Origin of the sequence: Ktedonobacter racemifer DSM 44963, assembly GCF_000178855.1 — a bacterium.
In the GTDB taxonomy this organism is placed as follows: Bacteria; Chloroflexota; Ktedonobacteria; order Ktedonobacterales; family Ktedonobacteraceae; genus Ktedonobacter; species Ktedonobacter racemifer.
This window is the reverse complement of record NZ_ADVG01000003.1, coordinates 806,010-1,036,695: the sequence shown is the minus strand read 5'-3', so window position 1 is coordinate 1,036,695 and position 230,686 is coordinate 806,010. Positions and strand designations below refer to the sequence as shown.

Genomic DNA, 230,686 nt, shown 5'->3' with positions numbered 1-230,686 from the left:
CAGCAGGCGGGGTTTGATATGTTCAGGGCTGAGTGGCTCTCGTAAGAGGGGATTAGCCTGTAAATAGATCTGGCCGACAGTCAGATAGTTGGCCGCGTTCCAGTAACGATGCATGCGTTCAAGCTGAGGCTGGTCGAGTTGCGCCATGTCACTCTCCTTGATATAGAGAATTATGCTTTCTACTTTGAATTATGCTTTCTGCTTTTATGATAGCTGTATGTCTCTATAACACATGCTACCACATAGCTTATGTGAGAAACTCTCCCTGCCTGGGAGAGTCTTCGGGTTAAGGGTGTGTGGGTGGAAACCGTGGCTCCGCCACGGTTTCCACCCACACACCCTTAACCCGAAGACTCACGTAGCGAGCCACTTCTAACACGTGTGGTTGCATATATGCGTTACATTTGGCTTAAGCAGGCTGTGTATATTTGTGACAATCTTTTAATATTTATACAGCAAATGTATGCGCCTAAATGCTAAATAGCTACAAGATTGATTGCTACATTTATAAATTTTTAATACTTCTGTGAGTAAAATGTGAGACTGTGAAAATTAAAAGTGATAAATTTGTGATACGAAATGCTTAAGATAGGTACGGTACATAAAATATTCGCGAGGCAAGGTTTTCCAAGAGGTTGAGGTGCCTTAAGATATGGCTAACGGACCAGATGCGTGTTTTGAAGGCCTGCGGGAAGAGGATTTTCCCCGTAATAGAAGCATTGCGGAGCAGTTACGTTTTCTTATTCGTTACGCAGTTCTGGCGCCCTCAGAGCATAATACCCAGCCCTGGTTATTTCGTGTTGCGAAGCAAAGTATAGAGATATATGTGGATGAAACGCGTGCGCTACCAGTCATTGATCCCGATCGGCGCGCGCTCTGGATAAGTTGTGGAGCCGCCTGTTTAAATCTGCGCCTGGCGATGCATTACTTTGGATTACAAGAATTATTAGAGGTTCTTCCCGAGGCGGATAATCCCAACCTTGTGGCGTGCCTGACGGTCATGCTCACAGATTGTGAGGCGACCTGGGAGGAGAAGCAGCTCTTTCGTGCGATTCCCAGGCGCAGATCTAGTCGTGAGCAGTTTGATTCACGGCAGATCTCGTTGACCCTGGCGGTGTCGTTAATCACCGCGGCAGGGAACGAGGGTACATGGCTCTCACTGGTACGCAAGCAGGAGAAGCGCCAGGAGCTGGCGGACATCATACTTGAGGCGGATAAGCAGCTATGGTCTGGGCAAGCATTTCGCGCTGAACTAGCCCACTGGCTGCGTAATCCTGAAGATAGGAATCTCGATGGCCTGGCGAGCGAGAGGACAGAGCTTGTACTGTTGCAGGATCCTCAGACGGATCGAGGAAATATTTCGGTAGACGCGCAATCTCTTCTCGCATCCAGCTTGGATTGGCAAGAAGAGTATAACAAGGGAAAGTTGAATATGTTAAGCGGTCTGGTACTAGGGGCACCAGTGCTTGCGGTCATTGGAACCTTTGGAGATACGCCGGTGGATTGGTTTATCGCGGGTCAGGCCGCCGAGCATGTGTTGCTGAAAGCCTGTAGCGAGGGCGTGCAGGGTTCATTTGTGAATCAAGCTATCGCCATCCCGGCCCTGCGCTCCAGGTTACGTGCAACCTTGCAGCGCAGCGATTATCCGCAGATCGTGTTACGGCTAGGATACGGCCCTACTGGCCCTTATACGCCACGGCGTCTGGTGGAGGAGATGATTTTGCCGTAAAGAGCGCTGGCACGACGCTGCTAAAGCACGCGTCGGTCGAGAGACAGCAGACACCTCTCTCACTCTCTTGCCCGCTAGAGCAGTCCCGTTACCCGACCTGGATGGGTAGCGGGATTGTTTTTGGCCAGATTAGGAAGCGGCGTCGGAGGAGGCGAGGAAGTAGCCGATGCCGACCTTGGTGAGCAGGTAGCGTGGGTGCGAGGGATCAGGCTCTAGCTTGCGGCGCAGGCGGTTGATATTGACCTGAAGCATATGGCTCTCGCCTATGTACTCGCTCCCCCAGACATGTTCGAGTAGCTGGTCATGAGTGACGATGCGTCCCATGTTCTGCGCCAGGTAGGCAAGCAGGCGGTATTCGATAGGTGTGAGGGAGAGCTCTTTTGTGCCCTTGATGATAAGATGCTGTGAATAGTCAATGGTCAATTCGCCGATGCTGGCTTGCATGCGCGCGGACTGGCCTGGCTCGCTGGCGCTGAAGCGTGAGCGGCGTAGGACCGCGCGCACGCGTGCCAGGAGCTCTTCAATACTAAAAGGTTTGGTCAGGTAGTCATCGGCGCCCAGGTCCAGCCCCTTGACCTTATCACGATCCTGTCCACGGGCCGTAATGATGATAATGGGCACCATTGAGAACTCGCGAATATGCTTGCAGACTGTGAAGCCATCCACCCTGGGCATCATGACATCAAGTAAAATAAGGTCGGGAAGCTGTTTCTCTACGATGGCCAGGGCCTGTTCTCCGTCGCTGGCTGTGAGCACCTCGTAGTCTTCCAGCTCCAGGTTGCGCGAGACGAGCCGTAAAAGCTGTGAGTCGTCGTCAGCGGTGAGAATGACGGTTTTTTTCGCAGGCATATGTTTATGCTTCCTCTTCTCGTGGAGATATGTAGTGGTAGCCAGATAGAACACATGTATCTCTGCTATGTGTGTATCTGCATGTATTGTGCTAGAAATACCTCTATTTGTAAAGTGATTATCTTCACAAAATGGCTAAGCGCGAATTCTTTCATGAGGTTTTAATACATTTTCTCTTGTTATCCACCTTAGATTCCATTATTATAGACTCATGAAAATAGGCGCTTATTTGAAAAACAATGTATGGTTACAACGCTTTGGGAAACGGCGCCAGAGTGCGGAACAGAGTGCCCACAAGTTTGCCGCCCTCTATAAAGTGGGTACCGCACTCTCTAGCGAGCTAGACGAGAAGAAGCTATTGTACCTGATCGCGGAGACGGCCTGTAAGCTGACGGGCGCGGAGATGGCGGCCTTTACCTTGCGCCCTCTGAATGAGTTTGGTCAGCCGATAACTCCGGCAACTGGGAATCCGTTTTACCTGGCGGCGGTCGTGGGGGTTTCGCCTCAGCAGGAGCATTTTTTCCAGCAGATGTCCTTCAAGGGCGAGGGGCTGCTCGCGCCCATTTTCTGGGAGGGAGTGCCGGTGCGCATAGCGGATGTCCTGGCACATACACATGCTTTTGGTGTGCATCACCATGATATGTCGCCCGAGAGAATTAAAGCGGCGCGCCAGGCGGCTCTGGACTACGCGCAGGGGCGAATTACAAAAGAGAAGTTACTCAGCGTAGGCGTGCCTGAGAATCATCCTGTGGTTCGGAGCTTCCTGGGTGTGCCCTTGCTGGATCGCTCATCTGTCGTGCGTGGAGGCTTGCTGCTGGGTCGTAGTGTGCCGGACCATTTTACGGAGGAGGATGAGGCCCTGTTGCTTGGCCTGGGCACACAAGCGGCCATTGCCCTGGATAATGCGCGCCTCTATCACTCGGCCTATATTCATGCGCTGGAGACGGATGCCATCTTTGAGCATATCGCCGACGGTGTTATGTTGATGGATGTGAATGGGTGTATATTGCGTGAGAACCAGGCTGCACGCCATATTCGTGAGCTACTGCAAGACGAGCAGAATCACAGGCAAGAGATTACGGCTCTGCTCGCGGGACCGATTCAGAGCGCGACGACGGAGAGACGCGACCTGAACTTTACGGTCACGGCTGTGGTCAATACCTCCAGCAACGAGGTGCGTGAGTATATGGTCAATGTCTCGCCACTGCATCTGCCCAAGGCCTCGATTGTTCCCATGCATCCCCGGAATCGTACGACGATGGAAGAGCAATCGTTAATGGCCTCGGGGGCCGTCGTTGTCTGGCACGATGTGACTGAGACACGCCGTTTGATGGCCTATGCCGAGGCCGAGCAGTTGAAGGATGAGTTTATCACCATCGCGGCCCATGAGTTGCGCACTCCCCTGGCAGTCTTGAAGGGTTTTGCGCAGACTTTGCTGGTGCAGACCGCGCGTGGCAAGGGGGCCGAACTGGCTGAATGGCAGGTGGAGGCGCTCCAGAACATTGACCAGGCCACATCGCGCATGGTAGACCTGGCTTCGGACTTATTGGATGTTGCACGTCTCCAGGCTGGCAGCTTGCTGCTACATTTTGAGCCTGTGGACCTGATCGCGCTGTTGAAGCGCGTGGTTACGCGCCTGCAAGTCACCACTGAGTGCCATACACTGACGCTACATATATTTACCGACCACTTTGTCGTCGATATCGACCAGCAGCGTATTGAGCAGGTGCTGACGAATATTATTGGCAATGCGATCAAGTATAGCCCCCTGGGCGGGGTCATTCAGATCGATGTGGATGCGCAACAGCAGAATACGGTGCTGGTAAGCGTCAAAGATACAGGCATTGGTATCCCTGAACAGCAGCAGGGGCAGATCTTTGGGCGCTTTATGCGCGCGGACAATGCACTTAACGAGGGGATTGCCGGCACGGGTCTGGGTCTCTACCTCTGCCGAGAACTGGTGGAGCGCCATGGTGGGCATACCTGGTTTGAGTCGATGGAGGGAGAGGGTTCAACCTTCTACCTCTCTTTCCCCGTCTCCTCCTCGCAAAAGGCCGTAGCCAGCGCGGAATTATCTCTTTCATAGGTGGGGGTCAGTACCCTACGGCTAAAGCCGAGGGCTTGGAGTTGTGTCTGAACTCCACCGCAATTCAGCATACCGTTTCAGGCGTGCGGCTTTGGCTTCATCGTCCGACACAGAAGGCGCGTACTGACAAGAGGCCCGTTCCTCTCCAGTCTTGCCGGATAAGAAGCGTTCGCATCGCAATGTTTCTTGCACCAACCAGATCGGCATGGAGCGTGTACTGACAATTCTGACAGACGAAGAGCAATCCTTTGTTGGGTCTATTCTCTTTGCAGGTGTGCCCACATTTGGGGCACGCTTGCGAGGTAGAGTTGGCATCGACCTTGATTGCCATACTTCGATGTAAGAGCGCTTTATAGGCAATCATGCTATGCAACTCAGCGAAGGACCATTTGGAGAAGGTACGATTGGCTTTTCGCTGTTTTGCATTTTTGCCTTTGCGTCGTTTGGTACGCTCTCGAATGTCTGTCAGATGCTCCAGTCCAATCAAGCTTTGAGGGTGCTGTTGGACAATCCGCTTACTCACGACATGATTGACGTTTGCTTCAACCGTCTCTCTCGTCCACTGATGGCAACGAGCCTTCTTGTCGCTGAACGAGTGCCTTTCTTTTGCAGATGTTTTCTCAGTCGTGCGTAGTGGTTTGCCTTGGGGACAATCTGTTTGCCTGAATGGAAGGTGCAATCCCCTTGCATCGTCGCCGTGACGGCAAGGTATCGCATCCCCACATCCACGCCAACGACTTGCTTGTGTGTTTCAGGTGTAGGATCAGCCGTCTCAATTTCAAGAGAGACAAGGAGGTAAAATTGTTTCTTGGGCTTGTCATACCAGAGTTTCGATGCACCAATCTCCGCTCCACGCTGGATCAATGCCACATGCTTATTGTAGCCAGTATAGGGCACGATAACACGTCCCTCAAGGGTCAGGATGCTCACCTGCTGCTCTTTCTTGAAGGTGTAGTCTTTCTTGTACTGATAGGTCAACGTGGGGGAGATGAACTTGGGAGCCTTATCAAGCCCTTTGTAGCGTTTCTTGGTCTTCCCTTCCTTACGATGAACAGCATTGTTCTTGACCTTTGTCCAGAGGGTTTTATACGAGGCACCAACTTGGCGAGGAACAGAACAGGCCATTTGCGAAGGCAGATGAAAACGGAGGCGGATCTCTTCGTAGGTGGCATCTTGCAAACGAACAGCATTGCTCATCTTGCCATGCGCAAAGGCGTACTGGCTCACATAGTTGAGAGAATCCCGATACGCCAGTTGCGTTGTACGTAATGCCTTGAATTGCTCGGGCGTTGTATTTAATTTGAGTTTCGCTGTTAATACCGTTTGCATACGCTAAATTATACCATAGTTTTCATCTGACTGTCAAAATACATGAGCAGATGAGAGCATGTCTACGGCGTATTCCACCCAAGCCACCGACAAAGGAACGCCGCATTCCTCCCCATGCCTGAAAGGGCAGGGGCATCCTGCGGCGTTTTGGGTGAAGTGAAGGTTGCTATTAAGAGTCAGGCGAGATTGTTGGACTTATCGCCGTCGCCTGGTATTCAATGAAAAAGCGCATAGGGCAAAGACCAGAGCGCCCCTCCAGATGGAGAGGGCGTCTCTTTTTTGCCCTAAATACCCGCTACCTTGCGGCCCATGATACCTTACGTAGGGTTACCTCAACCGACCACGCGGCCGGTGATCGCCGTGACGGTCGTGGGGCCCCAGGATGCGTTCGGCTCCACTTCCAGTTGCAGTTCACCGCCCGTGTAGTGGAAGCGGAAGACCTGACAGAACACGCCCTCGTAATAGCAGACCCTCACCTCATAGGTGTCTTCCGCCGTCCAGGCGCCGCACGCGGCGACAGGTTCGTCTCCATGCCCGCGCATGTCAGTGGTCCCTTTCAGCCATGTGGCGTAGCCGACCTGCATTGGGTGCTCGCCGCGTTCGTCGCGCACAATGAGCGTGCCGTGCTCGTCGCCGACCTTGACCGCGACGCTTTCCAGCTTCAGATCATTGTTCTCCAGCTTGTACGTTTTCCCCCACCATTGCTCTACCTTGGGCGATGAGGGCTGCCCCTTCGGCAGCGGTAGCGACAGGACCGCCAGCTTGTCGTACAACTTGCCGTAGGCTTGTGGGTCGGCGGGCAACGCTTCCGGCTGCATGGCGGGCAGCAGATGCTCCCAGACCTTGTCCAGTACGGCCTGCATGTCCTGCACGCCACCAATGATGGCCAGCACTGCGTCCTGCTCAGGCATGACGATGCAGTATTGGCCGAAGGCGCCGTCGCCGCGGTAGCCATCGTGCCGGCAGCGCCAGAACTGGTAGCCGTACCCGACCATCCAGTCGGGGTTGGTCTGGGTGTTGCTGTTGTCGGAGTGGGCGCTCGTCGCCTCGGCGACCCACGCCTCCGGCAAAATGCGCCTGCCGTGCCAGCTGCCCTTATGCAGGTACATCTGGCCGAAGCGAGCGATATCCTCCGTCTTAAGGTGGAGGCCGGACCCGCCGATGTTGATGCCGCGCGGGTCGGTTTCCCAGGTGGGGTTCTCGATGCCCAGCGGGGCGAACAGGCGCGTGCTCAGGTAGTCTAGCAGGGGCTCACCCGTCAGTCTGGTGATGATGGCCGAGAGCATGTACGTGGCCGCGGTGTTGTAGACGAACCACGTGCCGGGCTGGTACTCGACGGGCAGCGACAGGAATCTGCGGGGCCAGTTGTCGTCTCCGCCTCGGAACACATGTTCGGACGTGTCCTCCTTGTGGCCGGTGTTCATGGACAGTAGGTGCCGCACACGCATCGCCTTCAGGTTCTCGCTGGGGTTGGCCGGGGAGTCGTCGGGGAAGAACTTCAGGACGGGGTCATCCACCGTGAGCAGCCCCTCGGCCACCGCCAGGCCGATGCCGGTGGAGGTGAAGCTCTTGCTCAGCGAGTAGAGCGAGTGCGGGGATTGGGGCCCGTAGGGCGTCCACCACCCCTCTGCCGCCACGTTCCCGTGGCGCAGAAGCATGAAGCCCTGCACCGCGTCCAACGGGTGGGTGTGCTGCTCGATTGCCCGGATGAAGTCCAGGACCGCCGAGGAAGGGATGCCCTCGGCTTCCGGGTTGCTACGCTTCAACTGAGTTATGCTTGCCATAGTATCGATCTACCCCTTTCTTTTATTCGGCCCCTCATAAGGCCTGGTATTGTTTGTAATGAATGAATTGGCCTGTTCTATCACCGCGCTTCAAGCTTCCTCGAAGCACGCAATCACTTTCCCCTCTCTCAGAATTGCCCGGATACGACGCGGCTCGATAGACACTCGGTGGGTAATTTTTCCCAGAACCAGAATAAGACGTTTGCCTGCTGGTCCTGTGGCGATGGAGACCGACCCTAAGTGCTCAAGAGAGAACAATCCGTGATACTCAATAAAGTCGCCCGGTTGAATGAGGGCGATCTTCTCTTCCTGCAGGCTCACTGACCTACTTCTGTTGCTGTAATCGTCGTTCTTGTTTTTACTGTACCACATAGCGCTGGGTTGCTTGCAAGTCGAGATTTCAACTCCCTGGTGCGCTGACGAGATCGGGGAAGCTGGAGAGGACTTTCGTTCTATAGCCTGGCCCTGTAAAGGTCGTTTTGAGACTGGTAGAAGAAGTAAAAAGAGTATTTTTATGAAGGATAGGTTGTTTTGAGTGCCTCTTCGATTGATCCTGTGCTCTGGTAAGCTTGAATGAGCGCGTGGGCGGGCGTCTTCTTCTCGCGCAGGAGGGCGTAGAGGGGGCGCAGGTAGGTGTGATCGGTATCATCACATAGCGCCTTGCTCGCGGCCTCAAGGATGCTCCACGCTCCCTCTTCAATGCGCGCATCCGCGAAGCCTTTGCGGGCTGCCACCTGGTGTAGGGCCGTATCTGGTACTAGCAGTCGCTCTGGCAGGGTCTCATCCAGTAGCAGGCCCTTGAGGAGCGCCAGCAAGGCGGCGTAGAGTGTGAAATCTGCGCAGCTATCACAGGCCTTGAACTCGATACGCCCCACCTCGGCCGGGAGGCGCGCGGGCTTGGTCAGCGAGGGCGAGCTTGCAATCAGGTCCTCAGGGCGTTCGAGAAAAACCATGGTGGCGGGCCGGATACCCGTACGAATGAAGGTGCGCACCGAAAGCCCTTCCCAGGCCTTTCCCTCGTAAAAGGGCGAGCTTGCGCTAAAAGGCACGATAAAGGGGCTATAGTAGGTCAGCTTCTTCCCCGCGTCAATGATCTCGGCGTTACTCATTCCCTGTAATGACAGGTTGAGGTCAGGACCATAGGTCACCATGGGGAGAAAGGCAGTGCGCTTCTCAGGCGAGAGTACGCGGCGCTGCTGCTCGTAGGCATTCAGGGGTGGATCGGGAGTGAAGGCGCGCTGATAGGGGTGATAACTCACAAGCACCGGGGTAAAGCCCTCCGTGTGTGCGACCTGTCTTAGAAGGTCAAAACTCTCCGTCAATTCCTGCACCGCGCCCGCGATGGATGAATGGATGGTTGTACGTATCTCGATGCCCTTGGGGGGACAGGCGGTGACCCATCCCTCCAGGCTATAGCGCTCAAAGCCCTCGATATACCAGCGCTTGACCTTGATACCAGCATCCCCGATACGTAGCTGCGGATAATCCGCTTCATAACGTGGTAACTGCGCTACAATCCGATCAAACTCTTCAAAGGTAGAATTGGTATAATCGGCGAAAACTCCTTGCCGGTTGAGAAAGGCGACCTCATGCTCAATGCCAAATGCAAACATCTCTGCTCCTCAGGTTGAAGCTAGCATTACAAGATTCGCTTCTACAAGGACATTGAGGCTGGCAAAAGAAGCCACTGGCCTAGCTTCAAAGGGGGCAATAGAATACAGCTTACTTGTGGCGCTTGCAAATGAGCATTTCTATGTATGATGCTCAAAAATAAACTTATCGGTAAAATAGTACACGGCATAGAGCAATCAGTCAAGGGTATTGCCCTCCACCTCTCTATCCTACAGCCACGCGACAAAGCTATCTAAAAGAGAAAGGTGGCGTTTTGTTCGGGCGTACGCCCGAACAAAACGCCACCCTTCTCTTTTCTTTTACTCTCCCGCGGGCGGCTCTATAGGTGATTTCACACTTACAGGTGTGCCGAAATTCGGTGTTCCGTCCGCGTTCCAGGTAAATTGTTGCGCGCGTGTCTCGCGTCCATCATAGGTGAAATCGGCAGTGGTTTTGGCATGATAGACCATCCATGACTGGTTACCATCTGGCGAGGTCGTAAAGTGTGCTCTACCAGGGCCAAAGACGCCATTATCGCTACTGTACTGGAAAACTGGCCCCTTCTTCTCCCAGGATTTTGCCTCTAAGGGATCCCCACCTTTATAGATCATAAGCCCCAGGCAATAGTTGTAGTTACCCGTGTCGCTACCTGAGTAGACAATGAAGGTCTTGCCATCGTGGTATAGAGCCTCGGGCCCCTCGGCGACTGGATAGTGCGAGGATGCCTGGTCGCCTTGCTCCCAGGGCTGGTCTGGATCGATGACTAAGCGAGGCTCACCACTCACTGTCAGGGCGTCGCTCATTGGCGCGAGATAAACGGCGTTTGAGCCTTTTTCAAGCACATACATAAGGTAGAGTTTATTGTCTAGCTCTAGCAAGGAGGAGTCGATAGCGGTGGTGTCATCGGTCCCTGCCAGTTGTCCCTTGTATGTGTATGGTCCAAGTGGATCACTGTCCTCACTCTGCAATACATAAATACGATGGTCCTCGTTTTTGTCCTGCATGGCTGCCGTAAAGTAGACAAACCAGTGCTTGCTTCCATGGTAGTCCAGCAGGAACATCGAGGGTGACCAGACCTGGAAAGCTGGCTCGCCCTGCTGGGGGGTCCAGATTGTCTGCGAGGTCTTGCCCGCATCCTCCAGGCGCGGCGCGTGCCATATCTCAAGCGAGGTCCCGGTTCGCGTGCCAGTGAGATAATAGCTGCCCGCATGCCTGACAATAAAAGGGTCAGCGATTGGCGCTAGTGGATTGCGCAGAGATACATCTGATTTTAGCATAGATGAATTGGACGACGTGCAACCCACTACCAGCAACCAGAGCGAGAGCAGTGTAGCTGCCCAGGGGAGAAGCTTACTTCGTGTAGAGGCCATGCCGTCTCTCTTCCTTTCGTAATTATCAATAACTATGTAAGGCTACCTGGCGATTTCAAGATCCGCCTCTTGCGCCTGAGCAACATCCAGGAAGGCATAAGCACGCACGCGATCCTGCTCATCTAGCAGTTGTAGATGCAGCGTTCCACGCTTATCATCCAGAGGCATTGTCGTGTGCAAAACAAATGTTTCCGTTATAGTAAAGGGTTCAATATGCAAAGCCTGGCTCTGCTTCTGTTCTGAAGCCTCTCCCCACCACCAGGTAAGCTGGCCAGCTAGCGCCTGCGCGCCCTGGTGCGAGAGTTGTAGCCCAAACTCCAGTTCACCACCATAGACAATGTAGTCCAGGCCGGGACGCTGTGGTAGAGAAGCAAAGATGAAGGTGGTTTCAGCATTTACCCACGCGGGATCACAACCGAGGGGCTTGAGGTGTCTTTCGGCATCGTAGAGACCACAGAGTTCGTGTTCTACATCGTAGAGCTCAGTGTAAATGTAGCCACTTATCGCATCGTGGCGGCGCAACTCTTGCGTCTGCCAGCGGAAATACCAGCCTCGCTCCTCCGCGTTTCTTCCCGCTCCATACTCACCGTTCAGCAGTGGCAGGCCGTTGTGATCCTGGTCCGCTACGCTGAGCTGAGTCTCGTACCAGTGATCAACGCCTAGCTGATGACCGAACCAGGTCGTGTTGTCGCCTGCCAGGGCCGCCGTGATATCGCGCCAGCGCTGATTATCGTCGTCATAATAGTGCCAGTCCAGGACGTCGGTCTTCACATGATTCCAACCCGAATCATCGATAATGGGACGGCTATGGTCGCAAGCGGCCAGCAGATCATAGGCGCGAATGACGGCCTCTTGCTTCTCGTGATCCTCGGCGCTCCGCCAGTCCAGGCCCCATTCTTCGTTATAAATACCCCAGAGAATAATGCTGGGGTGATTGTAGTCGCGCTCAACCATGAGAGGGAGTTGGGCGTCAAAGGTTGCCGCAGCCTCTTCTGAGAAGCGCCCATAGCAGGGAGGCTCAGCCCAGACCAGCAAGCCCAGGCGGTCTGCCCAATAGAGCCAGAGGGGATCCTCCAGCTTGATGTGCTTGCGAATCAAGTTAAAGCCCGCGTTTAACGCGATCTCAACATCCTGGCGCAAGGCCCGGTCGCTCGGCGCGGTATAGCCGCTCTCAGGCCAGTATCCCTGGTCGAGGGCGCCCCGCAGGTAGAGGCGCTCACCATTGAGAAAGAGGTATTTTCCTCGCCCCTCAATAGTGCGTAACCCGGTATAGGATCGTACCCGGTCGCTTCCCGCAGGACTCTCAAGCCGGAATGTGACGTAATAGAGAAAGGGATCCGCTGGTGTCCAGGGCCTTGGCTGTGTAATTGGCAAATTGTGGGTTAGCGAGGCGTTACCTTCAACAGGAATACACTCTTCCTCCCCGTTCTCAAGCTGTATATACAGCAGAGTTTGCTCTGGCAGTGGCCCGCCTAGCTCAATACGAGCTTGAATGCTATCCATCGAGGTGGGCACGGAGAGCTGAATATGCTTGATATAGGTCGCGGGGCTCCCCTCCAGCCAGACCGTCTGCCAGATGCCGCTGCTGGCGGTAAACTGGCACTCATAATAATCGTCATTGGGCTGGCTGCGCTGTTTGCCGTGAGGAATGGCTCGTTTATCCAGAGGAGCCTCAACGCGCACTATAAGCTCGCCCTGGCCATCCTGGAGCGCGTCGGTGATATCAAAGGCAAAGGGCGTATAGCCCCCTGTATGCTCACCAACGAACTGGCCATTCACCCACGCCCGGCAGTGATAGTGGACGGCCCCAAAGTGCAGGATGGTGCGCTCACCCTCCCACGTCTGGGAACGAGCGATATGGCGGTGATACCAGCCAAGCGAGAGCCATTCGCGTTCCACGCCGGAGGCCTTGCTCTCCCAGGCAAATGGGACCTGGATCTGTTGGGGCCACCGCGCCGCTCCTGGCTGCTCCCAATGCGCTGCATCTCCCTCTCCCTCGGGATCGGGCCGAAATTCCCAGCTTCCATTGAGGCAGAGCCAGCTATGTGAACGATCAAAATCTGGGCGTGGATAAGCCTCACGCCTGCTATCAGTAACCATAGAATTTTGTAACCTTTTTCAGAAAGTATGTATCTAACCCTTCACGCTGCCTGCCAGCATACCGCTGATAAACTGGCGCTGGAGCGCGATAAACAGTACCAGTACAGGCACAGTTGCCAGCGTGCTCGCGGCCATAATCATACCCCAGGCGTCGTGTCCGGTCGTTCCAGGGCTGGAATTATTGATCTGGGTCGCCAGGTTTGACAACATAACCTGCAAGGTCTGCATATTGTCCGATTGGGTAATAATCACTGGCCAGACGAAGTCGTTGTAGATGCCCAGGAAGGTCAAGATGGCCAGGGCCGCGAGCGCTGGGCGCATCAAGGGCACCACGATGCGCCAGTACATACCGAAAGGGGTACACCCATCGACCTTGGCGGCTTCCAGTAGTTCGTCTGGAATCTCCGCCATCTGCTGCCGCATCAAGAAAATGGCGAAGGCATTCACCAGGCCCGGAGCAATCAGGCCCTGGTAGGAATCCACCCAGTTCAACGAGCCCATTTCAAGCAAGAGCGGTACAATCATAGCGATAGCAGGGAGCATCATTGTGGAGAGCACAAAGTTAAAGAAGAAGCGCTTGCCGCGAAACTCAAACTTGGCAAAGGCAAAGCCAGCCAGGGGACAGAGCAGCATGGTCGCTCCGCCCTGAACGAGCAAGACGATCAGCGTATTCTGAAACCCCACCCATATCGGTACTTCCGACAACAGGGCCACGTAATTGTTGAAAGATAGCGTGTGGATGTCCAGCCCCAGAGGGGTCGCGGCTATCTCGTTGCCCGGCTTCAAGGATGAGACAATCATCCAGGCCACGGGAAAGATTGTTATTATGGCGGCGAGGCTCAGAACAAGATAGGCCAGAATGCTACCTATGCGGAAGGTCCCACGCCGCCTGGAGGTTGAATTCGTCTTCGCTAGCGAAATGTTTGACGCAAGTGTTGCCATAACGTTTACCTCTCATCTCCAGCACGTAAAAAGCGCAGCATTACTAGGGAAAGAATCACCAGGATGATCATCAGCAGAAATGAGTTCGCCGCGCCCGTGCCAAAATCCGAGTTGGTTATGTAGGAATTTAGCAGAAAGCCCGCCGTGGTAGTTGAGTTATACGGTCCACCATTCGTCAATATCTTGGGCTCGGCAAACATCTGTACTATGCCTAGAGTATTTGTCACAACCAGAAAACCGACTGTGCGGCGTAACAGGGGCAATGTAATCGAAAAAAACTGGCGGATGGGGCCAGCCCCATCAATGGAGGCGGCTTCGTAGTATTCCGCGGGTACAGCCTGGATCGCGGCCAGCATCAACAGGAAAGCGAAGGCGCTTCCACACCACAACACCAGCATAGCCAGGGTAGGTTTGGCCCACATGCTGGTAGTTAGCCAGCCAATGGTAGGTAGATGCACCAACGCCAGCAAGGTATTGATTGCGCCAAAGTCCTGGTCAAAGAGCACCAGCCAGACCTGGACGATAGCCACCAGTGGTACAACAAAGGAGAGCAACATGGAGGTACGGAAGAAACCACGGAAGCGCAATTTTGGCAGCGAGAGCAAGGCCGCGACCACGACCGCGCTCAGCACACGCACCGGGATGATGAGCAGCCACAGGAGCGCGGAGTTAGCCAGCGAGCCCCAGAAGTCACTATCTGTGAGCAGAAACAGGTAATTCGACAAGCCAATAAAGCGTGGGTCGGCGTCCCCATGCCAGTGCGTAAAGCTGAGAGCAAGCGCGTAGAGCAACGGGAACAACGAGAACGCACAGAAGAAGATGAAGAATGGCGCGATAAAGAGATATGGCGAGAAGCTACCCCCCAGCCAACGGCGAAAGCGTTTCATGGGCGAGCGCGAAGGCCCAGGCTCGGGGATAACTGTACGCGGCTGGGACGTGACGACAGCCATAGCAACGACTCCTATCTGAGGGGAGAGAACGCATAACGCTATGCACCCTCCCCTGACAAGTAATACACGCGGAATATGTCGGAACTACTGGCGGTCAACCAGCTTCGTCTGAATATCGGACGAAGACTTTTGGAGCACCTGTTGCGGGGTCATCTGACCATCCAGCATACGCTGCACATTTGTACCGAAGTAGGGGACAGCCTGATTATACCAGGGAGCAACGTAGAAGTTCCCGGGGATATCTTTGACGGTTCCGGTGGCTACATCCCAGAGATTCTGCCCACCCAGGCCATCCGAGTTCTTATACAACTGCGTCTGTAAGGCAGGCAGGTATGATGGCAGCGAGGTATTGATGCCACCAGGATATATTTTGTTTGGCCCGTAAACCGCTGAGTAGCCTTCTTTGCTGAAGACCAAATGCTCGTAGAATAGCCATGCCAGGTGCGGATTCTTGGCCTTCTTCGGAATAATGAAGGAGCTACCACCCATGACCGCTCCGCGTGCGCCACCCTTTGTCCAGGCTGGCAGAGGCATCGCGCGCCACTTGCCTTTACTCTTCTTGAAAAGGAGGTCCGCGCCATAGACCGCCCAGACCGCCCAGGGATAAAACGCGACCTGATTGGCATCAATCGCGGCAATATCCCCTGGGCTAAAGTAGACGGCCCGTGTACCGAGATTCTCCGTACGCACGCGATTGAGGAAGTTCATGACATTGAGGTAGGGCTGAGAGTTAAGCTGCAACTTGCCGCTCGCGTCTACCATGCTGGAACCCTGCTGATTGGCAAACATCTCGACCCAGAGCTGGGTAAGTCCCGGATCCTGCTCCAGGTGGATAGGTTTACATTTAGGCCCGAACTTATCCTGTACCTTGTGCGCGGCCTCCAGCAGGTCATCATAGGTCTGGATAGAATCGGGGCTGACGCCAGCCTCCTGCAGCATGTCCTCTCGATAATACAACAGGCCTGGATCGAGATCCCAGGGAATGCCCACCACGCGATCATTGTGGGTGTTCACACGTAGTTTGAACGGCACGATATCCTTTGTGTAGGGGTGAATCCAATCCGTGATGTCGTAGTAGTGCGAGGCCAGCACGGGTAAGTTGGTATCCTCATAGAACGAACCATCAGGCACGTTCACCCCGGTATTCAGGGTTGTGGGCAACTTGGAATCGACATCGACCGATACATGCTTGACCGTGATCTTGGGATACTTCTTGTTGAAGGTAGCGATGGTGGCGTCAAAGACCTGGAACAGATCGCCAGAGCGATCCCAGATAGTGATTGTGCCTTCGGTTGCAGTCGCGCTGCCAGTCGCGGTCCCACTGGCAGAGGGTGAATTACAGGCAGCCAGGCCGAAGCTTCCAGCAGCAGCCAGGGCTCCCATAGTCGCTGAGGTTTTGAGAAATGAGCGACGAGAAATAGCTTGCGTATCTGAGAGAGGGGCATCAGGGGTCAGAGAATCAAACTGTCTTGACATCCGTGTACTTTCCTTTCCTCTTCAAAAGAAGACCTGGAAAACGTTATGCAACGGCGCATAAACCAACTATAGCAGGGACAATAACGCATACAACAGCATCTGTAGTCATCATGACGACAACAACGAAAGCTGCCATGCATAAAATAGAGTATGCTTGGAACTGGCAATCAGTAAATCCCTTTAGTTCCGCTAGTTCAACGTTGAACGAAGTATAACATACAAAAATTTTCCCTGTCAAGGAGGAAAGGGTGTGATTTATGGGCAGGGTCTGTGACGGGAGCGAATGCTCCCGTCACAGACCCTGCCCATAAATCACACCTTACTCTGAGTTATACGTTGACACTGATGAGAAAAGCGGGTAGTATCTCCAATAACCGAATACAAAAATAATTAAAATAGGTTATTTAAAGGACTCTCTCTTCGCAATGACAGTACATTTGAAGGATATCGCAGCCTATACCGGCGTCTCGATTAAGACGGTCTCGAATGTTGTCAATGGTAATTTTGAACATGTTGGACCAGAGACACGAGCGCTCGTCCTTGAGGCGATTAAAAAACTGAATTATAAGCCCAACGTGGCTGCGCGGCGCCTTCGCAATGCCCAGGTGAGTGTTCTGGCCTTTGCCTTCCCCGATCTCTCCAACCCCTATTTCGCAGAGGTAGCGCACGCGATAATCGAGACTGCGTCCGCAATGAATTACACCGTCTTGCTCGACTATACATTCGCTCAACGTGATAAAGAACTGGCAATCCTTACTGGAATGAGTCCCCATATGCTTGATGGCGTCATTCTAGACTCACATACGCTGGATGTGGAGAGTATCGCCCAGAATCAGTCTCAAGGCCCGATTGTGTTGCTGGGCGAGAGATTATTTGGCACGCCTTTCGACCACGTGTTCATCGACAATACGGAGGCCGCGTATGTCGCCACTAAGCACCTTATTGATTTAGGCAAGCGCCGTATCGCGGCCATTGGCGTCCAGCAGGCGCTTAACGAGGCGCCATCCCTGCGCTTACAGGGCTACAAAAAGGCGCTGGAAGAGGCCAATCTTCTCCTGGATAGCTCTCTCCTGGTTACGGGTGGTTTCTGGCATCGCGCCGATGGTGCCCGGGCTATGCGTGACCTGCTCAACCGGGAGCGAGCCAGCCTGCCAGATGCCGTGTTCTGCTTTAATGACCTTATGGCCCTGGGCGCGATGTCTGCCATACACGAGGCGGGCTATCGTATCCCCGAAGATATCGCGGTCATCGGCATTGACGACATAGAAGACGGGCGCTACGCGACGCCCGCGCTCAGCACCGTCGAGCCTGACAAACAGGAGATAGCCCGCCTCGCGGTCACCCTGCTCATTGAGAGAATCAAGGGCCAGCGTACCCAACCACCAGAATCTATCCTGGTCCCCTTCCGCCTCCAGGCCCGCGCCAGCACTCTCGGACGCTAATGCAGTATGCCGAGACTCAGAGAGTAACCTCAGTCCGCGCAAAGAAGAAGTAGGGTCCAAGCTAGCTTGGACCCTACAACTGGCCTGGACCTCGTGAATTCTCCACTAATGCTTATTCAGGTATTTGCCTGTATTCTTCAGGTGTTCTGCGTAAGTCTTTGCGCAGATCAGGTCGCCATTGGCGGGATTGGTGAGGAAGAAGTAGCAATCGGTCTTGGCGGGCGAGGCCGCGGCCTGGAGTGCGGCGAGGTTGGGACTACTAATGGGTGTGGGTGTCCAGCCTTTGTGCATATAGGTGTTGAAGGGATTATCCAACTCCACCGTCTTGCCTGAGCCGTAGTTATTGAGGTCGTTCCAGTACTTCCCATTGGCTGGCGGATGGTCCGTATCGTAGGCGTACTCCACGGTCGGGTCTGAACTTAAGAATCCTACAGTTTCCTCGCTCGGATTCTTATCCAGATTCCAGTAGATCCCGGCGATAGTTGGCATCTGTTTCGCATTACTGGCTTCGCGTTGCACAATCGAGGCCAGGATAATCATCTGGTACTCGCTCAACTGATGTTGCTGCGCCAGGGCCACCAGGTTATTGTCCTTCTCAACTTTGATAAATTGATCCAGTATCATATCGATCATTTGCACCGTGTTATAGGTCACGGGCACGATATATGTCTCTGGATACATCAATCCCTCCATGCTGGAGAGGTTATGCAAAATAGGATATTTGGCCTTGTCCGGGAACTTGTCGGGATGCTTGGTATAATTGAGAAAATCGTCCTTGCTAAAATGGGGTAGCTTAATGGCGTTGGCGCTATTGGCTATTTGCTCCAGGCGATAGCCATCGTGGATCAGGAAGCGCTTGCCGTCGGGTTGTCCATTCAGCAGTTTGGCGATAATCTGGTCCGTGTTCATGCCAGGTGTGAGGGTATACGCGCCAGCCTGTAGCTTGACATCCAGGCCCTTTATACGCGCCAGGAGGCGAAAGGCCAGGGCATTGCGTACCAGTCCCCGTGCCTGCAACTCATCGGCGATCTGCTGCGTGCTCTCGCCATCATTGATCACCAGAGAAATTTTGTCAGTCTTTGTGACTTCGGGAGGCGTGAGGAGCGTGTTAAGAGCCGACCAGCTTTCCCAAAGCGTCCCGAACATGATCAAGGTCACTAAAAATACGGCAATAAGAGGGCCATACCCGCGCTTTTTCATGAAATACAATCCTCATTTGTGTTTTATATGCATTCGTGTTTTTGAATATAAATCATATTTAACACAACTATTGTCAATACACAAGGGGATAAGAAAAAAGAGCGCCCCATTGGCGTCAAATTAAGGGATCAGCCGCTCTTGCAGGAGGGGCCGGGTAGGTGCGCCCTTTAGAAGCACTACCTTTTTCTTCCGGCATGGGCGTGGGGAGCGAGCAGATGCCCCTTAACTTGACGCGCATGGGATAAGAAAAAAGAGCGCCCCCACCCTGTACAGGATGGGGGCGCTCTTTTTTGTTCTTATTCTCTACTCGTCGAGATCACGGCGCTCGCGGGGTTCCTCGCGGTCGAGGGTGCGGTCAACCTTCTGCTCAGCGTTGCCAGCGGTGGAACGAAGTGTGCCACCCGCCTGCTTGGCTTTGCCCTTGGCTTCCATCTCGGTGTTGCCAGTGGCCTCGCCGACCTTGCTCTGAATCTTACCTGCGGCCTGGTCAAGCTTGCCTTTCAAGGTATCTTCTTTCCCCTTGGTACCAAGATCTTTATCCTTCTCTTCCATGGCGAAATTACTCCTTTTCAAGACTATCGTACACCGACCGGCGAGAAAGTCCTGGGTGGGCTAAAACGTACAAGTAGCAAAAGCACTTACCATAAACACTCATTAGCCCACCAAAAAGTTACACAGCAATTCCTTCCGATAACATTCACTATCGCCGCGCATCCGCATACAAAGGTCATCCGTATCAGAAATAGGATGTGTGGTGGGTGGGGTGCTGTCGGCCTCAAGCCGACAGCACCCCACCCACCACACATCCTTACCCAGGCGAGCGCCGCAGGCGTGAGAATTAAAAAAGGCAGGATGTGTTATGGCTTATAGAGCAGTTCGCATTCAACAAGATCCATTGAACTTCTTTCTTGATGAGCGTAATGGCGGGCCCTTTCTTCGCGTCTCTGATGTTATTCTGCGCGAGAATAAGAATCCACGCGAGATCTTTGCCCACCTGATTCGGATGGCGACGGCCAGCAAGTGGAGTCACTCTTCTATCGTGTATCTCGTCCGTGAGCCTGACATGGGCTATCACAATACCTTTTTAATCGAGGCCAAAACTAAGGGGGTGCATATCGCGAGCTGGCGCAACGAGGTCGTGCCGTACGACGAGTTCACTGTCGGTATCAAGCGTCCCAACCTGGATTGGTATATGGAGAACTCTGTGGAGCGGGCGTGGCACGATTCCCATCGCCCAGAAGGTACCCATGGTATCGAGTATCTACGCCACGTGCGTGGTATCGCCTTCGACCAGATGAATGGTCTCTACGATAAGACAACCGTCTATGAACTGAGCGCGCTCTACGCCGCCCGTGCCGCCCGTCGCCATCTCTCAATCCTACCACAGGCCGCCGATGCCGCGCAGAAGGCCGCTGATTTCTTCAAGCATGAGGACGAGGATGAGACCTCTCGGACATCTGTGTTACGCTTTATTTGTAGCGGCCTGGTGCAATATAGCTTCTTTGAGGCCCTGCGCCTGCGTATCGCACGCGATATAGACATTCCCGCGCACCGCGAGGCCGCCGAGCACAATCTGCGCAATATGCACAGAGTGATCTTCCGCGAGGATCCCGAGGGCATTATTCCAGATTATATCTACAAAGTCCAATCTGGGCAGCTTGATATTCACCAGACCGCGCCAGGAGATGTGCTGGACCTGTTAAAGACCGCCACTCCCGCGGACTTCAATAATAGCCCCAACCTGAATTGGCGCTTCGTGGCCCTTAAAGGCGTGGTCTGGAAGATTGAGCCTGCCGCCGATGACTATCTTCCCACCAATAAGGATGAGCAGGAGGTTCTGGACATGCTTAGCCCTGAACACTTCTCCTCCTAAGAGTTGATATGGCCTGTATCGTCTGCCTTCGTAGCGCATGACGTTTCGTTCGGGTGGCGTATGTCTGTTTCGATGCAGGCTGTGGGGGTTGGGTACGCCTGGAGCGGCGGGCAACGAAGAGCAGCCATATAAGGGTTGTCAGGAGGCCAATGAGCGAGAGGGTCGCGCCGACACGTAGGGAGAGTGGCTCATAGGTATAGCGCACACGGTGAGTACCGGGACCTACTTTGAGCGCGGGCAGTATACCATCGATCTGCTGGATGGGCACGGGCTGACCATCCAGCGAGGCGACCCAGCCGGGGTAGGCGGGGGTGCCAATCACGAAGTAAGCAGGCTTATCCGTGGAGAAGGTAAAGGTGTCTGGCTCAGGTGCCGCGTTCACAATATGGACGGGCGTGTTAAGCGGCTGAAGTGAGTTCAGCGTTGGTAAACGACCGGTAGAATCGGGGTTGACGAGATAGGCATAACCCGCGTCGGCAGTGTTTTTGTAGAGGAAGGTATTATCAACCTTCCCGACCTGTACCAGGCGTGGATCGGAGAGCGGTCGGCGCGAGATCACAATGCTTACGTTCATCAAGCCAAGGAGCCTGGGGTCTGGTTTGATGCTGGGGGAATCGGCGGGTGGAAAGTGAAGCTGGTAGCCATCTGCATGGTAGTCACCGGCACGCTGCATATAGGAGACATAGGACTCGATCAGAAGCGGATCCCAGCCATCGGCAAAGCGGGTCTGGGTCTGGACTGCATTCACCTGCGGCAGGTTCTCCTGGACGCCGTAGATGCGTCCACCTCCTGCAAGGTGCGCCGCGGTATATGCCAGCGCGGATGGAGTGGTTACTGTGCGTACATCGCCGAGCTGAGTAGAGGCGTTATCTATGAAAATAAGCGTCGTCGAGATGGCGAGAACGATAAGAAGGCCAGCCGGAACAGCGCTATACACAGAGATACGGCGTAGATAATGCAGGAGAGCGTCTGCCCCTAACCCGGCCAGGATGGCGAAGAGGAAAAGTCCCACAAACCAGATACGTGTCTGCCCACGGAAGCGATCAAAACTGGGCAAAATGTGTGAGACAAGCAGATACAGGGACGAGGAATTACCCATTGCGAGTCCAGCTATGAGTATGATGCCCAGAAGCAGTGGCCAGGCTTTACGCCAGCGCGTTACCAGCGCGAGTAGGGTCAAGGCGAGGACAATATATCCAGGTGTGATTAAGCCCTCCCACGGGAACTGGGGCCTGGGTTGCTGATTTAGTAGTTCATGGAGAAAGTCTTGCAGAGGATATGTATCACTGGAGCTTAGGGTAAGCTGGCGCGTTGAGTATGCTGTAAATTCCATTAGCGGCAAGAGGTGGATGGAGGCGATAAGCGCACCAATGATGCCAGCCGCGGTTAAACCAGCCAGGGAGGCGAAGAATGCCTGGCGTCCCTCCAGGCGCCAACGCTTGACCAGGAGCCAGGTGGCCTGGCCCGCCAGCATCAACATGCCATAGTAAGCCATCTGAGGATGGCCGGCCAGCAGAGTCATGGCGATGCAGATACCAAGCAGCGCGCCCCAGCGGCGTGGCTCGCGCACAGTCGCCCAACAGGAGAGGGCCAGCCAGGGGAACCAGGCCACGGTCTGAAAGATCGTCAGGTGGCCCGCGCCCAGGTGACTGATCAGTCGTGGCGTCGCCATGTAGCCAATCGCGGCCACCAGCGCGGCAAGATGCGATAGGCCAAACGCGCGACGTGCAAGCAGTAATGTACCCAGGCCAGCGAATAGTAGATGGCCCAGGATAAGCACGAGATAGTAGTCACGCAGGGGGAGAAAGTGGACCAGGTGGGTTGGGGGATAGAAGAGCGCCGCCAGCGGATCAGCGATCAGTGGCTGCCCGCCCCCAAAGTAGGGATTCCAGAGGGGGAGCTGGTGATACTGCGCGAAGGTGCGCTGAATCAAGAGCGCCGTGGGCCAGTGGCTGATGATCAAATCGCTCTTCTCCCAGGCTGCGGGCAACTGGTCAGAGGTAAAGGGAGCGGGCAAGAGGAGCGCGACCGCGACGATACCGAGTACCACTAGCTGACCTGCTATGCGCAGCCAGGCCGTCAACTTTGCTTTGGAGTATTGGAGTCTTTTGAAATATTGGAGTCTTAAGGGTGGATTCTTAATCATCTATTCGCCTTATCTCATCTAAAACAGTATAAGTTTTAGACGATTTTAACTACATGCGGTAACGATATGTATGCCCAGATCGCTTGAATCCTCGCGCCTGTGCGCCCGCTGTCGGAGGTATGGACGTTGGCGCGCGTTGCACGCGCGCCAACGTCCATACCTCCTATGCTCTTGACTTCTTTGGCCCGGCTTATTATACTTGACTTATTAGATCAAGTAAGTTTTATTTGATTGCCAGTGTAGAAGTCGGGATTGTTGTTGGAAGGAAAGAAGTATGCCTACCCCATTGAAGTTGATGTGTGTGCTGGCGCACCCGGATGATGAGTCAATTGCCCTGGGGGGCACGCTAGCGAAGTATGCCGCGGAGGGCGTGGAGATCTCCCTGGTGGTTGCCACGCGCGGTGAGCGTGGCTGGTTCAGGGATTGGAGCGAGTATCCAGGCCAGGAGGGCCTGGGGTGTATACGTGAGGAGGAACTGCGAGCCGCCTGCCGCGCACTAGGGATAGCGCGCCTGGACTTTCTAAACTATATCGACGGCGACCTGGACCAGGCAGATGGGGATGAAGCCGTGGCGAAGATCACAGCGCTGATGCGCCAGGTGCGACCCGACGTGGTTGTGACCTTTGGCCCGGATGGACTGTATGGGCATCCCGATCATATCGCCATCTCGCAGTTTACCACGGCCGCCGTGCTGTGTGCCGCCGACCAGGACTATGGACAGAGCTGGCACCTGGGTCCTCATCGCGTAGCAAAGCTCTACTATCGTGTCTCGACCCAGGATTGGTTCGCGCACTACACCCCTATATTTGGCGACATGATCATGCACATCGACGGGCAGGAGCGCACCTGTCTCTCCTGGATGAAGTGGGCCGTAACGACACGCCTGGATACCAGTGCCTACTGGCGCCAGGCCTGGAACGCCGTTCGCAGTCACGTCACACAGATTCCGCCCCTGGAGAAACTGCCCAGGTTTTCGCCCGAGGACCATAAGCGGCTATGGGGTCCGCAGGAGTTCTACCGCGCCTTCAGCCTGGTCAATAGCGGGCGGAGCGTGGAACAGGACCTCTTTGAGGGGGTGCGGCGCGCCTCCACGGTGAGCCTGCCCACAGTGACAATTACCCCGGTGGCCTCCACGCTAGTTCCTGAGTGGCGGTAGGCAGAAGACTTAATTGAGAACCTCTTCTTTCTCGTCGTCGCTGTGGCGGACCTCACGCAGGTCTTCGGGACTGTCGAGCAGGTCGATGAAGAGCACACCATTCAGGTGGTCAATCTCATGTTGGAGCGCCCAGGCGTAGTAGCCTTCGGCCATGACCTTCATCGGCTTGCCATTCAGGTCCTGACCCTTAACGATGACCTTATTAGCACGGCGCACATTCACGCCGTAGTAGCCTGGAATGCTCAGACAGCCATCCAGGCCGGTCTGTTCGCCCTCAGTCTTGATAATCTCCGGGTTTGCCATGGCGACCTTGTAGTGTTTCTCAGTCTCGGGATCTTCAAGTTCCACGACAAAGAGGCGCAGTGAGAGGCCAATCTGGGGCGCGGCGAGACCCGCGCCATCATTGGCATGCATCGTCTCAAACATATCCTTAACGAGCTTGCGCAGCGAGGCATCGAAGCGATGGATGCGTTTGGCCTTCTGGCGCAGAATGGGGTCGCCCAGCATCACAATATTGCGTAGTGACATGATTTTATTTTTCCTCATTTTAGAATGTGCTTAGCCGACGGCTATGTGCGTCTCTTCTTCGCTGGCGTTTTCCCAGGCGAGCAGGTCATTGATTGTGACCGGGAAGAAGCGGTTGAAGTAGGTAAGCAGGCGATCTAGCGTCGCGTAGTCCACCCTCTGACTACGCCCGGTGTGAAGCGCCACCAGGACACTGAGCGAGACGCCGCTCTCTTCCGCCATGCGGCGCAGACTGATCGGGCTGGCGTTCTGCATGGCGCGCTCAACGTTCAGGCGCGCGAGCAGGACTCGCAATTGACATGATATTGGCACGCGTCATTCTCCCTAATTTATAACTGGCAAGCGTTTATTCTGGCAACACCTGTGTAGCTATTTTTACTATAGAGCATGCGTATTGGCATGTCAATACATTGCAGTGACTTCTTTGTGCAAGACTCTTCGCGCCTGTGGCGCTCAAGGATAAATCGTATGGGCATGGAGGCGTGGGCGTCCGCCCACGCCTCCATGCCCATACGATTTATCCTTGTTGTAGGGTCCAAGCTTGCTTGGACTAACGAATTAGAACAAAAATTCTAAAAATACCTGGAAATTAGAAAATTTGGTCTAAAAAAGTATAGACAGCCCATCTTTTTCTTGCTACAATCTCTACCAGGATTACGGTTATATTGGTTGTCGCGTTAGACACATGTTTATTGGATTAGCGCGCTTTTTTGTCGCTGTTAATGTTGAAGCATAGAATAAGTTATACTGTCAGGTAAGAGCCCACTCTGCGGTCGGGTGCCACGGCGTGGTTGCATGAAAGGAGCAGTTGATGTCGATGCCGATAACTGGCGCCGAGGAGCAGGAGGAGGAGGAGCGCCATACCCCCAGGAGTCTGGTGCGGTATCGCTCGTCCAATAAACAGGGCGCCTCTCATGCGAACGTGAAGAATGGGGCGCGTAAGGGTACGCAAGCTCCGATCCAGCGGGCCTCGCGTGTGCGCACAACCGAGGATTATCCATTCCAGGTCACGGCTAAGCTGCCTGAGTCCGAGATAATGGATGCGCCGCGTGGAAGACGAGGGCAGGCCGCACACCCTTTGGTCTATCTTGGCCTGGGTATGCTGGGTATGCTTGTGCTCTGGATATGTCTGAGCCTGCTTCTCGGCTGGGGCCAGGGCATGCTTGATGATATGCATTATGGGCGACCGCGCACCTTCCAGATGGATATGCGCGTGGGACACAATGAGCAGGCGGGCCAGCCCAGCCACTTTATTGCCCTGAATCTGAATCGACGTATCCAGGTTATTGAAATTTCGGGTGGAGATCCCGCGCATACCCATGTTTATACCGGGCCGCAGTTATATGGCGCGCAAGATGACCTTGTGCCCGTAACGCTGCGCTTTGTAGACGTCAATGGAGATCATCGCCCAGATATGATCGTGTCTTTTCAGGGGACGCAAATCGCCTACATCAACGAGCAAGACCAGTTCCGCCCTGCGACCCCCGCCGAGCAGCCCCAGATAGAGCACTTCTTGCAGAGTCACTAACGTAGGGTCCATGGGTCCATGCCGGCATGGACTGCGAGCGAAGCGACCTTCCCGCGTCTGGGTGTCAGCCTGCGGGCCGGGCGAGTCCATGCCAGCATAGACCCTACGTTAGTGGCTTCCAGGTCAGGTTAGATGGAGGCGGATGCGGTGCCAGGCGTTGTTGGCGTAGCCTTTGAAGTTCCAGAGCTGGCGGGCATCGGCAGGTTGGGTGTGGCCGGCAGCGTCCCAGGCGCGGGCGAATAGCTGACATGGGCCGGGTGGAAGGTTAAGTGTTGTTTCCCAGAAGCACCAGGCCCAGGGATCGTTTCGCTCCGTAATCGTGGCGATGGTCCAGGTCGTGCCCTTGTCAGCTGAGACCTCGACTCGTTGGATGGGTGATCCCTCGCCTGTAAAGGCGTACCCCAGGATGCGCACCGGTCCCGCCTCTAGCGTCTGCCCATCCTGGGGTATGCAGATGACCGCGTTCAAGGGAAGTGTTTCCAGCATCTTACCCTGGGTGGTATCTGTCGGGGCCTGGGTGACGTTGGGTGGAAAGAGCTTATAGGCTTGGGCCTGGAAATAGTTATGCGAAGGCTCGTCTTGCAGGGTAATCGTCCCAAGCCATTTGACGCTGCGCGCGCCGATATAGCCAGGAATGATGACGCGTACAGGGAAGCCATGCATAGGCGTGAGTGGCTCTCCATTCATCTCAAAGGCCAGGAGGACCTCGGGCGCCTGGGCCTTCTCAAGCACGATAGAGCTGCCAAAGCCAACGGCCTTGCCCTCTTCCCACACCTCGTCGAGACCGCTGAAGGAGACGTAACGCGCCTCGGGTGCTATTCCGGCGGCCTGAAGTACATCACGTAGGGCGACACCACGCCAGCGGGCATTACTGATAGGCTCGGCGCCCCAGGGAATTTCGTTGGGGATCGCATGAAGAGCCATAAGCTCGTCGCGCCGGCTTCCCGTGCATTGCAGGGTGCCCATGATTGTCTGGGAGGGAAAGCGGGATTGCAGCTCTTCCAGGCTGAACTCCAGGGGAGACCTGACCATACCCCCGACTCGGAGGCGGTAGGTTGCGGGATCGATAGCGGGTATAGATCCGTGGTTGCGGGCGAAGAAGAGCGTCTGAGGCGTCACAAAGGAGCGGCGCAAAATGGGTAGGGGAGTGCCTGCATTCAAGGGCTGCTCCTGATAGACAATAGTAAGCGCGTGCGCGGAAGAATTACTCATATTGCCACCTCCGATTATAAGCGTTTTGTGCCAGGGATAGCAAGCGAACGATACTTGCTATCTCTGGCACGTCTGATGGGTATGGTGAGGTGACGTTTTTCTTCTAGTTTAGAACAGAACTATGTGCCTGCATGTATCGCTCAAGGAGCAGATTTATTAGTTGAATGTGGATGCTTGTTTGAGGGGGAGCGAGACGGTGAAGGTTGAGCCTTTGCCGATGGTGCTCTCGACTGAGATGTGGCCCTGGTGGGCGCGCACGATCCAATCGACGATGGCGAGGCCCAGCCCACTACCGCGCTTGTGGGCGGCGTCGCGACTGCGAGCGGCATCGGCGCGGTAGAAGCGCTCGAAGATATGAGGGAGGTGTTCAGGTGCGATGCCTCGGCCTGTATCGCGCACGACGAGCAGCCCTTGATCGCCCACTTTCTTGACGGTCACGCTAACGTAGCCGTGGGGTGATGTATAGGCGATGGCGTTATCGACCAGGTTCATGACAACCTGGATCAGGCGGGCCTCGTCGCCCTGGACTTCGACGGGCGCCAGGTCCTGGGCCTGGAGGGTGATATCGCGCTCCTGGGCTAATTCGGTGGCGGTGGAGATGACCGCGTCGACAACCTGGTCCAGGTGGACGGACTCATAGATGAGGTGAGCCTCTTCCTCGTCGGAGCGTGCCAGGGCCAGGAGATTCCTAATCAGGTCGCCCAGGCGCAGGGTCTCTGTATTGACCTGCTGGATGACCTCCACATACTCCTGTGTGTTGAGTGGTTGGAGCAGGGCGACATCGGTTTTGCTTTGAATGGCTGCGATAGGTGTGCGTAGCTCGTGTGAGGCATCGGCGACGAAGCGCTTCTGGCGCGTAAAGGCATCTTCCAGGCGAGCGATCATGGCGTTGAGGGTGGCTCCCAGGAAATAGACCTCGTCGCGCGCGCGGGGAAGAGGGACACGCTGGCTAAGATCACCAGAATTGATAGCGCGGGCCGTCGAGGTCAACTGGTGGATAGGAGCGAAGGCGCGCGCGGCCAGCCAGTAGCTACCCAGGCCGCTGATAGCCAGCAAGAAGGGTGTGAGTAGTAGCAGGACATAGGCGGTGTTGCGCAGTACGCTATGCAACTGGTTCAGAGACTCGCCAACCTGGATGATGGCGTAGGGGCGGCCATGGTCTGTGATAACCTGGCTATACAGGCGTAGCTCAACCTTGTCGCCTTTTTGCTCTCTCAGTTTCAGCGTCTGCTGCATGATCTGCTGGGTACCAAATTGAGCGGAGGTGAGGGTGGGCAGAGCGTAGAGGCGAAAGCCCGGCGACTCACGCACGACGCGCCCATTACTATCAAGGATGCGGACCAGTAAGCCATTAGTGATATCGGCGGGAATGCTGCGAGGGTCGGAGTGTGTTGCCTCCAGGCTCGGGATATTGCCAGTGTGGTCGCTAATGGTCAGGTGGTTATTCTGCTCGCTGATCTCGCTGGTGAGCAGGCCGGCCTGGAGTGAGAGCGTGGTGTCGAAGCTGCCCTCAAGCGAGCTTTCCAGGTATTTGTAGACGATAGCTCCCGCGCAGAGAATAATCAGGGCGAGCACGGCGGTATACCAGAAGGTGAGTTGGAGCCGCGTCCCCATGGGCCAGAGGTGGGAGCGCAGGCGCTGCAAGGTTTTCATAGAGTTTTTCCTTTGAGCTGGTAACCGACGCCACGAATGGCCTGAATGACATCGGGTTCGCCCGACGCGCAGAGCTTGTTGCGGAGATAGCGGATATACACGTCGATGATATTCGATTGGTAGGGGGCCTCGCCATCCCAGACGTGGTCCGCGATGGTTTCCCGGCTGAGCACCTGGCGTGGGTGGTGAAGGAGAAACTCCAGCAGGGCGTATTCGCGGCTGGAGAGGGTAAGCTGGCGTGAGCCACGCCAGGCCTCGCGCGTCTGAGTGTCCAAGGTTATGTCCTCGAACTGGAGCGTTGCCGAGGTCGCGCTCTTCTCGCGGCGTAATAGCGCGCGTACACGGGCCTCCAACTCGCGGAAGACAAAGGGCTTGACGAGATAGTCATCGCCGCCCAGGTCGAGTCCGCGTACGCGGTCATCGATCTCGCCACGGGCCGTAAGAAAAAGAATAGGGAGGGTACGATGAGCGCTGCGCAGGCGGCGGCACACCTCAAAGCCATCCAGCGATGGGAGCATCACATCGAGGATCAGCAGATCATAAGGCGTCGCCAGTGCGGACGCCAGCGCGTCCTCGCCATCAGTTGCCAGGTCGGTGACATAGTGGAAGCGCTCCAGACCACGTTGAATGTCTGGCCCTAAGCTAGGATGATCTTCCGCGACAAGAATGCGCATTTGTTCTCCCTTCTGTTTAACTCACTCTCGCGCTTGTGGCGCTCGCTTCGGTAGATGGTGTTATGCAGGTTGGCAGCCTCTGGCTGCCAACCTGCATAACACCATCTACATATGGGTTAAGTATATTGCTGGCAGGTTGGCTCCGCCAACCTGCCAGCAATATACTTATTATTTAATAACCAGGGTGAAGAGGACCAGGGAGACCGCGCCGGCCGCGATACAGTAGTAGCCGAAGGGATCGAGGCGCCCGGTCTGGAAGTAGCGCATCAGGAATTTGGTGCTCAGGAAGGCCATGATGCCGGAAAGGACCATGCCCAGGAGGATAATGCCCATTATCGTGGCTGACACATGGAAGAGCTGTGGCACTTCGAGCAGGGCGGCGGCACCGATGAGGGGCGTGCCCAGCAGGAAGGAGAAGTGCGCCGCATCCTCGTGGCTTAGTTTCGCGCCGAGGGCCGCAACCATTGTCGCGCCCGAGCGTGAGATGCCGGGAATCAGGGCCAGCGACTGAGCGAAGCCGATCAGGATGGCCTCCCACCATTTGAGCGATTTGAGGGGGCGGGAGAGAATTTCCTGCTCTTTGGCTGGCATGCTCTGGAGCTTCTTCAGATTACGACGCCGCCACCACTCACCGATGAAGAGCAGGATGCCATTCACGATGAGGAAGGTTGCCGCGATGATAGGCGAGGCAAAGAGCGATTTGAGCGGTTTCTCTAGAAAAACGCCCAACAGGGCTGCGGGGATACAGCCAATAATAATGAGCCAGCTTACCCAGCTTTCAGTTCCTACCTGCACGTTTGCCTCTTTAATACTGGTAAAGAGGGTTTTGCAGACCTGGAGCCAGTCGCGCCAGAAATAGATAACCAGCGCGATGCTGGTCCCGAGGTGGAGCGCGGTGATAAACGGAAGAAAACGCTCATCATGGACCAGGTCTCCCCAGTTGAGCAGGCCAGGGACAATCACGGTGTGACCCAGGCTACTGATGGGAAAGAGTTCTGTAAATCCTTGTAGAAGCGCCAGGAGAATGGCCTGCCAGAGCGTCAGGTTCATACCTTACAAATCCTTTTCTTTCTTAAGAGACGTTAAAGCCGTTTCTATGCCTGCTCCTGCTTTACGCCCTTATTGGGACGTGGACGCGAGACGAGGGCGACGAGCGCGCCGACAATAGCCAGGCCCAGGAAGGCCACAAAATGCGTGGGGTGCGAGGCGGTCGAGTCATGCGTGACCAGGATGTGATCGTAACCAGGAATGATATAGTAGATACTGCACAGGAGTGCGATGATGGCAACGATGATGCCGCCGATGAAGAGGAGCTTGCGATTATTCATTGGGATCTGCCTTCTTTCTTTCTTTGTAGAGATTATATATAAATTGTATATGTTGCTGTGCTATCGCGCCTGCGGCGCTCATTCTGGGTGTGGTACAGTAGTGAGCCCGCTACTGGCGTACGCGGCTACTGTACCACACCATATTACCTGAAATCTCTACTTATTGCGAGTGTACGAAGTAAAAATGAGAAAATGATGAGAAGGAAGAGAGGCTTCCTAAAAGTACCGTGGTCTCTGAAACGCTGCTGGCTTGCCTGGCGTGTGAGAGAAGGCAGCTTGACTGTATTTACTTTTGTTGAAAATGAGGAGCATATATAGTATGGAGAAGCGATTATGAAGAAACGTAAATTGGGGCGTTCATCGCTTGAGGTTGTGCCGCTCTGCCTGGGTGGCAATGTCTTTGGCTGGACGATAGATGAAGCCGTCTCTTTCAAAGTACTGGATGCCTATGTCGCCGCGGGCGGCAATTTTATTGATAGCGCCGACGTCTACTCGCGCTGGGTGCCTGGTAATCAAGGTGGAGAGTCTGAAACCATTCTGGGCAAGTGGATGAAGCAGCGCGGCAACCGCGAGCAGATGATCATCGCGACCAAGGTGGGCTCTGAAATGGGGACGGAGCAGAAGGGACTCTCGCGCAAGTATATTATGCAGGCGGTTGAGGCCTCGCTCAAGCGCTTGCAGACAGACTATATCGATCTCTACCAGTCACACAGGGATGATCCCGAAACCAAGCCTGAAGAGACAATGGCGGCTTACGCCGAACTGGTGCAGCAAGGAAAGGTTCGGGCGCTGGGAGCCTCAAACTTTACGGCTGAGCGCCTGCGGCTCTCGCTCCAGGCGAGTCAGCAGCATGGCTATCCACGTTATGAGAGCCTGCAACCGCTCTACAACCTCTATGATCGTGCTGATTTTGAGCGTGACCTGGAGCCTCTCTGCCTTCAGGAGCAGATTGGTGTCATTCCCTACTATGGCCTGGCGAGCGGCTTCCTGACGGGTAAATATCGCTCAGATAGGGATCTGCCTCAGAGTTCAAGGGCGCAGGGAGTCAAGCAGCGCTACATGAATGAGCGCGGTGAGCGCATCCTGGCAGCTCTCGACAAGGTTGCGGAGGCGCACCAGGCCACGCAGGCCCAGGTAGCGCTAGCCTGGCTGATCGCTCGCCCCAGCATGACGGCCCCCATTGCCAGCGCCACCTCAGTGGAGCAGGTCAATGACCTCATGAAGGCGATTGATCTCAAGCTCGACGAGGCCGCTATCAAGGCCCTGGACCAGGCGAGCGCCTGGCAGTAATCACCTGGCTTTCCCATCCATAGTGGAGGAGCCTATCCTCGTGACGCGGGAGGCCCACCTCTTCACTTGATGCGCAGTGGACCAGCCTGGGGAGCTATCATAAGAGATGGCTCCCCAGATTTCTCAAGACAATTTCTTCATCCCGTTAGAATTTTGGGATTTGCAGCAAAGTTGGAATCAGGTGATCTTCGAGTATGGCGAATACGTCTATGTTCTTGAAGGTGATATTGACGATTATATAGATGGATACCACTGCTGGTTTAGAGGTAGAAAAGAGCGCTATATAGAAGAGTGGGAGGCCGCCCTTAAGGTTGCCCGTCACATAATAAAGCAGAAGTACTCTGACCGACGCTGCTAAGGCACGCGTCTACATATAAGCACATGATATGTAGACGCGTGCCTTAGCAGCGTCGTGCCACCATACACTGCCCGGAATAATTAGCGCAATGAATCGACTCTCGATGTCGTTGGTAAAAGTGTAAGCAAAATTTGCTACATAGTGGCGTTGACAGTTGATATATAAATATTCAATACTTTGATATAGATGAGGATATAGCGCAATGACGATTTTTGAGCATATAGATGAAATGGATCGGCGCAAATTTCTCGCGCTAGGTGCGGGTGGTTTATCGGCGCTGCTGGCGGCCTGCCAGAGTGGAGGCTCGGGTATTGTGAGCGCCGCTACGGCAACGCCTAAGGCGACGGCGAGCCCGACCAAGCCTCCCACACTGACTGATGTCGATTGGGTGAACCTGGGGAAGGGCCTTAAGGGAGAGCTGGTGCGGCCTGGAGATGGCAAATATGATGTCGCGCACCAGTTGTTTAATCCGCGCTTCGATAATATCAAGCCAGCCGGTATCGCGTATTGTGCCTCGCCCGAGGATGTGAAGGCTTGCATGGACTTTGCCAGGTGCTTTAACCTGCCATTCACGCCCCGCTCGGGCGGACATTCCTACGCGGGCTACTCTACCACTACTGGTTTGGTTGTGGATATGACGAAGCTGGGCGATGTCAATGTGGATACGGGCGCGGGGACCGCGACTATTGGCGGAGGCGCGCGCCTGATCGATGTCTATTCCGCGCTTACCGATCAGGGAGTGATTATTCCCGCAGGCTCCTGTCCCTCGGTGGGCATCGCGGGTTTAACTATGGGCGGGGGTATTGGTGTTCTGGGTCGGAAGTATGGCTTGACTTCTGATAATCTGCTGGGGGCGCAGGTGGTGCTGGCCAATGGGCGGGTCGTCACCTGCAATGAGAGCCAGGAGCCTGATCTCTTCTGGGCCTTGCGTGGCGGTGGCGGCGGCAACTTTGGCGTTGTGACCTCCTTTACCTTCAAGGTACACCAGCTCTCCTCTGTGACGCTCTTTACGCTGGGTTGGGCGTGGAGCAACGCCGGAGATGTCGTGAATGCCTGGCAGAACTGGGCGCCCCAGGCTCCCGATGAACTCTGGTCCAACTGCCTGCTGCTAGCGACCAAGGATGGCCCGTTGGTGCGCGTAAATGGCGTATATGTGGGAGACCAGGGCGCGGCCAACGCGCAGCTCCAGCAACTGATTGATCGCCTGGGCATCGCGCCGACGAGCCGCTATGTGTGGCAATCTGGCGTGCGTGATGCCATGCTCTACGAGGCTGGTTGCTATGGCAAGAGCGTGGAGCAGTGTCGCCTGCCCAGCATGGGACCCCAGGGCCAGGTACAGCGCGAGATCGATCTCTCCAAAGCCGACTACTTCACCAACGCGCTACCGCGAGCGGGCATTGACGCCCTGGTCAACGCGATCAATAAGCGCCAGGCCAACGGAAGCTTCACGGGCGGTGGCATTGGCATTGATGCGCATGGCGGAGCGATCAACCGCGTTGCCGGCGATGCCACCGCCTTCTCGCATCGCAACGCCCTCTTCTCGGCTCAATATACCGCGACCTGGGAGCCAGGCGACTCGGACAGCCTGGTCGCGGCCAATCGCTCCTGGCTTAGCTCGACCTGGCAGGCCATGCGCTCCTATGCCACCGGCACCTCGTACCAGAACTATATCGATCCCGACCTGCCCAACTGGCAGCAGGCCTACTATGGTTCCAACCTGGCGCGCCTCAAACGCGTCAAGTCCAAGTATGATCCCAACAACTTCTTCCACTTCGCGCAAAGCATTCCATTGGCGTAGAGAATTATTGTTATGGGTATGGTGGTGTGGTGCTTGGCGGGCAATTGCCCGCCAAGCACCACACCACCATACCCATTTTTGTGGGCGCCTCCCTTCGTGTCGTTCTATGCTATTATTAAAGGATTGAGGAAGGAGACGAGATGGAAACAACCTTGAAGGAGGCGAAGAGCATCCTGACGCCACAGCGCAAGGGCTTCCTGGCGGGCGGACCATACCCCTTCACGCATGCCCTCTCGGCCTATGTGGGGTGTGGCTTTGGCCGAACCACCTGTGGCATGTACTGCTATGCTCAATTCCTGCCCAACTGGTCTTTTGGTAGCAACGGAGCGGCCTGGGGCGACGCGGTGCAGGTAAAGACGAACGCCGCAACCTTGCTGGAGCGAGAACTCAAGCGTATGTCACCCGAGGCGCGCGGGCACTTGCGCATCTTTATGAGCAGCACCACCGATCCCTACCAGCCGTTGGAGCGGACATACGAAGTAACGCGCCAGTGCCTGGAGGTCTTCGTGGGCTTCCCTGACCTGGACCTGCTGGTAATTCAGACGCGTTCGCCCCTGGCGGAGCGCGACCTGCCCCTGCTAACGCGTATCCCCTATGCCTGGCTCTCCGTCACTATCGAGACTGATGACCAGGAGTATTTAAAGCAACTAAGAGGAGGTCCCGCGCTGGAGAAGCGCTGGGAGCTTGTGCGGGCGGCGAGTCAGCATGGTGTGCCTACCCAGATCACCGTCAGCCCCTGCCTCCCCTATTCCAGTGTAGAACAGTTTGGTGAGCGCCTGCTCACCAGCGGAGCGCGGCGCGTCATCGTGGATACCGTAGTGGATGGAGATGGCTCTGGAGGCAGGCGTACCGCGCATAGCCCCTTCGCCCAGGCGGAGTCCAACTGGTCTGAGACGAGCGCTGCCCATCACCTGTACGCATATCTAAGCGAGCGAGCAGGGGAGCATGAAATCGCCCTTGGCTGGAGCAACGCCGGTTTCTGTGGTATCGCCCCAACATATCTGATATGGGACGCAAAAATATGAATCGCATCTTTTGCGCACTTCCGCCTTGACAGGTGAAATCGCAAACAGCTATAATTGTTATAGCAAATAGTTATTATCGAATGTAGACCCAGGCAATGACCATATTTGGAGGTACCCATCGATGGCGAATGATTCGCTGACCCCTTCCTTGAGTTCTACCCGTCAGTATGCTGCGTTGATCCGCGAGAACATTGCGCGTGTTATTGTTGGTAAATCAGAGATTGTTGATCTTTTGCTTGTCGCGCTGCTCAGCAATGGACATGTGCTCCTTGAAGATGTACCCGGCATGGGGAAAACGGTCCTGGCAAAATCGCTAGCGCGTTCGCTCAATGCGGCTTTCCAGCGTATCCAGGGAACACCTGATTTGCTCCCAACTGACATTATTGGTGTCAGCTATTTTGACCAGAAGCAGAACGAGTTTACTTTTCGCGCGGGACCACTCTTCTCGCAAATCCTCCTGGTAGACGAGATTAACCGTACTACCCCACGCACCCAGGCGGCTCTCCTTGAGGCGATGGCCGAACGCCAGGTTACGGTCGAGCGCGAGAGCAGGCGTCTCCCCCAGCCGTTCCTGGTCATTGCGACGCAGAATCCGGTCGAGCTTGAGGGGACCTTTCCGCTGCCAGAAGCGCAGCTTGACCGCTTCTTCCTGTGGGTTCAGATGGGCTATCCCAGTGAGGAGGAAGAACAGGCCATCCTCCACCGCTTCAAGCTGGAAGAGCCACTGGACACGTTACAGGCCGTGGTGAGCGGGGAGGAGTTTCTTGCTTTGCAACAGGCCATTCGCCAGGTGCAGTGGCAACCCGTCGTTGAGCGCTATCTCCTGGCGTTGGTCCGTAGCACGCGCTCGCACAAGGACATCCAGTTGGGCGTGAGTCCACGCGGCACGCTGGCGCTCTATCGTGCCTGCGAAGCCTATGCCGCGATCCAGGGGCGGGATTTTGTCGTGCCGGACGATGTTAAGTACCTGGCCCCCTTTGTCCTGGGCCACCGTCTCATGACCACACATCGCAACCGTATGCGTGGTAGGCGTAACGCGGAAATTATTGCCGAGATCATCCAGGCGATACCTGTTCCCACCGAGGAAATCTCTTCGGTGCTTGCCCCAAGGTAGCCAGGCAATGAATATACAGGAAGCCTACGAAGCTAATTTTTATCGGGAGATCCTTAAACAGCGCCGCTCATGGTATCTTGTGGCCTGCATTCTTTTTGTTGTGAGCGGGATCAGCCGTCAGCCGCTCCCACTGCAAGCGGGCGTTTTCACGCTCGTGATCGCGATTGTCCCGGACCTCTACTTTCGCTACGCGCTGAGGCACCTGCTTGTCCGCCAGCATGTAGACCGGAAGAAGCTTTTCCTGGGGGAACAAGTTACGCTGACGATGAGCATCGAGAATCGCAAGTGGTTGCCCCTCCCCTGGGTGCAGATGGATAATACTATCTCTCCCCCACTGGTGATCTTGAAGCAGGCAGAGACCAGATTACAGGCCGCCCCGCGCGAAACGTTCACCAGTTCATGGCTGCTGTGGTCCTACCAGCGTGTGACGCAGCGTTTTACGATGAGCGCTTATGTGCGCGGCTGCCATATTTTTGGGCCGCTCAAGTTGCGTTGCAGTGATCCCCTGGGTTGGCTGGAGCGCGAGCTTCTTCTGCCTGCCAGCGAAGAAGTAGTGGTCTATCCGCTGATCGCCCCGCTGGAGAGCCTGGGCCTCCCCTCAAAGTTCCGGATGGGTGATTATATCGGGCCACGCCAACTGCTTGAAGATCCGCTCTGGTTTGCCGGCATTCGCGCCTATCAGCCGGGCGACGATTTGCGTCGCATCGATTGGAAAGCGACCGCGCGCACAGGTGAGCTATGCAGCAGAATCTACGAGTCGACTACCCGGCGCCAGCTCTTACTCTTGCTGGATACTCGCGCCTATTCACCTCAACTACAGGGACCCGATAGCGCTATTCAAGAGTTTTGTATCTCGGTGGCCGCCTCATTAGCGACGTGGGGACTCGAGGAGGGGTATATGGTGGGCCTGCTCGCCAACTGCGCGCTGGCAACGCCAAGCCATGCACTCAGCTCTGTAGTCAACACTGACCAGGAAGGAGATGCAGGGACGACAGATATGTCCAACGCGGTAGACTACTCTGTGCCAGGGGTGAGCGTTCCCTTTGGCCTGAACTATGAGCAAGCTGAGGACCTTTTGACTATGCTTGCATGCCTGACTCCTGATCAGCACACGCCCATGGAGTATGTGCTTGAAAACGCGTACGAAATGTTTGCGCGGGGTACCACTATCCTGCTGATCAGCGCTACCCAAACACTCAGTGAAGACACGCTTGAACTGCTTCAGGAACAGCAGAGGCGTGAGTGCGCGGTCCATCTCGTGTTGGTTGGGGAGCCAGAGGAACGACGAGAACTTCCAGGAATTGAAGATTTTTCCTGCTACTACCCTGGAGGAAAGGAGAAATGGCATGAACTCACCCACGCGATCAACGATGCACAGGGAACGCTCGTCGGTAGGAGCGCAGTTCACCTCCAACTGGATTGAGGTTCTTGCAATCCCGGTTGCTTCAGCCATCATGGAGGCGCTGCCCATCGCTCTGGCGTTCCAGGTCCTGGTCGAGAAGATTTTCTTTGCTTCCAACGCTCAACCGGAGCTTAACATTGCCAGTGTGGCACTCGTATTGCTTGGCTTGCACTGGTGGATGCTGTGGCGACGTACAAAAGTTGTAGCAGCCAGTGTATCAAGAATACGTGTTCAGCTCATGCATATACTGAGCGTTGTGGTCGTCTTTGCGTTCCTGCTGTGGACGAATCCCGCTTTTGCCGAGGACTCGGGTGGTTGGACGATCATGCTGTTCCTGACCGCCGTGGTCTGGTACCGCAGTTATTCCCGTACGCGGCCCGACGAGGAGACGAATCAGCTTGTGTGGGGCTTAAAGGTTGGCTTCCTGCTCCTGCTCGGTGTAATGTTTTTTGCGCTCACCGAACAGTCCATGGGATCTCCGTCCCTGAACCGCACTTTGATGACCGATCTCCCCATTTTCTTCCTCTCAGGCTTGCTGGCTCTCTCATTTAAACGCCTCAGCATCCTCAAGCAAGAGCAAGCACGGCACAGCAAGGACCCAGGCAGTTTTAAGACAGGAAGGTGGATTACGGGTCTGGCGCTCACCTGGATGGCCGTTATTATTGGCGGTATTGCCTTTGAAGCCCTTCCGCCTGAGGTGTTAGCCAGCGTGGTCAATGTAATTCTGGGCCTGTTTATCTCGCTTCTGAGCCTGCTGGCTTATCTCTTTAGCCTGCTCAATTTTGGAAACGCTTCACAGGGGCCATCTCTACCAGACCTACCCAAACGCCAACTTCAGCCACCATCTTCCATCCCGGTATTGCATACCCCTCCGCCAACTACTCTTGCCTTGCCTCTTACCCTGATCGGATTTGGTTGTGGCATTCTTCTGGTTGTCATACTTATGCTTGTCATACTCAAAAGGAGGGTATACGAGACAAATGCAGGGGAAGGAAACGAGGTGCGCGAAAATCTCGATAAGGAGAAAATTCAAAAAGAGCGGCGGAAGGAGCGCAATCAGCGGACCAGGCTTGAGGCGCTAGATCCCTCATCCGCGCGTGCGCGCTACCGTGAACTCCTCACATCCATGGCGACGCAAGGGCTGTCACGCCGTGCTGACGAGACGCCCGCTGAATATCAGGCTCGCCTGTTGACTCTCACTCAGGTCTTGCCTGAAGCGGAGGAGCAGGAAACGCCAGCGGATCAGGAGATTCTTGCGGCCTTAACCCAGGACTATACCCGCGAGCGCTATGGCGCGAAGCCACTAACCCCTGAACGCCGGGACTACCTACGCCAATGGCTGCCATCATTGCTGCGACGCCTGGTAAAAAAGGCTGGTAGAGCCCCCCACGATGAATCGGGGGGCTAACGCGTCCAATAGGCGTCAAGTGAAGAAGTTCTGGTCGATCCTCACGCCCAGGCCGGGAGGCAGCCCCAAACCATAGGCGCCCGATTTAGCGAGCACAAGGCGATCTATCGCAGGAATACAGAAGAACGGGTGTCTTTTTGCCGTGTTGGATTCTCTCGTGGAAGCGTCGCCACGTCATAAAACTCCATACACAACAAAATACACCTTTCAATCAAGAAAATCTGCTATGCCGTATCATTGCGATAAATCGCCTCACGCGCGATAAATCGGGCGCCTATGTGAATTGATTTCCTGCAGCATAGCAAATCGAAGTCCCTTTCCTCTCTGTTATTCACAAGCCCTAACCTCAGAAGAGCAACCATTGACAGCTTAAATTCATCGTGTTATATTGTTACCAAGTTACCAAGATAACAATTTGAAAAATAGAAGGAGCTGCGCATGATTGCTCAATTAAAAGCAGTCCACGGAATGAACTACTGTGTGGAGGTTAGCCACCGCCTGACCGAAATGCCGCCGAAAGAGGGACAACACTAATGCGCTTTAGCCTTTTCTCATTGCTCGATGTGTATGACACCGAGGCGCGCACCTCTGTCGCGATCTACCAGCAGACCTTGGAGCAGATTGCCCTCGCTGACGAACTGGGCTTTGACTCCTATTGGATCGGGGAGCATCATGGATATCTTACACCGAATCAACTGCTGGCCAACCCTAATCCTGCGATCCTGCTCGCTGCTGCGGCGAAGCTGACACAACGGATCGGCCTGAATACTGCCGTCGCCAACCTCTCCTTGCGTCATCCGCTTCAACTCGCCGAGGATTACGCTCTGGTTGATCTGCTCAGCCAGGGACGCTTGGGCCTGGGCATTGGGCGCGGAAGTTTCGCGCATGAATATGCTGCCTTTGGACAGGACGTGGCTGAGAGCTTTGGCCGTTTTGAGGAGAGTTGGGAAATCATTCAGCGACTCTGGCGTGGAGAACAGGTGACGTTTCAAGGTCGCTATTTTCAGCTTGAGAATGCAAAGCTCAATGTCACGCCAGTGCAACAGCCTTTCCCACGCCACTGGTTCTCCGCCATCAAGGGAGATTCATTTGCCACGCGGGGTCGAGCAACTCAACCAGTGATCAGCCTGCCCCACATTAGCGCGAAGAGCTTTGCTGACGCTCAGAAGCTGGTCGAGAACCATCGCAGCCATTACCTGGCAGCAGGTGGTGATAACGAGCACTATGAGTTGCCGCTGATCCTCTACACGTTTGTGGCCCCCACACGCTCGGAAGCCCTCCATGTAGCTGTTGATGCGCTGCGCCGTTATATGGAGCATCAGCATCCCGGCAGTCATGAACAGATCATGCATGTCATTCATCATCTAATGGACCAAAAGCTCCTCTGGTTTGGCACGCCCAGCGATCTGATCGAGGTGATTGCACAATTCCAGGCACACATCGATCCTCGTCATGTCGTGTTCTGGTCGGACTTTGGCGGCCTGCCACCAGAACTCGTCACGCGCTCAATGTGGCTCATTGCCCAGGAAGTCCTGCCTCATTTCACCGGACAAACGAACTGAGCTCTTGTTGAAATTGTACAGATAAGCACGAGCAAGGGCGGCCAGATACCATTATGCGTATCTGGCCGCCCTTGCTCGTGCTTGTCTCTTTAGTTCAAGAAGTCTTTGAGCTGACGGCTGCTGTAGGATTGGCGTAGCTTGCGGAGCGCTTTGGCTTCGATCTGGCGTACGCGTTCGCGGGAGAGATGCAGGTTCTCACCGATCTCGGCCAGGGTGTGCTCTTTGCCATCCAGGAAGCCAAAGTGGTACTGGATGATGTGGCGCTCGCGTTCGTTCAGCTCGTCGAGCACATGCGCGATCTGCTCCCTGAGGATGTTGCGCGTAGTGATGTCGGCTGGCGAGGCTGTGACCTGGTCCTCGACGAAGTCGCCCAGGGAGCTATCGCCATCGTCACCAACAGGTGACTCTAGGCTGATGGGCTGCTTGCCCGCCTCCAGGATATCGTAGACGGTATCTACGCTGATATGCATGCGCTCCGCGATCTCCTCGGCGCTGGGCTCGCGTCCCAGTTCCTGAAAGAGCTGAGAGCTGGTGCGGTGCAGGCGGTTGACGGCCTCGTGAAAGTGGACCGGCAGGCGGATGGTGCGGGCCTGGTTCGCGATGGCGCGATTGATTGCCTGGCGAATCCACCAGGTGGCGTAAGTGCTGAACTTAAAGCCTCTGGTATAATCAAACTTTTCGACGGCGAGCATCAGGCCCGCGTTCCCCTCTTGAATGAGGTCTGCTAAAGCCATGCCACGTCCCATGTACTTGCGCGCGATGCTTACGACCAGGCGCAAGTTGGCTTCAGTCAGGCGGTCGCGCGCATTCTGAGCCGAATCCATGATCGCGTGCTCTGGTGGAACCTTGAGCAGGCGTGCGCGCTCCTGCTCCAGCTTGCCTCGCTCGATCTGCTGCGCCAGTTGCACCTCTTGTTCGCTGGTCAGCAGGGGAACGCGACCCATCTCGCGCAGGTAGGTCTCAAGGGTATCTCCAGGCTCGCCCGCGGCCTCTATAAGGGCGGCGGGATGACTGGACTTCGCTGTATATGTAGGAACAGGCTCTTCCTCTTGCAGAGGCTCCTCTGTTGTGTCTTCAGCCTCTTCCTGTTCTTCGTCCTCATCCAAAGCGTCCTCCTCGTGAAGGAGTTCGGCCTCGTCCAGGTCGAAATCGTGCTCCTCCTCACCTGGTTTCGTCGTAAAAGGAGACTCCTGAAGAGGGAGTAAACGTGTCATATTCTTCTCATGATCTTGAAGTAACATTGCCATAGGCGGGTCTCCATATTGATAAACGCACAATAAAATAAGGCAATGTGTGCGCGTGCATTTCGCTCAGTGTATTACGGTTTAGCTATTGGTTATAGGTCTTCATCTAAATATCGGCAGGAATAGCGGAGTCCTTAAGTACATATCGTTCGTAAGTGCGCCTCGTACCAGGAAGACAGGTCGGGCGCGATACAATCTCGACACAATTTCTAAATGTCTGTAGCGTAAGCAGGTGGAAGGATAGGTGCTTTTAGCATTTACATAAGCATTTGCATAGTAGAAAACACCTGTGGGGTTAAATTTATTCCACCTCTAGACAACAATGACGCCCTCTCTCCACCGATGGGTAAGTTTTCTCCTATATATTATACTATGAACTTCAATTTTTATTCCTTTAGCGTTACCTTAGTACTTATTTTTCCATGTGTTTATGCTTTATTAGAGATAGATGTTTGCTTGGTTAGAGAATGGTGAGTGGGGGAATGTGTGGGGACACCCCACGCCCCGGCAGGAGGGAGACCCTCCTGCACCTCCCCTGGATGTGGAGAACGCGCCAGTTAGAGGTAAGTGGGGGAATGTGTGGGGACACCCCACGCCCCGGCAGGAGGGAGACCCTCCTACACCTCCCCTGGATGTGGAGAACACACCTGTTTGAAAGAAGTGGAGGATTGATGATACAAGGTAAGCGCTGGCTTCCTTCAGGAAAGGCTCTGGTTGTGCTCTGCCTGGCCCTTTTGTTGGGGGCACTCTCCTTCGGTGGGTATGTGCCTCTTGCCAGGGCGGTAGCGCGTGTTGAGCCGACACGCGTGACCTACTTTTATCCCTCCTCAACGGCACAGGCCACCGTCTCGGGTTATTGTTGGATTGGCTCGCTGGCTGCCTCGCGTAGTGATGCCTGGCGGTGTGCTACCGGCAATATCATCTATGATCCATGCTTTGAACCTGTCGCGTCCAAGTCTGGAAGCCTGGTCATCTGCAATCCCAATCCCGCTACGGGGCAGAAAGGCATTCGGGTAAACCTGAATCAACCTCTGCCCCGGGCGGAAGCTTTTAAGGGACCAGACACTCAGGCCTGGATGCTTGTGCTTGCCAATGGCTCATTCTGCTCCTTCCTCACAGGTGCTACCGGCCTGGTAAATAATCAGCGCATCGATTATGGCTGCTCCGATGGTTCAGTCGTGATTGGTCTTCCGAAAACAGGAAAGGTCTGGATGGCAAAAGATCAAGCTTCTGGGAGCAACACGCTAAAAGATGTGCCTGTAAAAGAGGCATGGCTATGAAAGGATGTGATCTATGTCTGGCACCTGGCAGACGCCTCGTCGTCCATCGCGTAGCTGGCTTCAGGTCTTTTTTCTCGGTTTTCTGCTATTCGTTTTAACTGTGGTAGTTATGTCCTTGACGAGTAACTCAAACCTTTATCCCACCGTGATCGTGATCGGTAACTTTCTCATTCCGGTCGTCTTTGTCGCTTTCCTGTACGATCATCAGCACATCACATCGCTTTCGCCAGAGCAAATTGCCAAAAGCTTCTGCCTGGGTGGTGTGCTTGGGGTGCTGGGCGCGTCAGTACTTGAGGCGCTATTGCTTCCACCACAGACCCGCCCTGACCAGGAGCTCTCATTTCGCAGTGGCTTACTGATTGGCCTCATTGAAGAGGGATGTAAAATCCTGGCTGTGATCTTCCTTGCGCGTAAGATGCGCCACGATTCACCCATTGACGGCTTGCTGCTTGGCGCGGCTGTGGGTATGGGTTTCGCGGCCCTGGAGAGCACGGGCTATGCCTTCAATGCCTTTATCTACAGTCATGGACGCTTTAGCGCGTCTATCGTAGAGACGATCCTGCGTGGCCTGATCGCGCCCTTTGGACATGGCACATGGACCGCCATCCTGAGCGCCGTCCTCTTCCACGAGAGCGCGCCCCACCGTTTTCGCATCACAATTCCCGTCATCCTGGTCTTTGCCTTCGTCGTGGTGTTGCATGGGGCCTGGGATGGCCTGCCCCATTCGCTCTACTTCGTGATCCCCCCGGGTTTCCCCATCTCGGTCGCGACCCTCATTATCAGCATCCTCGGCATCGGTGTGCTCGTATTCGTCTACAAGCGCGCCGAGAAAGAACGACTGCCCGAGCAGAAGTAAAGAAGATGATATGAGGTGAGGATGTGGTTTGAGGTCCACAAACCACATCCTCACCTCATATCCCAATGGAAGAGCGGCGTTTGTTGCTAAGGTGTGTATAATAGGAAACTGTAGTGTAATGACTTGCTGGCCTGATCAATAACCAATTTTGTAAACGATAGGCCAGGTGGACTTTGTATATTTTATCTATTAAAAGCTATGAAAATGTGACTCTGCTGAAGCTGGTCCCTACTGAGGGGTGTGTTTCCCCATTTTTCAGCGGAGTCATATATTGAAGGGATTCATCGCGTATGCAGCAAGCTGTAGAGCAGAATTCGCAGCAGGAACCGCAGGCATCTTCTAGCGTGGATAAGAGCGGTTGGGCGAGGCGTAGAGAGGAGCGCGAGGCGGCCAGACTCGCCAGGCAGCTAGCTAAGACAGCCAGGAAAGATCAGGCGGCATCCCTCAACGCGTTTGATGTGACCCGTACGGAGCCTGGAAGCTTCTATGAGCAGGCCATTGAATGGACGCATCGCGCCGACAAAATTATCAACCTGGTGCTCGGGTATCTGCTGGCAATCGCCTCAGTCCTGGGCTTTATGGATGTGCTCTCAAATGGTGAGGTCCTGGGCCATGTGCCGTTTCTCTTCTATATCTGGCTTCTCATCATGGGCCTGGGCGTCGACTTCCAGATCCTGCTGGTGATCGGACGTGTTCCCGACCTGGCGCGTATGGTTGGGCATCCAGTGGGCAAATGGGTGCTTGTGATCTTTAATATCGTCTTCCTGGCCTTCCTCGCTTACGTCTCAATCATCATTGGGGCTGTCTTTACACAGCATCGCGACGTACCGGGAACCATCGCGCAGGCCATGCAAATGCTGGGCATCAACTCCACCAGTTTTGTCTATGAACGCGCGGCCCTGGCGACCTGCCTGCTGATCCTGATGGCTATTGACCGCACGATGGAGCGCTGGCGTATGCAGATCGCCGTGGGAAATCGGCAGCAGCAGCTTGATAAGCAGCAAGTGCAGATCAGCGAGGTAGAGACGCAGGTAGAGAGCGTCCAGCCAGCGCAAAATGTGCAGGCCAGTGACCTCACACAGGTGGTCCAGGCCATGCAGGAGATGAACGAGCAGAACCTGGCGGCCATGCATGCCATGAACAACGAGATGCTCAATCGCTTCTCCCAGGTTACCGTTGAACTGGTGCGCGAGACAATTGAGCGGACCGTCGCCACTGTTGCCCTCCCCTCCGCAGAGTCGCCTGCCCTGCCCGCTGGCAAGGCTGAAGACGAAGCCACAAGCGAGTCGCGCCCCTCCTTGAACGAGCAGAACCTCTTTGAAGATGAGCCAGGGCGCACAACAGAGGCTTTGAGCGCGATTGATTTCAAGTTTCGTGGTGCTCAACCATTTACGCCGGATTACGGCAAGCTTATCGCGGACATGTACCAGGAAAACAACGAGATTACGGTGCTAGAGATCGTTGACCAGTTGCGGTGCGCCCGCAGCACAGCCACCAAGTGGCTCAAACGCGTCAAGGAAGAGGCATAATGCCTGCCTGATCCTCCAGCCCATGCAGTAGGCCCCACGCCCATGCAGGTGTGAAAGGTAGTGCTTCTAAAAGGCGCACCTACCTTTCACACCTGCCGGGCGTGGGGCCTACTGTGTGACGTCAAGTGAGAACCCTTATCCTGGTGCGTATTGAACATCGTATAATGGTTGTTGGAACGGAATTGCAGGGAGGTAAGCATGACCACTGTTACGCGACCCTATCTGAAGGTTGGAGGTGTACGCCTCTGTTGTGTGGACTTTGGCGGGGATGGTCCGCCAGTATTGCTTCTGCATGGCCTCGCGGGACGGGGGCTGGAATGGCGGGAGAGCGTGAGCTGGCTAAGAGAGCACTATCACGTCTACGCCCTGGATCAGCGCGGGCATGGTATGAGCGACAAGGGCTTAAACGACTACTCACGGGATGCCTATGTCAAGGATGTGATAAGCGTTATTGAACAGCTCCAGGTTCAGCCGGTGTTGCTCATTGGGCAGTCCATGGGTGGGCAGAACGCTTATCTTGTGGCCTCGCGTCGACCAGATCTTGTGCGTGGTTTGATTGTGGTTGAAGCCACGGTCAGCCCCAATCCTGATAAGCCTGATGTGCAAGAGAAGATCCGCAAGTGGCTGCATAGCTGGCCCCTCCCCTTCCCCTCGCTGGCCGATGCCAGAGTATACTTTGGTGGTGACACTCTCTATGCTCAGACCTGGCTGGAGATCCTTGAGGAGCGCAGCGATGGCTTCTGGCCCCAGTTCCACTTCGAAGATATGATCAGTTCAGTAGCCGACCAGGGGGTACACGATTATACAGATGAGTGGCGGCGCATCCAATGTCCGACGTTACTTGTCGGAGGCGAAAAGAGCTTTCTACCGCAGGACGAGCTACGTGCCATGGCTCAACAACTCCCTCATGCACGCTATGTCCAGATTGCTAACGCGGACCATGATCTTCACCTGAGTCAACCTCAGATCTGGCGACAGGAAGCCGAAGCGTTTCTGCGAGACCTGGACCATATCCGCTAGCTAATTCGTGTACCAGTATAGAAGGCCTATCTAAGATAGAGATAGAAGCATCTATTTCTTAGTAAAAATGAGGAGTGAAAGCGATGGCTGAGATACAAACCTATGACGCGATTGTGATTGGCGCGGGCCAGGGAGGCGGTCCGCTGGCCTCGGCCCTGGAGCAGAGCGGGAAGAAGGTTGCCATGGTCGAGCGCGAGCATGTGGGCGGCACATGCGTCAATGAAGGCTGTACGCCGACGAAAACCATGGTTGCCAGTGCCCGTGTGGCCTACCTGGCGCGTCGAGGCGCCGACTATGGCGTCTCGACGGGTCCTGTAAGCGTCGATATAGAGGTCGTGCGCAAGCGCAAGCGCGATATCGTAGATAGCTTTCGCTCGGGCAGCGAGAGGCGCCTGGTCTCCTCCGGCGTGGACCTGCTCATGGGCGAGGGTGAGTTCACCGGGCCTAAGCGCCTGCGCGTCACTCTCAACGATGGCGGTGTGCGCGAGATCGAGGCCGAAACCATTATCATCAATACCGGCCTGCGGCCAGCGACTCCACCCCTGGAGGGTATAGCGACCATTCCCACGCTCAATTCGACCAGCATCATGGAGCTGGATAGCGTGCCTGAGCATTTGCTGGTCATTGGTGGTGGCTATATTGGCCTGGAGTTTGGGCAGATGTTCCGCCGCTTTGGCAGCCAGGTCACGGTGATACAGCGCGGCGCCCGGCTTCTCTCGCGGGAAGATAAGGATGTCGCCGAGGAGGTGGCAAAGATCTTGCGCGAGGACGGCATCGAGATCCTCTTGCAGACGAAGCTCAAGCGCGTCACGAAGGATGCCAGCGGCAAGATCCATCTCACAGTCGAGACGCCCGAGGGCGAGCGCACCCTGGTAGGCTCGCACCTCCTGCTGGCCTCTGGTCGCGTTCCCAACACAGATAAGCTCAATCTCGCAGCCACGGACGTCGAGGCTAATGAGCATGGTCTGATCCAGGTCAATGACAAACTGGAGACCAATGTCTCGGGCATCTACGCCATTGGCGATGTCAAGGGCGGCCCGGCCTTTACCCACATTTCCTATGATGACTTCCGCATCCTGCGCACCAACCTGATCGAGAATGGTAACGCCAGTATCAAGGATCGCTTGCTGCCCTATACCGTCTTTATCGATCCCCAACTGGGGCGCGTCGGCCTGAGCGAGGAGGAGGCCCGCAAGCAGGGACTTGATATTCGCGTAGCGAAGATGCCCATGAGCTACGTCGCCCGCGCGCTGGAGACCGACGAGTCGCGTGGCTTTATGAAGGCCATCGTCGACCCGCGGACAAAGCAAATCCTGGGCGCTGCCGTCCTGGGCCTTGAGGGCGGCGAGGTCATGGCGATGTTGCAAATCGCCATGATGGGCAAGCTACCCTATACGGCCCTGCGTGATGGCGTCTTCTCCCACCCCAATCTCTCCGAGTCGCTCAACAACCTCTTCTCTATGCTTGATCAATAGGGCGGCGGGTGGCTGGTAGGGACCCGCTTTAGCGCGTCCAAGTGCCATTCATGGCAGTGCGGCGCAAGCTGGTTTTTCGCCTGAAGCAGGTGACGTAACCCGCGAAATGACGCCAAGGAGCGTTTTGGGCTGCGCCTACGGGCGATTAATCGCCTTTGGACGCGCTAAAGCTGGTCCCTACCTGCTTGCGGAGCCGTTTTGTGTGAGCCATTCGTGGGCCAGGCTGATGATGGCGATGAGGAGGATGGAGCAGGAGCAGAGCGCGATCCCGCTGGCTAGATACTGGTGGCTGGCGAAGAGGGGCGTGGCAAGCGCGGAACCAAGCATCAGGCCGGTTCCGGCGATGAGACGGCGCAGGCTGTACATCTTTCCCACGTCTGTGGAGGGAAAGTCGGTCTGGATGATGCTCACCAGAATCAGGTCACCTATTGGGCTGCCGAAGGCCGCGATGGCGGCGCCTAGCATGGCCAGGATGGGGGTCGTTGCCACGCCGATAAGCAGGAAGCCCAGCCCTAGAATGATCTGCCCAATGTACATCCAGCGCAGGTCGCGTGTGCGCGAGAGGTGATTTGTGAGGAAGAGGCTCAGCACATTGCCGACGCCGTATGCCCCCACGACCAGGCCATAGGTGCCAGCATTGGCTCCTGGCATGCGCGCGACCAGCAGGGGCACCCCTATGAGAAAGATGGCCGCCCAGGAAATATTGCTCAGGCCAAGGCTACCAAGTGCCCAGGCCAGCGGGCGATGGGCGCGTAACTGGACTAGCCCGCTACGCATATCGCTAAAGATATGTCCTCTGGCTTCTGGCTTCTGCTCACTCGTTTTCGCTTTTCTGGCAGGGAAGTGCCTGGCAAGCAGAAGGATACTGAAGGCTGAGAGGGTAAAGCTGATGGCGTCCAGGGTAAAGAAATGGGCCAGCGGGATGAGCAGAAGTAGCAGGCCGGTGAGACCCGGACCCAGGACGCGCGCCATCCTCTGCGTGCCATCCATCAGGGTATTGGCGGCATAAAGTTGTTTGCCATCACGCGTCAGGAGGGGCAGGCTGGCGATAAGCGCGGGATCAAAGAGCGTGCCCAGCGCCTCAAGACCGATACTCAGCAGGATGAGCTGCCAGATCTGGGGCGTGCCGCTGACCGCCAGGAGCGCAAGCGCACCTGCCAGCAGCGCTCGGAGCAGGTCGGTATAGACCATGGTCTCGCGGCGTGGCCAACGGTCCGCCAGGGTCCCACTGGGCAGGCTAAACATGAGGACCGTCAGCGATCCCAGCGCGCTCACGACTCCGGCTGTGCTGCCCAGGAGCCGGGTCGTAATCCAGATAAGCGCCACGCTAAAACATTGGTCCCCAATCGCCGAAAGCATCTGCCCGCCCCAGAGAATAGCCAGGTGCGGCGTGCGTAAAATCTTCAAGAAGTCCATGGACTCTATTCTCTTTCTTTAGTTACCACAATATTGTACGTTGTTTATGCCGCCTGCGGCGGCGAGGGGGAAAGAATTTGGGGACACCCCAAACCCCGCCAGGGGCTCTGCCCCTGGACCCCGTGTTTGCGCTCACCGGATTCCATCGAGGGACGGGACCCCGTTGCACATTGGCCAGGGTAATGGTGTGGAGGGTGCTGGCCGTCGCAGACGGCCAGCACCCTCCACACCATTACCCTGGCGAGCGCCGAAGGCGCGAGAAGTTACACTAGGCACAAGAATAATCAATGGCGGCCTATGAGACAAGATAATAGATGCTATAATCATTATTAAATTTATTTATGGGAAGAGGGCAATGGAGATTAATCAGTTACAGGCGTTTGACATGGTGACGCGCCAGGGAAGCTTTAGCAAGGCCGCGCGGGCGCTCGATATCTCGCAACCAACGATCAGCCTGCGTATTCGGGCATTGGAGGAGGCCGTGGGAGGCATACTCTTTGTGCGTGGTGGTACTCGCCTGGAACTGACGGAACTGGGAACAAGTTTTCTCCCCTATGCAAGGCAGGCCCTGAGTGCCCTGGCGACAGGAACCGAGATTGTGCGTCAGACAAAGCAAGGTGCCAGGGGAAGGGTCTCGCTGGCGACCTTGCCAGCGATGACCACAGGTTTTGTCTCCTCCGCCATTGCTCGCTTTAAAGCCAGCTATCCGCAGGTCGACCTCAATATTCACACGAACCACAGCGATCAAATTCTGGAGATGTTATATGATGACCTGGTCAAGCTTGGCCTGTTGAACTGGCCACTCTTTAGTCCAATTAGCCTGACGCCTCTTCTGCACTTTCGTGAGCCTTTAGTTGTCGTAGCCCATCCCGCCCATCCACTGGCGCAACGAGAGAGCCTCACGTCGCTAGACGTAGTACGTGAGGGGAATCCTTACTGGCAGGTCGATTGGGAGACGGAGACGCGAAGCTGGCATACACATCTGATAGGCGCGGAGCAGGCTTTGACCGCGTTGCCTATTCATACGGCCCATGACCTGGTTGTGCGTGGCATTGGCGTAGCGCTCCTGGCGCGCCCCCTCGTTACGGATGACCTGGCTGCCGGGCGCCTCGTAGAGCTTCCTGTGCAGGATCTGCCCGCCTTCGCGCGCGAGAGTGCCCTGGTGTGTCTGAGTCGCGAGAGGCAGCACCTCTCAAACGCGACCCGGAATTTCATCGACGTTTTGCGCGAAGAGGGACGTATGTTTATATACCCTGAATGATCTTGGCGAAACACCATAGGAGATGAGCATGTTTACAATTCTTAATCCACCTGCTTTTGCGCGTGTGAAGCCACTCTTTGCCGATATGGCGTACCACCTCGCCATTATGACTGTCCTGGCGGGGAAGACACCGGGGCAGGTGTATGTTGATGACCCTGAGGCACCCCAAACTGTGCTGCTTCTGCCCACTAATCCTCATCGTATCTATCTCGCGGGCCGAGCAGAGCATCCAGACCTGCAACAGACCATCCAGGCTATTTTAGCGCAACAATATCACAAATTATCCCCAGGTGCAGATGGCTATGGGGCTTTGCTGTACTATCCTTCTGGAGACGAGAACTGGCAGGCTCTTCTCGATACTGTTCTCCAGGGGCAGGAGACCTTTATGGGCCAGCGAGAGTTCCACCGCTTGAAGTTGCCACATACTACTGTAAGTTCTCCTCTTCCCGAGGGCTTTGTGCTGCGCCGCCTCGATGAGAAGCTTCTGCAAGAACTGGAGCCAACAAATAGAGCGCATGTCCTTGAAGAGATCTGTTCAGAAAGCCCCTCACTTGAACACTTTCTTACGTATAACTTTGGCCTCTGCGCACAGCATGAACACACGCTCGCTGGCTGGTGCCTGGCCGAGTATCGCGACCAGGAGCGCTGCGAACTGGGCATTGAGACGCTGGAGGATTATCAGCTCCAGGGCATCGCGACCGCCCTGGCCCAGGCCATCATTGAGCAAGCTTTTGTAGAGGGCGTGACCGAGATTGGCTGGCATTGTTGGACCAGAAACACGGCCTCGGTCGCCACCGCCAAAAAACTAGGTTTCGAGAAGGTTGTAGATTACCCTGTGTACTATTGCCAGTACCGCCAGGAGACATAGTATGCGGATTTCCGTTTTTGATATGTACAAAAAGAATAGCATGGAACATGGGTAGGAGCTGTATGAGGTTGAGGAGGAGGTTGGAAGAGGATGGCACGTACGCTCACCACCACGCTTAATACGGCAATAGGCGATACCACGCGTGTCCCTGTTATCTCAGCTACGTGTGAGGATCACATCTCACGCTACAACCAGCTCGCAGCCGCCAACACGGCGCAGGCGCAAAGCTTCTTCAGCGCCTGCATCGCCAGCGATGGCTCGATTATTCGCGTGTGGGTGGTGGCGGGCAGCTCTCCAACCAGTTTTCAGTATCAGCGCATCACCAGCCCCACGACTGCGAGCCAGTGGACGACATGGACGACGTTTGGAGGCGCTAGCGCGACTATCGCGCTCAATGGCGCCTGCTGTGTCTCCAACAATGGCGGGACGCTGCGCGCCTTTGCCCAGCATGGCGCGGGCAGTAATGAACTGTGGACCTGGAGTTCAACGGATAACGGCGTGACGTGGAGCGCCAGCCCCAGCGTGGTCTTTACGCCTGCTGTTGGAGCGCTTATGCGTGGCATGGCAAGCGCGGGCAATAATGATCTCTTCATCCAGTACGATGTAGTTGGCGGCAAGTCTATGGGCATGACGACCTTTAGCGGCTCATGGTCGGCTCTCGCGGTTTGGCCGGGTGGCATCGTCTCAGGCCTGGCAGGGGTAGCCGTCGCCTGGGACTCTTCGACCTCGCTATACCGCCTGGTCTATTCGACGGCCACAGAGATCTACAGCTTCAATGTTAATAGCACAGGCTCAGCCTGGAGCAACCAGAACTACCTCGTAGCTGCGACGGCCAACGGCCTCATACATCAATCGCCCTTCTTGCTCAAGGAGCCAAATGGGACGTATACCGTGACGTATGTAGACTACAATCCAGGCACGATCACGGGCGCGAGCTTCTTCTACCCGCGCGTGCGCCAGAGTACAGACTTCATCCACTGGAGCAATGGCTACATCTTCCAGGACGCCAACAATGCCGCCAATCTGGGCATCGTTCCACTCTATAGACCCACGGATACCACCGTGTATATGGTAGCCCAGAATCGAACCTATACGCGCAGCGACTACAGCCAGGCCGACCCGGCGCGCTACCTCGACATGTCGACGGCGATCCTCTCCTACAAACGCACAGAGCATGAGAGCAAAGCCGCCACCATCGAGCTAGAGCTGGACAATACAGGCGGCGCGTTCAATTCCAAGGTAGGCAGCTTGACGAGCTTTGCCCCCATCAATATCGGCTCCAGCCTGGTCCTGAATGAAGGATATAAGACCGGAGCGGCACACACCACGCCCGAGTCGGTGAAGAGCGCGACGTTCAGGATGAAGAAAGTCACGTTTGAGCGTGGGCCGAGCACGCACCGCATCAAGATTGTCGGGGTGGATGCCTCATACCTACTGGACGCCATCAATCATTTTCAGATCCAGTATGCTGGCCAGACGGTGGCCTATCTCATTACGGAGATCTGCGCCAGGGCGGGACTCTTTACCGTTGTCGTGCCAGGTAGCTCGACATTCACGCAGGCGGTGCCCATCTTCATCTTACAGGCCAACAGGACGCTACGCGCCACGCTGAACGAGGTCTGTCAGACCTATAACCTGCGCTACTTCATAGACCAGGATGAGAAGGTACAGCTCCGCGAGTTCAGCGTGGGCGATGCCTCAGTGTGGACATACCAGCCAGAGGTAGGGGTGTTGAGCCTGGGCACAGACGATGAGCCAGCCAATCACGTTATCGTGACAGGGGCCGCGACCACAAACACCACGACGGCCAAGGTAAGCACCGGAGAAGCCTACGATATGACCGCCGAGAAGCTGATCGGGCGCGAGCGCATCAAGCATGTCGTCGATTTGAAGCTGACCACGCCAGCGCAGTGTGCCCTTCGCGCGTCGTCGATACTCTACCAGGAGCAGCGCGCCACCGTGGCTCACCACATCAATGTCCCACTAAATCCCGCTCTCCAGTTGCACGATCCTCTGACACTGACAGACTACGCCGCACCCAAAGGCACCGGCCAGAGCGGCAAGTTCCGCATCAACGCCATGCAGGCCGAGTACAGCGCCCAGGCCGCAAAGTTTGAGCACACCATCAGCCTGGAGGGCGCATAAATGCTCACAGTGCCCGCATGTTTTCGGTAGGGACCCGGTTTACCGCGTTCAAAGGCGATTAATCGCCTGTAGGCGCAGCCCAAAACGTTCCTCGGCGTCATTTCGCGTGATGGATTCTCCGTTCACCAGCAAAAACCGGCTTGCGCCGCACTGCCATGAATGGCATTTGGACGCGGTAAGCCAGGTCCCTACCAGCCTGGGAAGCCAGTTCGCGTTAGTGTTGCTTAGCGTACGTAAAATGATGAATAGCGCTATAAGGAGACTGCCCTATGCTATTAAGCGATGTTGAGAATGCCTGTCGCCTGGACCTCTTTGATCTGGCGGGCGCGAGTCAGCGCTGGAGTAATGCGGACCTGGACCGCGCCATTGATAAGGCTGTGGAGCGCTACACCCAGTATTATCCCAATATCGCCATGGTCGATATGCAGGCGCAGCCCTTTCAGCGCACCTATCCCTATCCAGCCTCCTGGAATTCTGCCTATCCCGTGCTCTGGCTGGAGCGTATCCTCTATCCCTTGCAAGTCTATGGCAGTGTCTTCGCATCTCCTACGGCTGGACCAAGCCTCTCCCTCACTTCTGGTACCAACCTGGGCCTGGACGTCTATAAATACGCAGTTAGCCTGCTCACTCAGGGCGGCGAGACGACGCCTGGTCCCCTGGTTCAGGTTACGACTACGAGCAGCAACCAGGCTGTCAACCTGGCGAGTATTCCCCTGGGACCTCTCGCCCAGGCCCTCCCCGCCGTGGGCACCAATACCGTCATCGGGCGCAACATCTACCGCACGCTCGTGGGCGGCTCTACACTCTACCTGCTCGCCACGCTCGCCGATAACACCACCACAAGTTACCTCGATACCGCCAGCGATGCCAGCCTGGCGAACATGCCCCAACCACCCCTAGTCAATACCTCGGGCATCATGCTCTGGCCGCCCATAGAGCGTGCCTTCGCCGAGTATAGCAATCTCTACGATAGCTCAACGGCCCTGGCGGCGGGCGGCAACCTGGGAAACATGGGCGCGGTCGGCAGCCACCAGGGCACTACAGGAGCCAGCATGTCTACCTTTACCCTCAAGCTCGACAATAGCGAGCTACCAAAGGATAACACCCTGATCATGCGCGTCTTCTATGCCACTCGCCACCAGTTAGATAGCCAGGGGAGCACCATTCCCGAGATTCACCGCGACATTATCGTGCTGGGCGCCTGTGCCTACGCTCTAGAGGCCTACCAGATACCGACCAACGACAACTTCGCGTTCCAGGATGGCAGCGTCCGCGACCACCTGGATGACACAGCTATTCCCGGCGCCTGGCTGCGGGCCTCCCAAAACAAGATGACACAATTCCAGCGGCGCCTGGAGGAGATCAAGCGCCAGCGTGACTACGCCTCTTCCGCCATCGCCCAATGGGGCCAGGTCCAGCGCTACTGGTGGAGGATCTAACCATATGATCGATCAGATAGCAGAAATCATCAGTGGTATTACAGCCATCATCAGCGTAGCCGTGGTCAACAGGGGTACATTCGCCTGGAGGAGCGGGAATGCTTCGATGGCAGCCTAAATTCAAAAGCGTGTCATTGAGGCCTTGAAGGCGTAAATTGAAACGCTGGAGACAAAGATCGAGGAGGCACGAGCGGAAAATAAACGCCTGCGTCTGGCCATCGAAACGCTCTGCCTTGCCTTGAAGCCGTGAGGCCTCGATGTACAAATTTAGGATGAGATTATCATTATCCGTGACCTAGCAGGCAGTAGTAGTGTGACAAAGATCAAGACCGAGGAGGTGGGAGGCGAGAGCAATGGCGACCATAGGCCTTAGTTAAAGAGGGTATGAGAAACCCCATACCCTCTTTAACTAAACTAGATCAATCTACGGCCTTCAGGCCATTCATGAAGAAGCTTATTACCTTTTTTAAAGTTACAAGAAGGACAGGTTAAAACAATGTTCGATATATCATTAGAGCCATCTTTTGAGAGAGGAACTATATGGTCAACATGATATAGTTGATCAAAGCATAACCATCTATTGCAATGATTATCCTTCTCACTTTAACCTACGCCTGTTTACCAAACAGCGGACTAGGCGGGAGGATGCACTACGAGCATCCTATGCACCTCTCTCTACTGAGAGATGTTCACTCGTGAGATGATTCCAGGAACATCTCTGGGGGATCCCAGAAGCTCAACTGGACGGGAGGCCCGGCATCCTGGATCCTCTGCTGATTCTGCTGTTTCCACGCTTCATGCCGCGTCATGAGGAGCGCCTTGACCTCCGAGGTCGAGCGACATGCCGCCAGTTTCCGATCCCCCCAGCGTCCCGCGAGCGTCTGTGCGGCTTTGCGGTCGGCCTGGTCTGCGTAACCACAGACCAGGCACTTGAAGGTTTTCTGGTTCGGCCGATTAGCGCGATCGACATAATGGCAGCGGGGGCATTCCTGAGAGGAATAGGCGGCTCGGACCGTGTGGGCTGCCATGCCCTGTTTGGCGGCGGCCCAGGCCAGCTGCTCTGGGATATGCCCCAGGTGAGAAGCATACAGATAACTGTTCATCACCCTTGCTTTGAAGCGCATCGAGGCCACATTGAGGTCCTCATAAATGAGTCTGGCATCTCGATGATCTTTGACCAACGCATTGACCGCCCGGTTGATCTCTTGCTTGACGTGACGGCTCAAGCGTTGCGACGTTTCAGAACTTGTCGAAGGAAGCTTGCCCTTTGGGACGCCTTTCTTTTCCAGACAGGCTCGCAGTTTCGCCTTGCGGCGACGCTTTTCCCGATCGTGCTTGTGCTGTCGGGCCATCTTGCCATGAAAACTGCCATACGCTTTATTGGTGGAGGTCGTGAGGAAATGGGCAATGCCCACATCGACGCCTACTGTAGGGGCGTCAGGCTTGGTTTGAAGAGGAACGTCCTCGTCAAAGGAGAGCGTCAGCCACCAGACTCCATTGCGCTTGTGAAGTGTTGTGGATGCATTGAGCGTGCGGCCTTCGAGTGCTCGTTTGTGATAGGAGGCGAGTTTGACTGGGACTCGAAGCGGATTCCCGACATCTAAGGTGGACACGCGCAGCCAGTAGTCGAACGTGGAGTCCTCCGACTTCTCGAGCACCACCACGTTGACATTGGCTTGGATGACTGGCACACGCAGCACAGGGAGATCCCATTCGGTCCAGGTCGGTTCGCGGCGTTTGAAGGCGGACATCCGGCCTTCCGCCTGAGCCTTGGCCTGAGCATAATCAGCCACATCTTCCAGGTATGCCTGATAGGCGTTCGCTCGATTCGTGCGAACGCTTTTGGCAATGCCTGCGGCTTGCTGTATTGCCACTCGATGCAAGCGGTCGGAAAGATCGGTTTTGAAGACGGTTTCTTGGTACTTGTCCGGGCTTGTCTCGGCCTCGCAAAACAGGGTGGTGTACTGTTGGCACAGCGGCAAGTAAACCGCCACAAGCTGATCGAGCGCCTCAAGTTTGCCAGGATTGGCCTCAATGAGACGGATATGGGTCACCGCTCGAGTGATGGTCTGCTTCGTCTTCTTTTTGCGCTTGCGCTTTTTTTTCTCATCAAGCGAGGCTTTTTGGGGCTTCTTGCTCACGGGCGGGTCCATTCTGCTGCAAAGCCGCTAGCACTTGTTCCGTCTTGCGTTTGGCTCGTCTGCGACCATAAAGACGAGCGCAAAACGAGGGAATGATGCTGATAAAATCGCCCATGAGATCATCGTCGGCGGTATCAGCGGTGTTGACGATGACCAGTTTCCGTCCTTGCATAGCCAACAAGGTCTGAATATAGGCCACGCCAAAGCGAGAAGCGCGATCTTTGTGTTCAACCACGATCTGCCCGATTTTGAGATCTGCCAGCAGCGCCAGAAACTTGGGCCGCTGATCGTTGATGCCACTGCCGCACTCTTTGACGACTTTGCTGACCGACCAGCCTTGGGCATTGCACCAGGTCACCAGCCGCTCGGCTTGCCTTTCCAGGTTGTCTTTGTTTTCGCTGCTTGAAACACGAGCATACACAGCGACGGCGTGGACCGGAACCGAGCGAAGCTCCGGCGGATCAATGATCACGGTGCCGGTGGGCAATTGATAGCCGGGAATCTGGCCGCGTTTCCACATACGCCAGGCGCTGTTATAACTGATCCCAATCTTCTTGGCATAACTCGATAACTTCATACATCCAAGTTTACTCTATCTGCTTGAGATATGCAAGAGATGATGATACTTTGTGATGGTTGCTTATACAAAATGGATACTTTACCCAATTTTGTCGAGCAATAATAGCACTTAGAAAGTTGTCTCTTCTTTTGATCAAGAAGTTGAGCAGAGGTATAGAAACCAACAGCAGAATTTTTTCGTGCTCTGCGTTTAAGAACGTTCGTACGATGAGTCAAACGACCTCATTCTGTTAGAAGATACTTCTTTCGATACTCACGATACAGAGATATATGCGCTTGCCTATACCACCTACCATACTCAGCAATGCGAAATTTGTGCTTTTGATAATACTGTTTATTGCGCTCAAGATAATACTCTCTATGTTCTTGGTAATACTGCTTATGGAGTTCGGAAAAATGAGATTTGTGGGATTGATAGTACTGTTGCTTATACACAACATAATAAGCTCTATGTTCTTGGTAATGCAATTTATTCTTTTCGGCAAGTTCGGCTTTATGCTCCTGACGATATCGCTTCCCATACTCACGAATACATGCTTTGCATCGGACACCTCGCCGTGTGATGTTGGACGTATATGGTCAGTCGAAATGAGCAAAAAACGAAGGCGGAGGAGACGGTTCGTTCAGCTCCAGAGGCCATTTCCCCTTTTTGAGAAGCCCACTTTTTTGCTCATTTCGACTGACCACGGACGTCAAGTATCATGTGACGGAGTGTCTTGCATCGAGGAGACAAACCATCTTTAGAAGCTTTATTCACATGGTAAAACTCAGTAGTGGAAGGAAGAAACCTACTACACTGTGTACATTGCTTCTGAGGGGCATTTTGAGGTATAGTATCACTCATGGTAAGGGTCAACTCCTTATCATCACGCCCCCGGATGTGTCCAGCATCGCGGGGGTAAACCATTTTTTAGATGCGTCTATTATAGCATAAAATATACAAGTACACTATAAAGAATTTATTAAAGAAGGAGGGGTACAATGCCACAGATTGGTTTGGACTGTGAAATGGTGCTTGATAATACGGGTTACTTTGTTAAGCCGGGAAGCTATATTATGCGCCAGCCGCGTAATCGCAAGATTACGGTGCGCGCGGATGGCGCCAATGCCTATGTCGATATCGGACCAGGCAAGCGCCTATGGGAGCTGACTATCCTCTGCCTCAACGAGCTCAAACGCTACGATGGCGCGAATGTGTCATTGACGGGGCAGCAGTATCGCGATGCCCTGCGTGCCAGCTTTCTAGCCAGCAGCGGCACAACCATCAACTTTAGCGAGCCAATCGGCTCCAGCAGCATCGCGGTCCACTTTGATGCCTATCAGGAGCGTATCCTCAATCTCCACAGCCAGGTCATCGCCCCAGCTACAGGCGGCTCTCCTGGCGCCTCCTACGAGGTCTCGATAACCCTGGTCGAGGCATAAACAAAAATGTGAGGTGCCTCACAGAATTCCTGACAAGCGTTCGCTATTATGCTGGTGTGGCAGACAACCAGGCATAAAGATGAGCCACCTTGATATACCGAGTATATTGTAATTTAGAACAACACAGTAATACTTATAAATCTGGAGAAAACCATATTATGCGTCTAAAGAATTCTATCCTCATCATGTCTCTACTGCTTCTGCTGGCGGCAATGTTGACGGCATGTGGCTCTACATCCGCGTCAGCATCATCCGGGAGCACTCCGACCGCGACCAGCACCAGCACTCCGGCTGCGACAGCAACTAGCGCCACTCCGACTGCCACGACAGCGACCAGTGATAGCACTCCTGCCGCGACCCCTACCAGTACATCTAGCGACTCTTCGTCTAATGTCGTTATCGAGGTACGAGATATCCCCAGCACTCAGGCTGTCGGCTCTACCTTTACTGTGTTGACCACCATGCAGGGTATGACCGTCTATGCGCACTTGTTGCAAGGAGCAAGTGGTTTTAGCTGTGATGGTACATGCGCGCAAACCTGGAAGCCCCTCCTCTTCAAGGGTACGGGGACGCCCGCCAGCGCCACAAAGCTGCCCGGCAAGCTGAGCGTAGGTACCGACGCCAATGGAAACCGTGTTGTACTCTACCAGGGATACTACCTCTTTACCAACGTGAACGATAAGGTCCCCGGCGACGCCAAAGGCGTAGGTGCCGACAACTCCCCCTGGCAGCCCGCCATACCCAACATGCCCACCGGTCTATAACCATATCCATATACCTGTAATATCCATGTCAGCGTATTCTCGCCACTGCGTGGCTCGCCTGGGCGAGGGTATGTGATGGCGGCGTGGCTGCGACACGCCGCCATCACATACCCTCGCCCAGGCACTTCTATGGTCGGGTTATACTGGGTATATAGAAGAGTATGCGAGGAGAGTGCCTATGGATGTTATGGATTATCTGCGTCGTTGCTCGGCTTCGGGACCGGTGGTCCCAGGCGGTCTGGAGCCGACGTTGGGGACGTTGAAGGTATTACACGAGGCACATCTCATCGCGATCCCATTTGAGAATCTGGATATCCACTGCGGCCAATCTCTCTGCCTGGACGAGGTGGCGCTCTTTAAGAAGATCGTACTCATGCGGCGCGGGGGCATCTGTTATGAGTTGAATGGCCTCTTTGCCACTCTACTACGCAGGCTGGGCTTTCGCGTCTCGCTAATCTCCGCTGGCGTCGCGCACGATCATGTACACTTTGGTCCCGAGTTCGATCACCTGGCTTTACTGGTGCATCTCGCGGATGGCGACTGGCTGGCGGATGTCGGCTTTAGTAGCTCTTTCAGGCATCCCTTAAAGGTTGAGGCCGAAGTTGTCCAGGCCTTTCACGATCATCGCTATCGCCTGCACCGCGAGAGCGCGTACTGGACCGTGCAGCGAGCCAGGAACAGCGCCTGGGAGTCGCTCTACCGTTTCCAACTCCAGCCACACGAGATACACCATTTTGCTGAGAGGTGCCGCTATCAAGAGACCTCGCCAGAGTCTTACTTCACGCAGAATCTCCTCTTTACGCGGGCGACAGAGACCGGGCGCATCACGCTCTGCGACCGCAAACTCGCCATCTCCTCAAGCGCTGAACGTTCCCTTTGCGAGATCCAGACGGAGGAGGAGTACCGGGCCGTGCTAATCCGCCATTTCGGCATTACACTTCTGCCAGAGACACGCCTCCGTTTTTACACCTCTGCCTGACCCTCCCTGGTTCTTTCGGCATAGCCCATGAGCGTGAGCGCGTACTGGCGCACCATCTCGCGTAACTCGGGTGGGTGATGAATGACGAAGGGAAGGCCCATGCCAGCAAGCAAGCGCGCCATCCAGGGCAGATCTCCCACCTCGCTACGCACAAGAACCCCTTGATTGACCTCTGTAAAATGCCCCTTTGAAAGCCGGCTTTTGCGCTGCGCCTCCTCCAATGTTGTCTCCAGCCAGACCTCAACCTGCCATACGCGAGGAACGGAGGCCAGGGCGCGCTGGACGGCGGGGAGCGTCTCAAAGTTCTCTGGGCGCCGAAACGGCTCGCTCGTCATCTCAATCTTAACGATACGGTCGAGGCGGAAGAGGCGCTGAGCCTGGCGCAGGTGGCAGTAACCAATGGTATACCAGAAGCCTTCATGCGCGACCACGCCATAAGGATCAAATAGACGCTCAGTTACCTCTGAGCCGGGGGGGTGGTAGCTCAGACGAACGCTGCGCTCACTCTGGACAGCGGTACTCAGCATCATCACAGCCACGATTGAAGGCGCCGCATGCGCTGAACTGTTCTCGAAGATCACGGTCTCCCCAACCGCCTGGATGCGCTCACGTGTCGATATGGGCAGGACGCGCTCGATCTTTGCCAATGTCCCTTCAAACGCGGGCGAGGTCTGCGCAAGGCCGTTCTCGCGAGCCATCATCAGGCTCAGTGTCAGGGCCAGGGCCTCATCCTCGGTGAAAATAAGTGGAGGAAGCTTGTAGCCGGGCCTGAGCCGGTAGGCCCCATAGCGGCCCCGCTCAGCCTCCACAGGGATACCCAGGTCGCTTAGCGTCTCAATGTAATCCCGAACCGTGCGGATATTGACCTCCAGTCGGTGCGCCAGCTCGTTCCCAGTCATGCGCCCATGCGATTGCAGCAATTCCAGGACCGTCAAGACGCGTGCCGTCGGACGATAGACCACTTTTTCCCTCCTGTCTCAAACTCGCTTTAATTAGGGTCAATATTACCACCTTTTAGCCCTATACTACAAAAAGTAAGTCCATGCTTGCATGGACCCTACAGATACAGGCGACGTCCGCCAGTAGTCTGTGTCCGCTAGGGCGTAGCCCAAGTAGTTGCGTACGCAAGTAGCGGGCCAGAACAGAAAGCGAGTAGACATATGGCATATGAGAATAACCAGGACTTGAGTCATGATTTCGATGCGCTTATTGGCAGTTGGAAGGTGGTGAACAGGCGTAAGAAGAAGCAATACTTCTTCTTGCCCGAGCAAGCTCTGGGAGGAAAAGAAGAGATCGAGTGGGACGAATTTCCAGCCCGTTCCCGCTTTGAAAAACAACTCGAAGGCCGGGCTGTTGCCGAACACTGGGAGGGCATCCTTCCTTCAGGGGAGAAATTGCTCGGATACAGTGTAAAGGCTTTCGAGCCCACCACTCAGCAATGGTCGATTATCTGGATCGACAACCGCAATCTACTCGATCTCAGACCGGTAGTTGGAACATTTGAAGCAGGAGTTGGCACCTTCTTTCAGGTTATCGAAACCCCGGATGGTCAGCCCCTGCATCTCCGCCTGATCTGGGATGAGATCACGGCGACAACAGTACGCTGGCAGCAGGCCTTCTCCTTCGACGGAGGCGAGCACTGGGAAACAAATTGGGTCATGAACTTCACCCGAGAATAGCAGGATCTATACATGCATGAAAAGCGAGGCGGATATCTCGGTAGGGATCAGCTTTAGCGTGTCCGAAGGCCATTCATGGCAGTGCGGCGCAAGCCGGTTTTTGTTTGGGAAACGCAACATTCTCAAGAGGAAACGTTTTGGGCTGCGCCTACAGGCGATTAATCGCCTTTGGACGCGATAAACCCCCCATTCGGGGGCGCAGCGGGTCCCTACCAGATTTTGGAGCCGTTTCGCACGATGGGTTGCCTTTCCCATAGTTATTCGTCAAAGAGCATAAGCAGAAGGGATTAAGAGGAATGTCAGATACAAACACTCAGATAAACAAAGAACAGGATGTTTCACAAGCGCCGGAGCAGGCCGGAGAGGCATATAGCTCCATCATCGAGCTACGACAATATACGCTCAAGCCTGGCCAGCGCGATGAGCTGATTGCCTTGTTTGAGGAGCATTTTATCGAGGGGCAGGAGCAAGTTGGGGCGCACGTTCTGGGTCAGTTTCGCCGACGCAACAGGCTCGATCAATTCGTCTGGCTGCGTGGCTTTACCGATATGGAGGCACGTCGCCAGGCTCTCCAGGGCTTCTATTACGGTCCTGTCTGGCGAGAGCATCGAGATGCCGCCAACGATACGATGATTGACTCGGATAATGTACTGTTGCTCAAACCTGCCAGCCCTGCCAGCGGATTTCATCTTGACCTGAACAACCGTCCGGATCAAGATGCTTTAGAGGCGGCGGGCGGAATTATTATCGCGACTCTCTACACATTCACCACCCCGGTTGAAGCGAGATTCGTCGAGTTCTTCGAAAAAGAGGTGGTCCCTGTACAGCGTGCGGCTGGCGCAGATATCTCAGGATATTTCGTTACAGAGGCCAGTAAAAATACCTTTCCTGCACTGCCGGTACGCGAAGGTGAGCACATCTTCGCCTGGTTTGCCTCCTTTGCCGACGAAGCGGCATACGAGAGCTATCTCTCTGCGCTCTCCGAAAGCGATACCTGGACCGCGACCCTTACTCCTACCCTGCAAGAATGGCTGGCAAGGCCACAAGAAGTACTGGAATTATTACCGGCCCGGCGCTCCCTCATGCGCCATTGTTCCTCTGCCCATAACATATAGAGGAGTATAGTAAATACAAGAGCTATTCCTATTTAGTGATTTGCTGTGGATGTGTGGCATGGACATTCGACCATGCCACACATCCACAGCAAATCACTGCTTTCTTGACAGTTTTGTTTCATGTGTTATACAATCGTCTCATGTGAGAAACGAAAAGAGTAGGAGAAAGCAATCATGGGAAGTATGTTAGATACACAGCAACTGGCGGTCCTTTTGAAGGAGAGGCGTGGTGATCGGGGGCTACGCGATATCGCGCAGGAGATCGGCAATGTCAGCCCGGCGACCCTCTCGCGCATCGAGAACGGCAAGATGCTGGATGTCGAGACCTTCCTGCGTCTCTGCGACTGGCTTGAGGTCAATCCCCAGCACTTCATCAAAGAGGCCCAGCGGGACATGCTGAACAGCCAGGCGCTACGCTATCGCATCGAGGGTGGACAGAGGCTAGAGGGTTCCGTAGTGGTGCAAGGCGCGAAGAACGCCGCGCTTCCCATTATTGCCGCCTCGCTCCTGGTCTCCAAGGGCCAGACTATCCTGCGCAATGTACCCCTGATTCGCGATGTCTACGCTGCCATTGAGCTGGCGCGCTCCCTGGGCGTCAAAATGACCCTCCACGAGGAGGACCAGGTACTGGTAGTCGATGCCTCCAACTTGAATGCGAGCATCCTTGCCGAGCGCCTGACGAGTAGCTTCCGCGCCTCCGTGCTCTTCCTGGCGCCCGTGCTCCAGCGTGTGGGGAATGTCGCGATTGAGACCGTAGGTGGCTGTAGCCTGGGCAAGCGCAGCCTGGACTTCCACTATCGCGGCTTCGCGCGCCTGGGGGCCACGGTAAGCGAGCAAGGGGAGAATATCGACGTGAGCCGCGAGGGATCCTTGCAGGGTAACTATCTCTACCTGGATACTCCCAGCCACACTGGAACCGAGAATCTGATGGTCGCGGCCTGTATGGCGCAGGGAACCACCATCATCGAGAACGCCGCGCTCGAACCTGAGATCGCCGATGTCGCCAACTTCCTCAACCTGATGGGGGCGCGCATCTCCGGCATAGGCACGGGCGTGCTCCAGATTGAAGGTGTCTCCGAGCTCTCCGGCGTAGAGTACACCATCATGCCGGACCGCATCGACGCTGGCACCTTCGCCATGCTGGCGGCGGCCACCCAGGGCGATGTCGAGCTGATTGGCGCGCAACTGCGCCACTTTGGTGTGGCCCGCGCCAAGCTAGAGCAGATGGGCGTCGAGTTACAGCAGGAAGGTCCCGTCATTCGTGTGCGCCGCCCCTCCACTCTGCGTCCGATTAATATCACCACCTGGCCCTATCCCGGCTTCGCCACCGATCTGCAACCGCAGATGATGGCCCTGGCCTGCTGTGCCTCGGGTACCTCCTACATTCGCGAGACCGTCTTCAACAAACGCTTCGCCGCCGCACAGGAGCTCAACCGCATGGGTGCGCAAATCGGCCTGGACGGAGAAGCGGCGGTGGTCAAGGGTCCCACCGCCTTCGTAGGTACGACCGTTGAGGCCCTCGACCTGCGGGCAGGCATGGCCCTGGTCCTCGCCGGAGCCGTCGCCGAGGGCGAGACCATCATCGAGAACGCCAGCATGATCGAGCGCGGCTGTAGCGCCGTCATCCGCCGCTTCACCCAGCTCGGCCTCACCATCTCCGAAGAGCGCGAAAGGACCAGCGTACTCCTCTAAGAATGCAAGTAGCAGGCGACCAGGAAGATGAGACTCTCCTGGTCGCCTCTGCTTTGAGCACGGTATTATCTGTAGCCCGGCGCTGCTAATGCTCTTTAACCAAATAACATGGTAATTGCAATCGCAATCATTGGCAATTAATTAGTTAAACAGCATAAGCACGCGTCTACATATAATGATACGGGGTATTCGCGCCATTATATGTAGACGCGTACTTTAGCAGCGCATGACGTTTCGTCCTACTTCTTGACGCTATATGTGAGGTGGGTGACCCCTTTGCCGATTCCTACGTGGGGGCCTTCCAGTTGGACGGGGCCACCTTGAGGCACTGCCGCACGATGGTTGTGGAGGCGATGACCACCTTTTTGTTGCCTGCGGCGAGTCTGACGCTCGCTCCCCAAAAATAATGCTCAAGCCTCTGCGCCTCATTTCTCTAGCTTTATGGCATCATTACCGCTATGAGATAATGTGCCGCTAAGATGAGGTTCCAAAACACTGTTGGAATAACGGAAAGAGGCCAAAGAACTTCTTCTGCGAGCTAAATATCCCTAATGGTTTGCCTTGTGTTTTTGTCTATGATATATGTGTGGCATTGTAGAGAGCATAATAAGTGTTGAGCTATTTTAAAGCAGAACAAGTTTGGTAAAAGAGTAAAAGTAGAGATGTGACCACGAGCGAACAAAAAGGATCTTTGCTCTTGCTGTAGGGAAAGGATAGCCCTGGCTTTGCGGGTTAAAAGGGGCAGGCTTTATGAGTCAGGAGCCACAAATTGATAATATCTCGGCGAGAGTGAAACATATTGTAAGATATCGCGAAGTTGTCAATTACGGCACCCGGTTTGGCCTTATTGTCATGACACGCGATGGCCGCATCCTGGAAGTGAATCACACCATCTTAGAAGATACCGGCATGAGCCTGAATGATCTTGTAGGTAAGTATGTTGTGGAGAGGCCCTGGTGGTCGTACTCCCTCGAAACGCAACGCCAGATCCGAGAGGTCATGAAACGGGCTATGAGAGGCGAGACAGTACGTTTTGATATACGCGTGTGCCCTCGCCCCACTTTTTACCGTGACATCGACGCCACGATCATGCCATTTCTTGATAGCACAAGCCAGGGTGAGTATCTTATCTGGACTGGATTTGACGTCACTGAGCGCAAACGCTTAGAGGATGAAAAGCATTTTTTGATTGACGCCATTCCAACTATCATCTGGACCGCTCGACCTGACGGTTATATCGACTACTTGAATAAGCAGTGGAGTAATTATACCCTGGCATCTATTGAACAATCGAGTGGGGATGACTGGAGTAAATATGTACATCCCGATGACCGCCAGAAGGCACTGGCAACATGGTATGGTATGATCCGCACGGGAGAACCCGGCGAGAACGAATATCGCTTACGAAATGGGGCAACTGGCGAATATCGCTGGTTCCTGGTTCACACTACGCCCATACGTGATGCGCAGGGCAACATTGTTGGCTGGTGTGGCACAAGCGCAGATAACCATGACAAAAAGATGGTTGAGGTCGCGCTACGTGTGAGAGAGTTGCAATTTCGCACCCTGTTTGATGCTAATATCATTGGTATCGGTATCACCGATATTTATGGGCGTGTGTGGGAGGCGAACGACACATATTTACAGATGTTGGGGGGGACACGCGAAGATATGAATAGAGGTGAGGTGCGGTGGGACCAATTGACGCCACCAGAGTATCTTGAGCGAGATGAGAAGGCGATCCAGGAATTGCTGGAGAGTGGTACCTGTCAGCCATATGAGAAGGAATATCAGCGTCCCGATGGGAAGCGTATCCTTGTGGTAGTAGGGATAGCGTTACTTGATAAAGAGAGTGGAAAAGCCATCTGCTTTTTTGTGGATATCACCGCACGGAAGGAGCTAGAAAAGCGCAAAGATGAGTTTATCAGCCTCGCCAGCCATGAGTTAAAGACACCTATTACCTCGCTCAAAATGCTGATCCAATTTCTGCGCCGCAGAGTACAAAAAGAAGGGGATAAACGCACAAACTATGCTCTTATGCGTATGGAGTTGCAGGTTGATGCCTTAAAGCGTCTTATTGACGACCTGTTGAACGTCTCAAAAATCCAGATGGGTTTGTTCAGTTATGAAGACGAAATTCTCGACCCTGACAAAGTGCTTCACGAAACCATTGAGGTACTTCAACCTACGCTTGCCGACCATGTGCTCATCCTGCATGGACACCTACATCATGCCCTTGTGTGCGACCAGCAACGCTTCAACCAGGTCGTGACCAACCTGGTAACGAATGCGGCAAAATACTCTCCCGAGGCCCATGAGGTGGATATCTTTCTGTCAGAAAGCGAGCAATGGATTTGTATTAAAGTATGCGATCATGGCGTGGGTATACCAGCCTCCCAGCGCGAGAAGATCTTTGAGCGCTTCAACCGTGGCGCGTATGGAACAAGCGAGAAGGCCTTCTCCGGCCTGGGCATGGGCCTCTACATCACCTACGAGATCATCACGCATTACCACGGCTCGATTACCGTCGAGAGCGAGGAGGGCAAGGGCTCCATCTTTACCGTCTACCTCCCCTTTGCACAGCAAACTTAAAACAGGGTGATTTGACAGAAGTGGAACACATCTATATACTTACCATCAAACTCCTGTTCTAATTCAATATGCAGGAGGTATTGGGTCGCAGATGGCCCGCCGTCGGGGTGCCACCATTTGATGGAGAGGATTCATGAAGTCAACTGTCACCAGGGAAGGGACGAACAGGGGAGGCCGCATGGCCCTCTGGCGCAACCGTGATTTTATGCTGCTGTGGAGTGGTCAGGCGTTCTCGTCCCTTGGCACAACGGTTACCCAGACCGCCTACCCGCTCCTGGTCTGGGACCTATCGCATTCGGCGGCGTTAGTTGGCTTGGTGGGCGGCCTCGGCACATTGCCCTATATCTTTCTCAGCCTGATCGTAGGCGCGTTGATTGATCGTTGGGATCGCAAACGCCTGATGATCGTCTGTGATACTGGTCGGGCCATCAATCTGGCAAGTGTGCTTGTCGTGATGTGGCTGGGACGCCTGACCGTCGCCCAGATCTGCGCCAATACGCTGATTGAAGGGACATTCTACGTCTTCTTTAACCTGGCTGAAGTCTCCTGTCTGCCCCAGGTTGTCAGTAAAGAACAGATTCCGTTGGCCACATCGCAGAATGAGGCGACTACGGGTACCACAGTACTCGTCGGTCCGGCACTCGGCGGCGCTCTCTACACACTGAGCCAATTTGTGCCATTTCTGGCTGACGCGATCTCCTACGTGATCTCTGTAATCACATTGAGCTTTATCAGAGTGCCTTTTCAGGGGAAACGCCAGGAGGGTCAGCAGCGCAAACTGCTGGCTGAAATTCATGAGGGTCTTGCCTGGCTCTGGCATCAGCCACTCATTCGCTATATAGCCTTTCTCACAGGCGGCTGCAACTTTATCGGCGCGGGTTTACTCCCAGTTCTCCTGGTTCTGGTCAAACAGCAGCACGGCTCTTCGCTGGCCTATGGAACGATCCTGACTATTGGTGGAGTCGGGGCGATTATCGGCTCTTTGCTGGGCGCGCCAATTCAGAAGCGCTACCGCTTTGGCCCGGTCATTATTTGCCTCATCTGGTTTGAGGCTTTGTGCTTTCCGCTTTACGCGATAGCTCCTAATCCGCTCCTGCTGGGAGTAATCTCCGCGTGCCTCTTCGTGGCAGGCCCCATCTATAACGTGGTCCAGTTTAGCTATCGGATCTCGCTGATTCCCGACGAACTCCAGGGACGCGTCAACAGTGTTTTTCGCCTGCTGGCCTTTGGCTTCCAGCCGTTCGGCTTTGCCTTGACTGGTCTGTTGATCCAATGGTTTCAAGTAGTTCCAGCGATCCTGTTTCTATCAGCCTGTGCGTTGCTCCTGGCGATCCTGACGTCTGTCAATAAACACGTCATCCATGCCGGGCGCGCATAAGAAGGGAACCTATGCAGAAGTTGAGCGAGGAAGAGCGCGACTGCTTTATCTGTCGCAAACACCGGGGAGAAATTGCCGTCGCGGGCGGCGCGATTTATGAAGATAACCTCGTCTATGCCGGGCACATCTACAGTCCAGAAGAGCCAGTCTACCTGGGTTACATCATGGCGGAACTCAAACGGCACACTCCCGACCTGGCTGAGCAGACCGATGAAGAGGCTCAAGCTCTGGGATTACTGATCGCGCGTTTGAGCCGTGCTCTCAAGCAAAGTGAACAGGCCGAGCATATCTATGCGCTGGTCAGTGGTCATGGAGTCCAGCATCTACATATGCACCTCATTCCCCGCTACCCTGGAGAGAACGACCCAAACGATCCAGTTTCCAGACCATGAACGTGTCCCCTGGCCTCACGAATGCCAGAGCCTCCTCCAATCCTTCGCGCTCGAATGTTGATCCGGTCATGGTATCATGGAAGTACTTCTCACACCCTGCTTCCTTTAAGGCATCTCTCTGCAACGCCTCATTTTGCTCCTGCTTGGAGACTCGGATATAGCCAATCTTCATAGAACCTCTGCATTTAGTGTCACATACTCATCTCAGTGGGAAGAAACTGAGACTTTGATTTTGGCACGTTTTTTGAGAGTGGTCAAATCTCAGCATCACGCTCACGGATGTCATGCGGAGCCGCATCAGGAAAGCTGAACAATTAGTGTCAAAAAAACGGTCGTTTTTTGCGACCCTAAACTGCCCCTGGCTGATAGCGAGGAGCCGGAAGCTTCCCTGCTGGTGGCGTTATGTGCTATACTCCCCCTCAGTTGGGGAGTTGGGGAGAAACCAGATTGAGGGAAAGGATTCGATGCCAAGGTCAGCTCTTCATATGCTCAGGTGGTCTGCCCAGAGCAAGACCTATATTCTTCTTACTCCTGACCAGCCACCGCTGAAACTGGAGACTGGCAAGGAGGAACCGTGGCTGACCTGGTTAGCCAGCCATTCCTCCTTCTCCTTTCAAGGGCAATGTGGTCATCTCAATGTGCTCAAAGAGGTGCGCAAGAGGGGAGCAGGCTATTGGTATGCCTATCACACCACACAGGGTCGCAATCGCAAGCGCTATCTGGGCTCTACGGACAAGATCTCGCTCGCACGCTTAGAGGAGACTGCGAAGGCGCTCTCGCAGGAGGCTGAACGACAGGCGCAAGAAAGTGCTTCTTCCCCTCACTCATTCTCTGCCTTACTCTCCACCAGGCTCTCTCCTCCTCGCCTGCCGAGTTTTCTGGTCGAGCGTTCACGTCTGCTCGCTGAGCTGGAGGCAGTCTACACCTACCCATTAACCCTTGTTTCTGCCTCCGCTGGGAGCGGGAAGACGACTCTGCTTTCTGCGTGGGCAAGCCGCCAGAAGAATCCGGTGGCTTGGCTTTCTCTGGATGCTTCGGATACCAATCCAGTACGTTTCTGGGCATCCTGTATTGCCGCCCTCCGCTGCTATGATCCCACGCCAGGAGGGGAGGCACTCGCCCTCCTGTATGCGCGAGAGGCACTCCCGCTCTCGACGATCCTGGTCTCGCTGCTCAACGACATCGCCCTGCTTCACCAGGAAATCATTCTGATTCTGGATGACTTCCATCTGATCGAGGATCAGGCCATCTACGAAGGGTTGTCTTTCCTGCTCGATTATCTGCCAGCGAGAGCGCATCTGGTTCTCTCCACGCGCACTGATCCGCGGCTTCCTCTCTCTCGCTTGCGCGTGAAAGGGCAGTTGATCGAGATACGCTCCAGCGATTTGTGCTTTAGCCATGAAGAGGCCGCCCGCTTCCTGCGTGATGGGATGGCTCTGCCGCTTTCGGCAGATGACATCGCCATCCTCCTGGAACGGACAGAAGGCTGGATCGCCGGGCTGCACCTGGCCGCGCTCTCCTTGCGCAAGCAGCAGGATCTTTCCGCTTTTGTGAAGGACTTTGGAGGCTCCCACCGCTATCTGCTGGACTATGTCCAACAGGACATTATCACGCACTTCCCCCAACGGGTACAGGATTTTCTGCTCCAGACGAGCGTGGTGACGAGTATGAATGCTGCTCTGGTCCAGGCAGTCACATCACTGCCGACTCTTCAAGCAAGCCAGCAGCTGCTCGAAGAGCTGGAGCGGGCGAACCTCCTTGTGATTCCGCTGGATTCCAGGCGGGAGTGGTATCGTTATCACGACCTGTTTCGAGAAGCGCTACAAGCACGTTTGCACGCCAGCCAGCCAGAACTCGTTTCCCTCTTACACATTCGGGCCGCGCGCTGGTATGAAGCACAGGGCGAGCTGCGGGAGGCCATTACCCACGCGCAGGCCGCCCAGGACTTCTCCTTTGCTGCCTCCTTGATGGAGAGAGCCGCTCCTGCCTTGTGGTTGCATGGAGAAGTTGAGACCGTCTACACCTGGATGTTATCCCTGCCAGATCCTGTTTTGCGTGTGTATTTGCGCTTGGCTCTTAATGCCGCTTTTCACCTGGTCAACTCCATCACGATAGCAACGCAACTGGTCCATTCTAACATGCAGGCCCAGGTAGAGCGAATCCATAGACGCATGGAAGCGATTCTGCGGAGGAAGTCGGAGTTGGTACTCTCCGATGCAGAGGTTGCCTTGATCGGACGGCGTCTGCGTGTCTTGCGTGCCCTGGCGACAGTCATGACGATCATCAAGGATGGCAACCAGGAGGGCCTGCGCCTGCTCACGCTGGAGATGGAAGCACTGCCCCCAGATGAGGAGGCCCACTGGAATGTGATCCCGCTCTACTTCATTTTCTGGTGGGAGGCGCTGCTGCTGGGGAAGGGCGCTTCTCTGATCGAGCGGTTGCTTACTGCGAAGCAGCAGATGATGGAGGCAGGAGACTCACTCGTCACCATCCGCGTAAGATGCTGGCTCGCTTTTGCTTATACTCAGGCCGCGCAGTTGCAGCTAGCGCAGCAAGAGTGCCTGGAAATCCTTGCCCTGGTCGAACAGAATGGTGCGCGCACCATTCTGGTAGGCTATGTGTATCATTTCCTGTTCCAGGTCGCGTATGCCAGGAATCGCCTGGAGGAGGCGGCTGATTGGCTCTCCTGTTTGCGACAGATCGCGCAGGAATGGCAATTGATCGATCTGCTGGTCAGGGAGAAGATTCTGTCAGTGCGGCTTGCGCTGGCGAGAGAGGATTTCTCTACCGCGCAAGAGTTTCTCGAACAGCTCACAGCGCTGGTGGAACAAGAAGGATTGGCCACCCATAGGGCTTCCTTGATCGCTCTTCGTGTGCAGTGGTGGGTCGCGGAGGGGAAGCTGGCGCAAGCGTCACAATGGGCGGCGCAGACAACACTTTCATCAGAGGCGTGGAACCCCTTGCGGAAAGAAGAGGCATTGACGCTCATCCATGTCTCTATTGCACAGCGGCACTATGCTCAGGCTGTTGAGACGCTCGACAGCTTCAGCCACTATCTGGATCGGCCTGGCGATCCCCCGTCGGCGCTCTCGTTCCTGGCCCTCTCTGTGGTGGCCCTCTTCCATGCAGGCCAGAGCACGCGTGCGCAGAACGTCGCGACCCGTCTACTGACATTGACCGAGCCAGAGGGCATGCTGCGTGTTTATCTGGATGCTGGCCCACTCATGAAGCAGGCTCTCACGATGCTGCTGGAGGTGCCCCACCATGACGAGTCCTGCACGGTTGCCAGTTTCAGGCCCTACGTCTTGCGAATCCTTGCGGCCTCCGAGCAGGAAGGGCATGAGTCAGCTCACGCACAAGCCGCCCATCTTTCCAACCATCGGCATCCACAAGCCCTGCTTTCACCACTGTCTCGCCAGGAGCAGCAGGTGCTACGGCTGCTGATGGTTGGGCAGACCTATGCCGAGATGGCCCAAACCCTGGTAGTATCCCTCAATACGATTAAGAGCCAGGTCAGCAGCATCTATCGCAAGCTGGGCGTGAGCCGCCGCACCGAAGCTATGGCGGTGACGACACGTCTGAACCTCCTCTGACTCCTAGATGAAGACTATCCTTCCGTTCCTCCCCAACGCCCTTGCCAGCGTTCACCCTAAACATCGCGAAGACAGGTGATGTCATGCTCCCCGTCTGCCGGCTATACTTTGCTCAAGCTGCAAGAACAGTGCAGAACCAATTGCCGACGAGGCAATGAGCAAAGCATGTCAATACGGCACCATCAGGAGGCGTACCAAATGTATGTTTCGATCCGCGTTCAGGGGCACCTGGACCCCTCCTGGCAAGAGTGGCTGGAGAATCTGCACATCGTTCATGAGGAAGCTGGCACCTCACAGCTTTCCGGTACCCTTCCCGACCAGGCCGCTCTCTATGGCGTGCTGCTAAAGATTGATGGTTTACACTTGAGGCTCCTTTCGCTCCAATGCAGCGAAAAGAGGCCAGATGAGGGGTGATCTTTCCATCCGGCAGCCACCGAGCGTATAGGGAGATCTATTCATTGATAATTCAGTCGAGAAGAGAAAAAAGGAGATATTCATGCAACATGTTACGTCAAAAGATGGCACCGTTATCGCCTTTGAGAAGATCGGCCAGGGACCCGCGCTGATCCTGGTAGGTGGCGTGCTTGGAGACCACTCACAGCAGGCGGGATTGGCCCGACTGCTGGCCGAGCACTTCACGGTCTACAACTTTGATCGTCGAGGACACGGCGAAAGTGGGTTTACCCCTCCCTATGTCGTCGAGCGCGAGGGAGAAGATCTCGATGCCATCATCTCGGAGGCAGGTGGCTCAGCCTTCGTCTATGGAACATCTGCCCTGGGGATGCTCTCTCTGGAGGCAGCGGCACGTGGGCTTGCACCCAGGATGAAGAAGCTGGCCGTGTGGGAGCCCCCATACTTCCTGGAAGGCGCTCGGCCTCCTCTTCCTCAGGATTACAGGGAGCAGCTTGAGAAGATGCTGGCTGAGGATCGGCGCGGTGACATGATCGAACTGTGGATGACGAAGGCCGTGGGCATGCCCGCCGAATTCGTTGCCCAGATGCGCCATGCTCCGTTCTGGCCAGCCCAGGAAGTGTTCGCCCATACGCTCGTCTACGACGCCATCCTGACGGGCGACTTCTCGCTGCCCATAGAGCGGGTCGCAACGGTAACAGTCGAAACGCTCGTGATTGACGGTGGAACAACCCCCTGGATCAGCAAGGCTGCGGATGCGGTAGCCCGGGTCCTGCCCCACGCCCAACGCTCCACCATTGCCGGTCAGCCGCATAATGTGGCTGATGAGGCGATGGCTCCCGTTTTGCTCGAGTTCTTTCAAGGCTAAGCGGAGAAGATGCGTGGCCCTCCTCACGCTGCGAGGGCTGTGCGAGCAAAAAAGGAGAGAGGTATGCAACACAGCATTTCACAGGCCGGCACCAGAGCTGCCACAAAGCTGACCAGCGTGCTGCTCAGCGGGGGCATGGTCGCTGGTCCCCTCTACGTCATCGTCGGGGCGATCGAGATGCTCACCCGTCCCGGCTATGATCCCACCCGCCACGATCTGAGCCTGATGAGCAACGGCAACCTGGGGTGGATTCATATCAGCCTGTTCATCCTGACGGGCCTGCTCACCATCGCTGGTGCGCTCGGCATGCGGCGGGTTCTGCGCGGCAGCCGGGGTGGAACTTGGGGGCCAATCCTTCTGGGTATCTATGGGCTCGGTCTGATTGGCGCGGGCTTCTTCATCGCCGATCCTGCTCACGGCTTCCCGCCCGGTACGCCAGCCGACGCACACGCGGTCAGTTGGCACGGTCTACTGCACTTCGTCAGTGGAGCGATTGGCTTCATTGGGCTGATCGCCGCGTGTTTCGTGCTCGCCCGTCGTTTTGCCGCCCAACGACTGCGGGGATGGGCGGTCTACTCCGCAACAACCGGAGTGCTTTTCTTCGCCGCCTTTGTGGGGATCGCGGTTGGCTCCAGCGCTGGCGGGGCTATCGCGACGGTCGTCATCCTGGCCTTCGATGTTGCGGTCGTGCTCGGCTGGACATGGATTTCGGTTCTGTCTCTGAGATTGTTGACAATGCGGACCTGAGGACAAGGCTCAAACAGTACCCACGCCTGCCTTTGCACTGGTATGAAAGACCTTCCTCCCATACCAGTGCTTGGGGAACTAGTAAATTGGGTGAAAAAGGAAGGAAAAGTAGGTCGATATTAAGTAGATCCATTTCATTGTTCTAATAGCTCTTCCATTGATTGGAGCGCATCCAGGGCACTTTGTGTTGCCACGATACCTCGCTGATTGCCTTTCTGCTTGCGGAGAAGCAGGGCCTGTTCAAAGCAGGCTCTGGCCTCGGTGAGCTTCCCCTGTTCAACAAAACAGCGGCCTCGGTGATGCAGGATAAAGTCGGCGTACTCAGGCTGCTCATAGGCCCTGGCTTTATCTAGTGCCTCCTGGAACAGGTCCTGGGCCAGATTGCGCCTTCCAAGATATTGCTGTGCCGTTGCCAGGTGTAACAGTGTGGCAACCTCGAGCTGTTTCTCGTTCAACTGTCTGCTAAGGGCAAGGGCTTGTTCGAGCAGTGGAGCGGCTAGGTCCTCCTGACCTGCGATCGTGAGGCGAGAGCCGAGAGAACTCAAACACCGCAGTTGCATCAGGTCATCGCCAGTGGCACGCGTACTGGCAAGCTCTTGATAATCCTCCTCAATCTTCCTGGCAAGGGCCTGTGGCTCATCAGATTGGTAGCGCTGAAAAAAGGATTCGTGTGTTGCCATATCACTCCTTTGAGGTAGCGCTGAAACGCGGGGCTTTGATACAATGGAGCATGGTTGAATAGTACAATGCAGAGAGATACCATGACAAGCAGCGAAGCGGCGCTCGCCGCCCCTCTGAGAAACAAGCTTGTTCTGCTCCACCTGAAAGATGATCTTGCTCAAGAAGGAAAAAGATGACTACTACTGAATCAACCCCTATACGCCTCTACTTATTGCAACTGGCTCTTGGATCCGATGGCACACCTGTCCCCGGTTACTTGATTCAGACCAGCGATGGCAAGAATATCCTGGTCGATACAGGTGTCCCGCTTGACGGCTCCTTTGTGCCCATGAGTGGGGCGCAACTTCAGCTATTTTCTGTGGTTGAGCAGCTTGCCGCGCTGGGCCTGACACCACATGATATTCACATCCTGGTTTGCACACATTTCGATCCCGATCACTGTGGAAGTCACGATGCCTTTCCTGAAGCCGAGTTTGTGGTCCAGCGAGCCGAGTATGAGTTCGCCCGCGCCAGTGAGAACCCACGCTTCACTCTCACGCGCTCCCACTGGAACCGCCCAGAACATCGCTACCAACTCATTGAGGGCGACACTGAACTGACGCCAGGGGTCGAATTAATCGAAACAGGTGGACACACTCCTGGGCACCAGGCGGTGCTTGTGCTCCTGCCACAGACAGGGCCAGTGCTGCTGGTGATTGACGCCGCTGCCATGGAGTCGGAGCTTAATCCTGAGACGCGCCTACCTGAAAACGGCGCAGACCTGGACCCGGCAAGGGCCGCCGAGAGCGCACGCAAACTCTTCGATCTCGCCCAGCACGAAAATGTGGCTCTCATCGTCTTTGGACATGACGAGAACCACTGGCCTAAACTGAAGAAAGCCCCCGAGTTTTACGCTTAGGGTGGTATGCGCTACTAAAGTACGTGTCTGCATATAATGGCGCGATATGCACCGTGCCATCACCAGGCACCCCTTACTTACTGGCGAACTTGCGAGCCGAGGCAAACGCCAGAGGTGAGCTGGAAAGCCCTGACTCCGTCAGGATTTCTGTTGACGGGCTTGCGGATGTTACCGTATAATGAGCCATGCAAGAGATTGCATCCCTCTTTATCACCTCTCTTTAGATTAGGAGAACGATCCATGAGCAAGTAGCGTTCATCGGAAGAGAAGCGTACATGAAAGCCCTCGCTGAGGTCGCCTTTCGACTTTTTCCTGACGCTGCCTGGCTTGCCCGTTTTACATTTCACTTACATTTACCACACGCCACGCATAATTCTCATTCTAAGTAGCGTCTCCTTCTTCTCTCCGATGCTATCCGTACGCTTTTTTAAGTAATTTTAGTACTTACTAAGCAAACTTGTAAGGAGAGAACCATTTTGTCTACCTTTACCAGGCGTTTAGCCGTTCTCCGTTCATTACAAAATCGGCCCTTTGCCCTGCTCTGGCTGGGACAGACCTGCTCATCACTTGGGGATGGGGCCTTTACCATCGCCCTGGCATGGGAGGTGCTACTCTTAACCGGTTCCGCGACGGCGATGGGATTAGTGGTCATGGCGGAGATGCTGCCTCGGCTCATCTTCCTGCTTCTAGGCGGGGTGGCCGCCGACCGCCTTCCACGTCAACGTATCCTGCTCTTCTCAGATGCCGGGCGCGGCGTGATTGTGTTGCTAATCGCCTTGCTTGGCTGGCTGCACTTACTCCAGCTTTGGCACCTGGTTGCCCTGGCACTGCTCTTTGGCCTGGCGGCGGGCTTCTTTCATCCCGCCTACCGCTCCATGACACCTCAGCTAGTAGAGCGCGACCAGTTGGCCTCTGCCAACGCTTTGACGGCCTTTAGCCGCGACATAAGCACCTTGCTGGGACCTGCCCTTGGCGCAGGCATCGTTGCCCTGGTCGGACCAATGGGAGCCTTCGCCTTTGATGGACTCTCATTTGTCTTCTCGGCTGTCTGCCTACTCGCCATGCGCCCTCCCGTGGTCGCTCCAAAGACGGAGGCCAGCGAGGCTACCCAGGAGAAAGACGCTCACCCGCTAAAGAACATCGTCAAGGACCTGCACGAGGGGTGGCGCTTTGTCGTTAGCTCACCCTGGTTTCTGGTTGGGCTCCCTATCGCGGCACTGGGCAACATCTTTTTCTCTGGTCCACTTGAGGTCACGCTCCCCAGGCTGGTGCAGACAGTATACAATGCCAATATATGGCTCTTTGGCATCCTGGGCATGGCCCTGGCGCTGGGCTCAATCCTGGCCTCGCTCATCGTGGGACAGCTACGAAACATACCGAAGCGGGGAACAGTCATGTATCTCGCCGTGGGCCTGGCGAGCTGTGCCGAGCTTCTCCTGGGTCTCGCAACGCCTCCAGCATACGCGCCCTTCCTCGCCATCCTTGCCAGCGCGCTAATCGGCTTTGGCCTGGGAACCTTTGGGATCATCTGGGTCACGCTAATGCAGGAACTTGTGCCGGAGGAGATGCTCGGACGCGTCTCAAGCATCGATCAATTAGGGGCCTGGAGCCTCCTACCTCTGGGCTACGCCCTCACAGGCCTGGCAACCGATAGCTTTGGGCCTGGCCTGGTCTTCCTCATAGCTGGCCTGGGAAACATCCTGCTCACGCTCATCGCCCTGGCCGTCCCCGCCATCCGCCGCATGGGCTAGCTTTCAGAGAGGGAGCGACGCGTACTTATGCTCTTTTAAAAAATAACCCGAGCATGTCTGGGGGGGGCGCTGCAAAAGTTCTTTTAAAAATTAAGCCGATAATGTTGGCAGGACAATGCTGTGGGGGGCTGCGCTGCTCCCCACAAGCCTGGGTATCGGCCTGCGGCCTCGGAGTCCATGCCAGCATGGACCCTACATCCTACAGAGCAATACCCCGGGTGATGACGGTCAGGACATGCTCGCAGACCTGCTCGATTGGTAGATGGCGCTCGCCACGGCTCCACTCGACGGCGGCGCCGAAGATGGCCCAGCTTGCCACGGTGGCCGCAATCTCGGGATCACCATGCGAGTCGCCACTGGCCTTGTGCTGCTTGATGCCTCGCAGCAGCAGTTCATATAATTCCTGCTGGGCCGCGCGTGCGACTAGAGGTTCAAAGGGACGGTTCCCTTCCTCCCAGCGCCGTTGTACCTCTCCCAGGAAATCAAAGATAATATGGATAAGGACCTGGAGCGAATGCCGCTCCCATTTGAAGCCTCCCGGCAGCCTCTCACTTAACATCTGCTGAAAGCGGCTATGTACCAGGGCATTGAGCAAGGCATATTTATCCTCGAAGTGGGCATAGAAGGTCGCCCGGTTCACCGTGGCGCGCTCGGTAATATCCTGCACCGTGATCGTGGAGAAGCTCTTTTCGCGCATGAGATCAAGAAATGCCTGCTGTAAGAGAGTACGCGTACGCTTTACACGCGGATCAAGACCTTTGGTTAGATTACTCATGCGCCTATCCTTTCAAGCCTGAACCCATTTTTCCATGCACTGAGCTACAATATCACAACACATTGCCACATTTGTTGCTTAGACAACACATTCTGTTATTTGTCCCTTGATTGAGCATGGTACTATTATAAACGACACCTGTTGTTTATACAACACTCGCTTAGTTAGCATGAAGGAAAAGAAGATGAACATCGCGCTCTGGATTATACAGGTTATTCTCGCGCTTCTATTTATTATGGTTGGCTCCATGAAACTTTTTATGCCAATCACGGGTCTGCAAAAGAGCCTGCCCTGGGTGGGCGACGTGACCTCGATTACGGTACGCTACATCGGCACATGCGAACTTCTCGGGGGACTGGGGCTGATCCTGCCCGCCTTTATCCACTCCATGTCTGACCTGACGATTGTCGCGGCCTTCGGCCTGGCGCTTGTGATGATCTACGCGGGTATCTTCCACTTTACACGTAAGGAATTCTCCAATATCCCCGTCAATGTCGTCCTTTTCGCTCTCACCATCTTCCTGGCCATTGGGCGCCTGCTTCTCAGTCCGCTATAGTGCGTTGTAAAATAGAGATGCATGAGGCGTCAGCCGCGCTCACGCCTCATGCATCTCTATTTTACAATGAACCAAATGGTGCCAGCGGAAAGGATCGGACATGGAGAGTCAGGAGATCGAGCTGTATTTGCAGGACCTGGGCGATGAGTTGGAGCGGCGCCGCTTCAAGGAGCCACTGCGCATCTTCCTCGTGGGGGGCGCGTTTATGCTGCTGACGGTCAAGAACCGGAAGGCCACCGATGATGTGGATGTCGTGCTGCTCGATATGCCCGATACAACTAATGTCACTCCCCAGGCGAAGGCCTTTCAGGCGGCCGTCCGCGCCGTGGCAAGTAAGCATCATCTCAAGCGCAAATGGATGAACGACGACGTAGCCTATTTTATCAAGGATATGGCGCCCGATCCCCAGCCCACCCTCTGGCGCAAATACAACATGCTGCATGTCTATCTGCCACCCAGGGAATACATCCTGGCGCTCAAGCTGATGGTCTTTCGCCAGAAAGATATGAACGATGTCCAGGCCCTACTCACAGCACTCAAGGTCACGACCCGCGAACAGGCCCAGGCCATCGTCGACCGCTTCATACCCGATCCCCGCTGGCAAGAAGAATATCTCCTCGAAGAGACACTAGAGGCGCTCTTTTAGCGCTGCTAAAGCTCTTTTAAAAAGAAGCGGAGAATGTCTGAGGGCTGCGCTGCTAACCCCCATTCGGGGGCAAGCGCACGCGCTTACATATAATGGCGCGAAAGGCCCCGTACCATTATATGTAGACACGTGCTTCAGCAGCGTCGGCCAGGAAACGTTGGAGGCCCTCTTCTAAGCCTTTGCGCAGAGATAAGTCTTGGTAAGTGGTGTGGTGCTGCGTCGGCGGCCACAGGCCGCCGACGCAGCACCACACCACTTACCAGCGAGCGCCGCAGGCGCGAGAAGTCAAAGCAACTAAAATAGAATATGTTACAATGTTTGCGAGGGCAAAATATTGCGATAGTCCATGAGAGGTGAGCGAGTGAAACTGCTGCATGAATTGCAGACAATGAGCATATCCTATCAAGAGATCTGCGCGGGTGAAGATCCCTGGATCGCGCTGGGAAACTTCATGAATGACTTCTTTGGCAATTTTCCCGAGCAGCGTTTAGAGCTTGTACAGGATCCCCTTCAACTCCCTATGGATGCGAACCCTGAGCAGTGGCGCTGGGCGGTCTTCTGCGCGGCCTCGGTCGAGTATCTCTGCCAGCAGTACGCGCTCTCCTGCCCCACCTGGGCGCTCGATCCCGCCTATACCCTTGACGAGCCCTGGTACTACGCGCCCGGTGCGCACAAGGAGAGCATACGCGAACGCCTGCGCCAGCGCACCCCCAGCGAGTTCACCCACCGCAACATCTACTGCGGCAACCGCATGTTCGCCAACAAATACGAGCTCGCCGCCCAGCACCGCGCATAAACCATAGACACCACGCAAAACGGCTTCCCAAGCCGCGCTAGTGGCACTGTAGTGCTCATCCGATCCAGGCGTTCCTTCATCTTCTCTGGGCTCAATCCAGCTTGCTGGTAAATCGGGGTCAGGATCGGACCTGGGCTGACTACGTTGACCCGAATGCCCCGTGGAGCCAATTCAACTGCCACCGTCTGTGCCACCGCTCGTAACGCCGCCTTAGCTGCGCAGTAGACGCTCGTCCCTGGCCGACGCCAGGGTGGATTGATGGGAGCCAAAGCGATCAGGATGATGGAAGCCCCATCGTTCAGATGCAGACGGGGCTGTGCTTGCGCGACTAGCACTGGAGAGTGCTGGAATGTCATCCCTTTGTTCATGGCAGCTTCTGCAGCCCGGCGGCGGTGAGCAGGTACCCGGGGGCAGTGGTCTCAGGGTTTGCCCGTACTAGGTCCACCAGGGCAGACCCTGCTATCTCGGGGGTCAACAGTTCCCCAGCTGCTTCAGGTATGCCTCCTCGGTCTGGCCATCGCGGGTCGCGTACGCTCGAACCCCACGCCTGCCCACGTCTCCGAACGGAGTCATCCTGGGCATCACCGCCGTGACGGTCATGTCCAGCCCGGCACGGCGCGACTCCTCCTGGGCGTATGCCGCGATGAACCGCTGGGTGGCCTTGGACCCGGCGTACCCTCCACTGGCCGGTGATCCGTTGATGGCAGCTCCACTGCTCACCACCACCACCCTGCTGCCAGGCGGTAGCGGCTTCAGCAGCGCCTCACGCAGCCAGGTGAACGCGATCTTGACGTCAGTATGCCAGTTGACGGAGAACGTCTCCCATGTCTGGTACTGGAGCGGACGCATCACAGGGTTGGCTCCGGCGACCAGGATGAGCACCTCCGGCTCGTACTGGTCCAGCAGGCTCCACGCCACTGTCGCGTCAGCCGCATCCGCGACCTCGGTCCGAATATTCGCGCTGGTAGTGGCCAGCGCGTCCAGCGCCGGGCCGCTTCGGGCGACCGCGACCACCGGAGCACCAGCCTCGGCGAACGCGCGAGCGATTCCACGCCCCAGGCCCCGGCTGGCGCCAACGACGACAGTAGTCCTGCCTGACAAGTCCTTCATCATCATCCTCTTTCTGTGTGTGTCCATGGTTTCACTGATTGTCGTACTCGTCGTGGCGGTGCCACCAGGGGCCGGTCTCGTTGCGACCGAGTGGCGCGCGGTCAAGCCACGGCTGCATGCTCCAGAGCCCATCCACCCCGCGCTCGTAGGTCGAGTAGGTATGGTAGACGACGTCGTCCTCGAACGCGAACGCGCTCATGCCGGGGGCTTGCCGCGCGTACGTCGCCCAGTCCGTGCCGACGCCCGCCGCGAACTTCGTTCTGGCTTCAGGTGCCGCCTCGGTCGCGGCGATTTCGTTCGTGCTTGAGCTGATGTTGCCCTTGCGATAGTTGTACTCGACGGTTCCCGACTGCTGCTGCTCCTCCGTAAATGAGACGTTGAAGTCGTAGTTGAAGTCGCTGTCGAACGAAGACGCCCAGGGGAAGCTCCAGCCCATCCGCTGCTTGTACGGCTGAATTTTCGCGAGCGGAGCCCGCGACACCGCGCAGAGCGTTGTGATTGGTCATGGCTTCTCTCCTTTCTCTGTCAACGAGAACCGTACCGCAAACAAGCGCCTTGCGAAAAACGGCCTCGCGTCCGGCTCTCGCGAAATCTCGTGATCTGCTCGATAGGCAGAGTATACCCTTGAACGCTGTGCCAATCTATGCTATATTGTCTTGAATAATTGTCCGATCGTCTCAAAAGAGGAGCATGGCATGGATGTGCTCACCGATGTGCTCAATGCACTCGAATTGCAAGAGTGGATCTCTGCGCGCAGGGAACTTACGCCTCCCTGGCACTATAACTTCGCGGCCAGTCACGATATGATCTTTCACCTACTCAGTTCTAGTGGTGGCTACCTCTCTGTTGAAGGAGATCCAACACCTCTGCGGATCGAGGGTGGAGGCGTCCTGCTCTTCCCGTTTGGGCATGCTCACTCGATCTGCGATGAACTCACGTCACCCTTGACTCAAGTCCTGCATGTGGACTATTCCGCGCAACGCGAGTATCAGGACTTTCCTGCCGCGTCCGATGCGTCAAAGATGGCGGTTCTCTGCGGCGCGTTCCATGTGGAGCATCCCGGTGCTTTTCCCTTGCTCCACAGCTTGCCAAAAGTGATTCATATTCCCGCCGAACAGGGCCACACGGTGGAGGGCTTCACCGAGATTGTGCAGTTGATCGCACGTGAAGCGGCCACGCCTCGGCTGGGCGCGGAGGTGATGCTCAGGCGCTTAACCGAACTACTCTTCATTCATGTGATCCGGGCCTGGGTTGAGCAGCAAGCGGCATCTTCGCGAGGATGGATAGCGGCGCTGCGCGATCAGCCGATCAGCACCGCTCTGGGCCTGATTCATCAATCTCCAGAACGTGGGTGGAAGGTTGAGGAGTTGGCAGAGGCGGTGGCCCTCTCCCGCGCAGTCTTCTCCGCTCGCTTTACCCGGCTAGTGGGTGAGCCCCCTATCAAATATCTCACTCGTTGGCGCATGTACAGAGCAACCCGCTTGCTCAAGGACAATGTCGAGATGGAGAAGATCGCAGAACTTCTCGGCTATGAATCGGCAGTCGCTTTTCACAAAGCCTTCAAGCGAGAAATCGGCATGCCCCCGGCCAGGTATCGAAAGCTCGGATAACCAGTCTCCGCGACGGAACTTTCCCACAAACCTCGTTGAGGTAACGCTCTCGATGGGAGAGGGCACTGATATGTCTCCTGTGCCAGCCTGCAGAAGCGTAGGCTCCTTAACTTGACGCCAATGAGACCAGCTTCAGCGCGTCCAAACCCCATTAATGGCATTGCGGCGCAAGCCAAAATCTTTGGAGGGCAGAAAACAACTCGCCTTCCGACATAGCGCCATAGGAACGTTTCGGGCTGCGCCTACAGGCGATTAATCGTCTTTGGACGCGCTGAAGCTGGTCCCTACCGGGCATGAGAGCCTTGCTTCAAGGTAAAGTCTATGAGCTGGCGCGCGAAATGAGTATCGAGGGGCGCGTGTTGGTTGAGCAGGCGATACCACATTGGACCGTAGATCATATCCAGGAGGAAATCCAGGTCGGTATCAAGCGTAGGCCAGCCCGAGGATGTGGCCCATGCTATCACCTTCCTGCTCCGCAACGGCTTCACAACAGGCTCCATCATTGAATGCAATGGCGTTCTGCGCCTGGGCTAGGCACCTTCGTTTCTATTAAGGGCAGGCGGACCTCAAAGAGTGAGCCTGCCCCAATTGTGCTTTGAACATATATCTCCCCTCCGTGGCTGTGGGCGATCCACTGGGCAATGGAGAGGCCGAGGCCCGTGCCACCGGGTTGGGCGCTCTCGGGTTGGGCCTCTCCCTGCCTGCGTGTACGCGCTTTATCCACCCGGTAGAAGCGATCAAACAGGTAGGGGAGATGGTTGTCCGCTATGCCGGGACCATCGTCCTGGATGCGAATAATACCCCAGGATTTTTCAGCCGTTAGTTCTACGCAGACATGTTTCCCTACGCCACTGGTATATTTGATAGCATTCTCCACCAGGTTCATAAGCATCCGGCTCAAATGCTGGGCGTCTCCCTCGATCAGAAGTTCGGGTAATTCACCTGTGGCCAGGCTTATCTGATGCTGCTGCGCCAATGGCAGCAGGCGCTCAACGCTGGCAAGGGCGATATCACTCAAATCGACCTCTTCCTTGTGCAGAGTAAACTGGCCCGTGTCCGCCCGCGCCAGGAGGAGCAGGCTGTTAACGATGGTCGTCATCTGCTCATTCTCAGCCTGGATACGCTCCAGCGTTTCGCGGTAGTTCTCGGGGGTTTGCAATTGCGTCGATTGCGTTAATGCCTGGTTGATCTCCAGATTGATAATGGTGAGCGGCGTGCGCAGCTCATGGCTGGCGTCGGCGGCAAACTGGTTCTGGCGTTTGAACGCAGCCTCCAGGCGTGCTAACATCTGGTCAAAGGTCGCGGCCAGCTCGCCAAATTCATCTCTGCGTCGGAGATGCAGGCGTCGGCGAAGGTCGGTCGCGTTGATCTCGTTGGCGGTACGCGTGATCATCTTCACTGGCTGGAGAGCCTTGCCAGCCAGCCAGTACCCTCCTATGGCCGCGACCAGCAGCCCCATGGCAGCATGGAAGAGCCAGATGGACAATAACTGCACAGGATATGCTTTAGCCTGCCCCACGATGAGCGTCGCGACCCGCGCATCACGCTCTAGAAGAGGTGTTACCAGGAAGCGATAGGTGCTGCCTGCACCGTGCCAGTTCGCTGAGTGCTGCGGCTGAGATACAGTCATATCAAATAATACCTGGTTGCTGTCAGCGCGTTCCTGAAGCTGCTGTATGCTGTCAGCCGGGAGCGTGCCTCGCGTGTCCAGAACTGTGTGATCTGGTCGTAGCAGGAGCACTACCTCATTTTGGGAGAGAGAGATCCGTTGTGAAGCAGGGTTCGTTTTCTGCAAGAGGGCCTGTTTATAGGTATCGCGCATGTGCTGTGTATCCTGGTACAGTTGCGTCTCCAATTTGCTTTCAGTCGCGTCAGGACTCAGAAATGTCTGGGTCGCATACAAGCTACCACCGAAAAGGAAAAGGATGAAGGCAATGATGGCCAGGTACCACAATGTCAGGCGTACACGTACACTGGAGAGAAAAGGGACACGAGCAGGTTGACGTTTTCTCATTGTGCCTCCTGCTTGCTGCCTGGGGACGAGAGGCAGTAGCCCACGCCGCGAATGGTTGCCAGGAGCTTCGTAGTAAAGGGGGCATCAATCTTGCGACGTAGCCTGCGCACATAGACGTCAATGACATTAGAACTGCACTCAAAATCATAGTTCCAGATATGCTGTTCAATCATATCTCGCGTCACCACCTGGCCGGGATGGTACATGAAGTATTCCAGTAATGCGTACTCCCTGGGTGTAAGTTCAATGGCCTGCCCTTCACGTTCTACGGTATGCGTAGCCGGGTCAATAACAAGACTTCCTATCTCCAGGCGCGCGCTTTTGTAGGGCTGCTGGCGTCTTAACAAAGCTCGCAAGCGCGCCAGCAATTCATTCATGGCGAAGGGCTTGACCAGGTAATCATCGGCGCCACAATCCAAACCCCGCACGCGGTCATCGATGCTATCGCGCGCGGTCAGGAGCAAAATGGGCGTTTGCACGCGGCGCCGGCGCAGCTCACGGCATACCTCCAGGCCGTCCTTCTTGGGCAAAAGGATATCCAGGATGATCAGATCATAGGGAGCCAGCTCGGCCAGGTCCTGCCCCTCCTGGCCATCATAGGCTGCATCCACACTATATCTCTCATTGACGAGATTCGTCTTCAATGATTCGCTGAGGCGGTAATTATCTTCTATCACAAGAATACGCATCGGAAAAGCTTGCTCCCATGTTAAATCTCTTCATATCCCTGGTAAGTGGTGTGGTGTCGCCCTGGCGGCCACAGGCCGCCAGGGCGACACCACACCACTTACCTAAGCGAGCGCCGCAGGCACGAGAGGTCACGCCAGAAAGGTGTACATTGAGTTTAATTATGGCACAACTAGATGACAAAACGATGACAAAAAAAGGCGCGAAAGTTCATGCCTCTGTCATCCATGCCAGATACACTATGGCTACCACTAAAGATGGTATATGAAAGGAGTCTTCTTAAATGATTGCGGTACAAATTACACGCTGGGTAGCCAGTATCATTGGCCTGGGGGCGCTCTTACTGGGCCTGGCCTTCTGGCTCTTCCAAATCAATCTGCTTAATGTACACATGCTGTTTGGATTTATCGTGACGCTCTCGCTGCTGGGTCTGGGCATCGCCATGCTCTTCTCTCGAGGTCTACGCCTGCTAGGCATAATCAGTATCATCTATGCACCGATCCTGCCGATCTTTGGCATGACTCAGGACGGACTACTCATCGGCGATCTCCACTGGCTGATTCGCATCGCGCATATGCTCGTTGGCATCGGCGCCCTCGTGCTCATCAGCCTTATTGGCGCACGCTATCAAGCCCTTAAGCGCAATCCCGGCAAAACGGCCCTGAAGGCGTCTCTCTCCTCCGAGAAAGGATAGCATGCATGTGGCAAACCATCTGTCTCTGCCTCCCCACAATGCCTGAGAGTGAGCGACTACGTTTTCTTAACCTCTATGGACAATTTGCCCACCCACACCAGGAGTTTAACGAGGTAGACCTGGGGCTGGCGTTCCTCTCGCATCTCACGCCCGCCGAGGCCCTGACGGTCCTTCAGGAGCGCCAGAATCTTATTGAGCGCTCCCAGGAGTGGCTAAGCACGCATGCGCAACAAAGCCACGGCGGAGGCTTGCTAAACCTGCTTATTCAAGATCATACATATACCTTATTAGAGGCCGAGCACAGGTGGCTAGAAGGCGCGGTTCGCCGCTTGCGTAGCTCGGCCACAATGGAACTAAACTCACGTTAGGGGAAGGCGCGTGGGGGACGACGCTGCTAAAGCACGCGTCTACATATCATGGTACGAGGCACTCGTACTATGATATGTAGACGCGTGCTTTAGCAGCGCGTTTTTACGGTGCCTCCTGCTGGTGCTTTGCTTTGCTTGCCTGCGTGACATGCTCTATGTCGGCGAGCTGGGGACGCACAATCAATAGGGGCTGGCTTGAGGCTTGCAGGACATCCTCGGTGACGCTCCCCTGGCGTAGGCGGGGCAGGCCCTCGCGCCCATGCGTCGCCATGGCGATAATATCGCATTGTGTGTCATGACAGGAGGTGGCGAGGATTTTCTGCCAGAGCGGCTCGCCGGGCCTGTAGGTGACAATGGAGGAGACGACCTTCAGTCCATATTGCTTTAGGTCACCTGTCTGGAAGCGCTCCTGACAGGCTTTCAGGTAGGTTGCCGCCTCCTCTTGTGCCTCTCCAGGCTCTTCTGTAGCAGAGGGAACCTTGACTGCGTACATGAGATGTATACGTCCTGGTTGCGGCCAGGCAAGGGCCTGCGCAAGTTCGGCGGCTGGCACAAGAGTAGTCTCCGCGTAGGGCGAACCATCGAGCGCGACCAGGATTCCTGGCGCTTCCCCCTTCTGCGAGGCCGCAAAAAGCCGCTCATCCCGCACTAGCAAGACTGGTACCGCACTCTGACGCTCAACATACTGCGCCACGCTGCCCATGAGCCAGCGCACGCCCTCCTCTCTCACGCCTCCCTGGCTACACATGACAATCAACTGAGCATCATACTCCTGGGCCTGGCGTAAAATGCAGTCACCCGGCAGCCCAACCACAACTTTGCTGCTCGCCCTTATGCCCTGCAGGCGCGAGGAGGCCATGACCTGCTTCAGATATGTCTCGGCCTCCTCAAGATACATCTTGCGCATCTGCTCCAGCATATACTCCGAGACATCCGTATGCAGATGCATATGGAACTGCTCCGGCGTGATGACGCGCATCAGGAGCAGCGAGGCGCCCGTAGCCCGTGCCAGGCGCCCGGCGATAGCCAGCGCCTCTTCTGATCTAGCCGACCCATCAAGCGGGACAAGTATGCGCTCGATCATAACCATCCCCCTCATAAACAAACCATTTATCATTGCATTACCCTCTACCTTTAAGATACTCTGAGGCTATGAATGAGTAGGCACACCGTATATTTCTATCTCGAAGGAGTACATTATGCCATCGACACCGCCGTCAGAGCTTGTGCTCAGCGAGCGCCAGGAGAGCGTCCTGGTTGTGACGCTGAACCGTCCCCAGGTCCGCAACGCCATCGACCCCGCCACCGCGCGCCGCCTGGCCGAGATCTTTCGCGCCTTTGATGATGATGACACGCTCTCCGTCGCGGTCCTGACGGGCGCGCAGGGCACCTTCTGCTCTGGCTTCGACCTGGCCAGCATCTCACAGCAGAGCGACATGCCGGACCTGCTGCAAGGCGGCGATGCCCCCCTGGGTGTGACGCATATGCAGCTCAGCAAGCCAGTAATCGCCGCCGTTGAGGGCTATGCCGTGGCGGGTGGGCTGGAAATCGCCCTCTGGTGTGACCTGCGCGTGTCCGCCGAGAACGCGACTTTTGGCGTCTATAACCGCCGCTGGGGCATCCCACTCATCGATGGCGGCACCATTCGCCTGCCCCGCCTGATCGGCCAGGGCCGCGCGCTCGACCTGATCCTGACGGGGCGCAGCGTCCCCGCACAGGAAGCCCTCGCCATGGGTCTAGTAAATCGCCTGGTACCTAATGGGCAGGCCCTTGCGCACGCGCTCGAACTCGCGCGTGAGCTAGTCCGCTTGCCACAGCACTGCCTGCGCTCCGACCGCCTCTCGGCTTATGAGCAATGGGGCATGGAGATGCCTGCCGCCTTGCGTAACGAGGCCAGCCGGGGCCAGGAGGTGCTCAACTCGGGCGAGGCCCTACGTGGCGCCCAGCGCTTCGCCTCAGGCCACGGGCGCCATGGAGACCCAAAGGATATTTAAGGCCTCTCTCCTTTTTATATGCTATGATGGGGAAACTAGGAGTTATGAGTGGTGTGGTGAGCCCTGGCAGCCTGCGGCTGCCAGGGCTCACCACACCACTCATAACAAAGGCGAGCGCCGCAGGCGCGAGAACTCAGTAGAGAGAGGAACACATATATGACACGAGCGCGTCTGCGTGACCTGGGCGTCACGATTGGCAACTACCCCACGGGCACCTATAACGCCATTACCGATGTGCCGGGCGTTCTGGTGGGACATGAGACCATTATTTCCGACGAGGGCCGCACCGCCCGTACGGGTGTGACCACGATTGTGCCACGCGAGGGGACCATTTGGAGCGACCACGCCTTCGCGGGCTACTTCAGCTTCAATGGCTGCGGCGAGATGACGGGCCTGCCCTGGGTCGCCGAGGCCGGGCTAATCCATACGCCTATCGCGATCACCAATACCAACTCGGTTGGCGTGGTGCGCGACGCCCTCTGCGCCTACCCGCTTGAGATAGCCTCTAGCTTTGAGGTACCACCCTCCATCGCCTCGTCCTGGTCGGGGAGCCTCCCCGTGGTGGGCGAGACCTGGGATGGCTGGCTCAATGATATCGAGGCCTTTCATGTGACGCGTGAGCATGCCTTCCGCGCCCTCAAGGCCGCCCATACAGGCGCGGTCGCCGAGGGGAACGTCGGCGGTGGCACGGGCATGATCTGCCACGAGTTCAAGGGCGGCATTGGCACCTCCTCGCGCATCGTCAAATACGCCCATGCCAGTTATACCGTGGGCGTCCTGGTGCAGGCCAACTATGGCAGTCGCAACCTGCTCTCCATCGGCGGCGTTCCTGTGGGCCGAGAGCTCGATTTCTCACAGATCGCCAGCCCCTGGATCGAGCCGCCCAAAGGGGGATCGATCATCGTCGTCGTCGCCACCGATGCCCCGCTCATCCCAGTGCAGTGCCAGCGCCTGGCGCGCCGCGCGACCGTGGGACTGGCCCGTGTGGGTGGCGTGGGTAGCAATGGCAGCGGCGATATCTTCATCGCCTTCGCCACAGGCAACCACCTCCCGGTTGGCTCACAAAGCCCCATCGACCTCCAGATGCTACCCCATGACCATATGGATCCCATTATTGAGGCCGTCGCCGAAGCCACCGAGGAATCCATCCTCAACGCCCTCACCGCCGCCGACACCATGGTCGGCTATAAGGGCCGCACCGTCTATGGCCTCCCCCTCGACGAGGTCACCCGCGTCATGCGCAAGTATCGCCCCAGCGCAATGTAAGAAATGCTCACAATTGAAAAGGAAAAGTGGGGAGTGCAGAGGGAGTCAGCCTCTCTGCACTCCCCACTTTTCCTTTTCAATTGAACTCGAATTGAGCAAAAAAACGTCACCCTGGAAGATTTAACCGTGTTCGATATTAGGGTCGATGCTGACCGCTTTTGATGGTAATATTTAGAGAAAAGAAGCAGAAAGGAATACACCTTATGGCTGAACAACCGATGGAGACGACGCTGCGCACCGCTCTGTGGCGGCAGTTCGGCGCAGCCATCGATATGCTTGAAAACGCCCTGGTGGCCTGCCCTGCCTCGCTGTGGAGAGAGCGCCTCTGGCGCGAGCGTCCGGATCATCCCCTCCCATCGTGGTTCCCACCTGAGTTCTCGCAGTTCTGGTATATCGCGTATCATACGCTCTTCTGGCTCGACTTGTATCTCTCGGGCTCCCAGGAGGAGGACTTCACTCCCCCAGCCCCTTTTATCTGGACTGAGCTCAACCCCGCCGCATCGCCCGAACAGCCCTATACAAAGGAGGAACTACTCACTTATCTGGCGGCGATGCGGCGCAAGTGCCACGCTACGATTTTCGCGCTGACAGACGAGCGTGCGCACCAGACCGTCTCCTACCCCTGGACGGGGGAGCAGGCTGCCAGTTTCTTGGAGTTACACCTCTACACTATGCGCCACGTGCAGGAACATGCGGCCCAGTTGAACCTCTTTCTCGGGCAGCACGGCATCCCGGACGAAGCGCTCGACTCGGTCGCGCGAGCGAAGGATGACCCTGACAGCCAATAAGCGTTTGCGGAGTGGCATCTTCGCCCGCAAGCTCCCCTAAACTCAGAGATAATGAGAGGGTGTGTACATGGAAAACGGCCTTGTCGTTTTCCATGTACACACCCTCTCATTTATAATTTCTTTGCTCAAGATGACTTTTTGTTGTATGCTAACACATGTATAGTGTATGTAATTAATAGTTCAGTAATCTTTACAATTCCAAATAAAGTAGAGATTTTATGATAAAGGAGCGACTTCATTATGCCTTTGGGAACCTGGTGGCGTGGAGATAACCTTCCACAACTTCCCCCTTTACCATCTTTTTCTGCGCGCACCAGCACAGATATTTCTCTCATCGCTGAGATAACTGAGCTTTCTATGCAGGAGGTCGACAAGCGCCTCGGCGAGAAGAATCTCTTCTACATCGCCTACATGGAAGAGACACCCACCTCCTATGGCTGGGTCGCGACACGTGAAGGCTACATTCTCGAATTTCAACTCTTCTTCCCTATTCACGCCAATGAGCGCTACCTGTGGGACTTCAGGACACTTCCCGAATGGCGTGGACGCGGCATCTACCCCCATCTCTTACAGGGCATCATGCGCCAGGAACCCGCCCAGGTGGAACGCTTCTGGATTGGCTATGCCCCTGGTAATGAAGCCTCCAGGCGCGGCATTAGCAAAGCCGGCTTCCACTTTGTGGGCGAGTTCGCCTTTGATGGCGCACATAAACTCAGCTTTGAGACCTTTGATATGAGCGAGCGCTCCCTGGCTGGGGCCGCTTTCTACCAGCTTCCCATCCTCGTCCAGAAGTCCTCCGAGCAAGATGTCCAGGGCGCCTGACAATTTGCATAAATCAATTGTAGGGCCCAGGCTTGCCTGGACTTCTCCCGCTATAAGAGCAATTTACAAACCGATACGCTCATGGCTTAGCAGCCAGCGCTTCCGTTCCAGCCCACCCGCGTACCCGGTGAGAGATGCGTCGGCTCCGACGACGCGGTGACACGGCAAGACGATTGCCACCGGGTTCAACCCATTCGTGCGTCCCACTGCCCGGGACGCTGTTGGCCTCCCTAGCTTGCTCGCCAGGGCACCATAGCTCAGCGTCTGCCCTGGCGGGATAGAGCGCAGCGCCTGCCAGACCTGTTGCTGGAAAGGCGTCCCGCCCGTACTTACAGGTATCTCGTCCAGGCTATGATAATCGCCCTCCAGGTAGCGACGCACCCGGCTACTAAAGCCGCAAGGGTCCGCCTGCGGCACCAGGCTCACCGGCCCATACCTCCGCTCCAACAACATCATCATACGCTGCTCATAGTCCGCGTAGTCCAGCGAACAGAGCCGCCCTTCATCCTCTACCAGCACAATCGTACCAACTGGCGACTCCAAACTATCCACATGTAAGCGCTTCATAAGTCGTTTCCCATCCTTTCTCGCACAACACGGAATGCAATGCAAGCGCGAAAACATTCCGGTAGGGACCCGCTTTAGCACGTCCGAAGGCCATTTATGGCAGTGCGGCGCAAGCTTTTGTTGCCAGTGAAGAGGCAACGTTTAACGCGGCATGACGCAAGAGAATGCTTCGGGCTGCGCCCACAGGTGATCAATCGCCTTCGGACGCGCTAAAGCGGGCCCCTACCGAGGTCTACACTTATGATAGCGCGTACTCTGGGGACTCGCTGGCGGTTTTCGGACATGAAGGTGCCTCAACGTCTTCAGGCCGAGCGATACGCTACGCTCAGGCCCTTGCCGATGGGAAGGACCAGCTTCTCAAACTGGGGAAGTTCATCGAGGGCCTTCAAGTAACCAGTAATCTCGTCGGGATGCGAAATGACATTATCGGCCAGGAGGAAGACATCGGGGGCCAGTTTGGGGAGCAGCAGACTGACCTGCGCGGGCGCGCTATAACGGTCGGCATCGAAGAAGACACAATCAAGCGGGCCGGACAGGCCGGCGATAATCTCTGTGGCGTTGCCGCACTTGAGGTCAACAAACTCTCTCAGGCCAGCCTGACGCAGGTTGGCATCGGCCAGCTCATGCTTATGTGGATCGCGGTCAATGCTCACCACACGCCCGGTCTGCTCTGATGCCGCCCAGGCTAGCCAGGTCGTACTATAACCATTCGAGGTGCCAATTTCCAGAATATGCTTGCGCCGCGTGCTACGCAATAAGATATGGAGGAACTGAGCCGTCTCTGGCTCCAGATTGAGCATCTTCTGGCCGCGCTCTTGCGTGTGAGCATCATTCGCCTGTCCCTGCGTATACAGTTCTTCTAAGAACGCTCGAACATCAATGTTACTCATAAATCGCTCCTTTTTCTTCCCAGTGTAGCACACAATCAGGGTAAGGTATGTGATGAGCATAGTTGGCGGGCATCCGCCCGCCAACTATGCTCATCACATACCTCTAATGTTCATGTCCGAAAACCGCTAGCCAGAGCTGCTTTTGTGGAGTATGATAGTCGCATAAAGGAACCAGGCCTGGGTGTTCCGCGTGTGTCGTCGTCTCATCATGCCAAAGGATAATGTGCCATGGAAGCCTCCACCAACCTGCATACCGACTTCGATCTCTGTTACCGCGCGGTCTGTAGCCGCGACGCCCGCTTCGACGGGCGCTTCTATTCGGCGGTGACCTCGACGGGCATCTATTGCCGTCCCATCTGCCCGGCACGCACACCCCAGGCCCGAAATATGCGCTTCTTCTCCTCCGCTGCGGCGGCGGAAGCGGCAGGCTTTCGCGCCTGCCGCCGTTGCCATCCAGAGTCCAGCCCTGGCTCCTCGGACTGGAATGTGCGCGCTGATCTCGTGGCGCGGGCCCTGCGCTTGATCGCTGCTGGTCTGGTGGATAGCGAGGGTGTATCCGGGCTGGCGCAGCGCCTGGCTGTTAGCGAGCGCCATATTCATCGCGAGCTGACCGCCGAGGTCGGCGTGGGGCCGCTGGCCCTGGCGCGCAGTCGCCGTGCCCAGGTCGCGCGCCTGCTCATAGACCAGACCGACCTGCCCCTGACTGAGATCGCCTTTAGCTCAGGATTCGCCAGCATTCGCCAGTTCAATGAAACCATGCAACAGCTCTTTGGCTGCGCGCCCTCGGAGTTTCGCCGTCGCCAGATCTCAGAGGGAAATGGCGCAGGCAAGCTGACGCTCCGCCTGCAATATCGCCCACCCTACGCCTTTGGTCCGCTGCTGACCTACCTGGAGAAACGAGCCCTTCCAGGCGTCGAAGAGGTCGTCAATGGCGTCTACCGCCGCACCATCCGCCTCGCACGCTCCCAGGGCCTCCTCGAACTGGAGCCCCAGCCCACCAAACACGCGGTCGCGGTACGCCTCTCGCTGGACAACCTCAATGACATAAGCGCCATCGTCCAGCGCTGCCGCAACCTCTTCGACCTGGACGCTGACCCTCTCGCCATCATGCACATGCTAGAAGCAGATCCCCTGCTCGCGCCGCTCGTCGCCGCCCTGCCCGGCCTGAGAATTCCCGGTGCCTTCGATGGCTTTGAGCTAGCTGTACGTGCCATCCTCGGGCAGCAGGTCTCGGTTGCAGGCGCGCGCACCCTCGCGGCCCGCGTCGCTCGCATCACCGGAGAGCCGCTCGCCCAGCCCGATGGCACACTCACGCACTACTTCCCCACGCCCGCCCAGCTTATAGAAGGCAGCCTCGATGGCCTGGGCATCACCACCTCACGCATCAAGGCCATCAAAGAGTTGGCGCGTAGCGTAGACGCGGGCGAGATCATCCTCGACCGGGGCGCCGACCGCGCGGAGACCGTCGCCCGCCTCCAGAGCCTTCCCGGCGTTGGTCCCTGGACCGCCAGTTACATCGCCATGCGCGCCCTGGGCGATCCCGACGCCTTCCCCGTCACCGACCTGGGCCTGCGCCGCGCCTTCGAGCAGCATAACCTGCCCGCCAGCCCGAAAAGTATCTCGGCCCACGCCGAGACCTGGCGCCCCTGGCGCGCCTATGCCACCCACTACCTCTGGCACAACCTCGCCTCCTCGAATAATAGCAAGATAGGAGAAGTTTTTCCCGATGTGAGTGAGTAAGCTTGTTACTGGACATCTCAGTTGAGGATTTCCTTTGAAGGCAACGTGGTAGCCTTCGTAACTTCAGATCAAGCTCGCACCATGACTGCCTCCACCGTGAATATCTCCTGCGGCGCACTTATGGATTACTAAGACAATACCAGCGAGAGAGCGCTACTGACATACACGCCTACACTGGCGGGCAAATATCTTCCCCGAACGTATAGACGCTTCCCAGCGTAGGCGCGTACGTCAGTAGCGCATGTCACCCATACGCAGGCCCATATGACGGAGCATGGTGTATAATTGAGAGAATCGTTGTTATTTCTCGTTATGCCTCATCCTGGAGGGAAGGTATGCCTGTCTCGGTGACTCATTCCAGGCTGATCTACGACGCGCTCAAAGCCTGCGATATCAAAATTATTTCGGCGCTGCCTGAAACCTGGCTCGTACACCTCATTCGGATGGCCGACGATGACCCCGAGGTGACGCTGGTACGCGTCGCCAAGGAGGAGGAAGCGATTGGCATCTCCGCCGGAGCGCACCTGGCGGGCGTCAATTCGGCGCTCCTGATGCAGAATCACGGTTTCTTCGCCGCCATCAATCCCATCGTCTCCCTCGCTCAGTTATATAAGATCCCACTTTTGATGCTTATCAGTTACAGAGGGTCCTTCGGTGAGCGTGATCCCTGGCAGACCCAGGGCGGGCTGGCTACCGAGCCGCTCTTGCGCGCCCTGAATATCCCCACTACCCAATTGCGTCATCCCGAGGATGTCCCGCGCTGTATCAAAGAGGCTCAGGCCCTCGCCCTGGCCTCGCTGCACCCGGTTGCTGTCCTGCTCTCACGCGAGCTTATGTGGGAGGATTAGCCATGCTACGCATCGACGCGCTTAAAGCGATCTATCCCGAGTTGGAGCACTGCATCGTCGTCACGATCATGGGCGCCGTCGCCGCCGAACTCTACTCACTTGGTCATCGCCATAACTTCTTCTATCTCGAGCACGCTATGGGGCTGGCTTCCTCGATGGGCTTGGGCATCGCGCTCTCCCTGCCAGGACACCCGGTGGTGGTACTGGATGGCGATGGCTCGCTTTTAATGAACCTGGGAACCCTGAGCACGATGGCCCGCTATCAACCAGGCAACCTGCTCCACATCGTCTTTGATAACGAGAGCCTGCTATCGGTCGGCGGTTTCCCCACAGCTACGGCGGTCCATACCGACCTCGCGGGCATCGCGCAGGCCTCTGGCATTCCCAGGGTCGCACGTGCCAACACGCCCGAGGAGCTTCAGGCTGGTGTGCGCGCGGCCCTGGCTAGCCACACCCTTACTACTTGCGTCTCTAAAGTCGAGGCCATCGGCCCCAAGACCTTCGCCATGGATCTGCCCCTGCTGGAGAACCGCTTTCAGTTCAAGCGCTACCTGGAGACCTTGCGCCAGCCAGGGCGCTCCTGACCCCCGCGTAACAAGCGTCAGAACAAATTCAAACAGATGGAGGTTACAATCATGGCAACTCCCGACAACGCTATTTTGCTGCAACTGGTACAGGAACTGGCCAGTGGTCGCCTGCGCGTCATTGACCTCACCACGCCGCTGGGACCCGATACCCCCGTCATCGATCTGCCGCCCCAGTTCGCGCCCTCGCCCGGCCTGACCCTCGCCGAGATTTCGCGCTATGACGAGCGCGGCCCCGCCTGGTACTGGAACATCCTCAATCTGGGCGAGCATACCGGAACGCACTTCGATGCCCCGGTCCACTGGATCACAGGCAAGGACCTCCCTCATAACACGACCGATACCATTGAACCACGCAACTTTGTCGCGCCCGCCTGCGTCATCGATGCTACCAGGCAGGTCAGCCAGAACCCCGATTTCTTGCTCAGCATTGAAGATGTACAGCGCTGGGAGGAGCAGCATGGGCGCATCCTCACGGGCGCCTGGCTCCTCTACCATACCGGCTGGAGCCAGCGCCACGGGCGTGAGGCCTTCCTCAACGAGCGCGAGGACGGCGCGCACTCGCCTGGTGTGTACAAGGATTGTATCCAGTTCCTCATTCAGGAGCGTGGCATTCTCGGCCTGGGCGTAGAGACGGTCGGCACCGACGCGGGCCAGGCGGGAGGCTTCGATCCCCCCTTCCCCTCACACACCTTCCTGCATGGCGCGGGCAGATTTGGCCTGACCAGCCTCATCAACCTGGACCGGCTCCCGCCCACAGGCGCTATCGTGCTCGCCGCCCCCCTCAAGATCGTCAACGGCTCCGGTAGCCCCTTACGCGTTCTCGCCATCGCGCCCGGCAAGTAGCGCCCTGCACACCTGCTTAAGTTCGCCGCTCTGCTCCTGGGCGCGCCAGGCGATGTAGCCATCGGGGCGGACCAGGAGCGCACCGCTGGGCGAGATACCTGCCAGGGCGGGCCAGCGATTCTCGGGATCGAGGAGGTCGCCATCCGCGCCTATACGGTAGGCCTGGATATCGAGATGCAGGTCTTGCGCGACCTCCTGAGCCGCATCGCGCCAGGCATGACCCTCGGGACCAGCCAGGAGCACAAAGCAAGTGCCACAGAGGTCAAGCGTCGAGATGGCCTGGCTCTGGCACTCTACCCAGAGGTGGGGGACACGCGTGCCGGGGCGCCCATCCAGGTCCAGGTCACTGCTGATGGGTGCCTGGTCGGGAATGATGGCCTGAGAAGGCTCACTATAGCTGTAGTAGCCCAGGATGCGGGTGAAGCGATTGGCGACGCCACTGGGCACCCCCTGCTTATTCATAGTCATCATGCCGGAGCCATCAGCCGCCGCGGCCGACTCCGCTGCCGCTAGGTAGTCGACCGGGTGGCGCTCAGCGTTATAGCTCACGAGCAGGTCGGGACCAGCCCCCCCTTTGAGAACAAGTCCCAGCTTCCAGATCAGGTTGTTGACATCGGCGATGCCGCTATTGGCGCCTTGCCCACCCCAGGGAGGCATCTGGTGCGCGGCATCTCCGGCGAAGAAGACACGCCCATGCTGAAAATTGTCCACTACGCGCATGGCCGATTCCCAGGGCATGATGCTCTTGATCTCAATCTCGATATCTGGTAGCCCCAGGGCAATACGCACCAGCGCCTTGCAGCGCTCGGGCGTAAACTGTTCGGCACTCATGCCTTGACTGGGATCGTAGCCAATGTGGAAGACCCAGGTATCCGACAGATTAATCGAGGTAAAAAGGCCATGCACCAGGGGATTATTGATGGCGCAGAGACTAAACTCGCGCTCATGCACCAGCTCGCGCAGATCTGCCTTGAATAGAACGTTGATCAGGTGTCCCAACGAGCCTTTCCCGCTTACTGAACAACCAAGCTTCTGACGAATTGGGCTGTTGGCCCCATCCGCAGCGATCATATAATCGGCCTGCACAGTGCTCTCCTGCCCGGTCGAGCGGTCGCGGATCGTGGCCGTGACCCCCTCCTCATTCTGAGAAAAAGAGGTTAGCTCAGTGAAGAAGCGCAGGTCGCCTCCACGCTGGCGAGCACTCGCCAGCAGAACCGGCTCAAGCGCGTCCTGGGTGACGCGTGTTCCTGCGGTAGGGCTGACCTCCCCCAGTGAGCCAACCATGCCACCAAAGGCAGCGCGGGCCTTGGGCGCCTGAAAGCCGTCCAGGGCCTCGACCAGGGTTGAATCATTCAATATTCCCATGGCGGGAGCCAGTGAGGCGCCCGCCTCGCGTACCGACTCCTCCAGACCCAGGGTTCGATACAACTCCATCGTGCGGTTATTGACGCCACGCGCGCGAGGATGGATCGAGGTGCCGCTATGGCGCTCCACCAGGAGGAAGGGAATATCCTGCTGCAACAGGAACAGCGACGCGGAGAGTCCCACGATGCCACCGCCCACGATCAAGACTGGAACCCGGAGGGTTGTTGTGTTATTCATGGTTTTGCTCGCTTTCTATGAGAAGCTTTGTGTTTGCGCTCTATTGATGTTGCAAGTATAGGTCTTAAGAGGGCAAAGGGGCATCGCCCGGGCGGGTGAGCGGGAGGATGATTATAGCGGGAAGGTTTAAATGTTAGGGAATACCTGCGTATGGTGGCAATTGAACTTGGGCGACGCAGCGCAGCCAACCTCGCCTCGTCCCTCCGCAGCGCAGCCTAGACCAGCTTCAATTGCCGGGCGGCCTCACTGGCCTCGACACGATTGCTGACGTTAAGCTTGCGGTAGATGTTCTGGAGCTGAGTCTTGACGGTGTTGATGGAGACGACGAGTTCGTTGGCAATCTCCGGGTTGGAGCGGCCAGCCACGAGCAGCCGCAACACACGCGCCTCCTGTGAGCTTAACGCCTCGCTTAGCTCCAGGCTGGTTGCGGCAGAGTTGCCCCATGTCAGCATTTGTAGGAGTTCGCGCGTGAAACGGAGTGGGGTCTCACCCTGAAGCTCTGGTAGCAGGGAGCGAAGAAGCGGGACCAGCTCTTCACCTTCGTCAAGGAAGAGGCGGAGATAGTTTTCGGGGGCGGCCTGGAGTACTACCTCCTGCACGAGTCTCCTGGCTTCACGCGCCTGGCGCAATCCTGCATGCGCCCGCGCCATAAGCAGCTTCATCTTTAATGCTCTGTCGATACGCCCCGCGCCCTGGGCTTGCAGCGAGAGAGCAGCCAGGCGCGATAGAACTTCCTCATACTGGCCCTGCATAAGCTCGTAGCGAGTAATAAGTAGCACTTCTTTCTCTGCAAAGAGGGGTGGGAAAGGCTCTTCATTCTGTTCCCGATCCTTCAGCCAGCGCTCAACCGCTACCAGGTCGCCAACTACGAGATGCAAATGGGCCTGGACCGCCTGGACCTGGCGATAGAGCTGGGTATGCAGAGGCGTGAGGCCAGGCTGTATCCCAGCCTGAAGCTCGCTCAATAGTTGCAACACGCCCCCATTGTCGCCACGTGCCTGCCAGATATCTACTAGAAGGAGCGAGGCATAGACAATTGTCTCTTCCACCTGGATCTGCTTTGCCAGGACCAGGGCATCCTGCACCTGTTGCTCCGCCTCGTCAAGCCTGTTCCAGGCATAGGAGAGGCGCGCTAGCTCCAGCAAGGCATCAGAGATATCGTCGCGATCCTCATCTTCACGCGCCTGTGCCAGGAGGGGCCGCAGGTGCGCCCTCGCTTGGTGCAGGGCGACCTGCTCGCGGCAGATGCGGCTATAGATAATAATGCCTGGCCGCGTAAAGGAACGCCTTGGCGGCGGCACAGCTTGCGTAGGACGGGGCTGGAAGAAGTCTCGCGCGACATTGAGCTGTCCCGAGAGGTACAGGTGTGTGCCAATGACGCTCAAGCTGATGGGGCGCCACATAGGGGAATCTTCAGGAAGATAGGTGAGCGCCTCTTGCGCCAGTTCTATAGCCTCGTTGATCGCACCATACTGCCTGGCAAGTATCGCGCGATAGCTCAGAACTTCTCCCAGGCGCGGCATGTTCCCTTCGCGCTGCCAGCCCTCCTGGGCCATGTCCAGGCTCTTCATGAGGAGCCTGCCCTTCTCTTCCGTCAACGGTATTTCATCCAGCACAAATGTGTAGAGCAGAGCATTGGCATAACTAAAACAGAGCATGGGATGCTTGCTCAGCATATCTTCAGGAAGCTGAGCCAACCAGCGACAAAGGGTGTGGAACTCGTTGACAATAAAATATTCCCCTGGTCGCTGGGGATGTATACTCTCGACCAGTTGCTCAATAAGATCAGCGGAGCGCGTGATGTCATGTGCGCGGAGCGCGGCTTCAACCGCCTCGATGGACATCTGGTGCTGCTCAAACCAGAGACTGGCCTTCCGCGCCAGGTCTCGTAGCGCCTCCTCACCCAGGCGGGTGCGCGCCTCGGCCTGCATCGCCTCGGCGAAGAGAGGATAATAGCGGTACCAGCGCTCGTCCTTCCCTCCCTCAAGTTCTTCCAGAAAGAGGCCCGCACGCGCCAGGGCTTCCAGCAGTTCGGCGCTCTCCTCGCGCTCGGTCAGTGCCGCGCAGAGCGAGCCACTCACGCGGCTCAGGATGCTCGTGCTCAGGAGTAGAGACTGGAGCGGCTCTGGCTGTGAAGCCAAAATTTCTTGCACAAAGTAGTCTTGGAAAGAGCGCTGCTCGCCCGTAAGGTGCAAAATATATTGCTCGACCTCCTGCGGCGTCCGCTTGCCACGCACGGCCAGCGAGAGCAGGCGCAGCCCGGCGACCCACCCCTCCAGGTGCTTTTCCAGGTGGTGCAGGGCCTCAACCGAGCAGGCATATGGCAGAGCCTGGCGCAGAAAATCCGCCATCTCCTCCCGCGAGAAACGCAGATCGTTTGTGTAGAGGTTAGAGAGTTCACCTCTGGCACGCCAGCGTGTAAGCGGCAGAGGTGGCGCGCTCCGTGATAGCAGCAGGATATGCACAGTTGAAGGGAGATGCTCAATAAAAGAGGTCAGCGTCGTATGGATGCGCGCCTCCGTGATCACCTGATAGTCATCGAGTACTAGTAAGCTCTCTTCAGTTAATTGAACCAGCTCATTCAGCAACGTGGTCACGAAGGCCTCAAAGGAGGGCGTCGCGAAGGGAGAAGGAGGTGTGGCCGAGAGCAGCGCCAGGGACTCTGTTCCCAGACCCGGCGCAAGGCGCTGGCAGGCCATAATCATATAGCGCCAGAAGCGCACCGGGTCGTTATCGCCATCTTCTAGCGAGAGCCAGGCTATGGGCGTCTGCGCGTGACGCGCATTCAGCCATTGTCGCACCAGGATCGATTTGCCAAAGCCCGCCGGGGCACACACTAGTGTTACCTTCTCTCCCCAACCCGCATCGAGAAGCGAGAATAGCCGCGAGCGCTCAACGGGAAAGGCGGGGAGGCGCGGAGGCTGCAACCTGCTATCCAGCAGCGAGGAGACCGTGGACACCGAAGCCGAGGATGTCTGGCTGATAGGTACATTAATCTGAGGGCTATTCTCCACACCTGTCTTGGGCATCGCTACCTGGGGAAAGAACTCCGCGACCTGCTCCAGCCTGGCGGGCGTTAACTCCGCGTGGCGACCAATATAACGCTTGCTTGTGCGCCCATTAAGCGAGCGGTAAGCGTACCAGTAGCTATCACCCCGCTGCATCTTCTCTCTGCGCACCGTGCAGTGCGGTCCCAGGCGACTGGTAAAGGCGAACGAAGCGAGTTCAGCCAATCCCTTTGACCAGGACTCCTCACCCGCCAGCGGCACCTGCTGCCCTCCAGCATCGCGCAGCACATACGCCCCTTCCTCCGGCGACCAGAGTACATGGTAAGACGCGCGCCTTGGCATACAGGTTCCCTCCTCACAGTATCAAGCCAGCGCCCGCTCAGCCAGCCAGGCAACTTTTACAGAAGGGATTATATCACACATTAGAACGCGTAACGCACGCAGCAGCCCGGTAGCCGCGTAGCCAGTAGTGGGTACGCAGCCATTGCATTTTAAGGGCCTACCCAAAGCAGAAACGGCCAGGAAGATTTCTTGAGTTTCAGGCATCAAAGCATCGAATGTGTATCATAAATGAGCTTTTCATGATACAGGCGGCGCGGATACCCCTGCGTTTCAACCAGGGGAGGAAGCGCCGCCATCTCAGGGGCTTCACAAGGAGTAGAACATTTGTTATACTGATGTGTATGGATGCACAGCGCACCACACCTGTCACCTACAAGCTGGCTTCCCACTTTATCACGAGAAAGCGAACGACATAAAGCAGATCATCACCGCCAAACTGAAACTTCTGCCCACGCCAGAGCAGCAGCAACGCTTACGCCAGACGCAACTGGCGTACCGCGACGCGCTCAATGCGGTGAGTCACTATGCCTTCGCGCACGGCAAAACCAGCAGTGTGACTACACTGCACAAAGGCATGTATGCCCAGCTACGCGCGCGCTTCGGTCTTCCCTCGCAACTGGCCTGTAGCGTGGAACGGCAGGTCTCGGCAACGTACAAAGGGCTGTGGACGAAACTGGTGAAGAATATCGAGCATCGCCGAGCCAAGATCACAAAAAAGCGCTTCAAGGGATTGGACCAGCCGCCACATTATAGCTCCCCAACCGTGCAGTACACCTACGCGCGGGACTACACCTTTCAGTGCGAGAGCCGGGTAAGCATCGGCACCCTCACTGGACGCATCAGCATCCCTTACCAGGGCTACGATAAGCAGACGGCCCTCATCCAACACGGGGCGCGCATCGGAGATGCGAAACTCTGGTACGATCAGCCAAAGAAGCAATTCTATCTGTTGGTGTCCTTAGAGCTTGAGATTCCTGATCCCACTCCTGCACAACTCACCGAAGTCGTTGGAGTGGATGTGGGTATCCGCTACCTGGCGGTCACTTCCACCTCGACCGGCAAAGCGAGCTTTTACTCGGGAAAGCGAGTGAGGCACCGAGCCAACCATTACGCACGATTACGCAAACGCTTGCAGCAAAAAGGCACTCGTGGCGCGAAACGTCGTCTCAGACGCATTGAGCAACGAGAGAGACGGTTGAAGCTGCACACCAATCACATCATCGCCAAACAGATCATCGAACAGCACCCACACGCACTGATTGGGCTGGAACAGCTCACCGATATCCGGGAGCGAACCAGACGCAGAAAGCGCAAGCGCACGAAAAAGGGGAAGGGCACCCAGACGGTGTCTGCGAAGGCTCGCAAAGCCAATCGCGTGCACTCGCAGTGGTCCTTTGCCGAACTTCAGGCGCTTCTGAGCTACAAGGCCACGCTTGCCGGGTCGCTCGCCGTCAAGGTGGATGCGGACTACACCTCGAAGGCATGCCCGATGTGTGGGCACACGGCTGATGAGAATCGCCCGAACAAGGGGTTGCGCTTTGGGTGTCAGCAGTGTGGATACACGCTCCACGCTGATCTGATTGGCGCGAGGAATGTGACCTTGAGGACGCTCTTGATCCGGCAGGACTGGATCAGGACGGGGTTTGTGTCAATGGCCCCTGATGCATCGGACAAAGAAGCCAAAGCGGCGCGCCTGCGAAGGTACGCCGAGGTGCGGTGGAGTCCAGGTGTAACGAACAAGCCTCCGGTCTCTGACCGGAGGTGATTGACGGTATAAAAGAGAAGAGACAGGACAAGAGGAGGAACATTAATACTATGGCTCAACCCATTATCGTTCCAGGAAAACAAGCGCGAACAGCGGGCCAATCTCCCATTAGTGCCACGGGACAATCCTTTGACCTTCACGAGTGGAGCGGCGGTGGCCCAGACTATTTGCATGTCCATTATTCCGACGACGAGGCCTGGCATATCCTGGAGGGAACGCTAACGTTTCGCTTCCAAGACAAAACCATTGAGGCCCCTGCCGGGACAACCGTATTCGTGCCAGCGGGCGTCGCTCATACCTATTATGAGGCTGCAGGTCCAACCCGGTATCTCATCATTATGACTCCACGGTTACGCGAGCTGGTTGCCACATTACATAAAACTCCTCGCCAGGAGCATAGAGCCATTCTGCGCCAGTTTGCCTCAGATATGGTGGAGTAGAAGCTTGTTTCAGGTTCGTCACAACTGATAAGGCCCGAAACGTCATGCGCTGCAAAAGCACGCGTCTACATATAATGGCACGAGACATATCGCGCCATTATATGTAGACGCGTGCTTTTGCAACGTCGTCACCCCTGCGTCGGCCAGGTTCACTTGGCGACGCGGAACCAGAGATCGGTTCTGGTTGGGGACTCGAATACCCTTATTTTTTCCAATTGTAGCTGCTCATTGACGAGAGGCGCGAAAAATCGTAGACCTTCACCAAAGAGGACAGGAACGACGCCCATATGGATCTCGTCGACCAGCCCGGCTCGTAGGCACTGTTGAGCGGTATCCGCGCCTCCTACCACCGTGACCTGTTTCTCGCCTGCGGCGGCCTTCGCCTGCTGAAAAGCACTTTCGATGCCATCGGTGACGAAGGTTACCCTCAAATGGTCATTCTCACCCTTGACCTTCTTTTCTGGAACAGTATGCGTGAGGACAAAGATCGGCACTTGATATTCGTAATCTGTAAGATCACCTTCGCCCATGTCGTAGGAACGCCGACCCATCACTACCGCGCCTGTCGTCCGTATTTCCTCCTGCAACATCTCTGTCTTGCGCAAGGCTTCGAAATCCGGATACAGACGGCTTATATCGCCATGGCGGTCATTCATAAACCCATCCAGTGATACAGTCGCGCCGATAATAACTTTTCCCATAACACCTCCAGAGCATAAGTAAAATGTTTCATCGCTACCATCTTACGCGCTACCAGCGGAAAAAACTTCTCCGATCTTGCTGAAAGTCTAGCGCGGAATACAGTAGAAGATGTTTATAAGCGTGACGTTCTACATGTAGGCTTTATCTCTTGCCAATCTATAGTACCATAAGAGCGGACAACATCGATCTACCAGGCGATGACCCATAATGATCTACACGATTTCATGGCACGCTATAGGGTTCAAGCTTGCTTAGACTAACTGGCTTGTCTGGACCCATAAGGAGCATGATAATGTCTTTTGCTCACTCTTTAGTGGTTATTCAGAGTATTTATACAATCTGGACGAAGGCTGCACGTGGCGGGGAGATGGCTTCGATGAGGAACCGCACGCCGCTTGCTCTGGAGCTAACTGCCTCTCCTTCTCCGGCAGCTAATGAAAATGTTTGCTTGCATAAGGTTATCTATAGAGAACGTGATCAATTTGAGCGCCCATGGGAGAAGTGGGAACAGAGGACTGAGGCGTCTCCTTTTCACTATGATTGCCTGGCCCTCTCGCTAGAGGAGCAGAGGTTGCAGGTAGGGCTTGAGTGGGAGCGGAGCGATGGCGCGCCCCGGCGTCCAGCCTTTCCACGCCCGGAATTTGCCTTGTTGCCAGGGCAGTGGTTGCGTGTGACCTACAATCTGCGTACCTCCGGGGAAGATGTCTGGTTCTATCATAAACGCGTCTTGAATATTGGTCTCTTTGAGTCAGCCTGCTCTCGGCGCGTGTTTCTAGAGAGCGAGCCAACCTATACCTATGAAAACCTGGCCCAATTGTGGTAGCCAGGGCCTTGTAGGGGCACGGCGCTACTGACGTACGTGCCTATGCTGGGTTTCGCACAAAACACGTGTGAGCCTTCCGTTGTCAGGCAACAGGATTGTAGGCGCGTACGTCAGTAGCGCAACTTGTTGTTCAGCGGAAGAGTTGTTTGAGGATTTCGTCCAGGGTGAGGACCTTTGCAAAGCCCTTGCGCAAGACCTGTAATTCAGGTTCCTGCATCGTGGGATCATCCGTCGCGGTGATATCGCTACCGAAAATCACCTTGAATCCGCGTTCATAAGCTTGCCGAGCGGTAGTCCCACAACAGAAATTGGTTAGTGTGCCGCAAATGATCACGGTGTCCTTGCGCAAGTTCTTGAGAATAGTTTCTAGGGGCGTATCGTAAAATGCGCCATATGAGGGTTTGTAGAGTACAATTTCCTCCTCCAAAGGTGCTAGTTCATGCCAGATGGCGCAATCGCGAAACCAGGTGGCATCATCTTCCATGTAGCGATTGGGCATGAACGATCCGCTAAGTGGCCTATCCAGGTAGTGATGGGTTCGGGCGAATGCGGTATAAATGACAGGAACGCTGGAGGCGCGACATGCTGTGATAAGTTGCTTAATGAGAGGAACCTGGCGGGTCGCTTCTGGCACCCAAAAAGGTGTCCAGTGGGGTTTCACAAACTCATCTTGCATATCAATGACCAGGAGCGCACAGCGTTCTCGCTCCACTTGGAAGGCCGCGTTTCCTTCTCGATAGGCCTGGTGCGCGGAGGCCAGAACCTCTTGTTCCGAAAATAGCTTTGTCATGGAATCCTCTTTATATGCTTTTCGGTGTAGTGCATAGCAGACAAAAAGTATATGGGTACTATGCCAGAGATGATATAGGCAATTATCTATGTATCCAGGCGCTTCTTGATCGTCTGTACCGCTACTGCCCACGCCATTGAGTGTGGATCGATCAGGGCGAAGTGGTCGGTCTCTGGAAGTTCTATCAAGGTGACTTCGTCACCGGCAGCAATTGCGTTAGAGGCATAGACTTGACTGACCTCTAGTGGCAGAAGTTGATCCTGGGTTCCATGCAGAAGAATCTGGGGAATGCCTAGGGGTAACAGGCGCGCCGGAGAGGCGTTGGCATAACGTTCAGGATAGTCCGCGGGACTTCCTCCAATAAAGGCCTCGGTTGCGCCACCTCCCGACTGAAGCCGCCAGGTATGCTCCAGGTCAACCGCTCCAGCCAGGCTGATGGCTGCTCGTAGTGGGAGACGAGGAGGTTGGGACGTCAGAGGGCTATCGGCTGAAACTCGATGGCGTCCAGCTACCCAGAGCGCTAGATGTCCGCCAGCCGAGTGACCAATAATAATACTGCGTTGCAAGTCTAGATCATAAGAGGTATGTATCGTCGTAAGATACTCCGTGGCTTGTGCGGCATCCAGCAGCGTCCCTGGCCAGCCTCCAAAGGGATTGCCTATACGGCGATACTCGATATTCCAGGCCGCCATTCCCAGGCTCGCCAGGTCTTGCGCCAGGCCGGTAAGCTCATCAAGCCCATAGAGTGTACGCCAGAAACCACCATGAAGGAGAAGCACAATGGGATGTGGTCCCGCCTTCTCTGGAACATAGAGATCACCAAATTGAAAGGCATCTTCTCCATAGTTGAGACGAAATGTTTGAAAAGTATATTTTTTCTCTCGCGATGTGACCATCCATCACTCTCCTTCACTGTACTCCTGCTTGGTAGGGAGTAGTATATGGGTTTCCAGGCACTAAGTACATATTTTTTCGAAAGTGATAAACTGTACTTGTTTCAAAAAGAAAGGTATATTGCAAGATGACTTTTAAAGACGATTTTTTATTGGATGAGACCGGGTGGAACATTCTGCGAGAACTACAAAGGGATGCGCGGCAGTCATTTCCAGAGCTGGGGCGGCGCGTGGGACTCTCCTCGCCGGCGGTAGCGGAGCGTGTGCGCAAACTGGAAGATGCAGGCGTGATTACTGGCTATGGGGCGCGTATCAATCCCGCGAAGGTGGGCCTGCCAATGATGGCCTTCGTTCGCCTGACGACAACACCCATGAGCGAGACTGGTCTACATACCTTTATCACGGACCTTCCTGAACTGCTTGAATGCCACCGAGTAACCGGCAACGAGAGCTTTCTTTTGAAGCTTGTCGTCACCTCTATCTCTCATTTAGAGCGTGTGCTTAATCAGCTTATGAACTATGGACCGGTGGCCACATCTATCGTGTTATCCACGCCCCGCTCAGGTGCGCCTCTTAAACAAGAAGCAGCCAGCGGCGCTTAGATGCGGGCCATGAGCGATATGCTTAGCCGTTTGAGGAACGCGGCTCCCTTGAGGGGATTGCTGTGACCCTCAACAAAGATCTCAAAGCGTGGCTCCTTGATGAAGGATGTGAGCCTGTTTGCTTTCCTGGAAAGGTTTGGAGATGCTGGCATAGACTGAGTAGAACGATTGACTCCCCGTTTGCTGGTTTTTCTGCGTTGGGAAATGTCCTCGAACTCTGTCTGAAAATGTTACTTCGTATTCTCATGAGACGTCTCAAATGAGAGTAATAGGTATAGACATCTATACCTATAAGTGCAACTAAGCTTTATGGAGGTCAGGAGGTATGCATATGGTGACTCAGAAGAAACCAGAGGTTGTGATCGCAGAAAGCGACAGGGCTATTGCATGCATGGGAGCGGCAGAAATTGCCAACTTGATTCAGATGCGCAATGCCGCAGATTTACCTACCGTGCTTGGGTTAGCCACGGGAAAGACACCGATCTTACTCTATCGTGAGCTTATTCGCATCGCTCGCGAGAAAGCATTGGATTTTTCACGGGTCATTACCTTCAATCTTGATGAATACTATCCTATGAGCGCTCATTCTCCCCAGAGTTACCATCACTTTATGCGCGCAAATCTCTTCGATCACATTGACATACATCCTGCTCATATTCACATTCCCGATGGCACACTCTCCCGAAAGAATATAGCAAACTATTGCACTGAATATGAGGAAAAAATTCAGCAGGCAGGAGGGATAAACTTGCAGCTTCTGGGGGTAGGTGAGAATGGCCATATTGGGTTTAACGAGCCTGGATCAGAAGTAGATACGCGCACGCGATTGGTAACGCTCGATCCAATCACTCGGCAGAACGCTGCTGCCGAATTTGGTGGTGAAACGAACAGTCCAAGTGAAGCTATTACGATGGGAGTTGCGACCATTTTGGAGGCCCAGAGAATTATCTTAATCGCTTCGGGGAGCAAGAAGGCGCATGCTGTCCAACAAACGATCGATGGCCCCGTCGGCGCGAATGTTCCCGCAACATATCTCCGCTCGCATAGCAATGTAACGATATATCTTGACCCTGCTGCGGCAAAACATATCAAATCTGCTTAAGGTTTTGGTAGTAAGCGCAGAGTGAGCAGGTTTTGAGATTTCATGCGAGCAATCGGCGCGAATGTTGAGCAACTTTCCGCCCATTTTGACAGGGGGACAGTTGTCCTTTACAATCTACCTATTAAGGACAGTTGTCCCTATATGGAATAGAAGGCCTCCCGCAACCCTCGTCAAGCGCAGATGAAGCTTGAAGCACGATGCAAAACAGAGCACGTGTTTGTCTTGAAGGTCCGGGATGGCATAGCTAGCTCGTGCTCATGCCGCAGACGGCTGCCACATGACCTGTTTTCCGTCATTGAGCAAGAGGAATACGAATGAAGGAAGCTATAATGACGACCAAGTATCTTGTTGACCCTGAGCTTGTTGCTCTCCTTGATCAGATTCCTGCCTCAGTACTCACCGCTGAAACCCTGGGGCAGACGCGCGCCAAGGCCAAGATGGCGGTCATGGCTTCTCAGGCATCTGCGAACTTGCCCCAGTTTTCTGCTCTTTCCGTGAGCGAGCGTTTCATCCCTGGCCTAGAAGGAGCACCCGATGTACGGGTGCTGGTCTACCTGCCGACCTCGGTGCAGGGACCGCTCCCTGCCCTGCTCTGGATTCACGGGGGCGGGTATATCATGGGTTCGGCTGACGCGGAAGATATCACGGTCAAAAGCATCGTGTCAGCTATCGGGTGTGCTGCCGTTTCGGTGGACTACCGTCTGGCCCCTGAGACGCCCCATCCTGGTCCGGTCGAGGATTGTTACACGGCCTTGAAATGGCTCTATACTCATGCCGACGAGCTGGGCATCGATCCGAATCGGATCGCGGTTGGCGGCAGCAGCTCAGGAGGGGGGCTGGCGGTTGCATCAGCGCTCCTGGCGCGCGACCGTGGGGAAATCCCCCTGGCGTTCCAATTCCTGCTCGCTCCCATGCTCGATGATCGCACGTGTACGCTGGCGAAACCGCATCCGTACATGGGGGAATTCATCTGGACGCCGGAGGCCAACCGCTTTGGCTGGACCTCTTTGTTGGGCCAGGAACCAGGGGGGGCCGATGTTTCGCCCTATGCTGCGGCGGCACGTGCTGAGCATCTGGAGGGCTTACCCGCCACCTTTATCAACGTGGGTGCTCTCGATCTGTTTCTGGAGGAAGATCTGGAGTATGCTCGCCGCCTGATGCGAGCAGGCGTGCCAACGGAGTTGCATGTCTATCCTGGCGCCTACCACGGCTTCCGTATGGTCGCCGACGCCCAGGTGACACAGGCTGCCGAGCGAGATCAGTTAGCTGCCTTAAAACGCGCGTTTGACCCATCCCGCCGCTCAGACAAGCACCTCCAGGCCTACCACTCCTGAAACCGAGAGAGGGGGACGTTTCTCGAAAGCTCCCTTCCCTCGGGGCAACCAGTCTCATGGAAAGCCAGGACGCCTCCTCACTCTGTGGTGTGAGACGACGGTTATGAATAGGGTTAAAAAGCTCCCCTTCTACCTCTCCCTTAACGAGCACAAGCCCTAGATGCGGGCCATGAGCGATATGCTTAGCCTTTTGAGGAACGCGGCTCCCTTGAGGGGGTTGCTGTGACCTTCAACAAAGATATCAAAGCCTGGTTCCTTGATAAAGGAGGCGAGCATGGACCAGTTGGTCTTCTGCTTGTCGCTCTGCTGATAAGCGGGTGGGGGATAATAGCAATCGCCCAGGAACATCACGCCTCGTTCTTTGATACGTACGACGATTGAGTCAGCGGCGTGCGCGCCCCCAACGTGTTCCAGCTCTAAGGTTAGCCCATCCAGCGACAAAGTCATAGTACGTGCAAAGGTGGTGCTGGGGAGGATATAGCGGAATGTGCTCTCTCTCTCAATGGCCTGGGCCAGAGGGTTATGCTGCGCCGACTCTTGCTGCCTGCTCAATTGTTCCGCTGAGTGTGTGAGCAGTTCCTGGCAGAGATCATGTGCGATAACCGGCGCACCAAAGACACAGGCGCCAAAGGTGTGATCCCAATGATGATGCGTATAGATAATATGGGTGACCGGGGGGGCCTGGATCTTCTCCAGCGCGGCCTGGATACGGCGTGCGTGTGAGGGACTATTGCCGCTATCTATTAATACCGTCTGCGTCGCTGTGCAGATGACGCCAACATTTGGCTGCACCTTGTTGGCATCTCGATCCCGAGGAAAGATCCAGATATTCTCGGCCAGTTGTTGTAAGCTCTCAGACATCACCATTTCCTTGCTTTCTACTCCCATGTGGATGCCTCTGATTGTATCATCATCATAAAAATTGGTACAGCTAGTTTCCCTCCAAAGCTTTTAGAGGTATGGGGCGTATCGCGCCATGATATGTAGGCTCGTGCTTCAGCAGCGCGGCTCTCTCCCCCTTGATCGTTTGACAGGTGCCTGGAATTCTTATAAAATCGATCTGCTTCTATTTCATTTAAAGAGTGCAGAGAGGTTGCCGCCTTATGCCGCTTTTAGAGATATTGATGCTCGACGTTGGAGGCGCGATTGCCAAGGGACTGCTCACGCGCTGGCTTAGTAGCAATGCCCTGGTTTCAGATGCCGCGTCGAGCCTGGCGGATGTGTTGAAGACACAGATCAGTGATCGCCTGGCGCAGCAGCGTGCGCGCCAGCAGTTCGAGACCATTGGGGAGAAGGTGGGCGAGAGCCTGGCCCCCATCTTCGAGATAGAGGGAGCCGCCCTGGATGAGGGCTCACGCGCAGCCATCGCCAACGCCGTAGCCGATACACTCAATACGGCTAATAGCGCCCTCCTGGCGCGGCATAACCTGGAGCCGGTCGAGATCGCGCGCGAGTTGCTGAAGGAGCATCCCGCAAGCTCCTATCATTTCTCGCAGAATGAGGGATGTCTCTATGAGCGGATCGTCAATGAATCCTGTCAGTATATTGTGGATATCGCCTCGCAGCTTCCCCAATTTACCGAGCGGACGCTCTCCGAGGTGCTTCTACGTGAGCGCCAACTCGTGAAGACCGCCGAGCGTATTGTGGACGAGGTCACGCGTCTGCGCCAGCAGCTCAATCCCCAGGTAGAGGCGAAGCGCTTTGAGCTGGACTATTGCCGGACGGTGATTCGCAAGCTGGATGAGCTAGAACTCTTTGGTTCCGGGATGTCGGTCACGGCCCGCAAGTACTCCTTGAGCCTATCCTATGTCGCGCCCTCGCTTGAGTACGAGGTACTTAGGCCTTCGCAGGAACATGAGAAGTCTCGTCGCCTCGATTCCGACCTGGCGGGAAAGTCGCAACTGGTGCGCACGGTGGTGGAAGCTCCTAAGCTGCTAGCGGATTCTTCATATCTCTTGCTGCGTGGGGATGCAGGATCGGGGAAAACTACCTTGATGCGCTGGATCGCTGTGCAGGCCGCCTCACAGTGCTTCCCGCCAGAGCTGGCCTCCTGGAATGGGCTGGTACCCTTTTTTATTCGCTTGCGCCGTCATGTGCATCTCGAAGGTGGGGGCGTGCCGCGCTGGCCCGCGCCTGAAGACTTTCCAGGCCTGGTCGCACCAGCCATCGCGGGCGCGATGCCCCAGGGATGGGTCCACAGACAATTGCAGGATGGGCGCGCCATTGTGCTGATCGATGGTATCGACGAGGTGCCAGGGGCCATGCGTGAGAGCGTCTACACCTGGCTGGCGGATCTGCTTGAAAGCTATCCCGCGTCTCGCTTTATCGCCACCTCGCGTCCCTACGCAGCGAGCAAGAATGATCTTCCTGCTCAGGAGCGCCTCAAAGAAGCGCAGGTGCTTCCTAGGAGTCCGGCGGCCATCGAGGACTTTATTACCCACTGGCATGATGCCATTGCGGCTAACCTCCAGGATGCTCAAGAGAAACAAGACCTGCGTGCATCCGCGACACGCCTCGTCGCCGAGATCCGTGGCAACCACGCCCTTCAGCAGCTAGCCACCAGTCCTATACTCTGCGCCATGCTCTGCGCGCTCAATCGCGAGTGGCGCCAGCAACTCCCCTCAAACCGGGTCGCGCTCTACGAGGCCTGTTGTGAATTGCTCATTGAGCGACGCGACCGGGCCAGGCGCATTTCGTTGGTAGATTACCCCGCCGCCGTGCTCTCCTATGAGCAAAAGAGCCTGCTGCTCTCCGACCTGGCCTACTGGCTCGTGCGCAACGGGCAGACCGAGGTCTCTATCGAGACCGTCGATGAGCGGCTAACGCGCCGCCTTGGCCGTATGCTTGGCGTGCTGGGCAATCTGCAAGGAGCAGATGCGCGTCAGCTCTTTATAGAGCGCTCAGGCATCCTGCGTGAGCCAATCAAGGACGCGCTCGACTTTACACATCGTACCTTCCAGGAGTATCTCGCCGCCAGAGCCATAGTCGATGAGAGCGACATCCCCTTGCTCGTCGAGCACGCTCACGACGACCAGTGGCGCGAGGTCGTCCTGCTTACGGTTGGTCTGGCCCCGCGCACAGTCCGCGAAAACCTCGTTGAGCGTCTCCTGAAGCGAGCCGAGACCAGAAAACGCGTCCGCGAGAAGCTCTATCTCCTGGCCGCAGCCTGCACTCAGGTTGCTCATGAAGAGATGAAGCCCGAGATCCAGGCGCGGATCTCGCAGGGCCTCGCCACCCTCGTCCCCTTCCAGAGCGTCGAAGAGGTTGAGGCCATGAGCGCCGCCGGAGCGCTTGCCATCCCCCACCTGGCCCCCCGCTTTGAGTATAGCTCATATATAGTCGCGGCCTGCGTTCGCGTCCTTCTCCAGATAGGGACTGATGCAGCATATGAGGCGCTTATGGCCTACACTACAGACGATACTAATAGGGTTATAGAAGCGCTGGTCATGGGACTTAAAGACGTTATTGATAAGCCTGCCTACGCCCAACGCTTCCTTGCTCATGTCAAAAGTGTTGTCGCCTCATCAGAAACGTTTGAACTCTTGCCCTGGCTTCCTCATCTCACCTCTTTGGAGTTGTTATGGGACTTAACCGTACTGGAGAGACTGCCAGGATTGACCTCCCTGGAGTTGTTTGACCTGGACGAGGTAAGGGACCTAATAGTGCTGGAGAGATTGCCGAGACTGACCTTCCTGAAGTTGTCATCCTTGCCTGGGTTAAGGGACCTAACCGTACTGGAGAGATTGCCAGGACTGACCTCCCTGGAGTTGTTTGATCTGCGTGAGGTAATGGACCTAACCGTGTTGGAGAAGTTGCCAGGACTGACCTCTGTGAAGTTGTCAGTCTTGCGTGAGGTAAGAGATCTAACCGTGTTGGAGAGGTTACCAGGCCTGACTTCTCTGGAGTTGTCAGGTCTGCATAAGGTAATGGACCTAACCGTGCTGGAGAGGCTGCCAGGACTGACCTCCCTGGAACTGTCAGCCCTGCGTGAGGTAATGGACCTAACTGTGTTGGAGAAGTTTTCGGGATTGACATCCTTAAAGTTGTCATATCTGAACGAGGTAGGGGACTTAACAGTGCTAGAGAGGCTACCGGGACTGACCTCTCTGGAGTTGTCATATCTGGACAAGGTAAGGGACCTAACAGTGCTAGAGAGGTTACCGGGACTGACCTCCCTGGAATTGTCAGGTCTGGGAGAGATAAGAGATCTAACAATGCTGGAGAAGTTGCCGCTTCTGACTTCCCTCTCATTGTCTGATTTTCCTGAACTGACAGATCTTTCTGGGTTGGAGAGGTTGCCCAGGCTCACATCCCTAGATTTGTATAACCTACCCAAGGTGAAAGATTTTACAGTGCTGGAGCGGCTTGAAAAGCTTGAGTCTATTACTATTGGCTTGCTGGATAATAGGAGCGTTTTTCCACAAGGGGTGTTGAAGCGGGTACGCATTAAAAGATTGAGATAGTAAGAGAGTTGGTGATGATTGTACTTTAAATAGAAGGAAGGTGTTATGGGCGATCTCTTGTTGACGGCTGGGAAGAGGGCCGAGAGTATTCTCTCAGAGAGATTTGGTGGGCGGGTACGATTGGGTGAGGGAGAGGAGCTACAGGGAAGTGCGCGCTCGCGTGTGCTGCGCTTCCCGGTCCTGGAGGGACCAGACACGGCGCCAGAGAGCGTAATTGTGAAGCATACCAATAGTGAGGCGTTCGCTCGTGAGTCGGGGAGTGATGCGGCCTGGCAGTTGTTTAATGATTGGGCCAGTTTGCAGTTTTTAGGCCAGGTGGACGCTTCGGAGCCGTTCGCGCCAGCCTTCTATGGCGGAGATGCGCAGGTGGGGCTGTATGTCATGGAGGACCTCAAGGCAGGGACGCGCCTGGACCATTTGCTGCTGGGAAGCGATGCGGAGGCCGCCGAGGCCGGGCTGATGGCTTATGCCAGGCTGCATGGTCGCCTGCACGCCCTGACAGCTGGGCGCGAAGCGGAGTATTTGCGGATACGCGAGCAACTGGGGCCAGCCGAGAGCAGCAATAGCTACTATAACTATGAATGGCTTTCCTCGGCCCTGTATGAGATCGCCGAATTGCTAGACGTACCAGTAGCGCCGGGTGCGGAGGAAGAGCTACAGAGCCTGCGTGACTTCCTGCTCGCCCCTGGCTCCTTCAATGTCTTTGTGCAGTCAGATGCCGCGCCGGATAACTTCCTCTTCGATGGCGCGAACTGGTGTTTGCTAGACTTCGAGGGAGCTCGCTATACCCACGCACTGCTCGAAGGGGTCTATTGTCGTATGCCCTTTCCGACCTGCTGGTGTGTCTACCATATGCCTGAGCCGCTGATCCAGCGCATGGAGGCCGTCTACCGGGCCGAGCTGGCAAAGGGCTGTCCTGAGGCGGCGGACGATGCGCTCTTCTACCCAGCCCTGGTCGGGGCCTGCGTCGCCTGGGCGCTGAGCTTTCACGCTATGATGCGCCCCCTGGAAAAGATGCTCGAGCAGGATCGCCTGCTGATCGCGCTTACCGACCGCCAGCGCTTCCTGCTCTATCTCAACTCCGCTGCTCAGGCCTGTGCATCTTTTGGCTACCTCCAGGCCGTCGGCGACACTCTGCGCACTTGCGCCCAGCAACTCACCCAACGCTGGCCCGAGGCCGCCGATCCTCCTTACTACCCGGCCTTTAATACCATATAGGCGCTACTTAATAAGGAGAATAATAAGGGGGATGCACTCATTTCCGGTAGGGACCAGCTTTAGCGCGTCCGAAGGCGATTAATCGCACTTCGGCGCTAGCCAAAACGCTCCTGTTTTCCCATTATGCTCCTGTGAGAGCAAGGTCACTCCTCTGCCAAAGAAGGCACGCGGATGATGGGTTCTAGTGGCGAGTCAACAGCTTCCCATACAGCACAACCGGGCGAAATACTCAGCCACAGCGCGGCCTACGGTAAGCGGAGCGCGTAGAGCGCTCCGGGTGTCGCCAGGTACACGCTGCTATCGAGAACCGTGATCGAGTATCCAGGACCAAAGTTATTGCGAAAGTTTGCCATCCAGAATGGCTTGCAGGTGACGCTTCCGCAGCCAGCAGCCCGAAAGGTATAGAACTGGCCATCCTGACCAATCACATAGACAACCCCATTTGCCACGACTGGCGAAGCGTAGAAACCACCTTCACCCGCGACGCCAGTTTTGTCGATAGATGCATTCCAGAGCGTGGCCCCCGTTCTGGCATTCACGGCGAACAGATATCCCCCTCCAAAGACAGGATCTGCCACCGTCCCCAAATAGAGCACGCCATTGGCTACAGATGGGGGATAGTCTATCTGACCCAGTGCACCGGTAGACTTGGGCAGGCCAAAAGAGGAGTTCCAGAGAGGGGAACAGATCGCTGCGTCACAGCCGGTTGCGTTAAAGGCAAATACATTGCCGGTATCCGCAGCAGCGTAGACTATTCCTTGTGCCACGACTGGGGTAAAAGGGTCCCAACTGTTTACCATGCCGCGCCAGAGCATTGCGCCGTTCCTGACTTCGAACGCATACAAGTACTGACTGCCCCCCACATAGACGACCCCATTCGCTTCAGCAGGTATGCTCGCTCCGCCATTTCTCGGGTTGGTGGGAACATCTACATGGGTACTCCAGCGAACGGTCCCTGACCTAGCATCGACTGCGTAGACGTTTCCATTGATTGTGTGGAGGTAGAGGGTACCGTTTACCACGATCGGCGCCGCATTCTGATAGGTATCGGAGACTGCATCGGTAAGGCGGATCGACCAGATTTGAGCGCCTGTGCGCGCATTGAGGGCGTCGAGCATACCGGAGACCGCAGCGGCGTAGACGACGCCATTGGCTACAGCTACTGTATAGATATCGCTTGTAGAGTCGTCGTAGAGACTTCGTCCCCCTGCCTGAACGGGCAAATTTGACTTCTTCCACAGTACTTTGCTTGTCTGACTGTCAAGCGCATAGAGGGTACTGACGGGATAGGCGTTCCCATCTGGTGAGGCGACATTTTGGCTGGAAGTAATATAGAGGACGCCATTGGCCACGACCGGAGGGTGAAGGTTGTAACCCGTATAGCTTGTCCAGGCGGTTTGCAGGGTGGGGATGTTTGTCTGGTTGAGAGTATGTTCAAGTGTATTATCTTCTGTATGTTGAGCATCTAAACCGAACATCGTCCAGCCCGCTGAAGCCCCATTGGAAGAGACATCTGGCGCGGTAGGCGTAACGCCCAGTGAGGCGTGAACCGAAGAAGTGGGGCGAGGGGTAGGGATAGGCTGGTGTTTCACAAACGAAAGAAGACTATTGCCGGCTACGGCCCCAAGAACGACAAGGAGCAATAGCATGAGAAGTGCTGCTTTGCTTGGCGAAGAAAGAAGATTTTTCCGCAACTGAGAGGATGGCACCTCCGCCCTTCTTCTGCCGCGCTGCGGGGTTTCCCGTACACTTTCCCGCTTAGCCTGACTAGCCTGCTCCAGGGCTTCAGCGAACTCCTGCACGCTGGTGAACCGTTGGTGGGGTTCTTTCGCCAGCGCCTTGAGCACCACCCGTTCAACGGCTGGTATGACGCCTGGAAGCTTTTCCCGTAGTGGCTGTGGGGGATCGTTCAGATGCTGCATTGCTATCTCTATAGGGGAGCCATCAAACGGGGGCTCTCCGCAAAGCCATTCGTAGATAACGACGCCAAGCGCGTACTGGTCGCTGGCGGGGCGGGCCTTTTTGCGTAGTTGCTCCGGTGCCATGTAGGTGACTGTGCCGATGGCGTCTTGTGTGCGCAGCGAATGGGTATTGTGAGCCACAACAGCAATGCCGAAATCGCTGAGCAAAATCTCATTCTCGCTGCCGATCAACAGATTATCAGGTTTGATATCACGATGAATAAGGTTTTTTTTATGCGCATACTGGAGGGCGGCTGCAATCGATTTGACGTAGGAGACAACGATCGATAAAGGTAGACGGGTGCCTGCGGGATGACGCTGACCCAATGAGCCATAAGGGGCATAGGACATCACAATAAATGGGATGCCCGCTTCCATGCCGAACTCGAGGATGCCTACGATGTTGGGGTGATGCAAGTTGATAAGGGTACGCGCCTCGTTGCTGAATTGTGCGAACTCGTTGTCTTTAAGCCTGGTATCGAGTATTTTAATGGCCGCTTCTGTGCCGAGGTAGAGGTGTTTGCCCAGGTAGACTTCGGAGGAACCACCCTCGCCAATGAGCGTGAGGAGCCGATAGTTGCCGAATTGCCTACCTTGATATTTGCCTACCATTTCGTTCATGCTTGAGCCTCACTCGAGAAACAGAGGATATTTGATTAGCCTTTTGTTTGATAGTAGAGACTCTGTCTCTGTTGGTATTACGTAGGCCAGCAAACCTATTATCACATACTGAGTACGCAACCGTAGAAAAAAGAAGCGGAATTCATGCGGCCGGGGCTAACCTGAAAAGCGCTCAACATTCACGCAAATTATCAGCTAATACTGCTGATTCAATGGAAGTCAGCACCCCCACGGGATTATCCATATTGGCGCAGACCCAGAGTGAGCCCATGTTTTGACTTTTAGCTTATTTGCTTCTCATACAAAATTACTTCGATGCCCTGATAATTGTCGCGGCCTACTTCGCGGAAGCCGTTCTTCTCGTAGAGCCTCTGGGCGGGAATCTGGAGGATGGAGGTGTCGAGGTGCAGGGTCCGGTAGCCGAGGGCGCGGACACGGGCTTCGAGTTCAGTCAGAATGAGCTGGCCGTAGCCGTGCCCCTGGTGATCGGGATGGACGCGCATACGCTTGATCTCGGCGCGCTCCGGACCTGTGCGCTTGAAGGCGCCCATCGCGACAAACTGGCCATCGCATTCACCAATCAGAAACTCTCCCTGATTCTGGAGATATACCTCCTCGATGGCATAGACATCATCATCCCAGGGACCGCGGCCCAGGTAGGCCCCGGTCTGCTGAAGGGCATGCACATGCAAATGTTCGACTGCTTCTCGATCAGCAGATTCATAACGGCGCAAGGTGAACATGAAACGTATCCTCCGCTACTTCTCGCGGATCGCGCCGTTCGCTAGCGGCGCAATCGGTTGCTTGTTACTGTTAAGGATCATATGCGCTGGGACAAGCCACTGTCAAGAAGTCACTGGCTCATGACAGAGAAACGATGAGCACATCATTGTCCGACTCTCATCTTTTGTAAGAAATGCCTGTCCTCATAGAAAACTGAATCGGTCAGGGCAGAGAAGGAAAAGCCCCAGATAATATAATCAATGTTCAGCTGCCGTAGGTTACTGTTGATAGCATGGTAAAAGCGTTGAATAATACGTTGCGCCCGCTTATGAGCGGTAGGGGAGCCATCTAGGAAGGCCTCAACTGCGCGCAACAAGGCCTTCCTGTAAATTCTTCTCGACATATTTTACCTGAAATATATTATTAGTGTTTGTGCTTATTTCTCGCCGATGAGGGCCACGTTGTTGTACTGGCGGGAGAAGGGGCCACGCTCCAGGCGCACCACTTTGAAGCCGTTGCGCAGCATATCTGGAACGACCTGCTCCTCAAGAAGTGTCTGGAGGTGGCTAAACTCTTCCACGCCCTGGTCGTTGAGCTTGCCGGTCGCCAGGGTGACGACCAGCCTGCCAGCAGGCTTGAGGACACGCAGTAGCTCCTGTGTTATGAGCGAGGGTTCTGACCAGAAATAAAAGGTGTGAATGGTCATGATCCTGTCGAACTGCTGATCCTCAAAGGGGAGGGCGGCGATGTCTCCTTGCTTTAAGATGACGCGCCCGGCCCTTATGGCCTGTGCGTTTCGCCTGGTCGCTACCTGAAGCATAGTCTTCGAGAGGTCAATACCCATGACGTGTCCAGCGGGTGCCTTTTCGGTGGCCAGCTTGATGCCCCGCCCCGCGCCAAAGCCCACCTCTAATATTGTATCTGTAGGCTGAATTTGCAGTAGATCCAGTGTCCAGTCGGTCTCTGGCTGGTGCTGGCGTAGCATTCTCTCACCAACCATGCGACCCAGTATCCCTACTGGCCGCTGGTGCTGCCGACCCCACATGGCGTCGAGACGCTGCTTTAGCTTCATTGAATCCCTCCAGCGAAAATATGTTCTAGCGAACGCTAGTATACCATAATAGCGGTCGGGAAGCCAATCCTTCACAGAAGGGGGAGTTCTAGCGATCTTGTACAAAGGCTCCTTCAACCATAGGCGCCCCATTTACGATTCCACCGGGAAATTTTGTAATCTTGTCCAGACGATCGCCACGCGAGATGGCTCTCCAGGCCGGTAGGGACCCGGTTTACCGCGTCCGAAGGCGATTGATCGCCTGTGGGCGCAGCCCCAAGCGCTCCCTTGTGTCATGTCGCGTTCAAGGAGGCTTCTTCACTGGCCGAAAAAGGCTTTCGCCGCACTGCCATAAATGGCATTCGGACGCGGTAAACCGGGTCCCTACCGGTCTGGGAAAGCGCCTCCGTGCAATGGGCAATTCTCCAAGCTCGGACACTTGTCTGAACAAAATTTTCCAGCGGAGTCGTTTACGGGACGCCTATGGTTGAAGGGGGCCAGGCGCTTGTGGGATTGGGCATGCCTGCCTTTTCAAAGCTTGAATTTTAGGGAAATATAGGCTAGTGATTTACGGTGGAATTCTTAGTGCATCTGTATATGCTATTTTGGCTGTGAGGTATTACCACAAATTCGTGCTTAGAACATTTGGATAAAGGCTGTACAATAGATGGGTTTATGTGGTATGATTGGAAGTAAGAACAAATGCACCAATATATAAGACATGTGAGAGGATAGCTTCATCTTCTTTGCATGTGTAAGCGGCGGTTGATAGATGGAAGGGATAGCAACACCATGACCATGAGCCAGACACGTAGATGCCCCTACTACTCTTATCCACGCTCTTCACTGCTACGCAGGTGCGCGCCATAATTCTATAGAAAGGAAAACGGAACCACCTTTTGTGTGAGGAGTACCGATTAGCAGTCAGTAGCTCGCTCAGGTAATTCCGTCCCAAAACTGTATGTCTATAATACAGTTATTCTTTGACCATGTCAATGGGTTAAATATCAATATAAATGCGTTTTGTAGCGTAGTACCACAGTCTGGAAAGATCTCTATGCCGCACCAACAGCCGGTGCAGGGAAGCCACCAGGGCGAGGATACGCCAGCAGTAGCATCAGTAATCTCTAAAAACGTCTCTAAAAACGTCTCCGAAAATACCCCACTTGAAAGTACTACCTTCCAATTTGGCTATCGCGAGTTTGAGGGTCCGCAGGGGAATCGCCGTCTGCGCCGTCTAATGAAATATGTCCTTCCACGCGCGCTCGCAGCCCTCTGGGAGGCGATCATTGAATTTCAGAAGCGAACCGGTAAGGCCTATGTCGGCGTTCAAGCCCTGGCAAATTTCATGAATCGCTGCGAACGTACGATACGCAAAGGCCTTAATGAACTGGTCAGCCGGGGCCTGATCATATTGAAGAGCGGCTGGATCTCTATTCAGGGAGAGGATCAGAGCGTTCAGCGACGCCGTGTGACTCTCAAAGAATGTAACCCACTGAATGACCTGGCATACCGCTACTTTCTGTGGGAGAAATCGCCGGGATATGTAGCGCCCACCTGGGACAATGCCAAATATATTCTGCACCACGAGGAGATTCTCAACCAGGTGCGTGACTTCGACAATTACCAGCGCATCTTCAAGAAGAAGCCGGGACCCAAAGGCCGTCATGAGCATAAACGGCGCCCCTCCGTGTGTTGCGACAATCATGCATGTTCCTTTTGCTATGACGAGGATGATAGGCTCAAAGATGAGCTGGGTGTACGCGTGCGGGCGCTCCTGAATACGAAAGATATGCTAGAGTGCGATAGAGGCAGAATAAGCGCACTTTGGAATAAATATCTCCAAGGACATTCCCCGTATAGTATAGATACTAAAGTTAATAGTGAGAGTTCGAATTCGAATTCGAAGCTGGATTTTTTGCAGAAATGGTTTGAGATTTTTCTTCGAGAAGAAGAGGATCTGTGCCAGAAGTATAGTTGCAACCATTGCAAGCAGATGACGCTCACTCAGGGAGACTCCTGTGAGCAACATTCTCGGGACGAGCAGCCTTCTAGCACTCCCACTTTTGGAGAAATTGGCCCCGAGCAGGCGAGCGAGCATAAAGCAAGCGTACAGATCGAGGAGCTGGTGGTAGAGACGAAGCCTCCCCAGGCGGAGGTCCAGGCGCCATCCGCGAAGCTGTCCCAGGTGAAGGTCCAGGAGACAACCGTCCAGGTCGCTGTGCAGCCAGGAGGTGGCAACTGGCAGGAGCGCTATCAGCCCCTGGCGCAGGGACCGCTCACGCACGAGGAACTGGCCCGGCGCAAGGCTGGAGGCGGGAAAGCCAGGCCAACAGGCAAGAAAGACGTGGCGAAACAGTATCGCCCACAGCGCCTGCCGAGTATCGAGGATCAGAAGCGTATGCAGCCTCGCCAGCCCCTGACGCACCGCCTGATGATACTGGGCTACAGCGTCTCGGAGAAGCTCCGTGATGCCAATCCCTACTCGGCGCAGAGCTGCCTGGTAAATCACATGCAGCGCCTCCTGCACTTTGCTGCCGAGGCGCACCTGGAGGATCACGCCAGCGTCGTCGAGGATTGGTTCTACCAGACCATAGAATATTACCAGGATGCCGCCTATGCCCTGGCAGGCGTGCGTAGCCACACCGACCAGGGGCAGATCAAACGCATGCCCTGGTTTGTGACAGCTCTGAACAACGCCGTCGTCGATGCCTGCAAAGCACTCTCACGCGGCGAGCCTCTGCCAACACCTGCCAACCAGGCGAGGGATGAAGACGCGGATAAAGAAGCCATCACACCAGTGGTGGAGCCTTGTGAGGAGGATTCTATGCAGCCAGCCGAGCCAGCTGAAATCAACGCGCGAACATCTGATGAGCAGTCAAGTGTATGGCATGAAGTCACTATGCCACCATATGAAATGCAACCTGTGCCTATGCAGCCAGAAGAGCCAGAAGAGAAGCTAAATTCTCAAGACGGTTCTTATAGCCAGGAAGCGCCCGGCGAGAATGTAGGGTCCATGCTGGCATGGACTGCGAGCGTTGTCCAGGAGCCGCCGCAGGTGGATCCTTTCCCTTATCCGGCGCGCCTGAAGGTGAGGCGAAGGCTGGAGCGCCTTGGAGTCCAAGAGCCGCTTGTGCTAAAAGCTACTTGTCCAAAATGCAATTGCCGCTTCGCGTATACTGAGCTGGGAAGCGACGGTGGAATGGATTGCTACTGCTGTCGCTGCTCACCCTCCCCGGCATGGTCTGATGACCTCTACCTGCGCGTCTTAGAGGTGTTGAGCCTTCCCGTTGAAGTGGTCAAGAACTGGGGCTGGGCTTGAGCAGGCGCCAGGTGAAAGAGTTTCCTGCTCGCTTGTTATAGTAGAGTTAGGATGGTAAGATAAGCGAAAATCTTAAGAAACAAGGATTTGTACGCGTGTCGACAATTTTTGTGACTATACTCGCAATTCTCGGTATTGTTCTGCTGGTGTTGCTGACCACAACGCTGTACTTCTATCGCCTGGGGATCGTGCGGCAAGCGAGCAAGAAGATGCTGGCGACGAGTCCCGACCTGCCTAATTACCAGGAGGGAGATGTTCCGGTCGAGGAGACGCCCTGGATCGAGCGGCAGCCCTTTGAGGACATCGACATGATGTCTATGGATGGACTGAAATTGCGCGGCTATTACCTGCCTGCGCCGGCTCCCACGGTGAAGACTGCCATCCTGGCGCATGGCTATACTGGTCACGCCAAGAAAGATATGGCCTTGCTGGCTCAGCTCTATCATGAAGAGTTTGGCTATAATGTGTTTATGCCCGATGATCGTGGGCACGGCGCCAGCGAAGGCGGCTATATTGGCTTTGGCTGGCCCGACCGCCTGGACTACATCAAGTGGATTCATTACATCATCCAGCGCGTCGGTCCAGAGAGCGCAATCGTCCTGCATGGTATCTCGATGGGGGGCGCGACGGTCCTGATGACGAGCGGAGAGCGCTTGCCGGAGCAGGTCAGATGCGTGATTGCCGATTGCGCCTATACCTCAGTGAAGGATATTCTCTCTTACCAACTGAGGCGCATGTATAAGCTACCACCCTTCCCCCTGGTCTACCTGACGAGCCTGGTCTGCAAGCTGCATGCCGGCTACTTCTTTGGTGAGGCCTCGGCCCTCAAGCAGGTGCGCAAGACCTGGCTCCCGACCCTCTTTATCCATGGCGCGGACGACACCTTCGTCCCCACTTCGATGGCCTACCCTCTCTACGAGGCCTGCCCCGTCGATAAAGAACTCCTGATCATTCCTGAGGCAACCCATGGCATGGCCTACTCGACCGACCCTCAAGTGTATGCCGCCAAAACGCGAGCCTTTTTGAAGCGCTACATGAATTAATTTTTAAAGGACCTGGCCAGGCGTTTGACGATCTCTCTCAAAAGCTGATACTATAAAAAAACGCATAGAAACATGTAAATGCTGTGTTCGCCCATAGAAGGAGATTTCTGTCATGGAATTGACATCTACACAGAAGCAAGCGCTTTACGAACAAGGGTATGTAGCATTGCCTGGTATTGTGCCTCAGGAACTGGTTGAGAAGGCCTTACATGCGATAAACGCCTCGTTGGGTTCTGAGGGGATGGATCCCCAGCGCTTGCCTATTTTGAGGGCGCAAACATACTGCCCAGAAATTACAGCATCGCCTGAAATTACCAATTTACTCACCGAGTCGCCGCTCTGGAGCTTGAGCGAGTCGGTTATTGGACAGGGGAGTATCCTTCCTGTAAAAAGTGGCCAGATTGCTCTGCGCTTTCCCGCGCCTGGTCCCGCCCGCTTGCCTCGTCCCCACCTGGATGGAATGTATTCGCCAAACAATGGGGTCAAAGAGGGAGCGATAGACAATTTTACGGCGCTTATCGGCGTCTTCCTGAGCGCTATTCCTCATGATTTTATGGGTAACCTGGCGGTCTGGCCCGGAACGCATCGGTTATTTGAGGACTATTTTCGCAAGCACACGCCACAGTCCCTCCTCAAGGGTCTGCCTGAGGTAAATTTGCCTGAGCTACAGCAGATTACCGCCCAGCCCGGCGATGCCGTCCTCTGCCATTATCAATTGGGGCATGGAATCACCATAAATACTTCGCCCTATATCCGCTACGCTATCTTCTTCCGCCTGCGCCATGTCAACCACGAACAGTGGCAATGGGAATGTATGACCAATATCTGGCGCGAATGGGCAGGCATGCACGATTTTGTGAATAGCAGGGTGGGTTAAGAGGGCCAATTCTATCCTGTAAATGTGCTACAGTAGCATTGTGAGAGCAAATAGTGCTCTGCGCGCATGAGAAAGGATAGGTGGGTACCCATGGACCAGAGAATTGTCCACTTGTTTGTGTGTGATGGCCTCTCCGATTGGGAGATAGGCTATGTGCTGCCCATGCTGAATAATCCAGCTGTGGGCTATAGTGTGCGAACTGTTGGGGTGGGCCGGGAGCCAGTCAGGACGGCTGGTGGCCTGACCATCCTGCCTGATCTCCAGCTTGCTGAACTAGAGCTGGCACAGAGCGCGATGTTGATTTTGCCTGGCAGCGGTGCCTGGGAGCAAGGCGGCTATCCTGAAGCGATCGATAAAGCCAGGAAGTTTTTAGCGGCAGATGTGCCTGTAGCGGCTATCTGCGGAGCAACAGCAGGCCTGGCGCTGGCAAGCCTGCTGGATGATAGACCCCATACGAGCAATGCTCGCGAGTACCTACAATCGCTGGGCTATCGTGGCGAGGCTTTCTATCAAGATCAGCCAGTGGTGACCGATGGCAACCTGATTACGGCGAGCGCGACCGCCTCCATTGCCTTTGCATATCATATTTTGCAGAAGTTGCAGGCCTATACTCCACGTGTGCATGAGGCCTGGTATGGCCTGTTTACTACCGGGGACCAGGCATACTTCTACGCCTGGCGACAGGCAGCCGCTGAGGAGAGCGCAGGCGTGTAGTTTGCGACATAGAGAGTTCCATCTTTTCGCCCTTCGCTTGATGGAAGCGCACTGTCCTTTATGGAAGCTTCTACCTGTTCCAAAGGGCAGGAGAACAGTCTTGTCCCACATATCTCTAGAAGGTTTTGCTGGCGGAGATGACGATGTAGCCGGGAACGTGCCAATACCTCTCTGCGTTGTGCTGGCGGGCGATGGCCTCGTCGAGCTGAGGTTCAATGACGTTCTGGATAGTACAGCCCTCCTGGAGGACGCTATTGAGATATGTGCTCAGGGGGCGGTGAATAAAGTGGCCCAGGTTTTGTTTGATGGCTCGCTCCTGGAAGTAGTCGCGAATCTCAACATAGCCCTTTTCTTTCCAGGCCGCGCCCGTCTCCTCAAAGCAGGGATGGAGCAGGGAGAAGATCAGCTCACCTCGATGTTTGAGTGCCTGCACGCAGTTGTGGAGCGCAGGCTGGAAGTCTGGAATGTCCATAAAGACCATATTAGCGATCACATAGTCGAATGTCTCGCTGGGGCTGGTCCAGCTTGAGAGGTCGGCCTGCTGATAGGTAATGCCCAGCTGTTCCGTCTCCTCCCGGCGCTGGGCATAGCGATACCAGGCCTCGGCTGGCTCGACTCCGGTCACCAGTGCTCCTCTTTTAGCGAGTAGGCGCGAGAGATAGCCCTGCCCACAGCCTGCATCCAGGATACGTTTGCCCTTTACGTCTCCCAAGAGGGCGAAGATGACCGCATTAAGTAGGTATTTGCGCGTAAAGTCACCCTCGTCGCTAAAACTCTCGACACTCTCCTGAGAAGCCTTTCCCCACGAGCTTATGGCATCCGCGTTGTTTATTTGCTCCATTGTCTTCTCCTTTTATGTTCTTTATCTGCACATATAAACAGCGCTTAGTATATCATATTGCTGAAGAAGGATGAGCTAGACTATGCTATACTCTTCTGTAGCAGGAGGCGCATGAAGAGCGATTAGAGAGCTTATTTTGCGAGATATACCCATGATGTTGATGGCAGCTGAAGCTGGTCCCTATCAGTGCCAGGTGCTCACTTCCTTGAAGAGTGCAGACACCAACAGGGTACAGCGCGTGGCGATTTCTCTAGGCGTGGACGGTCTTCCCTGTTCAAGCCACCAGGTAATAGCCTCCACAAGCATCGTGGACACCAGGTCTGGCACCAACCCATCGGAGAGTAAGAGGACAGGCTGGTCTGCCACAGTAGACCTGGCTAGCCCATGTCCCTGCCCATGCTCTTTGACCAGGTCAGCCAGAGACGCACGCATCTTTCTTACAAACCAGGGGCTTCCCTTGCTGCCCAGCAGCGCTCGATAGAGTCGCTCGTATTTTGCGATATGCTCGAAGAATGTTACCCAGACCTCTGGGGGATGCTGCCCTGGACCCATCTCTCCAACCGCGTTGAGCAAGGCGCTCATGGCTTCCTCAAAGATCTGTTCCACCAGGTCATATTTATCTTGATAATTGCGATAGAACGCGGCCCGGCTCACCATCGCACGCTCGGTCAATTCGCCGATGGTGAGTGCTTCGAAGCCCCGCTCCTCGATCAACTCAACTAACGCCTCCCGCAACAGTTTCTGCGTCCGTCTCACGCGTAGATTGCTTGCCGATTGAGTCATTTTACGCTCCTTGTCTCATCTGAGACATATTTCCCTGATTGAGTCTTGTCTCTTAGCATTCGCCCAACTACACTGAGAAAAAGATCACAAAGGTCCATCTGAAACAGTATGTCTCAAGCGGATCTGTCTGTCAACAGACACTTTTTTCAAAAGAGAAGTTTTCTCTCAAAGGAGCAAGATCTATGCATTCGTTTTCACAGCATCGCCACCGCACTGCGGGCGAGGGATCGGACAAAGAGACAAAAGGACTGATTGGGAGCGGAGGCTGGCGCTACGATCTGCACGAATGGCTCACCGACATCTTCATGTTTCGGGGCAAAGTGCGGGAGCTGAGGCAAAAAACCGTCGACCTGGCCCGCATTCAACCTGGAGAGATGGTGCTGGATGTGGGCTGCGGCACGGGAACGCTAGTAGTGGAAGTGGCCCACCGCGTGGGCCGTGTAGGCCGCATTGTGGGTATTGACCCTGGACATCAGCAGATTGCCCGGGCCCGCGCGAAAGCGGCTCAACGCAACATACCCATCGAGTTCCAGATCGGGGTGATCGAGCAACTCGCCTTTCCCGATCAGACATTTGACGTGGTGTTTTCGACCTTGATGATGCACCATTTGCCTGCTCCCCTCAAACGCCAGGGACTCGCGGAAATCGCCCGGGTACTCAAACCTGGGGGGCGGCTGGTCATGGCCGATTTCACTCACAAGAAGGAACGCCAGGGCCAGCCTGCGCGCTTTCACGCCGGGGGGAGCCGCACGCATGATTTGACTGCCATCGTCTCGGAGTCCGGTTTCTCGCAGGTAGAAACGGAGGAGATGCGGCCTCCACGCTTCTCAGCTTTCCCAGGCGCAGGCTTTGTCCTGGCCCACAAAAGCTTAGACTGAGTACGTACAGGTTCTCTGCGAGCCACGCAGTGGTGAGACGTTATGCTTAGAGAAAAAGCCTCCGATTCGCGTCTATCTTATTGAAGATAAAGAAAATGTGAAATTGTTAATAGCGGTTCCACAGAAGAATAATATATAATAGCTATGTACATAGAAGTATATCGAAATAGCCTGCAGAAGCAGGCGCAAATCGCATACCCCCTACATAGCATTTATAAAGTTAACGCCAATTACCTTTATTAGGAGGTGTGGAGCGTGCTAGTAGGCGCGTACGCGCCTACTAGCACGCTCCACACCTCCTAACCAGGCGAGCGCCGCAGGCGCGAGAAGTGAGCGCATCTTCAGGAAGAAGATGTTGGTAAAAGGGGGTACCCCTGCATGGCTCCAAAGATTGTCATTGCTCATGCTGCTCAAGATGAGCCACTGGTAACGCGTATCGAAGAGAAACTTCATCAGAGTGGCTTCAACCAGGTTATTAAAGACGTCGTCAATGGCGAAAATCAGCAGGATGGCTCTCACATGGACGAGACGGAGATCATTCTGCTTGCTATGTGCCCGGAACTTCTATCCTCTTCGTATAGTCGAAGTGTGAATATGAATAGCGCTCTGGAGAGGCACAAAGAGGGCAGGGGGAAAATATTCCTTGTCCTTATGCGGCCAGTGAAGGGACTGGACCAACGCTTTGCCTCTTTGCCAGTATTGGCGGATCATGCATCTCTGCAAAAAGACCAGGAGTCCGCTTTGCAGGCGCTTATACCGGCCATGCTTGCCCATTCTACCCAGCCGTGGGATCCCACGAAGATACATGAGGATAAAGGGGGCACTTCAAACGCATCGCCGCCATTTTTCACGCGCATCCTCACCGGGGTGGATGACTTCTTGCTCGCGCATCCACGCTTCATAATTGCTCTCGCCATCTTTATCGGTTTGCTCGTGGGCATACTGCTGGAACCATCTGTAAATCCCTCGTTGCAAAGCCTGACTCAACTAGGTGATCCTCGCTGGGCGAACTGGTTGCAGATCTTAGGTGTGATGCTTCCGATCCTGATACCATCTTTTGTGGGTTTCCTCCTGACGAAGAGTAAGCGCCTCAGCTATGAGATTATCGAGGATGTTGGCCTGCTGAACAATCAGAAGGACAGGGGCGAAAACGACATTAAATTGATGGTTAATGGTCGGCAGGAGAATAAAGCGCGCGTTATGATGGTGCGCCTGAAGAATACCGGTGATGAAGATATAAAGAGGGATGACTACGAGAGCTCGATCCGCTTCCAATTCGCACCCAAATCGCTGATTCGTTGCTCAATTCATGATGTTGCGCCACCAGATAAGTTTCCGCCAGAGCAACTACGTAGCTTTATCAAGCTGGACAAGAAAAATCAAGAATTTGTCGAAATTGTTAAACTACCGCTCAAACGCAGAGAACTTGTTAACCTGAAGATTGTGACGCGCGAAAAGGCGGGCTTGAAGGTCTTTGGTAGCATGAACGATGGCAAGATCACGCCCATGAGAAACGCGCAGAGGATATCCCTGGTGCGCACATGGTTCCTGGCCCTTTTTATCTGCCTACTGCCGGGCTTGGTCATGCCTACCGTTACCTCTATCATCTATGGAACACCTCTGAGCCAGTGTGTATCCGGAACGATTAACATCGATAGCTCCACCGCGTTTAATGATACGATGAAGGGCCTGGTCAGTAGCTATCAGAGGACCTGTCTCTTTGCCCATATAAACCAGGAGAGTAAGGCGAGCCTTAATAGTTTGAGCGATCTAAAAAGTGGTGCCGTTCAGATCGCTAGCTCCGAGGTTACTCCTCAGGAGGCTGGTCCCCCCTATAGTTCTTATACTGGTCTGCAAGAGCATAGAGTTGCGGTCATCGTCTTTACTATGTTCATTAATAAAAAGGTTACTGGCATTCATTCATTGACCCAGCAGCAGATAGTAAAAATCTATAACGGCACCTACAAGAAATGGGGGGATGTAGGTGGCCAACCAGCCAATCTACCAATCGTTACCGTTGGGCGCTCCGATGAATCTGGCACTCGTCATGCCTTCATCAACTTTGTGATGAAAGGGCAGAAGATGAATGAACCGGCTCAGACCTACAGCAGCACACAGACGGTTCTGGAGCGGGTTGGCAAACAAGATGGCGCCATTGGATACGCGGACCTGGGTACGACCAACGAGAAGCAATACGCCTCTACCATAGTGACCATCGAGATCGATAACCAGGCACCCACTCTCGATCAGGTTGCATCAAACGCCTATCCCTTCTGGGCCATTGAACGTGTCTATACCAGGTCGAATCCCGATCAGCTTACCATTGCTTTTGTGAACTATATTAAGGATAACCTGCGTACGGATGGAACCTTCTTTAGCCTGGACTCCATTCAAAAAGATGTGCTTGCCACTCATCTATAAAGGGCTACATCTCATAAGGTGACAGACAGTGGAAGGCCCTGGCATGACGCCAGGGCCTTCCACTGGTTAGTTATCACCTGGCGGCTGCGTGGCTGGAGGATCTTTCAGAAAGCAGGCCGCTAGCAGAGCGATAGCGCAGAAGACCAGAACAGTTAGGAAGCCATGCTGGAGAGCGATCATGAATGTCGCAGTTGTTTGCTTGCCAGAACTGATGAGAGACTGGTTGACTACAGCGCCTATTAGAGCTACTCCCAGCGTTGAACCAATTTGACCGAGATAGCGTATGACCGCGCTGCCCACGCCTAGTTGTGTCAATGGCAACACGTTCTGGGCCGCGAGATAGAGTACGGAGAAAATTGAGCCAATGCCAAGTCCAGCCAAAACCATACAGATGATCATCTCCAGGAGATTAGTTGGAGGCGCTATGCGTGTCAGAAAAAAGACCCCACAGGCCATAATGCTTATGCCCACAAGGAGTATTGCCTGGTAACGTTTGCGTACGGCAATCAACCAGCCAGCCAGGGTGGCTCCCCGGTCTCGAAAGTGATTAATCAACGCACGGACGTGGCTCCAACTACCCGTGAACGTGTGGAGCGGGTGATGGCGGAACGAGGCTACATGCTTAATAAAGCAGCCCGCTCGCTAAGAAAAGGAAGCAGCGGGCAAATCGATTTTCTCGTCGGGCAAGAACTGAACAGTTACTATGCGTTCGAGATCTTGCGCGGGGTCGAAGAGGCCCTCCTGCCTACAGAGGTACGCATGGTGCTTGCCTCAACCCATGCCCTTAGAGAACGTGAGCAGCAGTGGCGGCAGAGACTCTCTGAAGGGGCGGTCGATGGAGCCGTTCTGGTTCTCGCTGATAAGCGGTCTCTCTACCTACAAGAACTAAGCCGTCGTGGAATTCCCTTCGTTGTCGTGGATCCCTTTGGAGAATTGGGACCAGAAGATCTTTCGGTGAGTGCGACGAACTGGTCTGGTGGAAAACTAGCGACCGAGTATTTGATATCTCTGGGCCATCGTCGTATCGCGGCCCTGATGGGTCTGCCTGACCATCCTTGCACACAAGATCGGATTGCTGGATATCGTCACGCCCTACAAGAAGCAGGCGTCCCTGTTGATCCGGCGCTGATCCGTTTTGCTGATTTTCATGCCGAGCAGGCATATCAAGAGATGATGCAGATCCTTGCGTTGCCAGAAATGCCTACAGCTATCTTTGTAGGGAGTGATGAACAGTGTCTCGGCGTGTATAGAGCATTATTTGAGCGTGGCATAGCGGTCCCAGGAGCGATGAGTGTGATTGGGTTTGACAATATGCCTTACGCGGAATGGGTGACACCTGCTTTGACGACTATCCACCAGCCCCTATTAGAAATGGGGCGTGTCGCGACCAAGCTGTTGTTGCGTTTAATAGCTGGTGAACCGGTCGAGAGCGTTCGTATTGAACTTGCCACCCCCCCTCATCAAACGCGCGTCCTGTGCTTCACCGCAGGAAAACTTCTGAAACCAATCTAGCAAGCATTCATTGATTGGAGATAAGTAGATCTGTCCCCCTCTTAATAACCTTTGCTTACCTCGGCTTTGTTCACGTATCAACCTTGCTGCATACGCTTTAGCCGGTCTTCGAGTGCTTGCATATCAGGCAGAAACCATACGTCGTTGCCACGATTCGTTTCGTAGACATAATCGTTGAATGCGCGGCTCTGAGCTGTGTATCTAGATATATCGCCCAGGATTACAAGGTGGCGCCTGTATGTGACGAATTTCTGAATGAAGTGACCTGCGAGTCGGGTCCTGAGCTGGAAGAAATCGTCTTCAAGGCGCTCTACTGGTACAATGATCCACCCCACGCCTTGCTGAAATGTCTCGCCAATTAGTTCAACGGCATCCTGTTCGCTTCGTAGTTTCGCTCCCTCTGGCGCGCAGACGAGAACCTGAACGCCGTGAATTGTCGTAAGTGTATCGGACATCGTACCTCCAATGCCTGTTTGTAGCAGCCGTTAAGTTGTAGGGTTTATGCTAGCATGAACCCTACACATTTGTCATCCATTTGCCCTGACGGTAGACGAGTTGACCCTGGGAGAAGCCAACCGACTCGTAGGCCTTGCGGGCGGCGGTGCGCTCAAGGTTTGTCTCAACGAGGCTCTTTTCTGCTCCGTGCGCCTGGAAGCGGTGCAGCATCTCCAGCAGGAGGATGCGCCCGAGGCCCAGGTGCTGATAGCGCGGATGGACGCCCAGTGGCTCGATCTGGGCGACACCGCGCTCAGGTGCTAGCCAGCCAACGCAGAAGCCCGCCAGCTCGCTACCGGGCGCGCTCACTACAATATCGATTTCGGGTCGGTACTGGGGCATCTGGAGTGTGCGCGCCCGCCACTCTGGCGTCATGGAGGTACTCTCGAAGGCCGCCCGGTGAAGCTCGGCATAGGCCGCAACCTCCTGCTCGCCCGCGAGTTGTCGCAGGGTAAAGCCCTCGGGCAGGGCCGGGACCGGCGGGAGATCTGTCAGCGGATGCTCAAGCGCGACATAGTGATCGCCCTCATCTAGCAGATAGCCACATGCCTCGACTAGCTCGCGCCGTGCCAGGTCGTCATCGCGAAACTCGACCCAGTAGGGGAGAGGCCGTCCGCGCTCCTCGTCCAGTTCACGAAAGCGCTCCTCGGCCCAGGCAAAGATATCTTGCTCAACCTGCTGTGCCGTGGGTCCCGGCAAGATAAAGAAGTCGAGCGTGGCCCAGTAATACTGCCAGGCCGCGAAGCCTAGGACCTGCCCCTGTGCGTCCTCCCAGAGAACGGTGTCACGTCCCTCTTGCATGAGAGGCGTACTCAAGCGCCAGGGCAGGTCAACCACGTGGCGAGAGGAGAGCGGCATAGCAGCGACCAGGGGGGCAGGATGCGCGGCACATCAACCATGCCGCGAAAGGGAGAGCGTGTAATAGACACGAGATTGCTCCTTATTAATAGCAAGAAATACGTACTGAACGCCATTATAACAATTTCGTGCAGTATATAATACTGCTTAGCTGGTGAAGATCAGCTATACATGCCCTATCTCGTGCCTGTCCTTTCAGTAAGAGGGGGAAGGGAAGAGGTTATTGCGGACACAAGTCCGCAATAACCTCTTCCCTTCCCCCTCTTACTCTGAGCGCCCTAGGCGCGCATCGATCCTGCTTATCAATAAATTAAGGGATTGGTTATTTATATAGCTATAAATTATTAAATAAAAGAAATTAGGGTGAAATGCAGCTGGGATTTTATTTAGATATTTTACAAACAATTAATATTCGATGAATGTTGATTTAAAACTTCTCAATTATGCTGTGTAGGGCGAACCGGCAACCACTCTTACTTCTTATGCGGAAACCAACGTCGCTCTCGCGACTAGCGCTTCCCCCATTCGGGGACAAGCGCGCTCAGGTTTCCGTATAGGCACTTACTTGTTATAGCAGTAGAAAGGTAGGGTGCATGCAAAATCGCAATGCGCGTATGCAGCAATTGAGCCAATTTGTACGCAAGCATCGTCGTATAACTGTTGTTGTAGCGCTTCTCTTAGTTCTGACTATCATTCCCTCCACTATCTTTGCCGCGGGCCATGTCTGGAATGATAATGGCGAGCCAGGAACACATGATGGGAAAACGCAGCTCATCAATAATTGGACGATTACTCCGGCTGGCAAACAGCTCCCGCTAGGGGATCTCCCGCTGAACTCGGTTCTCTCACCGGATGGGCGCTATTTACTGGTGGTGAACAGCGGCGCGGGTATTCAGTCGCTCCAGGTAATTTCGACCAAAGACAACAAAGTCATTCAAAGCGTTCCCTACTACGCCCCACATAGCGTCTTCGTGGGACTGGCTTATAGCCCCGATGGCAAGCACGTCTACGCCTCTGGCGGCGGCGAGGATGTGGTGCATACGTTTAGTGTCCTGCCTAATGGCGTGCTGTCATCCACAGGTGATGTCGTCATTGGAACACTGAGGGCTAATCCCTTCCCGACCGGCTTGAGTGTCAGCCCTGATGGGAAGACTCTGTATGTCGCGAATAACCTCGCCAATACGATCTCGGTCGTCGATACCGCGACGAAAGTGGTCACGTCGACCATTAAGATTGGCGGATATCCATATACGACCCTGGTTAGTAATGATGGCAAGACCATCTATGCCTCTAACTGGGGAGACGCGACGCTCTCAGTAATTGACGCGAGTAGCAAGACCGTCAAGGCCACGATTGGCGTTGGTCAGCATCCAACCGCGATGGTGTTCTCGCCGGATGGCGAGCGCCTGTATGTAACGGATGCTAATAGCGATGCGGTCTCTGTTGTGGATACCAACAGCTATAAAGAGGTGCGGAGAATTTCGGTCTCGCCCTACGCCAAGGCACCGTTGAGCAGCAGCCCCGAGGGCCTGGCAATCACGCCGAATGGTAAGACCCTGTATGTCGTTGACGCGGGCAACAACGAGGTCGTAGTGCTTAACCTTAAGGACGACGACAGCGCCGTGCTGGGCCGCATTCCCACTGCCTGGTATCCGACATCCGTCAATGTCAGTCGCGACAGTGGCACGCTCTATGTGACAAATGGTAAAGGTCTGGGAGCTGGCCCCAATAATAAGAAGGGCTATCCGCCCAATCCTACGCGCAAGAATGCGCCCATCATCGATGCCGTGAATGGGTATAATGATGGCTATTGCAACTGCACATTCAACAATTATTCAGGTAGTATGATTGTCGGTACGCTGTCGAGCATCGAGGTACCCAGCGAGGGTAAACTGGCGCTCTATACCCAGCAGGTGGCGCGCAACGATCACCAGAAGGACAAGTCTGTCTACGAGCGCAACCCCGGCAATCCTATTCCCCTGCCCGGCGGAACGTCGCCCATCAAACATGTAATCTATATCATCAAAGAGAATCGTACCTATGACCAGGTCTTTGGCGATGAGAAACTTGGTGATAACGATCCCAATCTAACACTATTCCCCAAAAATAATACGCCCAATTTGCACTCCCTGGTGGAGCGCTTTGGCCTGCTTGATAACTTCTACGCCGACGCCGAGGTGAGCGCCGATGGTCATAACTGGGCGAGCTCGGCGAACGCCAGCGACTACAACGAGAAGATGTGGCCGCAGGACTACTCGCCTGGTCAGGGGCGCAATCGTCCCTATGACTTTGAGGGTGGCAGCTCCATCAACCTCTCGCCCGGTGGCTACCTCTGGGATTCAGCGGCCCAGGCTAAGGTGACATATCGCGACTACGGCGAGTTCTACCAGTTCTCGAGCACGCCTCCGACACTGATTCCCGAGAGTCAGGCGTCTACCTGCGCAGGTCCCATCGCGCATTCATATACGGGTGTCACCATTCCTGCTGGTCAGGTGCTCTGTTTCCCGGCCGGGACGGTAAATGACAAGGTCACGCCCAACCTGGTTGGACATTTCGACCCCAAATTCCGTACCTTCGATAGCAACTATCGCGAGACCGACCGTGTGGCGGAGTGGCAGCGCGAGTTTAATCAGTTTGTGACTGGAAACGATCTGCCCCAGTTGGAGTTGCTGCGCCTGCCCAACGACCATACGCAGGGAACGACGCCCGGTAAGTTGACGCCCCAGGCAGCGGTAGCCGAGAACGATAACGCGGTTGGCCAGGTCATCGATATCCTGAGCCATAGCAAGTACTGGAAGGATACAGCTGTCTTTGTGACCGAGGACGACGCGCAGAACGGGCCGGACCACGTCGACGCGCATCGTACGGAGTCGCTGGTCATCAGCCCTTATACCTCGGGTTCCAGCTCCCGCGTCGATCATACGCTCTATGACACAGCGGCGATGGTGCGCACGATGGAGTTGATCCTGGGTCTGCACCCGCTCAGCCAGTATGACGCGAACGCGATGCCTATGTGGCGTCTCTTTAATAACAAACCCAACCTGGCGCCCTACGATGCGAGCCCGGAGAGCATTCCCGTCACCCAGCTCAATACGGCGACCACCTATGGCGCGCAGCAGTCCGCGAAGATGGACTTCTCGCAAGAGGATCGCATGCCCATGGATCAACTGAATCAGATCCTCTGGCACGCGATCAAAGGCGCGAACGTTCCCTATCCCACGCCCAATGGCGCCTCGCAAAGCGGCAACGACAGCGACGGCTAATCCAGAGCGAGGGAAGCTCTCTTCCCTCACAGATGTAGGCGCGTACGCCAGTAGCGAGCCCGCTACTGGCGTACGCGCCTACTTTTATCCAGCGATAGCGTAATTCTTGAAAGAAATAGCGCAGCAGGAGCAAAATGACCTCGCTGGCATAACCTTTCCGCGCTCAAGTATCCCTCTTGCAGGGCAGAGTCACCGTAAAGGTCGATCCTTTCCCAACGGTGCTGTCCACTGTGATGGTTCCCTCATGACGTTTGACGATTTCCGCCACAATGTAGAGTCCCATGCCCAGGCCGGGGATCGCTCTCTGCCTGGGACCAGTGGCCCGATAGAACCGCTCAAAAATCTTGTCGCGCTGCTCTCGTGGGATGCCCAGGCCATGATCATGCACACTGATCGTGACCGTCTCTTCGGAGGCACTCAGGTCAATCTCGACGGCCTCGGTGTCGGGAGAATACTTGATGGCATTGCTGATCAGGTTGGTGAAGACCTGTCCGAGCCTGTCTTTGTCTCCGACGAGTAAGTGCGGTGCCGCACCGCGCACCACAATGGTATGCGTCGTACTGAGCTGCTGCATCGTGTCGGCCACCTCATGAAGCAACGCATCAAGATCGACCGTCTCCTGCCGATACTCCAGTCTGCCCGCCTGGATCTTGGAGACATCCAGTAACTCTCCGATCAGGCGTTCCAGTTGCTTGACGGGCCCCTCCACCCGGGAAAGCGCTGTGGCAGCCTCGTGAAGGGACTGCCTTTCCAGCCGTTTTTGCACCAGTTGGGTTTGCATCTTTAACGCGGCGAGCGGGTTCCGCAGTTCATGGCTGGCCATACTGATAAAGGCATCTTTGCGTTGCTCCAGTTCCTTGCGCGCCGAGTTATCCAGCACAAAGGAGACCATCAGGCGTGGACGCTCCTGGAAGATGACGCCTCCCACCAACACCGGCAGGCGGCTGCCGTCTTTACACACCAGTTCGGTTTCAAGGGGCGTATGCTGCCCGCGTGCGGTTATCTCCTGGAGCGCGCGCTGGAAGAGCGGCGCCTGTTCTGGGGGAGTGGTGCTCTCCGCGCTCAGCGTTCTGCTGCGCACATCCTCCTGGGTATAGCCGGTCATGTGAAGATACGCCTCATTCGCTTCCACCAGTACATTCTCCTCTCCTTCGACAGAAACAATCCCGATAATATTGGAGTCGATGAGGGCACGGATGCGCTCCTGGCTCTGACGCAAGGCTTCCTCGATGCATTTCTGGTCCTCAATATCGGTGCAGGTGCCAAACCATTTGACGATCTGGCCGGTGTCATCGCGCACCGGCATGCCGCGGACTAAGAACCAGCGATAGAGGCCCGTCTGGCTCTCTCGGAGACGCTCTTCGTGATCATACATGGCTCCCGTGTCCAGGGCATGCTGCCAGAGCGCTCGGGTGTCTTCACGATCATCGGGATGGATGAACTGGAGATGAGCCCATTGGTCGCTTTGCATGTGCTCAAGTGTGGACCCGGTGTAGTCATGCCAGCGCTGGTTCGTGTACTCGTGCTGACCGTCGGGTCGTACTGTCCACACCAACTGTGGCACCGTTTCGGCCAGCACCCGCCAGTTTTGTTCGCTGATTTTGAGCTGCTGCTCGACCTGTTTCTGCTCGTCGATGTCGGTAGCAGTCCCAAACCACTTGAGGATCTGGCCTGCTTCATCGCGCACCGGCAAGGCGCGAGCTAAAAACCAGCGATAGAGGCCCGTTTTGCCCTCCCTGAGACGATATTCGATCTCATAGGGTTCACCCGTTTCCAGCGAGCGGTCCCGGACGGCGCGCACGTGGTCATACTCCTCGGGATGCAGGAACTGACGCCAGCCATACCCTCGTAATTGCTCTGGCGTCGCCTGGAAATAGTCCGCAAACCGTTGATTCCAGTCTTCCGTCAAGCCGTCCGGTCCTGTGCTCCACACCAACTGCGGCACCGTTTCGGCTAGCACGCGCAAGTGCTCCCGGCTTTCTTTGAGTTGCTGCTCGGCCTGTTTTCGGTCATCGATGTCGGTGCAGGTGCCAAACCACTTGACGATCTGGCGGGTGTCATCGCGCACCGGCATGGCGCGGACTAAGAACCAGCGATATCCCCCCGTTTGGCCCTCCTTGAGACGATATTCGATCTCATAGGGCTCACCTGTTTCGAGCGCGTGATGCCAGACCGTCAGGGTGTGCTGATACTCGTCAGGGGGCAAAAACTGGCTCCATTCATGGCCCAATGCGTGTTCAAGGGAGGAACCAGTATAGGTATACCACCGTTGATTCCAATACTCAACCCGGCCATCTGGCGACGTGGTCCACACCAACTGCGGCACCGTTTCGGCCAGCCCCCGCCAGTTCTCCTCACTTGTTTTGAGTTGCTGCTGCGCCCGTTTTTGCTCATCGATGTCGGTGCAGGTGCCAATATATTTGAGGATCGTGCCTTGCGCATCTTTGAACGGTACCGCTTGCATCAGGAACCAGCGATACTCTCCGGTTGTGTGCTGGCGCAGGCGCTGTTCCGTTTCATACGGTCTGCCGGTCTGAACGGCGTTCTGCCACACCTCCAGGACGCGTTGGCGGTCAGCAGGATGCGTACACTGCATCCACCCATTCCCCTGAGCCTGTTCGGTGCTCAGGCCGGTATAGTCCCGCCAGCGTTGATTATACGAGTCAACATAGCCGTCTGGTCGCCCGGTCCAGACTAATTGGGGGATGGCATCGATCAGGGCATGGATTTCTCTTTCGGCTCGCTTGCGCGCGGTGATGTCGATGCCGGCGATGACGAGGTACTCGACCTGGTGATCCGCATCCAGGTGAGGGGTGATCACGCTCTCAGAGGAAAGGACTATTCCTTCCCTCGGGCAAAGCTGAGCCTCGAAATGCGCCGTTTCTCCCGTGCTGGCTCGCGCGATGGCTGCGCGCAGCTGCTCTTGACTGCCAGGAGAAGAGGACCACCAGGGGGCCTCGGCCAGCGGTTTGCCAATCACCTCCTCGCGTCGGACCTGCGCGTCGTCTAAGGGGACCGCATTGATGTCCAACACGATTCCCTCGGGTGTCAGAATCCCGATCCTGGTATGCAAGCCGTCCAGGTCATCGATGCAGAGGCGCTCGCCCTGGGGAAATATCTCCTGACGCCAGATTGGTTCTCTTACCTCGTGGAACTGTAAGGTAAGCCCCCCAACGGTTGGAGCGAGATGCACGTGCAGCAAGGCCTGGGTGACGGGAGAAACATACTCCACTTCGGTCAATGCTCGGGCCTGTTTCGTTTTGCGCACGGCCTGGTAGAGCGTGGTGCTCACCAGGTAGGGGGCACAGCGCCAGAAGTTGTTCCCACGAAGTGCTTCTAGTGGTGCGCCTAGCATCGCCTGCGCGCTCGCATTGGCATACACAATCGTCGCAGCATCATCGATAAAAAAGAAGGCACCTGGTAGCGTCTCAAGCATGGTAAGGAGCGTGCCACTCGACGCGAGAGTGAGACGTTTGCTCTGTTTCGCATTGGACATATGGTGGCACCCTATCCCTTTCACGTGTCCCAATCCCTGGTGGCGAAGATGCGTACCTGCTCTGACATACAGAAGTATAATGAAATGATGTGATATCTACGAGGAACAAGCAAGCTGTACTGGACTACCGTACTACCATCTTTCCGAGGAAATTGTTCGTCCGTCGGGGTGTCATTGTGAACCTTTGGTGGTGTCCTTCTCTACAATTTGTAGGAGTCCAACGTACCAACTGCGAACGCATCAACAGTCAGGGTACTCCCTCAATCACGTTTCTACTTTGAGCCGCCCGGCTCGCGGTGAGCGGGTGTGCGTTCGGAGGGTTGTTTGGGTGGTGCTCCGGCTTTGATAGAGGGGATGGGTCGGGTTGTGGCTTCTTTGGTGGAGACCGTTATCTCCTGGCCGTGATGCCAGGTTTTCAGGGGCTCGCCATCTAGCAGGCGATAGCTAGCCTCGCCTGGCTTGATTTCGACGAGCAGGCAGCGGCCCTTGAAGCGGATGCGGAAGGCCAGGCGCTTAAGTCCCTCCGGCAGGCGAGGCGCGAAGGAGAGCGAGCCATCTTGCCAGCGCAGGCCGCCCAGGCCCGCGACGAGGGCCGTCCAGCTTCCAGCCAGTGAAGCCATGTGCAGGCCATCCTGGGTGTTATGCTCCAGGTTATACAGATCCATGAGCGCGGCCTCGCCCAGGTAATCATAGGCGAGCTGGAGATGGCCAACCTCGGCGGCGAGCACGGCCTGGGTGCTTGCTGAGAGTGAGGAATCGCGCACGGTAAGTGGCTCATAGTAGGCGAAGTTGCGTGCCTTGAGTTCGGCGGAAAAGGCACTGCTGAAGAGCTGCATGGCAAGCACGAGATCGGCCTGCTTCACGACTTGCTTACGATAGAGATGGGCATAGTGGTAGTGGAGAAAGAGAGGATACTCATCTTTTTTCGTCTGCGAGAAGTTCCATACCTCGTGTTTCGTAAAGGCCTCGTCCTGTGGCGTCACCTTGAGGCGCTTATCATATGGCAAAAACATGTTTTCAGCGGCACTAAGCCAGTTCTTGACCTCCTCATCCTTGACGCCGAGCTTATGCGCGGCCTTCGGGTGGCGTTCGACCGCCTCGGCGGCGGCGCGCAGGTTGAGCTGTGCCATGAGATTCGTATAGACATTATTGTCGGCCAGGGCGCTATACTCGTTGGGTCCGGTCACGCCATCGATGCGAAACTGGCCTTCAGCATTTTCGCAGCCAAGCGAGCGCCAGAGCCGGGCGGTCTCCACGAGCAGGGGCAGGCCGACCTCTTCCTCAAACTTGAGGTCATTGGTGGCCCCTACATAGTGCACGACTGCGTAGGCGATATCGGCGTTGATATGGAAGGCGGCGACGCTCGCAGGCCAGTAGCCAGAGCACTCTTCGCCCGCTATGGTGCGCCAGGGGAAGGTCGCACCTTTCAGGCCAAGAAGCCGTGCGCGCTCGCAGGCCTGATCCAGAATAGAGTAGCGCCAGTAGAGGGCGTCGGCTACCGCTGAGGGCTGAGTGAGCGTCAGGACTGGCAGGACGAAGATCTCGGTATCCCAGAAGGTATGCCCGTCATAGCCGGGACCGGTCAGACCCTTGGCGGGAATGGGGCGGCGCTCGCCCCTGGCCGCGGCTTGCAGGACGTGGAAGAGCGCGAAACGCACCGCCTGCTGAATCTGGGGATCGCCCTCGATCTCGACATCGGCCTTGCCCCAGAAGGTATCCAGGTAGGCGCGCTGCTCCTCCAGAAGGCCCTCCCAGCCCGTCATGCGCGCCGCCGAGAGCGCGGCAATGACCTGGTCGTGGATGGCAGGGCGTGAGCGCAGGCTCGACCAGCCGTAGGCGATGTACTTGGTGAGGCGGATCTTCTCGCCCGGTTTCACCTTGGCCGTGATGGTTAAACGCGCGATATCGGGCGAACTATCGGCATCAACGGCCATTTCCTCTGGCCCCTTAATCACATGGTCCATCGCCGTCCCGATGCGTAGGCCACTCTCCTGGGTGTGGTGTACCAGCAGCCCAAGCATCCCTTTGGCGTGGTTCTCCTCGCTTATCAGCTTCTTGGTAACCGTGCTCGCCGCGCGTGGATCGTCCTGTTTTGAGGTTATTTCTTCGTTGGCGACCAGTTCGGACTGGAGCACGATGCGCATGGGTGTGTCTATTGGCTCGACCTCGTAGTTGATCGCGGCTATAGCGCGTTGGGTAAAGGAGACCAGCCGGGTGGAGGTCACCTTGATCGTTTGCCCGGCGGGCGAGGTCCAGCATACGCTGCGGCGCAGGATGCCATTTCTTAAGTCTAATTCGCGCTCATGGCTATGGATGGTGCCATAGCGAATGTCGAATGGCTCATCCTCAACATTCAGGCGGATCAGTTTGCCATTGGTGACATTGATGATCGTCTGCCCGGACTCAGGGTTGCCGTAAGCGCTCTCTGCATAGGGGAGGGGATGCAGCTCGTAGACAGAGTTTAGATAGCTGCCGGGTAGCCCGTGAGGCTCGCCCTCGTCCAGGTTTCCGCGTAGCCCGATATGCCCATTTGAGAGCGCGAAAATAGACTCCGTCTGTGCCAGGACATCAAAATGCAGCTTTGTCTCGCGTACGCTCCACTCCTCCACTTTGAAGGCAGGATGCTGAATCATCTCCTCTTCCTCTCTTGCGCCAGAGTCCATGCAAGCATGGGCTTTAAGCCACTAGCTTTATACAAACACCCAAGTACATCACGGACGAGGAATGGAAAACGATGAGGCCTGAAGATGTGCTACTATTGCCGCCGCAAGGAGTAGACAAGGGGAAAAGACGAGAAACACTGCACCTGCCCGCAGAGCATTGAAGAGTGCGAAGGCCATTCCCCAGCCATTGCCTAGGAAAGGGATGACAAAAATGGCTATGTTGAATACAGCTGTCGCCAGGAGTGCAACGAGAAGTGCCTCTAGCGCCACTAAAAGACCACGCCAAATCGTAGGATGCCAGTACATCTGGCGCCTCCAAAACCAGATCATACAGATGGTAAGAGCACAAGGCGGAAACAATAAGAGCAATATAGTGTAAAAATCGATACGGAAATATGGCTCAAGCAGTTGCCAAATAAAGCCTTGTATTCTCCAGAATTGCTCTATTGGAGGAAAGAAGAGTGCGACCAGCAGGGTAATGCCTCCCATGATCCAGTGCCAGTATTGTGGCTTGCTAGTTTGCTTGCTCATAAAGTATAAGTTCCTTGTCTACGCTAGTTGTGCGTGGTGCCTCTTTTCCACGAGCACGGCAAATAATAAGGTTAGTGCTAAGGAGGCCATCATACTTGCTCCAATACCAAGGGAGAGCAGTACGCGATGCGTAAAGAGGAGCGCAGCCAGGACAGCCGTCATGCCTATGAAGAAGACGGCAAAAACACTACAGCATTCTAGAACTTCCACGACCGCTTTGAGTAACTCCATGATAACGCCAAATGCTATCCATGCCTCGGCCGGAACAATGCTCAGGAGTGCGCCCAGGGGTATTCCCGATAGCAAGCCAATTCCCATGCCTATCAGCGGCGTTGTGGCTCCCTGCAATTGCGCGCTCAGGCCACCAACGATAATGCCCGCTGCTGCTCCAATCGCGCTGCCAATGAGTAGACGCGTCTTTGTTTGCATCAATTTCCACCTTATACAATAGGAAGCTATTAATCTTTCACTTCTTTACGATAGCAAGCCTCCTGAGTTGCAGAAAATCCATGTTCTTCATTCTATACAAGCAAACAGATATATGGCATAATCATGTGGATGAGTTTTCATCACGCATGTCTTTATTTGTGAAGGAACAGAACATCTATGCAATGCCAGAATTGCCATAGTGAATTGCCTGAGGGAGCCAGGTTTTGCTCAGAGTGTGGAACCTCGATTGCACCCGCTCCCCAGGCGGTGCCTACGCCATCTGAGGTATTTCAAAGTTCTCCTTTCGACCAGGAGCAGGGAGCATCCCATGCGGCATCCGAGCCGACCGAGGCCTTTCAGACACCTTCATCTTATCAGGAGTATGTGGCGCCTGCTATGTACCAGGAGTATGCGGGTCTGCCTCAGAATGCCCAGGCTCCGCTTGCCGCGACGGCTTACGCGTCCATGCCGGGAACACCCGCCCCTGGTACTCCCTATGCTGGCTACCCCGCGCCGGGTTTCCCACCCAATGCCAACAATCCATATGCCACGCAGAGCGCCTACACTCCATATTTCGCCGGGGCGGCGCCAACTCAGCCTCGCCGTCGTAACAAGACTGTTCTCATCGTCACGCTGGTGACAGTGATCGCACTGGTTGTGCTTCTAGGTGGTGGCATCACTTATTTTGTCACCCAGAGCAATCAGAGAAACCAGGCCGTTCAAGCCCTTCAATGGGATGATCCCAACTCTCTTTACTCCGGGGTGCAGGCCTTATCTCCGACAACAACCTCGGCGTTAGATAGCGCAAGTGGAAGTCCCTGGAAGGAGAGCGCACCACTTTCTGATAGTCATCCCTTTGCCTGTGCGTTTAAAGATGGCTCATATCATGTAACAACAACGCAATTGAAGTACATATACACATGTATTGAGAAGACAAGTTATAGCGATTTTGCTATGCAAGTCGATGTTTCGATCCTACAGGGTGAAGGAGCTGGTTTCTCCTTCCGTCATCCAGGCACTGGCGATTACTATACCTTTCTTTACACCACACAAGGAACCTATACTGCTGAGATCTACAGTGGGGGTGAATATAAGCGTTCACTGCTATCAGGCTCTCGCTCGCAAGATCTTAAAACAGGCGTCGAGCAAACGAATACAGTCATGATCATTGCGCATAAATCGACCTTCGATATATACGCTAATGGAAAATTTGTGGATACTTTCTCTGATAGCACCTATACAGAGGGTACGCTTGGTCTGACCGCCTATGCCAAAAGCAGCCCCGCCGAGGTAAGCTTCTCCAACCTCAAAATCTGGCGTTTGTAGGGAAAAATAGTAATGTGTGTTACAAAGACATTGCCCGGTCCAGGTTCGCCTGGACCGGGCAATGTCTTTGTAACACACATTTTCTAATACGTGTGCAGGATGTGCAGCATGTAATCCTTGCGGTTTAAGGGATTGAAGTCGGCGCGCTTTCTGGTGGGGAAGGCGTCCTCTATTTGGCGAAACCCGGAGGGCCTCGTCAGAAAAATGCCTTCGCCCTCGGTAAACGAATGCAGGCTTCTTTTAAATTCCTCTGTCGTTGCCACGGGTAGCGTACCCGTCAAGAGGAAGGTTTCGCCGCGCAGGATTGGCCTCTCAACGCTTGCTTTTAGTGCCGATAACCTGAACATCGCCTGGCTGATAGCATGGACGGGGGCGCTTAACTCGAACTGGTTCAGGGGTTCATAGACCCCGGTACCCGCCTGGGAGAGTGCCTCCATCACCACAAGTGGCACCAGGTTACGGAAGTCGGCCGCCGTTGAGACAGGGCTGCTGTAGGCGGTGTGTGTCACGACCACGGCAATATCGGTGACCTCCCAGCCGTAGAGCCCTTGCTGCAAGGTCTCGTAGACTGTCTCTTCAATCGCCCGGTGAAAGGCGAGGGGGAGCGCGCCCAGCTTTACCTCTAGCCTATAGCTGATGCCGCTGCCAGGGGGCGCTGGTTCGACTCTAAAGCCAACTGTTGCATAGAAGGGATTTCCTCCTTTTCCCATCTCCTCCAAGGCCTGCCCAGTCCCGGCAGGCCTTTCGATGCAGACGACCCTTGTCTCTGAGAACTGCACGTCCAGGCCATAGTTTTCCTGAAGCATCGTTTCGACGACCTCTTTCTGTACCTCTCCAAAGAGTCGCAGGTAGATTTCGTGATGAAAGGTATCTTGTAGCACCTTGACCAGCGGATCCTCTTCCGAAAGTTCCAGCAGGGCTTGATAGAGCTGGTGACTCTGCTCCTGGTGCCTGGCTTCGATACGCGCCTCCATTTGCGGGGCCACAAAATGCAGGTCCTTGATGCTGCCGGACCACTCCCCCACGACATCGCCGATTTTGATGTCCTTCAGTCCCCAGACCTTGCAGAACTCGCCCGCCTCGACGCTAGAGGACTGAAGCGTTTTCCCTTCCCAGAAGACATGCAGCTTTTTCACCTTGTCGGTGTGGGTTTCGACCTCGCTCTCACTGGTTTTTCGGCTCACAGGCACATACTCTCTGACATGCAAGCTGCCCGAGAATACTCTCACATAGGCGATCTTCTCGCCCGATGCCTCCTTCTCAATCTTGAAAACGACCCCGGATAATGGGCCATCCGCTGATTTGGGATTTTCTGAGAAGAAGGTGGCGACGCCCGCGAGCAGTTCCGCGACGCCGATCCCGGTCATAGCTGAGCCAAAGAAGATTGGGTACAGTCTGGCATCCCGGACCTGGCTCTTTAATGCCTCTTTGACCTGCTCTTCTGCCACTTGCTCTTCGTTGACGTAAGCCTCAAGGAAGGCCTCGTCGTTGAGCGCGAGCAGCCCGATGCACTCCTCCATAAAGGCTGGATTTTTGGCGTAGCTAAAGCTATTTTCGACAATAAAGGCCTGCTTTATGCCGAGATTTTCGGGGGTATAGAGGGGAAGCACCGATTCCGCGAGCTTCTCCTTGATATGCTTGACGAGGGTATGGGACTGCGCCCCGCTTCGATCGATCTTGTTGATAAAGATGATCATGGGGATACCAAGCTTTGTGAGGAGGGACATGAGGAACTTGGTTTGCGCTTGAATCCCCTCCACGGCGGATATCACCAGAATCGCCGCATCTAGCACGCTGAAGGAACGCTCAACCTCGGCGATAAAGTCTGCGTGTCCGGGGGTATCAATCAGGTTAATTTTAAGGGTTTTATTTAGCGTTTTATCTTGTATAAAGAAGGAAACGACCGAGGCTTTAATCGTGATGCCTCGTCTCTTCTCCAGGTCTAGTGAATCGGTCTGGGTATTGCCCTGGTCAACGCGACCAATGGCGTCAATGACGTGTGTTTCAAACAGTATGCGCTCCGTCAGGCTGGTCTTTCCCGCGTCTACGTGCGCGACGATCCCAATGTTCGCTGTTGTCATTCAGTAGAATCCTCTGTATGTGCTCTTTTCTCATTTTCATCTCCTTGTTTGTTTTGTTGAATTGGCGCATGTGATTCTCCATTCTTTTGTGTTAACGCTACATAGTAGCTGTATTTAATAGCTGTACCATATATGACCAGAGGCCATTTTGTCAAGATAGTTTAGGGGTTTAAGCAGGGCTTGTGAATTATTGCTGAGAGCAGGAGACTCCAAGATCTGCTACGATAGACATTCCAAACCGATCTATCGAGAAGAAGGAGCCTCCGATGTCTTATTCTACTGCATTGTCACTGACCTTGCCTTCACTGACGAGTGATGCTCGCCACCAGTTATTGGAAAAGCAACCATTGCTGAGTTTGTACGAAGTGTTTGCCACCATCCCAGATCCCCGTTCCAAGCATGGATTGCGCTATGAATTGGCGTACGTGCTGACCTGCCTGGTAGCGGGCTTCCTCTGCAATTGTGACTCGACCCTGGCAGTTGCAGAGTGGTGTCGTGATCAACGTCTTCTGCTCATCCGACTCTTCGGACCACGTCGCTTCCTGTGCCCCAGTGATTCACTCTACCGCAAACTCCTCCCGCGCCTGGATGCCGAACAGATCGAGTGCGCCCTGGCGGACTGGATACGTCGGACTCTGCAAGCCACCCTCGATGATCCCATTGCCTTAGATGGCAAGACGGTTCGTGGGGGAAGATCGGACAAACATTCTGCTCCCCATCTGCTCTCCTTTCGCGCACATCACAGCCAGGAAACACTGCTGCAAGTTGCCGTTTCCGAGAAGACGAATGAAATCCCAGTCGCACAGGCCCTCTTGCCCTGCTTGCCTGTCGATGGACGCGTCTTCACCGCAGACGCTTTGCACACGCAGAAGGATTTCATGAGGTGCGTGGATGCCTTGGGTGGCAAAACCGTTCTCACCGTCAAAAACAATCAGCCGACCCTCTACGCAGATCTCACCGCCTATTTCGCCGATCCACATGCTTCTTTTGCGCAAGACTCCACGCTTGATCAGCATCGAGGACGGATTGAAAAGCGTTCTATCCGTGTGAGCACCGAAATGAATTCCTACCTGGCTGACTGGCCACTCATCGAGCAAGTGGCCGAACTGACACGAACCGTCACGGTTCGCAAAACGGGAAAAACCAGCCACGAAGTGGTCTATCTCATCACGCCTTTGACTGCTCTTGAGGCCAGCCCCCAGCGCTTACTTGCATTAGTACGGGGACACTGGAGTATCGAGAACTCCTCCCATTATGTCCGCGATATGACCTTTGGTGAGGATCGTTCTCGCTTGCGCTCTGGGCAGGCACCTCAGATCCTGGCAACGTTCCGCAATTTGGCGATCACCCTTATTCATCGTCAAGGGTCTTCTCAGATTGCTGCGACCAGACGCCACTTTGCTTCTCATCCTCATCTTGCTTTTCGCTTCTTGCTTCCCAGGAGCGTCGCTCAGCAATAATTCACAAGCCCTGGGGGTTTAAGCGCTCTGAGTGCTATTAACCCTAATGTTTGACATCAACCAAGGAGCACTATTTCGCTCTTTCAGTTCTAGATGAACAGGAATGCTCACTTGCGTGACAGAGGCAGATAAGTATCCTGCTACCTTTCTCATAATCGAACGTGTGTAAACACCCCCGAGCGGTCAGTTCTTCCTGCTTCATCGTCGATAGCCAGCGCACGGGAACCTTTGGATCGGCCCTCCCGTTTTGGTCTCACATCAACTCCCCAGGCATTTTACGTCCGGCGGTAGCCACTCTCCAGGACGGCCAGCTTTACGCATGAAGCTGGCGAAGCTGTTGTGTTGCGAACCACAGCAAATTCAAGGCGGCATTGAGATCCCGGTCGATCACCAGCCCACAGGCTAAGCACTGATAGGTGCGGTGTTTGAGCGGCATGCGCTTTTTGACCTGCCCACAGCACGAACAGCGTTTGGTCGAAGGGAACCAGCGCGAGGCGATGAAGAGACCGCCCCCGGCGTTGGCCACTTTGGTCTTGAGGAACTGCAACAGTTGCCCCATCGCGGCATCGGCCACGGCACGCGAGAGCTTCCGGTTGGCCATCATCCCCACGATGTTGAGGTCTTCGATGCCGATGGCCCCACAGGTTCGCGCCAGTTCGGTCGTGAACTTGTGCTGCACATCCCGCCGAATGTTGGCGATCTGCTGATGCTTGCGTGCTACCTTGAGTCGTTGCTTCTCGTAATTCCTGCTGAACACGGTTCGCCTGGTTTGCGGGTCTTTCGTCTTCTGTTTCTTACTGAGTTGGCGTTGCAGCTTGCCGAGTTTCTCGAGATGGAGCGCTAAAGGCCTTTGGTTCTCAAGCCTGCGCCCATCGCTCACCACAGCAGCTTGCTTTACGCCCACATCTACCCCCACCACTGCTTCGGGCGTTGTGGGGCGCTCCCGTGTGATGTCTACTTGGATGGAGACGTACCAGTGCCCCGCTTCACAGCAGACCGTCGCCCCCAGGATCTTGACGCGTTCGCACACGACGTGCTTGCGCGTGTTTCGCTTCTTCGTGGGAGTGGTGGCTTTCCCCTTTTCGACGAAGCGCAGTTTTTCGGCGACGTTCACCGTTCCCAGTCTGCGTAAGAGCTTGCCTCGGTCCTTCTTCGTTTGGCGTTGATCGAGGATGAAGCGGCCAAGTCCGGGAATCGAGATCCAATGGCTTCCCAAGGTGAATTTATCGTTGGAGAGATAAAACGACTCGTGCGACTTCCCCTTTTTCTTGTACTTTGGGTAGTTCGCTCGGCCCGCAAAGAAGTTGTCGTAGGCGTTTTTGAGGTCATCGAACGCACCTTCCACCACACACTTCGTCACGTGATAGGTCCACGGATAGTCCTGCTCCCGGATCTGGTTGAATTGCTTCTTGAGTGCGAGGGCATGTGGCGGTTTGAGCAGGCGCTCCTCTTCAGGAACGATTTCCTGCTCAGCTTTATACGCTTGATACTGCTTCTCCCACTGCTCCCGTCCCCAGTTGTAGATAAAGCGCCTCGTGCCACAGGCTCGTTTGAGATACTCCACCTGTTCAGGGGTGGGGTTCATCCGGATCTTGTGCGCGGTTTTCATCCTTGAGCGCCTTTTCTCCCGCTTTGCGGGAATTCCAGTTGAGCAGGACTCGACACCCGGCAAGTGGCGATCGTTCAGCGAGTGGCTGGCGGCTTCGGAAGGTTGAGCGCCGTGGTCAGATCGACCTCATGAGAGGAGCGACGCCCAGAAAGCGTTCCTTTGGCTTTGAGCCTGCTTTTTCGGTCCCAGCGCTGCACTGTTTTCACGCTGACATCCACCTGCTTGGCAAACGGTACGACTGAGTACCTCTACTTATTCTCACTTACTTTCGCACACGTTGTCAATACCTAGTATGTATCTCCTTGATTAATAGGATCCGTCACATCTCCTGAGATAATGCCATTAAGCTCATGCTGTTGAGACTCTACGACAGAAGATGGAAGCATAAAATGGAACTCCATCACTTTTGGTGATGCCTGTTGGCCGAGGTCACGACAAGCATTTGAGGAAGTCGATGCTCACCTGAGTCCTTTCCGCAGAAAGACTCGGTGATAACCATCTTCTACTCGCCGCCCATCTTCCTCAAATCCAAGCTTGTGATAGAAGCGGAGATTTTCGGTCATCACTTCATTCGTGTACAAGCGAATCTCATCTAACTGCTCTTTTCGCCCCTGCTGTTCAACGAAGGCCATGAGCACCTGCCCCAATCCCTGCCCTTGAAAACGTGGGTCAACGGCGACATTCTCCACAAGCAAACTCCTCTCCCATGACATCATCACCAGGACTCCTCGCACCTCTTCTTCGTTTGCAAGTACATAGACTACACCTTGTGCAATGAGCGCCTCGTAATCGGCATGCAGAGGAGCTGGTTCCCTGCCCATGCGAACAAGATACTTGGAATAGGCTGCGCGAACACAGGCCCAAACAGCCCTTTGATCTGCGGCCTGAGCCTGTCGAATGCGTATGTTTTCCACGTGGAACCTCTCTTAAGAAATCAGGCAGCATGCAGCACCCGTTGACGAAGCAGCGGGAAGCTCGCACGGCCATACATCATCCTTTTGATCAGCTTAAGGCGATTCACCTGTCCTTCCACCAACCCATTACTGTACGGCAGCGTCAGTCCTGCGATGACAGCAGCTTTGTCTCGCTCAATGCCCGATGCAAATTTTTGGAACTCAGGAAGAGAACTGGATGCAACCTTCGCTAACCAGGTATCAAGCTGCTCGCCTTGACGAGTACGAACCATATGTACGCGCATCCTGGACTAATCGATAGGCGGCCTCAATGAGAGGATTACTTTGACACAAGAGAGCAATCTCCTTTTGTTCAGCCTCGCTCAGAGAGGTCGGCTCCTGGACAAAGAGCCAAACGGCTGGCTTTGCAGAGAAACGGGAGAGACTCTCGACGGTGGCAAAGCCTTTCCTCAGCGGCTCCAAAAAGCGATTGACCATGCGAGAGGAATCAGGATAGCCCAGCGCTCGGATTTCTTGCCATAACTGCGTCCCATTGTGGCAGCCCTCTTGCCAACGTTTGAGAACGTAGGGTGCATAAGCATCGAAGCGGCTACGCTTTTTGCGCCGTTGTCGCGCTTCGGGAAACGCTCCTTGGGCGAGCCAACGCTTGATCGTGCGTTCGCTGGGTTGCCCCATCTTCCGAGCAATCTGTTTGGGGGGTAATCCTTGCTCAGAGAGAGCCAAGACTTGCGTATACTGATCGAGGCGTCCAGCGCGTCGAGAGAGACAGATTTGTTCCGTCGCGGGAATGGGAATGGGCCGCCATTCCTGCCGAAGGTCCTGGACAACAGCCTCTTCCGCTTCTTTCCCTGCTTGTCGGACGTCCGGGCGACTACGGGCCAGAAAGGCTTGGAGAAGATCGGTCAGATTACGAATCAAGTGCCAGCGGTCTGCTACTTGGATCGCTTGTGGAGCGCCTTGAGTGGCAGCAATTGCATAATCGGTGCCTCGGTCTCGGCTGATGACCACAATTTCTGGATGAGCTTGAAACCACGCCTTGGCGGTCTTGGTCGAGCGATCAGGAAGCAGATCAATAACTCGATGTGTTTGCAAATCGACCAGAATGGTGCCATAGCGTCGTCCCCGTCGAAACGCCCAATCGTCTATGCCAACATGGATCACTGTCTCAACGACCGGCGTCGGTACGGCTTTGAGCCGCCGCAGGACGGTTGCCGGAGAGGTTGGCATCCCCAAGAGGGTGGCGAGCTCAGCACCTGCTTCTCCACCCGCCGCAAAACCGATGGTCTCTAGAGCTGAACAGAAACGAAGTGTTGTCCTTGCCCAAGGGCGAACCAGATCGGGAAGCCGCTCAGTGAAGATGCGCTGAGGACAATCAATCGTTTGACAAAAGAATTTGCGCACGACGAGCGAAAGAACTATTTGACGTCCGCCGCTTGGAACATCAGCGACGGTACGTCGATAATGGCTATGAATACGTTTCGCTGGTTGCAAACAGCGTGGACAAGCCGATGAAGAGGCAGTTGAGCGAACAAGGACTGTCAAACAGTCATGCAGCACTCTCACCTCATCAAGAACAAGGCCATCTGAAAGAGGAAGAAAAGGGGAAAAAACCACGGGATGATGAACTCCAAGCAAACGCTTACTTTATTGGGATATTACACGTGAGTATATCACAGGAATCGAGCATCACCAAAAGTGATGGAGTTCCAAAATTTCCTAACATCCTTGCAACATAATCGCCTCAGAGAGGACACTCCGGCCAGCTCGCAGGTCCGCCTACTTATCTTCTCGCGCACGACGGGCTTCCGCCATGCCTCCATTCCCGATGGCATTGCCAGTATCAAGCAAATGGCAGCGGCGCGGCAGGTCGCTGTCGATGCGACAGAGGATGCCTCGACGTTTACACCTGCCAATCTGATGCGCTATCGAGCTATCATCTTTTTAAGCACGAGCGGAAACGTCCTCGATGCTGCGCAGAAAGCGGCCTTTGAGGGCTACATACGAGCGGGTGGTGGGTATGTTGGTATCCATTCGGCCAGTGATACTGAGTATAATTGGCCCTGGTATGGACAACTGGTTGGTGCGTATTTCAAAAGTCATCCCTCGCGCCTTCAGCAGGCACGCCTCACGGTTGAGGAGAGACATCATTCCTCGACTGCGAAGCTCCCCCGATCCTGGGCACGTGTCGATGAATAGTATAACTTCAGATCGAATCCTCGCAGTCATGTGCATGTATTGCTTACCATTGACGAGACTTCGTATCAAGGTGGCGAGATGAATGGTGATCATCCCATTTCCTGGTATCACACCTTTGATGGTGGACGTGCATGGTACACTGCCATGGGTCACACGTCTGCAAGTTTCGCTGAGCCTCTGTTCCGTGCCCACCTCTGGGGTGGAATCCTCTATGCTGCCGGGCTCCCCTCCTGACTGTCTCTTCTATATGGCAGGTTTTCCGCAATTTCCATACTCAGCAATATGGAGGCATGAAGCCCTAGGGATGATAATGATTTGTGGATGATTATAATTAAATGAGAAACAGCAACGTTTCTTTGAGAATTTTGGCGGGTACTGAGGGGGCATGACAAGTGTGAATATCCCTCTTCCTTGAGGGAGGAACGAAGCGTTGGCAGATGGTGAAATAGTGCCTTTCAACAAAAAGGAGATGCGTCTGTATGGACGGTGATAGTAGTCAACCTCCCAGTTGTAGGAGGTATTGGTATCGTTCTACAGGCAAAGCGTTCACAAACTGATAGTTTCTGCGTGTGTATGCTCTACTGTCGCTTTGCTGTTCGTTTTGCCTGTGGCCATCTTTCAAGTAGTACTGGAAAACGAGCAGCATAAGGTGCTTCTCCCCTCTTCTTGCACAGGGGGGACGTTGCCAGCATCGGACAGGAGGGTAATGCCGTGGATAAGGTATTGCAATTTGCTGATACGGTCATGGAACACGTCGTCGAGCCCGCCAAGTACACCAGCCAGCCAGCCCCCTGGGTGACACTCGTCGAACAAGGCACGCAATTCCTCAAGATTGTGTGGGCGTGCTGTCAGATTGTCGAATGGATAGGTTTGATAGATTAGGCAGAACAACACCCAGGCGAGCAATCTATTGCTCGCCTGGACGCTTGATTTCCCAACCGTTATGTCTCTCCTCATCGTATTCCTCATATTCAATGCACATGCTTCCTGCCCCTCTGGCATAACCTGCTATAAGTTCTTCTAGCTAACCCCATGTGCAACTTTTTTGCGTGGCTTCTCGCGCCTGCGGCGCTCGCATGGGTAGTGTGTGGGGCGTGCTGGCGGCCGGAGGCCGCCAGCACGCCCCACACACTACCCAAATAACTTGCACATCGCGTTAGCTAAAGGCATCTATTCAAGGGGGATATATGATGTTCATATAGATTTCCTCCTGCTTCAGTTGTCCCGAAGAATGATAAAGCGAAAGGAAGAATAGACTTATGGATGCCGAGGATTTTTTAGAACCCGAAGTTGCTACTACTGCTATAATTGCTGCTGCTCTCTTCTCTCCCAAGGTGCGCAAAGTCATTCGTAAAGGATTTGTCTATGGAGCGGCGGGTGTGCTAGTTGCAGGTGATGTGGTGACCTCATTTGCCCGCGGCCTGGGGCGTGGTATGCAGGTAGCCGCCTCTACCGCAGCACAGCAGACACAGAACGCAGGAAGCCAGGGCCAGCAGGTCGGTGACGCGGCCGCGGGAGGGCCTACCCCTCTTGACAAGGCGGCAGTAAAACCATCAATGCCGGGCAAGGAATGGACACTATGATGCGCAAGGAGTCAGGGGAGATGTCGGGGCGATCGGCGATCGCAAGAGCTGATGAGTCCTTCGAGGTAATAGGACAGCGTATTGGACTGTTCGCCGCACTAACCCGTCAACGTATTCAGCAGGCCATTGTGACAGCACGCGCGGAGGCTGATGCTATGGATCACGTCCAGGCTAAAGCGCACAAGCCGACCAATAGCGATGCAGTAAATAATGATCGCATTCAACCTGCCTTGTTGAGAGCCGAAGCCGTGGTTGATAGCACGAGTAAGCAACTGAGCAACATAAGTAAGCGTGCTCTATTTCAGGCCCAACGGTTTGGAGCCTATCTACAAGAGGATATTGAGGATATCCTGGTAGAAGCGCAACATCTTCGCCTGCTGGCGAAGAAATGATACTGAACGAGTAAAGCGAGAATGTGTATGAGCGTAGCCGTTGTTGGAGAGCCTCTTATTCTTCATACTCTTCCAGGTCGCGTGCGTGTTCATCTCCCAGGATGGTCAAAACAGGAAAGGCGTGTCGCAAAAACGCGATTACGCCAGATGCAGGGAGTCCAGCGTGTCCAGGATAATGAACTGACTGGGAATGTGCTGATCCAGTTTGACGCCACGGTCACGGATGAACAGACTATTCTTGAGGCGGTGAGCCAGCTTGAACTGGCTCAAATTCACATAGTGGAAGCGCAAGAAGCGGCTCCACGCTCGCATGCTGTGACAGAGCGGCGAGGCCGGCTTGTGCGCACACGCATTCCCGTTCGTGGCCTGGAGCGTGACCCCTCCCTGGCTCAGCGTGTACTGGAGAAACTCACTGAATTCCCAGGTATACGAGCAGAGGTAAGCCTCTTAACCGGGCGTGTGCTGGTAGAGTTTGAGGAGCATCAGGCCGAACTGGATGATATTCTGGCGGCAATGACAGGTTTGGAGTTGCCAGAACTTCCAGGAGAATCGAGCCCCACCTATCCTCTTGATGCGGGGCCGCTCGTGCAAAGTGCGACGCGCTTTTTGGGTTCAACGCTTGGCCTGGGCATGTTGGCGGCACGCCGGTTGCTTGGGGCCGAGGAGACTCTGCCCGGTGCTGAAACAGCGGTGCATGTTTCGAGCGTCATCGGCATCCTTCAAGGCATTCCTGTGGTGCGTTATGGGCTACGCAGGCTCATAGGACGCACGGCTGCGGATCTCCTTGTCAGTCTGCCCAGCATCCTTCTGTTGTCACTGGCGAATAGTCCGCTTGGATTGGCCGTGATTGGCTCGGAGTCGCTGGGCCTCCTCACTACCACACAGGCACGACGGCAGACCTGGCAACGTTACCTGGAGCATATGGCGAACGCGCCAACGGACCAACCCGATGCCCTGATACATCTAGAAGCAGGTGAGCGTACTCCTCTGGCTGCTCTTGTCATATCAGGAACTGGAACCGGCATCGGACGTGATGGTATGCCTTTTACGGTCCTTCAGGGTGATTGCATTCCCGCGGGAGTACGGCTCTATGGTGGTCCATTCGCGCTCAAGCTTCAGGGTGCAGCCTCCTTTGACGCGTTCACTCCTCAACCTCGTCCGGCTCCCCTGGCTCCTACCTCCTATGATCGCTATCAGCAGATTGTGGGTCCATGCGTGCTTGCCTTCGCAGGCATAACTGCTCTTTTGACACGCTCCTTGAATCAGACGCTGGTGGCGCTCCTCCTGGTCAATCCTCGCACAGCGTCTATCGGCCAGGATACCGCCGATCTCGCTGCTTATGCGCGCTTGATACGCTCTGGAGTGACGGTGGTCAGTACACGCAAAGAGCGGACGCTTCGTCTTCCACAATTGCTGCTACTCGATGGGGTACGCCTGCTGACCGATGGACTGGAGCTTGGGAGCGCCTTCCCTTTGACAAAGACGCATGACGTAGCGCAGTTGCTCGCCCACGCCGCTAGCGTCTCCATGGCCGCCGGGTCTCCCTGGGGCGATATCTTCAATGACGTGAATTGTCTACCCGCAACCCTGGGCGCTTTTGATGGAAAGGTGGCTACGGCTACGATTGACGGGCAAGGCTATACACTGGGTCCTGTTGAGAATTGGAGTGCGTGGCCAAAGATCGCGAACTTGCGCCAGCGTGGCTACTATGTCCTCGTGCTACGCCGTGAACACGGCGAGCAGCCACTTGGGATCTTCGCGCTTCGTCCGCGCCTGGCACAGGGGGTCGACTTGCTGGTTCAGACCTGCCAGCGTTATGGTGTTGAGATTGGCGTCCTTGCGGCTGGCGATCAGGTTGCGGTTGAAGCCTTTGCTCAGCGCGCGCGTGTCGCACTTTTCAATCAAGATGACGCGTCGACCATCATTCGTGCCCGGCAACAGCAAGGGGGGACGGTGGCGTTTGTCTCTGACCACGCGGCTGCCGCGGCGGGTTTTGCCGCCTGCGATCTGGCGATTGGACTCAGCGATGGTCGCAGTCGCCTGCCAGCACGCGCGGACCTGGTGGCAGGCGATTTACGGGCGATCGTCGCGATCATTGAGGCGAGTGCGTGCCGTGATGCCGCTGTACGTGACGCGGTTGGTTTCTCTCTCCTCTCTAATCTTATCGGTGTTTTCTGGGGCTTGCGTGGTCTACCTGCATTGAAGGTTGCTTCCCGCGGAGTCCATCTGACCTCGCTCGCGGCAATTGCTGCTAGCTGGTTACGTTTACGAGGGGGGAAGCGCTCCAGATCCGCCCTCGCGACGCTAGTCGATCCACATCCTGAGCGCTGGGGACACAGAAGCGTCGCGGAAGTCCTCCAGACGCTGCAATCCTCCCCTTCAGGGCTAACGATGGCGCAAGCGGAGCAACGGCGACGCCAGGCTCCAGTGGTTGTGCCTTCTCGCCGCCTGCTCTCAGCGCTCTGGGAACAGGTTCGCTCTCCCTTGACGGGTATTCTGGCCGGGGGAGCGGCGCTCTCGCTCTTCTTGGGAGCCACTGGCGACGTGTTTCTGATAGGGGGCACGATTCTCCTTAATATCGCCGTAGGTGCCTGGCAACAGCAGAAGGCAGATCAGGTTGCTGAAGCGTTGCAACATCTGGATACAACGAGTGTGCGGGTGCTGCGCGATGGGCAGGCGATGACGGTGGACGCCAGTGAGATTGTGCCAGGAGATATCTTGCTGCTGTCACCTGGGGATCGTATTCCGGCTGATGCTCGCATACTGACTGCCCAGGGACTCGAAGTAGACGAAGCGGCTCTGACGGGCGAATCGCTTCCGGTACCAAAGCGCTCGCACGGCCTGGCGGATGCGAATCATATTTTGTTGGAGGGGAGCGATGTGACCTCTGGTACCGGGTCTGCCGTGGTGGTAGCGGTCGGGCGCCAAACCAGGCTGGGGACCCTCAAGGCCGCCCTAGCTGCTGAAGAAGAAGTGCTCAATCCACTTGGTGTTCGCTTAACTCAGATCTTGCGCTATTTTCTGCCGCTTTCTCTGGCGGGTGGGACGCTCGTCATCGGGGCTGGCTTGCTCTGGAAGCGCTCGCTGACAGCGCTCATAACCACGGGAGTCACGGTAGCCCTGGCGGCAATCCCAGAAGGGCTCCCCCTGCTTGCCAGGGTCGGGGAGGCCGGTGTAGCGCGTCGGCTTATTGGTCATAACGCGGTGGTGCGACGGCTCTCGGCTGTTGAAGCACTTGGACGCGTGGATGTCGCCTGTGCCGATAAAACGGGTACGATGACCAAGGGACGCCTGATGTTGACCCTGGTTGCTGACATGCAGCAGGAGGCGAGTGTGCCAGGGGAACTCTCGCCAGCGTTGAGACAGGTCCTGTCCACTGCTGCTCTCGCCAGCCCACATCCAGATGCGCCAGATATGCGCGCTCATCCAACTGACGTGGCGATCATCCAAGGAGCGTTGGATGCCAATTTAGGCGATGAACTCTATGTCGAGCATCGCACGGAACTTCCTTTCGACCCAGTCCGTTCTTTCCATATCACCGTGACGCGGGGGCGTTCTTGCCTTAAAGGAGCGCCGGAGGTGCTCGCTGAGCGTTGTCGCTGGATGCTGGTACATGGTGAAAAACTGCCAGTAGACGCGCAAAAGCGACAGGATCTGCTCACACGGGCCCAGAGCCTGGCGGAACGCGGTTTGCGTGTTCTGATGGTGGCTGAAGGAAGCAGCGCCAGTTTACTTGAAGACCCGCAAGACCTGACGGCGCTCGGTTTCGTCTGCATCAGTGATCCACTGCGTGAAACCGTGTTCCCGGCGGTCCAGCGCTGTCATGAGGCGGGGGTACGCGTCATCATGATTACCGGTGACCATCCCTCAACGGCCCGCGCTATCGCGCGAGAGGCGGGTTTGCTGGTGGATCAGGGCCAGGTCCTGGTCGCGAAAGAACTCGCCGATCTTCCTCATGAGGAAGTCGACAGACGCCTGGAGCGGGCAGCCGTTATCGCGCGTGCAACCCCTTTAGATAAACTGCGCATCATTGAACACTTGCAACGTCGTGGGCATGTCGTTGCCATGACGGGTGATGGAGTCAATGACGCACCCGCGTTGCGCTTAGCCAATGTTGGCGTTGCTATGGGCATTGGAGGAACAGAGGTCGCCCGGCAGACGGCCGACCTGGTCCTGACTGACGATGATTTTTCTACGCTGGTGGAAGCACTTGTCGAGGGACGTAGTTTCTGGCGTAATATTCGGCGTGCACTGGGGCTGCTACTTGGAGGCAACATGGGTGAACTCGCGCTGGTAGTTGGCGCAAGCCTGCTTGGTTTGAGTGCCCCGCTTACCGCTTCCCAGATGCTTGCGGTGAACGCAATCACAGATATTTTCCCTTCGCTAGCTGTCGCGCTTCAGGGGCCTGAGCATCGGCGACTTGCTCATCTTAGCCGCGAGGGCGAGGGCGCACTTAACAGAACCTTGCGTTTTGATGTGTTGCGTCGTGGACTTGCAACAGCACTACCGTCTCTGTTCTCCTACCTCATCACCCGGTTGACGGGTACCTTGCCACAGGCTCGCTCTGTGGCCTTTGCCAGCGTGGTGATAACCCAGCTTGCGCAGACGCTTGACGCAGGGCAGGCTGAGGGGACACTTACCCCCTCGGTGCTGACCGCGGTCGGTGGTTCGGTTGTTGTACTAGCCGCTGCGTTCATTTTCGCGCCACTTCGCACGTTCCTGGGATTGGCCTTTCCTTCAGCTCTCGGATGGGCCCTGGTGGGAAGTAGTGCCCTGGTAGCCGTCGGCTTAAGCCGCTTGCTCATTCAGCCAGAAGGAGGGGGGCAGCTCAAATGAATGATCGATTCCTATGATTGACGCCGATTTCTTACATGGCCTCTCAAAATCGGTCGAAGTCGCACCCAAATTACCAGTGAGAGAAGCCTTCTCAGCGCTGTCTCAGGTTTTCCACAGCACCTCCTTACATCCACATGATATGCTTCAATAAAAATGTGGTTGACGAAATGCAATGCTGAAAAAGGAGGACAATGCACCAGGAGTTCCCGATTCTGTTCAATATTGCGATGGGCTTTTCCGAAGGCAGTATCGAAAGGTACGCGGATGCCGTAAGGCGGAGCCATTACGATCTTTCCTCCTCTACAGGAGCCAAACAACAGGCCCTGGAAAGCTTGCTGACTGAAGAGAAGCAGAATGAGTAGACCTATGATAGGAATTGACCATTCAGAGCCTGGGAAAACCGCTCTTCATCAGGTATACTTTTCTGAACGTTGCCATTGTGTCCGTCGTCTCAGACTGGCCTTTGGAACACTTCATTTATCGCTCGTGCAGGAGGGATACCGATAATCACACCGACTGTTGAAGGCATTGATCTGTTCAAAAAGGGGGAAAAATGATGGTTCAAAGAGTCCAGGACAAAGTGGCCATCGTTACTGGAGCGGCTCAGGGGATTGGACGGGCATGCGCCCAGATGCTGGCACGCGAGGGAGCACGTGTAGTAATTGGAGATATCCAGGAGGATGCGGGACAGGCCGTTGCAACCGCTATCCGTGAAGCAGGAGGTGAAGCGATCTTCCAAAAAGTAGATGTGATGGAGGAGAAGGATTGTGCAGAGTTAATAGAGATGGCTGTGCACAACTATGGGCAACTCGATGTGCTGGTCAATAATGTAGGCTGGTATCCTCGCGCCACGCTGGAAGAAACTTCCGCTGACCTGTGGGATCGTATCCTGGCGATCAATTTGCGGGGCGCTTTTTTCTGCTGTAAGTATGCTGTTCCTCGCATGCGTGCAGTGGGAGGCGGCAGTATTGTCAATATTGGTTCGATCAACGGTATTCAAGGGCATGCTAATCTCGTCGCCTATGCCTCAGCTAAAGGTGGACTACTAGCGCTAACACGAACATTGGCAGGGGCGTATGCAGCAGAAAAGATTCGTGTCAATTACGTTATTCCTGGATGGGTGCTGAGCGAGGGAGAACTGGCCTTGCACAGAAGCCAGGGAACCAGCGAAGAGGATCTTTTGCAGATAGGGAAAACCTTGCTTTTAGGACGCCACCAAACACCTGAAGATACGGCCTATGCGGTAATATATCTGGCATCTGAAGAGTCCGCACAGATCACGGGCAGTACCTTCCACATTGATGCGGGAGCGTCGACTTTGCCGATTCAACCAAGAGCGACCTAGCTCACGTATTCACGAAAAAACGCTACCTCATCTATTGTTTTGACTGCCATCAAGCGCTTCAATTCTACAGGGTCCTCAATTTTGTCAAGATAGTTTAGCAGTTTAAAAGGGCCTTCAGTTCTCTTTTACTCTTGCCTCGGCTCGCACAGCGAACCTTAAGGGAAGAGGTGTGCGTGGTGGCGAACTGGCAGAGCCAGTTCGCCACCACGCACACCCCTTCCCTTTGAACGCCGTAGGCGCGAATTTATGGATCTACTTGCGAAGCCTATTCCTCAAATTCTGCTCTCAAAGGTTTAATGATCTCCTCATCGAGGCGGTGAACGATACCTTCTGGATAGGGTGCGCGCAAACTCAGGATGAGATGTGTCGCGCCAGCCTGGGCATAGCTGCGTACCTGGTTGCGAGTTTCCTCCAGGTCTTCGGGATAGACCAGTACTTGTATTGAGCGCTGAATTGTTTGTGGGTCTCGTCCAATGGCGGCACAATGGTTATCGAGGACAGCGCTCCTCTGCTGAAACATTTCAGCGTCGCCGCCGACAAAGTTCCATATAGAGGCGTACTGAGCAACGATGCGTAGCGTCAATTTTTCACCAGCTCCGCCAATAACAAAGGGTGGATGAGGCTTCTGTATGGGTTTGGGTTCACAGTAAGCGTCTTTAATTTGATAGTATTTGCCTTCATAGCTTGGCGCGGTTTCGGTCCACATCCGTTTAATGATCTCACATGCCTCGCCAAGGCGCCGTATACGTTCTCCAGTAGAGTAAAGGGGGATACCATAGGAGCTATGCTCGCGCTCATTCCATCCCGCGCCGATGCCGAAATCCAGGCGACCCCCTGAAATAATATCTACAGTGGCTGCCATATTGGCCAAAACTGCCGGATGCCGATATGTATTACCTGTCACCATCAGGCCCAGGCGTACGCGTTTGGTTACAGCCGCGTAGGCTGCCAGCAACGTCCAACCTTCCAGGCAGGGACCTGTGAAATCCTTCCCCAGGGGCATAAAGTGGTCGAAAAGCCAGGCGTGTTCAATGGATGGGATACTATCGGCCTCCTGCCAGACGCGGAGCATATCCTCGTATGTCGTGTGCTGCGGTACCGTTTTAATGCCAAAGCTCAGCTTTTTACCTGCCGTCATTGTGACTCCTCTTGCTCATAAATAGTGTGGGTATACAATTTGCTCACGAAGTGTTTCAATCTGGAGAGGACAACGAGCCTACACCGTTTCCTCAGCCTCAACTAGAGTATACTGCGAAAAGCAGTAGAAAAAACCGGTCAAAGGAACGATGTGCATAGGGGGAACAGTATGGTAATATAAGGATGCAAAGAACACAAATGTTATTTGTCAAATTTCGGGATTCATAATTTAGGACTATGCTTGCATGGTCTTGTACCCACAGCAATTGTTACCGCTCCGAGAAAAGACCAGGCAAGCCTGGAAACTACAACCCGCTTGATACCTCTGGATAATGCTATTGTTCTTGTTTATGCTGGCGCAACTATGTTAGTGGCTGGTTCTGTTTTGCGTGGGAGGCCGTAGAAGGCGGGCTCCAGGCGAGAGGGGTGGATTTTGCCGCTGAGGCCGAAGAACTCGCAGAAGTTCATGATGAGGGGACTCCATTTCTCTGGATCGATATAGTTGCTTGCGCCGGGTACGAGGAGGTCTTCCGCGATGTGGACGCGGAGAATGCGCATCTCGATAGCCTTGATGCTTCCATTCTGCTCGTCAAAGGCGTGTACCTGCTCGACCTGTGCCTCCAGCTGGATCGGGCATTCGGCCACGAGTGGCGCGTTGACGAGGTCCGCAGGGATGGGGGTTAGCCCTGAAATGCCGAACTTATCCGGCTCATAGCGATAACCGATCTCTGCCTTGGATTCAGGGACGGGGTTGCGTCCCGTGGTGAGGGCCAGCCGATCGACCGCGCCAACAAGCTCGGTCGAGGGGAGATTGAGCACGCCCTGGCCCTCGCGAAGCAGATTCTCCACCGTTTTTGATCTCCCACTCATTCCCAGCATGCATGATTGGTTTAGCCACCAGGCTGAGGACATCGGGGCGAGATTGAACGATCTATCTGGATTACGTGTGCTGATGAGGACGACGGGCGTGCCAAAATAGAGAATTTTAGGCTCGATGATTCTATGCATTAGGATAGCTCCATTCTTCATGCTTGTGCGGGGATAGGCTATGCCAGCATGGCCCCTACTGTTTCAGGTGTGGTATAAGGCCATGCCAGCATGGCCCCTAGATGTGCCAAGCATACGGCAAAAATGAATGGGAGACTATCTGATTCTTGCGCTTCAAACTTCCAGGCGGAGAATAAACTCCTCGGTCTCCGCGCCACGGGCGTTGGCATAACCCTTGCCCTCGCCGCAGATGGTGAAGCCGCACTTCTCTAAAACGCGGCGCGAGGCGAGGTTATCCTTCGCCACGCGGGCAAAGATGGGGCGCACTTGCACAATATCCAGGAAGGCTGTTAGCGCCTGGGTGGCGATGCCCTGGCCCCAGTAGGACTTGCCCAGCCAGTAGGTGACCTCTGGCCCCTCCATCTCTTCATCTCGATAGCTCGAGACGCTTCCTGCCACCTGTTCCCCAGAAATAATAGTCTTATTCGTGGTGCTCTCATCGGCGAGAATCTTCTGCCAATGGCGCATAAAGGCCTCATGGTCCGCCGGGTCTTTGGCCGTGAAGGCCGCCATATAAATGGCCTCGGGATCTAACTGCTGCTCATAAAAAATGGGGAGGTCGTCCGCGATCACATCGCGCAGGATAATCTGGTTGGTCGTGGAATCTGGTGTGGGTTGGCTCATTGTATCTCTGCCCTCCTGGCTGCTATTCTATCCTGGTGAACATTTTTTCTATATTCGCTTCATTCTATCACAGGTGGGAGAGGCCTTGCTCATTCTTGTAGCGTAACATAAACGTCAATCTGAGCGCATCGGGCAAAATGCCGGTGTTTTCCTCCTAAATTTGACATATACTTTCTCTACCTATATCTCTCGATGATATAGTGCGTCGAGGAAGGTTGAAAAGAGGTTGATCCAGGTCTTGAAGTTTATACTTTTTAAGAGGAAGGTGAGGATTTATATGGGCAAGCCACTATTGGTAATTGTAAATGGTCTCCCTGGAGTTGGAAAGACAACCCTAGCCAGGCGCCTGGGGGAGGACGCGCATCTTCCAGTCTTCTCCAGAGATGGGATATTTGAAACCCTTCATGATGGCCTTGGAGGCGCCAACAATGAGCTACCCTCACAGCTTGGCTCCGCCTCTTTCGCCCTACTCTATTATATTGCCGGTAAATTGTTAGCCGCAGGACAGCCGCTGTTGATCGAGGGCTTCTTTGGGCGTCCCGAGTTGAGGAGCGCCGAGTTCCTGCAACTGCAAAGCACTTATGACTTTGAGCCATTGCAGATTCTCTGTAAGGCCGATGGCCAGGTCCTGCTGGAGCGCTTCCTGGCACGGGTGGAGAGCGTAGAACGCCACGCAGGCCACAGCGACCTGGAATGGCTTGATGACAACAAAGAGCGGCTCTTGCGAGGGGAGCTTACGCCCATGGCGCTTGGTGGCCAGGTAATTGAAATCGACACCACAACACCGCAAAGCATTAAATATGCCAAGCTCCTCCAGCAAGTTCGAGATGCCCTCGCAAACGGTTGTGGACAGCAAGTCCGCAACATGTGATAAGATGATTTGCAGAAAATAGAGCGATTTTCTCTTTCTAAGGAGGATAGATGACCTACGCTTTTACGCACACTGATCGTGCCAGACAGCGGCTAGAAGTGCTCGCGGAGGTATATTCTGCGTCAACAAGCCTCTTTCTGCGCGAGTGCCTTGGTGAGACGCCCTCTCTTGTGGTAGATCTGGGATGTGGACCAGGCTGCACAACGCACCTGCTTGCAAACACGCTTCAAGCAAAACAAGTGATTGGCCTGGATCTCTCTCCAAGTTTTATCGCCTTTGCACAAAAGACTGCGGCGCCTCATATCTCGTTTGCCTGTCATGATATTACTGTTGTACCTTTTCCCTCCGGCCCGGCGAACCTGCTCTACTGCCGCTTCCTGCTGACTCACCTTCAACTGCCCCAATCTATCATTGAGCGTTGGGCTACACAACTGCAACCAGGCGGTTTCTTGTTTATAGAAGAGACGGAATGGATTCATACACAGCATAAATTGCTTGCCCAGTATCTAGAGATCGTTGCGGCCATGCTAGCTCATCAAGCAAATAATCTGTACATAGGACCATCGTTAGAGGCGCTAACACAAAGCAAATCCCTTCAAATACATAGAAATCGGGTGCAGGCCGTCAAAGTGACGACGGCACAAGCCGCGATGATGTTTTGGATGAATATTCAATCCTGGAAACATCTGCCATTTATCCAACAACACTACTCCCCTGACCTGATCAATAGCATAGAGGAGGATTTACGAGTCCTCACGCAAGTTGCTGAGAGAGACGACGAAATTGAATGGGGGATACGACAACTAGCACTTGTGCGTATATAACTGGTCGATTGGTGTTTTTTTTCGTGTTATACTTGGGTATACGGATTGAAAGGCTGGAACTTCGCGGTGCTGCTTTAGTCATTGCATGCCTCTTGAGAGGCTATAGTGGAATAATTTCTCGCGGGTCGTTTGGGAGAGGAGTCCATGCAAGCATGGACCCTACAGATGAGGCGTGTCCGCGAGCTATTACTTTTCCTGTTGGCAGGAGGGCTGTTGTGTTGCACCCTCTCTGTGTTAAGCAATGGCTGGAGTTTGATGCATGTTTGATTTTGATGCCGAGTTGGCCGAGCGCTATGGCGCCTTTACGAGCTATACCTCCTCTGTCTCCCCCGCCCTCGTCGAGTATTATGGCGAGAATCCCGCCGCTGAAGTTGATCGTTTGCTGGACCAGTATGCTATGCCGGAGAGTAATGTGCTGGACCTGGGTTGCGGTGCGGGCCAGACCCTCTGCCGCCTGGCGCCAAAGGTAAAGCATATCTGGGGCCTGGACCAGAACAAAGAAATGCTGGAGGTTACAGGTCTGCGCGCTGAGCGCCTGGGCCTGAAGAACGTGACTACCGTGCATGGTAGTATTTACGATGCTGAAGCCATTGCCAGTCTGCCGGACGATACCTTTGGCCTGGTCTTTAGCCGCCGGGGACCCAATTTTAATGAGCAATTTATACCTAAGTTACGCCAGGACGCTATGGTAGTGCAGGAGTTTGTCAGCGGCTTCGATGGCTATCCGCTGGGCGAGATCTTTGGTCGCAGGCACTATACACCCTACTACTACACAGATCACGAGTTGATTATAAGCACATACGCCGGGCTGGGACTCTTCCCAGTAAGCTCCAAGGTGTACTTCTACGAGGAGTATTTCCGCGATGGAGAGAACTTTGAGGCCTACCTGAAGCAGATGTGGGCCATGCTCGGCAACTGGCGTTTGCCGCCATGCCCATATGAGGCCGCTCGCGACCGGGCGGCGCTCGACCTCTACGTGCGCTATAACACGACGCCAAAGGGCGTGCGCCTCCTGCGCCAGCGCAAGGTCTACGTCCTGCGCCGCGCCCCCGTGGCCTTCTATCCCTGTCAATAGTTTGTAGCAAAAAGCACTGTTCGCTCGTCTCTACATGAAGCAGGCAGAATTGCCTGTACTTCTTGTAGAGAGAGCGGTCGTAGTTATGCGGATTATGTTTTTGACACTCCCCCGGATACATCCAGGGGAATTCTTCTTTCATCCAGCCCGCTTGCCCGCTCTGGCCTTGCGACCAGAACGAGTAGAGGCGGTCTGTCCAGAAGCGTTCGGTGGGGCTTGCGCCTCACCCGTTCCTGTCTGCCCGACAGTACGATAGGCTTTCTCTAAAATGTTGCGCGCGGCGTTGTGGTCGCGGTCAAGCACGAAGCCACAGGAGGGACAGATATGCGTCCTCACACTGAGCGACTTCTTGACGCGTGCCCCACAGGCGCTACAATCCTGGCTGGTGAAAGCTGGTTCTACCGCAATAATTGGTATGGTGTGCATCGATCCATAGGAGTTGAGCCACTGGAGAAAGCGACCCCAGGCTGCATCACTGATCGACGTTGCCAGCGTGCGGTTTTTTACCAAATTGGCTATTCTCAAGTGTTCATAGGCAATCAGATCGTGAGAGGTGATAAGCGCGTTCGCCGTCTTTCTGGCGAAATCTTCACGCTGCCTCTGGACCTTGAGATAGCCTTTTGCAAGTTTCTTCCTGGCCTTCTTGCGGTTGGCTGACTTCTTCTGTGTGCGAGAAAGGCGACGGTGCAACCGCTTGAGCTTGCGTTCGGCCTTTCTCAGATAGCGCGGGAAATCGTCCAGCGCAAGCTCCTCCCGCCCGACGATTTTCTCAAGCTTTTCCCCTGGGGCCATACCCGGATCGCCCAGGCCCTCTTCGCCAGAGCCATAGAGCAAGCGCGAGTAATATGACGAGGAGCCCGACGCGTGCTTATGCTGTTTTAAAAATAACCCGAGAATGTCTGTGGGATGGCACTGCTCATATACATGATGTAGTAATGTGGATAGAGAGGAATAGAACGCCTTAGTAGCGTCAAGGGCAGAACAATCTGCCAGATGAGGAGGAGCAAAAGACCCTGACGATCAGGCGATGCCCAGAAATCCTTCAGCTAGTGCAATCGTCCAAAAGAAAGTAGGAAAGTAGCCGATATGAGAAGGTATGCAACCCATTTTCATTCGACCACTCACCGAATCCGAGCGAGCCCATATCGAGGCTCACTTACGCTCCGGCTCAGCCTTTGTGCTACGCCGTTGCCAGATCCTTCTGGCTTCAGCCCGTGGAGAGCGAGCCATCGCCATTGCGCGGCAGCTGGGCTGCGACGACCAGACAGTGCGCAATGTGATCAAAGACTTCAACGAGCAGGGGCTCGACGTGCTCAAGAAGGAGTCCTGTCGCCCTCATCGGCTACGCACCAGCATTGCCGACGAGAATCTGCCAGCCTTGCGCGATCTGCTCCATCGCAGCCCGCGCGATTTTGGGATCGAGCGCAATCTCTGGTCTCTCCCACTGGTGGCGCAAATCTGCTTGTCACAAGGACTCGTAGCTGCCCCGACCACTGCTGCCAGTGTCCGCCGCGCGCTCAAGCGCTTGGGCGTCAGTTGGAAACGAGCCAAGCACTGGATTACCAGCCCCGATCCGCAGTATGCACGAAAAAAAAGGCTCGTGACCGCTTGATCGCGTACGCTCAACCCCGCTCTGATTGGGCCATTGGCTTCCTCGACGAGGTCTGGTGGAGCCGATTTGCTCTTCCACGCCTTCACACCTGGCAAGATCCAGAGTACCCAGTCCGTTTGGTTGAGCAATCCTGGCAAAAGAATGACCCTGACCCAAAAGCATTGGCTTGCTATGGTGTCCTCTGGCAAAACGGAACCACGGAGGAACCCGTGCGAGAGCAGATGTGGCTTCGTTTTGTCACAGGACGCCCGGTGAGTGAGATCACCATCCAGTTTCTGGACTGGTGTTGTCAGCAATTGGCCGCACAAGGCAAACGTCAGTGGCTCCTCATCTGGGACAACGCCTCCTGGCATGTGAGTAAGATGGTGCGCACCTGGATCAGAAAACACAACCTCGCTGTCAAACAAACGGACGAAGGGGTACGGATTTTGCCTTTCCAACTGCCCACCAAAAGTCCCTGGCTCAATCCAATTGAGCCCAAGTGGGTCCATGGCAAACGCAATGTGGCCGAAACCAATGGGCTGCTTTCGGCTCACCACCTCGCTGAGCGAGTCTGTGCCTATTATGGGTGTGCATATGAGCCACATTTATCTCTTCCCGAAAAGGTTTCGTAATCTTGCACTAGTGGGTCAGTTGCCAAGTCTTGTCCGGTTGTGACATACTCAAGGAGAACATAAGAACCCATGATCCATGAAAGGACGCTTCAAGAACCCCACGGTATGTCCCATCCCATTACTCAACCCCTCCGCCCTCTTACGGATGCCGAACGCAGCGAACTCACACGCATCAGCCATGCTCCCAGCGAACGTCTGAACCGCCATCAGCGAGCCGTTGCTCTTCTGGCTATCGAAGCGGGAAAAAACCTGACAGATGCCGCAAAAGCAGCTGGCTGGAAAACCCCGAAAACCGTTGCCCGGCTGATTCGCCGCTTTCATGAACGAGGTCTTGTTGCTCTGGATGACCTTCCTCGCCGTGGCCATCCCCGCAGCTATGGCTCGACTGAACGAACACGGATTGTCCAAGAACTCCGTCGCCATCCCTTGCGCAAAGAAGACGGCACAGCGACGTGGTCACTTGCTACGTTACGACGTGCCTTACGAGAAGCCCCTGACGGATTGCCGCGAGTGAGCACATTTACTATTCTCTACACGCTGCATGAGGCTGGTTACAGCTGGCAAAAGAGTCGGACCTGGTGTGAGACAGGCAAGACCCTACGCAAAAAGGATGGTCGTGTTGAAGAAAGCTATGACGAATATACCCAGGAAAAAACAGCAGTGATTGAGCGAGCCTATCTGATTGGCGAACAGCTTGGGTTCCAGGTATGGTGCGAAGACGAGGCTGGTCCGTATCAGACCATTCCACAGCCTGGCAGTTCCTGGCAGGTGGAAAATCGACCGGCACGCCAGGCGCATCAATACCTGCGAGGGGAAACGGCGAAATTACTCACCTTGTTCCGCCCTGCCACTGGAGAACTGCGCGCCGAAGTGGTTCAGCAAAGTACCAATGCCATTCTGCATCCCTGGTTGCAGCGAGAATTGACAGACATCTTGAAACAGTGTCCTCCTGCTCCCGAGACGGTTCCAACTGGCCGGCGTTGGCAGGATTGGGATATCTATCCAGCCGCCGAGCAGTTGGATCGCTTTTTCCCTCCCGTCAGAATCCTCTTGATCTGGGACAATCTGGCCGGGCACAAAAGCCACAGCCTGGTGCAGTGGTGTGCAGAGCATGGCATTCTCTTACTTTCCACGCCCAATGCAGGTTCCTGGCTCAACATGGCGGAGTCGGTGCAACGGATCATCAAACGGAGAGCATTGCAAGGCTATCATACCTATGATGTCGAGATCCTCAAGCAGTGGCTTACTGATGCCGTCGCAGGTTGGAATCGTCGTCCCACGCCTTTTATCTGGGGCGGCAAGCGGCATGCACGCCGGGATCGAGCCTATGCACGGCGCCATCGTGTGGGAGGTTCTGGTGCCACCGCTGCTTACGTCATTCCTCGACGTCTTCGCTCGGTCCGCTACTACCGAAAGGCAGCTTAACCGGACAAAACTTGGCAACTGACCCACTAGCTGGATGCCAGGGACATGAAATGGCCTCCAATTACTATAAAAATAAGGAATTGTCTAGCTGTTATAACAAGGAGTGGTGTCTGTAGCCCTGATAATTGTATGGGTCTATTCAGTTCCTAAAACGGCTGAGGATATTTTGTAGTAATCCGGCTTGATACTCTTGAATTTAATAGTACCTTTATGGGGTATGGTAGGGCAGGGCCGCAGGTCCTGCTCCACTACATATATTTTATTGTTTACGCCTGAGCACCAGGGACTGAAAGCGCCAATCTGAATTTGTGATTGAGATAGATTTGAACGAGACAATCTCGAAGACGGGCGAGACGGCCTCGCGCATGAACTCGTCGGTATGGTGAGCGAAGAAACGGGGTGGTTTATGCCAGTCTTCCTCACGCACGCCCTCTTGCTCGTTGCCGCCGTAGACGCCAAGGAAAAAGAGGCCGCCGGGGCGCAGGAGGTCGCGCAGCTTCTCCAGCACACTGGGGAGATCCTTTGTTGGCACGTGGAGCAGGCAGTTGAGCGCGTAGATGGCGTCGAAGGAGGCGGGGGGGAAATCCAGGCCCAGAAAATCCATGACGTGAGCCTCCAGACCCTTCTCGCGGCATAGCTCGACCATGGCGGGCGAGAGATCAGTGCAGACAACGCGCAGACCCTGCTGCTGAAAGAAGAGGCCATCCGTGCCGGTTCCCGCTCCCACCTCCAGCAGTGTTTGTTTCCCCTCGCGTTGTAAGAGGTCGAGAAAATCCTGTCGCTCGGCAACCTTCCAATCCTCTTTTTTGGCCTGGTTTCGGTTGCCTGCGCTCTCACGATTGTAGGCTTCTTGCAAAAGGGTCGTGACCTGTTGGTAGTCCATAGATGCTTGTATCCATCCTTTCTGACTGCTTGTCATCGGCTTCTTGCGCTTTACAGCTCAGTTATTGTAACACATACCCACTGAAAAGCCTGATGCGATTGAATATGATTTTATTTAAATTTGAGACTAAGAGTGATTGAAGAACTGCATGTTGCGCGTTTTTGGGCTATGCGCTTTCCGAACTCGTTGGAAGAGGCAAGGCGACAAAGAAGGTCGTGAACTTGAAGAGTTACGGAAGAAAAGAAAAACAGGGTTTCCCCTAGATTTTTATGGAGGGAAGCCCTGTGGTGCCGTGCGGTATTTCAATGGATCAAATGCGCCATTTCGTCATATCGAGGTATGGCTTGCAGGTTGCGACAACAATTCCTTTTGACTGCTGGTAAATTTTGCATAGAAGCGGCACGAAGAAATAGAGGAATACAACCAACAGGTATACCAGGTAGAGTCCCTGATTGAAATCGAGATGTGGATGGACAACAAAAGGATGCCAGAGGACACTGAATTCAGGGACGTAGTGGCAGTATGCTTCCAGCGCGTAGTTGTTCGCACTACACGTCGAAATATAGGTATCGCTTTGAAAGAGCGCGGCACACACTCCAACCCAGGCAGAGAGGCAGAGAACCACGCCCGTAAAGATGTTAACCCACAGTTTGGTCCCTTTATCATGTAAGCGAACAGCCAGCGCCAAAGAAGCAGGAAGAGAGGCGAAGAGGAAGAAACGTGGCCCCCAATAGCGTCCACCGTACCAGGCCCACCAGCGGGAATAGACCAGAATCAATCCTACCAGGAAGAAGAGCCACAAGACATAGAGCTGGTAGAGATTCAAATCATATTTCTCTTGCAATTTTAGCATTGTTTTACGAACGGGCAGCAGAAATCCTGGTGTAAAAAAGATCAGACCTTTGCCAAAAGAGAAGAGAATGGAGATCAGCCCAAAGAAGAATGGATAGCTAAAACCGGGCAAACCTGAGTATGGCATCACAGTATGAAAACCGAAATCGTTGGCGTAGCCACTTGCCTGGGGCGAACCACGACGCAACCAGGACTCGCCAAGAATCAACGCAGCCACGGCGACGACTGCGATCAGATAGCGCAGGCGCTTCATGTCCAACATTCTTTTGAATATGAGTAGACAAAAACCTCCTACCATTGCTGGCGTGTTGACCACGCCCAGTATCACAGCGATCCAACCTCCAATCGAGGACAAGCGAGAACGTCTCATAAACGCAATAATTCCCACCCCAATACAGGCGGCGGAAAATACCTCGCCGTAGAATGCGAAGAGATGCGCGGCAAACATCGATGAGGTTACCAGTAACAGGATGAATTTGCGCAATAGACCTCGATCAATGTGATTTCTACAAAGAAGATAGATGGCAAGGAGGCAGCCCGCAAAAAGAATGTAATTATAGACTAAAATCCAGGCGACAGGCTGACCTAGCCTTTCTCCAATTATAAGCAAGGGCAGAGCAAAGATGGGTCCAACCAGAGAATATTTTGCACCAGGGTTCCGGGTAATGCCATGATGGAGAAAATCCGCCAGATACTGATAGCGTTGAGCACCATCACCATGAATCATACGCGGGAGAAAGAAATATATACATAGTAGGCCGATAAAAATAAAACATGTTTCAAGGATGGCGAAAAAAAGTTTTGACTTTTTCTCTTTTTCTGGCAAATCATCCATCAGGTGAATTTCTTGATCGCTATTCCTCGCTGCCTTTAATTCCTTATCTCGATCAGAAATAGCTGGATCAAAATTTGCTTCTGTGATATCCATTTGGTAACCTTTTTGTAACTATTATTCCTCGCCACTGCGTGGCTCGTTTGGGTCAGGGAGTGTGTGCGCGCGCACACACACTCCCTGACCGGCGAAACATCGCTTTTTATATATACCATACTTGAAATCATTAAAAATGGCAAGTTGATAGCTCTTTTGAATGATGGTGATGCATATGACCTAAAACCTGGAACTGCCCACGGGATGCGCAACGAGATGGCAGAAGGTAAACAGTAAAGAAGAGGACCAGACAAAAGAGGGAAAAATCATTGTAAAACAGGCAAAAATGTGTCTCCTTGATTGAAAAAGTAGTGTGAAGATGCATTGAGCTGTGCGTTTAGCACGTCGGTCGGAGCACGAGACCAACCTTTCTGCATACCGCTGTAAAGGGCACAAGGTACGCGCCTACGCTAGTGTGGTGAGCGAAGAAACGGGGTGGTTTATGCCAGTCTTCCTCACGCACGCCCTCTTGCTCGTTGCCGCCGTAGACGCCAAGGAAAAAGAGGCCGCCGGGGCGCAGGAGGTCGCGCAGCTTCTCCAGCACACTGGGGAGATCCTTTGTTGGCACGTGGAGCAGGCAGTTGAGCGCGTAGATGGCGTCGAAGGAGGCGGGGGGGAAATCCAGGCCCAGAAAATCCATGACGTGAGCCTCCAGACCCTTCTCGCGGCATAGCTCGACCATGGCGGGCGAGAGATCAGTGCAGACAACGCGCAGACCCTGCTGCTGAAAGAAGAGGCCATCCGTGCCGGTTCCCGCTCCCACCTCCAGCAGTGTTTGTTTCCCCTCGCGTTGTAAGAGGTCGAGAAAATCCTGTCGCTCGGCAACCTTCCAATCCTCTTTTTTGGCCTGGTTTCGGTTGCCTGCGCTCTCACGATTGTAGGCTTCTTGCAAAAGGGCCGTGACCTGTTGGTAGTCCATAGATGCTTGTATCCATCCTTTCTGACTGCTTGTCATCGGCTTCTTGCGCTTTACAGCTCAGTTATTGTAACACATACCCACTGAAAAGCCTGATGCGATTGAATATGATTTTATTTAAATTTGAAACTAAGAGTGATTGAAGAACTGCTTGTCGCGCGTTTTTGGGCTATGCGCTTTCCGAACTCGTTGGAAGAGGCAAGGCGACAAAGAAGGTCGTGCCCTTTTCTGCCGAAGACTCTACCCAGATGCGCCCGTTGTGCAATACAACAATTTCTTTACAAATGGCAAGTCCCAGCCCCCATCCGGGTGTCGCGGGGGATTGGGCTTCACAACTCCGATAGAACGGCTCAAAAAGGGATTTCTGTTGTTCTTTGGTAAGCACAGGGCTTTCATTGTGAACTGCAAGGATGGCCTCTCCTGGTCTCTGGCTCACCTCCACGAGTATGGGCGTATTCTTAGGTGAATATTTGAGAGCATTGCTGACCAGATTGCTCACGACCTGAGAGAATCGCCTGTTGTCGACTTGCACGGTCACAGGATCGGCAGGAAGTCGCAGATCGATTGAACGACCTACCAAAGCCTGTTGTTCTTCGACAACTCTCCGGCATAGGCAACCTAGCTCACAGAATTCCAGGTGCACCGGCATCTTCCCTGAACGCAACGTATTGATATCGAGCAAATCATTCACTAGATCCGTTAACCTCCGGGTCTGTTCATCCACTTTACCCAGAGCGTCGTACATGGGAAGCCATTCCGGATTCTGTATGCTTTGCTTCTTCAATCGGTGCAGGAGCAATTGTACATACCCTTGAATACCCGTCACCGGTGTTCTCAGTTCATGCGAGGCCATCGAGAGAAACTGATCTTTGACCCGATCCGCTTGTTCGAGTCGAGTATTGCTCTCCGCCAATTCCTCAGCATGTTGAGAGATCTCCTGGTTAGCATGGAGAAGCTGTTGCCGGTAGTTTTTCTGAACGACGATCAGACCCAGGACAATGAGCTGGATGAGAATAAACGGCGCGAATGAAACAATATTGGGCCACAGAAAAAACGAGATGCTCCCGAGAGGGGGGACAAGCCAATAATCGATTGCAAGTACTTCGAGAAGCAAAGCTAGCAGTGCTGGACCGATGCCCCAGAACCATCCAACCAGAAGCGTTGCGATGACAAACGGCGGCTCAATAAAAAGATCCTCAATGCCCACGGATTTCTCAGACATGGGGATCAAAAACGCGATGGCAGTGAAGAGAACAGCAAGAGGATAGCCAAGAAGAGGTGAATGCCACCACGAGTGACGGTGGTCAGCATGTCGATGCTTTCTTTGCTTCTCATTGAATTTCATTGCCTACCTCAAAAATGGAGGCTTCATGCCAGTTGCTGATGACGGTATGCGAGATCTTGTACTCACAACTGAGTTAGCCCAGGTACTTTTCGCCACTTACCAAGTGTCGAACAATATGCAGTTTTTCTTCTGGGCTTAATTGTCGTTGGGTCATGATGGTTGCTCCTAGCTTGCTCACAGTATATCTCTCAAGGGAGGAATTTGAAATCTGAGCCAGAGTGGCTTTTGAGGAGCAGCCCATCCTGCCGCGTCACCAGCAAAGGTGGCGTGTGAGCGCGTGCGCTACTTACGTATTTTCGGGCATCATATCTTCCTCCTCAGTTTTTGTTGTAGTAATTGGTCGCTTCCCGCGAAGGGTTCGAGCGTAGAGGTAGAGGGCGGGAAGTAGTAGCAGCCCGGTGAACAGGAGAGCAGGCCGGGTTGTCAGGGCTGTAGCAAGCGCGCCAATAAGTAGCCCACCTGCTATCGCCGCCAGCGCGCCCACCAGGGAGTTAAACGAGAGAATGGTGGCGCGAACGCTGGAGGGCGTATGCTGATTGATCCAGGCTTGCCGGAGAGGAATGCGAGGTCCATTGGCGGTCGTGAGGAGCCAGAGGCCCGCCAGGGCCAGGACAAATTGTCCCGCGAGGGCAAAGAGCATAATACCCAGTAGGGTGGCGCCCTCGATGAGCAAGAGGCCCCAGGCCACGGCTCGCTGGTTGTTGGTATCAAGGCGGCGTTTAGCGATCTCGATCCCGACGATATTTGTCAGGGCAATGACGATCTCGATAACACCAAACCAGGTGATTGAGGGTAGATTGCTTATAGTTGGAAAGGCAAAATTGTGCAGCAGGTGATACTGCCATAGGCGCCCAAAGGCCTCTCCTACAACCCCCGAGAAAACACCTGTTCCCAGGATGACCAGCAGTGTGGGGTGGAAGCGGATCAGGCGGAAGCCCTTCACAAGCGTCTGCTGCATCTGGCGCCAGGATGAGCCGGATTCCCTGGTGGCGGGCTTGAAGCGACGCTCCGGCATGATCACAGCCAGCAGCAGGCCGAGGGCCAGGTAGCCGCCTCCACCCACAAGCATGGGTAGATTCAGGTGGATGCTGCCCAGACCTGCGCCAAGCGCTATGCCCGGCAAGGTACAGAGCCAGCCAACCTGGGTCGCGCGCAGATAGAGCGAGCCTACCTGCTCGCTTCCCAGTTCATCGGCGATCCAGGCTGCGTCGGCGCCATCCATCAGCGAGGACCCCAGGCCCCAGAACGCCTGGGCGGCGAGCACAGCCGCGAACGACGGAATCCCGCCCTCAATCAAGAAGCCCAGTCCAATGACAAGCAGCCCACTCACCACCGCCCAGCGGCGGCTATACATATCGGCCAGCACGCCCGTTGGAGCCTGGCACACAAAGATCACCAGCTGATTAAGCGTGCCAGCCAGGATGAGCTGGAAAGGATTAAGTCCAATACTCTGGGCCTGGTAGATCAGCTCAACCGTATAGACAACGGCCACAAACAGCGAGGAGATACCCCTCAAGAGCAGGTATATAGCGGCAACACTATCGCGTGTTTGCATCTCAAAGCCTCTGATTCTTATAGTCATGAAATCCCAAAAACATCTTTAAAAGGCAAGAACAGAGAGGTTAAAGGGATACAATGAGGCCAGGTGAGCAAACACGAAGGGGACGACGCTACTAAACACCCATAAGGGGCACCACCTGAAGGTGGCACGGCAGGGCACGCGCCTACATATAATGGTTTGTATTGTGAGGTGTTTTGGTATGTGATCTCTGCCGTGTTTGTTTGACCTCAAAGTAGCCCAAAGCGAAAAACAACAGCATGCAGAGATACCTACCTTTCTTGTAAGCAGCCACCCAGGCCGCTTCTGTCTAAGCGATACTATAATGCTTTGATTGTACCCAACTTCGCGCCCTTTTGCAAGGAAAAATAGATGCTCATGAATAAAGAAAGACTCCCTCTCCCTTTTTGCCTCAGCCCACGACCAAAACTTCTCCAATCTTGCTCTTTTTGCGGCCAGCCCCGCAAAAAGGCAACTTGAGGGTTGCGTTCGGGACACAATCCTTCAGAAAGCAGGAACGAAAAGTAGTCAGGCTAGCATTATCTGAGGAAAGGTGTAAGTGTGATAGTTCGATGAATACTCAAAATTTCACCACGACCCTTTTGGTAGACCAAACTCCGGAAGAAGTCTTCAATGCCATCAACAATGTTCGCGGATGGTGGTCGAAAGACATTGAAGGCAGCACTGACAAACTCAATGATGAGTTTATCTTTCAGGTCAAAGACGTCCATTATTCCAAAATAAAATTAAGAGAAGTTATTCCTAACAAACAAGTCGTCTGGTTTGTTATGTATAACTATCTTAATTTTGTGAAAGACAAAAGCGAATGGACGGGCACAAAAGTTCGTTTTGAAATCTCTCAACAGGGGAACAAAACGCAACTCCTCTTCACTCACGAGGGTTTAGTTCCCGAATTTGAGTGTTATGGCGTCTGTTCAACTGCTTGGACCAACTATGTGCAGGATAGTTTATTGAGTTTGATAACCACGGGGAAAGGGCACCCCAACCTGGAAGAAAGTGATACAAAGATTGATATAGAGATGAAAAATTAACAGATGGGGCGAAGGAGATACATACTAGGTATGTAAATCCCAACATTCAACCGTAAATGTGTTTTTTGAGATATACTATCCTTACGCAATCGGATAGTTGCATGTTAAAAAGAATGGAAAAGTGGCGTAATTCACAGGAGGAAACATCTTGACGATTCCTGATTGTATTGAACGAATTGAAATGCTGCCCATCTCGCGCGAACGCGTCTGGGATGCCATCACGAAGCCGGAACAATTTTCGCAATGGTTCGACATTGTAAGGGATATCGATTTTCGTGTGGGTGGCAAGATCAATTTCACCTGGGAGAACAAGCTTTCTCCGTATCCCGGCGTGATTGAAACGATTGAGCCGCCCCATTGTTTTGCCTTTCGTTGGGCTTCGCACGCCCTTGGTCATCCCGAACTCAAGCTCCCCTCAACTGCCACTACGCTGGTGACGTTTACACTCGAGGAGGTTGCGGAGGGGACGCGCTTGACGCTCGTCGAGTCTGGCTTTGCCTCTCTCCCAGACGCCTTTCAGACGCAATCTCACCAGGATAATCAGGGAGGGTGGCAGAGCGAACTGCCCAAGCTGCGTGTTTACCTTGAGAGCACCATTTCAGCAACATAGTACAAGCAGCATCCACCGTTTGCGTTTTCTCCTGTGTGTGGTGTTTTCAGGGTCGCAAACAGGAGAGGGGAACATGTGATGACAGATTCACAGACGCACCTGGTCTTTGTGGCTCTCGCAGATCCAACGCGCCGTTTGTTGTTCGAACAGCTCTGCCAAGAGGGGTCTGGGACAGCAACGAGCTTTGCTGCACGTTTACCAATCACACGCCAGGCAGTTACCAAGCACCTGACGATTCTGGTGGAGGCCGGCCTCGTGGTAGTCCACGAGGCGGGTCGAGAACGGCGGTATATGCCACATCCAGAGGCTTTGCAGTCCGTCACGACCTGGATTGCGGCCATCGAAGCACGCTGGGATCATCGTTTGGCTGCTTTGCGGAGCTATCTGCTTGATGAGCCGCGCACACCATCCACCCCAGAAGAAGAGAATGCCACAATGGCATCACAGAAGGAAAGGATTGATGAGCATGACCCAAACGATTGAAAAACAACGTGTTATCCATGCCACACCGATCAACAGGTGGAAATCCCAACATTAAACGACTGATGTCCACTGCATGGGCGAAGCACTAGCTGCTCTGTGAATGGCCATTCTGCCAGAGTTATGCCTATATAACCCTGGGGACATTTATCCGTAATTGAGGAGGATAAATGTCCCTGTTTACTGATTCTATGGGAAAAAGGAGGCATTGGCATGAAGCCGAAACCTGGTCATCTCGGCCTGAAGTATGCCGAACAATTTAAGGATAGCAGCATTGCTGAGGCGTATCACCACCGGCCCCCTTATGCTGATGAGGCCATTCGCAAGCTTGTTGAGCTTATTACTGATGAGCCACGGACGGTCCTGGATGTGGGCTGTGGCACTGGAGACCTGGCGCGTCGGCTTGTAGGCCAGGTAGAGTGCGTCGATGCCGTCGACTTTTCGCAGGCCATGCTAAATGAGGGGCGAGCACTCTCGAATGGCGATCATCCTCACCTGCACTGGATCTATGGACGTGTGGAGGAGGTCGAGTTACAGCCTCCCTATGCGCTCATCACGGCTGGCGAGAGCCTGCATTGGATGGAATGGGATGTGGTCATGCCCCTGTTTCACTGCATCTTGACCCCGCATGGTCTCCTGGCGATTGTTGAGCGCGGACACGAGCCTGCATCCTGGAATGAGGGTCTCGGAGCACTCATTCAGCGTTTCTCCACGAATAAAGAGTATCGCCCATACGACCTCGTTGAGGAACTGGAAGAGCGTCACCTCTTCCAGAAACAGGGCAGCTTTCGTACAAGTCCGACCGTCTTTGTACAATCTATAGACGACTATATTCACTCCCTCCACTCGCGCAACGGCCTCTCGCGAGAGCGCATGGACAAGGCTGCGGCACAGGCTTTTGATGCAGAAGTCAGGAGCTTGCTCACCCCCTTCCTACAAGACGATGGCTTGGCGCTGACTGTGTTCAACGAAGTTGTATGGGGAAATCCTCTAGCGAATGCATGATAGGCAATGAGCCTATGTTGCCCGAAGGAGCCATAAATGTGGCGCTCTTTATGAGCACGACCAGCCTCCTGTCGCCTCTATGAGTCTGTCGGCTTCCAGCCTGTCGCGCTCGACTACAGTTATGTGAAGAAGGTTTGAGCCTGCTACTGGTGTACGCGGCTACTTGAGGCCGTCCCCAAGTAGCCGCGTACACCAGTAGCGCGCTACAGATCGGGTGCCTGCAATCCGTGCATGCCCAGGGTTAGGGAGACCTCGCCGCCGTGGTGGATATCGTGCTCGATAAGGTGCCAGATGATCCACTGGCGGGTGAGGGTCTCTGGCTCATCGCCAGGATCGTTCTGATAGGTAATATGCCAGTCCTCCTCCGTCCAGCTGGAGATTGCTTCGTACATGACGCTCCAGGTTTTCTCCAGTCCGTGGACCAGTTCGGCGGCGCTGCGTTCTGGCGCATCCCGCCTGTCCCAACCTCCCAGGTTGGCGAACTCCTCGCCACCTATCCCCATCATCAGGTAGAACCAGCGAGCGCGCGCCCCAATGATATGGCGCATGATAGTATCAATTGAGCGCAGGCGGGGATCGGCGCGCTGGGTCAGCTGCTCAGAGCTCAGGGGTGCGATGGCTTTGATGAGCAGGTTCTGATAGTTCAGCCAGTTTTCGTAGAAGACCGCGAGGGTCGAGCCATTCTCGGGCATGGATTCGAATCCTTTCAATGAGGCTTATGGTATTGTTCCTACATCTTTCCCTTATTGTACCAGGGAAAGCGGACATCATCGCTCCTGTTAGAAATTAAGCTCATATTTTTAGAGCTTCCAGAGCTTAGCGTTGCGGAAGGCTACTTCGGTTGCGGGTTTATTGCTGTTGAGGGCGTATACGCCTATGCCCCCAGTATCTAGTGCTGTATCCTGAGCTGTCAATAGAGGTTGTCTGTTCAGATAGAGATAGAAAGTGTGCTCGTAGGCTACTATAGAGAGCAGATTAAAGGCCTGGCTATTGGCTGAGACAAAGGTATCCTTTATGTCTTTGATGGTGGCTTGATTGTTATGGCTGGTGTAGAAGGAGAGGCCGACAAAAGCCTGCGCACCATCACTGATGAGTCGCAGGACATAGAAATTGGCGTGAGCGCTATCGGCGCGGAAGAAGATGCCACCTCCATCGCCCTTGATGACGCTCATCTCGACCTCGAAGGCGAAATTGTGGAAGACATTTTTCTGCCTGGCACAGTTTAAGTAGGAGTTGAGGCGCGCTAGCTGTACATGGTAGGCCCCGCCGCTGAAAGTGCAGCCATAATCCTGCCCTTGAAGGCTTTGCCATGTGCTCGCGCCCTGGCTGGTGAGTGGATCATTGATAAAGGGCGGGCCACTGGTCGAAGCGGTATAAATTTGTTGTGGCGAACGTGCCGTGAAGGTGGCGACAGCCTGCTGCGCCCCCCTGGTCGTCACGGTCTGGGTGGCCTGGGCTGGAGAAAGACTGGCAACAGTCGAGCGAGCAAAGGGGAAAATGCCAGTATTGTAGCTCACAATACCCCCTATTAAGAGCAATAGGACGAGGATGATGGATATAGCTATGACCAATCTCCGCCCCTTGTTGTCCGTATAGCCACGATCTAAGGGCGATAGTACCAGGATTTGTGAGCCATGCTGACCGAGGCCGCGCAGGGGCGCGAGGGCCTGCTCTAGCGCCAGGGCGAAGGCCGTGATGTTTGCATAGTGGCGCTGAGGCCCTGGGGCCAGGGCGTTTGTAAGTACCTTGCGAAGTTCAGGAGACATAGCTGGCTGTGTGGTTAACGTCAGTAATTGTTCGAGATGCTTGGTGGGCGTGCCTGGAATGAGTGGTTCTCCACTTAACCATTCGTAGACGGTCACGGCCAGGTCATACTGATCGCTGACCGGGGTTTCTGTGCTGGGGCTGAAGTCGCCGAGCAGCACACGGCCCTGGGGTCCGAGCAGCATATTCTCTGGCCGGACCCTGCCATGAACAAGACCTTGATCATGAATATATTGTAGGGCTGACGTGAGCTGCCTGACGTAGGAGACAACTTGTGCAGCGGGGACCCCCGTCCCCTCGGGATGGCGCTGGCGCAGCGTTCCATAAGGAGTGTAATCCGTGACCAGGAAAGGCAGGTTGCCTTCCACGCCAAATTCTAGCACGCGTAAGATGTTGGGATGCTTTAAGCGCGCGACGCGGCGCGTCTCGGCGAGAAACGTCTCCAGGGCACCAGGCGCGAGCTGTCCTGGCAGCACTTTGAGCGCGACCTGGGTCTTGAGAAAGATATGTTCTCCCAGGTAGACATCCGCTCCATGCTCCCGGCGTAGCAGGCGTAGCAGACGATAGTTCCCGAGTTGCTGCCCTACGCGATCCTCTACTGAATCAGCCATATGTCTCTATCCTTATGATATCCATATCTGGGCATTTTTGAATGCAACGTCGAGGGACTGGTCGGCGGTCGCGCCCTGGCTAAACAGACCAATGGTTCCTGAGAGCGAGGTGCTATCATTGACGCTGCCCACGAATTGTTTGTTGATGTACAGGGAGATCGTAGGCCCACGGGCAATGACCGTTAGCAGGTTGGCCTGGTTCAGGCCAGTTTTGATCGCTGTGCTATGCCGTTGCAGCAATATGTTCAGACCAGAGGAGGTGTATTGCTTATTGGCATAGGTAATGCTGCGGACCCCCAGATTGAAGTCTCCCCTGGTCGTGATCATGAAATAGTAGATGCCCCCGTTCGGGTTGGGCAAGAGTTCGTTGCGGAAGATCAGGCCCCCATCTGGACCTTGTAGAATCGTCATCTCCGCTTGAAAGGCGAAGTTGCTCAGGTTGGTATAGGCCGTGTTGCAGAGGCCAACCCCCTTGCCCGCCGCGTGAAGCGTTCCCCCTTGAAAGTGACAGGTTCCGCTAGAAGTTAGCAGCCAGGCCAGCGAGCCTTCCGTGTGTAGGGGATCTTCAATCTGTGGCTCTCCACGCGTCGCGCTGGCATAGAGCGCCTGCATATCCTGCTGGGGATGGCTGCTATTGGCGGTTGTTTGTTGCCTGCTCCATACATATGCCAGCCCGCTACCCACGATCAGGAGCAGGGCCAGGACGATTAAGCCGATTGCCAACCTGCGCTGAGACGAGGGGCGTGCCTGGGCTGGATGGGTAGGCGCAATAAACCCTGGCGTAGGAGCCGACGCGGTCGAAGGTGGAGGTGTGCCAGGAATGACTGTATTTACGGGGAGAGAGATCGGCCCAGGGCTATATATGTTAGTAGCAGTTTCTCCCAGCGCGGCCGTTTCCAGGGCCAGGACGAACTCCTGGACGCTGGCGAAGCGCTGCTGAGGGTCCTTGGCCAGGGCCTTGAGTACGACCTGGTCCACGGCGGTGCTCATGCCGGGTACGCGCTCTTGTAGAGAGGGTGGAGGGGTGAACATATGCTGAGTGGCAATAGACGTAAAGGTGCCGCTGAAGAGGCGCTGACCGCTGAGCCACTCGTAGACGACCACGGCCAGCGCGTATTGATCGCTGGCGCGGGTGGGACGTCCCTGGAGCTGTTCGGGCGCCATATAGGTTACCGTGCCTGCGACCTCCTGGGCGTCCTGCCGCTGTGAGCCCTTGATCATCAGGGCGATGCCGAAATCACTGAGCAGAACCTCGTTGTGTGTACCCAGCAACATGTTCTCAGGTTTAATGTCGCGATGAATCAGGTTTGCGCTATGAGCATAGTGGAGCGCTGAGGCCACCTGTTTAAGGGGGGGTAAGATATGTGCAAAGGGAACAGGCTTACCCCTGGGAAAGCGCTCGCGCAGCGTGCCGTTAGGAGCATATTCCATGACAAGGTAGGGAATGCTGTCATCCTTGAGGCCAAACTCCAGTACGCGCACGATATGTTCATGTTGGAGATGGGCCACCGTGCGCGCCTCGGCGTAGAAGCGCTCCTGCTCCTCGCTCGATAGGCGGGTCTGCAAGATTTTGATGGCGGCCTGGGTCTTTAGATAGACATGTTCTCCCAGGTAGACCTCGGCAAAGCCTCCACGCCCCACCAGGCTTGTAAGGCGATAGTTGCCAAACTGCTGACCTATATTGGTTTTGACACTTGTTTCCTCTGGCATGGCTACAGTCTCCAGACTGTTAGTTTACTAAACGCTACATCTGTTGTTGAGGGTAATCCTCGGGCAAAGAGGCCTAATGCGCCTGTGGTCGCAGATGTATCAATCACGCTGGCGACGTACTGCTTATTGATATAGAGCGCGATCTGCGACCCCTGTGCGATGACGCAGAGTAGATTGGGCTTGTTCAGTCCAGTGTGAATGGCCTTACTGCTCCTGTAAAGGAGTGTTTTATAATGGCCGTTGATGACCCATAGATCATAGGTGCCATGGCGGTTGATGCTAAAGACGTAGGCGCGTACCTGGGTTGAGGAAGGGAGGGTCACGCGGAAGACCAGGCCGCCCTCGTCGCCTTGCAGAATGTTCATCTGAACCTGGTAACCAATATTGCTTAAATTGTCCGGAAGCTTGCTGCTGCCACAGAGCGCGAGGGCGTAGGGCGTGAGCGAACTTGCATGGTAGGCGCCATCGGCGAAGAGACAGCTACGCGTTTTAGCAGCGGCATTATCCCACCCGTTCGTGTTCCGGCTTAAAGGATCGGAGAAGAAAGGCTTCTGGCTGGTTACCCGTGTGTAGGTGTTCTGCCATATGGCGGCATTGGCCTGAACCTGGGGCTGCGCTTGCGTGCCTCTTTGAGGGTTGTTGTTAGAACGCCCAGCGTTAAAGCTAAATGCGGCTAGAGCAATCCCGCTCGTGGCGACCAGCAACGCCAGGATAATCAGTGCTATGCCCAGACCACGCGATAGCACTTTGCGGCCACGAACGATTTTTGTCGAGGGAAGCTTCTGGTGTGCTGTGGAAGGTCGTGTGCTAGCAGGTTGAGGAGTGTTCTCACGTAGCGTTGGTTGTCTCTCAATAGAGGGCGCGGTCTTGATCTGCTGCAAGACGCCGGGTGGCATCCAGCCAGTGGCGGCCTTGAAGGTCTCGTCAACCTCGAGAGCGGCCTGCTCGAAGGCCTCGGCGAAGGCTAGAATGTTTTCAAAGCGCTCCTCGGGCTTCTTTGCCAGGGCGCGCATAATGACAGCCTCCACTTCAGGTGAGACTGAGGGAGCCTGGATGGCTGGTGGCTGCGCTAATAAATGCTGGCTGGCGATCTCGGTAAAGCTGCCGTGAAAGGGTGTGTTCCCACTGAGCCATTCATAGAGAACGATGCCCAGGGCATACTGATCGCTGGCGGGTGTGGGCCTGCCTTGCAGCAGTTCAGGAGCCATATACGCGACCGTACCTGCTATCTCCTGCATATCCTGTGTGCGTGAGCTCTGTGTCCCCAGGGCCATGCCGAAATCGCTGAGCAGGGCCTCCCCATTGGGACCCAGCAGGATATTTTCGGGCTTGATATCGCGATGAATGGTGTGTTCCTGATGGGCATATTGAAGGGCCGTGGCTATTTGCTTGATGTGGGGAAGGACCTTGATGGGTGTAAGGTTCGTCTGCTGGCGATAGTGTTCCCGCAAGCTGCCATGGGGGGCGTAGTCCATCACCAGAAAAGGCACACCCTCCTGCACACCGAACTCAAGGAGCGAGAGAATGTTGGGATGTTTCAGGTGGGCGATGGTGCGTGCCTCATTGAGAAATCCGGCCTGGTCTTCTTGCGTGAGTTGTATAGACAAAACTTTGACTGCTGTCAGCGTCTGGAGATAGACATGCTCTCCAAGATACACTTCGGCAAACCCTCCCCGCCCTACGAGCCGCTTTAACTGATAGTTGCCAAGTCTCTGGCCTGCTCTATTGCCGATTAAGCTGGTCATCATGACCTCTTTTTCTGGTAAATATGCTGATCGCGAGGAAGCAGAGAAGCGAACATTTTCTATGGTAAAGAGTCCGATTTGTGTTAATTTATGTTTCCACATGTATTGTATGCCTGCATTATTAGCTCGTCAAGTCTGTCTCCTCACACCTGTGATGGTCAAGGATAAATGAGTGAGAGCGTGGCTTGCCGGGCATTAGCCCGGCAAGCCACGCTCTCACTCATTTCTACCCACTTCCTGATTATTTTCTGGGTGGAGCGGCGAGTTCGCTGACCTCGGTGTCGCGACTGATTGGTTGCTGTCGGGTTGTCCGAAGAAGGTGCTTCAACTGTGGTGGTAAGACGCCGCCGGTGGATAGCCAGGACCCGACAATGATCAACAGGAATCCTGCGATGATGACAGCGTTGAGCGGCTCAGCGAGCAAAGTGACACCGAGGAGGACAGAGACCGCTGGATTGACGTAGGTAATGACGCTACCCCGACCGGCTCCGACTTCGGCCACCAGCGCGAAGAAGAGGAGATAAGCCAGCGCCGTGCAGATCAGGCCGAGCACAAGCAGGCTCGCAATCACCTCCAGATCGGGTATCCTGCTGGGCAGTCTGGTCACAGCTAGTGGCGCCAGCACAACGGTCGCAGTAATGCACTCGACGGTCACCACTCCCAGGCTGGGCAGAGCGGCGATGGTTGGTCGTTTGATGAGCAGAGCGCCGGCAGCGTAGCCTGCGGCGGCGAGCAGGACCAGTGTTGCTCCGAGCAACTGTTGCATATCTCCGCCTGCGTCGAGACCCAGCAGCGTTACCACGCCGCCCAGGCCGATCAGCAGACCGATCAGGCGCGAGCCGCTCACTCGCTCACTCGGATCGAAGCGGAGTGCGAAGAGTACAACAAGAAGTGGATCGGCGGCGATGAGCAGGCTGGTGAGCGACGATGCGATGAGCTGCTCACCGTAACTGATCAACAGAAACGGTCCGGCAATCTGCACACAGGCAAGCGCGGCAACAGTGAGCCAGCGCTCGCGCAGTCGCCGCAATACTCCCTGGTGGACTGCCACCGGGAGCAGAGCAAGAGCGGCAATCCCAACCCGAGCAAATACAACAACAATAGGGTCAAGTTCCTGCACCGCAATTTTGATGAAGAGATAAGGAATGCCCCAGATCACCGACATTGCGGTGAACAGGAGCCAGCCTTTGCGTGTCATGTTCCCTCCGCGTGTGAGGTCAATAGCGAGACTCTCATTTTCCTGATGATTTTCAAAACCATATGATCGGCACAAAAAAGAGAAGGCTTGCCTCTTTCCTAGCATACGCGATTTTCTCTGCCATTGTCTATCTTGTTACGCCAAGCAGACTGTGACTTTGCTGGGAAATTGAGGAACGCACCCCTCGGTAGGGACCCGGTTTACCGCGTCCGAAGGCGATTGATCGCCTGTGGGCGCAGCCCGAAGCGTTCCCTTGCGTCATGCCGCGTGAAAGGGCGCTTCTTCACTGGCCAAACCAGACTTGCGCCGCACTGCCATAAATGGCGTTTGGACGCGCTAAAGCTGGTCCCTACCGGCCTGGGGAGCCTTCTCGTGTGGTGGGTTCCTTTCCAAGCTCGAAACGTGTACGGACAACATTTCCCAGCAAAATCATAAATGTGGCGGCTATGGGCGTTCTCTGCAAAAAAAAGAATCGCACCCTAGAATCTAAGCGCGCTTGACAGAAACCGGTTTCTAACTTATACTTTTCACAACAACATAGTTGTTTACTAGAAGTGTATCGCGAAGAAGCGGGAGCGTGGGCATGCAGAAAAAGCTGACCATTCAGGATATTGCGCGCCTGGCAGGCGTATCGAAGGCCACGGCTTCGCGTGTGCTGAACGGCAATCCATCCGTGAATGGCGAGTTGCGCGCGCGCGTTATGCGCGTGGTTGAGGAACATGATTTTGTGCCTAATGCTACCGCGGTTAGCCTGGCGGGCGGAAATACGCACCTGATAGGGGTGCTGGCTCCTCCCCTGGTCTGGCCCGCTCTACCCGAGATTATACGTGGCGTCGCCGAATATATCGAAGATAGCGCGTATGAAATCGTTCTCTACAGCATTAATTTCGCCAATGCCGAGTGCAATCACTCTGAAGTGGTCAAGCGTATTTTAAATCTGCACCTGGTCTCCGGCCTGCTCGCGATCTTTACAGATGAACTCCTGCCTCAGATTACCCGCCTTGCGCAAGATGGTTTGCCCATCGTCCTGATCGATGACCAGGAGGAGCCTGGACACATCCCCTGGGTGGGTATTGATAACAGGGAGAGTGCTCGCACTGCGATCCGCTATCTATTGGAACTTGGCCACAAACGCATTGCGCATATCAGGGGTCCACAGTATTACTACTGGGCGAATGAGCGCTATAGGGGCTACTGCCAGGCATTGCAGGAGGCAGGGATCGCGCCTGAGCCTGAGCTGCTCCTTCAGGGCGGTTTTGAGCCGCTGCATGGCCGCCAGTGTGCCGAGCAATTGTTCGCACGTGAGCGGGCGAGCTGGCCCAGCGCCATTTTTGTCGCCAATGACCAGATGGCCTATGGTGTGTTGGAGTACGTGGAGCAGCAGGGAATCCGCGTCCCAGAAGATGTGACGATTGTGGGCTTCGATGATAACCTGCTCTCTGCCTATACGCGCCCTCCTTTAACCACTGTGCACCAGCCCTTCTCTGAAATGGGTCGCAGAGCCACCGAGCTGCTCTTGAACATGATCGACCCCCAATACCTCGCTGGCCCAAAAGCATCGCAGCAAGTCCAGGCGTCAACAGAATTTCTTCAGCTCTCCGAGCGGGATCAACCTGTGCACCTGCAACTACCAACCAGCATGGTGATTAGAGCATCCAGCACCCAGGCATCCCTGTCCGTCAAGACGTAGAAGATATACGGGGTAAAGGGGTGTGGTGGTGGCGGGCTGCGCCCGCCACCACCACACCCCTTTACCCCGGCGAGCCACGCAGTGGCGAGAAGTTCATGCCAAGTATGGGCACTACAATAGCTTGATCACTAGTCATCATGTTGTCGTGTTTTTACATTGTAATGTTTAACCCGGAAAGGGGGTGGTTGCAACCACAAACAAGCTGTATCTAGCAGCGATCTCGCGTATGACCCATTTCCGCGATAGCAGAGCTAAAGGCACAGGAGCTGTGCCAGTAGCTCAAATACAAGGATGTTGATTTGCTATAGCCGATAATGTCATCGGAGAAGGAGCAATCCATGCAAAGCAATTTTGTTTCCTCGCGACCGCCAGGACGGCGGCGCACCTTCCACATCGCGGCCCTCCTGCTTATTGCCGCTCTGGTTTTCGCCGCTCTAAGCTTTTTTCCCTATGGTAAGACGTCAAGCGCCCAGGCTGCTACCTGGAATCAGGTCTTCAACGAGGATTTCAATGGGGCCTCTGGTACCGGTGTAAATACAAGTACCTGGAAGTATGATACTGGCACGGGCTGGGGTACTGGCGAGATTGAGAATATGACCAACAGTACGTCTAACGTCTCCCTGGATGGAAATGGGCATCTCGCGATTACCCCAAGGCGCGACGGGAGCGGAAACTGGACCTCCGGGCGCATCGAAACGGTGCAGGATAACTTTGCCGCGCCCGCTGGCGGTCAGTTGAAGATTACCGCCTCGCTGCAACAGCCCAATGTCTCTGGCTCGGCGGCTCTGGGCTACTGGCCTGCCTTCTGGACCCTGGGAACTCCCTTCCGCACAGACCATAACTGGCCTCATGATGGCGAGATTGACATTATGGAGGATGTCAACGGCCTGAGTTCGGTGTATGGCACGCTGCACTGCGGCGTCTCGCCCGGCGGCCCCTGCAATGAAACCACGGGTATTGGCAGCGGTAAGAGGGCGTGCTCAGGCTGTCAGACCGGTTATCATACCTATACTGAGATCATTGATCGCAGTGTCTCCCCAGAGCAGATTCGCTGGTACCTGGATGGCGTCAACTACTTTACCGTAAGTGCCTCGCAGGTTGACGCGGCGACCTGGTCCAGTGCCGTCGATCATAGCTTCTTTATAATCTTCGATCTCGCCATCGGGGGTGGCTTCCCCAACGGCGTCTCCGGCACCAATACGCCCACCTCCGCGACCCAGCCCAATGTGCCAATGCTCGTTGACAATGTCCAGGTCTATACCTCGAGTGGGACGGCTCCCACTCCCACACCGACGCCTGTTGGCTCTACACCCACACCGACGCCCACACCCAGTGGCGGCTGTACGGGAAGCACTTTCACCCAGGGTGCACAGAACGTCAATGCCAGTACGGGCCTCCTCTGGTTCCAGGCTTGTAACTGGACGGCGGGCTATGTGATCGTGCACTATATCGTGGGCAGCAACACGCAGCAGAACGTCTACATGAGCTATAACAGCGGCACCGGGCGTTGGGAGTATAACGTTGGCGGCTTTAGCGCAGGCCAAACTGTCCAATACTCCTTCACCTACCAGAAGAGTGGCCTCCAGTACGACACTGGCTGGTACACCTGGACGCATCCATAGCCGGGTTACCGAAGGATCTTAACAAAAAGGGAGCCGGGACTTCTCCCGGCTCGCCTTATTCCCGTAGTTCCTGTAATTGGGGGCGATTTGTAGGGTCCATGCTTGCATGGACTCTTGTGCCCGGGAACGTCGCTTCGCTCGCAGTCCATGCAAGCATGGACCCTACAAATTTGCTTAGGGACAAAGGAATGTTCCTACTTCAGTGCATGAAGGGAGTTTATGCGATGCCCCAACCTGTCATGGACAAGCGGGCTGATCTTCCTCTCGCCGCTCGTCCGCATTCTGATGCTCGCGCTCGCACTCGTAAAAGATTTAAGGGGCTAGTGATTAGTCCAAATTGGAATTGACAGGAGTGAGATACTGATGGAAAAGCAAGGAGCCCGCCATGAAGCATCCCATTCCCGTCGCGTTGTCCGAATCCGATCGCGCCTCGCTGCAAACCTTCATCCATGCAGGCAAAGCCAATGCTCGCACGTTTACCCGGGCACGCGTCTTGCTCAAAGCTGCTGAAGGCTGGACCGACCAACAGATCTGTGACGCCTTCGATATCAGCCGCAATACCTCCATTCGTGTTCGACAGTTGTACCTACAAGGAGGACTCGAAGCGGTTCTGCACGACAAGCGGCAGCAGCGCCATCGGCAGGCACTCACGGGAGGACAAGCCGCCCATTTGATTGCCATTGCGTGCAGTCCAGTTCCTGATGGACATGACCATTGGACGCTGCGCTTGCTGGCAGGCAAAGTCGTTGAACTGGGCTTTGTCGAATCGATCTCGCCAGAAACCATTCGCCAGCTCCTGAAAAAAACGAACTCAAACCCTGGCAACACGAGCACTGGTGCATTCCAACGGTAGGAGCCGAGTTTGTCGCGGCCATGGAAGACGTCCTCGATCTGTACGAGGAAGACTACGATCCACGCTATCCAACCGTTTGTTTTGACGAGAAACTGGTGGCCCCAGAGGCCGACGTGCGGCCTCCTCTGCCGATGGAACCAGGGCACGTTGAACGCATCGATTATGAGTATGAGCGTTTGGGCACCGCCAATTTGTTTTTCTTTGTCGAGCCGCTTGCGGGCTGGCGTCACGTCGAGATGACCCAGCGGCGGACGAAGATTGATTATGCGCACTGCATCCGATGGTTGGTCGATGAGGTCTATCCGCACGCCGAGTACATTCGCCTCGTGCAGGATAATCTTAATACCCATACCGCAGCGGCTCTCTACGAAGCCTTTGAGCCCGCAGAGGCCAGGCGCATTTTGCAGCGGGTGGAGTTTCATTACACGCCCAAACATGGAAGTTGGCTCAACATGGCAGAAATTGAGATCGGTATCTTTGCTCGTGGCTGCCTCTCGCGTCGAGTGCGAAGTCTGACGGAGTTGCGCCAGCGCATCGCGACATTGCAGGCAGAGCGCAATGCTCTGCGTTGTACCATTTCGTGGCGGTTTACCTGCAACGATGCTCGGGACACGCTCCATGATCTCTATCCTGCCATCAATAACAAACTGGACTGACTACTAGCCTTAAGCCTCGCGATCTCCACTGTTCTTGTAAGTTTGTTGCTAGCCTCGCCCCTCTTCACCTCGATCTCCCAGGTTCATGCCGCGGCTACCCTGCTCTCGCTGAATCAGCCCGCGACAGCCTCCTCAACGGAATCGGCTGGCACCCCTGCCTCGGCTGCCGTGGATGGCAACACAGGCACACGCTGGGGGAGTGCCTTCAGCGATCCACAGTGGTTGCAAGTGGATCTTGGCGCGACGGCCTCCATTAGCCAGGTGGTGCTAAACTGGGAGTCTGCGTATGCCAGGGCCTACCAGATCCAGGTCTCCAGCGATGGAACCAACTGGAGCAGCATCTACTCCACCACTACGGGGGCAGGTGGAACGGAGACGCTCAATATTTCCGGCACGGGCCGCTATGTGCGCATGTATGGGACGCAGCGCGCGACCGGCTACGGCTACTCGCTCTGGGAGTTCCAGGTCTATGGAACGATCCAGGGGACGGGCTGCGGCACAACCAACGCCGCGCTGAATAAGTCCGCGACGGCCTCCTCCATCCAGAGTAGTGACCTGGCGGCGAGCAACGCCGTTGACGGCAATACTGGTACCCGCTGGGGCAGCGCCTCCAGTGATCCACAGTGGTTGCAGGTCGACCTGGGTAGCTCCCAAAGCATCTGTAAGGTCGTCTTGCAGTGGGAGGCCGCTTATGGCAAGGCCTACCAGATCCAGGTCTCCAATGATGCCAGCACCTGGACAAATATTTACTCGACCACTACAGGGGCCGGTGGCACCGAGACCTCAACATCTCTGGTAGTGGACGCTATATCCGTATGTATGGGACGCAGCGCGGGACTGGCTATGGCTACTCGCTCTGGGAGTTCCAGGTCTATACCGGTGGCACCTCTACCACGCCAACGCCCACTCCGACGCAGCCTGCGGGCTGGACCCCCGTCTGGAGCGCCAATTTCGCTGGCTCGGCTGGTAGTTCCCCCTCCGCGAACGACTGGACCCTGGATACTGGGACGAGCTATCCAGGCGGCCCGGCTAACTGGGGCACCAGCGAGGTCGAGACGATGAGCAGCTCGACCAATAACGTCTCCCTCGATGGCAGCGGTCACCTCAACATTACGGCCTTGAGCTCCAATGGCTCATGGACCTCGGGCCGCATCGAGACGAAACGCAGCGACTTCGCGGCCCCTGCGGGCGGCCAGATGATGATCTCGGCCTCCATTAAGCAGCCTAATCCCGCCAACGGCCTGGGCTACTGGCCGAAGTTCTGGCTGATGGGCGCCGATTATCGTAATAATATCTCGTCCTGGCCCGCTGTAGGCGAGCTGGACGTCATGGAGGATGTCAATGGGCGTAGCCTGGAGGCCGCGACCATGCACTGTGGGATCGCGCCTAATGGTCCCTGCAACGAGTATAACGGCAAGACCAGCGGCCTGGCGACCTGCTCCGGCTGCCAGACCGACTACCACACCTACTCTGTGATCATTGACCGTACCCTCTCGGACGAGCAGGTGCGCTTCTACCTGGACAACCAGCAGATCTGGATTGTGAGCGAGAGCCAGGTTGGTGTGAGTACCTGGCAGGCGGCCATCGATCATGGCTTCTTCATGGTCTTCGATCTCGCCATCGGCGGCTCCTTCCCCAATACGGTCTGTGGCTGTACCTCGCCCAGTAGCGCCACCTCCTCAGGTGGAACGCTCAGCCTGGGTTCGCTCTCTGTTTCTCAGAAGACCGGTACCCCACCAACCCCGCTTACGACGCCGCCTGTACCCACAACGCCCAGCGTCATTCACGTCACGGGTACCCAGGGGAATTGGCAACTCAACGTGAATGGCTCACCCTACCAGGTCAAGGGCCTGACTTATGGCCCGCCCGCCGCAGCCGCCGATGCCTATATGCCCGACCTGAAATCGATGGGCGTAAATACCATTCGCACCTGGGGGACGGATGCCTCATCCAAGCCCCTTCTCGATTCAGCGGCTGCCTATGGCATCAAGGTTGTCAATGGCTTCTGGCTTAACCAGGGCGCCGACTACCTGAACGATACGACCTATAAGACCAACGCTCTCAATGACATTAAGAATTGGGTTACGACCTATAAGAGCCATCCAGGCGTACTCATGTGGGACGTTGGCAACGAGGTCATTCTCACGATGCAGAATACCTACTCAGGCACGCAGCTTGAGCAGGAGCGCAACGCCTATGCACAGTACGTCGACCAGGTAGCCCAGGCCATTCACGCCATCGATCCCAATCACCCGGTTACCTCGACCGATGCCTGGACGGGAGCCTGGGCGTATTATAAGGCCAACTCGCCCAATCTCGACCTCTACGCGGTCAATTCCTATGGCGCGGTCTGTTCGGTCAAGCAGGATTGGATCAACGGTGGCTACACCAAACCATACATTCTCACCGAGGGTGGCGCCCCAGGCGAGTGGGAGGTTCCCAACGACGCCAACGGCGTGCCCACGGAGCCAACCGATATGCAGAAGCGCGATGCCTATCCCAGCGACTGGAACTGCATCACGGGGCATACCGGCGTGGCCCTGGGTGGAACACTCTTCAACTACGGCATCGAGAACGACTTTGGTGGTGTATGGCTGAATCTGTTGACTGGTGGCTGGAAGCGGCTGGCCTATCACTCGCTCAAGCAGGCCTATAGCGGGCAGAGTTCGGCCAACACTCCGCCCGTCATCTCCAGTATGTCGGTGAGTCCGTCGACAAATGTTCCGGCGGGCGGCCAGTTTACTGTCTCGGTGAGCGCCAGTGATCCCAACAACGACCCGATCCGTTATAACCTGATGTTTACCCATAAGTACGTCGATGGAGGTACGGGACTCTCCTACGCCACCTTTACTCAGACAGGTACGGGAACCTTCTCGGTTACCGCTCCGCAGCAGATGGGCGTCTGGAAAGTCTACGTCTATGCCTACGATGGCCAGGGGAACGTCGGCATCGAGACAAAGTCATTCAAGGTTGGCCCGCCGCCGGTAAGCGGGACCAATGTGTCAAATGGCAAGCCCACAACCGCCTCGTCCTACCAGGCAACGGGCAATGGCGCGCCCTTCCCGGCGTCTAACGCGACCGATGGCAACTTCTCAACGCGCTGGGCAAGCGACTGGAGCGATCCCCAGTGGGTTCAGGTTGATCTCGGCCAGGTGACCACGATCAAGCACATTCAACTGGCCTGGGAGAGCGCCTATAGCAAGGCCTACCAGATCCAGACCTCGAACGACGGCACCAACTGGACGACGATCTACTCAACCACCAGCGGCGACGGAGGCTTCGACGACTTCGATGTCACCGGCTCCGGCAGGTATGTACGCCTGTACGCCACGCAGCGCGGCACTACCTATGGCTACTCCCTCTGGGAATTCGGCATCTACGCCTGAGCCTATGATAAGAAAGCGGGACGGTGGACCTCATGAGGTCCACCGTCCCGCTTTCTGGCAACAGGTCGCAACTGATCATGGATGCAAACTCACCGCAGAGGATCTGGACCAGTTCGTGTATGGGCGCACGGCTCACCTGCTTAAACGACCTGCCTCCTCCTGCATCGTCTAAAGATGTTTGGTAAGTTTGGGAGAAAAATGGAGGTAGAAACACCCATAACAAGAGGATTTTTGCCTCCCAAATCAGGCAGAGATCCTCTTGTGCTTCTGGAAAAATACTCCTGATGCTTCTCCTTCTGGTGGATGGCGGGAAACGTGTTTGCGTTTATGCTTGGAGCATGAAAACGGACGCATGTCATAAACATGTTATTTGAAGAGGAGAGAGCAATGTCTGCAGAAATGACACGAACGCTGGGAAGAAGCGGCATCGAAGTGAGTGCGCTGGGTATGGGCTGCTGGGCGATTGGCGGGCCGTTCTGGGCGGGCGACCTGGCCTTAGGATATGGCAAAGTAGACGATGCGGAGTCTATTCGAGCTATTCAGAGGGCGCTCGACCTGGGCGTGACCCTGTTTGATACGGCCGGAGTTTATGGTTGTGGGCATAGCGAACGTATCCTCGGCCAGGCGCTAGGAAAGCGGCGCGCAGACGTGCTGATCGCCACCAAGGTCGGGGACCAGTTCGACGAAGAAACACGTAGAATTACCGGTGGTCTGGATGATCCTCGATCAGGCGTTCGTCGGGCCTGCGAAGGGAGCTTACGCCGCCTGCAAACGGACTATATCGACCTCTACCAACTCCATTTTAATGACTATGATCTTGAGAGGGCCGTAGAGGTACGTGAAGAGATGGAACAACTCGTGGCGGAGGGGAAAATTCGCTATTATGGGTGGAGCACGGACGATCCAGAACGCGCGAGCCTTTTCGCCCATGGGCCTCATTGTACGGCCATTCAGCATACACTCAATGTCTTTGAGGACAATCCTGCCATCTTAGCAGTGTGCGAAGAACATAATCTGGCGAGTATCAACAGAGGTCCCCTGGCGATGGGCGTGTTGACCGGGAAATATACCTCAAGAGAGCAGATAGGACGAGAAGATATTCGACTGTCTGAGTTTTCGTGGAATTACCTCAATAGCGAACGCTTACCAGGACTGTTGCAGCGACTCGACCAGGTTCGCGAGGTCCTGACGAGTGATGGCCGTACCCTGGCACAGGGTGCTCTGGGCTGGCTCTGGGCGCGCAGCGGGCATACCATCCCTATTCCCGGCTTTAAGACCGTCAAACAGATAGAGGAGAATGCCGCAGCCATGCAGTACGGCCCACTCAATCAGGAACAGATGCGCCAGATTGGTGAGTTATTGGGGAGTGCCAGTGGAGAAGTAGCGGGCAGAGCTTAACGAGGCTGTGAACCTGCGTTTCTTTGAGAAATTGAGCCAGTTCCCCCTGGAAGACAAGCATGAGTAGGGGAACTGGCATTTCAAAATGCCCGGCGGTGCGAGTTGGCTTCTGTTGACAGCAGGAGTGTTCAGTGTTTATGCTGTACTCACATGGGTTAATAAGTATCGACGGGATAAGAAAAAACGATGGCACGAACCACCCCACGAGTTGAACAGGAAGTCCTGGTACTACCAGAGAACAAAAAGACCTCGGTGCTAGTTGGTTCGCAGCAGTGGTATTCCTGGCTGACTGAGGAGGAGAACCGGTCCTTTTTCTTTGTGAATGAAATTGGTTCTTTTACTGCGCGTAAGGAGCGCCGACGACGGGGAGGGTGGTACTGGATCGCCTATCGCAGCCAGGGCGGGAAGCTAGCCAAGACCTATATTGGACGCAGCGAAGATCTGGGCCTGGAGCGACTACGCGAGGTCACTTCCCGGCTAGTGAGCCAGAGGAGAAGCCAGCACAACGCGACCTTGTTGAGTCAGAGTCAGCCACTGGTTGCGACCACTTTTCTTCCTCCTCTGCACGCGGACAGGATGATCGAACGGCCAAAGTTGCTGGAACGGCTCGATCAAAGCCTGAGCGTCAAACTCACGTTGGTGACAGCCCCGGCTGGCTTCGGAAAAACAACGCTGTTGAGCAAGTGGTGCGAACGCTTCAGGCAACAATGGGGAGACGAAAGCACCATCGCCTGGATCACGCTGAGTGAACGAGACAACGACCCCACCCGTTTCTGGAGCATGGTCTGGTATGCGTTGCAGGGAGAACAGGCAAATACGGACTTTGATATTGCTGCCTCGCTTGCCTCGACCCCCCAGATGCCGCTGGAAACGGTTCTGGCAACGTTGGTGAATACTCTGGGGAAGAGGCCATCTGGTGTCCTCATCCTTGACGGGTATCATGTGATCACACATCCACAGATCCATGAGAGCATGAACATGCTCCTGGCCCATCTGCCAGCCAGCATGCATCTTCTTCTTGCTAGCCGGAGTGAGCCACCACTGGCCCTGGGACGAGCCCGCTTGTATGGGGAACTCGTCGAATTGCGCGCCAGCGATCTCCGCGTAACGCCAGGCGAGATCAGACGTTTTCTGCATACCTGCACTGACCTGAAGCTCTCGGATGAGGAACAGGCTCTCTTGGAGCAGCGGCTCGATGGATGGATCGCGGGCTTGCACCTAGTCGGCCTAGCCATGCGAGGGCAACAGAGACCAGGCGAAGTGCTGACACGTTTGAGCGGGAGTCAGCGTTCTCTCTTTGATTATTTCGCCGAAGAGATTTTCGCCCAGCAGCCGGAGACTGTGCAGCATTTTCTCCTCTCGACCGCCCTGCTGACGGAACTTACCCCACCTCTCTGTGCCGCCATGTGTGATGACGAGAGAGCCCAGGGCAGCGCAGAGCGTGCCCGGCGTCTGCTCGACATGCTTGAACGTGCCAATCTCTTTCTTGTCCCGCTGGACGAAGGACGCCAACGATATCGGTATCATACCCTATTCCGCGAATTCCTCTGCGAGAAATTGCAACGTAGCCTGCCTGATCTCGTCTCACACCTGTACCGGCGAGCAACAGACTTGTATGAGCAGCAGGGCATGAGGGAAGAGGCGCTTGAGTACGCCCTGGCCGCGCAGGACACCGAGAGAGCCAGGCGTCTGCTTGAGCACATGGGTGAGGAATGGCTGTGGAAAAAAGGCGAGGTGGCAAGGCTGCTGACCTGGATACAGAAACTTCCTGCCCCAGCGCGCGAAAGGCATCCACATCTGGAGGTCCTGTACGCTTGGGCCCTGCTTTTGAGTGGACAGAGTAACCTGGAGGAGGTCAAAACGAGGCTTGATACCATTGAGAGGCGAAACGAAGAAGCGGCAAAAGGTGCGCTGCGAGGGGAGATCATGGCTCTGCGCGCCAGGCTTGCTGCCTTTCGCAATGATCTCCCGCAAGTGCTTGCTTTCTCCCAACAGGCCCTGCAGGTGCTGCCGAAAGAACGAGCGCTGCTGCGTGCCGATATCGCCTTTGGCCTGAGCGGAACATCCAGAAATCTGGATGAGTCCTACCGCATGCTGGCAGAAGCCCAACACCTCAGCCTGGCTCTGGGCAGCCTGCGCACCGCCATGTTTGCCAGCCGATACCTGGCCGCGACCTGTGTGGATCAAGGCAAATTGACCGAAGCGGAGGCTATTCTCCAGCAGGCTCTGCACATCACGGGAGATACGGAACAACAACGTGTGCCAGTCGCGGGCTTCATCCATATCGGGCTGGCCGAACTTTGCTACGAGCGCAATGAACTTGCTGCAGCCCGGCGTCACGTCCTGCTAGGTATCGAGATGGGTGAGCGCTGTGGTGAGATCAAATCGCTGTTATATGGCTACTGTCTCCTGGCCCTCATTGCCGCGGCCCAGGGGGAGATCGAGCAAGGATGGCGCGAAGTGCGGCAGGCAGAGCAGATCGCGCTCATAGGAAATGTCCCCTGGCTAAGCGAACGCATAGCTGCCAATGCCGTTCACCTGGCGCTCCTGCAGGGGGACCTGGGAAAGGCAAAGTGGGTGCTACGCAAACGAGGCATCGACGTGGAGCAAGGGAGAGAATACGCGCCAGGCGAAGTGTGGGATGACGAATTGCTCGCCCTGGCCAGAGTCTGGCTAGCCGAAGAGAAGTATGACGCCGTGCTCAGCTTGCTCGAAGTGGTGAGGGCAGGGGCGCAGCAGAGGAAACACGTGAGAAATGTCTTCGTGGCCCAGGCGCTACAGGCGAGCGCTTTTTTGGGATTGCAGCGACGCCAGCAGGCCGTGCAAATGCTTAACGAGACGCTGAACCTGGCGGGACCAGAGGGCTACCTGCGCACCTTTCTTGATCTGGGGGAGCCGCTACGAAAACTCTTGCGAAGACTTGAGAGAGCGGGAAGCGCCAGGGGATACGCGCACACACTGCTTGGAGCGTTCGACAAAAACCTCGATTTGCCCTCGCGCCCTCGTGGCTTGAGCGAGCGTGAGTATGAAATCCTTCAACTCGTAGCCAGAGGCATGTCGAATCAGGACATAGCCGACACGCTGATCGTTGCAGTCAGCACCATCAAAGTTCACGTCAGGCATCTGTGCCAGAAACTGGACGTCCAGAACCGCATCCAGATGGTTGCTAGAGCGCGCGAGAAAGGGATAGTGTGATTCCACAATAGGAGAGCAGGTGCGAGCGCCAGGATAACACGTGGATACGTAATGGGCAACTGGCGCTCTTTTAGTGAGAGTGATGCCGATGTGGCTGCTCTGGGTAAAGGGGATCTTTGATGCTCACCAGGTATAGAAACTTTTCAGACCATATGTTCCCAATGCCAGGGAAAGCTCGCCTCCGTGATGGATCTCATGTTCAAGGACATGCCAGACAATCCACTGTCGGGTGTGCGCAGGCTCTTCTTCTAGCCCTTGATTCTGTAGCCATGCCTGATGAGAGGCCGGAGGTGAAATAAGCTGTTCCAAATCAGCGGAAGTCCAGCGGGTCATGGCGGAAGATATTACGTGCCAGGTCTTCTCGAATATGGCGACCAGTTTTGCTGCTTCATGCACAGCTTGCTCGTCTCTGCTCCGCTCCTCATGCCAGTGAGCCATACCGGCATTTTCTTCCCCCAACCACCTGGAGAACCAGGAGACGCGTGCATCGATCATATGGGCGAGAAGTTCTCCGATTGACAAGTAATGTGGTGCAACAGGGAGGGCAAGTTGTTCGGATGAAAGTGATGCGATGGTTGCGACGAGGGCTTGCTGGTAGTTCTCCCAACCTTGTAGGTAAAATGTGACGATGGGAGATGCCTGTTCTGTCATGGGTGTCTGCTCCTTGCTTCCGATGATGTGCTCCCATGAGCGGGAGTGTGAGTATCGTAACATAGAGGAGAGGCCAAAACTTCTTCGATCTTGCTCTTTGCCGAACCTATAGTCCCTTTGCCTACGTGGACTGGTGCAAACAGTAGTGGCACGCTGACCATCGGAATTTACAACTGTCGAGCACACAAATCCGCGAAAGCTTCGTACGGGAGTGGGATTGAGGCGGGCGTTTCGACTGGTTACCCGAGCTTTCGATACCTGGCCGGGGTCATGCCGACTTCTCGCTTGAAGGCTTTATGAAAGGCTACTGCTGATTCATAGCCGAGAAGCGCTGCGATCTTTTCTATCTCGACGTTGTCCTTGAGCAAGCGGGTTGCTCTGCTCATGCGCCAACGAGTGAGATACGTGATAGGGGGCTCACCCACAAGACGGGTAAAGCGAGCGGAGAAGACTGAGCGGGAGAGGGCCACCGCCTCTGCCAGTTCCTCGACTTTCCACCCACGTTCGGGCGATTGATGCATCAGGCCAAGTGCTGTGCTGATGGGCTGATCGCGTAGCGCCGCGACCCATCCTCGCGAAGAGGCCGCTTGTTGCTCAACCCAGACCCGGATCACGTGAATGAAGAGTAGTTCGGTTAATCGCCTGAGCATCACCTGCGTGCCCAACCGAGGCGTGGTCGCTTCACGTGCGATCACATGCACAATCTCGGCGAAGCCCTCCACCGTGCGGCCCTGTTCTGCGGGGATATGAATCACTTTTGGCAAGCTGTGGAGCAAGGGAAAAGCTCCGGGATGCTCCACATGGAACGCGCCACAGAGGACCATCATCTTTGACTCATCGGACGCACCTGCAAAGCCCTGGTACTCGCGTTGCGCGGAATAGTCCACATGTAGGACTTGCGTCAGGGGTGAAGTCAGTTCGTCACAGATCGAGTGAGCGTGCCCGAAAGGGAAGAGCAGGACCGCTCCCTCTTCGACTCGCAGAGGCGTCGGGTCCCCTTCGAAAGAGAGATAGCCACTACCAGAGCCGAGCAGGTGAAAGATCATATCTTGACTGGCGGCAAAGTCATAGCGCCAGGGAGGCGTAAGCTCCCTGCGCGCAGAGATCCACCCTTTCAGTTCGAGTGCATTGAGCACATCTGTGAGCACATCCATGCCATTCTCCTCTTTTGAGACGATCAGACAACTATTCAAGACAATTTAGCATAGATTGCCTCAGCGTACAAGGGTATACTCTGCCTATCAAGAAGATCACTTGACCCCGCAAGAGTCGCACCGAGGGGATCTGATAATGAGACTGCAGCTCAGCACAGAGGAAACAGTGACCGAGAAAAAGTGTTGGGCATTCGTCCCACCCTCTTCGCCGAGTTCGCGCGTCGCCATGCCGCCGATTTTCTCGGAACGTCAGCGTGGGGAATGGCTCAAAAAGAGCAGAAGCATCCTCTGGATCTGCGGGCGCTGCCATATGCTTGATGTCGAGTTTGTGTTTGCCGTCCAGGCTTGCCCGCGTGAAGTTCCCAATACAGAACGGAAGGAGTGTATTGCCTGGACATATGCTTTATCCAAGAGGTCCCTCAGCAATAATTCACAAGCCCTGGGGTTCAATATGAGCTATTTTGCCAGGAAAGCTCGGATTGGTAATAACGTGGAGGATGCGCCAGGAATTTTCATCGCCATTAAAAAGTCAGCAAAAAATGTTGACTAAACGCCAGGGTCATGATATTATACCCCATGTTAATTGGAACCGCTTGTATGCGCAGGCGAACCGGTGGTTATTGCGAAGGGGGTATACCCGTTCCCATCCCGAACACGGTAGTCAAGCCCTTAAGCCCTGACGATACTTTGGGGGCAGCCCCACGGGAAAATAAGACACCGCCGTTTCACCCGCCCACACAGGCGGTTCTTTGTGTCTTCTTCCAACTATTCTCGACGGATGTGTTATGCATGCAGCCCATTTATCCTACGTTTTCTTGTGATCTTCGATCTCATTCGTCGAATAGATTGCAGTGTATTTTTGGTGAATTTGCATATCGATGATACTAAATTATTTACGTTTATACCGGGCGAGGAATTATCTGGAAGGATATGATTAGCTATTATGAGCGTTGACGAACACAATGTGGTTGTGCCACCACCTGCAAGCAATGGCAAGATTATTAACAAGGTTGCAGCTAATGAAACGTTCTTGGCGAGTCCTGCTGATAACGCTGTGCAAACGCAGGAGAAGCGCTGGTATACATGGCTGCTTTCGCCGCTCTGGCTGTGTTTGCTGGTAGCAGTCATCATACGCATCTGGTTGATCATGCGGACTCATGGTACACTTGATGGTGACGAAGCGCTGCTTGGTATTCAAGCCGAGCATATTTTGCAAGGTGAACGTCCAATTTACTTTTACGGCATACCGTATTTTGGTAGCCTGGAAGCCTACGTGGCGGCTATCCTCTTTGCCATCTTTGGTCCTTCAGTGACAGCATTACGAGCTGAGACTACTGCCTTTTCACTTGTTCTGGTTAGTTTGACATGGTGGCTGGCCTCGCTGCTAGCGAAAGCCGCACGGCTACCTCTCTATGCCAGGAGATGCTTTATCATTGTTGCTGCACTGGTCGCAGCGCTTCCCCCCCTTTATGATGGCATTGTAGAACTACGTACTGGCGGCGGTTGGATTGAGTCATTTGTCCTTATGCTGCTGCTGCTCATCTCAGTCTATCGATTGACGACTCGCTGGCACGAAGGAGCCTATAACCGCGAGCTGGCGCTGCGCTGGGCAGGTGTTGGCTTCATCGTTGGTTTTAGCATGTGGATTTACCCTCTGGTCAGTGTGGCTATCGTAGCAGCAGCACTCTGGGTCATAATTGATCGTTTCGCTGAGATCATTAAACGTGTGAGAGCATCAGAACCAATACCTATCGCACTTATGCATTCTCTCAAAGGACTCCTTCTGGCTGTGACCGCTATCCCTGCATGCGTGGTAGGCTTTACTCCTGGAATTATCTGGGGGGCCACACATCAATGGCAAAATATCAGGTACATTTTTGGGCTGGGAGGCGGCTGGACAATTCATCGCTTGCATACCGTAGCGCAGGTAGCCTCCTCGTACACGACGTGTGTTGGACCCCGCATTATCAGTGGCGCAACGCCACTCGAAAGTGGGCTTCTGACAGTTATACACTCACCGTTGCTTATCATCGGCGTCCTGTGCACTCTCGGCTCGGTTGTCCTTATCGCCGGTTCGTTTATATGGCACTATCCCGTACTTCTACGCGCACGACGCCTTGCAACCCTACCAGCGCTTTTTGGAACCGCTTCAGCGGTTCTCTTTTGCGTAAGTTCAGCTTCCGCCTCCATTCTTATTTCGTGCCAGGATGACTTTGGTGGGCGTTATGCAGCGCCATTGGTGATGGCTCTTCCTTTCTTTTTCGCCACTATTTTTACCCTCTTAAGTATGTCCATTTATGAGAAAAGGCCTGGACGGCAAACAGGAGGCGCGACTCATGCCACAGATGTCCAGCTTTCGAGCGGTACATCACGCCAGCGTACTTCAGTAGCGCTGGTAGGATTGTTTGTGTTACTGTTTGCCTATCTTGCCGGGCAGACCACGACGTATGGATTAACCAACCCTGATCTCGCCTTCCAGTCGCCCTGGTGTACTATTGCCCCGGCAAATTATGAGCCAATCATTGCGTACATGGAACAAGAGCATATTCAGTATGCCTGGGCAACCAACTTGCTGGCTTACCCGATTTCTTTTAAGACCAATAACAAGATCATTATGGCTGATCCGGTAGCGATCATGCATCCCGACGCTATTATCAATCGCATTCCCTCATACACTGATGCTGTTAACAATGCGGATCGTCCAAGTTTCCTGATCTTTGTCAAGCATGGCGATCCTCACCCAGATCTGCTCCAGGTCCTGGATGGGGAGCACGTTACATACAAAACCGCGTTGTTCCCCTCACAACCAGGAGTCGATGTGATGGTGGTAACTCCTTTGAGTCGTACCATCTCGCTTCTTGAGTCGAATAATCTTGATATCTTTTATTGTTCTGCTCGCTAGTTCTTTGTGAAGTACCTCCCCATTGAATGGGGAGGTACTTCACAAGCCGTCATGCTAGCGCGATGTAAGTGGATTCGTTGGCGGCGCAAGTTCGCTGATTCTAGTTCACTCTCGGCTTAAGCCGAGCTGGCGGGCTTTGATAATCGCCTGAGAGCGGTTGCGGGCACCCAGCTTGGAGAAGATATGGTTGATGTGGGTCTTGACGGTGGCATCGCTGACGAAGAGCGCGGCGGCGATCTCAGTATTGCTCTGCCCTAGCGTGACCAGGCGCAGGACCTCCAATTCGCGCGTGGTCAGCCCCAGTTGCTCCGCCACGCTTAAGGGAGCCGCTGCGACTGGTTTTGTTTGCAGGCTGGCGAGGAGCTGTGCGGCGCTCGATGCCTGTAGGAGTATCTGCCCACGCGCCACGGCCCGGATGGCGGTACACAGCTCCTCCGCGCTACAATCCTTGAGTAGATAGCCCGAGGCGCCAGCTCGCATGCCCTCGATCACCAGCTCAGGTGTATCGAAGGTGGTCAGGAGCAGGATGCGCGGCCTCTTGAGTGCCTGTTGGAGAACGCGCTCGGTTGCGGCAATGCCATCGAGCACGGGCATGCGAATATCCATCAGGATGACATCAGGCTCCTGGCTCTCGGCGATCTGGAGCGCGCTCAGCCCGTTCTCGGCCTCGCCAACAAGCTCTATGTCGGGTGCGCCCTCCAGGATGATGCGCAGCCCCTCGCGCATCAGGCGCTGATCATCAACGATAAGGACGCGAATCTTTTCCTCGCTCACGCCGTTCTCTCTTTCTGCATAGCGCTTGCAACAGGCTGTTGTAGTGGTAGGTGCAGCGTGACCGTGAAGCCACCTTCGGCTGCGGGCCCGGCTATGACCTCGCCATCCAGGGCCTTGGCCCGCTCGCGTATGCCTTCGAGTCCATGATGCCCACCTACGTTAATACTCTCCGTTCCTTGAGCTGGTTGGGAGCTCCCTCGTCCATTATCGTGTACTGCCAGGCTGAGACTGGTAGCTTGCCAGCAGAGGGTGATCTCGGCTGCCTCGGCTGCGCCATGGCGGTGGGCGTTGGTCAGCATCTCGCGCAGGGCCTGGTGCAACGTTTCCCACTGCTGGGCACTCACCTGCTGAGGCGCCCCGCTTTCGTTAAAGTGGCAGTGGATGCCAGTTCGCTCGTTAAAGGTGCTGGCGAGCAGGGAGAGGCTTTCGCCCAGGTTCTCGCTCCTGGCATGTGGCGCTGGCTGTACTCTGAGCAGGCCAACCACCTGGCGGCTCTCGGTGATGCTCTCGCGCAGGAGCGCTGCCATATCATCCAGCTTGCTCGCCAGGCGCTCGGGATTATGTGTGAGCAGGTGCCGAGCCGCCTGGAGCTGGATCGAGAGCACTGCCAGGGAGTGTGAGAGGACATCGTGAATATCGCGTGCGATCCGCGTGCGCTCATGCGCGGCTGCCAGCTCTGCGTTGCGCGCCATCTGCTCCTGTAGCTCTCCCTGAACCTCGTGCAGGCGCACGACGAGCCGGTATTGCGCACGCAGGTTTAAGCCAAACCAGCACAGCGCGCCTGTGAGGATAAGATTGAAGATAGATGTTCCCGGATATGCAGGTTGTGGCAAGGGGAGAAAGCTCAATATCCCATTGGTGTAGGCGAATGCCAGGATGCATAGGCCCACCAGGGGCAGGGAGCAGCGGCGCGGCAGGCGGAAGCAGATGATCACGCAGAGCGAGTAGAGGCCCACGTTCCCCCAGGCCCCTGGGAAGACGAGGTTTAGGATTATCCCCAGGCCAATCGCGGCCAGGTAGGCATCGACGACCAGCATAATATGTTTGAGCCATCTTGTAATGAGCATCAGCGCGAGAATGCCCCCGAAGAGCAGCTCCATCAGCGTGATTGTTACGGCAGGCGCGTGCGTACTGAGGCCGATAACTCCTAAAACGCTTATAAGGATCATATCCGAGGTTATCGCTATACCTCGCCCAAAGGCAAAAGGGACGCCTGGTCCCAGCCGGACATCGCGCCACCAACCCCAGCGCCAGGCTTGCCGCTCTTCTCCGGATGTCACCTCAAATATTGCACTCTCCGGTAATAGGTTCATAGCCGCCTTCTCCTATTGAAGCGATAGAAACGCCTTTCTCTATTGTACCGCATTGTAGCGTATCTCATCCGCATTAACATCCACCTCAGGGTTGAGATTATCCACGCACAAATCTCAACCCTAAGTCATCCCTGGCGCGGATGGAGATGCTCCCATTTTCTTCTACACTTAACAGCAGAAACGACAACAAACCCGATGGCTTAGCACACCCAAAATTTGGGGTCTGGTATAAAAAGGAGCAAACAACTATGAATACGGAATCCATACACACTGAGGCATCAAGGCCAGGCACTGGAGAGAGCATGATGAGCCCCATTCAGGACGCATTGGGCGCGCATCGCTTACCTAAGCGCAGGGCATTGCTCTCCTGGGCGACCCTCTTTACCTTGAGCGCGATCGCGATCCACATTACCGGCGTGCTGTTGCAGCCGCCCGCGTCCTGGCTTCTGGTGGCCCTGTTGCTTGTTCTCACCATTGCGCAATTAATAACGGCTATCGCAACCGTGATCGTGCCAGCGCGGCGGCTCCTGCTGGTCGCGGGAGTGGTCGAAGTGATCGCGCTGCTAGCCTGGATCTTCGCACACACCACCGGGCTGCCGGATGGTTCTAGCGTGTGGCGACCCGAGACGCTGGGTTCTCTGGACCTCTACCTGCCTGAGCTAGAGGGACTTGCAGCCTTCTTCTACCTCTGTCTGTTGTGGCGCACCTGGATGTTACCGCGAGGCCTATGGCGCACGTTGCAAAAATGGCTGCCCACCTTTGCTCTTGTCCTGCTGCTGGTCCTGGGATTGCTGAACCAGCGAGTCGCTACGATACTGGTGGTGGCCTTCATCTTAAATGGGCAGGTGCCGGTCTGTCTCCAATACGTCTTTCTTCCGGCGGTGGGCCTGCTAGCACTCTTCCTGTTGTTGCGCCTGGTTATTCCCCGCCTGCGTGTAAGGACGCAGGGTGCGTGGCTGACGGCCTTGATCCTATTGCCCTCACTCCTGGTAACCACCTTCTTTATCTGGGGTGGAGTACTTAATGCCGCCAATGTGGCCTGGTTTCCTGAAACCTTGAAGGTTGTGGCTCCCGCGGGCCGAACTACGACCCTGGAATATTGTCGCCCCAATGGTGGTAGCCCACTAGCGATGGATATCACGGAACCCTCGGTTCAGGCACCTCATCCCGCTCCGGCGGTCTTCTACATCACTGGTGGCGGAACCTTTCAGGGGTCGCGCTCCCTGCAAACAGGTGCTACAGATGATGCCTACTTTACACATCTGCGTGACGAACTAGTCAGCCGGGGCTTCGTAGTTGGCGCGTTGGATTACAGCCTCGTGCCGCTCTACAAAGTCAGCGACCAGGTGAAGGATGCCAAATGCGCTGTGCGCTTCCTGAGGGCACACGCGAGTGAGCTGGGTATCGATCCGCAGCGTATCGGGGTGTACGGCCCTAGCCAGGGTGGCTATATCAGTGCCATGTTGGGCACAGCCGGACTGAGCGCAGGCTATGATGTCGGGCAGTACCTGAATCAGTCCAGCCATGTGCAGGCGGTCGTTGATATGTGGGGACCGGTCGATCTAACCAACTTCAGTGGCTCGCCCTCGTGGATCGCGGCCCTCACCGGAGGTGGTTCGAGCGCTACTTTGAAAGCGGCGACCCCCTTCCCCTATATCCGGTCCGACGATCCACCTTTCCTGATCATGCATGGTACCGATGACTGGTTCATCGCGCCCCATCACTCGCAGAAACTGGCGGCACAGTTGCATGCCGCGGGCGTACCCGTAACCCTGGTTATGATCCAGCATGGCAGCCACGGCCTGGCCGCCGCCGGACCAGACCAGAATCCCAGCCCCAACACGCTCGTCCAGATGACCGCCGACTTCTTTACCCACACCCTGGGTGGTAAATAACGCAGCCCAACGCGCCTACGCGGGGTATGAGCACGCTGCCCTGGGAGCGTAGGCGCGTACGGTCAGTAGCGCTACAGCGCGAACCAGCCCGAGCGCATTTCCCAGTGTTTGCCAGCTTGTAGATGCTCGACGACGGCCCGTTCTAGCGTTGTGCGCGTCGGTAATTGATCGACCGACGTCCCATCTTGTCTGTAGACGAACCAGATCACGTCCTCATCGCCGATTTCGCCGCCGGGAACGAGGTGGAAGTGTCGCTGGAAGCGCACGATGTTGGCCGTGGGTGGGAGATAGTTCGCAAGTTGGGGATCAAGCAGCCATGAGTTACAGCGCGCAAAGAGATATTGTTTCTCGGGAAAGTGGCGGGCGAAGAACTCACGGGCCCAGGCGAGCGAGGCATCGCAGGCTGCCGGGTCTATTGATCCTCCTGATTCGGGAATATGGATGGAGAGCGCGGGCGCCTCAGGAAATGGCCTGGGTTCAGGCAGCTCCTGATTGCTCACGTCATCGTAGATTGCCCATTTGGGGGAGAAGCGCCACAGCTCGAATTGGAGGCGCCCCAGCCGGTAGATGATCCCGCGAAAGTGCAGCGTCAGCCATATGGAGCTGTATAGGCCTGCGTTGCCATACACACTCCGGTGGATGGCGATATGTTCACCTAGATCGGCCAGGGTCGCCCAGGAGACATCATCCTCAATGCCCCGCTCCTGATGCCACTGGCGCACAGCGGGCACGGTTGCCAGGTAGACATAGATAAAGAAGAGCCTGCCCAAGTTTCCCAGGTGAGATGGGAGGCGGTGCCACTGACCATAAAGGGAGATATCCGATCTCCCCATGAGCGTCACCAACTGCCTATGACAATGTTGCAGTAGCCACCACAGCTCTGGATTGCGCTCGGGCGAGGGCCAGTTGGCGCGCAGCTCCTCCCCAGCCTCCGGCGCAATGCTCAGGTGCGCAAATAGCTCATCAATCTCGTGCTCATCAGGTAAACTTGCGGACGGCGTAGGCGCCTCAACCCGCTCCAACTCCGCCAACCAGGGCATAAACTCTTCGCTCAGCCCCAGCCCGGTGCTTACAGACTCCGCGTTAAGATCCAACCAGTTCATATTAACTCCTTTTGCTCATCGTTTTCCTCTGCATATGATACTATTAAGGAGCACATTGAAGAAAGAGGCAGAAAAGATGCTCGATCACTTGACGAAGCTAATTGCCGAACGCATCGCCCCGTGGGGCCAGGTCCCGCTCCTGCAAGAGATCTTTCAAAGCGAAGAGCCAGCGACGGTAGCACGCCATATCTATGAGTTCTGCGAAGCAGAGCTGGGCCAGCAGCCAGCCGAGGCGCTCTTCTTCTTCTGTAGTATCGGCGTCGTATTTGGGCTAGAGATGCCTGGCAAGCAGCGTATCGTCATCAAGGCCCATAAGCCTGAGCGCCCGCTTACGCTCTTGACCCAGATGGGAGACGTGCAGCGCTATTTAGTTGCGCGGGGCTATCCCTGCCCTTGCCCGGTCGCCGGCCCCCGGCCCCTGGGCAAGGGCCTGGCAACCATTGATGAACTGGTCGACGAGGGCGTATTCAGGGATGCGCACGATCCGGCAGTTCGCAAGGCCATCGCCACGGCCCTTCGTGAACTGATCCAGCTCCTGCGCCATGTAGAGCAGGACGGCATTGATCCAACACCCTTTGATCTGCGTCTCCCGTCCGATGTCCTCTGGCCCAAACCCCATAACGCCATCTTTGACTTTGAGGCCACGCGCGAGGGCGCGGAGTGGATCGACGAGCTGGCCTGGAAGGTCAAAAGAATCATCGAAGCCGACGAGCGGGAGCCCATTCTGGCCCACGGCGACTTCTCGGCCAACCAGATGCGCTTCGTGGGTGATCACCTGCGCATGGTCTACGACTGGGATAGCCTCACCCTGCGCTCGGAGCTGGTCAGCGTCGGCGCCACCGCCTCCACATTCACCTATAGTGAGCAGCCAGGCATAACCAACGTCGAGACTACCCACGCGGACGCCGCAGCCTTTATCTCCGACTACGAGGCGGCGCGCCAGCAGCCATTCACCCCGGAGGAGCAGCGCATCATTCAAGCGGCAACACTCTTGGGACAGCTCTACGGTACCCGCTGCCAGCACGCCCTGCACCCCCACGAGCATAAGTATTCCCGCACCTGGTACGAACAGATGCTGACCGAGTATGGGACCATCCTTTAATTGCCAACATGAACTTTAATACTTTGGGTACATAATTCGATGTATATGTTGTATGGGGCGTGGTCGTCCGCCCACGCCCCATACAACATATACATCGAATTATATTTTTACATTGCAGAGGGCATATGCTTGCTTGAGTGCTGTGAGTGGGTCCCCAAGGGGTACGAACTCTTGCCCAAGGTAGCCCTCGTAGCCGGTGGCGAGAATTGTGCGTACAATGGGTGGATAGTAAATTTCCTGGGTTTCGTCGATCTCGTGGCGACCAGGATTGCCTGCCGTATGGTAGTGGGCGAAATAGGCGTGGTGGTCCTGAATGGTGCGTATAATGTCGCCTTCCATGATCTGCATGTGGTAAATATCATACAGCAGCTTGACGCGCGGAGAATTGACCATGCGGCATACCTCGATGCCCCAGGCCGACTTATCACACTGGTAATCGGAGTGGTCGATCTTGCTATTCAACAGCTCCATAACCAGGGTGACGCCAGCGTCCTCGGCGGCCCTGGCGACACGGCTCAGGCCCTCTGCCGTGATTTCGGCTCCGGTTCTGTCGTCAAGCCCCTGGCGGTTCCCGCTGAAGACGATCACATTGGGGATGCCCCATTTTTCCGCCTGCTCGATAGTGGCGCGGATATCCCGCTCCAACTGAGCGTGATGCTCGCGCCGGTTGAGTCCCTGCTCAATGGAGAGCCCACCATTTGTCGAGGCGATGGTTAAGCCGAACTCCTTGACCAATGGCCAGTATTCTGGCTCGATCAGCTCAACAGCTTGATAGCCGATGTCGGCGCTGGCTTGTAGTAACTCGCGGGGCGTCATGCCCCTGTTGGCGAAACACCACCAGGAAACCGCTTGCTTGATGCTGCTCATGTGAGATTCATTCTCCTTCTCTTGCTGGTTATGTGTAGGGTCATGCTGGCATAGACTCGCCCGGCCCGCAGGCCGACACCCCGACGTTGGAGCATAGCGCTACGCTCGGAGTCCATGCCAGCATGGACCCTACAATTTAGCGCCCGGCAACGGGGATTTTTTCTACGACCGGGAGTAGTTCAGTGGCGAGGAGGTCAAAGGTCGCGGGATCGGAAGGCGCGCTAACCATGACTTCATCGATGCCAAGCTCGGCCAGGGCTCTGAATGTGTCGAGCACTGCCGGGTCCAGGTGCCCATCATGCGCTGTAGGCGCCAGCATAAGCGTGGTTTTCTGGATCTGCTCGTAGGGGCGATTCAATTCCTCGCAATGCTTATGCAGAGTCTCTAACTTGGCGCGCATGTCGTCAAGATTTTGTGCAAAGCCAATACTCACCACGTCGGCGTACCTGGCCATCAGGCGCAGCATCCTGTTGCCCTGGCCCGCGATCAAAATGGGGGGATGGGGCTGCTGGACGTACAATGGATCACCAATGGTGCTTGCGAGCTGGTAGTAGTTTCCCTCAAAGGGCTTATCCTCGCCTGACCAGAGTTGCAGAGCCATCTGGAGCACCTCTTCTAAACGAGCCACCCGCTCGCCCGCCGGGGGAAAGGGCAGACCCATGCGCTGGTGCTCATCGGCGCCAAAACCAGGACTCGCGCCCAGGCCCAGGTATGCCCGGCCATTTGAGAGCGCGTCCAGGGTATCCGCCGTTTTCACCAGGACCGCCGGGTAGCGCATGGTGATTCCTGAGACTATAGTACTGAGTCTAATACGGCTGGTGCGAGCCGCGATAAAGGCCAGCACACTCCAGGCTTCATAAAAATCGGTCACGGCCGGTGCCGAGCTACTCTCATCTCTTCTGATCCAGGGCATACTCTCTGGCCGCAGCGAGAAGTGGTCTGGCACTGTTAGAGTTGAGAAGCCTGCCTGGTCCGCTTGCTCGGCCAGGCCAACAAGATAATCGCTAATAGAGCGATGCTGAGTTTTCGTTATGCCTACTTGTAATCCTAAACGCATAGTTTCCTCCTAAGAAAAGCAGGCGCGCCGCATAAGCGTGTGCCTGCTACACTCCTTGCATTATCGCACAAACATGGGTATTACTTAGAATACTAGTGAAGAGTAGCCAGGTAATCCAGGATGTTGCCGATGACGAGGAGAAGGCTGACAAAGGAAAGCACCAGGCCAATGATTGCCATGTTTTTGCGTTGTGTGAAGATTCTGCCGAGGACCGAGAAAATATTGCCTGGAAGAGCGATAGCCGCGTACTCAGGCTCGCCGGGGAGTCCGCGGGCCACGGCGGCGTAGTGGCGGCGCATCTCCTCGCGCAGGCGCCAGCGGATAAAAGGGATAAAGTGGCTGTACTCCTCTTCCTGACAGGGGCCACCAGCCTCGCGATAGCATCTAACAAAGTCCTGAACGTGCTCAGGATACCAGTCGTCGCCCATGGGTTTGTGGCATAGCTCCCAGGTAGACCAGGCCACCTCTTGCATAAGATAATCTGTATGCAGGTCATCCCAGTCCAGCAGCCCAACAAGCTGTTTACCCCGTGTCAGGAGGTTGCGTCGATAGTAATCACCATGAATCAGACCTATCGTGAGCCGCTTATATCTACCTGACAGAGAAGCGTGCCAGGCGTCCAGCTCGGGATCGACCAGTTCCGCTGGATCGGGCGTAGGGAATAGGGGAGGCGCCCCAAGCAAGCGTTCTCGCTCCAGAGTAGCAGACATGGGCGCGCAATTTAGGAGTGCTCTATGTAGGTGTGCCAGCAAATGAGCGGCTTCCTGCCTATGTGCGGAGTTATCCCGGTCAAGCTGTGTTCCAGTGATATAGGGGAAGAGAGCCACGGATTGTTGCTGATAGCGAAATAATGTCTCCCCATCAAGGGCCAGGATAGGCGTAACGACCTGGGGTAACATCTCGTGAAGCGCGAGCGTCACCCGGTGTGTCCAGGTCAGGCGTTCGGGCGAGCGCCAGGGAGGACTGAGGCGCACAACCACATCGCCCTCGTTGGCCGTGACTTGCCAGATCAAACACTCATCTCCGCCCTCCAGCCGCTTGGCTTCTCCCAGCGTAAGTCCATACCGCTGAGTAACCAGCGTCCGGAGTTCGTCAGGCAACAAGGTTTGTCGCACATGTATATTCCTCACTTTACTAACTTGTCCAACAGCATATTATAGAGTCCATGCCAGCATGGACCCTACAACAATGAAGGCAAGTAGCCGCGTACGCCAGTAGCGGGCTACATCTGCGTCCAGCCTGCGAGGAACACTAAAGGGTTACCATTGTTTAAGTTTGAGATTGTAGCTAGTTTGATAGGCGTTGCTCCATCCTGCGTGGAAGTGATTTGTATAGATGAAGTGGATGTTGTGGCCTGGCTCGCCATGCTGGCATACCATTGTGCGTCGCGCGAGACGGCTTGCCAGGAAGATGCAGGCTTATCCTGTCCAAAGCCAGAGCCTTGACTTGGACTAAGTTGTTTGAGGCCCGTACCATCCAGGTTGACGCTCCAGGTGCCAGCCTTTTGATTGGGATTGGTCCCTCCAGGCCCACCCGCCGGGCTAGCAGGTGCTGTAGTAAAGATAATGTTGGTGTTGGTGACTGCCATGATGGAGGTGATAAGCATATCAGGTGTGCTTTGCTGTGATCCACTGCTCAGGATCGTCCGCGACTGGCCGTTTGTAAGGGGATGAGCCTCGATATCGCTCACCCCATTTCCACCAATGCCATACTGGCCTGATGGACACTGGCTCGTGTAGAGTGTCTTCCCATCGGGAGAGAAGGCATCGCTCCAGTCAAAAGGCGTATCCGCGCCAGGAATCTTTTGCAACTGGTCAGTCGAGGAATAAACGCGTTTCTGCATCATATCCATCAGATAAATCCCATCTGGTGGTACGGGACTGGCTACCTGGACGTCGTCTATCGTCACTGCCAGGCGTGTGTTGTCGACCCAGGCGAGTGGTGCCGGAAATGTCCCTCCACCATTAATGTGGACGGGATAGGCATCATAGAGCGAGCCATGGCGTGTATCGAGGATGTTTAGATGTGCATCATCTGTCAGAGTTTGCCCGTCAAAATTTAAATGCTCTTCTGAGAACGCAATATGACTGTTATCGGGCGACACTACCATGTTGCTCAGGCTATTGTTTGGATTAGAGCAGTAGAGGGTTTGGAGACCCTGTCCATCCAGGCGCACCATCTGCACTTTTGTAGGAACGTTCTTTGGTTGTTGATCGTAACCGGCTAATGGGTTTCCCGGTGTTGAGGTGAAGAGCACCCACTGCCCATTGCCGGAGACCTGGGGATGGCTGACCAGCGATTGAGGCAGAGTAATAACAGTGCTGGTCTGCTGTGTCTTGACATCATAGCGCTTGAGGACAGGGGCGCCGGAGCTACTATCTACATAGACAAGGTTATCGCTCTTGCCCTGAGCCAGGTAGGCGCTGACCATGGGGCGTGCCTGGCCCGTGGGCGGACAACTCGTCTCGGTGGGCGGAACCTTCTCGGTCAGGCGCGGCGTGGGTTTGATGTGAACTTGTTGTACATTGGAAGCGCCTTGCGAGCCCTTCGTATCCTTCGTGAGCAAGGGCGCGGCGCGCACCGCAGCCGTGACAACCACCGCCGCCACGATGGCGCCAACGATGACTTTTCCTGCTGCGGTTTGGAGGAAGCCAGAGGCTGTCTTACCCATGCTCCCCTGGGCGACTTTTCCTGTGGCCGCGGAAAATGTGCCAGGCGTACCAGGAGTGCCGGGTGCGCTGGCTGGCAGATTGATCTGGGTCGTCCCTGGTGCTCCTGGTACAGTTTGTGTGCTCGTCGGCGTGGGCAGAGGTACGATACCGATGTTTGGTATGCGTTCCTCTGCCGCTTCCGCATGTGAGATTGCTGACTGTCCGGTCGCGACCGTGGCCTTGCCGGGTGTGCTGGCAGTAGTTTTGCGTTCGGTCGCTTCCGGCAGAGGCGTCAATGTATAGCCACAAAAGGCGCAGAAGCCTGCGTCATCGGGATTCTGTCTCTGGCAATGAGGACAGAAAAGCATGGGAGAATAATCCTTTCTCGAGATGGGGTGGGTGTTTGTAGAAAATATCGAAAGGTGTAAATGCATCGATAGCGAATCCTATTGTATAGCAATTAAGAAGATGTAGCAAGTGAAATACAGCTGTATTCCCACCTCAAATGCTATGGTAGAACCCCGCTAACCGGTGGCTGAGCACAGGACCCCCTTGCGTAGCCGAACCAGCGGCCGAAGGCGAGCAGGCTCGGCTACAGAAAGCGGCTCACGTGCCTGTTTCTTTCGCCGTCCTCGTTGCTTGGGTTCAACCCATGCAGGAGGAGCCACTTTGTAGTGCAAGAGTTCGCTTATGCTCCAGATATGATCAGTCAGCCCAGCCGCCATGGCAGGCGTGCAGGCTCTGCCCTCATGGACTGGCTTGCCGAGCTCATGATGCGGCCAACAGAAGTTATAGGTCGTCCCAAGCAGGTACATTCCCGTTTCCAGTGGACGCAGGTGGCGAGCGCTTTGACGACATTTGCGCGTCAAGGTGGCAAGCCGCTGGCGCATGGTGGCATTCAAGCGCTCAATAAAAGCCGTGTTGAGCACATTGCCTCCTTGTGACTGCTGGAGGAGCCGCTCGGCCTCCTCTTGTGAGCCATGCGACATCTTACGCGTGACCTCGACCACCCGTTTCTTCTGCGTCCGCTTGATGACCGTCCCAATATGCAACTCTGACCAAACGACCAAGCGAGCGCGTCCTCGCCCTGGCATCGCTTTCACCTTTTCACGAAAGGCTCGCTTGATACTGCCCGGATACGCGCACCAGCCATCAGTCAAGACCAGCAGCGCTTTCAAGGGCTCTGCACAGCGTCGTACCTGTTGCAAGAGCCGATCAGCCAGGGCGCGATCACGGGTACGTGAGACGGTCCCGGCCACCCACAGACGTGTCTTGACCATGATGGCCAGACCCATCCAAGCGACCATCTTGCAGCCTTTGACGCGGATCTCATCGGCCTGCACATGTTGCAGATCCAATTGGGCGGTCTCAACGATGTCTTGATGGACCTGTTGGCAATGGATTCCGGCTCGATCTCGCCAACTGGCCACGGTGCGTTCATCGAGGCCGAAGGCATGAACGATGGCTTGAAGCGGACAGCCATACGAGAGCAGCGTCACCACAATGACAATGAGCTCGGTTGGCTTGCGCAGTCCCTCAAGCATGGTTCCTCGGCGCGCGCTGAAGGTTTTGCGACAACGCGTACAGCGATAGCGCTCTCGCTTGCGATCATGAATGACGATGTTGCCTGCCCCGATTTGCCCTCTTGCGCAACACATCGAATGAGGGCAAAATTGTTTCGATGGCTCCATTGAGGGAAATATGGTCTTTTGCATATCCATATCTTGTCAATGGAGCCTAATTTTTGCAAGCCTCTCCCACTTTCACCAGTTAATGGAGTCCTACCAATGCTATTGCCTTTTTCTCTTATTGGCAATGATAGAAGTATGATTAACTGTTTTCTAATGCACGCTTATGCCAAATTGCTGCTTTAACACGTTAATAATGTTTGTATAAAGAATATACGTTATACTTATCCTGAGAACCATAAAAATTCTCTCTTCTATTTTGCCTCTGGTGTCATCCCTCTCTTAACCAAAGAGGGTACGCTTTTCATTCAGAAAGGGAGTTTTGTATGAAAAGACTATTTCTACTCATCCGAGATTTTGGCGTCAAAAGGCGCTTCTTGCTCGCCCTCGTCCTTGTATTTCTGCTTGTGGTTGTAGGCGTGGGATATTCGTACAACTCGCTTGTCAGCGCGAAGCCCGCACAGCCACAGGACCTGCAAGACGCCGAAGCGGACCATGAGAGCCTTAGATCTCAACCATTGAGCAGCACGGGAAGCTGTGGTGTGGAGCGCTGGGCGGTCAAAACAGGCACGGATGCCGATATTGGCCTGGTCAATCTCCAGTCAATCACCCCGACCACAATTGCCACGTTAACTGCGCTATCTGCTCCAAGCAATCTGCCAGCCAATAACCGTATCCAGCCAACCGAGACTACTGTCTACCAGGTCCAGGGTACACTGACGCAATATAAGCTGGAGAGCGATTCCGACTATCACCTGATTCTCAGCGATACATCGGGCAAGACCATGATTGTCGAGATTCCAGATCCAGCCTGCGTCGGCTCCTCCAGCCCGTTGCTATCGGATATTCAGAAGGCTCGCACAGCCTTTGACGCTCGCTACAACGTTACTAGTAGCTTTCAGACCGCCAATGTCCCTGTGACCGTTACTGGTGTCGGCTTCTTTGACTTCCTGCATGGTCAGACGGGTGTTGCCCCCAACGGCATTGAACTACATGCCATCCTCGATATTCAGTTTGGCAGTGGTAGCGGCGGCACGCCAACCCCCACTCCAACGCATACTCCATCTACTACACCTACGCCCTCTCCAACTGGAACGCCGACGGGCAGCAACCTGATTCAAAATGGTGGTTTTGAAGCGAGCGGCAACTGGACCTACTCGGGTTCGCCCAATCCGGTACGCTCGACCACTCAGAAACACAGTGGAAGCTACTCGTTGCGTGTCGGTGCCACCAGTGGTCAGCAAGGGGATTCAATCGCCTACCAGATGGTGACTATTCCCAGTACCTCTACCAGCGCGTCGCTCAGCTTCTACTACTGGCCAACTACTAATGACTCTAGCACCTACGCCTGGCAGGAGGTAGATGTCATTAACAGCAGCGGACAGGTCGTGCAGCAGCTCTTTAAGAAGACTGCTAACGACCGCGCCTGGGTGCAGGCAACCTTCAACCTCTCCAGCTATGCGGGCCAGACGATAGGCATCCGCTTCCTGGACCACGAGAACTCTAACAGCCAGTCCTACTACGGATATATGTACGTCGATGATGTGACTCTGATCGCGAACTAAAATCACGCCGGGCCTCAAAGCAGTCAAAGCACAACAAAGAGAGAGATATTCTTAACTTATCGAGAATACCTCTCTCTTTGTTCTCATCACGGTGACTGTTGTGAACAGTCGGATTGTTCCGATGGAGTGAGGGCGCGGGAGAGCATCTGGTGAGAGAAAAGTTTCTCTTGTCTGCTGTTCAATTCCCCTCTCTCGGCGCGATCAATTTTCCATCCTGATCGGTATTGATTTGCGGCGCTATGACATTTTTAAAGATGCACCGATAGCGCGGAGCATGGAATAGCTTGGCCGTCAACACATCGTGGATGCCTATCCTGCTCAGCGATCGATAGAGGCCAACGGCTAGCAGCGCCCCGATGGGAGAAGCAAGGACATATACCCACTGGTCGCGCCAGAACCAGGAGACCAGAGCCGGGCCAAAGCTGCGAGCAGGATTCAGGCTGGAGCCAGAGATGGGTGCAACCACCCAGTAGATGAACGCCACCAGAAGCCAGGTCATCAACGGGGTCCAGCGCATCAGATGATGACTGCTGAGGAAGAGAAAAATCGCCAGCACCAGCAGGCAGGTGAATCCCATCTCGATGAGAAAGACGCTCCAGATGGGATATCCCCTCCCTGGAACGGTGATGCCATTGTGGACACTTGCTGCCCGCTCCCTCCAGGTGAGCACAGCCAATCCCGCGCCGAACACTGCCCCGAGCATTTGGCTCGCAAGATAACCGACAAGATCGTGCTGATGCATCTTGCCTTGCAGCCAGAACGCCAGCGAGACAGCGGGGTTGAGATGGGCACCGCTCAGTTTGCCAAGAGGTGAGATTGCCACGAGCGGTCCGCTTGCCGCGAGCAGCAGTCCTGTTATCAGCCAACGCGTGCTGTTCTTGGGGAGCACGGCTGCCAGCGGCGAACCTGAGCCCAACGTGAAGGCGACCGCGCTTAACGCGATGAAGACGAGAAACGCGGTTCCCAGCAGTTCTGAGCCGTATTCGGGCCAGTGGAGTCGTTGCCACCAGAAATGCTTCTGCATGCATATCTCCAGACGTCTCCGATGAAAATGTAACCCACCTCTATGAAGGATACCTCCCCTCGAAATCTCTGCGGACGGGAGTGCCATACCATATGACCTCGCTTGAGCATGTGTATTCATCTAGTTCTGTTGCCCTCGCCAACCGACATCCAGGACTACGAGGCAATCTCGATGAGGGGGAACCGTATGGACTGCCCGGTACCTACCTGAACTCCTTCTGGCGGATGACCTCTGACTCCCGGAGTATACTGGAAGCGCGGAGAGGAAGTCATGGGTCGAAAGAGCTATTGGAAGGCGAGAAGTGACCGGCGGGATCCAGTACGAAAGTTCTAGTGCGCAGCTCGACTTCCCTGGTCAGTTGAAGCGAATGCGCAGGAATGCAATCAAGCAGGAGAGCCATACCGCAGTGAGAGGGACAGAGAGCTCTTTCATGGATCGTGGCACAGCATGCATGTCCCAGGAGTTGATCTGCTCATCGCCAAAAGGCAAACAACAGGGAGCAGAAAGGAATAACAAGTATGGGCCACGAGAACCATAATCCCCACAACACCACACCAGAGCGGGCCCCACGCTCATCCCCTCATCCTCTGCTTGCGACCAAGTTTCTCCCCCCCGTACCTACCCATGAGATCATTGCTCGCCCACGTCTCCTGGCCTTGCTCAATGCTGGCCTCCACCGACGCCTCATGCTCATCTCCGCCGCCGCAGGCTTTGGGAAAACCACGCTGCTGGCAAGCTGGGTTCGCACGTTTCCTCCAGGCCACCCGCCAGCGGCCTGGGTGTCGCTTGACGCAGGCGATAACGCTCCCGTGCAGTTTTGGACGTACGTTCTGACCGCATTGGAACAGTGCCGGCCCGGACTCTCTCCTCTCTCCGTTGCCTCCTTGTCCGAGATACCACAACCATCCTGGCAAGCAGTGCTCGCAACTCTGATCAATAACCTGGCCCGGCAAAGCGAACCCCTGGTGCTGGTATTGGATAATTATGAGGAGATTACAGAGCCCGCGATCCATGCCCTGCTTTCCTATCTGATTGAGCACCTGCCGCCCACTCTGTGTGTGGTCCTGGCGACACGGACTGACCCTCCCTTTTCCCTTGCCCGGCTGCGCGCGCAGGCCCAGATTCAGGAATTACGCACCGAACAATTACGGGCAACGAGCGAGGAGATGACCGCCTTTTTCTGGAGCGTGATGGATCTTCGGCTTGCCAAGCAAAACATCCAGTCAGTGGATGCACGCCTGCAGGGCTGGTGGGTGGGCATGCGATTGGCAGCGCTTACCTTGAAGGAAAAAGCGCACCTCGACGATCTGCTTCGAGCGCTCCAGGGAAACCATCGCGCGCTTTTCGAGTACCTGGTGCAAGAGGTGCTGAAACGACAGTCAGAGCAGGTGCAGACCTTCCTCCTGCGAACATCCATCTTATCCCGCCTGTGCAATTCCCTGTGCAGCGCGGTCCTTGAGCAGCAGGATAGCCAGCGTTTCCTGGAGGAAATAGAACGGGCCAATCTCTTTCTGAGTCCGCTTGACGATCAACGTCAGTGGTATGCCTACCATCCTCTCTTTGCCGAGGCCCTGCGTGCTCAGTTGGAGCAGAACTTCCCCACGGAGGTGCCTGGCCTGCATCTGCGGGCCAGTCAGTGGTATGCAGCCCATCAGATGCGCGGCGAAGCGATCCAGCACGCGCTGCAGGCGCACGAGTGGTCCTGGGCCGCGCTGCTGATGGAGCAGATTCCCCGTCAGGACATCTGGAGTCAGCTCGAGTATGCGTTGCTCCCTTCCTGGATGGAGCAACTTCCCCGCGAGGTCCTGCGTGAGCGGCCTCGTTTATGCCTGGCCTCTGCCCAGAGCCTGTTCTGGATCGCTCCGCCAGAAGTCACCGAAAGCTGGGTGCGCGATGCCAGACGCGCCTGGACACGAGCTCATCTACGGGAAGAACAGACACCCATGGCGCGAGATGCACATGAACCAGAGGCTCCACTCCATCTTCTGGGGGAAATCGCAGCCTTGCAGGCCACGATTGCAGGTTTCTATCATGGGGATGCGGGAGCAACGCGAGCTTTTTGTCAGGAGGCGCTCACCCATCTTGAGGAGCAGCAATGGGCCGCACGGGTCCAGATGGCATTTGCCCAGGCTCGGGCGAACGTCTCGCAGGGGCATGTCGAGCGCGGTGTCCTGCAACTGCAGGCTGAATGGAGCCGGATCAAAGCGGAGGACGATCGAACGCTCGAGAGTATCTACTGGCGCGAGGCCGTCTGGGAAAGCACGATGGCGGGAAAATTGCACCAGGCATGGAACTTGAGCCAGCAAGCGATTCACGCACTCCAAACTCTTAAGGGACCCCAGCCAACACAGATATGCTGGCCCTATACCTATCAAGCCAGGATCTTGCACGAGTGGAACCGATTAGAGGAAGCCCAACGTCTCGCTGAACAGGCAATCGAGCTCGGCGAACAGACCGAACTCATGGCATTTTTACCCCTCGCCTATACCCTGTTGTTGCGGATTACCCTCTCGCAAGGGCGATTGGAGGAGGCCAGAAAAGCCTATCGGCAGCTGGAATATGCCTGGCGAAACTCACCGTCCCCCTATCGGGCAGCGATCTGGAGCAGCGTCGATCAGATGCGTTTCTGGCTGGCAGGTGGAGATCTGGAGCAGGCACGACGCTGGGCGAGAGAGGTGAAACTGGGAGATCCGCTGGACTCTCCGCTGGCACGGGAACGACAGAATGTTGCCTTTGCTCGCTTGCTGCTTGCCGAATCCCAGGCGGACCAGGCGTTGAACCTGCTCATCCCCCTGGTAGAACGGGCAACGGTCACGCAGCGGTGGAATCATGTGCTGGAAATGTGGCTCTTGCAGATACAGGCGTATCACATGCTTCAGCGGCAGCGAGAAGCCCTATCTCTCCTGGCACAGGCCGTGCATCTGGGTGCGTCAGAAGGTTACATCCGTCACTTTGTGGATGGGGGGGCCGCCATAGCTGGATTGCTCTCCCAGCTCAGAGAACAGGAGCACCAGGAGGAAGATCACCTGTATCTGGGAACGCTTGTGCGTGCTTTCAACCAGCAGCCAGCGGCCCCGCCAGCCCATCTGGAAAGCGAGCCATCCTCAAGACTACCCCAACCGTTGCTGGACCCGTTAAGCGCGCGTGAACAGGAAGTGCTTCGCTTGCTCGCGCGTGGTGCCTCGAACCAGGACATCGCAGAGGCATTGGTGGTCGCAACCAGCACCGTTAAGCATCATATTAGTAATATCCTCAGCAAACTTGAAGCCACCAATCGCACCCAGGCGGTAGCCCGTGCGCGGGCTCTTGGTCTCCTTTCTTCAGATCCACTTGACTGAACGCGCTCATCAGAGGCTGGTATATCAGGCATGTCAGACCTGAATATATTCAACTGACCAGGGAAGTCGAGCTGCGCACTAGAACTTTTGTGCTGGATCCCGCCGGTACTTCTCGCCTTCCAATAGCTCTTTCGACCCATGACTTCCGCTCTGCGCTTCCAGTATACTTCGAGAGTCAGAGATCATCCGCCAGAAGAAACACTGTTGAGACGTGAGGGATGATCCTTTTCCTGAATAAAGTAGGAGCGTTCTTATGTGCTGGATAATTCGGCGCGCAAGGAACTGGAACAGCGAAAAGATGCCTTTTTGGGTATGGTCAGCCATGAACTGAAGACTCCCCTTGCCTCCTTGAAGCTGCAAACACAGCTTTTGCTCAAGAAACTTGAAAAACAAGACATGCCCAATATGGAGGTGGTGCGTGCTCGTATGGAAACACAGCTGAATGCTGTCACCCGCCTGGTCGACGAGTTACTTGACCTCTCGCGTATCCAGGCTGGGAAGCTGGAATATGCGCAAGATACGGTCGACCTGGGCGAGATGCTTGAGGAAGTGGTTGACATGATTCAGGATATGCACACAACCCATACCATTGCGATTCATCATGCCTTATCTCCCGCTGTCGTCGTCGGAGATCGAGATCGACTCGCACGCGTCTTCCTGAATGTGCTCAGCAATGCGATCAAATATGCTCCAGATGCTCCTTTGATCAACGTGGCACTCACCACCTCGCTAGAGGCGGTCACGATCAGTGTGCGCGATCAGGGGATCGGGATTCCACGAGAGCTGCAAGGAAGAATCTTTGAACGCTTCTACCGGGCGGTCACTCCCCAGCAGCGTGCTTTTCCAGGACTTGGGATGGGTTTGTATATTGTCGAGGAGATTGTCAGGCATCATGGGGGAACAATTCGGGTCGAAAGCGAGATGGGAAAAGGATCAACCTTTTACGTCACGTTCTCCCTTGCAGCCTCACAAGAAGAGGTTACCAGAAGTATAGAAGAGGAACAGTGATGAGCAAGAGCCAATGTGCAGATCGTGAACCTGTTCGCAGCAAACGTATTCTCATCGTCGAAGATGATCATCTCCTTGGCGATCTCCTGCTGGAAGCCCTCCAGGAGGAGGAAGTCTATCAGGCATGCCATGTTCTCAGTGGGGAGATGGCACTGAACATCCTGCAAACGGATGTTCCTGCGTTACTGCTGCTGGATTATCATCTTCCTGGGATGAACGGCCTGGAGCTCGCAGATTGGCTGGGGAGTCGGGAGGAATATGATCATATCCCTATCCTGCTGATGAGTGCGGATGTGCCGCAGGAAGTCAGTGGCTACAAGCACCTCAGAACGCTGCAGAAACCCTTTGAACTGGCAATCCTGCTACACCTGGTCGCGGAATTGTTGACCTGAGAAGCAAAGGATGCCCCTGGCGTAGAAAAAGTGTTAAATGGCATCCCTGTAATCTTTTGCATAAATAGGCGGAGAGATATGTTTGCCCTTCTATTGTACCAACGTATATCTTGAAGATGGAGCACCACTATTAAGGTATGTATTTCGCTCGTGGGAAGCACCTGTTACGTTTACGGAGAAGCAGAAGGAGAACACTGAGATGCCCCAAGCTACCAACTATGATGCGATTGTGATCGGAACCAGCCAGGGCGGCAGATTCCTCCCCATAGCATTGGCGAAGGCAGGCCGAAAAGTGGCGCTGATCGAGCGCGGCCACATTGGCGGTGCCTGTGTCAATGTGGGCTGTACCCCTACCAAAACGATGGTCGCCAGCGCACGCCTCGCCTACCTGGCAAGGCGTGGCGCTGACTACGGCATACATATTGGCCCCATTTCGGTCGATCTGCAGGCCGTACGCACACGCAAACAAGGGATCGTCGAAGGCGCGCGCCTCGGCTACGAGAGCCGTCTTACAGCAGCGCAAGAGCTGGATCTGCTGAGGGGTGAAGCCCATTTTCTCGCCCCAAAAACGCTTGAGGTCTCTCTCAATGGTGGCAAGACGCGGGAGATCACCGCGCCACTGATTGTTATCGATACCGGCGACCGGCCTGAACAACTAGAAATCAAAGGCGTCGAGAGCGTACCCGTGCTCAATTCAACCACGCTCATGGAACTGAACACGCTCCCCGAACACCTGCTCATCATCGGTGGCGGCTACATTGGGCTGGAGTTCGGACAGATGTTTCGTCGCTTTGGCAGCCAGGTCACGATCATTCAGCGCCGTCCACGTTTGCTGATGAGCGAGGATGAAGACGTGAGTGACGAAATAACAAAGATTTTGCGCGAGGATGGGATCACGGTCCTGACCGGAACCACGCCCCAACAGGTGGAGCCACTCAGCGGAGGACGTATTCAATTGACCGTGCGCACGCCTCAGGGTGAACAGCAACTCATCGGCTCACATCTACTGGCAGCAGCCGGCCGCGTCCCTAACACCGAAGATCTCACCCCCGAAGCTGCTGGCATCCAACTAAACAAGGAGGGTTATATCCAGGTCAATGAGCAGTTGGAGACGAGCGTTCCTGGCATTTACGCGATGGGTGATGTGAAAGGCGGGCCAGCTTTTACTCACATCTCTTACGATGACTTCCGCATTTTGCGCACCAATCTGCTGGAGCATGGCAACGCCAGCACGCAGGGTCGCCTTGTTCCCTATACCATTTTCATTGACCCCCAGCTTGGGCGCGTTGGCATGAGTGAAAACGAGGCCAGAAAACAGGGGCGTAACATCCGTGTGGCGAAATTGCCCATGAATGCCGTACCCCGTGCTCTAGAAACCGGCGAGACGCGCGGTTTTATGAAGGCTATCGTCGATGCCGAGACCCAGCAAATCCTGGGCTGCGCCATCCTGAGTTTAGAAGGGGGCGAGATTATGACGATCATCCAGGTGGCAATGATGGGGAAGTTGCCCTACACAGCCTTAAAAGAAGGCACGTTCACCCACCCACTCCTGGCTGAAGGGCTCAATGCGCTGTTTATGACGCTTGATTCTTAGGGTAGCTCATTCATCGCCAATTTGTTTGGACTGGCTTCGGGGACACTCCTGAAGTTTGGAGCCAGACCACCCTCAACTCTATACCACAGCGTACCGCTCTAATGGACAGGGGAATGACTGGCCTTTCAGACAATGCTGGATGTTCATTTGTGCCTTACACTCTTTTTGTAACGAGGCCAAGCTTTCCTTAAAGGCTATAAAGAGAGAGACGTGTGTGTAAGATGAGCATAAATGGAAATGGATTTTCAGAGAGAAAAACTATTCTGGTTACAGGGGCGACTGGCAACGTCGGTCGACATGTTGTGTCTCAGTTGCTGGACATGGGCGCGCCTGTTCGGGCGCTGGTGCGCAATCCCGGCTCTGCTGATTTACCAGGCGGGGTCGAGGCTGTGCGTGGAGATTTTGCTGCTCCAGACACTCTAGCCGAGAGCTTAGAGGGCGTTGAGTCAGTATTCCTGGTCTGGCCCGGCTTGCCTGTCAGCCTGGCACCAACGGTTCTAGATGCGCTGAAGAATTCCACCGGGCGCGTTGTGTATCTCTCATCGATGAGTATACAAAAAGATCTCACGCAACAGGCTGACCCGATCACCGACTTTCACGCCACTATCGAGAGGCTGATCGAAGGATCTGGCCTGGATTGGACCTTCCTGCGTATCAGTGGACTCGCGACGAACACACTGGGTTGGGCGCAACAGATTCGCTCTGGCGATATTGTGCGCTGGCCCTATGCCGCGGCTGCCAGGTCACTAATTCATGAGAAAGACGTGGCAGCGGTGGCGGTTCGGGCCTTGACCAGCGATACACATAACGGGGCGAGATATATCCTGACTGGCCCGCAGGTACTCACTCAGACAGAACAGGTGCAGGCTATTGGCGAGGCTATTGGGCGTCCATTGCGTTATGAAGAGATCTCGCCCGAAGTTATCCGGCAGCAGATGCTTACCCAATTGCCGCCCGCGATGGTAGATGGCATGCTCAACGCCTGGGCGGGATTCGTCAGGGAACCAGAGCCAATCTCGTCCATAGTAGAAGAGATCACCAGCGCCCCGGCACATACCTATAAAGAATGGGCAATTGATCACGCCAGCGACTTTTCCTAAAAGTATACGCGTGCTTCACAGCGTCGGGGTAAATGATATGAAGAATGGCTCTGACATACTTTTGCTGATAAATTAAACGAATTAATAAAAAGCTGGCGCAAACAGAAGTAGCTTGATTCGTGGTATCATAACTCCATGAGTACATACCAGACAGACTCCCGCATCGACGAATACATTCATACTCTCCCTGGCTGGCAGCAGGATATTTGCCGCCAGGTACGAGACCTGGTGCACGCCGCCGATCCGGAGGTGATTGAGACCATCAAGCGCACCAGGCAGCCTTATTTTACGCTGAATGGCAATATATGCGCGCTGCTGGGAGCGAAGGATCATCTCAACATTTTCATCTACGATCCCATAGCGCCCGATCCCGAGGGCATTATTAACCAGGGACAAGGGAACCTGACAGCGCGGGCGATTCAAGTCCGTCAGGGCGAAACCATCAACGAGCGCGCTCTTTTGAACCTCTTTAAAGCCATTATCGCCAATAACCGCGCGGGCGGGTGGCGCAAGCTAAAAGGGCGTCACTAGCGAATGGCACAACGCTGTTAAAGCACGCGCTTATATAACATGGTTTGGCTATGCTTTTGAAAACTAACCTTCCTAGTGAGCATAACGAGCCATCAGATCAAGCATGCCTTGAGGCGCATCGGAGTGGAAGCTGATGGCGAGATTGCTTGCGGATGCAGCAGCGGCGGCTTCGCTGCGAGGAAATGACGCTTCTTCATAGAGTGCGAGAGCTGTTTCTATGTCGTCTGGATGAGCAAGAATGGTTTCT

Annotated in this window: 186 protein-coding genes, 1 rRNA gene and 9 pseudogenes (2 of these 196 only partly in view); 107 read left to right on the top strand and 89 right to left on the bottom strand. The window is 55.3% G+C overall.

What is annotated here, in order from left to right:
* Window positions 1-147: the beginning of a phosphoketolase family protein gene (locus tag KRAC_RS33530; RefSeq protein ID WP_007915062.1), read on the bottom strand. Its footprint begins 2,211 nt before the window's first position; only the first 147 of its 2,358 coding nucleotides appear in the window; its start codon is at window positions 145-147; the stop codon falls past the left edge of the window.
* A 505-nt stretch (window positions 148-652) separates the two neighbouring features.
* Here KRAC_RS33530 and KRAC_RS33525 point away from each other — a divergent pair.
* Complete coding sequence (locus tag KRAC_RS33525; protein ID WP_007915060.1) at window positions 653-1,729, top strand: Acg family FMN-binding oxidoreductase; 1,077 nt, start codon at window positions 653-655, stop codon at window positions 1,727-1,729.
* Between the two features lie 129 nt (window positions 1,730-1,858).
* Here the strand turns inward: KRAC_RS33525 and KRAC_RS33520 are convergent, their stop codons facing one another.
* The gene (locus KRAC_RS33520; RefSeq protein ID WP_007915051.1) at window positions 1,859-2,578 is read right to left on the bottom strand and encodes a response regulator transcription factor; all 720 of its coding nucleotides are present in this window, start codon (window positions 2,576-2,578) and stop codon (window positions 1,859-1,861) included.
* A gap of 229 nt (window positions 2,579-2,807) precedes the next feature.
* Between KRAC_RS33520 and KRAC_RS62990 the strand changes: the two genes are divergently transcribed.
* On the top strand, window positions 2,808-4,664 hold the full coding sequence (locus KRAC_RS62990; protein WP_052568771.1) for an ATP-binding protein: 1,857 nt from the start codon (window positions 2,808-2,810) through the stop codon (window positions 4,662-4,664).
* A 21-nt stretch (window positions 4,665-4,685) separates the two neighbouring features.
* On the opposite strand, the pseudogene KRAC_RS33510 reads toward KRAC_RS62990, so the two are convergent.
* From KRAC_RS33510 to KRAC_RS33470, 9 genes and pseudogenes are all read right to left on the bottom strand, one after another.
* Window positions 4,686-5,993 (bottom strand): annotated as a pseudogene (locus tag KRAC_RS33510) (RNA-guided endonuclease InsQ/TnpB family protein).
* Between the two features lie 332 nt (window positions 5,994-6,325).
* Window positions 6,326-7,777 (bottom strand): serine hydrolase domain-containing protein, encoded by a 1,452-nt coding sequence (locus KRAC_RS33505; protein ID WP_007915047.1) that lies wholly within the window; start codon window positions 7,775-7,777, stop codon window positions 6,326-6,328.
* Window positions 7,778-7,867: 90 nt separating this feature from the next.
* Window positions 7,868-8,098 carry a hypothetical protein gene (locus KRAC_RS33500; RefSeq protein WP_157507413.1) on the bottom strand — a complete coding sequence of 77 codons (231 nt, stop codon included), beginning with the start codon at window positions 8,096-8,098 and terminating at the stop codon, window positions 7,868-7,870.
* Between the two features lie 191 nt (window positions 8,099-8,289).
* The gene (locus KRAC_RS33495) at window positions 8,290-9,390 is read right to left on the bottom strand and encodes a glutamate-cysteine ligase family protein (protein WP_007915041.1); all 1,101 of its coding nucleotides are present in this window, start codon (window positions 9,388-9,390) and stop codon (window positions 8,290-8,292) included.
* 318 nt (window positions 9,391-9,708) lie between these two features.
* Complete coding sequence (locus KRAC_RS33490) at window positions 9,709-10,758, bottom strand: glycoside hydrolase family 43 protein (RefSeq protein WP_007915037.1); 1,050 nt, start codon at window positions 10,756-10,758, stop codon at window positions 9,709-9,711.
* Window positions 10,759-10,800: 42 nt separating this feature from the next.
* Window positions 10,801-12,858 carry a glycoside hydrolase family 2 protein gene (locus KRAC_RS33485; RefSeq protein WP_007915035.1) on the bottom strand — a complete coding sequence of 686 codons (2,058 nt, stop codon included), beginning with the start codon at window positions 12,856-12,858 and terminating at the stop codon, window positions 10,801-10,803.
* 33 nt (window positions 12,859-12,891) lie between these two features.
* On the bottom strand, window positions 12,892-13,800 hold the full coding sequence (locus KRAC_RS33480; RefSeq protein ID WP_007915033.1) for a carbohydrate ABC transporter permease: 909 nt from the start codon (window positions 13,798-13,800) through the stop codon (window positions 12,892-12,894).
* Window positions 13,801-13,805: 5 nt separating this feature from the next.
* Window positions 13,806-14,750, bottom strand: coding sequence for a carbohydrate ABC transporter permease (locus KRAC_RS33475; RefSeq protein ID WP_007915031.1), 945 nt, complete (start codon window positions 14,748-14,750; stop codon window positions 13,806-13,808).
* 84 nt (window positions 14,751-14,834) lie between these two features.
* Window positions 14,835-16,226, bottom strand: a complete 1,392-nt coding sequence (locus KRAC_RS33470) for a substrate-binding domain-containing protein (protein WP_007915029.1) — start codon at window positions 16,224-16,226, stop codon at window positions 14,835-14,837.
* A 425-nt stretch (window positions 16,227-16,651) separates the two neighbouring features.
* Here KRAC_RS33470 and KRAC_RS33465 point away from each other — a divergent pair, with 425 nt between their 5' ends.
* Entirely contained in the window at window positions 16,652-17,668 is a 1,017-nt protein-coding gene (locus KRAC_RS33465; protein ID WP_007915027.1) for a LacI family DNA-binding transcriptional regulator, read from the top strand.
* A 105-nt stretch (window positions 17,669-17,773) separates the two neighbouring features.
* Here KRAC_RS33465 and mltG read toward each other — a convergent pair whose 3' ends face one another.
* Together mltG and KRAC_RS33455 are read right to left on the bottom strand one after the other, a co-directional pair.
* Window positions 17,774-18,868 carry an endolytic transglycosylase MltG gene (gene mltG, locus KRAC_RS33460; protein WP_007915025.1) on the bottom strand — a complete coding sequence of 365 codons (1,095 nt, stop codon included), beginning with the start codon at window positions 18,866-18,868 and terminating at the stop codon, window positions 17,774-17,776.
* Window positions 18,869-19,171: 303 nt separating this feature from the next.
* The gene (locus KRAC_RS33455; RefSeq protein ID WP_007915022.1) at window positions 19,172-19,420 is read right to left on the bottom strand and encodes a CsbD family protein; all 249 of its coding nucleotides are present in this window, start codon (window positions 19,418-19,420) and stop codon (window positions 19,172-19,174) included.
* Between the two features lie 307 nt (window positions 19,421-19,727).
* Between KRAC_RS33455 and KRAC_RS33450 the strand changes: the two genes are divergently transcribed.
* On the top strand, window positions 19,728-20,741 hold the full coding sequence (locus KRAC_RS33450) for a hypothetical protein (RefSeq protein ID WP_007915020.1): 1,014 nt from the start codon (window positions 19,728-19,730) through the stop codon (window positions 20,739-20,741).
* Here the strand turns inward: KRAC_RS33450 and KRAC_RS33445 are convergent.
* On the bottom strand, window positions 20,716-22,887 hold the full coding sequence (locus KRAC_RS33445; RefSeq protein ID WP_007915018.1) for a glycosyltransferase family protein: 2,172 nt from the start codon (window positions 22,885-22,887) through the stop codon (window positions 20,716-20,718). The genes KRAC_RS33450 and KRAC_RS33445 overlap by 26 nt on opposite strands.
* Before the next feature lie 274 nt (window positions 22,888-23,161).
* Here KRAC_RS33445 and KRAC_RS62985 point away from each other — a divergent pair, with 274 nt between their 5' ends.
* Window positions 23,162-24,043 (top strand): PIG-L deacetylase family protein, encoded by an 882-nt coding sequence (locus KRAC_RS62985; RefSeq protein WP_007915016.1) that lies wholly within the window; start codon window positions 23,162-23,164, stop codon window positions 24,041-24,043.
* A 9-nt stretch (window positions 24,044-24,052) separates the two neighbouring features.
* Here the strand turns inward: KRAC_RS62985 and def are convergent, their stop codons facing one another.
* Both def and KRAC_RS33430 read right to left on the bottom strand, forming a co-directional pair.
* Complete coding sequence (gene def, locus KRAC_RS33435) at window positions 24,053-24,571, bottom strand: peptide deformylase (protein ID WP_007915014.1); 519 nt, start codon at window positions 24,569-24,571, stop codon at window positions 24,053-24,055.
* A 30-nt stretch (window positions 24,572-24,601) separates the two neighbouring features.
* The gene (locus KRAC_RS33430; RefSeq protein ID WP_007915013.1) at window positions 24,602-24,880 is read right to left on the bottom strand and encodes a helix-turn-helix domain-containing protein; all 279 of its coding nucleotides are present in this window, start codon (window positions 24,878-24,880) and stop codon (window positions 24,602-24,604) included.
* Window positions 24,881-25,385: 505 nt separating this feature from the next.
* Between KRAC_RS33430 and KRAC_RS33420 the strand changes: the two genes are divergently transcribed.
* Window positions 25,386-26,096 (top strand): hypothetical protein, encoded by a 711-nt coding sequence (locus KRAC_RS33420; protein WP_169460975.1) that lies wholly within the window; start codon window positions 25,386-25,388, stop codon window positions 26,094-26,096.
* 123 nt (window positions 26,097-26,219) lie between these two features.
* Here KRAC_RS33420 and KRAC_RS33415 read toward each other — a convergent pair whose 3' ends face one another.
* From KRAC_RS33415 to KRAC_RS33395, 5 genes are all read right to left on the bottom strand, one after another.
* Window positions 26,220-27,308, bottom strand: coding sequence for a sulfite oxidase (locus tag KRAC_RS33415; RefSeq protein WP_007915010.1), 1,089 nt, complete (start codon window positions 27,306-27,308; stop codon window positions 26,220-26,222).
* A 156-nt stretch (window positions 27,309-27,464) separates the two neighbouring features.
* Complete coding sequence (locus tag KRAC_RS33410; RefSeq protein WP_007915009.1) at window positions 27,465-28,961, bottom strand: sensor histidine kinase; 1,497 nt, start codon at window positions 28,959-28,961, stop codon at window positions 27,465-27,467.
* The gene (locus KRAC_RS33405) at window positions 28,958-29,635 is read right to left on the bottom strand and encodes a response regulator transcription factor (RefSeq protein ID WP_007915008.1); all 678 of its coding nucleotides are present in this window, start codon (window positions 29,633-29,635) and stop codon (window positions 28,958-28,960) included. Before KRAC_RS33405 ends, KRAC_RS33410 begins: the two co-directional genes overlap by 4 nt.
* A gap of 168 nt (window positions 29,636-29,803) precedes the next feature.
* Entirely contained in the window at window positions 29,804-30,685 is an 882-nt protein-coding gene (locus KRAC_RS33400) for an undecaprenyl-diphosphate phosphatase (RefSeq protein WP_007915007.1), read from the bottom strand.
* A 44-nt stretch (window positions 30,686-30,729) separates the two neighbouring features.
* Entirely contained in the window at window positions 30,730-30,963 is a 234-nt protein-coding gene (locus KRAC_RS33395) for a hypothetical protein (RefSeq protein ID WP_007915006.1), read from the bottom strand.
* Window positions 30,964-31,296: 333 nt separating this feature from the next.
* Between KRAC_RS33395 and KRAC_RS33390 the strand changes: the two genes are divergently transcribed.
* The 8 genes from KRAC_RS33390 (at window position 31,297) to KRAC_RS33355 (ending at window position 40,920) form a co-directional block, all read left to right on the top strand.
* Entirely contained in the window at window positions 31,297-32,253 is a 957-nt protein-coding gene (locus KRAC_RS33390) for an aldo/keto reductase (protein WP_007915005.1), read from the top strand.
* 106 nt (window positions 32,254-32,359) lie between these two features.
* Window positions 32,360-32,611 (top strand): hypothetical protein, encoded by a 252-nt coding sequence (locus KRAC_RS33385; RefSeq protein ID WP_007915003.1) that lies wholly within the window; start codon window positions 32,360-32,362, stop codon window positions 32,609-32,611.
* A gap of 202 nt (window positions 32,612-32,813) precedes the next feature.
* The gene (locus tag KRAC_RS33380) at window positions 32,814-34,409 is read left to right on the top strand and encodes an FAD-binding oxidoreductase (RefSeq protein ID WP_007915000.1); all 1,596 of its coding nucleotides are present in this window, start codon (window positions 32,814-32,816) and stop codon (window positions 34,407-34,409) included.
* Between the two features lie 140 nt (window positions 34,410-34,549).
* Complete coding sequence (locus KRAC_RS33375; RefSeq protein ID WP_007914998.1) at window positions 34,550-35,434, top strand: SPL family radical SAM protein; 885 nt, start codon at window positions 34,550-34,552, stop codon at window positions 35,432-35,434.
* Window positions 35,435-35,555: 121 nt separating this feature from the next.
* Entirely contained in the window at window positions 35,556-36,548 is a 993-nt protein-coding gene (locus tag KRAC_RS33370) for an AAA family ATPase (protein ID WP_007914993.1), read from the top strand.
* A gap of 7 nt (window positions 36,549-36,555) precedes the next feature.
* Window positions 36,556-37,971 carry a DUF58 domain-containing protein gene (locus tag KRAC_RS33365; RefSeq protein WP_007914991.1) on the top strand — a complete coding sequence of 472 codons (1,416 nt, stop codon included), beginning with the start codon at window positions 36,556-36,558 and terminating at the stop codon, window positions 37,969-37,971.
* Complete coding sequence (locus KRAC_RS33360) at window positions 37,895-39,358, top strand: DUF4129 domain-containing protein (protein ID WP_083814947.1); 1,464 nt, start codon at window positions 37,895-37,897, stop codon at window positions 39,356-39,358. The genes KRAC_RS33365 and KRAC_RS33360 overlap by 77 nt, the downstream gene beginning before the upstream one ends.
* A 533-nt stretch (window positions 39,359-39,891) precedes the next feature.
* The gene (locus tag KRAC_RS33355) at window positions 39,892-40,920 is read left to right on the top strand and encodes an LLM class flavin-dependent oxidoreductase (RefSeq protein WP_007914983.1); all 1,029 of its coding nucleotides are present in this window, start codon (window positions 39,892-39,894) and stop codon (window positions 40,918-40,920) included.
* An 89-nt stretch (window positions 40,921-41,009) separates the two neighbouring features.
* Here KRAC_RS33355 and KRAC_RS33350 read toward each other — a convergent pair whose 3' ends face one another.
* A complete protein-coding gene (locus tag KRAC_RS33350; RefSeq protein ID WP_007914981.1) occupies window positions 41,010-42,167 on the bottom strand; it encodes a sigma-70 family RNA polymerase sigma factor in 1,158 nt (385 codons plus the stop codon).
* A gap of 668 nt (window positions 42,168-42,835) precedes the next feature.
* Between KRAC_RS33350 and KRAC_RS33345 the strand changes: the two genes are divergently transcribed.
* The 5 genes from KRAC_RS33345 (at window position 42,836) to KRAC_RS33325 (ending at window position 48,324) form a co-directional block, all read left to right on the top strand.
* On the top strand, window positions 42,836-43,444 hold the full coding sequence (locus KRAC_RS33345; protein WP_040445505.1) for a hypothetical protein: 609 nt from the start codon (window positions 42,836-42,838) through the stop codon (window positions 43,442-43,444).
* A gap of 13 nt (window positions 43,445-43,457) precedes the next feature.
* A complete protein-coding gene (locus KRAC_RS33340; protein WP_007914979.1) occupies window positions 43,458-44,300 on the top strand; it encodes a PrsW family intramembrane metalloprotease in 843 nt (280 codons plus the stop codon).
* 290 nt (window positions 44,301-44,590) lie between these two features.
* A complete protein-coding gene (locus KRAC_RS33335) occupies window positions 44,591-45,829 on the top strand; it encodes a hypothetical protein (RefSeq protein WP_007914976.1) in 1,239 nt (412 codons plus the stop codon).
* Between the two features lie 198 nt (window positions 45,830-46,027).
* The gene (locus tag KRAC_RS33330) at window positions 46,028-46,849 is read left to right on the top strand and encodes an alpha/beta fold hydrolase (protein WP_007914975.1); all 822 of its coding nucleotides are present in this window, start codon (window positions 46,028-46,030) and stop codon (window positions 46,847-46,849) included.
* A gap of 83 nt (window positions 46,850-46,932) precedes the next feature.
* Window positions 46,933-48,324: a mercuric reductase gene (locus tag KRAC_RS33325; protein WP_007914973.1), complete on the top strand. Its 1,392-nt coding sequence runs from the start codon at window positions 46,933-46,935 to the stop codon at window positions 48,322-48,324.
* Window positions 48,325-48,501: 177 nt separating this feature from the next.
* Here the strand turns inward: KRAC_RS33325 and KRAC_RS33320 are convergent, their stop codons facing one another.
* Complete coding sequence (locus KRAC_RS33320) at window positions 48,502-49,740, bottom strand: MFS transporter (protein WP_007914971.1); 1,239 nt, start codon at window positions 49,738-49,740, stop codon at window positions 48,502-48,504.
* A 77-nt stretch (window positions 49,741-49,817) separates the two neighbouring features.
* Here KRAC_RS33320 and KRAC_RS71950 point away from each other — a divergent pair, with 77 nt between their 5' ends.
* The 5 genes from KRAC_RS71950 to KRAC_RS33300 all read left to right on the top strand — a co-directional run bounded on the left by KRAC_RS71950 (window position 49,818) and on the right by KRAC_RS33300 (window position 55,453).
* A complete protein-coding gene (locus KRAC_RS71950; RefSeq protein ID WP_157507411.1) occupies window positions 49,818-50,012 on the top strand; it encodes a hypothetical protein in 195 nt (64 codons plus the stop codon).
* An 83-nt stretch (window positions 50,013-50,095) separates the two neighbouring features.
* Complete coding sequence (locus tag KRAC_RS33315; protein ID WP_007914970.1) at window positions 50,096-51,001, top strand: LysR family transcriptional regulator; 906 nt, start codon at window positions 50,096-50,098, stop codon at window positions 50,999-51,001.
* Between the two features lie 28 nt (window positions 51,002-51,029).
* Entirely contained in the window at window positions 51,030-51,869 is an 840-nt protein-coding gene (locus KRAC_RS33310) for a GNAT family N-acetyltransferase (protein ID WP_007914968.1), read from the top strand.
* 90 nt (window positions 51,870-51,959) lie between these two features.
* Entirely contained in the window at window positions 51,960-54,014 is a 2,055-nt protein-coding gene (locus KRAC_RS33305; RefSeq protein WP_007914966.1) for a PLL family lectin, read from the top strand.
* Window positions 54,015-54,283: 269 nt separating this feature from the next.
* Window positions 54,284-55,453 (top strand): hypothetical protein, encoded by a 1,170-nt coding sequence (locus KRAC_RS33300; RefSeq protein WP_007914964.1) that lies wholly within the window; start codon window positions 54,284-54,286, stop codon window positions 55,451-55,453.
* A gap of 414 nt (window positions 55,454-55,867) precedes the next feature.
* Here the strand turns inward: KRAC_RS33300 and KRAC_RS79855 are convergent.
* The 3 genes and pseudogenes from KRAC_RS79855 to KRAC_RS33290 form a co-directional block, all read right to left on the bottom strand.
* Window positions 55,868-56,008 (bottom strand): annotated as a pseudogene (locus KRAC_RS79855) (HNH endonuclease); the annotation flags it as partial.
* A gap of 134 nt (window positions 56,009-56,142) precedes the next feature.
* On the bottom strand, window positions 56,143-57,594 hold the full coding sequence (locus tag KRAC_RS33295; protein ID WP_040441717.1) for an RNA-guided endonuclease TnpB family protein: 1,452 nt from the start codon (window positions 57,592-57,594) through the stop codon (window positions 56,143-56,145).
* Window positions 57,563-58,171 (bottom strand): IS607 family transposase, encoded by a 609-nt coding sequence (locus tag KRAC_RS33290; protein ID WP_007914961.1) that lies wholly within the window; start codon window positions 58,169-58,171, stop codon window positions 57,563-57,565. The genes KRAC_RS33295 and KRAC_RS33290 overlap by 32 nt, the downstream gene beginning before the upstream one ends.
* A 983-nt stretch (window positions 58,172-59,154) precedes the next feature.
* Here KRAC_RS33290 and KRAC_RS33280 point away from each other — a divergent pair.
* The 3 genes from KRAC_RS33280 (at window position 59,155) to KRAC_RS33265 (ending at window position 61,338) form a co-directional block, all read left to right on the top strand.
* The gene (locus tag KRAC_RS33280) at window positions 59,155-59,595 is read left to right on the top strand and encodes a hypothetical protein (RefSeq protein WP_007914958.1); all 441 of its coding nucleotides are present in this window, start codon (window positions 59,155-59,157) and stop codon (window positions 59,593-59,595) included.
* Window positions 59,596-59,753: 158 nt separating this feature from the next.
* A complete protein-coding gene (locus KRAC_RS66785; protein WP_007914956.1) occupies window positions 59,754-60,359 on the top strand; it encodes a COG4315 family predicted lipoprotein in 606 nt (201 codons plus the stop codon).
* A 178-nt stretch (window positions 60,360-60,537) separates the two neighbouring features.
* Entirely contained in the window at window positions 60,538-61,338 is an 801-nt protein-coding gene (locus KRAC_RS33265) for an arylamine N-acetyltransferase family protein (RefSeq protein ID WP_007914953.1), read from the top strand.
* Here KRAC_RS33265 and KRAC_RS33260 read toward each other — a convergent pair.
* Window positions 61,323-62,300, bottom strand: a complete 978-nt coding sequence (locus KRAC_RS33260) for a helix-turn-helix transcriptional regulator (protein WP_007914951.1) — start codon at window positions 62,298-62,300, stop codon at window positions 61,323-61,325. The genes KRAC_RS33265 and KRAC_RS33260 overlap by 16 nt on opposite strands.
* A gap of 198 nt (window positions 62,301-62,498) precedes the next feature.
* Here KRAC_RS33260 and KRAC_RS33255 point away from each other — a divergent pair, with 198 nt between their 5' ends.
* The 6 genes and pseudogenes from KRAC_RS33255 to KRAC_RS33230 form a co-directional block, all read left to right on the top strand.
* Window positions 62,499-63,017, top strand: a complete 519-nt coding sequence (locus KRAC_RS33255; protein WP_007914950.1) for a hypothetical protein — start codon at window positions 62,499-62,501, stop codon at window positions 63,015-63,017.
* A gap of 296 nt (window positions 63,018-63,313) precedes the next feature.
* A complete protein-coding gene (locus KRAC_RS33250) occupies window positions 63,314-64,132 on the top strand; it encodes an NIPSNAP family protein (protein ID WP_007914946.1) in 819 nt (272 codons plus the stop codon).
* 174 nt (window positions 64,133-64,306) lie between these two features.
* Window positions 64,307-65,824: a UDP-N-acetylglucosamine 1-carboxyvinyltransferase gene (murA, locus tag KRAC_RS33245; protein WP_007914941.1), complete on the top strand. Its 1,518-nt coding sequence runs from the start codon at window positions 64,307-64,309 to the stop codon at window positions 65,822-65,824.
* A 750-nt stretch (window positions 65,825-66,574) separates the two neighbouring features.
* A complete protein-coding gene (locus KRAC_RS33240; RefSeq protein WP_007914939.1) occupies window positions 66,575-68,416 on the top strand; it encodes a PAS domain-containing sensor histidine kinase in 1,842 nt (613 codons plus the stop codon).
* Between the two features lie 133 nt (window positions 68,417-68,549).
* Window positions 68,550-69,794 (top strand): MFS transporter, encoded by a 1,245-nt coding sequence (locus KRAC_RS33235; protein WP_083814945.1) that lies wholly within the window; start codon window positions 68,550-68,552, stop codon window positions 69,792-69,794.
* Window positions 69,795-69,805: 11 nt separating this feature from the next.
* A pseudogene (locus KRAC_RS33230) lies at window positions 69,806-70,168 on the top strand (HIT family protein); the annotation flags it as partial.
* On the opposite strand, the pseudogene KRAC_RS66775 reads toward KRAC_RS33230, so the two are convergent.
* A pseudogene (locus tag KRAC_RS66775) lies at window positions 70,146-70,358 on the bottom strand (recombinase family protein); the annotation flags it as partial. The pseudogenes KRAC_RS33230 and KRAC_RS66775 sit on opposite strands and share 23 nt — an antisense overlap.
* Before the next feature lie 292 nt (window positions 70,359-70,650).
* On the opposite strand from KRAC_RS66775, the gene KRAC_RS33225 reads away from it, so the two are divergent.
* The 4 genes from KRAC_RS33225 to KRAC_RS33210 all read left to right on the top strand — a co-directional run bounded on the left by KRAC_RS33225 (window position 70,651) and on the right by KRAC_RS33210 (window position 75,805).
* Window positions 70,651-73,779 (top strand): winged helix-turn-helix domain-containing protein, encoded by a 3,129-nt coding sequence (locus KRAC_RS33225; RefSeq protein WP_244422395.1) that lies wholly within the window; start codon window positions 70,651-70,653, stop codon window positions 73,777-73,779.
* Between the two features lie 198 nt (window positions 73,780-73,977).
* Entirely contained in the window at window positions 73,978-74,193 is a 216-nt protein-coding gene (locus KRAC_RS33220) for a hypothetical protein (protein WP_007914928.1), read from the top strand.
* Between the two features lie 82 nt (window positions 74,194-74,275).
* Window positions 74,276-75,058, top strand: a complete 783-nt coding sequence (locus tag KRAC_RS33215; RefSeq protein ID WP_007914926.1) for an alpha/beta fold hydrolase — start codon at window positions 74,276-74,278, stop codon at window positions 75,056-75,058.
* A gap of 9 nt (window positions 75,059-75,067) precedes the next feature.
* Window positions 75,068-75,805 (top strand): DUF998 domain-containing protein, encoded by a 738-nt coding sequence (locus KRAC_RS33210; protein WP_244422393.1) that lies wholly within the window; start codon window positions 75,068-75,070, stop codon window positions 75,803-75,805.
* A gap of 134 nt (window positions 75,806-75,939) precedes the next feature.
* On the opposite strand, the gene KRAC_RS33205 is transcribed toward KRAC_RS33210, so the two are convergent.
* Complete coding sequence (locus KRAC_RS33205) at window positions 75,940-76,485, bottom strand: tetratricopeptide repeat protein (protein WP_007914922.1); 546 nt, start codon at window positions 76,483-76,485, stop codon at window positions 75,940-75,942.
* A gap of 173 nt (window positions 76,486-76,658) precedes the next feature.
* Between KRAC_RS33205 and KRAC_RS33200 the strand changes: the two genes are divergently transcribed.
* Together KRAC_RS33200 and KRAC_RS33195 are read left to right on the top strand one after the other, a co-directional pair.
* Window positions 76,659-77,384 (top strand): N-acyl homoserine lactonase family protein, encoded by a 726-nt coding sequence (locus tag KRAC_RS33200; RefSeq protein ID WP_007914921.1) that lies wholly within the window; start codon window positions 76,659-76,661, stop codon window positions 77,382-77,384.
* Between the two features lie 476 nt (window positions 77,385-77,860).
* Window positions 77,861-79,135, top strand: a complete 1,275-nt coding sequence (locus KRAC_RS33195; RefSeq protein WP_007914919.1) for an MFS transporter — start codon at window positions 77,861-77,863, stop codon at window positions 79,133-79,135.
* Between the two features lie 199 nt (window positions 79,136-79,334).
* Here KRAC_RS33195 and KRAC_RS33190 read toward each other — a convergent pair whose 3' ends face one another.
* A complete protein-coding gene (locus tag KRAC_RS33190) occupies window positions 79,335-79,910 on the bottom strand; it encodes a TetR/AcrR family transcriptional regulator (RefSeq protein WP_007914916.1) in 576 nt (191 codons plus the stop codon).
* A gap of 184 nt (window positions 79,911-80,094) precedes the next feature.
* Here KRAC_RS33190 and KRAC_RS33185 point away from each other — a divergent pair, with 184 nt between their 5' ends.
* The 3 genes from KRAC_RS33185 to KRAC_RS33175 all read left to right on the top strand — a co-directional run bounded on the left by KRAC_RS33185 (window position 80,095) and on the right by KRAC_RS33175 (window position 81,908).
* Window positions 80,095-80,466 carry a DoxX family protein gene (locus KRAC_RS33185; protein ID WP_007914914.1) on the top strand — a complete coding sequence of 124 codons (372 nt, stop codon included), beginning with the start codon at window positions 80,095-80,097 and terminating at the stop codon, window positions 80,464-80,466.
* 100 nt (window positions 80,467-80,566) lie between these two features.
* On the top strand, window positions 80,567-81,112 hold the full coding sequence (locus KRAC_RS33180; protein ID WP_007914912.1) for a DUF6036 family nucleotidyltransferase: 546 nt from the start codon (window positions 80,567-80,569) through the stop codon (window positions 81,110-81,112).
* A 361-nt stretch (window positions 81,113-81,473) separates the two neighbouring features.
* On the top strand, window positions 81,474-81,908 hold the full coding sequence (locus tag KRAC_RS33175) for a hypothetical protein (protein WP_007914910.1): 435 nt from the start codon (window positions 81,474-81,476) through the stop codon (window positions 81,906-81,908).
* Here the strand turns inward: KRAC_RS33175 and KRAC_RS66770 are convergent.
* From KRAC_RS66770 to KRAC_RS33165, 3 genes and pseudogenes are all read right to left on the bottom strand, one after another.
* Window positions 81,848-82,276 (bottom strand): SDR family oxidoreductase, encoded by a 429-nt coding sequence (locus KRAC_RS66770; protein ID WP_075164429.1) that lies wholly within the window; start codon window positions 82,274-82,276, stop codon window positions 81,848-81,850. The two genes, KRAC_RS33175 and KRAC_RS66770, sit on opposite strands and share 61 nt — an antisense overlap.
* Window positions 82,277-82,379: 103 nt before the next feature.
* Window positions 82,380-83,018, bottom strand: a complete 639-nt coding sequence (locus tag KRAC_RS79850; RefSeq protein WP_007914908.1) for an SDR family oxidoreductase — start codon at window positions 83,016-83,018, stop codon at window positions 82,380-82,382.
* A gap of 31 nt (window positions 83,019-83,049) precedes the next feature.
* Window positions 83,050-83,511: pseudogene (locus KRAC_RS33165) on the bottom strand (DUF899 family protein); the annotation flags it as partial.
* A 202-nt stretch (window positions 83,512-83,713) separates the two neighbouring features.
* Here KRAC_RS33165 and KRAC_RS33160 point away from each other — a divergent pair.
* Window positions 83,714-84,628 carry an AraC family transcriptional regulator gene (locus KRAC_RS33160; RefSeq protein ID WP_007914906.1) on the top strand — a complete coding sequence of 305 codons (915 nt, stop codon included), beginning with the start codon at window positions 83,714-83,716 and terminating at the stop codon, window positions 84,626-84,628.
* Between the two features lie 284 nt (window positions 84,629-84,912).
* Here KRAC_RS33160 and KRAC_RS33155 read toward each other — a convergent pair whose 3' ends face one another.
* Genes KRAC_RS33155 through KRAC_RS33145 form a run of 3 tightly spaced genes read right to left on the bottom strand, consistent with a single transcriptional unit; the run spans window position 84,913 to window position 87,331 of the window.
* Complete coding sequence (locus KRAC_RS33155) at window positions 84,913-85,116, bottom strand: TetR-like C-terminal domain-containing protein (RefSeq protein ID WP_211221367.1); 204 nt, start codon at window positions 85,114-85,116, stop codon at window positions 84,913-84,915.
* A gap of 11 nt (window positions 85,117-85,127) precedes the next feature.
* A complete protein-coding gene (locus KRAC_RS62980; RefSeq protein ID WP_007914904.1) occupies window positions 85,128-86,642 on the bottom strand; it encodes a sensor histidine kinase in 1,515 nt (504 codons plus the stop codon).
* A complete protein-coding gene (locus tag KRAC_RS33145; RefSeq protein ID WP_007914902.1) occupies window positions 86,639-87,331 on the bottom strand; it encodes a response regulator transcription factor in 693 nt (230 codons plus the stop codon). The genes KRAC_RS62980 and KRAC_RS33145 overlap by 4 nt, the downstream gene beginning before the upstream one ends.
* Window positions 87,332-87,612: 281 nt before the next feature.
* Here KRAC_RS33145 and KRAC_RS33140 point away from each other — a divergent pair, with 281 nt between their 5' ends.
* The gene (locus KRAC_RS33140; RefSeq protein ID WP_007914900.1) at window positions 87,613-88,023 is read left to right on the top strand and encodes a hypothetical protein; all 411 of its coding nucleotides are present in this window, start codon (window positions 87,613-87,615) and stop codon (window positions 88,021-88,023) included.
* Window positions 88,024-88,028: 5 nt separating this feature from the next.
* The gene (locus tag KRAC_RS33135; protein ID WP_007914897.1) at window positions 88,029-88,391 is read left to right on the top strand and encodes a hypothetical protein; all 363 of its coding nucleotides are present in this window, start codon (window positions 88,029-88,031) and stop codon (window positions 88,389-88,391) included.
* Window positions 88,392-88,494: 103 nt separating this feature from the next.
* On the opposite strand, the gene KRAC_RS33130 is transcribed toward KRAC_RS33135, so the two are convergent.
* Entirely contained in the window at window positions 88,495-89,475 is a 981-nt protein-coding gene (locus KRAC_RS33130) for a universal stress protein (protein WP_040445494.1), read from the bottom strand.
* Between the two features lie 115 nt (window positions 89,476-89,590).
* Here KRAC_RS33130 and KRAC_RS33125 point away from each other — a divergent pair, with 115 nt between their 5' ends.
* The 4 genes from KRAC_RS33125 (at window position 89,591) to KRAC_RS33110 (ending at window position 93,261) form a co-directional block, all read left to right on the top strand.
* The gene (locus KRAC_RS33125) at window positions 89,591-90,385 is read left to right on the top strand and encodes a crotonase/enoyl-CoA hydratase family protein (protein ID WP_007914883.1); all 795 of its coding nucleotides are present in this window, start codon (window positions 89,591-89,593) and stop codon (window positions 90,383-90,385) included.
* A gap of 156 nt (window positions 90,386-90,541) precedes the next feature.
* The gene (locus KRAC_RS33120) at window positions 90,542-91,651 is read left to right on the top strand and encodes a DmpA family aminopeptidase (RefSeq protein ID WP_007914882.1); all 1,110 of its coding nucleotides are present in this window, start codon (window positions 90,542-90,544) and stop codon (window positions 91,649-91,651) included.
* 203 nt (window positions 91,652-91,854) lie between these two features.
* Window positions 91,855-92,439: a DinB family protein gene (locus tag KRAC_RS33115; RefSeq protein ID WP_007914881.1), complete on the top strand. Its 585-nt coding sequence runs from the start codon at window positions 91,855-91,857 to the stop codon at window positions 92,437-92,439.
* A gap of 240 nt (window positions 92,440-92,679) precedes the next feature.
* Window positions 92,680-93,261 (top strand): GNAT family N-acetyltransferase, encoded by a 582-nt coding sequence (locus KRAC_RS33110; protein ID WP_007914880.1) that lies wholly within the window; start codon window positions 92,680-92,682, stop codon window positions 93,259-93,261.
* 63 nt (window positions 93,262-93,324) lie between these two features.
* On the opposite strand, the gene KRAC_RS33105 is transcribed toward KRAC_RS33110, so the two are convergent.
* Entirely contained in the window at window positions 93,325-93,828 is a 504-nt protein-coding gene (locus KRAC_RS33105; RefSeq protein WP_007914879.1) for a methylated-DNA--[protein]-cysteine S-methyltransferase, read from the bottom strand.
* 302 nt (window positions 93,829-94,130) lie between these two features.
* Entirely contained in the window at window positions 94,131-94,718 is a 588-nt protein-coding gene (locus tag KRAC_RS33100) for an O-methyltransferase (protein ID WP_007914878.1), read from the bottom strand.
* Between the two features lie 228 nt (window positions 94,719-94,946).
* Between KRAC_RS33100 and KRAC_RS33095 the strand changes: the two genes are divergently transcribed.
* From KRAC_RS33095 to KRAC_RS33080, 4 genes are all read left to right on the top strand, one after another.
* A complete protein-coding gene (locus KRAC_RS33095) occupies window positions 94,947-96,458 on the top strand; it encodes a DNA-3-methyladenine glycosylase 2 (RefSeq protein ID WP_007914877.1) in 1,512 nt (503 codons plus the stop codon).
* Window positions 96,459-96,793: 335 nt separating this feature from the next.
* Entirely contained in the window at window positions 96,794-97,306 is a 513-nt protein-coding gene (locus KRAC_RS33090) for a thiamine pyrophosphate-binding protein (protein ID WP_007914876.1), read from the top strand.
* A 2-nt stretch (window positions 97,307-97,308) separates the two neighbouring features.
* Window positions 97,309-97,890: a thiamine pyrophosphate-dependent enzyme gene (locus KRAC_RS33085; RefSeq protein ID WP_007914875.1), complete on the top strand. Its 582-nt coding sequence runs from the start codon at window positions 97,309-97,311 to the stop codon at window positions 97,888-97,890.
* A 51-nt stretch (window positions 97,891-97,941) separates the two neighbouring features.
* A complete protein-coding gene (locus KRAC_RS33080; RefSeq protein WP_007914874.1) occupies window positions 97,942-98,736 on the top strand; it encodes a cyclase family protein in 795 nt (264 codons plus the stop codon).
* Here the strand turns inward: KRAC_RS33080 and KRAC_RS33075 are convergent.
* Window positions 98,704-100,338, bottom strand: coding sequence for an FAD-dependent monooxygenase (locus KRAC_RS33075; RefSeq protein ID WP_007914872.1), 1,635 nt, complete (start codon window positions 100,336-100,338; stop codon window positions 98,704-98,706). The genes KRAC_RS33080 and KRAC_RS33075 overlap by 33 nt on opposite strands.
* 215 nt (window positions 100,339-100,553) lie before the next feature.
* Window positions 100,554-103,688 (bottom strand): winged helix-turn-helix domain-containing protein, encoded by a 3,135-nt coding sequence (locus KRAC_RS33070; RefSeq protein ID WP_007914870.1) that lies wholly within the window; start codon window positions 103,686-103,688, stop codon window positions 100,554-100,556.
* A gap of 412 nt (window positions 103,689-104,100) precedes the next feature.
* Here KRAC_RS33070 and KRAC_RS33065 point away from each other — a divergent pair, with 412 nt between their 5' ends.
* Window positions 104,101-105,453, top strand: coding sequence for an RNA-guided endonuclease InsQ/TnpB family protein (locus tag KRAC_RS33065; RefSeq protein WP_040446228.1), 1,353 nt, complete (start codon window positions 104,101-104,103; stop codon window positions 105,451-105,453).
* Between the two features lie 50 nt (window positions 105,454-105,503).
* The gene (locus KRAC_RS33060) at window positions 105,504-105,893 is read left to right on the top strand and encodes a cupin domain-containing protein (protein ID WP_007914866.1); all 390 of its coding nucleotides are present in this window, start codon (window positions 105,504-105,506) and stop codon (window positions 105,891-105,893) included.
* A 149-nt stretch (window positions 105,894-106,042) separates the two neighbouring features.
* Here KRAC_RS33060 and KRAC_RS33055 read toward each other — a convergent pair whose 3' ends face one another.
* Window positions 106,043-106,594, bottom strand: coding sequence for a dihydrofolate reductase family protein (locus tag KRAC_RS33055; protein WP_007914864.1), 552 nt, complete (start codon window positions 106,592-106,594; stop codon window positions 106,043-106,045).
* A gap of 377 nt (window positions 106,595-106,971) precedes the next feature.
* Between KRAC_RS33055 and KRAC_RS33050 the strand changes: the two genes are divergently transcribed.
* Entirely contained in the window at window positions 106,972-107,418 is a 447-nt protein-coding gene (locus KRAC_RS33050) for a hypothetical protein (RefSeq protein WP_169460974.1), read from the top strand.
* Between the two features lie 130 nt (window positions 107,419-107,548).
* On the opposite strand, the gene KRAC_RS33045 is transcribed toward KRAC_RS33050, so the two are convergent.
* Window positions 107,549-108,208 carry a cysteine hydrolase family protein gene (locus KRAC_RS33045; protein ID WP_007914858.1) on the bottom strand — a complete coding sequence of 220 codons (660 nt, stop codon included), beginning with the start codon at window positions 108,206-108,208 and terminating at the stop codon, window positions 107,549-107,551.
* Between the two features lie 86 nt (window positions 108,209-108,294).
* Window positions 108,295-109,104, bottom strand: coding sequence for an alpha/beta hydrolase family protein (locus KRAC_RS33040; RefSeq protein ID WP_007914855.1), 810 nt, complete (start codon window positions 109,102-109,104; stop codon window positions 108,295-108,297).
* Between the two features lie 125 nt (window positions 109,105-109,229).
* Here KRAC_RS33040 and KRAC_RS33035 point away from each other — a divergent pair, with 125 nt between their 5' ends.
* From KRAC_RS33035 to KRAC_RS33025, 3 genes are all read left to right on the top strand, one after another.
* On the top strand, window positions 109,230-109,703 hold the full coding sequence (locus tag KRAC_RS33035; protein ID WP_007914854.1) for an Lrp/AsnC family transcriptional regulator: 474 nt from the start codon (window positions 109,230-109,232) through the stop codon (window positions 109,701-109,703).
* A gap of 331 nt (window positions 109,704-110,034) precedes the next feature.
* Complete coding sequence (gene nagB, locus KRAC_RS33030; protein WP_007914852.1) at window positions 110,035-110,805, top strand: glucosamine-6-phosphate deaminase; 771 nt, start codon at window positions 110,035-110,037, stop codon at window positions 110,803-110,805.
* A gap of 329 nt (window positions 110,806-111,134) precedes the next feature.
* Complete coding sequence (locus tag KRAC_RS33025) at window positions 111,135-112,139, top strand: alpha/beta hydrolase (RefSeq protein WP_007914851.1); 1,005 nt, start codon at window positions 111,135-111,137, stop codon at window positions 112,137-112,139.
* A gap of 156 nt (window positions 112,140-112,295) precedes the next feature.
* Here the strand turns inward: KRAC_RS33025 and KRAC_RS33020 are convergent, their stop codons facing one another.
* On the bottom strand, window positions 112,296-113,000 hold the full coding sequence (locus KRAC_RS33020; protein WP_040445491.1) for an MBL fold metallo-hydrolase: 705 nt from the start codon (window positions 112,998-113,000) through the stop codon (window positions 112,296-112,298).
* A gap of 242 nt (window positions 113,001-113,242) precedes the next feature.
* Here KRAC_RS33020 and KRAC_RS33015 point away from each other — a divergent pair, with 242 nt between their 5' ends.
* Window positions 113,243-116,602 (top strand): NACHT domain-containing protein, encoded by a 3,360-nt coding sequence (locus tag KRAC_RS33015; RefSeq protein WP_007914849.1) that lies wholly within the window; start codon window positions 113,243-113,245, stop codon window positions 116,600-116,602.
* A gap of 45 nt (window positions 116,603-116,647) precedes the next feature.
* Entirely contained in the window at window positions 116,648-117,820 is a 1,173-nt protein-coding gene (locus tag KRAC_RS33010; RefSeq protein WP_007914844.1) for a phosphotransferase family protein, read from the top strand.
* 245 nt (window positions 117,821-118,065) lie between these two features.
* Here the strand turns inward: KRAC_RS33010 and KRAC_RS62975 are convergent, their stop codons facing one another.
* From KRAC_RS62975 to KRAC_RS32990, 3 genes are all read right to left on the bottom strand, one after another.
* Window positions 118,066-120,402 (bottom strand): protein kinase domain-containing protein, encoded by a 2,337-nt coding sequence (locus tag KRAC_RS62975; protein ID WP_007914843.1) that lies wholly within the window; start codon window positions 120,400-120,402, stop codon window positions 118,066-118,068.
* 281 nt (window positions 120,403-120,683) lie between these two features.
* Entirely contained in the window at window positions 120,684-121,145 is a 462-nt protein-coding gene (locus KRAC_RS33000) for a GNAT family N-acetyltransferase (protein ID WP_007914841.1), read from the bottom strand.
* Window positions 121,146-121,561: 416 nt separating this feature from the next.
* Window positions 121,562-122,197 (bottom strand): class I SAM-dependent methyltransferase, encoded by a 636-nt coding sequence (locus tag KRAC_RS32990; protein ID WP_007914837.1) that lies wholly within the window; start codon window positions 122,195-122,197, stop codon window positions 121,562-121,564.
* 1,036 nt (window positions 122,198-123,233) lie between these two features.
* Here KRAC_RS32990 and KRAC_RS32985 point away from each other — a divergent pair.
* From KRAC_RS32985 to KRAC_RS32970, 4 genes are all read left to right on the top strand, one after another.
* Window positions 123,234-125,498, top strand: coding sequence for a helix-turn-helix domain-containing protein (locus KRAC_RS32985; RefSeq protein WP_007914836.1), 2,265 nt, complete (start codon window positions 123,234-123,236; stop codon window positions 125,496-125,498).
* Window positions 125,499-125,593: 95 nt separating this feature from the next.
* Entirely contained in the window at window positions 125,594-126,541 is a 948-nt protein-coding gene (locus KRAC_RS32980; RefSeq protein WP_007914835.1) for an alpha/beta hydrolase, read from the top strand.
* Window positions 126,542-126,653: 112 nt separating this feature from the next.
* Window positions 126,654-127,418 (top strand): phytanoyl-CoA dioxygenase family protein, encoded by a 765-nt coding sequence (locus tag KRAC_RS32975; RefSeq protein ID WP_007914834.1) that lies wholly within the window; start codon window positions 126,654-126,656, stop codon window positions 127,416-127,418.
* 90 nt (window positions 127,419-127,508) lie between these two features.
* The gene (locus KRAC_RS32970) at window positions 127,509-128,132 is read left to right on the top strand and encodes a type 1 glutamine amidotransferase family protein (protein ID WP_007914833.1); all 624 of its coding nucleotides are present in this window, start codon (window positions 127,509-127,511) and stop codon (window positions 128,130-128,132) included.
* 115 nt (window positions 128,133-128,247) lie between these two features.
* On the opposite strand, the gene KRAC_RS32965 is transcribed toward KRAC_RS32970, so the two are convergent.
* Complete coding sequence (locus tag KRAC_RS32965) at window positions 128,248-128,973, bottom strand: class I SAM-dependent methyltransferase (protein WP_007914832.1); 726 nt, start codon at window positions 128,971-128,973, stop codon at window positions 128,248-128,250.
* Window positions 128,974-129,156: 183 nt separating this feature from the next.
* Window positions 129,157-129,756, bottom strand: coding sequence for a TetR/AcrR family transcriptional regulator (locus KRAC_RS32960; RefSeq protein ID WP_007914831.1), 600 nt, complete (start codon window positions 129,754-129,756; stop codon window positions 129,157-129,159).
* Window positions 129,757-129,938: 182 nt separating this feature from the next.
* Between KRAC_RS32960 and KRAC_RS62970 the strand changes: the two genes are divergently transcribed.
* Window positions 129,939-130,634: a class I SAM-dependent methyltransferase gene (locus KRAC_RS62970; RefSeq protein ID WP_007914829.1), complete on the top strand. Its 696-nt coding sequence runs from the start codon at window positions 129,939-129,941 to the stop codon at window positions 130,632-130,634.
* Window positions 130,635-131,012: 378 nt separating this feature from the next.
* Window positions 131,013-133,055 carry a PstS family phosphate ABC transporter substrate-binding protein gene (locus tag KRAC_RS32950; RefSeq protein ID WP_007914827.1) on the top strand — a complete coding sequence of 681 codons (2,043 nt, stop codon included), beginning with the start codon at window positions 131,013-131,015 and terminating at the stop codon, window positions 133,053-133,055.
* Window positions 133,056-133,121: 66 nt separating this feature from the next.
* On the opposite strand, the gene KRAC_RS32945 is transcribed toward KRAC_RS32950, so the two are convergent.
* Window positions 133,122-133,610, bottom strand: a complete 489-nt coding sequence (locus KRAC_RS32945; RefSeq protein ID WP_040445487.1) for an MFS transporter — start codon at window positions 133,608-133,610, stop codon at window positions 133,122-133,124.
* 63 nt (window positions 133,611-133,673) lie between these two features.
* Between KRAC_RS32945 and KRAC_RS32940 the strand changes: the two genes are divergently transcribed.
* On the top strand, window positions 133,674-134,567 hold the full coding sequence (locus KRAC_RS32940; RefSeq protein ID WP_244422387.1) for a substrate-binding domain-containing protein: 894 nt from the start codon (window positions 133,674-133,676) through the stop codon (window positions 134,565-134,567).
* A 77-nt stretch (window positions 134,568-134,644) separates the two neighbouring features.
* On the opposite strand, the gene KRAC_RS32935 is transcribed toward KRAC_RS32940, so the two are convergent.
* Together KRAC_RS32935 and KRAC_RS32930 are read right to left on the bottom strand one after the other, a co-directional pair.
* Complete coding sequence (locus KRAC_RS32935; protein WP_007914818.1) at window positions 134,645-135,022, bottom strand: DUF4180 domain-containing protein; 378 nt, start codon at window positions 135,020-135,022, stop codon at window positions 134,645-134,647.
* A 61-nt stretch (window positions 135,023-135,083) separates the two neighbouring features.
* Window positions 135,084-135,863 (bottom strand): GNAT family N-acetyltransferase, encoded by a 780-nt coding sequence (locus tag KRAC_RS32930; RefSeq protein ID WP_244422385.1) that lies wholly within the window; start codon window positions 135,861-135,863, stop codon window positions 135,084-135,086.
* Window positions 135,864-136,513: 650 nt separating this feature from the next.
* On the opposite strand from KRAC_RS32930, the gene KRAC_RS32925 reads away from it, so the two are divergent.
* Window positions 136,514-139,183 carry a bifunctional YncE family protein/alkaline phosphatase family protein gene (locus KRAC_RS32925; protein ID WP_007914814.1) on the top strand — a complete coding sequence of 890 codons (2,670 nt, stop codon included), beginning with the start codon at window positions 136,514-136,516 and terminating at the stop codon, window positions 139,181-139,183.
* 163 nt (window positions 139,184-139,346) lie between these two features.
* On the opposite strand, the gene KRAC_RS32920 is transcribed toward KRAC_RS32925, so the two are convergent.
* The 4 genes from KRAC_RS32920 to KRAC_RS32905 all read right to left on the bottom strand — a co-directional run bounded on the left by KRAC_RS32920 (window position 139,347) and on the right by KRAC_RS32905 (window position 146,302).
* Window positions 139,347-142,679: a PAS domain-containing sensor histidine kinase gene (locus KRAC_RS32920; RefSeq protein WP_007914812.1), complete on the bottom strand. Its 3,333-nt coding sequence runs from the start codon at window positions 142,677-142,679 to the stop codon at window positions 139,347-139,349.
* Window positions 142,680-142,951: 272 nt separating this feature from the next.
* Window positions 142,952-145,312, bottom strand: a complete 2,361-nt coding sequence (locus KRAC_RS32915) for a glycoside hydrolase family 65 protein (RefSeq protein ID WP_007914810.1) — start codon at window positions 145,310-145,312, stop codon at window positions 142,952-142,954.
* Between the two features lie 78 nt (window positions 145,313-145,390).
* Window positions 145,391-145,873, bottom strand: coding sequence for a hypothetical protein (locus KRAC_RS32910; protein ID WP_007914808.1), 483 nt, complete (start codon window positions 145,871-145,873; stop codon window positions 145,391-145,393).
* 18 nt (window positions 145,874-145,891) lie between these two features.
* Window positions 145,892-146,302: a hypothetical protein gene (locus tag KRAC_RS32905; RefSeq protein ID WP_007914806.1), complete on the bottom strand. Its 411-nt coding sequence runs from the start codon at window positions 146,300-146,302 to the stop codon at window positions 145,892-145,894.
* 177 nt (window positions 146,303-146,479) lie between these two features.
* Between KRAC_RS32905 and KRAC_RS32900 the strand changes: the two genes are divergently transcribed.
* A complete protein-coding gene (locus KRAC_RS32900) occupies window positions 146,480-147,628 on the top strand; it encodes a zinc-ribbon domain-containing protein (RefSeq protein ID WP_007914805.1) in 1,149 nt (382 codons plus the stop codon).
* Between the two features lie 83 nt (window positions 147,629-147,711).
* Here the strand turns inward: KRAC_RS32900 and KRAC_RS32895 are convergent, their stop codons facing one another.
* Window positions 147,712-149,709: an elongation factor G gene (locus KRAC_RS32895; protein WP_007914803.1), complete on the bottom strand. Its 1,998-nt coding sequence runs from the start codon at window positions 149,707-149,709 to the stop codon at window positions 147,712-147,714.
* Between the two features lie 266 nt (window positions 149,710-149,975).
* On the opposite strand from KRAC_RS32895, the gene KRAC_RS32890 reads away from it, so the two are divergent.
* The gene (locus KRAC_RS32890) at window positions 149,976-151,169 is read left to right on the top strand and encodes an ISAs1 family transposase (RefSeq protein ID WP_007914802.1); all 1,194 of its coding nucleotides are present in this window, start codon (window positions 149,976-149,978) and stop codon (window positions 151,167-151,169) included.
* A gap of 313 nt (window positions 151,170-151,482) precedes the next feature.
* Here KRAC_RS32890 and KRAC_RS32885 read toward each other — a convergent pair whose 3' ends face one another.
* The 5 genes and pseudogenes from KRAC_RS32885 to KRAC_RS32870 all read right to left on the bottom strand — a co-directional run bounded on the left by KRAC_RS32885 (window position 151,483) and on the right by KRAC_RS32870 (window position 155,234).
* A complete protein-coding gene (locus KRAC_RS32885; RefSeq protein WP_007914801.1) occupies window positions 151,483-152,778 on the bottom strand; it encodes an RNA-guided endonuclease InsQ/TnpB family protein in 1,296 nt (431 codons plus the stop codon).
* A 77-nt stretch (window positions 152,779-152,855) separates the two neighbouring features.
* Window positions 152,856-152,996 (bottom strand): annotated as a pseudogene (locus KRAC_RS62965) (MerR family transcriptional regulator); the annotation flags it as partial.
* Between the two features lie 240 nt (window positions 152,997-153,236).
* The gene (locus KRAC_RS32880) at window positions 153,237-153,692 is read right to left on the bottom strand and encodes a GNAT family N-acetyltransferase (RefSeq protein WP_007914800.1); all 456 of its coding nucleotides are present in this window, start codon (window positions 153,690-153,692) and stop codon (window positions 153,237-153,239) included.
* 20 nt (window positions 153,693-153,712) lie between these two features.
* Window positions 153,713-153,964: an ISL3 family transposase gene (locus KRAC_RS76505; protein WP_040445485.1), complete on the bottom strand. Its 252-nt coding sequence runs from the start codon at window positions 153,962-153,964 to the stop codon at window positions 153,713-153,715.
* On the bottom strand, window positions 153,933-155,234 hold the full coding sequence (locus KRAC_RS32870; RefSeq protein ID WP_244422379.1) for an ISL3 family transposase: 1,302 nt from the start codon (window positions 155,232-155,234) through the stop codon (window positions 153,933-153,935). The genes KRAC_RS76505 and KRAC_RS32870 overlap by 32 nt, the downstream gene beginning before the upstream one ends.
* Before the next feature lie 156 nt (window positions 155,235-155,390).
* On the opposite strand from KRAC_RS32870, the pseudogene KRAC_RS76500 reads away from it, so the two are divergent.
* From KRAC_RS76500 to KRAC_RS32840, 7 genes and pseudogenes are all read left to right on the top strand, one after another.
* Window positions 155,391-156,122 (top strand): annotated as a pseudogene (locus tag KRAC_RS76500) (ThuA domain-containing protein).
* A 477-nt stretch (window positions 156,123-156,599) separates the two neighbouring features.
* The gene (locus KRAC_RS32860; protein WP_157507403.1) at window positions 156,600-156,770 is read left to right on the top strand and encodes a hypothetical protein; all 171 of its coding nucleotides are present in this window, start codon (window positions 156,600-156,602) and stop codon (window positions 156,768-156,770) included.
* A gap of 377 nt (window positions 156,771-157,147) precedes the next feature.
* The gene (locus tag KRAC_RS62960) at window positions 157,148-157,471 is read left to right on the top strand and encodes a hypothetical protein (protein WP_007914797.1); all 324 of its coding nucleotides are present in this window, start codon (window positions 157,148-157,150) and stop codon (window positions 157,469-157,471) included.
* A 20-nt stretch (window positions 157,472-157,491) separates the two neighbouring features.
* Window positions 157,492-157,863: a hypothetical protein gene (locus KRAC_RS32850; protein WP_157507401.1), complete on the top strand. Its 372-nt coding sequence runs from the start codon at window positions 157,492-157,494 to the stop codon at window positions 157,861-157,863.
* Between the two features lie 27 nt (window positions 157,864-157,890).
* Window positions 157,891-162,699, top strand: coding sequence for an HAD-IC family P-type ATPase (locus KRAC_RS62955; RefSeq protein ID WP_052568766.1), 4,809 nt, complete (start codon window positions 157,891-157,893; stop codon window positions 162,697-162,699).
* Window positions 162,700-162,890: 191 nt separating this feature from the next.
* The gene (locus KRAC_RS71945) at window positions 162,891-163,061 is read left to right on the top strand and encodes a hypothetical protein (RefSeq protein WP_007914791.1); all 171 of its coding nucleotides are present in this window, start codon (window positions 162,891-162,893) and stop codon (window positions 163,059-163,061) included.
* A gap of 191 nt (window positions 163,062-163,252) precedes the next feature.
* Window positions 163,253-164,044, top strand: a complete 792-nt coding sequence (locus KRAC_RS32840; RefSeq protein ID WP_083814941.1) for an SDR family NAD(P)-dependent oxidoreductase — start codon at window positions 163,253-163,255, stop codon at window positions 164,042-164,044.
* 265 nt (window positions 164,045-164,309) lie between these two features.
* Here the strand turns inward: KRAC_RS32840 and KRAC_RS32835 are convergent, their stop codons facing one another.
* The 3 genes from KRAC_RS32835 to KRAC_RS32825 form a co-directional block, all read right to left on the bottom strand.
* Complete coding sequence (locus tag KRAC_RS32835) at window positions 164,310-165,182, bottom strand: LLM class F420-dependent oxidoreductase (protein WP_007914787.1); 873 nt, start codon at window positions 165,180-165,182, stop codon at window positions 164,310-164,312.
* A gap of 347 nt (window positions 165,183-165,529) precedes the next feature.
* Window positions 165,530-166,189 (bottom strand): flavin reductase family protein, encoded by a 660-nt coding sequence (locus KRAC_RS32830; RefSeq protein WP_007914785.1) that lies wholly within the window; start codon window positions 166,187-166,189, stop codon window positions 165,530-165,532.
* 153 nt (window positions 166,190-166,342) lie between these two features.
* Window positions 166,343-166,852: a GNAT family N-acetyltransferase gene (locus KRAC_RS32825; RefSeq protein WP_007914782.1), complete on the bottom strand. Its 510-nt coding sequence runs from the start codon at window positions 166,850-166,852 to the stop codon at window positions 166,343-166,345.
* Between the two features lie 277 nt (window positions 166,853-167,129).
* Here KRAC_RS32825 and KRAC_RS32820 point away from each other — a divergent pair, with 277 nt between their 5' ends.
* The 3 genes from KRAC_RS32820 (at window position 167,130) to KRAC_RS32810 (ending at window position 169,622) form a co-directional block, all read left to right on the top strand.
* Window positions 167,130-167,723 (top strand): P-loop nucleotide/nucleoside kinase family protein, encoded by a 594-nt coding sequence (locus KRAC_RS32820; RefSeq protein ID WP_007914780.1) that lies wholly within the window; start codon window positions 167,130-167,132, stop codon window positions 167,721-167,723.
* A gap of 50 nt (window positions 167,724-167,773) precedes the next feature.
* Window positions 167,774-168,547: a class I SAM-dependent methyltransferase gene (locus tag KRAC_RS32815; protein WP_007914778.1), complete on the top strand. Its 774-nt coding sequence runs from the start codon at window positions 167,774-167,776 to the stop codon at window positions 168,545-168,547.
* A 259-nt stretch (window positions 168,548-168,806) separates the two neighbouring features.
* A complete protein-coding gene (locus KRAC_RS32810; RefSeq protein WP_007914775.1) occupies window positions 168,807-169,622 on the top strand; it encodes a class I SAM-dependent methyltransferase in 816 nt (271 codons plus the stop codon).
* Between the two features lie 138 nt (window positions 169,623-169,760).
* Here KRAC_RS32810 and KRAC_RS32805 read toward each other — a convergent pair.
* Window positions 169,761-170,351 (bottom strand): annotated as a pseudogene (locus KRAC_RS32805) (RNA-guided endonuclease InsQ/TnpB family protein); the annotation flags it as partial.
* A gap of 367 nt (window positions 170,352-170,718) precedes the next feature.
* Here KRAC_RS32805 and KRAC_RS71940 point away from each other — a divergent pair.
* The 3 genes from KRAC_RS71940 (at window position 170,719) to KRAC_RS76495 (ending at window position 173,273) form a co-directional block, all read left to right on the top strand.
* The gene (locus KRAC_RS71940; protein WP_007905169.1) at window positions 170,719-171,234 is read left to right on the top strand and encodes a helix-turn-helix domain-containing protein; all 516 of its coding nucleotides are present in this window, start codon (window positions 170,719-170,721) and stop codon (window positions 171,232-171,234) included.
* Window positions 171,231-171,848 (top strand): transposase, encoded by a 618-nt coding sequence (locus tag KRAC_RS71935; RefSeq protein WP_007905171.1) that lies wholly within the window; start codon window positions 171,231-171,233, stop codon window positions 171,846-171,848. The genes KRAC_RS71940 and KRAC_RS71935 overlap by 4 nt, the downstream gene beginning before the upstream one ends.
* Before the next feature lie 69 nt (window positions 171,849-171,917).
* Window positions 171,918-173,273: a transposase gene (locus KRAC_RS76495; RefSeq protein WP_007909441.1), complete on the top strand. Its 1,356-nt coding sequence runs from the start codon at window positions 171,918-171,920 to the stop codon at window positions 173,271-173,273.
* Window positions 173,274-173,532: 259 nt separating this feature from the next.
* Here the strand turns inward: KRAC_RS76495 and KRAC_RS32780 are convergent, their stop codons facing one another.
* The 5 genes from KRAC_RS32780 to KRAC_RS32760 form a co-directional block, all read right to left on the bottom strand.
* Window positions 173,533-174,156: a class I SAM-dependent methyltransferase gene (locus KRAC_RS32780; protein ID WP_007914773.1), complete on the bottom strand. Its 624-nt coding sequence runs from the start codon at window positions 174,154-174,156 to the stop codon at window positions 173,533-173,535.
* A gap of 310 nt (window positions 174,157-174,466) precedes the next feature.
* A complete protein-coding gene (locus KRAC_RS32775) occupies window positions 174,467-175,936 on the bottom strand; it encodes a hypothetical protein (protein WP_007914771.1) in 1,470 nt (489 codons plus the stop codon).
* Window positions 175,937-176,273: 337 nt separating this feature from the next.
* Window positions 176,274-176,855, bottom strand: a complete 582-nt coding sequence (locus KRAC_RS32770) for a class I SAM-dependent methyltransferase (RefSeq protein WP_007914769.1) — start codon at window positions 176,853-176,855, stop codon at window positions 176,274-176,276.
* 166 nt (window positions 176,856-177,021) lie between these two features.
* Window positions 177,022-178,197, bottom strand: coding sequence for an ATP-binding protein (locus tag KRAC_RS32765; protein ID WP_007914767.1), 1,176 nt, complete (start codon window positions 178,195-178,197; stop codon window positions 177,022-177,024).
* A 286-nt stretch (window positions 178,198-178,483) separates the two neighbouring features.
* Window positions 178,484-179,752 carry an MFS transporter gene (locus KRAC_RS32760; RefSeq protein WP_007914766.1) on the bottom strand — a complete coding sequence of 423 codons (1,269 nt, stop codon included), beginning with the start codon at window positions 179,750-179,752 and terminating at the stop codon, window positions 178,484-178,486.
* Window positions 179,753-180,327: 575 nt separating this feature from the next.
* Here KRAC_RS32760 and KRAC_RS32755 point away from each other — a divergent pair.
* The 4 genes from KRAC_RS32755 (at window position 180,328) to KRAC_RS32740 (ending at window position 182,902) form a co-directional block, all read left to right on the top strand.
* On the top strand, window positions 180,328-180,807 hold the full coding sequence (locus KRAC_RS32755) for an SRPBCC family protein (RefSeq protein WP_007914764.1): 480 nt from the start codon (window positions 180,328-180,330) through the stop codon (window positions 180,805-180,807).
* A 148-nt stretch (window positions 180,808-180,955) separates the two neighbouring features.
* Window positions 180,956-181,417, top strand: coding sequence for an SRPBCC domain-containing protein (locus tag KRAC_RS32750; protein WP_007914762.1), 462 nt, complete (start codon window positions 180,956-180,958; stop codon window positions 181,415-181,417).
* Window positions 181,418-181,495: 78 nt separating this feature from the next.
* Window positions 181,496-181,900, top strand: coding sequence for an ArsR/SmtB family transcription factor (locus KRAC_RS32745; RefSeq protein ID WP_007914760.1), 405 nt, complete (start codon window positions 181,496-181,498; stop codon window positions 181,898-181,900).
* Between the two features lie 210 nt (window positions 181,901-182,110).
* Window positions 182,111-182,902, top strand: coding sequence for a class I SAM-dependent methyltransferase (locus KRAC_RS32740; RefSeq protein WP_007914759.1), 792 nt, complete (start codon window positions 182,111-182,113; stop codon window positions 182,900-182,902).
* Between the two features lie 203 nt (window positions 182,903-183,105).
* Here the strand turns inward: KRAC_RS32740 and KRAC_RS32735 are convergent, their stop codons facing one another.
* The 5 genes from KRAC_RS32735 to KRAC_RS32715 form a co-directional block, all read right to left on the bottom strand.
* Window positions 183,106-183,594, bottom strand: a complete 489-nt coding sequence (locus tag KRAC_RS32735; protein ID WP_007914758.1) for a DinB family protein — start codon at window positions 183,592-183,594, stop codon at window positions 183,106-183,108.
* A gap of 108 nt (window positions 183,595-183,702) precedes the next feature.
* Complete coding sequence (locus KRAC_RS32730) at window positions 183,703-185,277, bottom strand: serine/threonine protein kinase (protein ID WP_007914757.1); 1,575 nt, start codon at window positions 185,275-185,277, stop codon at window positions 183,703-183,705.
* Window positions 185,278-185,289: 12 nt separating this feature from the next.
* On the bottom strand, window positions 185,290-186,987 hold the full coding sequence (locus KRAC_RS62950) for a serine/threonine protein kinase (RefSeq protein WP_007914756.1): 1,698 nt from the start codon (window positions 186,985-186,987) through the stop codon (window positions 185,290-185,292).
* 2 nt (window positions 186,988-186,989) lie between these two features.
* Entirely contained in the window at window positions 186,990-188,735 is a 1,746-nt protein-coding gene (locus KRAC_RS62945; RefSeq protein WP_007914755.1) for a serine/threonine protein kinase, read from the bottom strand.
* 238 nt (window positions 188,736-188,973) lie between these two features.
* A complete protein-coding gene (locus KRAC_RS32715) occupies window positions 188,974-189,930 on the bottom strand; it encodes a DMT family transporter (RefSeq protein WP_169460973.1) in 957 nt (318 codons plus the stop codon).
* A 583-nt stretch (window positions 189,931-190,513) separates the two neighbouring features.
* Here KRAC_RS32715 and KRAC_RS32710 point away from each other — a divergent pair.
* The 6 genes and pseudogenes from KRAC_RS32710 to KRAC_RS32680 all read left to right on the top strand — a co-directional run bounded on the left by KRAC_RS32710 (window position 190,514) and on the right by KRAC_RS32680 (window position 202,730).
* Complete coding sequence (locus tag KRAC_RS32710) at window positions 190,514-191,620, top strand: LacI family DNA-binding transcriptional regulator (protein ID WP_007914751.1); 1,107 nt, start codon at window positions 190,514-190,516, stop codon at window positions 191,618-191,620.
* Between the two features lie 338 nt (window positions 191,621-191,958).
* Entirely contained in the window at window positions 191,959-193,242 is a 1,284-nt protein-coding gene (locus KRAC_RS32705) for a glycoside hydrolase family 16 protein (protein ID WP_007914749.1), read from the top strand.
* A gap of 385 nt (window positions 193,243-193,627) precedes the next feature.
* Window positions 193,628-194,751 (top strand): IS630 family transposase gene (locus KRAC_RS70330; RefSeq protein ID WP_420795783.1). Its coding sequence is split into 2 segments (ribosomal slippage): window positions 193,628-194,042 and window positions 194,042-194,751, totalling 1,125 coding nucleotides; the frame shifts between segments, so codons are not numbered across the junction.
* Window positions 194,752-194,793: 42 nt separating this feature from the next.
* Window positions 194,794-198,137: pseudogene (locus tag KRAC_RS79050) on the top strand (discoidin domain-containing protein).
* 387 nt (window positions 198,138-198,524) lie between these two features.
* Window positions 198,525-199,535 (top strand): aldo/keto reductase, encoded by a 1,011-nt coding sequence (locus KRAC_RS32685; RefSeq protein ID WP_007914746.1) that lies wholly within the window; start codon window positions 198,525-198,527, stop codon window positions 199,533-199,535.
* A gap of 186 nt (window positions 199,536-199,721) precedes the next feature.
* Complete coding sequence (locus tag KRAC_RS32680) at window positions 199,722-202,730, top strand: winged helix-turn-helix domain-containing protein (RefSeq protein ID WP_007914745.1); 3,009 nt, start codon at window positions 199,722-199,724, stop codon at window positions 202,728-202,730.
* A 123-nt stretch (window positions 202,731-202,853) separates the two neighbouring features.
* Here the strand turns inward: KRAC_RS32680 and KRAC_RS32675 are convergent, their stop codons facing one another.
* A complete protein-coding gene (locus KRAC_RS32675) occupies window positions 202,854-203,381 on the bottom strand; it encodes a DinB family protein (protein WP_007914744.1) in 528 nt (175 codons plus the stop codon).
* A gap of 239 nt (window positions 203,382-203,620) precedes the next feature.
* On the bottom strand, window positions 203,621-204,535 hold the full coding sequence (locus KRAC_RS32670; protein ID WP_007914743.1) for an AraC family transcriptional regulator: 915 nt from the start codon (window positions 204,533-204,535) through the stop codon (window positions 203,621-203,623).
* 183 nt (window positions 204,536-204,718) lie between these two features.
* Here KRAC_RS32670 and KRAC_RS78535 point away from each other — a divergent pair, with 183 nt between their 5' ends.
* The 4 genes from KRAC_RS78535 (at window position 204,719) to KRAC_RS32655 (ending at window position 207,437) form a co-directional block, all read left to right on the top strand.
* Window positions 204,719-204,853 (top strand): hypothetical protein, encoded by a 135-nt coding sequence (locus KRAC_RS78535; RefSeq protein ID WP_274532144.1) that lies wholly within the window; start codon window positions 204,719-204,721, stop codon window positions 204,851-204,853.
* On the top strand, window positions 204,846-205,085 hold the full coding sequence (locus KRAC_RS71920; protein ID WP_157507396.1) for a hypothetical protein: 240 nt from the start codon (window positions 204,846-204,848) through the stop codon (window positions 205,083-205,085). The genes KRAC_RS78535 and KRAC_RS71920 overlap by 8 nt, the downstream gene beginning before the upstream one ends.
* 59 nt (window positions 205,086-205,144) lie before the next feature.
* A 5S ribosomal RNA gene (rrf, locus tag KRAC_RS32660) occupies window positions 205,145-205,261 on the top strand.
* Window positions 205,262-205,478: 217 nt separating this feature from the next.
* Window positions 205,479-207,437, top strand: a complete 1,959-nt coding sequence (locus KRAC_RS32655) for a hypothetical protein (protein ID WP_007914741.1) — start codon at window positions 205,479-205,481, stop codon at window positions 207,435-207,437.
* Between the two features lie 105 nt (window positions 207,438-207,542).
* Here KRAC_RS32655 and KRAC_RS32650 read toward each other — a convergent pair whose 3' ends face one another.
* A complete protein-coding gene (locus KRAC_RS32650) occupies window positions 207,543-208,211 on the bottom strand; it encodes a response regulator (protein WP_007914740.1) in 669 nt (222 codons plus the stop codon).
* Window positions 208,208-209,524 (bottom strand): sensor histidine kinase, encoded by a 1,317-nt coding sequence (locus tag KRAC_RS32645; RefSeq protein ID WP_007914736.1) that lies wholly within the window; start codon window positions 209,522-209,524, stop codon window positions 208,208-208,210. Before KRAC_RS32645 ends, KRAC_RS32650 begins: the two co-directional genes overlap by 4 nt.
* Window positions 209,525-209,826: 302 nt before the next feature.
* Here KRAC_RS32645 and KRAC_RS62935 point away from each other — a divergent pair, with 302 nt between their 5' ends.
* Window positions 209,827-211,419 (top strand): alpha/beta hydrolase, encoded by a 1,593-nt coding sequence (locus KRAC_RS62935; RefSeq protein ID WP_169460972.1) that lies wholly within the window; start codon window positions 209,827-209,829, stop codon window positions 211,417-211,419.
* 71 nt (window positions 211,420-211,490) lie between these two features.
* On the opposite strand, the gene KRAC_RS32635 is transcribed toward KRAC_RS62935, so the two are convergent.
* Window positions 211,491-212,522 carry an acyltransferase domain-containing protein gene (locus KRAC_RS32635; RefSeq protein WP_007914734.1) on the bottom strand — a complete coding sequence of 344 codons (1,032 nt, stop codon included), beginning with the start codon at window positions 212,520-212,522 and terminating at the stop codon, window positions 211,491-211,493.
* A gap of 76 nt (window positions 212,523-212,598) precedes the next feature.
* On the opposite strand from KRAC_RS32635, the gene KRAC_RS32630 reads away from it, so the two are divergent.
* Window positions 212,599-213,624 (top strand): protein kinase family protein, encoded by a 1,026-nt coding sequence (locus tag KRAC_RS32630; RefSeq protein WP_007914731.1) that lies wholly within the window; start codon window positions 212,599-212,601, stop codon window positions 213,622-213,624.
* A gap of 99 nt (window positions 213,625-213,723) precedes the next feature.
* Here KRAC_RS32630 and KRAC_RS32625 read toward each other — a convergent pair whose 3' ends face one another.
* The 5 genes from KRAC_RS32625 to KRAC_RS32605 all read right to left on the bottom strand — a co-directional run bounded on the left by KRAC_RS32625 (window position 213,724) and on the right by KRAC_RS32605 (window position 219,920).
* Entirely contained in the window at window positions 213,724-214,491 is a 768-nt protein-coding gene (locus tag KRAC_RS32625; protein ID WP_007914730.1) for a hydroxypyruvate isomerase family protein, read from the bottom strand.
* Between the two features lie 136 nt (window positions 214,492-214,627).
* A complete protein-coding gene (locus tag KRAC_RS32620; protein WP_007914729.1) occupies window positions 214,628-215,548 on the bottom strand; it encodes an LLM class flavin-dependent oxidoreductase in 921 nt (306 codons plus the stop codon).
* A gap of 92 nt (window positions 215,549-215,640) precedes the next feature.
* Window positions 215,641-216,663, bottom strand: a complete 1,023-nt coding sequence (locus KRAC_RS32615; protein WP_007914728.1) for a phosphotransferase enzyme family protein — start codon at window positions 216,661-216,663, stop codon at window positions 215,641-215,643.
* 107 nt (window positions 216,664-216,770) lie between these two features.
* Window positions 216,771-218,567 carry a zinc-ribbon domain-containing protein gene (locus KRAC_RS32610; protein WP_040445475.1) on the bottom strand — a complete coding sequence of 599 codons (1,797 nt, stop codon included), beginning with the start codon at window positions 218,565-218,567 and terminating at the stop codon, window positions 216,771-216,773.
* A gap of 156 nt (window positions 218,568-218,723) precedes the next feature.
* Window positions 218,724-219,920, bottom strand: a complete 1,197-nt coding sequence (locus KRAC_RS32605; protein WP_007905179.1) for a hypothetical protein — start codon at window positions 219,918-219,920, stop codon at window positions 218,724-218,726.
* Between the two features lie 293 nt (window positions 219,921-220,213).
* On the opposite strand from KRAC_RS32605, the gene KRAC_RS32600 reads away from it, so the two are divergent.
* Window positions 220,214-221,452, top strand: a complete 1,239-nt coding sequence (locus KRAC_RS32600; protein ID WP_007914726.1) for a hypothetical protein — start codon at window positions 220,214-220,216, stop codon at window positions 221,450-221,452.
* A gap of 178 nt (window positions 221,453-221,630) precedes the next feature.
* Here KRAC_RS32600 and KRAC_RS32595 read toward each other — a convergent pair whose 3' ends face one another.
* Complete coding sequence (locus tag KRAC_RS32595) at window positions 221,631-222,476, bottom strand: MIP/aquaporin family protein (RefSeq protein ID WP_007914724.1); 846 nt, start codon at window positions 222,474-222,476, stop codon at window positions 221,631-221,633.
* 518 nt (window positions 222,477-222,994) lie between these two features.
* On the opposite strand from KRAC_RS32595, the gene KRAC_RS32590 reads away from it, so the two are divergent.
* From KRAC_RS32590 to KRAC_RS32565, 6 genes are all read left to right on the top strand, one after another.
* Window positions 222,995-225,814, top strand: a complete 2,820-nt coding sequence (locus tag KRAC_RS32590) for a winged helix-turn-helix domain-containing protein (RefSeq protein WP_007914721.1) — start codon at window positions 222,995-222,997, stop codon at window positions 225,812-225,814.
* A gap of 255 nt (window positions 225,815-226,069) precedes the next feature.
* Window positions 226,070-226,822: a sensor histidine kinase gene (locus KRAC_RS32585; protein WP_007914720.1), complete on the top strand. Its 753-nt coding sequence runs from the start codon at window positions 226,070-226,072 to the stop codon at window positions 226,820-226,822.
* On the top strand, window positions 226,822-227,214 hold the full coding sequence (locus tag KRAC_RS32580; protein WP_007914718.1) for a response regulator: 393 nt from the start codon (window positions 226,822-226,824) through the stop codon (window positions 227,212-227,214). Before KRAC_RS32585 ends, KRAC_RS32580 begins: the two co-directional genes overlap by 1 nt.
* 199 nt (window positions 227,215-227,413) lie before the next feature.
* Entirely contained in the window at window positions 227,414-228,808 is a 1,395-nt protein-coding gene (locus KRAC_RS32575; RefSeq protein ID WP_007914715.1) for a mercuric reductase, read from the top strand.
* Window positions 228,809-229,029: 221 nt separating this feature from the next.
* Window positions 229,030-229,908: an NAD(P)H-binding protein gene (locus KRAC_RS32570; protein WP_007914713.1), complete on the top strand. Its 879-nt coding sequence runs from the start codon at window positions 229,030-229,032 to the stop codon at window positions 229,906-229,908.
* 135 nt (window positions 229,909-230,043) lie between these two features.
* A complete protein-coding gene (locus tag KRAC_RS32565; protein WP_007914712.1) occupies window positions 230,044-230,439 on the top strand; it encodes a DUF1801 domain-containing protein in 396 nt (131 codons plus the stop codon).
* Window positions 230,440-230,511: 72 nt separating this feature from the next.
* Here the strand turns inward: KRAC_RS32565 and KRAC_RS32560 are convergent, their stop codons facing one another.
* Window positions 230,512-230,686, bottom strand: the 3' portion of a protein-coding gene (locus KRAC_RS32560) for an FAD-dependent oxidoreductase (protein ID WP_007914710.1). Its footprint extends 956 nt past the window's final position; only the last 175 of its 1,131 coding nucleotides appear in the window; the start codon falls outside the window, past its right edge — the gene reads right to left on this strand; its stop codon occupies window positions 230,512-230,514.

Bases quoted from the DNA above. Each gene is read 5' to 3' on its own strand.
- KRAC_RS33525 (WP_007915060.1), top strand. From the start codon at position 653: ATGGCTAACGGACCAGATGCGTGTTTTGAAGGCCTGCGGGAAGAGGAT.
- KRAC_RS33520 (WP_007915051.1), bottom strand. From the start codon at position 2,578: ATGCCTGCGAAAAAAACCGTCATTCTCACCGCTGACGACGACTCACAG.
- KRAC_RS33505 (WP_007915047.1), bottom strand. From the start codon at position 7,777: ATGGCAAGCATAACTCAGTTGAAGCGTAGCAACCCGGAAGCCGAGGGC.
- KRAC_RS33495 (WP_007915041.1), bottom strand. From the start codon at position 9,390: ATGTTTGCATTTGGCATTGAGCATGAGGTCGCCTTTCTCAACCGGCAA.
- KRAC_RS33490 (WP_007915037.1), bottom strand. From the start codon at position 10,758: ATGGCCTCTACACGAAGTAAGCTTCTCCCCTGGGCAGCTACACTGCTC.
- KRAC_RS33485 (WP_007915035.1), bottom strand. From the start codon at position 12,858: ATGGTTACTGATAGCAGGCGTGAGGCTTATCCACGCCCAGATTTTGAT.
- KRAC_RS33480 (WP_007915033.1), bottom strand. From the start codon at position 13,800: ATGGCAACACTTGCGTCAAACATTTCGCTAGCGAAGACGAATTCAACC.
- KRAC_RS33475 (WP_007915031.1), bottom strand. From the start codon at position 14,750: ATGGCTGTCGTCACGTCCCAGCCGCGTACAGTTATCCCCGAGCCTGGG.
- KRAC_RS33470 (WP_007915029.1), bottom strand. From the start codon at position 16,226: ATGTCAAGACAGTTTGATTCTCTGACCCCTGATGCCCCTCTCTCAGAT.
- KRAC_RS33465 (WP_007915027.1), top strand. From the start codon at position 16,652: ATGACAGTACATTTGAAGGATATCGCAGCCTATACCGGCGTCTCGATT.
- mltG (WP_007915025.1), bottom strand. From the start codon at position 18,868: ATGAAAAAGCGCGGGTATGGCCCTCTTATTGCCGTATTTTTAGTGACC.
- KRAC_RS33455 (WP_007915022.1), bottom strand. From the start codon at position 19,420: ATGGAAGAGAAGGATAAAGATCTTGGTACCAAGGGGAAAGAAGATACC.
- KRAC_RS33450 (WP_007915020.1), top strand. From the start codon at position 19,728: ATGGCTTATAGAGCAGTTCGCATTCAACAAGATCCATTGAACTTCTTT.
- KRAC_RS33445 (WP_007915018.1), bottom strand. From the start codon at position 22,887: ATGATTAAGAATCCACCCTTAAGACTCCAATATTTCAAAAGACTCCAA.
- KRAC_RS62985 (WP_007915016.1), top strand. From the start codon at position 23,162: ATGCCTACCCCATTGAAGTTGATGTGTGTGCTGGCGCACCCGGATGAT.
- def (WP_007915014.1), bottom strand. From the start codon at position 24,571: ATGTCACTACGCAATATTGTGATGCTGGGCGACCCCATTCTGCGCCAG.
- KRAC_RS33420 (WP_169460975.1), top strand. From the start codon at position 25,386: ATGCCGATAACTGGCGCCGAGGAGCAGGAGGAGGAGGAGCGCCATACC.
- KRAC_RS33415 (WP_007915010.1), bottom strand. From the start codon at position 27,308: ATGAGTAATTCTTCCGCGCACGCGCTTACTATTGTCTATCAGGAGCAG.
- KRAC_RS33410 (WP_007915009.1), bottom strand. From the start codon at position 28,961: ATGAAAACCTTGCAGCGCCTGCGCTCCCACCTCTGGCCCATGGGGACG.
- KRAC_RS33405 (WP_007915008.1), bottom strand. From the start codon at position 29,635: ATGCGCATTCTTGTCGCGGAAGATCATCCTAGCTTAGGGCCAGACATT.
- KRAC_RS33400 (WP_007915007.1), bottom strand. From the start codon at position 30,685: ATGAACCTGACGCTCTGGCAGGCCATTCTCCTGGCGCTTCTACAAGGA.
- KRAC_RS33395 (WP_007915006.1), bottom strand. From the start codon at position 30,963: ATGAATAATCGCAAGCTCCTCTTCATCGGCGGCATCATCGTTGCCATC.
- KRAC_RS33390 (WP_007915005.1), top strand. From the start codon at position 31,297: ATGAAGAAACGTAAATTGGGGCGTTCATCGCTTGAGGTTGTGCCGCTC.
- KRAC_RS33385 (WP_007915003.1), top strand. From the start codon at position 32,360: ATGGCTCCCCAGATTTCTCAAGACAATTTCTTCATCCCGTTAGAATTT.
- KRAC_RS33380 (WP_007915000.1), top strand. From the start codon at position 32,814: ATGACGATTTTTGAGCATATAGATGAAATGGATCGGCGCAAATTTCTC.
- KRAC_RS33375 (WP_007914998.1), top strand. From the start codon at position 34,550: ATGGAAACAACCTTGAAGGAGGCGAAGAGCATCCTGACGCCACAGCGC.
- KRAC_RS33370 (WP_007914993.1), top strand. From the start codon at position 35,556: ATGGCGAATGATTCGCTGACCCCTTCCTTGAGTTCTACCCGTCAGTAT.
- KRAC_RS33365 (WP_007914991.1), top strand. From the start codon at position 36,556: ATGAATATACAGGAAGCCTACGAAGCTAATTTTTATCGGGAGATCCTT.
- KRAC_RS33360 (WP_083814947.1), top strand. From the start codon at position 37,895: ATGAACTCACCCACGCGATCAACGATGCACAGGGAACGCTCGTCGGTA.
- KRAC_RS33355 (WP_007914983.1), top strand. From the start codon at position 39,892: ATGCGCTTTAGCCTTTTCTCATTGCTCGATGTGTATGACACCGAGGCG.
- KRAC_RS33350 (WP_007914981.1), bottom strand. From the start codon at position 42,167: ATGGCAATGTTACTTCAAGATCATGAGAAGAATATGACACGTTTACTC.
- KRAC_RS33345 (WP_040445505.1), top strand. From the start codon at position 42,836: ATGATACAAGGTAAGCGCTGGCTTCCTTCAGGAAAGGCTCTGGTTGTG.
- KRAC_RS33340 (WP_007914979.1), top strand. From the start codon at position 43,458: ATGTCTGGCACCTGGCAGACGCCTCGTCGTCCATCGCGTAGCTGGCTT.
- KRAC_RS33335 (WP_007914976.1), top strand. From the start codon at position 44,591: ATGCAGCAAGCTGTAGAGCAGAATTCGCAGCAGGAACCGCAGGCATCT.
- KRAC_RS33330 (WP_007914975.1), top strand. From the start codon at position 46,028: ATGACCACTGTTACGCGACCCTATCTGAAGGTTGGAGGTGTACGCCTC.
- KRAC_RS33325 (WP_007914973.1), top strand. From the start codon at position 46,933: ATGGCTGAGATACAAACCTATGACGCGATTGTGATTGGCGCGGGCCAG.
- KRAC_RS33320 (WP_007914971.1), bottom strand. From the start codon at position 49,740: ATGGACTTCTTGAAGATTTTACGCACGCCGCACCTGGCTATTCTCTGG.
- KRAC_RS33315 (WP_007914970.1), top strand. From the start codon at position 50,096: ATGGAGATTAATCAGTTACAGGCGTTTGACATGGTGACGCGCCAGGGA.
- KRAC_RS33310 (WP_007914968.1), top strand. From the start codon at position 51,030: ATGTTTACAATTCTTAATCCACCTGCTTTTGCGCGTGTGAAGCCACTC.
- KRAC_RS33305 (WP_007914966.1), top strand. From the start codon at position 51,960: ATGGCACGTACGCTCACCACCACGCTTAATACGGCAATAGGCGATACC.
- KRAC_RS33300 (WP_007914964.1), top strand. From the start codon at position 54,284: ATGCTATTAAGCGATGTTGAGAATGCCTGTCGCCTGGACCTCTTTGAT.
- KRAC_RS33290 (WP_007914961.1), bottom strand. From the start codon at position 58,171: ATGAAGTTATCGAGTTATGCCAAGAAGATTGGGATCAGTTATAACAGC.
- KRAC_RS33280 (WP_007914958.1), top strand. From the start codon at position 59,155: ATGCCACAGATTGGTTTGGACTGTGAAATGGTGCTTGATAATACGGGT.
- KRAC_RS66785 (WP_007914956.1), top strand. From the start codon at position 59,754: ATGCGTCTAAAGAATTCTATCCTCATCATGTCTCTACTGCTTCTGCTG.
- KRAC_RS33265 (WP_007914953.1), top strand. From the start codon at position 60,538: ATGGATGTTATGGATTATCTGCGTCGTTGCTCGGCTTCGGGACCGGTG.
- KRAC_RS33255 (WP_007914950.1), top strand. From the start codon at position 62,499: ATGGCATATGAGAATAACCAGGACTTGAGTCATGATTTCGATGCGCTT.
- KRAC_RS33250 (WP_007914946.1), top strand. From the start codon at position 63,314: ATGTCAGATACAAACACTCAGATAAACAAAGAACAGGATGTTTCACAA.
- murA (WP_007914941.1), top strand. From the start codon at position 64,307: ATGGGAAGTATGTTAGATACACAGCAACTGGCGGTCCTTTTGAAGGAG.
- KRAC_RS33240 (WP_007914939.1), top strand. From the start codon at position 66,575: ATGAGTCAGGAGCCACAAATTGATAATATCTCGGCGAGAGTGAAACAT.
- KRAC_RS33235 (WP_083814945.1), top strand. From the start codon at position 68,550: ATGAAGTCAACTGTCACCAGGGAAGGGACGAACAGGGGAGGCCGCATG.
- KRAC_RS33225 (WP_244422395.1), top strand. From the start codon at position 70,651: ATGCCAAGGTCAGCTCTTCATATGCTCAGGTGGTCTGCCCAGAGCAAG.
- KRAC_RS33220 (WP_007914928.1), top strand. From the start codon at position 73,978: ATGTATGTTTCGATCCGCGTTCAGGGGCACCTGGACCCCTCCTGGCAA.
- KRAC_RS33215 (WP_007914926.1), top strand. From the start codon at position 74,276: ATGCAACATGTTACGTCAAAAGATGGCACCGTTATCGCCTTTGAGAAG.
- KRAC_RS33210 (WP_244422393.1), top strand. From the start codon at position 75,068: ATGCGTGGCCCTCCTCACGCTGCGAGGGCTGTGCGAGCAAAAAAGGAG.
- KRAC_RS33205 (WP_007914922.1), bottom strand. From the start codon at position 76,485: ATGGCAACACACGAATCCTTTTTTCAGCGCTACCAATCTGATGAGCCA.
- KRAC_RS33200 (WP_007914921.1), top strand. From the start codon at position 76,659: ATGACTACTACTGAATCAACCCCTATACGCCTCTACTTATTGCAACTG.
- KRAC_RS33190 (WP_007914916.1), bottom strand. From the start codon at position 79,910: ATGAGTAATCTAACCAAAGGTCTTGATCCGCGTGTAAAGCGTACGCGT.
- KRAC_RS33185 (WP_007914914.1), top strand. From the start codon at position 80,095: ATGAACATCGCGCTCTGGATTATACAGGTTATTCTCGCGCTTCTATTT.
- KRAC_RS33180 (WP_007914912.1), top strand. From the start codon at position 80,567: ATGGAGAGTCAGGAGATCGAGCTGTATTTGCAGGACCTGGGCGATGAG.
- KRAC_RS66770 (WP_075164429.1), bottom strand. From the start codon at position 82,276: ATGAACAAAGGGATGACATTCCAGCACTCTCCAGTGCTAGTCGCGCAA.
- KRAC_RS79850 (WP_007914908.1), bottom strand. From the start codon at position 83,018: ATGAAGGACTTGTCAGGCAGGACTACTGTCGTCGTTGGCGCCAGCCGG.
- KRAC_RS33160 (WP_007914906.1), top strand. From the start codon at position 83,714: ATGGATGTGCTCACCGATGTGCTCAATGCACTCGAATTGCAAGAGTGG.
- KRAC_RS62980 (WP_007914904.1), bottom strand. From the start codon at position 86,642: ATGAGAAAACGTCAACCTGCTCGTGTCCCTTTTCTCTCCAGTGTACGT.
- KRAC_RS33145 (WP_007914902.1), bottom strand. From the start codon at position 87,331: ATGCGTATTCTTGTGATAGAAGATAATTACCGCCTCAGCGAATCATTG.
- KRAC_RS33140 (WP_007914900.1), top strand. From the start codon at position 87,613: ATGATTGCGGTACAAATTACACGCTGGGTAGCCAGTATCATTGGCCTG.
- KRAC_RS33135 (WP_007914897.1), top strand. From the start codon at position 88,029: ATGTGGCAAACCATCTGTCTCTGCCTCCCCACAATGCCTGAGAGTGAG.
- KRAC_RS33130 (WP_040445494.1), bottom strand. From the start codon at position 89,475: ATGATCGAGCGCATACTTGTCCCGCTTGATGGGTCGGCTAGATCAGAA.
- KRAC_RS33125 (WP_007914883.1), top strand. From the start codon at position 89,591: ATGCCATCGACACCGCCGTCAGAGCTTGTGCTCAGCGAGCGCCAGGAG.
- KRAC_RS33120 (WP_007914882.1), top strand. From the start codon at position 90,542: ATGACACGAGCGCGTCTGCGTGACCTGGGCGTCACGATTGGCAACTAC.
- KRAC_RS33115 (WP_007914881.1), top strand. From the start codon at position 91,855: ATGGCTGAACAACCGATGGAGACGACGCTGCGCACCGCTCTGTGGCGG.
- KRAC_RS33110 (WP_007914880.1), top strand. From the start codon at position 92,680: ATGCCTTTGGGAACCTGGTGGCGTGGAGATAACCTTCCACAACTTCCC.
- KRAC_RS33105 (WP_007914879.1), bottom strand. From the start codon at position 93,828: ATGAAGCGCTTACATGTGGATAGTTTGGAGTCGCCAGTTGGTACGATT.
- KRAC_RS33100 (WP_007914878.1), bottom strand. From the start codon at position 94,718: ATGAGTAACATTGATGTTCGAGCGTTCTTAGAAGAACTGTATACGCAG.
- KRAC_RS33095 (WP_007914877.1), top strand. From the start codon at position 94,947: ATGGAAGCCTCCACCAACCTGCATACCGACTTCGATCTCTGTTACCGC.
- KRAC_RS33090 (WP_007914876.1), top strand. From the start codon at position 96,794: ATGCCTGTCTCGGTGACTCATTCCAGGCTGATCTACGACGCGCTCAAA.
- KRAC_RS33085 (WP_007914875.1), top strand. From the start codon at position 97,309: ATGCTACGCATCGACGCGCTTAAAGCGATCTATCCCGAGTTGGAGCAC.
- KRAC_RS33080 (WP_007914874.1), top strand. From the start codon at position 97,942: ATGGCAACTCCCGACAACGCTATTTTGCTGCAACTGGTACAGGAACTG.
- KRAC_RS33075 (WP_007914872.1), bottom strand. From the start codon at position 100,338: ATGAATAACACAACAACCCTCCGGGTTCCAGTCTTGATCGTGGGCGGT.
- KRAC_RS33070 (WP_007914870.1), bottom strand. From the start codon at position 103,688: ATGCCAAGGCGCGCGTCTTACCATGTACTCTGGTCGCCGGAGGAAGGG.
- KRAC_RS33060 (WP_007914866.1), top strand. From the start codon at position 105,504: ATGGCTCAACCCATTATCGTTCCAGGAAAACAAGCGCGAACAGCGGGC.
- KRAC_RS33055 (WP_007914864.1), bottom strand. From the start codon at position 106,594: ATGGGAAAAGTTATTATCGGCGCGACTGTATCACTGGATGGGTTTATG.
- KRAC_RS33050 (WP_169460974.1), top strand. From the start codon at position 106,972: ATGAGGAACCGCACGCCGCTTGCTCTGGAGCTAACTGCCTCTCCTTCT.
- KRAC_RS33045 (WP_007914858.1), bottom strand. From the start codon at position 108,208: ATGACAAAGCTATTTTCGGAACAAGAGGTTCTGGCCTCCGCGCACCAG.
- KRAC_RS33040 (WP_007914855.1), bottom strand. From the start codon at position 109,104: ATGGTCACATCGCGAGAGAAAAAATATACTTTTCAAACATTTCGTCTC.
- KRAC_RS33035 (WP_007914854.1), top strand. From the start codon at position 109,230: ATGACTTTTAAAGACGATTTTTTATTGGATGAGACCGGGTGGAACATT.
- nagB (WP_007914852.1), top strand. From the start codon at position 110,035: ATGGTGACTCAGAAGAAACCAGAGGTTGTGATCGCAGAAAGCGACAGG.
- KRAC_RS33025 (WP_007914851.1), top strand. From the start codon at position 111,135: ATGACGACCAAGTATCTTGTTGACCCTGAGCTTGTTGCTCTCCTTGAT.
- KRAC_RS33020 (WP_040445491.1), bottom strand. From the start codon at position 113,000: ATGTCTGAGAGCTTACAACAACTGGCCGAGAATATCTGGATCTTTCCT.
- KRAC_RS33015 (WP_007914849.1), top strand. From the start codon at position 113,243: ATGCCGCTTTTAGAGATATTGATGCTCGACGTTGGAGGCGCGATTGCC.
- KRAC_RS33010 (WP_007914844.1), top strand. From the start codon at position 116,648: ATGGGCGATCTCTTGTTGACGGCTGGGAAGAGGGCCGAGAGTATTCTC.
- KRAC_RS62975 (WP_007914843.1), bottom strand. From the start codon at position 120,402: ATGAACGAAATGGTAGGCAAATATCAAGGTAGGCAATTCGGCAACTAT.
- KRAC_RS33000 (WP_007914841.1), bottom strand. From the start codon at position 121,145: ATGTTCACCTTGCGCCGTTATGAATCTGCTGATCGAGAAGCAGTCGAA.
- KRAC_RS32990 (WP_007914837.1), bottom strand. From the start codon at position 122,197: ATGAAGCTAAAGCAGCGTCTCGACGCCATGTGGGGTCGGCAGCACCAG.
- KRAC_RS32985 (WP_007914836.1), top strand. From the start codon at position 123,234: ATGCCGCACCAACAGCCGGTGCAGGGAAGCCACCAGGGCGAGGATACG.
- KRAC_RS32975 (WP_007914834.1), top strand. From the start codon at position 126,654: ATGGAATTGACATCTACACAGAAGCAAGCGCTTTACGAACAAGGGTAT.
- KRAC_RS32970 (WP_007914833.1), top strand. From the start codon at position 127,509: ATGGACCAGAGAATTGTCCACTTGTTTGTGTGTGATGGCCTCTCCGAT.
- KRAC_RS32965 (WP_007914832.1), bottom strand. From the start codon at position 128,973: ATGGAGCAAATAAACAACGCGGATGCCATAAGCTCGTGGGGAAAGGCT.
- KRAC_RS32960 (WP_007914831.1), bottom strand. From the start codon at position 129,756: ATGACTCAATCGGCAAGCAATCTACGCGTGAGACGGACGCAGAAACTG.
- KRAC_RS62970 (WP_007914829.1), top strand. From the start codon at position 129,939: ATGCATTCGTTTTCACAGCATCGCCACCGCACTGCGGGCGAGGGATCG.
- KRAC_RS32950 (WP_007914827.1), top strand. From the start codon at position 131,013: ATGGCTCCAAAGATTGTCATTGCTCATGCTGCTCAAGATGAGCCACTG.
- KRAC_RS32940 (WP_244422387.1), top strand. From the start codon at position 133,674: ATGCTTAATAAAGCAGCCCGCTCGCTAAGAAAAGGAAGCAGCGGGCAA.
- KRAC_RS32935 (WP_007914818.1), bottom strand. From the start codon at position 135,022: ATGTCCGATACACTTACGACAATTCACGGCGTTCAGGTTCTCGTCTGC.
- KRAC_RS32930 (WP_244422385.1), bottom strand. From the start codon at position 135,863: ATGCAAGAGGGACGTGACACCGTTCTCTGGGAGGACGCACAGGGGCAG.
- KRAC_RS32925 (WP_007914814.1), top strand. From the start codon at position 136,514: ATGCAAAATCGCAATGCGCGTATGCAGCAATTGAGCCAATTTGTACGC.
- KRAC_RS32920 (WP_007914812.1), bottom strand. From the start codon at position 142,679: ATGTCCAATGCGAAACAGAGCAAACGTCTCACTCTCGCGTCGAGTGGC.
- KRAC_RS32915 (WP_007914810.1), bottom strand. From the start codon at position 145,312: ATGATTCAGCATCCTGCCTTCAAAGTGGAGGAGTGGAGCGTACGCGAG.
- KRAC_RS32910 (WP_007914808.1), bottom strand. From the start codon at position 145,873: ATGAGCAAGCAAACTAGCAAGCCACAATACTGGCACTGGATCATGGGA.
- KRAC_RS32905 (WP_007914806.1), bottom strand. From the start codon at position 146,302: ATGCAAACAAAGACGCGTCTACTCATTGGCAGCGCGATTGGAGCAGCA.
- KRAC_RS32900 (WP_007914805.1), top strand. From the start codon at position 146,480: ATGCAATGCCAGAATTGCCATAGTGAATTGCCTGAGGGAGCCAGGTTT.
- KRAC_RS32895 (WP_007914803.1), bottom strand. From the start codon at position 149,709: ATGACAACAGCGAACATTGGGATCGTCGCGCACGTAGACGCGGGAAAG.
- KRAC_RS32890 (WP_007914802.1), top strand. From the start codon at position 149,976: ATGTCTTATTCTACTGCATTGTCACTGACCTTGCCTTCACTGACGAGT.
- KRAC_RS32885 (WP_007914801.1), bottom strand. From the start codon at position 152,778: ATGAAAACCGCGCACAAGATCCGGATGAACCCCACCCCTGAACAGGTG.
- KRAC_RS76505 (WP_040445485.1), bottom strand. From the start codon at position 153,964: ATGGTTCGTACTCGTCAAGGCGAGCAGCTTGATACCTGGTTAGCGAAG.
- KRAC_RS62960 (WP_007914797.1), top strand. From the start codon at position 157,148: ATGGATGCCGAGGATTTTTTAGAACCCGAAGTTGCTACTACTGCTATA.
- KRAC_RS32850 (WP_157507401.1), top strand. From the start codon at position 157,492: ATGTCGGGGCGATCGGCGATCGCAAGAGCTGATGAGTCCTTCGAGGTA.
- KRAC_RS62955 (WP_052568766.1), top strand. From the start codon at position 157,891: ATGAGCGTAGCCGTTGTTGGAGAGCCTCTTATTCTTCATACTCTTCCA.
- KRAC_RS71945 (WP_007914791.1), top strand. From the start codon at position 162,891: ATGCACCAGGAGTTCCCGATTCTGTTCAATATTGCGATGGGCTTTTCC.
- KRAC_RS32840 (WP_083814941.1), top strand. From the start codon at position 163,253: ATGATGGTTCAAAGAGTCCAGGACAAAGTGGCCATCGTTACTGGAGCG.
- KRAC_RS32835 (WP_007914787.1), bottom strand. From the start codon at position 165,182: ATGACGGCAGGTAAAAAGCTGAGCTTTGGCATTAAAACGGTACCGCAG.
- KRAC_RS32830 (WP_007914785.1), bottom strand. From the start codon at position 166,189: ATGCATAGAATCATCGAGCCTAAAATTCTCTATTTTGGCACGCCCGTC.
- KRAC_RS32825 (WP_007914782.1), bottom strand. From the start codon at position 166,852: ATGAGCCAACCCACACCAGATTCCACGACCAACCAGATTATCCTGCGC.
- KRAC_RS32820 (WP_007914780.1), top strand. From the start codon at position 167,130: ATGGGCAAGCCACTATTGGTAATTGTAAATGGTCTCCCTGGAGTTGGA.
- KRAC_RS32815 (WP_007914778.1), top strand. From the start codon at position 167,774: ATGACCTACGCTTTTACGCACACTGATCGTGCCAGACAGCGGCTAGAA.
- KRAC_RS32810 (WP_007914775.1), top strand. From the start codon at position 168,807: ATGTTTGATTTTGATGCCGAGTTGGCCGAGCGCTATGGCGCCTTTACG.
- KRAC_RS71940 (WP_007905169.1), top strand. From the start codon at position 170,719: ATGCAACCCATTTTCATTCGACCACTCACCGAATCCGAGCGAGCCCAT.
- KRAC_RS76495 (WP_007909441.1), top strand. From the start codon at position 171,918: ATGATCCATGAAAGGACGCTTCAAGAACCCCACGGTATGTCCCATCCC.
- KRAC_RS32780 (WP_007914773.1), bottom strand. From the start codon at position 174,156: ATGGACTACCAACAGGTCACGACCCTTTTGCAAGAAGCCTACAATCGT.
- KRAC_RS32775 (WP_007914771.1), bottom strand. From the start codon at position 175,936: ATGGATATCACAGAAGCAAATTTTGATCCAGCTATTTCTGATCGAGAT.
- KRAC_RS32770 (WP_007914769.1), bottom strand. From the start codon at position 176,855: ATGGACTACCAACAGGTCACGGCCCTTTTGCAAGAAGCCTACAATCGT.
- KRAC_RS32765 (WP_007914767.1), bottom strand. From the start codon at position 178,197: ATGAAATTCAATGAGAAGCAAAGAAAGCATCGACATGCTGACCACCGT.
- KRAC_RS32760 (WP_007914766.1), bottom strand. From the start codon at position 179,752: ATGCAAACACGCGATAGTGTTGCCGCTATATACCTGCTCTTGAGGGGT.
- KRAC_RS32755 (WP_007914764.1), top strand. From the start codon at position 180,328: ATGAATACTCAAAATTTCACCACGACCCTTTTGGTAGACCAAACTCCG.
- KRAC_RS32745 (WP_007914760.1), top strand. From the start codon at position 181,496: ATGACAGATTCACAGACGCACCTGGTCTTTGTGGCTCTCGCAGATCCA.
- KRAC_RS32740 (WP_007914759.1), top strand. From the start codon at position 182,111: ATGAAGCCGAAACCTGGTCATCTCGGCCTGAAGTATGCCGAACAATTT.
- KRAC_RS32735 (WP_007914758.1), bottom strand. From the start codon at position 183,594: ATGCCCGAGAATGGCTCGACCCTCGCGGTCTTCTACGAAAACTGGCTG.
- KRAC_RS32730 (WP_007914757.1), bottom strand. From the start codon at position 185,277: ATGGCTGATTCAGTAGAGGATCGCGTAGGGCAGCAACTCGGGAACTAT.
- KRAC_RS62950 (WP_007914756.1), bottom strand. From the start codon at position 186,987: ATGCCAGAGGAAACAAGTGTCAAAACCAATATAGGTCAGCAGTTTGGC.
- KRAC_RS62945 (WP_007914755.1), bottom strand. From the start codon at position 188,735: ATGATGACCAGCTTAATCGGCAATAGAGCAGGCCAGAGACTTGGCAAC.
- KRAC_RS32715 (WP_169460973.1), bottom strand. From the start codon at position 189,930: ATGACACGCAAAGGCTGGCTCCTGTTCACCGCAATGTCGGTGATCTGG.
- KRAC_RS32710 (WP_007914751.1), top strand. From the start codon at position 190,514: ATGCAGAAAAAGCTGACCATTCAGGATATTGCGCGCCTGGCAGGCGTA.
- KRAC_RS32705 (WP_007914749.1), top strand. From the start codon at position 191,959: ATGCAAAGCAATTTTGTTTCCTCGCGACCGCCAGGACGGCGGCGCACC.
- KRAC_RS32685 (WP_007914746.1), top strand. From the start codon at position 198,525: ATGTCTGCAGAAATGACACGAACGCTGGGAAGAAGCGGCATCGAAGTG.
- KRAC_RS32680 (WP_007914745.1), top strand. From the start codon at position 199,722: ATGGCACGAACCACCCCACGAGTTGAACAGGAAGTCCTGGTACTACCA.
- KRAC_RS32675 (WP_007914744.1), bottom strand. From the start codon at position 203,381: ATGACAGAACAGGCATCTCCCATCGTCACATTTTACCTACAAGGTTGG.
- KRAC_RS32670 (WP_007914743.1), bottom strand. From the start codon at position 204,535: ATGGATGTGCTCACAGATGTGCTCAATGCACTCGAACTGAAAGGGTGG.
- KRAC_RS71920 (WP_157507396.1), top strand. From the start codon at position 204,846: ATGCTTGATGTCGAGTTTGTGTTTGCCGTCCAGGCTTGCCCGCGTGAA.
- KRAC_RS32655 (WP_007914741.1), top strand. From the start codon at position 205,479: ATGAGCGTTGACGAACACAATGTGGTTGTGCCACCACCTGCAAGCAAT.
- KRAC_RS32645 (WP_007914736.1), bottom strand. From the start codon at position 209,524: ATGAACCTATTACCGGAGAGTGCAATATTTGAGGTGACATCCGGAGAA.
- KRAC_RS62935 (WP_169460972.1), top strand. From the start codon at position 209,827: ATGATGAGCCCCATTCAGGACGCATTGGGCGCGCATCGCTTACCTAAG.
- KRAC_RS32635 (WP_007914734.1), bottom strand. From the start codon at position 212,522: ATGAACTGGTTGGATCTTAACGCGGAGTCTGTAAGCACCGGGCTGGGG.
- KRAC_RS32630 (WP_007914731.1), top strand. From the start codon at position 212,599: ATGCTCGATCACTTGACGAAGCTAATTGCCGAACGCATCGCCCCGTGG.
- KRAC_RS32625 (WP_007914730.1), bottom strand. From the start codon at position 214,491: ATGAGCAGCATCAAGCAAGCGGTTTCCTGGTGGTGTTTCGCCAACAGG.
- KRAC_RS32620 (WP_007914729.1), bottom strand. From the start codon at position 215,548: ATGCGTTTAGGATTACAAGTAGGCATAACGAAAACTCAGCATCGCTCT.
- KRAC_RS32610 (WP_040445475.1), bottom strand. From the start codon at position 218,567: ATGCTTTTCTGTCCTCATTGCCAGAGACAGAATCCCGATGACGCAGGC.
- KRAC_RS32605 (WP_007905179.1), bottom strand. From the start codon at position 219,920: ATGGATATGCAAAAGACCATATTTCCCTCAATGGAGCCATCGAAACAA.
- KRAC_RS32600 (WP_007914726.1), top strand. From the start codon at position 220,214: ATGAAAAGACTATTTCTACTCATCCGAGATTTTGGCGTCAAAAGGCGC.
- KRAC_RS32595 (WP_007914724.1), bottom strand. From the start codon at position 222,476: ATGCAGAAGCATTTCTGGTGGCAACGACTCCACTGGCCCGAATACGGC.
- KRAC_RS32590 (WP_007914721.1), top strand. From the start codon at position 222,995: ATGGGCCACGAGAACCATAATCCCCACAACACCACACCAGAGCGGGCC.
- KRAC_RS32580 (WP_007914718.1), top strand. From the start codon at position 226,822: ATGAGCAAGAGCCAATGTGCAGATCGTGAACCTGTTCGCAGCAAACGT.
- KRAC_RS32575 (WP_007914715.1), top strand. From the start codon at position 227,414: ATGCCCCAAGCTACCAACTATGATGCGATTGTGATCGGAACCAGCCAG.
- KRAC_RS32570 (WP_007914713.1), top strand. From the start codon at position 229,030: ATGAGCATAAATGGAAATGGATTTTCAGAGAGAAAAACTATTCTGGTT.
- KRAC_RS32565 (WP_007914712.1), top strand. From the start codon at position 230,044: ATGAGTACATACCAGACAGACTCCCGCATCGACGAATACATTCATACT.